The 199,507-nt window shown below is 73.3% G+C and carries 147 protein-coding genes, 1 pseudogene and 1 riboswitch (1 of these 149 running past the window's edge); of the genes and pseudogenes, 74 read left to right on the forward strand and 74 right to left on the reverse strand.

From position 1 onward, the window contains the following. Positions 1 to 1,574, reverse strand: the 5' portion of a protein-coding gene (locus ACFYZS_RS21415; RefSeq protein WP_389014745.1) for a hydrogenase maturation protein. The gene continues 217 nt to the left of window position 1, outside the view; 1,574 of the gene's 1,791 nt are visible here — the first part of the coding sequence; it begins with the start codon at positions 1,572 to 1,574; its stop codon lies off the left edge, out of view. A gap of 339 nt (positions 1,575 to 1,913) precedes the next feature. Between ACFYZS_RS21415 and ACFYZS_RS21420 the strand changes: the two genes are divergently transcribed. From ACFYZS_RS21420 to ACFYZS_RS21435, 4 genes are all read left to right on the forward strand, one after another. Then, on the forward strand, positions 1,914 to 2,924 hold the full coding sequence (locus ACFYZS_RS21420; RefSeq protein WP_389014748.1) for a methyltransferase: 1,011 nt from the start codon (positions 1,914 to 1,916) through the stop codon (positions 2,922 to 2,924). Between the two features lie 101 nt (positions 2,925 to 3,025). Then, positions 3,026 to 3,382 (forward strand): hypothetical protein, encoded by a 357-nt coding sequence (locus ACFYZS_RS21425; protein ID WP_030856629.1) that lies wholly within the window; start codon positions 3,026 to 3,028, stop codon positions 3,380 to 3,382. 94 nt (positions 3,383 to 3,476) lie between these two features. Next, on the forward strand, positions 3,477 to 4,610 hold the full coding sequence (locus ACFYZS_RS21430; RefSeq protein ID WP_389014752.1) for a site-2 protease family protein: 1,134 nt from the start codon (positions 3,477 to 3,479) through the stop codon (positions 4,608 to 4,610). Between the two features lie 37 nt (positions 4,611 to 4,647). Next, entirely contained in the window at positions 4,648 to 5,388 is a 741-nt protein-coding gene (locus ACFYZS_RS21435; protein WP_389014755.1) for a PP2C family protein-serine/threonine phosphatase, read from the forward strand. 61 nt (positions 5,389 to 5,449) lie between these two features. On the opposite strand, the gene ACFYZS_RS21440 is transcribed toward ACFYZS_RS21435, so the two are convergent. After that, the gene (locus ACFYZS_RS21440; RefSeq protein ID WP_389014758.1) at positions 5,450 to 6,244 is read right to left on the reverse strand and encodes a LysR family transcriptional regulator substrate-binding protein; all 795 of its coding nucleotides are present in this window, start codon (positions 6,242 to 6,244) and stop codon (positions 5,450 to 5,452) included. Between the two features lie 58 nt (positions 6,245 to 6,302). On the opposite strand from ACFYZS_RS21440, the gene ACFYZS_RS21445 reads away from it, so the two are divergent. After that, a complete protein-coding gene (locus ACFYZS_RS21445) occupies positions 6,303 to 6,707 on the forward strand; it encodes a DUF5997 family protein (protein WP_389014760.1) in 405 nt (134 codons plus the stop codon). Positions 6,708 to 6,833: 126 nt separating this feature from the next. Beyond that, positions 6,834 to 7,520, forward strand: coding sequence for a beta-glucanase (locus ACFYZS_RS21450; RefSeq protein WP_389014763.1), 687 nt, complete (start codon positions 6,834 to 6,836; stop codon positions 7,518 to 7,520). A gap of 26 nt (positions 7,521 to 7,546) precedes the next feature. On the opposite strand, the gene ACFYZS_RS21455 is transcribed toward ACFYZS_RS21450, so the two are convergent. From ACFYZS_RS21455 to ACFYZS_RS21465, 3 genes are read right to left on the reverse strand one after another with little or no spacing between them, the layout of a single operon-like run. Beyond that, the gene (locus tag ACFYZS_RS21455; RefSeq protein ID WP_389014766.1) at positions 7,547 to 8,179 is read right to left on the reverse strand and encodes a hypothetical protein; all 633 of its coding nucleotides are present in this window, start codon (positions 8,177 to 8,179) and stop codon (positions 7,547 to 7,549) included. 25 nt (positions 8,180 to 8,204) lie between these two features. Further along, entirely contained in the window at positions 8,205 to 8,576 is a 372-nt protein-coding gene (locus ACFYZS_RS21460; RefSeq protein WP_389014769.1) for a hypothetical protein, read from the reverse strand. Between the two features lie 24 nt (positions 8,577 to 8,600). Further along, entirely contained in the window at positions 8,601 to 10,037 is a 1,437-nt protein-coding gene (locus tag ACFYZS_RS21465; protein WP_389014772.1) for a zinc ribbon domain-containing protein, read from the reverse strand. A gap of 120 nt (positions 10,038 to 10,157) precedes the next feature. Between ACFYZS_RS21465 and ACFYZS_RS21470 the strand changes: the two genes are divergently transcribed. Next, entirely contained in the window at positions 10,158 to 13,118 is a 2,961-nt protein-coding gene (locus tag ACFYZS_RS21470) for a BTAD domain-containing putative transcriptional regulator (protein ID WP_389014775.1), read from the forward strand. A gap of 57 nt (positions 13,119 to 13,175) precedes the next feature. Here ACFYZS_RS21470 and ACFYZS_RS21475 read toward each other — a convergent pair whose 3' ends face one another. The 7 genes from ACFYZS_RS21475 to ACFYZS_RS21505 all read right to left on the reverse strand — a co-directional run bounded on the left by ACFYZS_RS21475 (position 13,176) and on the right by ACFYZS_RS21505 (position 19,033). Next, entirely contained in the window at positions 13,176 to 13,844 is a 669-nt protein-coding gene (locus ACFYZS_RS21475) for a hemerythrin domain-containing protein (RefSeq protein ID WP_389014778.1), read from the reverse strand. Between the two features lie 123 nt (positions 13,845 to 13,967). Next, the gene (locus ACFYZS_RS21480) at positions 13,968 to 14,723 is read right to left on the reverse strand and encodes a carbonic anhydrase (protein ID WP_389014781.1); all 756 of its coding nucleotides are present in this window, start codon (positions 14,721 to 14,723) and stop codon (positions 13,968 to 13,970) included. Positions 14,724 to 14,817: 94 nt separating this feature from the next. Further along, on the reverse strand, positions 14,818 to 15,114 hold the full coding sequence (locus tag ACFYZS_RS21485) for an SHOCT domain-containing protein (RefSeq protein ID WP_389014784.1): 297 nt from the start codon (positions 15,112 to 15,114) through the stop codon (positions 14,818 to 14,820). 134 nt (positions 15,115 to 15,248) lie between these two features. Beyond that, positions 15,249 to 15,914, reverse strand: a complete 666-nt coding sequence (locus ACFYZS_RS21490) for a response regulator (protein WP_389014787.1) — start codon at positions 15,912 to 15,914, stop codon at positions 15,249 to 15,251. Next, the gene (locus ACFYZS_RS21495; protein WP_389014790.1) at positions 15,911 to 17,092 is read right to left on the reverse strand and encodes a sensor histidine kinase; all 1,182 of its coding nucleotides are present in this window, start codon (positions 17,090 to 17,092) and stop codon (positions 15,911 to 15,913) included. The genes ACFYZS_RS21490 and ACFYZS_RS21495 overlap by 4 nt, the downstream gene beginning before the upstream one ends. A gap of 103 nt (positions 17,093 to 17,195) precedes the next feature. After that, on the reverse strand, positions 17,196 to 18,068 hold the full coding sequence (locus ACFYZS_RS21500) for a serine hydrolase (protein WP_389014793.1): 873 nt from the start codon (positions 18,066 to 18,068) through the stop codon (positions 17,196 to 17,198). Further along, positions 18,065 to 19,033, reverse strand: coding sequence for a LysR family transcriptional regulator (locus tag ACFYZS_RS21505; protein ID WP_389014796.1), 969 nt, complete (start codon positions 19,031 to 19,033; stop codon positions 18,065 to 18,067). The genes ACFYZS_RS21500 and ACFYZS_RS21505 overlap by 4 nt, the downstream gene beginning before the upstream one ends. A gap of 85 nt (positions 19,034 to 19,118) precedes the next feature. On the opposite strand from ACFYZS_RS21505, the gene ACFYZS_RS21510 reads away from it, so the two are divergent. The 3 genes from ACFYZS_RS21510 (at position 19,119) to ACFYZS_RS21520 (ending at position 21,784) form a co-directional block, all read left to right on the forward strand. After that, positions 19,119 to 20,153: an alpha/beta hydrolase family esterase gene (locus ACFYZS_RS21510; protein ID WP_389014798.1), complete on the forward strand. Its 1,035-nt coding sequence runs from the start codon at positions 19,119 to 19,121 to the stop codon at positions 20,151 to 20,153. A 112-nt stretch (positions 20,154 to 20,265) separates the two neighbouring features. Continuing rightward, positions 20,266 to 21,024, forward strand: a complete 759-nt coding sequence (locus ACFYZS_RS21515) for a 3-hydroxybutyrate dehydrogenase (protein WP_389014801.1) — start codon at positions 20,266 to 20,268, stop codon at positions 21,022 to 21,024. An 88-nt stretch (positions 21,025 to 21,112) separates the two neighbouring features. Then, positions 21,113 to 21,784 carry an HAD family acid phosphatase gene (locus tag ACFYZS_RS21520; protein WP_389014804.1) on the forward strand — a complete coding sequence of 224 codons (672 nt, stop codon included), beginning with the start codon at positions 21,113 to 21,115 and terminating at the stop codon, positions 21,782 to 21,784. A 96-nt stretch (positions 21,785 to 21,880) separates the two neighbouring features. On the opposite strand, the gene ACFYZS_RS21525 is transcribed toward ACFYZS_RS21520, so the two are convergent. The 8 genes from ACFYZS_RS21525 to ACFYZS_RS21560 form a co-directional block, all read right to left on the reverse strand. Next, a complete protein-coding gene (locus ACFYZS_RS21525) occupies positions 21,881 to 23,122 on the reverse strand; it encodes a cytochrome P450 (RefSeq protein WP_389014807.1) in 1,242 nt (413 codons plus the stop codon). Positions 23,123 to 23,162: 40 nt separating this feature from the next. Continuing rightward, positions 23,163 to 24,554, reverse strand: a complete 1,392-nt coding sequence (locus tag ACFYZS_RS21530; RefSeq protein ID WP_389014810.1) for an NAD(P)/FAD-dependent oxidoreductase — start codon at positions 24,552 to 24,554, stop codon at positions 23,163 to 23,165. Continuing rightward, positions 24,547 to 24,807: a ferredoxin gene (locus tag ACFYZS_RS21535; protein ID WP_389015171.1), complete on the reverse strand. Its 261-nt coding sequence runs from the start codon at positions 24,805 to 24,807 to the stop codon at positions 24,547 to 24,549. The genes ACFYZS_RS21530 and ACFYZS_RS21535 overlap by 8 nt, the downstream gene beginning before the upstream one ends. Positions 24,808 to 24,916: 109 nt before the next feature. Beyond that, positions 24,917 to 25,543: a hypothetical protein gene (locus ACFYZS_RS21540; RefSeq protein WP_389014813.1), complete on the reverse strand. Its 627-nt coding sequence runs from the start codon at positions 25,541 to 25,543 to the stop codon at positions 24,917 to 24,919. Positions 25,544 to 25,647: 104 nt separating this feature from the next. Continuing rightward, entirely contained in the window at positions 25,648 to 26,454 is an 807-nt protein-coding gene (locus ACFYZS_RS21545; protein WP_389015174.1) for an IclR family transcriptional regulator, read from the reverse strand. Positions 26,455 to 27,413: 959 nt separating this feature from the next. Next, entirely contained in the window at positions 27,414 to 27,992 is a 579-nt protein-coding gene (locus ACFYZS_RS21550) for an RNA polymerase sigma factor (RefSeq protein WP_389014816.1), read from the reverse strand. A gap of 346 nt (positions 27,993 to 28,338) precedes the next feature. After that, positions 28,339 to 28,962: a nucleoside/nucleotide kinase family protein gene (locus ACFYZS_RS21555; RefSeq protein ID WP_389014819.1), complete on the reverse strand. Its 624-nt coding sequence runs from the start codon at positions 28,960 to 28,962 to the stop codon at positions 28,339 to 28,341. Between the two features lie 33 nt (positions 28,963 to 28,995). Then, positions 28,996 to 31,086 (reverse strand): SpoIIE family protein phosphatase, encoded by a 2,091-nt coding sequence (locus ACFYZS_RS21560; RefSeq protein WP_389014822.1) that lies wholly within the window; start codon positions 31,084 to 31,086, stop codon positions 28,996 to 28,998. 324 nt (positions 31,087 to 31,410) lie between these two features. On the opposite strand from ACFYZS_RS21560, the gene ACFYZS_RS21565 reads away from it, so the two are divergent. Next, entirely contained in the window at positions 31,411 to 32,193 is a 783-nt protein-coding gene (locus ACFYZS_RS21565; RefSeq protein WP_389014825.1) for a lysophospholipid acyltransferase family protein, read from the forward strand. 185 nt (positions 32,194 to 32,378) lie between these two features. Here the strand turns inward: ACFYZS_RS21565 and ACFYZS_RS21570 are convergent, their stop codons facing one another. Together ACFYZS_RS21570 and ACFYZS_RS21575 are read right to left on the reverse strand one after the other, a co-directional pair. Beyond that, positions 32,379 to 33,887 carry a hypothetical protein gene (locus tag ACFYZS_RS21570; RefSeq protein WP_389014828.1) on the reverse strand — a complete coding sequence of 503 codons (1,509 nt, stop codon included), beginning with the start codon at positions 33,885 to 33,887 and terminating at the stop codon, positions 32,379 to 32,381. Between the two features lie 48 nt (positions 33,888 to 33,935). Then, positions 33,936 to 35,420, reverse strand: a complete 1,485-nt coding sequence (locus ACFYZS_RS21575; RefSeq protein WP_389014830.1) for a hypothetical protein — start codon at positions 35,418 to 35,420, stop codon at positions 33,936 to 33,938. Positions 35,421 to 35,753: 333 nt separating this feature from the next. Between ACFYZS_RS21575 and ACFYZS_RS21580 the strand changes: the two genes are divergently transcribed. The 5 genes from ACFYZS_RS21580 to ACFYZS_RS21600 all read left to right on the forward strand — a co-directional run bounded on the left by ACFYZS_RS21580 (position 35,754) and on the right by ACFYZS_RS21600 (position 44,436). After that, positions 35,754 to 36,563, forward strand: coding sequence for a dienelactone hydrolase family protein (locus ACFYZS_RS21580; RefSeq protein ID WP_389014833.1), 810 nt, complete (start codon positions 35,754 to 35,756; stop codon positions 36,561 to 36,563). Positions 36,564 to 36,690: 127 nt separating this feature from the next. Beyond that, on the forward strand, positions 36,691 to 38,439 hold the full coding sequence (locus tag ACFYZS_RS21585) for a PQQ-binding-like beta-propeller repeat protein (RefSeq protein WP_389014835.1): 1,749 nt from the start codon (positions 36,691 to 36,693) through the stop codon (positions 38,437 to 38,439). Between the two features lie 164 nt (positions 38,440 to 38,603). Further along, a complete protein-coding gene (locus tag ACFYZS_RS21590) occupies positions 38,604 to 40,139 on the forward strand; it encodes a hypothetical protein (RefSeq protein WP_389014838.1) in 1,536 nt (511 codons plus the stop codon). Next, positions 40,136 to 42,262 carry a hypothetical protein gene (locus ACFYZS_RS21595; RefSeq protein ID WP_389014841.1) on the forward strand — a complete coding sequence of 709 codons (2,127 nt, stop codon included), beginning with the start codon at positions 40,136 to 40,138 and terminating at the stop codon, positions 42,260 to 42,262. The genes ACFYZS_RS21590 and ACFYZS_RS21595 overlap by 4 nt, the downstream gene beginning before the upstream one ends. 83 nt (positions 42,263 to 42,345) lie before the next feature. After that, entirely contained in the window at positions 42,346 to 44,436 is a 2,091-nt protein-coding gene (locus ACFYZS_RS21600) for a hypothetical protein (RefSeq protein WP_389014844.1), read from the forward strand. A gap of 102 nt (positions 44,437 to 44,538) precedes the next feature. Here the strand turns inward: ACFYZS_RS21600 and ACFYZS_RS21605 are convergent, their stop codons facing one another. Further along, on the reverse strand, positions 44,539 to 45,006 hold the full coding sequence (locus ACFYZS_RS21605) for a hypothetical protein (protein ID WP_389014846.1): 468 nt from the start codon (positions 45,004 to 45,006) through the stop codon (positions 44,539 to 44,541). A gap of 521 nt (positions 45,007 to 45,527) precedes the next feature. On the opposite strand from ACFYZS_RS21605, the gene ACFYZS_RS21610 reads away from it, so the two are divergent. From ACFYZS_RS21610 to ACFYZS_RS21630, 5 genes are all read left to right on the forward strand, one after another. Further along, on the forward strand, positions 45,528 to 46,565 hold the full coding sequence (locus tag ACFYZS_RS21610; RefSeq protein ID WP_389014849.1) for a terpene synthase family protein: 1,038 nt from the start codon (positions 45,528 to 45,530) through the stop codon (positions 46,563 to 46,565). A gap of 22 nt (positions 46,566 to 46,587) precedes the next feature. Then, on the forward strand, positions 46,588 to 47,949 hold the full coding sequence (locus tag ACFYZS_RS21615) for a cytochrome P450 (RefSeq protein WP_389014852.1): 1,362 nt from the start codon (positions 46,588 to 46,590) through the stop codon (positions 47,947 to 47,949). Between the two features lie 189 nt (positions 47,950 to 48,138). Then, positions 48,139 to 51,039, forward strand: coding sequence for an ATP-binding protein (locus ACFYZS_RS21620; RefSeq protein ID WP_389014855.1), 2,901 nt, complete (start codon positions 48,139 to 48,141; stop codon positions 51,037 to 51,039). Positions 51,040 to 51,156: 117 nt separating this feature from the next. Beyond that, on the forward strand, positions 51,157 to 54,771 hold the full coding sequence (locus tag ACFYZS_RS21625; protein WP_389014858.1) for a right-handed parallel beta-helix repeat-containing protein: 3,615 nt from the start codon (positions 51,157 to 51,159) through the stop codon (positions 54,769 to 54,771). A gap of 28 nt (positions 54,772 to 54,799) precedes the next feature. Then, on the forward strand, positions 54,800 to 59,692 hold the full coding sequence (locus ACFYZS_RS21630; RefSeq protein WP_389014861.1) for a CHAT domain-containing protein: 4,893 nt from the start codon (positions 54,800 to 54,802) through the stop codon (positions 59,690 to 59,692). Positions 59,693 to 59,745: 53 nt separating this feature from the next. Here ACFYZS_RS21630 and ACFYZS_RS21635 read toward each other — a convergent pair whose 3' ends face one another. From ACFYZS_RS21635 to ACFYZS_RS21675, 9 genes are all read right to left on the reverse strand, one after another. Further along, entirely contained in the window at positions 59,746 to 59,925 is a 180-nt protein-coding gene (locus tag ACFYZS_RS21635) for a hypothetical protein (RefSeq protein WP_389014864.1), read from the reverse strand. Then, positions 59,909 to 60,592: a DUF6338 family protein gene (locus tag ACFYZS_RS21640; protein WP_389014867.1), complete on the reverse strand. Its 684-nt coding sequence runs from the start codon at positions 60,590 to 60,592 to the stop codon at positions 59,909 to 59,911. The genes ACFYZS_RS21635 and ACFYZS_RS21640 overlap by 17 nt, the downstream gene beginning before the upstream one ends. Positions 60,593 to 60,703: 111 nt before the next feature. Further along, complete coding sequence (locus ACFYZS_RS21645; RefSeq protein ID WP_389014870.1) at positions 60,704 to 61,513, reverse strand: enoyl-CoA hydratase; 810 nt, start codon at positions 61,511 to 61,513, stop codon at positions 60,704 to 60,706. Next, positions 61,510 to 62,415, reverse strand: a complete 906-nt coding sequence (mmsB, locus tag ACFYZS_RS21650; RefSeq protein ID WP_389014872.1) for a 3-hydroxyisobutyrate dehydrogenase — start codon at positions 62,413 to 62,415, stop codon at positions 61,510 to 61,512. Before mmsB ends, ACFYZS_RS21645 begins: the two co-directional genes overlap by 4 nt. Then, complete coding sequence (locus tag ACFYZS_RS21655; protein WP_389014875.1) at positions 62,412 to 63,497, reverse strand: enoyl-CoA hydratase/isomerase family protein; 1,086 nt, start codon at positions 63,495 to 63,497, stop codon at positions 62,412 to 62,414. Before ACFYZS_RS21655 ends, mmsB begins: the two co-directional genes overlap by 4 nt. Next, positions 63,497 to 64,615: an acyl-CoA dehydrogenase family protein gene (locus tag ACFYZS_RS21660; protein WP_389015177.1), complete on the reverse strand. Its 1,119-nt coding sequence runs from the start codon at positions 64,613 to 64,615 to the stop codon at positions 63,497 to 63,499. Before ACFYZS_RS21660 ends, ACFYZS_RS21655 begins: the two co-directional genes overlap by 1 nt. Before the next feature lie 35 nt (positions 64,616 to 64,650). Then, positions 64,651 to 66,150 (reverse strand): CoA-acylating methylmalonate-semialdehyde dehydrogenase, encoded by a 1,500-nt coding sequence (locus tag ACFYZS_RS21665; protein WP_389014878.1) that lies wholly within the window; start codon positions 66,148 to 66,150, stop codon positions 64,651 to 64,653. Positions 66,151 to 66,487: 337 nt separating this feature from the next. Continuing rightward, positions 66,488 to 66,620: riboswitch (cobalamin riboswitch) on the reverse strand. A gap of 107 nt (positions 66,621 to 66,727) precedes the next feature. Further along, positions 66,728 to 69,286: an MDR family MFS transporter gene (locus tag ACFYZS_RS21670; RefSeq protein WP_389014880.1), complete on the reverse strand. Its 2,559-nt coding sequence runs from the start codon at positions 69,284 to 69,286 to the stop codon at positions 66,728 to 66,730. Positions 69,287 to 69,410: 124 nt separating this feature from the next. After that, on the reverse strand, positions 69,411 to 69,971 hold the full coding sequence (locus ACFYZS_RS21675) for a sigma-70 family RNA polymerase sigma factor (RefSeq protein ID WP_389014883.1): 561 nt from the start codon (positions 69,969 to 69,971) through the stop codon (positions 69,411 to 69,413). Positions 69,972 to 70,476: 505 nt separating this feature from the next. Between ACFYZS_RS21675 and ACFYZS_RS21680 the strand changes: the two genes are divergently transcribed. From ACFYZS_RS21680 to ACFYZS_RS21710, 7 genes are all read left to right on the forward strand, one after another. Beyond that, the gene (locus ACFYZS_RS21680; RefSeq protein ID WP_389014885.1) at positions 70,477 to 71,235 is read left to right on the forward strand and encodes a DeoR/GlpR family DNA-binding transcription regulator; all 759 of its coding nucleotides are present in this window, start codon (positions 70,477 to 70,479) and stop codon (positions 71,233 to 71,235) included. Between the two features lie 100 nt (positions 71,236 to 71,335). Then, on the forward strand, positions 71,336 to 72,703 hold the full coding sequence (locus ACFYZS_RS21685) for an ABC transporter substrate-binding protein (protein ID WP_389014888.1): 1,368 nt from the start codon (positions 71,336 to 71,338) through the stop codon (positions 72,701 to 72,703). A 21-nt stretch (positions 72,704 to 72,724) separates the two neighbouring features. Next, the gene (locus tag ACFYZS_RS21690; RefSeq protein ID WP_389014891.1) at positions 72,725 to 73,696 is read left to right on the forward strand and encodes a carbohydrate ABC transporter permease; all 972 of its coding nucleotides are present in this window, start codon (positions 72,725 to 72,727) and stop codon (positions 73,694 to 73,696) included. Continuing rightward, positions 73,696 to 74,520, forward strand: coding sequence for a carbohydrate ABC transporter permease (locus ACFYZS_RS21695; protein ID WP_389015180.1), 825 nt, complete (start codon positions 73,696 to 73,698; stop codon positions 74,518 to 74,520). Before ACFYZS_RS21690 ends, ACFYZS_RS21695 begins: the two co-directional genes overlap by 1 nt. Beyond that, positions 74,517 to 75,506, forward strand: a complete 990-nt coding sequence (locus ACFYZS_RS21700) for a zinc-dependent alcohol dehydrogenase family protein (protein WP_389014893.1) — start codon at positions 74,517 to 74,519, stop codon at positions 75,504 to 75,506. Before ACFYZS_RS21695 ends, ACFYZS_RS21700 begins: the two co-directional genes overlap by 4 nt. After that, positions 75,503 to 76,555, forward strand: coding sequence for a carbohydrate kinase (locus ACFYZS_RS21705; protein WP_389014896.1), 1,053 nt, complete (start codon positions 75,503 to 75,505; stop codon positions 76,553 to 76,555). Before ACFYZS_RS21700 ends, ACFYZS_RS21705 begins: the two co-directional genes overlap by 4 nt. 58 nt (positions 76,556 to 76,613) lie before the next feature. Continuing rightward, a complete protein-coding gene (locus tag ACFYZS_RS21710) occupies positions 76,614 to 77,423 on the forward strand; it encodes a class I SAM-dependent methyltransferase (protein WP_389014899.1) in 810 nt (269 codons plus the stop codon). 16 nt (positions 77,424 to 77,439) lie between these two features. On the opposite strand, the gene ACFYZS_RS21715 is transcribed toward ACFYZS_RS21710, so the two are convergent. After that, on the reverse strand, positions 77,440 to 77,598 hold the full coding sequence (locus ACFYZS_RS21715; protein ID WP_389014902.1) for a hypothetical protein: 159 nt from the start codon (positions 77,596 to 77,598) through the stop codon (positions 77,440 to 77,442). Positions 77,599 to 77,952: 354 nt separating this feature from the next. Further along, positions 77,953 to 78,741 carry a peptidoglycan recognition family protein gene (locus tag ACFYZS_RS21720; RefSeq protein WP_389014904.1) on the reverse strand — a complete coding sequence of 263 codons (789 nt, stop codon included), beginning with the start codon at positions 78,739 to 78,741 and terminating at the stop codon, positions 77,953 to 77,955. A 222-nt stretch (positions 78,742 to 78,963) separates the two neighbouring features. On the opposite strand from ACFYZS_RS21720, the gene ACFYZS_RS21725 reads away from it, so the two are divergent. Beyond that, entirely contained in the window at positions 78,964 to 79,179 is a 216-nt protein-coding gene (locus tag ACFYZS_RS21725) for a hypothetical protein (RefSeq protein ID WP_389014907.1), read from the forward strand. 33 nt (positions 79,180 to 79,212) lie between these two features. Here the strand turns inward: ACFYZS_RS21725 and ACFYZS_RS21730 are convergent, their stop codons facing one another. The 4 genes from ACFYZS_RS21730 to ACFYZS_RS21745 all read right to left on the reverse strand — a co-directional run bounded on the left by ACFYZS_RS21730 (position 79,213) and on the right by ACFYZS_RS21745 (position 84,148). Next, entirely contained in the window at positions 79,213 to 80,109 is an 897-nt protein-coding gene (locus tag ACFYZS_RS21730; RefSeq protein ID WP_389014909.1) for a geranyl diphosphate 2-C-methyltransferase, read from the reverse strand. Between the two features lie 14 nt (positions 80,110 to 80,123). Then, a complete protein-coding gene (locus tag ACFYZS_RS21735; protein ID WP_389014912.1) occupies positions 80,124 to 81,380 on the reverse strand; it encodes a family 2 encapsulin nanocompartment cargo protein terpene cyclase in 1,257 nt (418 codons plus the stop codon). Between the two features lie 63 nt (positions 81,381 to 81,443). After that, positions 81,444 to 82,856 (reverse strand): family 2B encapsulin nanocompartment shell protein, encoded by a 1,413-nt coding sequence (locus tag ACFYZS_RS21740; protein WP_389014915.1) that lies wholly within the window; start codon positions 82,854 to 82,856, stop codon positions 81,444 to 81,446. Positions 82,857 to 83,113: 257 nt separating this feature from the next. Further along, the gene (locus tag ACFYZS_RS21745) at positions 83,114 to 84,148 is read right to left on the reverse strand and encodes a PP2C family protein-serine/threonine phosphatase (protein ID WP_389014918.1); all 1,035 of its coding nucleotides are present in this window, start codon (positions 84,146 to 84,148) and stop codon (positions 83,114 to 83,116) included. A gap of 268 nt (positions 84,149 to 84,416) precedes the next feature. Between ACFYZS_RS21745 and ACFYZS_RS21750 the strand changes: the two genes are divergently transcribed. The 6 genes from ACFYZS_RS21750 to ACFYZS_RS21775 all read left to right on the forward strand — a co-directional run bounded on the left by ACFYZS_RS21750 (position 84,417) and on the right by ACFYZS_RS21775 (position 96,666). Further along, positions 84,417 to 85,346, forward strand: coding sequence for a cyclase family protein (locus ACFYZS_RS21750; RefSeq protein WP_389014921.1), 930 nt, complete (start codon positions 84,417 to 84,419; stop codon positions 85,344 to 85,346). Positions 85,347 to 85,452: 106 nt separating this feature from the next. After that, the gene (locus ACFYZS_RS21755; protein WP_389014924.1) at positions 85,453 to 88,221 is read left to right on the forward strand and encodes a SpoIIE family protein phosphatase; all 2,769 of its coding nucleotides are present in this window, start codon (positions 85,453 to 85,455) and stop codon (positions 88,219 to 88,221) included. A 129-nt stretch (positions 88,222 to 88,350) separates the two neighbouring features. Then, a complete protein-coding gene (locus tag ACFYZS_RS21760; RefSeq protein ID WP_389014927.1) occupies positions 88,351 to 89,928 on the forward strand; it encodes a sugar ABC transporter ATP-binding protein in 1,578 nt (525 codons plus the stop codon). Next, on the forward strand, positions 89,925 to 91,019 hold the full coding sequence (locus tag ACFYZS_RS21765; protein WP_389014930.1) for an ABC transporter permease: 1,095 nt from the start codon (positions 89,925 to 89,927) through the stop codon (positions 91,017 to 91,019). The genes ACFYZS_RS21760 and ACFYZS_RS21765 overlap by 4 nt, the downstream gene beginning before the upstream one ends. A 17-nt stretch (positions 91,020 to 91,036) precedes the next feature. Continuing rightward, entirely contained in the window at positions 91,037 to 92,182 is a 1,146-nt protein-coding gene (locus ACFYZS_RS21770) for a substrate-binding domain-containing protein (RefSeq protein WP_389014933.1), read from the forward strand. 197 nt (positions 92,183 to 92,379) lie between these two features. Then, positions 92,380 to 96,666: a molybdopterin-dependent oxidoreductase gene (locus ACFYZS_RS21775; protein WP_389014936.1), complete on the forward strand. Its 4,287-nt coding sequence runs from the start codon at positions 92,380 to 92,382 to the stop codon at positions 96,664 to 96,666. Between the two features lie 35 nt (positions 96,667 to 96,701). On the opposite strand, the gene ACFYZS_RS21780 is transcribed toward ACFYZS_RS21775, so the two are convergent. Both ACFYZS_RS21780 and ACFYZS_RS21785 read right to left on the reverse strand, forming a co-directional pair. After that, positions 96,702 to 97,937, reverse strand: coding sequence for a putative Ig domain-containing protein (locus ACFYZS_RS21780; protein ID WP_389014939.1), 1,236 nt, complete (start codon positions 97,935 to 97,937; stop codon positions 96,702 to 96,704). Positions 97,938 to 98,098: 161 nt separating this feature from the next. Further along, entirely contained in the window at positions 98,099 to 98,992 is an 894-nt protein-coding gene (locus ACFYZS_RS21785; protein WP_389014942.1) for a LysR family transcriptional regulator, read from the reverse strand. Between the two features lie 637 nt (positions 98,993 to 99,629). Here ACFYZS_RS21785 and ACFYZS_RS21790 point away from each other — a divergent pair. From ACFYZS_RS21790 to ACFYZS_RS21830, 9 genes are all read left to right on the forward strand, one after another. Then, positions 99,630 to 106,643 (forward strand): SDR family NAD(P)-dependent oxidoreductase, encoded by a 7,014-nt coding sequence (locus ACFYZS_RS21790; RefSeq protein WP_389015183.1) that lies wholly within the window; start codon positions 99,630 to 99,632, stop codon positions 106,641 to 106,643. Further along, positions 106,636 to 111,099, forward strand: a complete 4,464-nt coding sequence (locus tag ACFYZS_RS21795) for a beta-ketoacyl synthase N-terminal-like domain-containing protein (RefSeq protein ID WP_389014945.1) — start codon at positions 106,636 to 106,638, stop codon at positions 111,097 to 111,099. Before ACFYZS_RS21790 ends, ACFYZS_RS21795 begins: the two co-directional genes overlap by 8 nt. Beyond that, the gene (locus tag ACFYZS_RS21800; protein WP_389014948.1) at positions 111,083 to 111,472 is read left to right on the forward strand and encodes an acyl carrier protein; all 390 of its coding nucleotides are present in this window, start codon (positions 111,083 to 111,085) and stop codon (positions 111,470 to 111,472) included. The genes ACFYZS_RS21795 and ACFYZS_RS21800 overlap by 17 nt, the downstream gene beginning before the upstream one ends. A 7-nt stretch (positions 111,473 to 111,479) precedes the next feature. Continuing rightward, a complete protein-coding gene (locus tag ACFYZS_RS21805) occupies positions 111,480 to 112,340 on the forward strand; it encodes an alpha/beta fold hydrolase (protein ID WP_389014951.1) in 861 nt (286 codons plus the stop codon). Continuing rightward, entirely contained in the window at positions 112,337 to 113,500 is a 1,164-nt protein-coding gene (locus ACFYZS_RS21810; protein ID WP_389014954.1) for a glycosyltransferase, read from the forward strand. The genes ACFYZS_RS21805 and ACFYZS_RS21810 overlap by 4 nt, the downstream gene beginning before the upstream one ends. Beyond that, a complete protein-coding gene (locus ACFYZS_RS21815; protein WP_389014956.1) occupies positions 113,497 to 115,422 on the forward strand; it encodes a methyltransferase domain-containing protein in 1,926 nt (641 codons plus the stop codon). Before ACFYZS_RS21810 ends, ACFYZS_RS21815 begins: the two co-directional genes overlap by 4 nt. Next, entirely contained in the window at positions 115,419 to 116,414 is a 996-nt protein-coding gene (locus tag ACFYZS_RS21820; protein ID WP_389014959.1) for a galactokinase, read from the forward strand. The genes ACFYZS_RS21815 and ACFYZS_RS21820 overlap by 4 nt, the downstream gene beginning before the upstream one ends. Before the next feature lie 74 nt (positions 116,415 to 116,488). Next, positions 116,489 to 117,724, forward strand: coding sequence for an alkaline phosphatase family protein (locus ACFYZS_RS21825; RefSeq protein WP_389014962.1), 1,236 nt, complete (start codon positions 116,489 to 116,491; stop codon positions 117,722 to 117,724). Positions 117,725 to 118,164: 440 nt separating this feature from the next. Beyond that, positions 118,165 to 118,938 (forward strand): CAP domain-containing protein, encoded by a 774-nt coding sequence (locus tag ACFYZS_RS21830; RefSeq protein WP_389014965.1) that lies wholly within the window; start codon positions 118,165 to 118,167, stop codon positions 118,936 to 118,938. Here ACFYZS_RS21830 and ACFYZS_RS21835 read toward each other — a convergent pair. The 6 genes from ACFYZS_RS21835 to ACFYZS_RS21860 all read right to left on the reverse strand — a co-directional run bounded on the left by ACFYZS_RS21835 (position 118,935) and on the right by ACFYZS_RS21860 (position 122,893). Next, positions 118,935 to 120,176 (reverse strand): ROK family transcriptional regulator, encoded by a 1,242-nt coding sequence (locus ACFYZS_RS21835; RefSeq protein WP_389014968.1) that lies wholly within the window; start codon positions 120,174 to 120,176, stop codon positions 118,935 to 118,937. The two genes, ACFYZS_RS21830 and ACFYZS_RS21835, sit on opposite strands and share 4 nt — an antisense overlap. 74 nt (positions 120,177 to 120,250) lie before the next feature. Continuing rightward, complete coding sequence (locus ACFYZS_RS21840) at positions 120,251 to 120,808, reverse strand: DinB family protein (protein ID WP_389014970.1); 558 nt, start codon at positions 120,806 to 120,808, stop codon at positions 120,251 to 120,253. Positions 120,809 to 120,872: 64 nt separating this feature from the next. After that, complete coding sequence (locus tag ACFYZS_RS21845) at positions 120,873 to 121,316, reverse strand: iron chaperone (protein ID WP_389014973.1); 444 nt, start codon at positions 121,314 to 121,316, stop codon at positions 120,873 to 120,875. A 95-nt stretch (positions 121,317 to 121,411) separates the two neighbouring features. After that, positions 121,412 to 122,035 carry a glyoxalase gene (locus tag ACFYZS_RS21850; RefSeq protein ID WP_389014976.1) on the reverse strand — a complete coding sequence of 208 codons (624 nt, stop codon included), beginning with the start codon at positions 122,033 to 122,035 and terminating at the stop codon, positions 121,412 to 121,414. A gap of 5 nt (positions 122,036 to 122,040) precedes the next feature. Next, positions 122,041 to 122,445 carry a helix-turn-helix transcriptional regulator gene (locus ACFYZS_RS21855; protein WP_389014979.1) on the reverse strand — a complete coding sequence of 135 codons (405 nt, stop codon included), beginning with the start codon at positions 122,443 to 122,445 and terminating at the stop codon, positions 122,041 to 122,043. Positions 122,446 to 122,482: 37 nt separating this feature from the next. Further along, entirely contained in the window at positions 122,483 to 122,893 is a 411-nt protein-coding gene (locus ACFYZS_RS21860) for a VOC family protein (protein WP_389014982.1), read from the reverse strand. 373 nt (positions 122,894 to 123,266) lie between these two features. Between ACFYZS_RS21860 and cseB the strand changes: the two genes are divergently transcribed. The 4 genes from cseB (at position 123,267) to ACFYZS_RS21880 (ending at position 128,870) form a co-directional block, all read left to right on the forward strand. Further along, positions 123,267 to 124,046 (forward strand): two-component system response regulator CseB, encoded by a 780-nt coding sequence (cseB, locus tag ACFYZS_RS21865; protein ID WP_389014985.1) that lies wholly within the window; start codon positions 123,267 to 123,269, stop codon positions 124,044 to 124,046. A gap of 5 nt (positions 124,047 to 124,051) precedes the next feature. Beyond that, entirely contained in the window at positions 124,052 to 125,335 is a 1,284-nt protein-coding gene (locus ACFYZS_RS21870; protein WP_389014987.1) for a sensor histidine kinase, read from the forward strand. A gap of 135 nt (positions 125,336 to 125,470) precedes the next feature. Next, entirely contained in the window at positions 125,471 to 126,253 is a 783-nt protein-coding gene (locus ACFYZS_RS21875; RefSeq protein ID WP_389014990.1) for an ABC transporter ATP-binding protein, read from the forward strand. A 55-nt stretch (positions 126,254 to 126,308) separates the two neighbouring features. Continuing rightward, positions 126,309 to 128,870: an ABC transporter permease gene (locus tag ACFYZS_RS21880; protein WP_389014993.1), complete on the forward strand. Its 2,562-nt coding sequence runs from the start codon at positions 126,309 to 126,311 to the stop codon at positions 128,868 to 128,870. 79 nt (positions 128,871 to 128,949) lie between these two features. On the opposite strand, the gene ACFYZS_RS21885 is transcribed toward ACFYZS_RS21880, so the two are convergent. The 4 genes from ACFYZS_RS21885 to ACFYZS_RS21900 all read right to left on the reverse strand — a co-directional run bounded on the left by ACFYZS_RS21885 (position 128,950) and on the right by ACFYZS_RS21900 (position 131,850). After that, on the reverse strand, positions 128,950 to 130,167 hold the full coding sequence (locus ACFYZS_RS21885; RefSeq protein WP_389014996.1) for a cytochrome P450: 1,218 nt from the start codon (positions 130,165 to 130,167) through the stop codon (positions 128,950 to 128,952). Then, positions 130,164 to 130,880, reverse strand: coding sequence for a tRNA-dependent cyclodipeptide synthase (locus tag ACFYZS_RS21890; protein ID WP_389014999.1), 717 nt, complete (start codon positions 130,878 to 130,880; stop codon positions 130,164 to 130,166). Before ACFYZS_RS21890 ends, ACFYZS_RS21885 begins: the two co-directional genes overlap by 4 nt. A gap of 204 nt (positions 130,881 to 131,084) precedes the next feature. Next, on the reverse strand, positions 131,085 to 131,291 hold the full coding sequence (locus tag ACFYZS_RS21895; protein ID WP_389015002.1) for a hypothetical protein: 207 nt from the start codon (positions 131,289 to 131,291) through the stop codon (positions 131,085 to 131,087). 85 nt (positions 131,292 to 131,376) lie between these two features. Beyond that, positions 131,377 to 131,850, reverse strand: a complete 474-nt coding sequence (locus ACFYZS_RS21900; protein WP_389015005.1) for a DUF6328 family protein — start codon at positions 131,848 to 131,850, stop codon at positions 131,377 to 131,379. A 293-nt stretch (positions 131,851 to 132,143) separates the two neighbouring features. Between ACFYZS_RS21900 and ACFYZS_RS21905 the strand changes: the two genes are divergently transcribed. The 3 genes from ACFYZS_RS21905 to ACFYZS_RS21915 are packed head-to-tail and all read left to right on the forward strand — an operon-like array spanning position 132,144 to position 134,194. Then, a complete protein-coding gene (locus ACFYZS_RS21905) occupies positions 132,144 to 132,686 on the forward strand; it encodes a hypothetical protein (protein WP_389015008.1) in 543 nt (180 codons plus the stop codon). 1 nt (position 132,687) lies between these two features. Further along, entirely contained in the window at positions 132,688 to 133,167 is a 480-nt protein-coding gene (locus ACFYZS_RS21910) for a hypothetical protein (RefSeq protein ID WP_389015010.1), read from the forward strand. A 40-nt stretch (positions 133,168 to 133,207) separates the two neighbouring features. Continuing rightward, the gene (locus ACFYZS_RS21915; protein WP_389015013.1) at positions 133,208 to 134,194 is read left to right on the forward strand and encodes a cation diffusion facilitator family transporter; all 987 of its coding nucleotides are present in this window, start codon (positions 133,208 to 133,210) and stop codon (positions 134,192 to 134,194) included. An 87-nt stretch (positions 134,195 to 134,281) separates the two neighbouring features. Here ACFYZS_RS21915 and ACFYZS_RS21920 read toward each other — a convergent pair whose 3' ends face one another. Then, on the reverse strand, positions 134,282 to 134,557 hold the full coding sequence (locus ACFYZS_RS21920) for an isoamylase early set domain-containing protein (RefSeq protein ID WP_030863784.1): 276 nt from the start codon (positions 134,555 to 134,557) through the stop codon (positions 134,282 to 134,284). 275 nt (positions 134,558 to 134,832) lie between these two features. Here ACFYZS_RS21920 and katG point away from each other — a divergent pair, with 275 nt between their 5' ends. Then, positions 134,833 to 137,022, forward strand: a complete 2,190-nt coding sequence (gene katG, locus ACFYZS_RS21925; protein ID WP_389015017.1) for a catalase/peroxidase HPI — start codon at positions 134,833 to 134,835, stop codon at positions 137,020 to 137,022. Positions 137,023 to 137,108: 86 nt separating this feature from the next. Here katG and ACFYZS_RS21930 read toward each other — a convergent pair whose 3' ends face one another. From ACFYZS_RS21930 to ACFYZS_RS21955, 6 genes are read right to left on the reverse strand one after another with little or no spacing between them, the layout of a single operon-like run. Then, positions 137,109 to 138,191, reverse strand: coding sequence for a pyridoxal-phosphate dependent enzyme (locus ACFYZS_RS21930; protein WP_389015020.1), 1,083 nt, complete (start codon positions 138,189 to 138,191; stop codon positions 137,109 to 137,111). Next, positions 138,112 to 139,122, reverse strand: a complete 1,011-nt coding sequence (locus ACFYZS_RS21935; RefSeq protein ID WP_389015023.1) for a GHMP kinase — start codon at positions 139,120 to 139,122, stop codon at positions 138,112 to 138,114. The genes ACFYZS_RS21930 and ACFYZS_RS21935 overlap by 80 nt, the downstream gene beginning before the upstream one ends. Beyond that, positions 139,119 to 139,982 (reverse strand): Rossmann-like domain-containing protein, encoded by an 864-nt coding sequence (locus ACFYZS_RS21940; RefSeq protein WP_389015026.1) that lies wholly within the window; start codon positions 139,980 to 139,982, stop codon positions 139,119 to 139,121. Before ACFYZS_RS21940 ends, ACFYZS_RS21935 begins: the two co-directional genes overlap by 4 nt. Next, complete coding sequence (locus tag ACFYZS_RS21945; protein WP_389015029.1) at positions 139,979 to 140,791, reverse strand: ABC transporter ATP-binding protein; 813 nt, start codon at positions 140,789 to 140,791, stop codon at positions 139,979 to 139,981. The genes ACFYZS_RS21940 and ACFYZS_RS21945 overlap by 4 nt, the downstream gene beginning before the upstream one ends. Next, a complete protein-coding gene (locus ACFYZS_RS21950) occupies positions 140,788 to 141,834 on the reverse strand; it encodes a FecCD family ABC transporter permease (RefSeq protein WP_389015032.1) in 1,047 nt (348 codons plus the stop codon). The genes ACFYZS_RS21945 and ACFYZS_RS21950 overlap by 4 nt, the downstream gene beginning before the upstream one ends. Further along, a complete protein-coding gene (locus tag ACFYZS_RS21955; protein ID WP_389015035.1) occupies positions 141,824 to 142,846 on the reverse strand; it encodes an ABC transporter substrate-binding protein in 1,023 nt (340 codons plus the stop codon). The genes ACFYZS_RS21950 and ACFYZS_RS21955 overlap by 11 nt, the downstream gene beginning before the upstream one ends. 131 nt (positions 142,847 to 142,977) lie before the next feature. Here ACFYZS_RS21955 and ACFYZS_RS21960 point away from each other — a divergent pair, with 131 nt between their 5' ends. The 13 genes and pseudogenes from ACFYZS_RS21960 (at position 142,978) to ACFYZS_RS22020 (ending at position 157,238) form a co-directional block, all read left to right on the forward strand. After that, positions 142,978 to 144,273: an MFS transporter gene (locus ACFYZS_RS21960; RefSeq protein WP_389015037.1), complete on the forward strand. Its 1,296-nt coding sequence runs from the start codon at positions 142,978 to 142,980 to the stop codon at positions 144,271 to 144,273. Between the two features lie 88 nt (positions 144,274 to 144,361). Further along, entirely contained in the window at positions 144,362 to 144,913 is a 552-nt protein-coding gene (locus ACFYZS_RS21965) for a GNAT family N-acetyltransferase (RefSeq protein WP_389015040.1), read from the forward strand. A gap of 155 nt (positions 144,914 to 145,068) precedes the next feature. Further along, positions 145,069 to 146,550, forward strand: coding sequence for a Y4yA family PLP-dependent enzyme (locus ACFYZS_RS21970; RefSeq protein WP_389015043.1), 1,482 nt, complete (start codon positions 145,069 to 145,071; stop codon positions 146,548 to 146,550). Continuing rightward, the gene (locus tag ACFYZS_RS21975) at positions 146,547 to 147,872 is read left to right on the forward strand and encodes a pyridoxal-phosphate dependent enzyme (protein ID WP_389015046.1); all 1,326 of its coding nucleotides are present in this window, start codon (positions 146,547 to 146,549) and stop codon (positions 147,870 to 147,872) included. The genes ACFYZS_RS21970 and ACFYZS_RS21975 overlap by 4 nt, the downstream gene beginning before the upstream one ends. A gap of 1 nt (position 147,873) precedes the next feature. After that, a complete protein-coding gene (locus tag ACFYZS_RS21980; RefSeq protein ID WP_389015049.1) occupies positions 147,874 to 149,082 on the forward strand; it encodes an aminotransferase class V-fold PLP-dependent enzyme in 1,209 nt (402 codons plus the stop codon). 55 nt (positions 149,083 to 149,137) lie between these two features. Further along, positions 149,138 to 149,920, forward strand: coding sequence for a class I SAM-dependent methyltransferase (locus tag ACFYZS_RS21985; protein ID WP_389015051.1), 783 nt, complete (start codon positions 149,138 to 149,140; stop codon positions 149,918 to 149,920). Between the two features lie 175 nt (positions 149,921 to 150,095). Then, on the forward strand, positions 150,096 to 151,772 hold the full coding sequence (locus ACFYZS_RS21990) for an FAD-dependent oxidoreductase (protein WP_389015054.1): 1,677 nt from the start codon (positions 150,096 to 150,098) through the stop codon (positions 151,770 to 151,772). Beyond that, positions 151,769 to 153,280, forward strand: a complete 1,512-nt coding sequence (locus ACFYZS_RS21995; protein ID WP_389015057.1) for an ATP-binding protein — start codon at positions 151,769 to 151,771, stop codon at positions 153,278 to 153,280. Before ACFYZS_RS21990 ends, ACFYZS_RS21995 begins: the two co-directional genes overlap by 4 nt. Next, positions 153,277 to 153,633 (forward strand): UBP-type zinc finger domain-containing protein, encoded by a 357-nt coding sequence (locus ACFYZS_RS22000; RefSeq protein ID WP_389015060.1) that lies wholly within the window; start codon positions 153,277 to 153,279, stop codon positions 153,631 to 153,633. Before ACFYZS_RS21995 ends, ACFYZS_RS22000 begins: the two co-directional genes overlap by 4 nt. A gap of 822 nt (positions 153,634 to 154,455) precedes the next feature. Continuing rightward, positions 154,456 to 154,698 (forward strand): annotated as a pseudogene (locus tag ACFYZS_RS22005) (class I SAM-dependent methyltransferase); the annotation flags it as partial. Positions 154,699 to 154,754: 56 nt separating this feature from the next. Continuing rightward, on the forward strand, positions 154,755 to 154,919 hold the full coding sequence (locus ACFYZS_RS22010) for a hypothetical protein (RefSeq protein ID WP_389015062.1): 165 nt from the start codon (positions 154,755 to 154,757) through the stop codon (positions 154,917 to 154,919). Positions 154,920 to 155,086: 167 nt separating this feature from the next. Further along, a complete protein-coding gene (locus ACFYZS_RS22015; RefSeq protein WP_389015065.1) occupies positions 155,087 to 155,761 on the forward strand; it encodes a pyridoxal 5'-phosphate synthase in 675 nt (224 codons plus the stop codon). 106 nt (positions 155,762 to 155,867) lie between these two features. Then, positions 155,868 to 157,238 (forward strand): (2,3-dihydroxybenzoyl)adenylate synthase, encoded by a 1,371-nt coding sequence (locus tag ACFYZS_RS22020; RefSeq protein WP_389015068.1) that lies wholly within the window; start codon positions 155,868 to 155,870, stop codon positions 157,236 to 157,238. Between the two features lie 62 nt (positions 157,239 to 157,300). Here the strand turns inward: ACFYZS_RS22020 and ACFYZS_RS22025 are convergent, their stop codons facing one another. From ACFYZS_RS22025 to ACFYZS_RS22045, 5 genes are all read right to left on the reverse strand, one after another. After that, a complete protein-coding gene (locus tag ACFYZS_RS22025; RefSeq protein ID WP_389015071.1) occupies positions 157,301 to 158,860 on the reverse strand; it encodes an alpha/beta fold hydrolase in 1,560 nt (519 codons plus the stop codon). A gap of 304 nt (positions 158,861 to 159,164) precedes the next feature. Further along, positions 159,165 to 160,514, reverse strand: coding sequence for a carotenoid oxygenase family protein (locus tag ACFYZS_RS22030; protein WP_389015074.1), 1,350 nt, complete (start codon positions 160,512 to 160,514; stop codon positions 159,165 to 159,167). Positions 160,515 to 160,556: 42 nt separating this feature from the next. Beyond that, positions 160,557 to 162,065: an MFS transporter gene (locus ACFYZS_RS22035; RefSeq protein ID WP_389015077.1), complete on the reverse strand. Its 1,509-nt coding sequence runs from the start codon at positions 162,063 to 162,065 to the stop codon at positions 160,557 to 160,559. 125 nt (positions 162,066 to 162,190) lie between these two features. Then, a complete protein-coding gene (locus tag ACFYZS_RS22040; RefSeq protein ID WP_389015080.1) occupies positions 162,191 to 164,182 on the reverse strand; it encodes an ATP-binding protein in 1,992 nt (663 codons plus the stop codon). 76 nt (positions 164,183 to 164,258) lie between these two features. Further along, entirely contained in the window at positions 164,259 to 165,509 is a 1,251-nt protein-coding gene (locus ACFYZS_RS22045) for a cytochrome P450, cyclodipeptide synthase-associated (protein ID WP_389015083.1), read from the reverse strand. Positions 165,510 to 165,967: 458 nt separating this feature from the next. Here ACFYZS_RS22045 and ACFYZS_RS22050 point away from each other — a divergent pair, with 458 nt between their 5' ends. From ACFYZS_RS22050 to ACFYZS_RS22060, 3 genes are all read left to right on the forward strand, one after another. Further along, positions 165,968 to 166,207, forward strand: a complete 240-nt coding sequence (locus tag ACFYZS_RS22050) for a hypothetical protein (RefSeq protein WP_389015086.1) — start codon at positions 165,968 to 165,970, stop codon at positions 166,205 to 166,207. 273 nt (positions 166,208 to 166,480) lie between these two features. Next, positions 166,481 to 172,639: an RHS repeat domain-containing protein gene (locus ACFYZS_RS22055; protein WP_389015089.1), complete on the forward strand. Its 6,159-nt coding sequence runs from the start codon at positions 166,481 to 166,483 to the stop codon at positions 172,637 to 172,639. 28 nt (positions 172,640 to 172,667) lie between these two features. Beyond that, positions 172,668 to 173,099 (forward strand): hypothetical protein, encoded by a 432-nt coding sequence (locus ACFYZS_RS22060; RefSeq protein ID WP_389015092.1) that lies wholly within the window; start codon positions 172,668 to 172,670, stop codon positions 173,097 to 173,099. A gap of 95 nt (positions 173,100 to 173,194) precedes the next feature. Here the strand turns inward: ACFYZS_RS22060 and ACFYZS_RS22065 are convergent, their stop codons facing one another. Then, entirely contained in the window at positions 173,195 to 173,548 is a 354-nt protein-coding gene (locus tag ACFYZS_RS22065) for a nuclear transport factor 2 family protein (protein ID WP_389015095.1), read from the reverse strand. 70 nt (positions 173,549 to 173,618) lie between these two features. Between ACFYZS_RS22065 and ACFYZS_RS22070 the strand changes: the two genes are divergently transcribed. Then, positions 173,619 to 174,491 (forward strand): LysR family transcriptional regulator, encoded by an 873-nt coding sequence (locus tag ACFYZS_RS22070; RefSeq protein WP_389015099.1) that lies wholly within the window; start codon positions 173,619 to 173,621, stop codon positions 174,489 to 174,491. 52 nt (positions 174,492 to 174,543) lie between these two features. Here ACFYZS_RS22070 and ACFYZS_RS22075 read toward each other — a convergent pair whose 3' ends face one another. The 9 genes from ACFYZS_RS22075 to rhaI all read right to left on the reverse strand — a co-directional run bounded on the left by ACFYZS_RS22075 (position 174,544) and on the right by rhaI (position 189,714). Then, positions 174,544 to 175,530 (reverse strand): FAD binding domain-containing protein, encoded by a 987-nt coding sequence (locus ACFYZS_RS22075; protein ID WP_389015102.1) that lies wholly within the window; start codon positions 175,528 to 175,530, stop codon positions 174,544 to 174,546. Then, positions 175,527 to 177,548, reverse strand: coding sequence for a xanthine dehydrogenase family protein molybdopterin-binding subunit (locus ACFYZS_RS22080; protein ID WP_389015104.1), 2,022 nt, complete (start codon positions 177,546 to 177,548; stop codon positions 175,527 to 175,529). The genes ACFYZS_RS22075 and ACFYZS_RS22080 overlap by 4 nt, the downstream gene beginning before the upstream one ends. 152 nt (positions 177,549 to 177,700) lie before the next feature. Further along, positions 177,701 to 178,252: a (2Fe-2S)-binding protein gene (locus ACFYZS_RS22085; RefSeq protein ID WP_389015106.1), complete on the reverse strand. Its 552-nt coding sequence runs from the start codon at positions 178,250 to 178,252 to the stop codon at positions 177,701 to 177,703. 318 nt (positions 178,253 to 178,570) lie between these two features. Next, the gene (locus tag ACFYZS_RS22090; RefSeq protein WP_389015108.1) at positions 178,571 to 180,805 is read right to left on the reverse strand and encodes a serine/threonine-protein kinase; all 2,235 of its coding nucleotides are present in this window, start codon (positions 180,803 to 180,805) and stop codon (positions 178,571 to 178,573) included. A 170-nt stretch (positions 180,806 to 180,975) separates the two neighbouring features. Next, positions 180,976 to 181,302, reverse strand: a complete 327-nt coding sequence (locus ACFYZS_RS22095) for an L-rhamnose mutarotase (RefSeq protein ID WP_389015111.1) — start codon at positions 181,300 to 181,302, stop codon at positions 180,976 to 180,978. Next, on the reverse strand, positions 181,299 to 184,463 hold the full coding sequence (locus tag ACFYZS_RS22100) for a discoidin domain-containing protein (protein WP_389015114.1): 3,165 nt from the start codon (positions 184,461 to 184,463) through the stop codon (positions 181,299 to 181,301). Before ACFYZS_RS22100 ends, ACFYZS_RS22095 begins: the two co-directional genes overlap by 4 nt. 449 nt (positions 184,464 to 184,912) lie before the next feature. Then, on the reverse strand, positions 184,913 to 186,385 hold the full coding sequence (locus tag ACFYZS_RS22105; protein WP_389015117.1) for a rhamnulokinase family protein: 1,473 nt from the start codon (positions 186,383 to 186,385) through the stop codon (positions 184,913 to 184,915). Positions 186,386 to 186,392: 7 nt separating this feature from the next. Further along, positions 186,393 to 188,432 (reverse strand): bifunctional aldolase/short-chain dehydrogenase, encoded by a 2,040-nt coding sequence (locus tag ACFYZS_RS22110; protein WP_389015120.1) that lies wholly within the window; start codon positions 188,430 to 188,432, stop codon positions 186,393 to 186,395. Between the two features lie 115 nt (positions 188,433 to 188,547). Next, complete coding sequence (gene rhaI / locus ACFYZS_RS22115) at positions 188,548 to 189,714, reverse strand: L-rhamnose isomerase (RefSeq protein ID WP_389015123.1); 1,167 nt, start codon at positions 189,712 to 189,714, stop codon at positions 188,548 to 188,550. Positions 189,715 to 189,866: 152 nt separating this feature from the next. Between rhaI and ACFYZS_RS22120 the strand changes: the two genes are divergently transcribed. The 3 genes from ACFYZS_RS22120 (at position 189,867) to ACFYZS_RS22130 (ending at position 194,534) form a co-directional block, all read left to right on the forward strand. Then, positions 189,867 to 190,886 (forward strand): LacI family DNA-binding transcriptional regulator, encoded by a 1,020-nt coding sequence (locus ACFYZS_RS22120; RefSeq protein WP_389015126.1) that lies wholly within the window; start codon positions 189,867 to 189,869, stop codon positions 190,884 to 190,886. Positions 190,887 to 191,163: 277 nt separating this feature from the next. Continuing rightward, complete coding sequence (locus ACFYZS_RS22125) at positions 191,164 to 192,540, forward strand: MFS transporter (RefSeq protein WP_389015129.1); 1,377 nt, start codon at positions 191,164 to 191,166, stop codon at positions 192,538 to 192,540. Between the two features lie 32 nt (positions 192,541 to 192,572). Beyond that, positions 192,573 to 194,534, forward strand: a complete 1,962-nt coding sequence (locus ACFYZS_RS22130; RefSeq protein WP_389015132.1) for a helix-turn-helix domain-containing protein — start codon at positions 192,573 to 192,575, stop codon at positions 194,532 to 194,534. Here ACFYZS_RS22130 and ACFYZS_RS22135 read toward each other — a convergent pair. Further along, positions 194,516 to 195,472 carry an MBL fold metallo-hydrolase gene (locus ACFYZS_RS22135; protein ID WP_389015135.1) on the reverse strand — a complete coding sequence of 319 codons (957 nt, stop codon included), beginning with the start codon at positions 195,470 to 195,472 and terminating at the stop codon, positions 194,516 to 194,518. The two genes, ACFYZS_RS22130 and ACFYZS_RS22135, sit on opposite strands and share 19 nt — an antisense overlap. 102 nt (positions 195,473 to 195,574) lie before the next feature. Here ACFYZS_RS22135 and ACFYZS_RS22140 point away from each other — a divergent pair, with 102 nt between their 5' ends. After that, entirely contained in the window at positions 195,575 to 196,501 is a 927-nt protein-coding gene (locus tag ACFYZS_RS22140) for an AraC family transcriptional regulator (protein ID WP_389015138.1), read from the forward strand. 75 nt (positions 196,502 to 196,576) lie between these two features. Here the strand turns inward: ACFYZS_RS22140 and ACFYZS_RS22145 are convergent, their stop codons facing one another. Then, positions 196,577 to 197,257: a DUF4360 domain-containing protein gene (locus ACFYZS_RS22145; RefSeq protein WP_389015141.1), complete on the reverse strand. Its 681-nt coding sequence runs from the start codon at positions 197,255 to 197,257 to the stop codon at positions 196,577 to 196,579. 217 nt (positions 197,258 to 197,474) lie between these two features. On the opposite strand from ACFYZS_RS22145, the gene ACFYZS_RS22150 reads away from it, so the two are divergent. Then, the gene (locus ACFYZS_RS22150) at positions 197,475 to 199,379 is read left to right on the forward strand and encodes a galactose oxidase-like domain-containing protein (protein WP_389015143.1); all 1,905 of its coding nucleotides are present in this window, start codon (positions 197,475 to 197,477) and stop codon (positions 199,377 to 199,379) included. The last annotated feature ends 128 nt before the right edge of the window (positions 199,380 to 199,507 follow it).

Genomic DNA, 199,507 nt, shown 5'->3' on the forward strand with positions numbered 1-199,507 from the left:
TCCCGGTAGGCGGCGAGCGGCCGGACGCCCTCGTCGGCCTCGCGGCGGGCCTTCTTGCCGGCGATCCGGGACAGGACGGCGGGCGAGTCCGCCACGCGGACGGCGAGCCGGGCGGTCTCGTCGGCGAAGGCGTGCGGGGCGCAGTCGATCGTACGGTCGACCAGTCCGAGCCTGCGGGCGGCTTCGGCACTGATCGGCAGGGCGTCGGCGGTGAGGCGCTCCGCGACGCCGGTTCCGGTCCGGCGGGGCAGCGTGTAGGTCCAGTACTCGGATCCGTACAGGCCCATGAGCCGGTAGTGCGGGTTGAGGACGACGCCGCCGCGGCACCAGACCTCGTCCGCGGCGAGGGCGAGCATGGCGCCGCCGGCGGCCGCGTTGCCGCCGAGGGCGGCCACGACGAACCGGTCGGTGGTGGTCAGGACGGCCTCCACCAGGTCGTCCATGGCGTTGATGTTGGCCCAGGACTCCTCGGCCGGGTCGGCGGCGGCCTCGATGACGCCGAGGTGGATGCCGTTGGAGAAGAAGTCCCGGCCGCCGCCGAGGACGAGGACGGAGACGGGCCGGGTACAGGCCTCCCGGTAGGCCGCGAGCAGGCGCCGGCACTGCGCGGTGCTCATCGCGCCGCCGGGGAACGAGAACGAGAGGAAGCCGGCCCCGCCCCGTTCCCGGTAGGTGATGTCGGACCAGGTGCGCGGGCCGCCCTCCGCGTCCGCGTCGGCGAACGGCCGCGCGGGGATCTCGGGCAGCGGCGGCAGCCGGTCGCCGAGGGCGAGGGTGGCGGGGAGTTTGACGGGGGCCGGGCCGCCCGGTTCGCCGGGCACGCGCCGGGCCCTGAGCTCGGGGATCCACACGGCTCCGTCGGCGGTCGCCCGGCAGATCGCACCCGCGCGGGTGGCGAGCAGCTCGCCGGGGCGGCCGCGCAGCCGGTCCTCGGGGTGCCCGCCGTGCAGGAACCACTGGCCGCCGAGGAGTTCGTCGAGTACGCCCGGCTGGGAGTCGGCGGCGCGCAGCGCGCGGACGACGCTCTGCGTGGAGTCGTTCGCCCAGTCGATGCGGCGCAGCTCCTGGCGCAGGTACGGCCGGGCGCGGCCGGATCGCTGCCGCTCGGGGACGTACGTGCCGGACGCGAAGCGGTCGACGGCCGTCAGCACGGCGGACAGGGCCGCGTCGGCGATCTCGCCGCGGTAGGCGTCGCTCTTGCCGACGGGCGGCAGGGCGCAGTCCGCGGCGGCCCACACGTCGCCGGCGTCCATCTCCTCGCAGGCCTGCAGGACGGTGACGCCCCAGCGGGTCGCGTCCTCGGCGATGGCCCAGTCGAGCGAGGAGGGCCCGCGGTCGCCCACGGGCCCGGGGTGGACGATCAGGCAGGTGTGGGCGGACCAGACCTCGCGCGGGATGGGCGTCTTCAGCATCGGCGCGAGCACGAGGTCCGGCCGGTGGCGGTCGACGGCTTCGGCGAGGGAGGCGCCGGGCAGGGCCAGCTCGACCGCCACGCTGTGCCCGCGGTCCCTGAGTTCCGCGTGCACGCGCTGGGTGAGGCTGTTGAACGCGCTGGCGGCGAGCAGGATGTGCACGTGATCTCCCAATCGTCCGGCCCCCGGCGATCTGCGGCCGCGGCAGGTACGGCCGCTGGCGATCGTCGACCACGGACGCCCGCGGGCCGGTGAGACCTACGGGCGTGTCACCCGGAAGTGGCCACCTCGAACCGCCACCTGGTGGAGGGGCGGGTCCGGGAGCGCGCGCAGATGCCCGGAAAGGGACTGGACGGGGGACCCGTACCCGGCATGCACTGCGCAGGTGGGCCGCGCGGGCCGGAAGCGACGGCACGCGTGCCCCGAGCCGACCCGCACCACATCGCATCGCACTGCGTCTCACCGTGCATCGCATCGCATCGAGCCGACAGGAGCCGGACCGTGGCCAGCCTCGACCCCTTCGCCCCCTCTCCGCTGCACGACCTCATGTACGGGCACGTCCACGCCGCCGCGTTAAGGGCCGTGGCCGTCCACCGGATAGCCGACCACCTCACCGACGGGCCGCGCACCGCCGAGGAGCTCGCCGCCCGTACCGGCACGCACGGGCCCGCGCTGCGGCGGATCCTGCGGTTCCTCGCCACGCGGGGGCTGTTCGGCGAGGACGGCCGGGGGGCCTTCCGGCTGGAGGAGGCCGGGCGGTCGCTGGTCGCCGGCGCGCCGGGATCCCAGCTGGCGAGCGTCCTGATGCTGACCGACCCGATGTTCGCGCGCTCCGCCGGCCGGCTCGCGGACACCCTGCGCACGGGCGAGTCCGCCTTCGACCTCGCCCACGGCATGCCGTTCTTCGAGCACCTCCTGGGGTCCCCCGAGGACCGGGCCACGTTCGACGCCGGCATGGCGGCGCATTCCGGCCCCGCCGAGGAACTGGTGGCGCAGAGCTACGCCTTCCCGGCGGGCGCACGCCTGGTCGACGTGGCCGGGGGCCGCGGCGGGCTGCTGGCCGCCGTACTGACCCGCGAGCCCACCTTGTCCGGCACCCTCTTCGACCAGCCCGCCACCGTCGCCGAACACGTACTCGACCGGCCCGGACTGGCGGGCCGCTGGCGCACGGCGGGCGGGGACTTCTTCACCGCCGTACCGGCCGGGGGTGATTTCTACCTGCTCAAGCACATCCTGCACGACTGGAGCGACGAGGACGCCCTGCGCATCCTCGGCTCGATCCGGCGCGCCGCGGGCACCGGTGGCCGCCTGCTCGTGGTGGAGGCCGTCCTGCCCGAGGGCAGTGCCCCGCACCCCGCTGTGGAGCTCGACGTCGTGATGCTGATGGCCGTCACCGGGCGCGAGCGGACCGCCGCCGAGTTCGAGTCCCTGCTGGCACGGGCGGGCTTCCGGTTGGACCGCATCCTGCCCACGCCGTCCGTGCCCTCCCTGCTGGAGGCCGTCGCCGTGTGACGCCGCCCGCCGCCGCCCGTCTCCTCCCGATCTTCAGCGGATATTCTTCATCCGCGCCGGGAGCAGCCGCGGCGCCCGGAAGCAGACGAGATGGAGCCCCGATGGACGTGCAGCACTTCGAGCGGATCACCGCATTCATCGAGGCGCGGCTGACCCCGCTGTTCGACGAGGCCACCGGCAGTGAGCGCGGTTTTGCGATGGACGACACCTCCCGGGCGCTGCGCGCGCTGCGCAACGCCGTGCTGGAGGCCTCGGCGGTCAAGGGGCTCATCGAGAAGCGGGCGACCGCCGAGCCGGCGCTGCGCCGGGTCATCGACCAGTCCGTGGAGCACCACTGGGACGTGCTGCGCGGCATCGCCCGCCAGTGGGAGGACCACGGCGACTTCCTGCGCGAGTTCAAGCGGCACGCGTGGGAGCTCGACGAGGTCCTGGCCGCTCCGGCCGCCACGGAGGGCTGAGCCCCACCGCATCCGTCGCTCCGGCACGGCCCGGGTCGGCCGTCCCGGAGCGACAATGGGATGAGAACCACTGCCGAGTCGGCAGGAGACGAGGATGAACGGCTCGGTCCCCATCGGACGTGTCGTCGGAGTGCCGCTGCGCATGCACTGGAGCGTGCCGCTGCTCGTGGTGCTGTTCGCGTACGGGCTCGGCCGCCAGACCCTGCCCCTGTGGACCCCGGGGCGCTCGAACGCCGTGTACACCCTCGCCAGCGTCGTGGGGGCGCTGCTGCTGATGGGCAGCCTGCTCCTGCACGAGACCGCGCACGCGGCGACGGCCCGCCGGAGCAAGATCTCCGTCGAGGACGTCACCTTGTGGGCGCTGGGCGGGATGACCAGGATGGGCCGGCCCAAGACCGCGAGGGCGGCCTTCGCGGTGGCGGTGAGCGGCCCGCTGACCAGCCTGGTGATCGGCGGCGCAGCGGTCGGCGCCGGCATCGGGCTGGACGCCCTGCTCGGCTGGGCGGTGCCCGCCGCCGTCCTGGTCTGGCTGGGCTGGGCCAACCTCTTCCTGGGCGTCTTCAACCTGCTGCCCGCCTCGCCGCTCGACGGCGGACGGGTCCTCCAGGCACTGCTGTGGTGGCGTACGGGCGACCGGGAGCGGGCGGACCGGGCCGCCTCGCGCAGCGGGCAGGTCATGGGCGTGCTGCTGGCGGCGCTGGGCTGGGTCTCCTTCCTGCGCGGGTCCTCGAGCGGGCTGTGGCTCGTCGCCATCGGCCTCTTCATCACGTTCGTCGCGGGCGCGGAGCGCCAGCGCGCGGTGGTGCAGACGGGGCTGCGGGGTGTGCACGTGGCCGATGCCATGTCGAGCCCGGTCGCGGCCGGCGCCGACTGGCTGAGCGTGCGGCGGTTCATCGAGGAGGTGGCCGTCGGATCCCGGCATTCCGCCCTGCCGCTGCTCGACTTCGACGGACGCCCCAGCGGGGTGGTGCACGTACGCGGGCTGGCCCGGATCCCGCAGGATCAGCGGGACGCACTGCGCGTGCGGGACGTGTCGACCCCGCTCCAGCGGTGCGCGGTGGCGGCCCCGGGCGATCTGCTGGGCGACGCCCTGGACGCGCTGCGGCCGGGGATCGGGCTGCCGCTCCTGGTGGTGGACGCGGACCGGCTGGTGGGCATCGTCACCGCGAAGGACGTCACCCGGCTCATGGAGCGGAAGGCGCTGGGCGGGGGCGGGGGGCCCGGATGAGACGCCGGCGGGCGGGCGGCGGGACCATGGGGGTGCGATGACGTACGTAGCCGTGAGCGCCCTGAGCCATGCCGGGCTGGTACGCGACCACAACGAGGACAGCCTCGTCGTCGGGCCGTGGACGCTGTGCGCCGGTGTGACCCGCAATCCGCAGACGTTCGTGTTCCCGCTCGGTGCGCCGCTCGTCGTCGCGGTCGCCGACGGGATCGGCGGACAGCCTGCCGGAGAAGTGGCCAGTGCGCTGGTCGTACGGGAACTGGCGATGCTCGGGCCGTCCCTGGACAGCGAGGGGGCCGTCCGCGAGGCGCTCGCCCTGTGCAACCACGCGGTGTACGCGGCCGGGGACAGCGATCCGGAGCTGGCCACCATGGGCACCACCGTGGCGGGCACGGTCGTCCTGGAGGACTCGCTGATCTCGTTCAACGTCGGCGACAGCCGGGTGCTCGACGCCACCGCGCAAGAGCTCCGGCAGGTGAGCGTGGACGACAATCCGCCGCTGGAGCCGGGGCAGCGCACGACGTCCCTGCTGACCCAGGCGCTCGGCGGAGCCCGCCGGCACAGCGGGATCACCCCGCACGTCTCGACCCGGCCGCTGGCGGCCGGAGCCCGCTATCTGGTGTGCTCGGACGGTCTGACCGACCCGGTGCCGCCCGAGGAGCTCGACGAGCTGCTGCGGGTGCACGACGACGGCAAGGCCGCGTTCGAGCTGTGGAAGGCCGCCATCGAGGCCGGCGGACCCGACAACATCACGCTCGCCCTGGTCAGGATCGGCGACTAGCGGGTGTCCGACCCCGCCCGAGGGTCACCGAATGTGACCGTACGCGGCCGCGCAACACCCCTCAGGGCCGGCGGCGCGGCTTGCCGCCCTTGGCCCCCTTGGCGCCCTTGGCCCCGCCGGAGCCGCCGCGCGGGTTCTTGCCGGCCGGCTTCCCGCCCGTCTTGCCGCCCGTCTTCGCGGCCGCGGGCTTGCGCCCCCGCTGCTTCGGCTGCGGCGGGGTCGGGGCGCCGCGGCCGCGCGTGCTGTTGACGGTCCGGCCGCGCACGATCCCGATGAACTCCTCGACCAGGTCGGTCGGTTCGCCGTCGAGTTCGAGGAACGACAGGGCGACCCTGGACTGGGGCGCGTCCGTCACCGTCCGGTACGTCAGGTCCTTGCGGTGGTGCAGGCGGGCCAGGGACTGCGGGACGACGAGGACGCCGATCCCGGCCGCCACCAGCTCGATCGCGTCCGCCGTGGTGGCGGGGCGTTCGAACGCGGGCTTGCCGGGCAGGCTCTCCCAGTCCAGGGTGTCGTCCAGCGGGTGCAGCACGATCTCGTCGGCGAGGTCCCCGGTGGAGACCTCCTCCACGGCCGCCACGAGGTGGTCCTTCGGGACCACGACGACCGTGTTCTCGGTGTAGAGGGGGATCGCGGCCAGGCCCGTCCGGTCGATCGGCAGCCGCACGAAGGCCGCGTCGGCCTCGCTGCCCCGCAGTACGCCGGGGGCCTCGGCCGCGGACACCTGCAGGAGGGCCAGCGGGACGTCCGGCAGGCGCTCGTTCCAGATCCGCACCCACTTGCCGGGGGTCACTCCGGGGACGTACGCGAGCCGGAACGAGGGAGATGCCGTGGGAGATGCTTCCGAGCCTGTCACCCGGCCAGGTTACCGGCCGTGGTCAGAAGTAGCGCACACGCTCGATACCCTTGACCCCATGACGTCGCACAAGACCACCCAGACCATGAAGCCCGCCACCGCGGCGAAGAAGCTGGGTGTGTACCTCGAAGCCACCCCCGCTGAGTTCCAGGAGGGTGTCGTGACCCGCAGCGAGCTGAACGCGCTGCAGGCCGAGCCGCCCCAGTGGCTGCAGGAACTGCGACGCAGCGGCCCGCACCCCCGGCCCGTGGTCGCGTCCAAGCTCGGCGTCTCGATCGCCGGCCTCGCGCGTGGCGGGGTCACCGAGGCCCTCACCACGGAGCAGATCGACGCGCTGAAGCAGGAGAACCCGGAGTGGCTCCAGAAGGAGCGCGCCACCCAGGCCGAGGTCCGCAAGGAAGCGGTCCGCATCAAGGAGAAGCACGCCGAGCAGGCCGAGCGCCTTCAGCAGTCCGGCTCCTGACCGAAGTGCGCCGCGGGACGCCGGGGCGGCGCCTCTGACGCCGAAGTGCCCTGAAGCGCCCGCCCCGTCCGCATTTCACCGAAGATCAGCGGAATGCGGACGGCGCGCCCTGGGCAGAGCTGCGGGGTGATCTCGCAACTCCTCGCCCCGTTCCGTCGCTCCCGAACCCTCGTCTTCTCCGCCGACTTCGGCTCGACCACCCGCTGGGTCGCGGGCCGGACCTCGGCCTTTCCCGACGGCGGCCCGGTCAATCCGGGCGACAACAAACTCGATCATCTGGTCGACGACCCCGCCTACAGCCGCGGCGGGACCTTCCGCGCCACCCCGCGGTCCGACGGCCACTGGGACTCCGGGCTGCTGACCACCGAGGGCAGCGACGAGGGTTTCCTGCTGCGCGCGGAGGACGTGCTCGAGGCCCGCGTCCGGCTGCCGGAGGCGCTCGGCGCCTGGCCGGCGATCTGGACCTGGCGGGACGGCGGCCAGGAGGTCGACGTCTTCGAGTACCACCCCGACAACCCGGACCTGCTGGAGCTCTCCAACCACGTCCGGGGCGGGGGCTCGCACTACTACCACGACCCCGCCATCCGCCCCGGCGCATGGGTCGACCTCAAGGTCAAATTCGGTGCGAACACGGTCGTCTGGTGGGTCAACGGCACCCGCGCGTACTCCGATCACAGCGGGGTGGGCCGCCGCTGGAGGGCATACCTCATCGTGAACCTCTCCGTGTGCGCGGGCCGCTACCACCCGGCCCCCGACCCGTCCCTCTCGGAGATGTCGTACGAGGTCTCGGACCTGCGGGTGTACCGCAGCTAGGCCGTGTCCTTCGGATCATGCCGGGATCACCTCTCGGTGACCTCCGCGCCGACGATCACGCCACCGGAGACGGTGTACGTCCCCTCGAACACCTTCAGCGTGCCGTCCGTCTGGAGGGCACGGATCAGCACGCGGACCCGGCCTGGGTCCACCGTGTTCGCCGAGCCGAGCGAGATGCTCGCCGTCGTGTCGTAGCCCGCCACCCACTTCGCGTAGGAGGTGTGGGCGATGTTCCTGCCGCCGAGTTCCCAGGCCGCCGCGAAGTCCTGGTTCACGAGGTCCCGGTAGTACTCCTCCACCACCTCGCCCGGGTCGTCCGGACGCGCCGGGCTCTCCTCGGCGGGCGGTGGAGCGGGAGGCGGAGCGGGAGGGGTGTACGCCGCGGACGGGGTGGGGTAGGGCACGGGCTCGGCGGATCGGGGGGTGGGCGGCGGGGCGACGGCCGACGGCGCGGCGGAGCCGGTGTCCGCCCCCGGCGGCGGGCCGCCCAGGGCCTGGCCCGGCGCCCGCTCCCCGGACGCGGGAGCCACGGCGATGAGCACGCCCGCGGTCCCCCCGCCCGCCACCACGAGAGCGGCCACCAGCCACGGCAGCCACCGGGGAAGGACCGTGAATCCCACGCGGACGTAGCCGGGCCCGGCAGGCCGGGAGGGTGGCATGGTCATCTCCTCTGCACTCCCCCGCTCACAGGCCGCGGATCGCCTCTTCGATCGGCTCCGCGAGGGAGACCAGCGCGGTGAATCCCGCCACCGCGCTCAGGAGGGTCCTGGCGAGCATCCTCAGCTTTCCCATGCGCCGGTTCTCGGACCCGAGCTCCTCGCGGGCGTCCTCCGCGATCTCGATCAGATCGGCGCGGTCGGGGTGCTCGGACCGGCCCAGTTCCTCGATCAGCCGGGAGACCAGCTCCCGGATCTCCTCGGGCGACCGCTGCCGTCCCCCGCCGATCTGCGTCGGACCGCTGCTGTGCACCTCGGCCCGCGCGTTCCTGCCGCCGGCCACGGCGGACGAGACGACGCTCGAGCCGCCCGTGGCGATGATCCCGTCATTGCTCCGCATGTCTTTCCTCGCCCCTCACCGTGGTCAGTCCAATTTCACGCGCGGCATTTTCCTGAGGATCCTCGACGAGACCTTGGAGTTCTCACCGGAGGCCACGGAGCTGGCCTGGACACTCGCTCCGTGGCTCGCGATGATCCCGTGATTGATGATCAGTTCCTGCCGTTGCACCAGCTCGTCCGTGTGGATTCCATGGGCCTCCGCGAATTCCACGACCGCGTTCAGCACCCTCTTCTCGATGGCCTTGAGGACCATGCCGCTGTCCGCCTCCTGGAAGAAGCGCTGGTGGCTCTTGTCCGCGACGTTGCGCCGCACCGCCTGCCGGGCCCCGTAGTCGAACCGCCGCAGCTGCGTGATCAGCTTCTCCTGTCCCCGGACGCGGAAGTACATCCAGAAATCGGGGGCGAAGCCCGCGATCGCACGCCAGGGCGAGGCCAGCAGCTCGAACACGGTCGGAACCAGGGTGCCCGCCGCGAGCTGGAGCACCTCCAGCGGGGACGGGCTGGGCATCAGGGTGTCGACGACCCGGTAGCCGTCGCGCAGGGGGAACAGCACCGTCGGGGCCGCCTCCACGACGAGGCTCGAGTCCGAGCGCACGAAGCGGACGAAGAGGGACGTCACCAGCTCGCCGCCCCAGCCGGTGGAGTGCACGGCGAGGTAGGGCCGCACCTTCTCCTCGGGCGAGCGCTTGAGTGCGTCCACGGCCTCGGACGTGATGGCGGTGACGGGCCGGCCGAGGGGATCGGGGAGGAAGCGCCTGTCCTCCCGGACGGCCGAGCCGTCGACGAAGACCCGCTCCTCGATCTCCAGACAGGGCAGGCCCAGCGTGGCGAGCCGTCCGGCGACATGGGAGTAGAGGTCCACCACGTCGAAGTCCAGCGGCTCGACCCCCGGCCGGCTCGGAGAGGTGACGTCGAAGGCGAGCGACCACGAGTCCTGGTCGGAGCCGTATCCGGCGAACGGCGAATAGCCGCTGTACGTGGTGACGTTGCCCTCGGCGTACTCGCCGATCTCACGCAGGCGCCTCGCGACGCTCCCGCTGATCGGCTCAGGGGCGGCCGCGGGGTCGAAGCTGTCCGGGCGCAGGCTCTGCATCGACCGGCCGTACTTGGTGGAGAGTTCGAACGAGAACACCGTCACCCACGCGAGGAGCAGCAGCGACAGGGCTATCAAGGGCATGGCGACCCATAGATGGAAGATCAGGATGAACAGCAGCAGGAAGGCGAGGAGGATGTCGCGGCTGTGCCTGCGGGCGTTCGCGAGGTACGCGTGCCTGAGCACCACCGGGACGTCGCAGGCCGGCGCCGCGGCCACGCCCAGATGCGGCTCGGCCGCCACGTCCTTGACGAGCGATTTCGCGTAGCTGCGCTCCAGGTACGCGGCCGCGCACAAATACCTGGTCACGTCCCGGCTGCCGCCCCATCCCGGCACCGCAGGGCGGCGCGCGGCGACCGAACCCGTCATGACGCCCCCCGATTTCAAGCCATTCCGCTTTCACTCGCGCACCATGAGCCTTGCCAAGCGTGACCGGGGGCGCTGCAATGCCCATGAAATTTCGATGATGCGCGCGAAGCGAGGATGCGAGTGGACGGGGAATCTCCGCAGCGGCTCAGGATCGAGCTGCTCGGACCGGTACGGGCCTGGCGGGGTACGACGCCGCTGGCCTTGGGACCCGTCCGGCGCCAAGCCGTGCTGGCCGCGATGGCACTGCGGCCGGGCAGCACCGTGAGCCACGAGGACCTGCTCGACGCGGTGTGGGGCTCGGCGCTGCCGGGTTCCGGTCACCGGGTCCTGCCGAGCTACGTCTACGCCCTGCGCAAGGCCCTCGACCCGGAGGGAACCGGGTACGAGGAGTCGGTGATCCGCAGCAGCCAGGGCCGGTACGGCATGGCCGTGGACGGGATCCGCGTCGACGTCGCCGAGTTGGCCGAGCTGGTCCAGGAGGCGCGGCGAGTGCAGGCGTCCGGTGACGTGGCCACCGCCATGGCCCTGCTCGCCGATGCCCTCGCAATGTTTCGGGGAGAGCCCCTGGCCGGGCTGCCGGGTCCGTTCGCCCAGGCCGAGCGGCGGCGGCTGACGGAACGGCGAAGGACACTGCAGTCGCAGCGGCTCGAATGCCTCCTCCTGCTGGGCCGGGCCGCCGAGGCCCTGGACGGTCTGGCCACGCTGTCCGCCGCCGAGCCGTACGACGAGTCGCTCCTGGCCCTGCACATGCGCGCCCTGTACGCCAACCAGCGCCAGGCCGAGGCGCTGAACGCCTATCAGGGCATGCGCGAACGGCTGCGCGACGAGCTCGGGGTCAGCCCCGGCGACGCACTGGGCCGGGTGTACGAAGCGGTGCTGCGCCGCGACGACGAACTCCTCCTCGGCCCGGCCGCGGCCCGCTCCGCCGCCCTCCCCGCGGCCGGCCCGGCCGACCTCTCCGCCCCGCCGCGGCCCCGCCCCCCGGTCAACGAACTGCCCGGCGTCACCGGCGTCCTCATCGGGCGGGAGCACGAACAGGCCCTGCTGGCCACCGCGTTCCCACCCGACTCCGTGGGGGTCGCGGCCGTGGACGGCATTGCCGGGGTCGGCAAGACCGCCCTCGTCGTCCGCGCGGCCCAGGAGTTACGCGGCCGCTACCCGGACGGCTGCCTCTTCGTCGACCTGCGCGCCCACAGCCCGGGGCGCCAGAAGCTCTCGCCCCAGCGCGTCCTGCGGCGGCTCCTGCGCACGATCGGCACGGCCGACAGCGAGGTACCGGCCGATCTGGACGAACTCGGCGCCGCCTGGCGCGCGGCGACCGGCTCGCTGCGGCTGCTCCTCGTACTGGACGACGCGCGGGGAAGCGCGCAGATCCGGCCACTGCTCCCGGCGGGACCGGGCAGCATGGTGATCGTGGCCAGTCGCCGGCGCCTGGCCGGACTCGACGCCGACCGGCGCATCACGCTGGAGCCCCTGGAGACGGACGACGCGCAGACCCTGCTCGGGCATCTCGTCGGGGAGGAGCGCGCGGCCGGGGAACGGGCGGCGACGCGCGAGCTGGCAAGGCTGTGCGGCGGACTGCCGCTGGCTCTGCGCATCGCCGGGACACGGCTGCAGACGCGCCCCGTCTGGACCCTCGCCCATCTGGTGGACCGTATGTCGGACGACGACCGGCGGCTCGGCGAGCTCACTGCCGGGGACCGCAGCCTGGAGGCGGCCTTCCGCCTGTCGTACGACCAGCTCACGCCCTCGCAGCAACAGGGGTTCCGCGCCCTGGGCCTGACGCCGACGAGCGAATTCGACGCCCTGACGCCGGCGGCCATGCTGGGCCGGCCGGCCCGCGAGGCCGAACAGCTCCTGGAGAGCCTGGTCGACACGAGTCTGGTGCAACAGCCCCGGCCGGGCCGCTACCGGCTGCACGACCTGGTACGGGTCCATGCCCGGCGACTCGCGGAGGCCGCCCCGGCCGAAACGGGGGCGGCGCGCACCGCCGTACTCCGCCTCTACGTGGACGCGGGCCGGACCGCCAGCGACTGGGGCTCCGCCGGCTTCCCCACCGGACCGCCCTCGACGGGGGCCTTCACGGGCTGGGCCGACGCGAGTGCCTGGCTGAACGCTGCCGACGCCGAACTCGCCGATGTCGTCGGCCATGCGGCGGGTCTCGGCGAAGCCGACCACGCCTGCTGGATCGCCGAGGCGCTGACCGACCACTTCCTGCGCCGGGGCCGCTACCACGAAGGCCGCACGGCCCTGGAAGTCGCCCTCCCCCAGGCGGACCTGGCCACCGACCGGCGGATGGCGCCCGCACTGCGCAACTGCCTGGGGATCGTCGAGATCTACCAGGGCGACGCCGCACGGGCGCGCGCGATGTTCACCGAGGCGCTGCGCCTGAGCCGCGATCGCGCGGACCGGCGTGAGGAGGCCCGGGCCCTGAGCGGGATCGGGGCCGCCGAGCTGAATTCCGGCGAGTTCGAGCGGGCCCTCTCCCCCCTCACCGCGGCGGTCGACCTGGCCCGGGGGGTCGAGGACGACTGGCTGGTGGCGATGGTGCTCTGCCTGCTGGGCATGACCTACCGCACGCTGGGGCGGACCGGCGACGCGCTCCTGTGCCTGGCCGAGGCCGCTGTCCGCGCCGAGGCGAACGGGCGGCCCGCCATGATCAGCAGGGCCCTGAGCTGCGCCGCCGACGTCCACCTCGACCTCGGTCAGTTCGCCGAGGCCAGGGAGCTCCTGCGCCGGGCGGCCGACCTGGTGCAGCAGGCGGGCGACCTCCCCCTGACCGCGATCACGCTGAGCATGCTGGGCACGGCGGAGCTGGGCGCCGGGAACCTGGAGGCGGCCATGGCTCTCCACCACGAGGCCCTCTCCCGGATCCAGTCACTGTCCGCGCTGAACGAGCCCGAGCAGATCCGGATGGAGATGGAGATCCGTAGCAGGCTGGGCCGCGCCTACTCGGCGGCGGGCCGGGTCCGCGAGGCGGGCCAGCAGTTCCGGACGGTACTCGCGGTGCCCGGCGCCGGCGCGTACCCCACGGCGCGCGCGCTCGCGCTCGCCGGGCTGAAGGAGTGCGAGACCCGCTAGCGGACACCCCTGGGCCGTGTCTTTCGGATCATGCCGAGCCCATCCGAAGGACACGGCCTAGCCGTGGCCCACCGCCGCCGCCAGGCGCTGTTCCAGGCGCCGGAAGTTGCGTTCGCCCACCGCGCGCCAGAGCACCCGGGGCGGCAGCGGCAGGTGGCCCATGATCAGGACCTGTTCGCCCGGGTCGGCGTCCTTGAGGATCATCCCGAGGACGGTGAACAGCCTGCTCTTGGGCACGGCGGCGCTCGCCGCGTCGCCGATCTCGTCCCATTCCGCCTGTGACACCGCCTTCGGGACGAGCGGCAGTGCCTCGCGCTCCTCCTGGTCGAAGTGGTCCCCGACGGCCTTGGACACCTGGTCGAACGCGTCGGCCAGTTCCTCCCGGTGGGCGCTCCCGCCCGCGGCCGCCCACTCGCCGAGCAGGGCGCTCGCCCGTGCGAGGAGAGCCGACAGCTCGGCGTGCTGGCCCCGCATGCGCTTCCACAACCCGCCCTGCCCCGGCAGGCGTTCGGCCAGCTTGGGCCACAGCAGCCGGTCCTCGCCCTCGTGGTGGTGGTGCAGGGTGTCCAGCAGCAGCTCCAGCCGGTCCGCGACCAGCCTGACCTGGGCGCGGCTGCCGTGGCGCACTCCGCGCACCCGGCCCGCCGCCTCCCCGAACTCGCGCCGGAACATCCGGTGGACCACCACCATGTCGTGCGTGGTGATCGGCTTTCCCCGGTTCTCCATCGAAGTCGCCATCGTCCCGTGCCCCCCGCCCTGGTGGGTGTACCGGTCTCCAGCGTGGCGGCCTACCGGCCGTCTCCACCAGGGGCGCACGGCGGCGCTCCAGCGCCCCTGGGGAGTCCGGGTCTAGGCCAGGTTGTGCACGCGCTGGTCGCGGAGGCCGTAGCGGGCGGCGACGACGGCCAGCCTGCCGTCGGCGATGCGCCGGGCGATGTCGGGTTCGGCCGCGAGCAGGTCGCGGGTGCGCCGGGCGTGCGCGTCGATGGTGGCGTCGATCCGGGCCTCGCCCTGCTGGGTGTGGTCGATGGAGGGCCGGATCCGGTCGGCCAGGTACTGGATGTGCGCGGGCAGCTGCTCACCGGTCTCGTCGGCGCGGACGGCGGCGGCGACCGCGCCGCAGGACTGGTGGCCGAGCACGAGCACCAGCGGGATCTCCAGTTCCAGGACCCCGAACGCGACGCTGCCCAGGACGGCTTCGTCCAGTACCTCGCCCGCCGAGCGTACGGTCAGCAGGTCGCCGAGCCCCTGGTCGAAGACGAGTTCCGGGGGCACCCGGGAGTCCACGCAGCCGAGGACGATCGCGAAGGGGTGCTGGGCCTTGGTCAGCCGGAGCCTCAGGAACGCCGACTCGTGCGGGTGCTCCTGCCCGTACGTACGCCAGCGCCGGTTGCCGGCGGCCAGCCGGCGCAGCGCCTCCTCCGGGGAGACGGGGCCCGCGGCGGCTTCCGCCTCGGCGGGCGGAGCGGGGGCCGGGGCGGCCGAGGCGGGGAAGGCGGAGGCGATGGGGAGGACGGACCCCGCGGCCGCCGAGCCCGCCGCGGCGAGGAGCAGGCCGCGGCGGCTGGGCGAAGCGGTGCCCGGTATCTTCGTGTTCGAATCCATCGCGGGAACGTATCCCTGCCGACTCGCGCCCCGCTCGGGCGCGGGGCGCAATCGCGGAAGTCGGGGGTCGGGGGTCGGGGGTCGGGGGTCGGGCTCAGCCGGCCCGGCCCTTGCCGTCCAGGGTCGTCCGGCCGAACTGCTCGTCCAGCACGGACAGTCGGCGCCAGTACTCGTCCTCGTCGATCTCGCCGGTGGCGAACCGGCGGCCCAGGATGGCGATCGGCGAGTTCTCGCCGTACGGGCCCCGCATCGCCCACGGTCCGCGCGGGCCGCGGGCGCCGCGCCACACGGTGCGGCGCAGGACGGTGACGACGCCGAAGACGACGGCCGCCCAGATCAGCGGGACGAAGAGGATCCACGGGCCGGGCCCGTCGTACGCCAGGGTGTTCATCTCGGTTCAGCTCCTCGGAAGGGGTGCGGTTTCCTTGTCGCTTCCGAGACTGGCTCCGGGAGGGTGCCCGGGTCGTCGTACGGCCGGCGGCACTGCGCGTACCGCGGCGGGAGTAGCCCCCGGCAGCCGCGGCCTCAGCCCAGCCAGCCGGGCCTGACCAGCCCGGATTCGTACGCGAGCACCACCAGCTGGGCCCGGTCCCGGGCGCCGAGCTTGATCATGGCCCGGCTGACGTGCGTCTTGGCCGTCAGCGGGCTGACCACCAGCCTGCGGGCGATCTCCTCGTTGGACAGCCCGAGACCCACCAGGGCCATCACCTCGCGCTCCCGCTCGGTCAGCCGGTCCAGCCCGGCGGGCGCCCGCGGGGCCTTCGAACGGGCGGCGAACTCCGCGATCAGCCTGCGCGTCACCCCGGGCGAGAGCAGCGCGTCGCCCGCGACCACGGCCCGTACCGCGCGCAGCAGCTCCTCCGGTTCGGTGTCCTTGACGAGGAACCCGGAGGCGCCGGAGCGGATCGCCTCGAAGACGTACTCGTCGAGCTCGAAGGTGGTCAGCATGACCACCTTCACCGCGGCCAGTGCGGGGTCCGAGGTGATCGTGCGGGTGGCGGCCAGGCCGTCGAGCCCCGGCATCCGGATGTCCATCAGGGCGACGTCCGGGCGCAGTTCGCGTGCCAGGCGCACGGCCTCGGCCCCGTCGGCGGCCTCGCCGGCCACCTCGATGTCCTGCTGCGCGTCGAGCAGCGCGCGAAAGCCCGCCCGTACCAGCGCCTGGTCGTCGGCGAGCAGTACGCGGATCACGAGTCCTCCTTGGTTTCCAGCGGGATCCGGGCCAGCACCCGGAAGCCGCCGTCCGGCCGGGGGCCGGCCTCGATGGTGCCGCCCTGCGCGGCGGCCCGCTCCCTCATCCCGATCAGGCCGGTGCCGCTGCCGCCGGCGTCGCCGCCGGTGGCGGGGCCGTCGTCGTCCACGCGGAGTTCCAGCGCGCCGGGCGGGCGGCCGATGCGGATCCGGGCGGTCCGCGAGCCCGAGTGGCGCACCACGTTGGTGAGCGCCTCCTGGAGGATCCGGAACGCGGCGAGGTCCGTGGCCGGCGACAGCCCCCGGGCCTGCGCCTGCCCGGTCACGGAGACGGTGAGTCCGGCCGAGGCCGCCTGCGCGACGAGTTCGGGGAGCCGGTCGAGTCCGGGGGCGGGGGCGCGCGGGGCCTCACCGGGGGCGCGCAGGGTGTTCAGGACCTGCCGGACCTCGCCGAGCGCCTCCTTGCTGGCCGCCTTGATGGTGGTGAGCGCCGTACGGGCCTGTTCGGGGTCGCTGTCGAGCAGGGCCAGGCCGACGCCCGCCTGCACGTTGATCACGGAGATGCTGTGGGCCAGTACGTCGTGCAGCTCGCGGGCGATGCGCAGCCGCTCCTCGTCCACCCGGCGCCGTTCGGCGGCCTTGCGCTCGGCCCGGTCCCGGGCCCACTGCTCCCTGCGTACGCGGACCACCTCGGACGCGGCGAGGACGGCGATCGCCCAGGCCGTGACACCGCCCTCGGTCCCCCAGGGGGCGGGCCCGTCGCCGGGCGGCGGGAGCCAGCGGTAGAGCCAGTGCGCGATGAGCAGGTGTCCGGCCCACAGGGCGCCCACCGCGCCCCAGGCCGCGTGGCGGTGGCCGGCGACGACGGCGGAGAGGCAGGCCAGGGCGACGCTGACGAAGACGGGGCCGTACGGGTATCCGCAGGCGAGGTAGCCGAGCGTGACGGCGCAGACTCCGTAGAGGACGGGCACCGGGTAGCGGTGGCGCAGGAGCAGCAGGGCGGGCCCGATGAGCAGCAGGAGCCGGCCGAGCGCGCCGACGGGTTCGCGGCCGGGCTGGACCTGCTGCACCCACCCGGTGGCCGCCTGCGCGAACACGGCGACGAGGAGCGAGGAGCGCCACGGCAGCCGCCCGCCGCCGGTGTGCTCCGCCCAGTACTGCCACCGCCGCTCCGCCATGCGGCCACGCTAGACGCCCCGGCCCGCCGCCGTCGTCCGCCGGGCGGGCCGATCGGGCGTACTCCCTGCGGAGTACGCGGGCACGCCCTGCGCTCCCGCGGGGCTACCTCGCGCGCAGGGCGTCGACGGCGATGCGGGCGGTCGCGCCGATCACCGCGTCGGCCGCGGGGAGGACGGCCGCGGGGTTGGCGGCGCGGGTGAAGACGGCGACGGCATAGCGGCCGCCGTCGGGGTATTCGACGACGCCGACCTCGTTGCGTACGGTCGGCAGGCTGCCGGTCTTCCCGGCCACGTGGACGTCGTCGAAGGGGAATCCGGCGGCCATCCGGTGCGGCCACACCTGGAGGCCGAGCAGGCGGCGGATCGCGGCGCCGTGTTCGGGGGTGCAGGCCTCGTCGCGCCAGACGGCGGCGAGCAGCCGGGTCATGTCCCGGGGGGTGCTGCGGTTGCTCCGGGCCGGGTCGAGGGCCCGGAGCCGGGCGAGGACCTGCGGATCGGCCAGTGCCCGGGTACCGGCCGGACCCGCGTCCTCCCGGATGGTCGCGAAGAGCGAGCGGAAGGTGTGGACGGCGCGGGTCCGGGTCAGGCCGAGCCCGGCCGTGGCCTCGTTGACGCCGTCGAGGCCCATGCGCGCGAGGAGCAGGTCCGCGGCGGCGTTGTCGCTGACGGCCGTCATCAGGTAGGCGGCGTCGCGCAGGGAGACGCGTACGGGATCCAGCATGGCGGCGAGCCCGGTGGGGCCGGCGGTGCGGTCGGCCGGCGGGCACTCGACCTGTTCGGTGAGGTCCAGGCGGCCGGCCGCGGCCTGCCGGTGGAGGGCGACGAGCAGGCAGAGCTTGTGCACGCTGGCGGTGACGACCGGGTGGTCCGCGCCGGCGTCGATCTCGGCACCGGAGTCGATGTCCACGGCGTGCAGCCGGCCGCTGACGCCGGCTTCGGCGAAGGCTGCGGAGATGCGGCGGAGGGCGTGGTTCACAGCCAGTACTCCGCTGCCGGGCGCAGGTGGAGCGGCCGCGCGGGTACGTCGGCGGTCACGGCCGCAGTGTTCCACAGGGCCCGTGTGGTCGCCTCGGCGAAGGCGCCGACGGCTGCGTCGCCGCGGCCCCGCGGCCAGGCGACGCTGTGCCGCCAGGCCAGCGGGCTGCCGGCGAGGGGCCGCCAGACGATGTCCGCCCGCGGGCCCGGGGCGTCGGCCGAACCGGTGTCGCGCGGGGCGAAGGCCACGGCGTTCGCGGAGAGGACCAGGCCGCGGACGAAGCCGGTGCCGCGGCCCTGCCGGACGGTGGCGGGCGTGTAGCCGCCCCGGGCACAGGTGTTCAGTACGTCGTCGTGCAGGGCGGGGGCCTCGGTACGCGGGAAGAGGACCAGGCCGTATCCGTCGAGGGCGGCGAGCGGTACCTCCTCCAGGGCGGCGGCCGGGGCCTCGCGGGGCAGCAGCACGCCGAGTTCGCGGCGCAGGACCGGCCCGAGCTCCAGCCCGGCGATGTCGCAGGGATGCCGGACGAGCCCCACGTCGAGCTCGCGGGAGGCGAAGCGGGCCAGCTGCTCGGCGGTGGACAGCTCGTGGAGCTCCAGTTCCACGCCCGGGTTCTGCTGCCGGAAGGCGGCCAGGATCGCGGCGATCGCCTCGCCGGCGAGGTCGGGCGGCAGTGCGGCGCGCAGGAGCCCGCTCTCGCCGTCGCGGATGCGGCGGGCGGTGGCGGCGAGGGCGTCCGCGCGGGCGAGCAGCAGGCGGGCGTCCTCCAGCAGCATCGTGCCGGCCGCGGTGATCGTCACCTGGCGGCTGGTGCGTTCGAAGAGCCGGACGCCGAGCTCGCGCTCCAGGCGCTGGATGCGCTGGGACAGGGGTGGCTGGGCCATGCCGAGCAGCTCGGCGGCGCGGCCGAAATGTCTTTCTTCTGCAACAGCGACGAAGCACTGCAGATGCCGGATCAGATCCACGACCGGCAACGATATCGGAGTTTGATCGATCCGAGATCCATACAGATCTTGGACGGAGAGCGGGCGCCGGTGTTGTGCTCACCGCATGTCCCCGAACCTCTTCCCCCCGTCCCGCCGCCGCACGGCGGCCCGGCGCGCGGGCACCCGGCGCGCCTCGTACGCCGCCGCCCTGACCCTCGGTCTCGCGCTGACCGCCGCCGGGCTCACCGGCTGCTCGACGCAGTCCCGTCCGTCCGCCGCGGCCGGCCCCGCCGTGAGCACGAGCGCCTCCGCACCCGCTCCCGGCGTCGACAGCCGGGAGCGGCTGACGGTGGACGGCGGCGCCCGGGAGTACCTGATGCACCGCCCCGCGGCGCAGGGCGGACCCCGGCCGCTGCTGGTCGCCTTCCACGGGCGCGGGGCCGACGCCGCACAACTGCGGGAGCAGAGCCGGCTGGACAAGGCCGCCGAAGCCCGCGGCATGCTCCTCGTGTACCCGGAGGCCCTGGGCAAGGCCTGGGGCGCCGGCACCGCTCCCACCGCGCAGCGGCCGGATCCGGACGCCGATGTCCGCTTCGCCGAGGCGCTGATCGCCGAACTCGTGCGCACCGGCCGGGCCGACCCGCACCGGGTCTACGTCGCCGGATTCTCCAACGGCGGCTCCATGGCCCTGCGGATGGCCGCGCAGCGTCCGGACCTGGTCGCCGGGGCGGCCTCGGTCTCCGGCGAACTTCCCACCGGGGCCGCCGCCGTGAAGCCCGCGGGGCCGGTGCCCGTCCTGATCGTCTACGGGGCCGAGGATCCCGTACGGCCGCTCGCCGGCCTGCCCAGCCCCGGGCCGGCCGCTCCCGGGGAGGAGCCCATCACCGCGACCATGTCCGCCCGGGCCAGTGCGGAGGCCTTCGCCGCAGCGGCCGGGGCCGGGGCCGGCGGACCCGCCGAGGAGGGCAAGCCCGGCTACGACTCCGTCACCTGGCCGGCCGGCCCGGCGGGGGCGCAGGTGCGACTGCTCGTCATGCACGGGGCCGGCCACACCTGGCCCGGCTCGGCCATGCCGCCGCCCGCGGGCTTCGGCTCCGTCAGCACCGCGCTGGACGCGAGCGGCACCCTGCTCGACTTCCTCACCGCGCACACGCGCTGACGGCAGCCGCGGCCGCACGGCGGCGGGCATGGCGCCGCGCACCACACCCCGCCCCCCGAGTGTGGTGTGCGGGGCCATGGGCGCGGCCGTCGGGCCTCCCTAGGGTTCAGCCATGACGAGCCAACTTCCCTTCCTGCGGGAGCGCGTCGCGCTGGTGACCGGCGGCGGCAGCGGCATCGGCCGGGCCTGCGCGATCGCCCTGGCCGAGGCGGGCGCCACCGTGCACGTGGCCGACATCGCCGAGGAGTCGGCCACCCGCGTCGCCGGACTCGTCGGCGGGCAGGCGCACGTCGTCGACCTCGCCGACCCGGCCGCGATCGAGCGGCTGCCGAGGGCGGTGGACATCCTGGTCAACAGTGCGGGCCTGCAGCACGTCGCCCCCATCACCGAGTTCCCGGCCGAGCGGTTCGCCCTGATCCAGCAGGTGATGGTCACCGCGCCGTTCCTGCTGCTGCGGCACGTGCTGCCGCACATGTACGGGGCCGGCTGGGGGCGGGTGGTCAACATCTCCAGCGCCCACGGGCTGCGCGCCAGCGCGTACAAGTCCGCGTACGTGGCCGCCAAGCACGGGCTGGAGGGGCTGAACAAGGTGACCGCGGTCGAGAGCGCCCCGTACGGCGTGACCAGCAACTGCATCAGCCCCGGCTACGTCCGTACGCCCCTGGTCGAGGCCCAGATCGAGCAGCAGGCCGCCGCGCACGGCATCGGCCCCGGCGAGGTGCTGTCCGAGGTGCTGCTCACCCGGTCCGCCATCAAGCGGCTGATCGAGCCGGAGGAGGTCGCGGCGGCCGCGGTCTGGCTGTGCGGACCCCACACCGGCTACCTCACCGGAACCTCACTCCCCCTCGATGGTGGCTGGACGGCCACCTGAATTTAACTACCGACCAGTAGACAGGGGGTTCGATCATGCGGATTCTGGCTCCGTACATGTCAATTCAGCCATTGAGGAGCGCCCCCACATGCGCAGCACCCGCGCCCGCGTCCGCCTGCTCGGCACCGCCACCGGCACGGCCGCGGCCACCGTCGTCCTGATGCTGGCCCCCTCCGCCTCGGCCCAGGCCGCCCCCGCCCCGGCGGCCGCCCCTGCCGCGGCCACAGCCTCCGCGCCCGGCGGGAACGCGCTCATCCGCGGGATCGACTACGGCACCTGGAAGCGGGACGTGGCCGCCGTCATGGCCACGGCGCGCCCGTACGTCGAGCAGCGCATCGCCCAGTCGCCCGCCGGCGAGAAGCCGGCGATCGTCCTGGACATCGACAACTCCTCGCTGGAGACGGACTTCCACTGGTTCTGGACCTTCCCGACCCCGGCGATCTCCGAGGTCCGCGACCTGACCCGGTACGCCAACGACCACGGCGTCGCCATCTTCTTCGTCACCGCCCGCCCCGGGATCATCCAGTCCCTCACCGAGCGCAACCTCAAGGCGGTCGGCTACCCCGTCACGGGCCTGTACGTCCGTGACCTGCCCGACCTCTTCGACGAGGTCAGCGCGTACAAGACCGACAAGCGCGCCGAGATCGAGTCCCGCGGCTACACGATCATCGCCAACATCGGCAACAACAACAGCGACCTGGTCGGCGGCCACGCCGAGCGCACCTTCAAGCTGCCGGACTACGACGGCAAGCTCTCCTAGCCGCTTCCGGTGCCGGCCGCCCGCGCACAGGCGGGCGGCCGGCACCGGTACCCGGGCCCCCACGAGTCCCGGCCGGCGATCGCTTCCGCTCCGGCGTCAGGAGGGACGGACCCCGTCGCAGGTGATCCGCAGGTGGCGCGGGCCGCGCAGGACCGCGTTCTGGCGGTAGGGCGGCGGGTCCTCGACCAGGCGCGGGTTCTCCAGGCGGCGGGCCAAATCGCTCAGCGCGAGCTGCGCCTCCAGCCGGGCCAGCGGGGCCCCGAAGCAGCTGTGGATGCCGCTGCCGAGGCCCAGGTGCTGGACGTCCTTGCGGTACGGGTCGAAGCGGTCCGGGTTCTCGAAGCGGTTCGGGTCCCGGTTGCCGGCGGCGAGGATCAGCCACATCGAGGAGCCCTTGGGGATGGTGACCCCGCCGACCTCGATGTCCACGAGCGGGGTGCGCTGCGGCAGCAGCTGCACCGGCGGCTCGAACCGCAGCAGTTCCTCCACGAGGGGCACGGCGAGGTCGGGCGTCTCGCGCAGCTGCTGCAGGACGTCCGGGTTGCGCAGCAGGGTGAGCATCCCGTTGGTGATGAGGTTGACGGTGGTCTCGTGCCCCGCGATGAGGAGCAGCGCGGCGGTGCTGAGCAGTTCCATCGTGCTCATCGTCTCGTCCTGGCCGTGTCCGACGGCCAGTTGGGAGAGCATGTCCTCGCCGGGGTTCTTGCGGCGCTCCTCGATCAGCCCGGCCAGGTACATGCCCAGTTCCATCCGGGCGTCGTGGGTCTTCTTCTCCCGTTCCTTCGGGTCCGCGTCGGGATCGGGGTCCAGGCTCGCGGCCAGGGTGTCGGCCCAGACGTGGAAGCGGGCCTCGTCCTCGCGCGGTACGCCGAGCAGCCGGCAGATCATCGTGACGGGGAACGGGTAGGCGAACTGGTCGACCAGGTCGATCCGTTCCGGGTCGCCGAGGTTGTCGATGAGCCCGGTGACGGTGGCCTGGAGGAAGCCGCGCATGTCGTCGACGCGGTGCGGGGAGTGCGGCGGCCCGAAGGGGCGGTTGGTCATCCGGCGCAGCCGGTCGTGCTCCGGGGGGTCGAGTTTGAGGAAGCTCGGCGGGAGGGCCGCGGCTCCCTCGTCCTCGGCGCCGGCCAGCGGGTCCCCGGCGCCCGCGGCCAGGTTGCGGGCGTCGGAGCTGAGCCTCGGGTCGTGCAGCAGGCTCTGGATGTGGTGGTACGTGCTGATGACGTACGGGCCGTCCCCGTCGTGGAAGACCGGGGTCTTGCGCAGCTCCGCGTACAGCGGGTACGGGTTCGCGCGGTTCGAGTAGTCGAGGATGTCGCTCAGGATGCCTTGCTTCATGCCGGGTCCTCCGGAGGGCGGGCGGGTCGGGGGGACACCCCTAGTGCCCGGCGGGGGTGAAGGTGAGGCGCCGGTCGGCCGGCGAGTATCCGCTGAGGGTGACGGTCGGCCCGTGCGTGGGCACGGAGGGGTCGGGGAAGTCCGCGGGGAGGGGCTTTTGCCCTTCGGGGCGCCGGTCGACCGTGGGGAACGGCGGCGGGAAGGGCGCGGTGGCCTCGATCTGCTGCTGGTAGAACTGCAGCCAGCGCGAGTTGTCGAAGGTGACCGCCCCGATGACGCGGCCCTGGTAGCCGTAGACGCCGGTGAAGCGGCGTTCGGCGCGCGAGCCCTGGGTGATCATGATCTCGGTGCCCATCGAGGGCACTCCGACCGATTTGATGCTCACCCCGAACTGCGAGGACCAGAAGGCCGGCACCCAGATGTGCGGGCGGCGGTCGGTGCTCTCGCTGAGCATGTTGTGGGCCGCGGTCTCCGCCTGCGAGACGGCGTTGCCCCAGTGCTCCAGGGACAGGAACTGGTAGCCGAACAGCGGGTGCGGGGAGCGGGCGACGTCGCCCGCCACGAAGATGTCGTCGGTGACGATGCCGCGGATGTCGAAGGCCCGGCAGCCCGCGTCGCAGGCGATGCCGCGGGGGCCGGCGCCGAGTCCGGAGCCGGTCAGCCACTCGGTGTTGCGCTGGGCTCCGAGCGAGACGACCACGACGTCGCACTCCAGCGAGGTGCCGTCGGAGAAGTGCGCGGCGCGGACCCGCCCGGTGGAGTCGCCCTCCAGGGCCGTGACCATGACGCCGGTGCGCAGGTCGACCCCGTTCTCCCGGTGGAGTTCGGCGGCGACCGCGCCGATGACCCCGCCGAGGGCGCCGACCAGGGGTGCGTCGGCGCGCTCGGCGACGGTGACCTCCACTCCGCGCTCGCGGCAGGCGGAGGCGATCTCCGAGCCGGTGAACCCGGCGCCGATGACCAGGACCCGGCGCGGGCCGGCGTCGATCCGCCGGGCCAGGGCCACGCCGTCGTCGCGGGTCCGGAGCACGAAGACGCCGTCGAGTTCGCCCTCGGCCGGGTTCGGCCAGGGCCGGGCCCGGACGCCGGTCGCGATCAGCAGCCGGTCGTAGGGGACCTCGTCCCCGTCGGCGAGCTTGACCCGCCGGGCCGCCATGTCGAGGCCGCTGGCCGCCACCCCGAGTCGCCATTCGGCGTCGATGTCGCGGCGGCGCGGCAGCGCGGTGCCCTCGGCCGTGCCCATGCCCAGCAGCGCCTGCTTGGACAGGGGCGGGCGGTCGTACGGCTCGTGGGGCTCGTCGCCGATCATGGTCAGCGAGCCCTTGAAGCCCTTCTCGCGCAGGGTCTCGGCCCCGCGCAGCCCGGCGAGCGAGGCGCCGACGACGACGATCCGGCCGTTCGCCTTGAGCTGGTCCAGGGCGGTGTCAGCCATCGGACGCCTCCCCGCCGGCGCGCGAGGCGCCGCCCTCGGCGCCGGACGCGGTCGCGGCCATGTCCAGCTCGTCCACGAGGATCGCCTGCACGGGGCAGGCGGCGACGGCCTGGGCCACGCGCTCGCGGTGGGCGTCCTGTGCCTGCGGGTCGTAGAGCAGGCCCTCGTCTCCGTGCATCGCGAAGACGTCGGGTGCGAGGAAGGCGCACTGGGCGTATCCCTGGCACCGGTTGAGATCGACGACAAGCCTCAGCAAGGTCCGGTCCTTTCGTTGGCCCCTCCGGCTTCCCGGCCAGCGTGCGGCCGATGGCACGGGTCGGCGCGTCCGGCAAGGCCATTGGGGTGACGGCCGCGACGGGAGGTCACGCGGAGCGGCGGGAGGTGCGCAGGATGTACAGGCTGACCAGCAGCGCCCAGGCCGGGAAGACGAGCTCGCAGTACGGCACGCTGGAGCCCACCACCAGCAGGAGCAGACCGGCCACGGTCCCGATCGCGACCAGGGGTCTGGGCAGGACCCCGAGCTTGCGCCCGAGCGACGACGTCGCGAGGACGAAGACGGCAGCCATTCGCATGCCGTAGGTGGTGAGCAGCGTGTACGCGAAGTGCCGGCCGAAGCCGGTGGGGTCCTCGGCGTCGAGCACGGTCCCGGCGGCGGCGACGGCGCCGAAGAGGCAGGCGACGAAGACCACTCCGCTGCCCAGGAACACGGTCGCGATGAACCGGTCCTCGGCGTCACCGGTGTGCTCGCGCAGCGCGCCCATGAACCACAGGAAGGCGATGCCCGCGAACGGGACGAGCTCGGTCGCGGTCTGCAGTGCCCCCCTCTTGCCCGGGACGATCTGCTCCTCGCCGGAGCCTCCTTCGGGCAGGGCGATCCGGGCGAGCACGATCGCCGTCGCGAGCAGGACGGCGAAGACGACCCCCGCCAGTCCAGCGGCCTTGGGGGTGCTCAGGGCTTGTTGCCGGGTCCGCCCCGGTGCCTGTGTCATTCCTCCAGCAAGCCGCCCGCCGGGCCCCCGTGCCAGCGGGGCGGTGCGGTCGGGTGACGCCCGGGACGGGTCGGAGCAGGCCCGCCCCGGGCTCGGAGCACCCCTCAGGTGGCCGTGATGAGGATGCTGCCCGGCTCACCCGCCCCCTCTTCCCGGTGCGGCGCCGTACAGGAGGTGCCCGGGCCGGTGCCGCCGACGATCAGGGCGAGCAGCACCGCCGCCGCCTCGCTCTGCAGGATCCGGGCGGCCTGCACGAGGCGGTGCGGGTCCGGGGCCGGGATGGACAGGGCCAGGCATTCGGCGTTGGGGCCGGAGGTGATCGGGACGGCCGCGCAGACCGTGCCCACGGCGTACTCCTGGAGGTCGAGCAGGGGGGCGCCCGGCCGGCGGGTGTCGAGCTGGCGGAAGAGCTCCTCCTGCCGGGTGATGGTGTGGGCGGTGAACCGCGCCGCCCGGTGCCGGGACAGGTGGTCCTTGCGGCCGTCGGAGCCCAGCTGGGCCAGCAGGGCCTTGCCGACGGCCGAGGCGTGGGCGGCGGCCCGGAAGTCGACCCACTCGTCCACGAGCGGGGTCGCCGGACCGTCGGCGTACTGGGTGATGCACACCTCGCCGTCGGTGTAGCGGGCCACGTAGACGGCGGCGCCGACCGCGTCCCGGACCCACGCGAGGGTCTCCTGCAGGTGTCCGCGCCCGTCGCCGGACGCCGCCTCGGTCAGTAAGAGCGCGCGGCCCGCGATGTACGCGCCGGGGGCGGCCTGGGCCGCCAGGTTCGCCCGTACGAGCTGCTCCATGACCCGGGCCAGCACCAGCTGCGGCAACCGCGTCTCGCGGGCGATCTGGGCGAGGCTCACCCCGCCCGAGTACCGGTTGACGATCTCCAGGACCCGCAGCGCCCGGTGGACGGCCTCCATCGCGACCGGAGCCGGGCGCGCTTCGGACGCCCCTCGGCCGGCCCGGGCCGGCTGCGGCTGCCGGAGCGCTTCGAGTGCCCAGGCGTTCGCCTCGTCGGTCAGGTGCAGGAGGTTCAGCCGCGCGTGCTGGGCGACGGCCACCGCCACGTGCGGGCCGAGGAGGAACACCTCCCCCTGGTCCTGGTCGTCGCTCCAGCTCAGGGCCGTCACGGCCCTGCGCAGCCGGGCGGGCAGCCGGTACGGGGGCCGCCCGCCGTGCCCTCTCACCATCGTGAGGGCGGTCAGGTCCTGGGTGCTGATCGGCGGCGAGGTCCAGATGACCGAGGCGCCGAGGGCCTCCTCCAGGTTCTCCGGGATCTCCGGCAGGTGCGGCAGTCCCTCGTCCGGGGGCAGCGCCTCGGCCAGTGCCCTCCAGTGCCGGGCGGTGCCCACCTCGGCGCGTGCGAGGTGGTGGAGGTGCAGCAGGCGCGCGGCGGTCCGCGAGCCGGCTCCGGCCGCGTACTGGAACCAGAACTGCGCGCCCTCCATCCGGTCGGCCAGGTGCAGCAGGCAGCCGAACAGCAGCGCCGGCTCCGGTCCGTGCGGCCAGGTCCCGGCGGCCAGGGCCAGTTCGGCGAAGGAGCGGCTCTCCGCCAGCGACCAGGCCAGGTCGTCCAGCGCCCGCGCGGCCCGCACGTGGCAGGCGGCGTCGAGTACGAGGTCGTCGGCCGTGGTGGGCGCGGGCGCGGGCAGCGGCGCGCGGCCGGCGAGCGAGGCCGGTGCCGGAAAGCCGCCGCGGCCGGTGGCGCCGGTGGCGCCGGTGGCCGAGCGGGCCCGGTCCGCCGCGATGCGGCGGGCGATGCGCCGCCGGGCGGCGTCCTCGTCGTAGCCCGCGTACTCCTCCACCAGCACCTCGGCGTCCTCCAGTGCCGCCGCCAGCTTCTCCCCCGGCTCGGCGTCGTGGTCGGCCGTCATGTCGCTCACTGGCCCTTCTCCTCTCCAGGCGCCCAGTCCGCCCCGAGTTTCTGGGACAGGATTCGGCTCGCGCCTCGAATGTGCGAACGGACCGCCGCGGGGGAGATCCCCATCGTCCGGCCGACGGTGCCGTTGTCGTACCCCAGCAGGAAGGCCAGCAACACCACGTCGTAGTGGCGTTCGGGCAGGCACGCGATCGCCGCGTACAGGCCGAGCTTGGCCTCCAGCAGTTCCATCCGGTGCCGGGAGGCGCGGCGCAGCGCGGCGAACCAGGCCGTCTCGACCATGGCGGCCGGCCTGCCGAGGAGCGCGAGCCTGCGCGCGACGTGTTCGCGCAGCACGGCCCAGGCGAAGCCGTGGAGGCTCGCCTCCTTCAGTGCCTGGCGCCACACCTTGAGCAGGAACGTGAACACGTCGTCGACGACGTCCTCGGCGTCCTGGCGGGAGCCCAGTTGCAGGTGTGCGTAGCGCAGGTAGGCGCGGTGGTGCTGGGAGTGGAACGCGCTGAACTCCACCGGCAGGACGCCGGCCAGCTCGCTGGAGACCGCCCGGTCCCCGGACGGGTCGAACTCGCCCTCACTCATGCGCTCCTCCAGGGATGCCGGTCGTCGCCGGTACGAGCGGTCGCTGCCCGGGTCCTCGCACCCGGCAGGCGTGGGTGTCTCCTGACGGCATCGAAAGCGTCGAAAGCGACGAGTATCGGCACGGGAGTGAAGGTCTGGACAGGATTCACGTCGGCGAGAAGCCTTCCGGTGAAGAGAACGGAACGGGCATGCCTGCCCCCCACATCCAGCGGCCGGTCGGACCGGCCGCTCCCCCAACACCACCCCATCGGAAAACACGCCCGAATGTGCACGGCTGTCGACGGAAATCTTTCGGGAAATGGCGCATCTCATCCGCTGCGCGCCCCCTTGGCCGCCGCGTACGCCCCTACGTCGTGCCCTGCTCCACCACCAGGTCGGCCCGGGTCCTGCCGGCGGCGATCAGGCGGGCGTTCGCCTCGTCCGAGCGCGCCACCCACTCCTCGGCCCGCGCCCGCGCCTTCCCGTGGCGTACGTGGCGCTCGACCAGCCGCCGGACCCGCAGGGTGTCGTCGGGCGCGAGGAACCAGACCTCGTCGAGGAGCGCGCGCAGCGCCGCCCACTCCCCCGCCTCGTACAGCAGGTAATTGCCCTCGGTGATCACCAGGCGTACGGCCGGGTCGACGGGGATGCTCCCGGCGACGGGCTCCTCCAACGACCGGTCGAAGGCCGGGGCGTAGACCACGGCGCCGGCGGGCGCGCGCAGCCGGGCCAGCAGCGCCGCGTACCCGGCGGCGTCGAAGGTGTCCGGCGCGCCCTTGCGGTCGGCCCGGCCCAGCCGCTCCAGTTCGGCCTGGGCGAGGTGGAACCCGTCCATCGGTACGACCACGGCCCGCTCCGGCCCGAGCGCCCGCGCGAGGCGGGCGGCGAGGGTGGACTTGCCGGCTCCGGGCGGCCCGGCGATGCCGAGGATGCGGCGCGGGCCCGAGGCGGCGAGCGCGCGGGCCCGCCCCTCCAGTTCGGTGAACTCCATCCCCCCATCCTGCCCGGGGGGGGGCGCCCCGGCTCAGGGCCGCGGGGGCGTGTGGGGGTCGGTGCCGACGCGGGCGACGAGCAGGGCGATGTCGTCGTCCGCGGAGGCCGGGACCAGGTGCGTGATCAACGAGTCGCACAAGTGGTCCAGCGAGCGCGGGGGTTCGGCGAGCAGGCGGGTCAGTTCCGCCAGGCGCTCGTCGATGTCGCTGCCGCGGGCCTCGACGAGGCCGTCGGTGTACATGACGAGGACGCTGCCCGGGGACAGCGTCAGGTCGGTGGTGGAGTACACCGTCCCGCCGACGCCCAGCGGGGCGCCGGGCGGCAGGTCGAGGAGGCGGACCGTGCCGTCGGGGGTGACCGTCGCGGGTGGCGGGTGCCCGGCGCGGGTGATGCGGCAGCGGCCGGTCTCCGGGTCGATCACGGCGTAGAGGAAGGTGGCGATCATCGGGTCGGCGAGGTCGTCGAGCGTCGCCTCCAGCTGGTGCATCAGGGCCTCGGGGGCGAGGTCGAGCCGGGCCAGGGCGCGCACGCTGGCGGAGAGCCGCCCCATGACCGCCGCGGCCGCGATGCCGTGGCCCATGACGTCGCCGATGAGCAGGGCGGCCTTGCCGCCGGGGAGCCGCAGGACGTCGTACCAGTCGCCGCCGATCTCGTTCACGTCGCTGGCCGGCAGGTAGCGGTGGGCGACCTCGATGCCGGGCGGCGGGGTGATGTGCTGGGGCAGCATGCTGCGCTGGAGGATGACGGCGGTCTCGTGTTCCCGGTGGTACAGGCGCGCGTTGTCGATGCTGATGGCGGCGCGGGCGGCGAGTTCGCCCGCGAGGGTGACGTCGTCGGGCCCGAACGGGCCGACGGGGCTGGTGCGGTAGAAGGTGGCGACGCCCAGTACGAGGTCGCGCGCGATCAGCGGCGCCATCATGAACGAGTGCACGCCGACCGGCAGGAGCTGCGCCGGCTTGCTCGTGTGGCGGGCGGCGGAGGCGACGGTCTGCTCGTCCAGGTGCGCGATCAGGAAGGGCCTGCGGGCGGCCAGGGCCTGGGTGTAGGGGGCGGCCGACGGGAAGACCAGGGTCCTGCCCAGCGGGGCGAGGATGCCGATCACGGCGGAGCCGGTCAGCGGCGCCTTGCCCAGCCGCCGCAGGCCCACGCCCCCGGCGAGCCCGGGGCCGGGCTCGTCACCGCGCGCGAGGGTGTCCAGTACGTCCACGGTGGCGGCGTCGGCGAGCTGCGGTACGGCGAGGTCCGCCAGCTCCTGCGCGGTGCGCTCCAGCTCCAGGCTCGCGCCGATGCGGACGCTGGCCTCGCTGAGCAGCGCCAGCCTGCGGCGGCCCGCCTCGGCCTCGACGTGGTCGCGCTGCTGCTCGGTGATGTCGAGCAGCGAGGCGATCACGCCGATCGGGCGGCCGCCCGGGTCCTCGACCCGGACGTACGAGCACGACCAGACCCGGTCCCGGGAGGGCTCGGCGGGGGTGCGACCCGAGCGGCGGCGGTCCAGCACCGGCTCCCCGGTGGCCAGTACCTCCCGCATGGCGTCCTCCATGTCCTCCGCGTTCACCTCGGGCAGGACCTGCGCGAGACGCCTTCCGATGTGGGCCGACTCCGAGAGGCCGTTCATGGCCTCCAGGGCCGGGTTGACCTGGAGGAACCGCAGCTGCGTGTCGAGGATGGCGATGCCGACGGGCGAGCGGGCGAACAGTCCGTCCCAGACCGCCGACGATCCCCGGATCCGGCGGGCCGCGTGGGCGTCGGCGGCGAAGACCAGGACCGCGGAGGAGCCGTGGCGCCGGCTGGGCACCGGGCAGGCCCAGATCTCCAGCTCCAGCGGGTTGCCGTCCCGGTGCCAGGCGGTCACGGTGCCCATCACCCCGCGCCCGGTGACGGCGGTCTCCCACAGGGCGCGGCCGAGGCTGCGGTCGGCCCCGGGGTGCAGGAGGTCGGCGATGTGGCGGCCGACGATCTGCGGCGGGGTGTAGCCGAGCAGCTCCTGCGCGGCGCGGTTCCAGCGGACGATCGTCCCGTCGGCGCTGGTGGCCAGCTGCGCCACGGCCAGGGAGCCGAGCCAGCCTCCGGCGTCCTGTGCGGCGCCGCTGATCAGATCCTCGATGGGCGTCTGCTCGGTCATGGCGCACCTTCCACACCCCCATGGTCGCCCGATGGGCCCGGGGCCGCCCCCCGGCGCCGTCACCCGGCGGCCCCGGGCCGTCACGGCCGGTCACGGGCGGCCGAGCACCGCCACCGCGTCGTGTCCGCCGAATCCGCGGGAATCGCCGCGGCCACCCGTGCGGCGTGTCTGCCGGCCGTTCCGCCGACCACGTCGACGTCGGAAATCAAGAGGGCGAGGGAAGAGCCCTCTCGTGCTCAAATAGGCACCGCGGCAGGGAATTTACCCATAACCACTCCCTGTCCGGCTTGTTGCTGATTCGAACTGCGAAAGTGGTGATCATTCGTGTCGGAAAGCATGGCCGATGTGATCGAGGTGGCCGGAGCCGAGCTGAGGAATGTGAAGCGACTGCTCGGCGACGCCGGCGAAAACGCCTGGGACCGCTTCCTGGACTGGCTCGTCGACGACTACTTCCGGCTGGAGGCGGCCGGGTTGGACAACATCCCCGCCGAAGGACCCGCGGTCGTCGTCGCCAACCACTCGGGCGCCTGGGGACTCGACGCCTTCGTCCTCCAGAAGGTCTTCGCCCGCGGCCTCGCACGGCGGCTGCACGTCCCCGCGGCGCCCCTGGTGTTCCGCTTCCCGGTCCTCGGCTCCTACGCCCGCAAGAAAGGAGCCATTCCGCTCGATCCGGCCCTGGGAATGGAACATCTGACCGCAGGGGAACTCGTCGGGGTGTTTCCCGAGGGATTCTCCGGGCTCGAAAAACCCTTCCGCAAGCGCTATCAGCTCCAGCCTTTCAGCCCCGGATTCGCGCTCGCGGCCGTCCGGGCGGGTGCACCCGTGGTCCCGGTGTCCGTCATCGGCGCCGAGGAGGCGTGCCCGCGCATCGGGGAAATCCCCGCCCTGGCCCGTCTCTTCGGCCTCCCCTATTTCCCCGTCACCACGGTCTTCCCGCTCCCCGCGAAGTGGCTCGTCACCATCGGCGAGCCGATCCCCGCGCCCCCTCGGCCCGAGTCCTACGCCGCCCGGGCCGCCGCGGCCCGGCTGCTGTGCGCCCAGTCGCACGCCGCCGTACAGGCCCTGGTGGACCGGGAGCGGCGCAGGCGGGACACGCCGTTCCGGTAGGCCGCCCGGAGTGAGGTGGCCGGGGACGGCCCACCCGCCCCCGGCCACCTCCCGCACCGCGGGCCGGACCGGGGTGGCCGGCCCCGGGCCGGGCCGGCCCCGTGAGCGGTGAGCGCCACCCGCAGCCCCGACCCGCCGACGGGTACGCCGGCGAGGATGCCGAGGTGCCCACGCGTCCGGCCGTCTCAGTCCGTGAGCCGCTTCGCCGCCCGCCGTACGCCGTCCGCGGCCGTGGCGCACCGCTCGGCGTGGTCCAGCAGGGCCATGCGGAACCGCTCGCCCTCCTCGTCGGCGTTCCAGCCGCTGTTCCCCGCGCAGGCGGCGAGGCTCTGCGCGTGCCGCTCCAGCCGGTCGGCGCTGGCGTGCGCCAGGGCGCCGTACGCCGCCGGGGCGTAGCCGAACGCCGAGACGGGCACCGCCGTCGGCAGGGTGGCGGTCACGCGCCCGTCGTCGGGCCGGGCCGCGAGGTCTTCCAGCGCCACCACCAGCGTGCGCGGATCGAGGGTCTCCGGGAGCCGGTCCGCCGTGAACGACGGCGCGATGAGCAGCGGGCGGACCGCCTCGGTGACGGCGCGCACGACGTGCTCGGCGACCAGAGCGGCGAACCGCGTCGCGGCGCACCCGGTCGGGGCCCCGCACAGCGGAGGCATCCCCGAACTCCCCGCCGCGGCCGAGGTGCCGGCCGAAGCCGGAGCCGGAGCCGGGTCCGGGCTTCCTTCGCCGTCGAGCCCGCGCAGCCAGCCGGGCACCCGCAGGATCTCGGTCCCGGCCTCGACCGCCAGGTCCTGCCAGACGAAGTCCGCGCGTACGGGGTACACGGCCGCGGCCACCGGAGGCCAGCGGCGCAGCGCCTCGGCCACGGCCGCTTCCGGGGTCGCGGCGGCGCCGACGGCGAGCAGGGCCAGCGCCTGGAGCACCGTCTCGGCCGCCGCCCGGGACACCAGCGCGAGCGCGTGCGCGACGGCGGCGCCCGCGGCGTCCGCACCACTTCCCTCCCGGCCGCCGCCCCGGGCCGGGAGCCGCCCCGTCAGGGAGGCGGGGTCCGGTTCGGCCAGGTACGGTGCGAGCCGCCGCCGCAGGGCCTCGGCCCGGCCTTCGTGCGCCCTGTTGCCGGCGGCCGCCGTGGCTCCCGCGAGCACCTCGCTGAGCAGCGTGTCCTCCACGGCCTCGGCGCCCGCCACCACGCGCCGGCTCAGCCGCATCATGCCGCACTGCCAGTCCCGCCACTCCAGGGTGCCGTCACCGCGGCGGGCCGCGATCACCCGGTCCACGTCCTCGGCCAGCAGGGCGCCGAGCTCCTCGGCCGGCACGGCCGCGTCACGGGGCAGCGGCACGTGGGGCGACAGGCCGTACCGCTGCCCGCCGGCCGTGAGGCCGAAGGCGGGCGCGAGGGCCCCCGCCTCGTCCGCCGCCGCGAGCAGCCCGGCGGCGTCGGCGGCGGCCAGCGGCAGGAGGAACGGCCCGAAGGGGGTGCGCAGTTGTACGGGGCGGCCGGAGCGGGTGCGCCGCAGGAACGCCAGCAGCCCGCGGGTCACCCCGTCCCGGGTCAGCATGTCCAGCCCGAGGGCGCGGGCCGGGGCGTCCACCCAGGGCAGGCGCTGGGCGACCATCGCCGCGCTGAACACGGCGTTCTCCAGGGGCCAGGCCGCGGCGGGAGGTCGCGCCGCGGTGGCCGGGCTGTCGGCAGTGGTCATCGGTCGGTCTCCCTTGTGGTCCCTTGGGTCAGGTGAGGTCACGTGAGGTCACTTGTCGCGCAGCATGTAGGGCTGGTTGCCGACGACTTCGCCGTCGTACTCGCCGATCAGCTTGTTGACCCGGTCGCGGTGGTGCGCGAAGTCCCCGCGCAGCGCGTCGGAGTACGCCTGCGGGGCGTGCGACAGCGGGTAGTCGTACGACTCGTCCAGCCAGGCCAGTTCGACCCAGCTCTCGGGGAGGTCGTGGGGCGAGGCCGGTCCGCGCCCGTCCAGTCCCGGGATCACGTCGTGCTTGTTGACGAGGCTGATCACCTGCGTCCTGTGGTCGGCGGGCCTCTTGCCGTCGATCGGGGAGCCGATCGCGATCACGTGGGTGACCCGGTGGGTGGCGCAGACCTCCACGTCGGACGCGAGGTTCATCGCGGTCATCCCGCCCAGGCTGTGCCCGACGATCATGAGCTCCGAACCGGTGGGCACCCCGGCCCGGCGCAGCAGCTTCTTCGCGGCGCGCGTGTACGTCGTGTCGGTGCGCAGCAGTCCGTCGAGCGCACCGACGAGGTCCTGCGGGGTGCTGTTGCTGAGCAGGCCGAAGCTGGTGCCGGGCAGCAGGAGCACGTACCGTACGGCGCCGTCGGCGCACGCGACGCGGCGCAGCAGCACCAGGCCGTGGTTGCCGAGGGCCCCGATGTCGTTGACGTAGCTCACGATGTCGTTGCGGGAGCCGGCGAGCACCTTGGCGAGGATCGGGTCGGGCTCGGTGCGCTCGGCGCGGCCGGGCCCGGGGTTGAGGAACTTGAGGACCGAGCTGGGCAGTCCGAGGAACGGGTCGGTGGTCGGCACGCCCCCGGCGAGCGTCACCCAGGAGAAGTCGTCGTTGACCGGGTTCTCGTCGAGCATGCCGAGCAGGGCCAGCAACTCCATGATCACGGGACTCACCGTGGTCAGCGCGCGGGTCACGCCGAGCAACTCGATCAGCGCGTACATCGCCCGCGCCGCCTCCAGCCGGTTGCCTGCCACCATCGCGTCGGTCAGACGGCGGGCGGCCGGGGCGTCGAGGCTGGGGTGGTCCACCGCGGCCGCCTTGATCCGCAGCGCGAAGGCGTCCACCGCCATGGCCACCTTGGCGGGCCGACGGTAGGTCATGCTCCCGGCCATCCGCAGGAGTTCACCGGCGAACCCGCCGTTCGCCGCGAAGCCGAGCCCGGCGGGTCCGGTCAGCGCCCGGGCGCAGGAGAGCGCCGTGCCGAGCGCCCAGCCGGGGCGTTTCAGCGCCTCCAGCCCGAACCGCCAGCTGAACATCGCCCCGGTCAGCTCCGCGCCGGACTGCTTGGCCGTGAGGGCCGCGTCGGCGAGCAGGATCGAGGCCGCGACGAGGAGTTCGGCGTCGATCCGCTCCGGGGCCGGTTCGGGTGCGGTGGGGGCCGGGACGCGTGCGGATGCGGGAGCGGCCGGGACCGCGCCCGGGGTGGCGGCGTCCGGTTCCCTCCGGCCGGGAAGACGCTGAGCCGTTTCGTCGACCACCTGAGGCGCCACTTCCGTACCTCTCATCCCTGTGAACGGCTTCGCAGCCTTGCCAGCCCGCTGTGTGCGGGGGAATCGTGGCATCGAACGTGATCCTTTCCGCGCGGCCGGAGCCGCGCCCGCCGGCCCCGCCCCCGCCCGCAACCGGGGCCGGCCCCCTCCCGGACCAGTGCTCACGGGGCCGGGCGGATCCGGTGGCCGCCCGGTTCACCCACCGGGGTGGGAAGGCTCCGGGAGGATGACCGGGCCCCTGCGCTGTTGACGCGCGCCGATCCGGTCGCCGACTTGGCATGGACGCGGCGTACAGTCGGCTGCCGACCCGGGACCCGACCGAGAGCAGGGGCAATGACAGGCACCGCACCGAGTTCCACCCTTGCCGGCTGGCGCCGGGCCCCCTTCTCCGCCGAGGGGCTTACGTACGACTGCTTCGAGAAGGGCGAAGGGCCCGGCGTGGTGCTGCTGCCGGAGCTGCCCGGCATCACGCCCGAGGTGCTCGGCCTCGCCGAACACCTGGTGGACGAGGGGTTCACCGTCGTGCTGCCCTCGCTGTTCGGCACGCCGGGCGCGCCCCTGTCCGTCGCCCGGACGGCGGCCGTCCTGGCCCGCGTCTGCGTCTCCGCGGAATTCCGGGCCTTCGCCACGAACGCGCGGCGGCCCGTCGCCGACTACCTCAGGGCGCTCGCCCGCGACCTCGCGGCCCGTACGCCCGCCGCGGGGGTCGGTGTCATCGGCCTCTGTTTCACCGGTGGTTTCGCCCTGGCCGCCGCCGTGGACGATGTCGTGCTGGCCCCCGTGATGAGCCAGCCTTCGGCCCCGATCGCGCTGACCGCCGCCCGGCGCGCGGACGCGGGCGTCTCCGAGGACGAGCTGGAGCGCGTCGTCGAGCGCACCCGGAACAACGGCCTCTGCGTGATGGGGCTCCGCTTCAGCGAGGACTGGATGGCCCCGCAGCAGCGGTTCGACACCCTGAGCTCCCGGCTCGGGGAGGCCTTCAAGGTCATCCGGCTCGACTCGGCCCCGGGCAACGCCGACGGCTTCGGCCGGCAGGCCCATGCGGTGCTGACCCTGGAAGTCCGCGAAACCCCCGAGGACCACCCGGCGTTGCGGGCCCGCGCGGAGGTCACCGCGTTCCTGCACGAACGGCTGGACGGCTGACGGCTGACGGCAGGCGGCAGACGGCTGACGGCAGGCGGCAGACGGCTGTGGGCGTTGGCCGTCGGCGGACAGGCTTTCGTCCGGAAACGTGTTCCAGCCGGATTGTCCCACCGGCAACACTTGCTCCATGACCGGTCACGACCTCGACGAACAGCCCGACCCTGATCAGCGGTGGCCCGGAGGGCGGCCGGCAGGGCCCACCCCGCCGCCCGCCGTACAGCCCGGCTACGGCTCCGACTATCAGGCGGCGGCGCCCGGTTCGGGACCCGTGCCCGGCAATCCGTACGCCCAGCCCGTGCCCCCGCCCCTGCCGCCCCTCCCCCCGCCGCCTCCGCCGTCCGGCGCGTACGGCGGCCCCGGGCAGCAACAGCCCGGATTCGGAGGCCCGTTGCCGCCGGCGCCGACCGGGGCGGGCCGGAGCCCGTTCAGGGGCCGCCCCGCCGTGCTGATCGCGGCGCTGGTCGCGGGTCTGCTGGTGATCGGCGGCGGTGTGTACGCCTTGGCGGGGACCGGCCGTGACAAGCCGTCGGCCGGGGCCGGGGGTACGGAATCGGCCATGCCCTCCGGATCCCCCTCGGTCGACAAGGGCGACGGCAAGGGCTCGGGCGGCGGCCCGGAGGTCACCGACCTCAACGCGGGGATCAAGCCGGGCGAGGCCCCGGTCTGGCTGAGCGAGAACAGGACCGAACTGCCCGGTTCGGGGGCCTCCCAGTACGGCCCGTGGCGGGTGGGCGACGTGGTCGTCAAGGCCGTGTTCAAGGAGGTCACCGCCCACGGGGTGACCGATGGCCGGGAGATGTGGAAGGTCGCGCTGGAGGGTCCGCTGTGCGGAGTCGCACCGGCCCCGTCCGCCAACGGGATGCTGGTCGTCGGCCTCAAGTCGGGCGACGGCGAGGGGGCCCGCTGTACCCGTCTCCAGCAGATCGACCTCACCACGGGCAGGGCGGGCTGGAAGATCGAGGTGCCGAAGGAGAACTCCTATGACATCGCGGTCGAGTTCAGGCTGGCGATCGCCGGGGACACCGTCGCGGTGGCCCGATCGGCCGTCGTCAGCGGCTTCTCCGTCACCGACGGCCGAAAGCTCTTCGGCACGTCGAAGACGGGCGCGTGCTATCCGGCGGCCGTGGGCGGCGGTGGGACCAAATTGATCAACGTACGGAGCTGCCCCGACCCGAACGACACCGCGGGCAAGACCCGGACGATGATCGAGGAGGCCGATCCGGCGACGGGCGCACCCAAGTGGAACCACCAGTACGAGAAGGGCTGGAACCTCGGCCGGATCTACTCGGTGGACCCCTTGGTCGTGGCCGCGTACCACTCCGACCGGAAGGTCTGGAACATCACGGCCTTCACGGCCGAGGGCAAGATCCGCTCGCAGACCGAGTCCAAGTTCGGGGTCCCCGGCCGGTGCAACGGCTGGGGTGACGGAAGCGGCGATGTGCACGGCTGCGTCGGCACCGTCGTCGACGCCGACACGCTCTACATCGCCGCGGGAAAGCCGGGCGGCGAACTCGGGATCGACACGACGGACGAGGTCGTCGCGGTCGATCTGAACAGCGGCGCCGAGAAGTGGCACGCGGCCGCACCCCAGGGCCGTGTCATGTCGCCGCTGGCCGTCGAGGACGGCAAGCTCCTCGTCTACCTCCACTCCGGCGCCGGAGCGGCGGGCGCGGTCGCGGCGCTGCCGGCGGCGACCGGCGGCGAACCGCAGCCGATCCTGCAGAGCCCGGAAGGCACCAAGGGCGCCGAAGCCGTCTTCTTCCCCAATCTGGTGCGCATGGCCTGGGCCGGCGGACGGCTCTTCCTGCTCAACGGCCGGGTGTCCAGCCCCAAGCCGTCGGAGGTGACCCACGCCCTTCTCTCCTTCGGTCGGTAGGAGAAGCGGCGGTGCGCCGGCAGGGAGAGCCAACAGGTGGAATTTGATCACCCGTCAGCCGCAAATGATCACCGATGGCCACTCTTCGGGTCATAAGTATGAAGAGATGGTCACAGTGATCCGCGGTCGCTCTGCCCGCGAGTCTTCGTAGCAAAGGGAGACTGATGCGTCCGTGCACGCTGACGGTGTTCTGCTTCGGTGTCGCGGGCGGACTCGTGGCTCTGGCACCCGCTGCGGCGATGGCACTCGGCGGCCCCGACGAGGCGCGGCCGCCGGAGCCCGCACCGGCCTCGGCCTCGGCACCCGCCGCGGCACCGGCCTCGGAATCCGCTCCGGCCTCCGCTCAGGCGTCCGCCTCCGCACCCGCTGCTGCGTCCGTGCTGCCGGCCGCGCCGGAGGAGGCCGCCGAGGGCACCGGCCGGGAGTCCCCGCCGCCGGCGGGCCCTTCGGTCGCCGCCGCGGAGCCGGTCTCCCCGGACGAAGGCGCCGACCTCTCCGTCTCGGGGGCGCTGCGCCCGGCCGGTCCCGCCGCCCGCGGCAAGGGCGAGGCCGCGGGCGCGGGCGCGGCCGTACGGGAAACCTTCGACTACGCCGTGACGGTCACCAACCACGGTCCGTCCGACGCCCGGCAGGTGACCGTCACCGACCGGCTGCCGCCCTCCCTGGAATTCGTGTCCTCCCGTGACGGCTGCACCGCCGCGGGCCGGACCGTGACCTGCGGGACGCTGGCCGTCCTGCCGGTGAACCGCTCGCACACCTGGGTGATCACCGTCCGGCTCGCGGCCGGGTACCGCGGCGACGGATCGGACATCGTCAACGAGGCGGTCGTCGGTGCCGAGACCCCCGACCCGGACCAGGCGAACAACAAGACCTCCCTGACGGGCCTGGAGATCCCGCCCAGCGCGCGGATCGCCGACCTGTCCCTGGAGAAGACCGCGCTGCTCGCGGCCGGACGCAAGGGCGTCCGGCCGGGCGAGAAGTTCACGTACCTGATCACCGTGCACAACCACGGGCCGGCCACGGCACGGACGGTGCAGGTCGGCGACCTGCTGCCGCCCTCGCTCAGCCTGCTCTCCTCACCCGACGACTGCGCGGTGCCCAAGGGCGAGGACCGGCTGGTGGCGTGCCCGCCGCAGGAGCGCCTGGAGGCCGGTGCGAAGGCGGAGTTCCGGATCACCGTCAAAGTGAAGGACAAGGGAGCGGGCAGGGACGGAGCGGACCGGGGCGGCGGCAGCGGGCACACCTGCGTCCCCGTCGACAACATCGCCCGCGTCACCTCCGCCACCTTCGACCCCGACCTCTCCGACAACGCCAACAGGCCCCGTACGACCGGACCGGGCGGCGGACCCCTGTGCGTGGAGACCGGCGAGGAGGACCACGGCCGCGGGCCCGACCACCGCCCGGACGGCCACGGCCACGGCCACGGCCACGGCAGGGAAGAGGGCCGCGAAAGCGGTCACGGACACGGCGCCGGCCGTGAACAGGAGCACGGGCACGGGCACGGCCGCGACGACGGCAACGGCCATGGCCAGGGCCATGGCGGGCACCTCGCCGACTCCGGCAGCGCGTTCCCGGCCTGGCTGCTGCAGGCCCCCGGCGGCCTGGTCGCCGGCGGAGCCGCCCTGCGCGCGGCCGCCGCCCGCCGCCGGTCCCGGGAAGGCGGCGGGGCGGACGAGGACACGGAGAACGCATCCGCATGAGAACGCCCCGCACCGCCTGGTGGCGGCGGGCCGCCGTCGCGCTGCTGTGTTCGGCCGCACTGATGCTGCCGCTCCCGCCGGCGGCGGCCGATACCGCCGCCACCGGCCAACCCAGCGGCGGCCGCCTCACGCCCCGCGCACTCGCCTTCCCCGTCACCGAGACCTTCGACAGCACCACCACCCTCGGCACCACGATCGGCAGCGCCGCCTCCACCGGCGACGGCTGGATGCGGCTGACCTCGGCCACCGGCGGCCAGGCGGGGACCTGGAAGATGAACGACTCGTTCTCCTCCGGTCTCGGCATCGTCGCCGAGTTCACGTACGCCACTTACGGAGGGACCGCCTTCGAGGGCAAACGCGGCGACGGCATGTCCTTCTACCTCACCGACGGCTCCGCGGCGAACGGGGTCGGCGGCACCGGCGGCGCGCTCGGGTACGCGTGCTCGATGGTCGCGGGCACCCTCTGCACGGCCAAGTCGGGCGTGCCCGGCGCCTACCTCGGCATCGGGCTGGACGAGTTCGGCAACTTCTCCTCCTCCGGCGTCGGCAACGGCGGGCCCGGGGCGGCGCCGAACAAGATCGTGCTGCGCGGCGGCGGGAACGGTTCCACGGGGTACCGCTACGCCACCGCGGTCGACGGGCCGGGCTCCACCGTGGAGACCGGCACCCGGGCGAAGTTCCGCACCGTACGGGTCTCCCTCCTGCCCAGCGGGACCAAGATGCTGCTGTCGGTCTGGTCGGACAGCGGCCCCGGCACCACCTTGACCAAGCTGATCGGCGACTACGACGTCACCACCATCACCGATCAGCCGAAACTGCCCGGCACGCTCAAGGTCGGGTTCGCCGCCGGAACGGGCGGTGCGACCAACATCCACGAGATCGGCGATCTGAAGATCAACGTGCCGGTCGACCTCACCGTCGGCAAGACGGTCAACACCGCCACCGTGCCGGCCGGCGGCGGACCGGTCACGTACACCGTCACCGTCTCCAACGGCAGCGCCAACGACGTCACGGGCGCGGTGGTCCGCGACCCGGTCCCCGGCCTGACCGGGGTGACCTGGAAGTGCACGGCCGGTACGGGCGGCACCTGCGGCCAGGCCTCCGGCAGCGGCGGCAGCCTGGACACGACGGCCGATCTCAAACGCGGCGGGTCCGTCACCTACACCCTCAGCGGCACGGCCCCGGCCCAGCCCACGACCCTGCGCAACACCGCGACGGTGTCCGCCCCCGCCGACCGCACCGACACGAACCCGGCCGACAACACCGCGACCTCGACCGCGACCACGGTGACCGCCCGGGCCGACGTGGCCGCCGCCAAGGAGGCCCTCGGCACTGGGCCCGTCTTCGCCGGCCGGGAGTTCTACTACCAGATCACCGCCACCAACCGGGGGCCCTCCGACACCACCTCGGTCGACGCCGTCGACGTACTGCCCGAGGCCCTGCGGTTCGTCTCCTCCCCCGCCGACTGCACGGCGAGCGGACAGACCGTCACCTGTCCGGCGCGGGCCGCCCTCGCCGCGGGCGCGGAGACGGCCTGGGCGATCCGGGTGCGGCTCGACCCCGCCTACCAGGGTGACGGGAGCGACCTGCTGAACACGGCCACCGTGCGCCACGCCCTGCCCGATCCGCAGCCTGCGAACAACACCAGCGCGGGCGCCGGGCCCCCGGGCGGGCTGGCGCCGCCGCAGGCCGACCTCGTCACGGTCAAGACGCCTTCCACCACGAAGCCCGTCGCGCCCGGGGAGACGTACGGGTACACGGTGACGGTCACGAACCGGGGTCCCTCGCTCGCCCGCGAGGTCCGGGTCACCGACCCGCTGATCCCGGCGCTCGCCTTCGTCGCCTCCGCCGACGGCTGCGCCGCCACCGGCGCCGGCCGGACGGTGGACTGCGGGCCGGTGGCCGAGCTGGCTCCGGGATCCAGCCTGAGCTGGCAGTTCACCGTACGGCTGGACCCGGCTCACACCGGAGACGGCAGCACCGTCCGGAACACGGCGACCGCGACCGCGCTCACGTACGACCCGGACACGCGCAACAACAGCAGTACCGCCGGCGCTCCGGGCGGCATCGTCCGCCCCGCGCGAGCCGACGTGGAACTCGCCAAAGAGGCCTCCGCCGGCTGACCCACAGCCGCTCCCCCACCGACCGACGACCTTCCGTACAGGTCGCTGTACGGCCGTCCCCGCTGCGAAGGAAACGATGCAGGATGACAACGAGACCTGGCCGCCGGCCGGCGGCCTGGCTGCCGGCCGCGCTGCTCTGCGCGGCTCCGCTCCTCGGCGGCCCGGCGTCAGCCGCGGCCGCGGCCCGGCCTCCGGAGCCCGTCGAGGTGACCGTGCGCCACGTCAGGGCGCCGGGTGACCTGATCACCTACACCCTGACCGCGACGAACCGCGGGCCCTCGGTCGCCCGGAACGTCAAGGCCACGGACCGGCTGCCGGAGGGGATCACGTTCGTCGACTCGTCCGACGGCTGCACGGAGGCCGACCGGACGGTCACCTGCGGTCCGGAACCCCAACTGAACGTCGGCCAGAGCAAGAGCTGGACGTTCCACGCCCGGCTCAGCGCGGCGTACGAGGGCGACGGCAGCGACCTCGGCAACAGCGCCACCGGGTCCTCCGACGCCAACGACCCCGTCCCCGACAACAACACACCCGATCCCGTGCTGCCGCCCGGGCCGTTCACCCCCGTCTCGGACCTGTCCACCGTGAAGACCCCGCTGGGAGCGGGACCCACCGTCCCCGGCCAGGAGTTCGAGTACGAGGTCCGCACCACCAACAAGGGACCGTCCGACGCCCGCAACGTCACGATCACGGACACCCTGCCCGACGGGCTGAGCTACGTCGGCTCCGCCGACCCCTGCCAGGTGACCACCGGGCGGACCGTCAGCTGCGGACCGCGCGCCCGGCTGACCCCCGGCGACTTCGTGGTGTGGACCTTCAAGGTGAAGCTCGACCCCGCGTACTCCGGCGACGGCAGCGACCTGCGCAACACGGCCACCTCGGTCTCCGCCTCGAAGGACCCCGAGCCCGCGGACAACACCTCGCGGCCCGTGCTGCCTCCCGGCGGAGTCACCGTCCCGCAGGCCGACGTGTGGATGGCCAAGCGCCCCGCGAGCACCACCCCGATCGCCCCCGGACAGACCTTCGACTACGTGCTGACGGCCACCAACGACGGTCCGTCCCGGGCCGTGGACACCACGGTGACCGACGTGCTGCCCGCGCCGCTCGCCTTCGCGGGCTCGGCCGACGGGTGCTCGGCCGAAGGCGCCACCGTCACCTGCGGTCCGCTGGCCGTCCTCGACCAGGGCTCCCCGAAGAGCTGGCGGTTCACCGTCCGGCTGGACAGCAACTACACGGGCAACGGATCCGACATCCTCAACACGGCCACCGCGGCGTCGAAGACGAAGGACCCCAAGCCGGAGAACAACACCAGCAGCCCGGCGGGCCTGCCCGGCAGCAAGGTCAACAAGCCGACGGCCGACCTGGCCGTGACCAAGGAGGCGGTGGGCGGCAAGCCGCCCAAACCCGGTGAGACCTTCGACTACCGCATCAGGGTCACCAACAACGGCCCCTCGGCCGACGCGTACAACGTGAAGCTCACCGACAACCTCCCCGAGGGGCTGTCGTACGTCACCTCCTCGCCCACGGGCTGCACCGTCTCGGGGCACATGGTCTCCTGCAAGCGCACCAGCGCCCTGAAGGTCGGCGACTTCACCGAGTACGTCCTGACGGTGCGGGTGGACCCCTCGTACAGCGGCGACGGCAGCGACCTGAAGAACACCGCCAGGGTGACCGCGGACAACATCGACCCCGCGAGCGAGAACGACTCGAGCACGGCTTCCGTGCCCGGCGGCAACGTGGCCGCGCCGTCCGCCGACCTCGCCATCACCAAGAAGCCCGTCCAGACCGCGCCGGTGGCACCGGGCGAGACCTTCGAATACGCCCTGACCGTCACCAACAACGGCCCCTCGACGGCCGAGCGGATCAGTGTCAGCGACACGCTGCCGACGGCGCTGGGCTACGTGAGCGGCGACGCCTCCTGCTCCTCCGGCCGTACGGTGACCTGCGGCCCCCTGCCCACCCTCGCCCCCGGGGCGGACGTGACCTGGGTGTTCAGGGTGAAGCTGGACCCGAACTACACGGGCAACGGATCCGACATCCGCAACACCGCGACCGTGAGCGCACTGACGGCCGACCCGAACACGGACAACAACACCAGCCGGGCGGCCGGCCCGCCCGGCGGCACCGTCAAGAACCCCACCGCCGACCTGGAGGTGGGCAAGACGACCCCGTGACCCGGCGCAGGGGCGGCCCGGCCCCGTCATAGCCGCCGCACAGCGCGAAGCCCCCCGGCCGACCGGCCGGGGGGCTTCCGTCTGGCCTCGGCCCGGTCGGCGTCAGCCTCCGCTGCCCGGGGCCCGCGTGGCGCGGGCGATGCCGTCGAGCTCCTTGGCGATCCACGCCCGCTCGGCGGCGTCGCACGCCGAGGGGGACGGGGACGAGGACGGAGACGGGGACGCCGCGAGCGCGGACTCCTGGCGGGGGCTGGTGTTGTCCACCACCGCCCAGCCCTTGCCGCCGTCGGGGGCGGCCAGTTCGACGAGGCGGTGGTCGAGGTGTCCCGTGATCATCACGGCCATCAGGGACAGGTACTCGCATTGCAGGTCGGGGACGAGATCCGGGTCCCCCGGCACTTCGAGGACGGCTTCCCGGCCGTCGGCGAGCAGTGCGCAGGTGGTCTGGACGGCCCGGATGAGCACCTCGAACCGCTCGCCGGTCAGGCGTGCCCGCAGGACTTCGAGGTAGGGCCCGAGGACATCGGCCTCCTGGTCGTCGCCCGAGTCCGCCGCATGGTGCTCGATCATGTTCCCCGCCCTTCCCGGACGGCCGCGTCCTCCCGAAGTGTAGGGAGTGCCGCGCACCTCCACGGCGCTCTTCGGCCACCGGCGGCCGGCACTGCCGCCCCATGCCCAACAGGAGCCACCGTCAACCGAGTTCGTGGGCAGGCGTTCCAACGATCCCGCGAGTGGCCGAAAGACGCCCATGGTGGCGGATCGATCCGGAATCTTCCCCTCCGAATATCCGTGACTATGCCGCCCGCATATCCTGGAAGGATATTCCCTGCCCAATAGCAGGGAGAATGCAGTATCTCCGCACTTTCTACATTGACAGTGCGCCGCGCCCTGAGGGTTAATTACTTCACGGGTGGCCTGATGTAGTCGTGCGCGGACGGGTTCTGGTCGGTTCCTGACCGGTTCTTTCCGGCAGTTGCGGAGTGTGCAGCCGTAACGACGCCGCAGCAGCGGGGCGCTCCGAAATCGCACGTGCCATGACGATCGTACATTGAGCGGGTATTGGCGAATCCGACTCTTCCGTGGGGGGATCAATGGCCCGGCTCGACCCATTCCCTGTTCCCGATTTCCACCTTCCGTTCGGGAACTCCAAGCATCCGCTGGCCGCACGTGCGAACACCGAGGCGACGACGTGGGCGTTGGGCCACGAGCTCGTCACCGATGCCGCCGAGCAGTTCACCGCGATCGGCTGCGGACACCTCGCGGGCCGGGTGAGCGGCGAGGTGCCGTACGAGACCATCGTGCTGCTCGCCGAGTGGATGGCCTGGTCGTTCGTCCTGGACGATCAGCACGACCACCTCATCAGGACGGGTGAACTTGCCGCCTGGCGGCCCGTCACCGATGCCATCACCACATATCTGGACACGGGCAGGACCTCACGGTCCGCATCCCGCCGCAATCCGCTGGTGAACGGATTCATCGAGCTGTGCGACCGGATCCTGGACGGCATGTCCCCGGGGACGGCGACCCGATACCGAACACATGTCCCCCAGATGTTGCGCTCGTTGGACCAGGAGGCGGGCAATCGCGGGGCGGCCAGGCGCCCTTCGGTCCAGGAGTACGTGCTGATGCGCCGGCACAGTTCCCAACTGCTGCCGATGATGGACATGGTGGAGGCCGGACTGGGAATCGACCTGCCCCAGAGCATCCACGACCTCCCCGCTTTCCAGGCGGTCGCGGAGAGCGCGGTGGACATCATCTCGTGGGGCAACGACGTGTTCTCCCTGCCGAAGGAGCACGCCTGCGGGGACAACAACAACCTCGTGTCCCTGATCTCCTCCTGGGAGGGATGTTCGCTTCCGGAGGCCGTCCGATCGGTCGAGGAGCGCATCCAGGTCCGCATAGAGGACTACGTGGCGGCGGAGCGACGTCTGTTTCAAGTCATCGATTCCCAGGGCGAGATGGACCCGTCGGTGCGTGCGTCGATCGCCCGGTGCGTGCGCAGTTACGAAGACTGGATGATCGGCGCCGATCTGTGGCAGCGTTACGAGTGCACACGGTACAGCGACGAACGGTTCGCGGCCGGGCTGGAGTCCGCCTACACCCGCCCGGACCTCGTTTCGGTGGCATGACGGCATGACAGGGAGTCGACCCATGGCCCGTACGGAACAACTCGGCCCTGCGGTCCACGCCCCGGCGGCTCCGGGGCGGTTACCGCTCCTGGGGCACGCCATCCCCCTGTGGCGGGAGCCGATCGCCTTCCTCGAATCGCTGCGCGAGCACGGCGACATCGTGCGCCTCGACATCGGCACCTGGCCCGTCCACGTGCTGACGAGCCCGGACCACGTCCACGCCGTACTGGTCCAGCAGGCGCAGAAGTTCGGGCGCGGGCGGATCTTCGACCGGCTGCGGCCGATGTTCGGCAACGGCATCGTGACGACGGACGGCGAGTTCCACCGCAAGCAGCGCCGGATGATCCAGCCGGCGTTCCACCGGAGCCACATCGCCGAGTACGCCGAGGTGATGAGCCGGGCGGCGGAGGAGATGACGGCGTCGTGGACGGCGGGCCGGGAGATCTCGATGGTCACCGAGGCGCGGCGGTACGCGCTGTCCTCGGTGGCCGAGATGATCTTCTCGGGGGACCTGAGCCGGCCCGCCATCGCCGAGGTGCACCGCTCGCTGCCGATCGTCCTGGAGGGCATGCTGCTGCGGGCGGTCATGCCCAAGTCGCTGGACAGGCTGCCCATCCCGCTGAACCGGCGCTTCGACGCGGCGGCCGCCCGCCTGCGGGGGATCATCGACCAGGTGATCGCGCAGTACGGCGCCGAGGAGGCCGGGGAGGAGGACCGCCACGACCTCCTGTCCCTGCTGCTGTCGAGCGTCGACCCGGAGACGGGCACGACGATGCGCCCCGAGCAGGTACGGGACGAGGTCATCGCCATCCTGTTCTCCGGCACCGAGACCTCGGCGACCACCCTGTCCTGGGTCTTCCACGAGGTCGGCCGCCACCCCGAGGTGGAGAAGCGGCTCCACGAAGAGGTCGACGCGGTGGTGGGCACGCGCCGGGTCCGCCCGGAGGACATCGCGCGACTGCCCTACGCCAACCACGTGTTCCAGGAGGCGCTGCGCCTCCACTCACCGCTGCTGTTCACCCGGCGGGCGCTGGTCCCCCTCACCCTGGGCGGGGTGTCGATCCCGGCCGGCGCCGAACTGGCGTACAGCCCGTACGCGCTGCACCGCGATCCCGCACTGTTCCGCGATCCCACGGTGTTCGATCCGGACCGGTGGGAGGAGAAGCCGGACGAGCAGCCGCGGGCCCACCGGTACATCCCGTTCAGCGCAGGTCAGCACAAGTGCATCGGGGACACCTTCGCCGTGGCGGAGATCCTGACCGCTCTCGCGACGGTGGCGTCGCGGTGGCGGCTGGTACCGGCTCCGGGGGTGGAGGTGCGGGAACTCCCGGCGGGAATGCCCCAGCCCAGCGCGCTTCCGATGATTCCCGTTTCACGCCATTGACGGAATCTGATCGATTGCGTTCACTTCAAGACGAGTTCAGGGATCACACGCCGTCACGACCCGCGTAAAGTCAGCAGAGGATACAGCGTTGTCCTCTTACGAGTGACGTGATCCCGCAATAATGTGCTTAAGCAGCAACTTCTCGTCCCCGGGGTCGTACACTCGGCCGCACGTGCTGGAGGGGCAAGAATGTCACATGTCACGGAACCGCGAGGGTGGGCGACCCAGCCGCTGCTCGAACGGGAATCCGAGATTCGCGCGATCCACCGCGCGGTGGACGAACTGTGCGGCACCTCGGAGAACGGTCCGGCCGCACGCCGCGGAGGTGTCCTGACCTTCGCGGGATCGGGCGGCATCGGCAAGACCACCCTGCTGGTCGAGGCCCGTCGGCACGCGGCCGAGCGCTCGTGCACCGTACTGTTCGCCCGCGGCGGCGAGCAGGAGAAACAGGTGCCGTTCCACGTGATGCGGCAGCTCATCCAGCCGGCCTTCGCCGCCATGACCGAGGACGAACGGCGTGACGTCCTCGGCACCTGGTACAGCATCGTCGCCCCGGCGCTCGGGCTGACCGCCGCCCCGGAGGGCCCCACGGCGCCCGACCCGCAGGGTGTGCGCGACGGCCTGGACTGGGTCGTCACCCACCTGACGGTGCGCAGCGCGCCCGTCGTCCTGATCCTCGACGACGCCCACTGGGCGGACGCCGAGTCCCTGGCCTGGCTGACCGCGTTCGCGGCGCGGGCCGAGGAACTCGCCATGCTGATCATGGTGGCCTGCCGGCCGGACGAGATCCCCGCCGGCGCGGGCGCGCTGCGTGCCCTGATGGGCCGCCAGGGGACCCGGCCGCACGAGCTCGCTCCCCTCACCACGAGCGCGGTGGCCCGCATAGTGCGGGACGCCCTCGGGCAGAGCGCCGACGACGTGTTCTGCCGCGAGTGCTGGGCGATCACCGGCGGAAACCCCTTCGAGGTCGTCGAACTGGCCATGAAGGGCCGCGACCGCGAGCTGAAGCCGCACCAGGACAGCATCCCCGAGCTGCGCGATCTGGCCTCCGCCGTCAAGGGCAGCGGTCTGATCGACCGCCTGGAACAGCTCGGGCCCTCCGTCGTCCGGCTCGCCTGGGCCGCCGCGGTGCTCGGCACCGCCGTACCGACCGGCATCGTCGGAAGCGTGGCGGCCCTCGGGGACGCACAGGTCTCCGACGCCATCAACAAGCTGCGTGCCGCGCGCATCCTGACCGTCCTGACCGGCCTGCGCCGCAAGGAGGTCGTGGAGTTCTTCCACCCGCTGGTCGCCACCGCCGTGTACCGGTCGATTCCGCCCGGTGTGCGCGTCGCGATGCACGGCATGGCCGCACAGGCCCTGGTCGACGACGGGCAGGGAGCCGCGGCCGCCGCCCGACACCTGCTCGAGATGCACCCCGACGGCGACCCCTGGGTCGTACAGCAGCTGCGCCAGGCGGCGCGCGACAGCTTCTCCGCCGGAGCGCCCGACGCCGCACGCCGCTATCTGGCCCGGGCGCTGCGCGAGCCTCCGGACGTGGAGGACCGGGCCGAGGTCCTGTTCGAGCTCGGCTCCGCGAACCTGCTCCACGATCCCGCGACCACCATCAACCAGCTCAGGGCCGCGCTGGAGGAGCCGAAGGCGGAACAGGGCCTGCGGGAGGCGATCACGTACCGGCTGGCCCAGGCCCTCGCCCACACCGGTCAGCTGGCGGAGGCCGCCGCGCTCCTGCAGGAGGAGGCCAAGCAGGCCACCAGCTCCCGTACGCGGCTGCGCATGCAGGCCGAGCAGTTCAAGTGGAACTCGGTCCGGGTCGACGAGGAGAACTCGCCCGCCCGCTCCCGGCTCCTCGCCCAGTTCGCCAAGCGGATCACCGGCCGCGGCCTGGCCGAGCGGCACATCCTGGGCCTGCGCGCCTGGGACGCCGCCATGCGCGGTGAGCCCGCCACCACGGCGCTGGACTACGCGGAACAGGCGCTGGACGGCGGGATGAGCTGGACCGACCAGGACTTCGGGTTCGAAGTGCCGTCGGTCATCGCGGTCACGCTGATGTACTGCGACCAGCCGGGCCGCGCCGAGGACCTGTTCAACACCGGCATCGTGGAGTTCGAGGAGAAGGGCTGGCGCGGGGCGCACCTGTCGTTCGTCTACACCCTGCTCGGTTACGTCCGCTACCGGCGCGGCCGGCTCGCCGAGGCGGAGGACTTCGTCCGCAACGGCCTGCAGATCGCCGACCGCGTCGGGCAGGGCATCCCGGCACAGTGGTACGCGGTCGGAACGCTCATCGAGACGCTGCTCGCCCGCGGGAACACCGAGGAGGCGCAGCGGGTCGCCAACGCCTACAAGCTGGGCGACGGCTTCCCGAACGCCGTCGTCTATCCCGACCCGCAGGCCGTGTGGGGCAAGCTGCTGCTGGCCCAGGGCCGTACCGACGAGGCGCTGCGGCACCTGTCGGCGGCGGGCAAGCGCCTGGACCTGCGCGGCACGCGCAATCCGTCGTGGAGTCCGTGGCAACTGGACCTGGCGCTGGCGCAGATCTCCCGCTCGCCCGAGCAGGCGCGTGCCACGGCGACCGAAGCCGTCGCGCGGGCACGGGCGTTCGGCACGTCCAGCGTGATCGGCCACGCCCTGCGCGTCTCGGCGGCGGTCACGGACCCGGCGCAGGCGGCCGTTCTGCTGCAGGAGGCGGTGGACCACCTCGAACAGTCCCCGGCCGCCTGCGAGCTGGCCCACGCCCTCGTCGACCACGGCACGGCCCTGCACGTCCTGGGTGACCCGCACCGCGCGGCGCAGCAGCTCTACCGGGGCATGGAGACCGCCGCGGCCTGCGGCGCCGACGGCCTCGCGCGCCGCGCCCGCTCGCAGCTGGTGTCGGCGGGACTGCGCCCCCGCCGGCTGCACACCTTCGAGCAGGACACGCTGACCGTGGCCGAGAGCGAAGCGGCCGAGCAGGCCGCGCTCGGCCTCGACAACACGGCGATCGCGGCGAAGATGCACAGCAACCCGCAGGCGGTCTCCGAGCTCCTCTCGGCGGTCTTCACCAAGCTCGGCACCGACCGCCTCGGCCTGCGCAGAGCCCTGGGGCTCTGATTGCCCGACCACGACCGCCTGGCCGAAACCGGTCGCTGAGGCCTTCGTCACCGACGTCGCCCGCACACCCCTGCATTAGCGTGAACGGACATGCGAACGCATGCCGACGGGGGTGTGATGGCGACGCAGTCTGTGGGGCCCGACGTCCAGGACGGGTTGCCTCCTGGTACCACCCGTCTGGGCACCTCGGCCGGGGCCCGGTGGGCGGTGGTCACCCTGGGCGTGCCCGCGGCCGCGGCGCTGGCGCTCTGTGGGTTCGCGGCGGTGGGCAGCGCGGGCGGTCCCGAGCAGCGGTCCGTCCTGGGGGCGGCCGCGGTCGTGTGGGCCGTGGTGCTCGTGCGGCTGCTGGTGGAGGCCTTGTCGCAGGACGTCCTCACCGTGGGGCCCGAAGGGGTGGAACTGCGGCGCGGGCGGCGCCGGGTGCGGCTGGCCTGGGACGACGTGGAGTCGCTGTTCCTGCTGCCTTCGCGGAAGGCCGGTCCGGGTGCCCAGGCGGCATCCGCGGCCGGCGACTCGGCCGTGGCGGCCGCGGTCCAGGCCTTCCGGGGGCGGCTTCTGATCCGCCCGCGTACGGGCAGTCCGGCGGGGCTCGCGCTGCGCGGTTCGCCGAAGTGGGACCGGCACTGGCAGGCCGTCGCCTTCGACCTGCGGCACGTGGAGGTGGGGACCTCCGAGCAGGCGCCGGCGCGGCTGGAGCAGCTCTTCGTTCCGTACGCGGGGAGCCGGTGGCGCGGCGCCGCCTCGCTGCCCTTCGACCGGACCGGTGCGGTGACCATGCCGGGGCGGCTGCTGAGCCGGCGTGCGCTCTTCGTGCTGCGGGTGCGGTGGCTGGTGGTCCTGGCCGGCATGCTCGCGGCGGGCGCCGGGTCCGCGGGCCACGGAGTCGGGTTCCCGACGCGGGCCGCGACGGCGGCCGCGGGCATCGCCTGCGCGGTGGCGGGTACGGGGTGGCTGCTGCGGCGTCTGTGCCGGCCCTGTGGGCTGCGCCTGGCCGGGGAGGGCCTTCGGCTCACCGTGGACGGAGCAGAACGCCTCCTGGACTGGAGCGAGTTGGGTGAGGTGGCCATCGGTCCGGCCCTGAGCCGGCGCAGCGGGTCCCCGGGATCGGCCACCGCGGTCCTGGCCCGCCTCGCGCCCCGCGCCGCGGCGCCGGCACCGCTGCCCGGGCGGGCCTTCCCCGTACGGACGGCCGATCCGCGGCTCGTCGAGATCACGCCGCTTTACTCCCCCGAACGGCACTACTGGCACGGACTCGACGTCTTCCCGCAGCAGTTGGCCGCGGCGCTCGACCGGGTCCGCTCCGACCAGGGCGCCGGCTCCGCGTCCGGCGCACCGGCACCCGCTGTCGCCACCGGGGAGACCCTCACCCTCCACGTGTCCCCCACCGCGCCGGGTGCCCACCGCACCATCGCCTCCGCCCTGCGGGCCGAGGCCGGGGCCAGGCCGGTATGCGTCGTGATCGAGCCCGGCACCTATCCGGAAGCGCTCCAGCCGTCCGGCACCGTCGAACTGCGCGCCGCCCGGGACGGGCAGGACGTGGTGATCGACGTGCCGGCCGGGACGGCGGGAGCGGCGGCCGTCGACTGCTCCGGGCACGTCACCCTCACCGGGCTGCGCATCGTCGGCCGGGCGCTGCCGGCCGTGCGGGCAGGCGGTCGGCTGCGGATGAGCGGCTGCGCCGTCGAAGGGTGGGCCGAGGACGCCGTACAGGCGCTGGCCGGGGCCGAGTTGACCGTGGCGGACTGCGAGATCCGGTTCGGCCGGACCACGCTCCCCGGAGCCCGCGCCACGGTCCGCCGTACCCGCTTCCTGGGCGCCAGGGCCGACGCCCTCGCCCTGACGCAGGGGGCCCGAGCCGAACTCCACGACTGCGAGGTGGCCGACGCCCGGGGCAGCGGCGTGAGCGTGGCCGGATCCGCCGCCTCCCTCGAGGACTGCCGGCTGCACGGCAACGGCACCCACGCCGTGCTCGCGGGCGAGCACGCCCGGGTCGACATGGCGCGTTGCGAGGTCCGCGACATCGGGTCGACGGCGCTCTCCTACGTAGACCAGGCCCGCGGCACCGTCGAGGACACCACCGTCTCCGATTCCAAGCACGGCATGTACGTGGCCCGCGGGGCCGACCCCACCGTGCGCAAGGTCCGCTTCAGCGGCTGCCGCGTCACGGGGGTGAGCGTCGGCGAGCAGGGGCGCGGACGGTTCTGCGACTGCGACTGGGAGACGACGGGTGACACCGCCATCAGCGTGGCGGACGGCGGTGCGCCCGTCCTGGAAGACTGCCGGGTGCGGGAGGGACGGATGGGAGTCTCCGTCCACAAGGCGGAGGCACGTTTCACCAGGCTGCGGATCAGCGACCAGACCTCGACCGCGGTCCTGATCCGCGACGAGTCGACGGTCGGGCTGGACGACGTACGCCTGGAGCGGTGTGCCGACGGGCTGCTCGCCCGGGGCGACTCCGTCAGCGTCACCGTCTCCGGGGCGGTCGTCACCGACACGGCCGGCTCCGGCATCGCGGTGGAGGGCAAGGCGCAGCTGCGGGCGGAGCGCTGCACGATCGAGCGGGCCGGCCTGTTCGGCTTCAACTGCCGTGACCACAGCCACCTTTCGGCCAAGGACTGCACGGTGATCGCCCCCGGGAGCTCCGGCGTCCTCGCCGTGTCGGGCGCCGCGGTGGACGTCGAGCGGCTCACCGTCACCGACTCCGCCGGCTGCGGGGTCATCGCCAACGACAGCAGCCGATTGACCCTCGTGCACGCCGTGCTGCGCGGGGGCGAACAGGACGGCATCCGGCTCGGGGAGTCGGTCTTCGGCCGCCTGGAGGACTGCGACGTGACCGGATTCCGCGGCGAGGCCGTCTCCGGGAACGACCGCATGCGCCTCGTCGATGTCCGTACCGGCGCCACGGAGGCGGACGTCCGCCGCCCCGAGGCCGGGCCGCTCGCCGCCCTCCACGCCATGATCGGCCTGGAGGCGGCCAAACACCAGGTCGGCGTCCAGGTGGACCTGATCCGGCTGGCCAAGTGGCGCGAGGAGGCCGGCCTGCCCGCGCCGCCCCTCGCCCACCACCTGGTCTTCTCCGGGCCGCCCGGCACGGGGAAGACGACCGTCGCCCGGCTGTACGGGCAGGTCCTCGCCGCACTCGGCGCTCTGAAGAAGGGGCACCTCGTCGAGGTGGCCCGCGGCGATCTGGTCGGGGAATTCCTCGGGCAGACCACGCAGAAGACCAATCGCGTCGTCGAACGGGCCCGGGGCGGGGTCCTGTTCATCGACGAGGCCTACAGCCTGTCGAGACGGTTCGGTGCCGGGGCGGACTTCGGCCAGGAGGCCATCGACGTGCTCACCAAGCTGATGGAGGACCGGCGCGAGGAGATCGTGGTGATCGCGGCCGGCTACACCGAGGAGATGCGGACCTTCCTGAACTCGAACCCGGGCCTGCGCTCGCGCTTCTCGCGCACGATCGAGTTCGTCGAGTACGAGCCCGAGGAGCTGACCCGGATGGTCGAACTCCAGGCGCGGGCACTCGCGTACGTACTCGCCCCCGAGGTCGCCGGGCTGCTCACGGAACGCTTCGAGCGGCGGGCACGGCGCGGCGAGCCGGCCAACGGGCGGGACGCGCGCACCCTCTTCGAGGGCATGGTCGAACGGCAGGCGGGCCGGCTGGCCGCGCACGAGCAGCCGACGCGCGAGGAGCTCGTGCGGCTCCTGGCGGACGATATTCCGGGCGAGCGGTAGCGGCGGAACCGGGGGGAGGCACACGCGCATGACGCTGGAGGACTTGGCGCACAGGATCCTGTCGCACGTCCCACAGGAGTACCCCGGGCCGGAGGGACTGCGCTGGTTCCTCTCCGACGAGGCCGCCGAAGCCGTCGAGGAGCTGCGCCGGGCCGCAGTGCTCCCGGACGGAAACGTCGCGCTCCTCGCGGTCCACGCCTTCGGATGGTTCGGCTGGTGCCGCTATCTCGCGGGTGAGGAACAGGACGTGGCCGCTCTCGGCCGCGCCGTCCTCTGCTTCCACGACGTCCGCCGCGTCGACCCCGACAGCGTTCCGCCCGACCTGGAACCGATCCTCGCGGTCCTCGCGGGCGAGCCGGCGGGAGCGGACACCGACCCGGGGACCGCGTACCAGGCCGGCGTGGCCGTGCTCACCCTCTACCAGCAGGAGCCCCACCCCGTCTCCCTCCAGGCCGCGGGCCTCTTGCTGCGCCGCGCGGTCGAGGGGTGCCCTGCGGGCAGCGTCGAACAGGGCACCTGCCTGTCCGACTCCGGCCTCGTGATGCTGCACGCGTTCCGGGCCGGCGGCGGGCGGGCGCTGCTGGCCGAGGCCGTGCGGCTCAGCCGCACCGCCGTGGCGGCAGCGCCCGGCGACCGGGCCGAACAGGCGCGGCGGCACGGCAACCTGGGGTTCGTCCTGAGGAACTGGGCGGACGCGACGAGCGACCCGGCGGCCTCGCGGGAGAGCCTGGCCGAGCTGCGGCTGGCGACCGGTACGAGCGAACCGGAGGATCCGCACTACGTGACGCACCTCGCCGCGCTCGGATCCGCGCTCGCCTCGGCGGCGGTCCAGCTCGTCGAGCCCGCTCTGCTGTCCGAGGGCGTCGGGCTCCTGCGGCGCGCCGTGGCGGCCGCGTCCGGTTCCGGGCAGCCGGCCGCCGCCCACCTCTGCGACCTGGGCACGGCGCTGGTCTCCCTCTCGCTCGCGCCACCGGAGCGCGCGGACCGGCCCCCGCACCCGGCCGAGCGCACCGCCCTCTTCGAGGAGGGGATCGACGCCCTCCGCCGGGCTTGCGCCGCGGCCCCCAACCCCATCGAACGGGCCGTGTACCTCGGCAATCTCGCCCTCATGCTGAACGGCCGCAACGTGAACACGGCCGACCCCGGCGCCCTGGACGGCGCGTACACCGCCGCGCGCGAGGCGGTGGCGGCCGCCCCTCCCGGGCACCCCGCGCACACCCAGGCGCAGTACGTACTGAGCCAGGTCCTGCGCTCCCGCCACGTCGAGCGGGGCCGCCTCGAGGACCTGGAGTCCGCGATCGACTGCGCCCGGCGCGCACTGGAGGCGACCACCCCGGACGACCGCCTCCATGTCACCCGGGCCGTGGACCTCGCCGACCTGCTGCGTCTGCACGCGGCCGCCGTCGCCGCGCCCGAGGCGCTCGCGGAACCGCTCGCCATCCTGCGCGCGCTGGCCGCCGCCGCACCGCCCGACTCCGGGCAGCGGGCCGAGGTGCTGCTCAAGCTGGCCCGGGCCCTCGCGGCCGTGGGGCAGGGCACCGGCGCGGCCGCGGAGGCCGCCACCGACGAGGCGGTACGGATCTTCCGCACGTGCCTCACGCTGCCGGGCGGGAGCACCGGTTACCAGGCCGAGGTGCGGTTCGCCCTCGGCGACCTGGTGGCCCGGCGCAGGGAGTGGACCGAGGGCCTCTCCCTCATGCGGCAGGGGGTCGATCTGCTCGCCCCCCGTGATCCGCGCCGCTCGGAGTACCTGTCCGACTTCGCCGGCGTGCACTTGGAGCGCGCCCGCGCGCAGAACGATCCGGTCGAGTACTCCGAAGCGGTACGCCTCCTGCGCCAGGCGGTGGCCTCGGCCCCGGAGGGCGACGCCCGCCAGGAGGCGGTGTGCCGCTCCAACCTCGGCGTGGCCCTCGTGGGGCTCGCCGCCCTGGCCGTCGACGAGGAGCTGCTGGCCGAGGGGGTTCAGGCGCACCGGGACGCCGTCGCGGTGAGCCCACCGGAGGACCACTACCGGCCGCACCGGCTCGGCAATCTGGGGGACGCGCTGCAACAGCTCGCGCAGTTCCGCTCCGACGCCGCCCTCGTCGTGGAGGCGGTGGAGGTGCTGCGCGAGGCGGCCCGGGCCGGTGCGCCCACCGTGCCCAGCAGTGCGGCGAGCTACAGCCGGCTGGGCAACGCGCTGCGCTCGCTCACCCGTTTCACCGGGGACGGCGCTCCCCTCGAAGAGGCCGTCGCATGGCACCGCAAAGCCGTCGCCGCACTGTCCGGAGCGGACGGCAGCGGAAGCGGCGGGCACGGCAGGGGCGACGAGGCCCTCAGCCTCCCCGGCGCCCTGCTGGGGCTGGCGAACGTCCTCGGCGAGCGCTTCCGCTTCACACAGGACGAAGCGGCCCGCGAGGAGGCCTTGGAGTCCTACCGGGCAGCTCTGGCGGCGGCTCGCCGGGACTTCGCCGACCGCCATGCCGTGCTCAGCAGCTACGGCTACATGCTGTGGGGCTCCGCCGTCGACACCGGCGACGAGGCCCGCATGGACACCGCGATCGCCACCCTGCGCGAGGCCGCCGCCATCGTGCCCGTACGCCACGCGCACGTCGCCACGGTGCTCACGAACCTGGGTTCGGCGCTGACGCAGCGGGCCCGGATCACCGGCGACCGCGTCTGGCTCGCCGAGGCCGTGGCCGTACTGCGGCGCGCGGTGGAGGAAAGTCCGCCGCACGTCTTCGAGCGCGCCGGGCTGCTCTCCAACCTGGCCGAGGCGCTGCGCGCCTGGTACGGGGTCACGCAGGACCGGGCGGCGGCCGAGGAGGCGGTGGCGCTGCTGCGTGAGGCGGGCACGCTGGAGCGCGGCGAGCGGCGCGGCCCGGACATGGCCCGCGTCAACCTCGGCATCCTCCTGCACGACCTCGCCCTGGAGCAGGGACCGGACGCGGACCCGGGCGCCGTCGCCGCGTCGTGGCAGGCCCTGGAGGAGGCCGTCGCCCGCCTCGGCGACCGCGACCCGCTGCGGCCCCTCGCGCTGGCGAATCTGGCCGGCGCCGCCGTGGAGACCGCGGAGTTGGCCGAGGAGGAGACCGGACCGGCGGTCCGTGCGGCGCTCGAACGCGCGGTGTCCGCCGCGCGCGAGGCCCTCGACCTCACGGCCGAGGGCCATCGGGACCGGGCCCGCACCCAGTGGGTCCTGGCCCGCGCCCAGTGGCGGCGCGCCCTGCTCGGCGAGAGCGTCGATCTGGCCGAGGCGGTCCGGCTGGCCCGGCAGTCCGCGCGCAACGAGGCGGCATCGCTTCCCGTGCGCATGCTCGCCGCCCGGACCTGGGGCGACGCGGCGGCTACCGCGGGCCGGGACGCCGAGGCCCGCGACGGGTACGCGTACGCCGTCGCCCTGCTGCCCCGGCTCACGCCGCGCACCCTCGGGCGCGCCGATCAGGCCGCCCGGCTCGGCGCCGGCCTGGGCCTCGCCTCCGACGCGGCCGCCATGGCGCTGCGTACGGGCGAACCGGAATCGGCCCTCACCCTCCTCGAGCAGGGGCGGGGCGTGCTGCTCGCCCAAGGGTTGGAGATGCGCGGCGACCTTTCGCGGCTGCGCGCCGCGTCGCCGGAGCTGGCCGCCGAGTTCGAGCGGGTCCGGGACCGGCTGAGCACCGATCCGGGGCCCCCTGCGGTCATCCGTACCGACCTCGGGTCCCCGGCCCCGCCGGCCACCGGACAGGAGGCCGGCCTCGTGGCCGAGTCCCGGTACGCCCTGGCCCGGCACTGGGAGGAACTGCTGGTGCGGATCCGCGCGGTGCCCGGGCTGGACGACTTCCTGCGCCCGCCGCGGGTCCGCGACCTGATCGCGGCCGCGTCCGCCGGACCGGTGGTCGTGGTCAATGTCAGCCAGTACCGCTCCGACGCCCTCGTCGTCACCGCCGTAGGGGGCGTCGAGGTGGTCCCGCTCCCGGCCGTCACCCCGGACACCGTCCTGGCCCACGCCGCCGCCTTCGCCACGGGGATCGACGCGGCGTACGGGGACCTGGGCGCGGAGGAGGCCGTCGACGCGATGCGGATGCTCTCCGACACGCTGGAGTGGCTGTGGGACTCCGTCGCCGCGCCGGTCCTCGACCGGCTCGGCCTGCGGACGGTCCCGATCGACGGCGAACCCTGGACGCGGCTGTGGTGGTGCCCCACGGGCTGGCTGTCGTTCCTGCCGCTGCACGCCGCGGGGCGCAGGGAGGTGCGCTCGGCGGAGAACGTCATGGACCGGGCCATCTCCTCCTACACGCCGACCCTGCGGGCGCTCGTCCGCGCCCGCCAGGCTTCCGCCACCGCCACCGCCTCCGGGCCGCAGCCCGCTCCCTCCCCGCTGGTGGTCGCGCTCGCCGAGACGCCCGGTGCCGCGCCGCTGCCCGGGGCCTCGCGCGAGGCCCGGCTGCTACGGGACCTCTTCCCGCAGGGGGTCGAACTCGCCGGCGCGGCCGCGACCGTCGACGCGGTCCGGCGGGCGCTGCCCGACCACCCGTGGGTCCATTTCAGCTGTCACGGCGTCAGTGACCCGTTGTCCCTCTTCGAGAGCGGTCTGATCCTCCACGACGGGCGGCTCACGGCGGTCGACGTCGCCGCGCAGCACCCGGGCGGGGCGGTGCTCGCCGTCCTCTCGGCGTGCTCCACGTCCCAGGGCGGCTTCCTGCTGCCGGACGAGGCGGTACACCTGTCGGCCTCGTTCCAACTGGCCGGATATCCCCACGTGGTGGGGACGCTGTGGCCGGTCTCCGACAAGCTGGCGACCCGGCTGGCGGAGGAGTTCTACACGGCGCTCGCCGACGACATCGCGCACGGCCGGCCCATCGACCCGGCGGCGGCCCTGCACCGGCCGGTCCGGGCCCTGCGCGGGCGCCTGGCCCGGGCCCCGCATCTGTGGGCCGCCCACATCCACGCCGGGCCCTGACCGGACCGGGCCCCGGACCGGACCGGGCCTTCGCCCGGCTCCGACCGGGGCCGTCAGCCGGAGGAGGGCTCGGCGGCCGGGTCCGCGTCGGCCTTCGCCGTGCCCGACCCGGCCCGGGGCGGCTCCTCCGGCTCGGCGGCGTCGCCGGTCGGCCGGTAGACCCGGCGGTCCGAGAACTCCTCCACGAGCGCTTCCAGTTCCTCGTCGGACGCGCCGTCACGATGCGGTGCCATGGATGGCCTCCCCTTCCCCTGCGGGTGTGGTGTCCGGCTGTCGCGGCTCCGGCGGCAGCAGGACTTCCAGTACGTCGATGTCGGCGGCCCGGAGGTAGACCCCGCCGGTGTCGGGCACGCGCCCGAGGAACCGGCCGTCGGGGGCCATCCGGTACTGGGACTGCAGGTAGAGGTCCCCCTGCTGGGGGAAGGCAGACACCGCCGAGCGCGGTCCCAGCCAGCCTCCCACCCACAGACCGCTCTTGAGCCGGGCCCGGACGAAGCACGCCCCGCGGTCGCGGAACAGCGCGTCCCAGGCCGTCGGGGTCGGCTCGTACCGGGCCCTTCGGCGTCGCCTGCCCCAGGCCGTCTCCGCCCAGGCGATCGCCGAGGGCACCAGGACCACCAGGAGGAGTGCGGCGAGCCCCGCCTGCCGGGGCCTGCGCATCACCCCGGCGAGCGGCCCGGCCCCGTCGCCCGTGAGCAGGCCCACGAGCCACGGCCCGGCGGCGACCGCGTACACGGTGTCGAGCAGCGCACCGGCCGCGATCGCGCGCACGAGGCGGTTCTGCGGTTCCTGCTCGGCCGCGACGGAGCCGCGCAGGTGCTCCCGGACGGCCTGGTAGAAGACCCCGGGCAGCACCAGGATCAGCAGGATGGTGAGCTGCTGCAGCGTCCCCGGAACCATGTCCGCCTCCCCCGGCCGTGCGGCCGTGCCGACTTCCTTGATCACACCGTACGTCGGCGTGCCGCGCGAGGGGTCGGTATCCGGCCGGGTGAGGGACGGATCACGCTCCGGTCAGCGGTGGGTGAAGTCCGCCGCGCGCTTGTCCGCGAAGGCGCTCATGCCCTCCTTCTGGTCGGCGGTGGCGAACACGGCGTGGAACAGCCGCCGTTCGAATCGGACGCCCTCGGCGAGGGTGGTTTCGAAGGCCCGGTTCACGGCCTCCTTGGCCATCATCGCGACCGGGGCGGACATGGCGGCCACCGTCTCGGCGACGGTGAGGGCCTCGGTGAGCAGCTCGTCCGCCGGCACGATTCGGGAGACCAGGCCGGCCCGTTCGGCCTCGACGGCGTCCATGGTCCGGCCGGTCAGGCAGAGTTCCATCGCCTTGGCCTTGCCGACGGCCCGGGTCAGCCGCTGGGAGCCGCCGATGCCGGGAATGACCCCCAGCTTGATCTCGGGCTGCCCGAAGACGGCGGTGTCGGCGGCGAGCAGGATGTCGCAGAGCATGGCCAGCTCGCAGCCGCCGCCGAGGGCGTAGCCGGAGACGGCCGCCACGGTGGGGGTGCGCAGGTTCCCCAGGCGGTCCCAGGCCGTGAACCAGTCGCTGAGGTACATGTCCATGTATCCCTGCGGCTGCATCTCCTTGATGTCCGCGCCCGCCGCGAAGGCCTTGGCGGAGCCGGTGAGGACGATGCAGCCGATCTCCGGGTCCCTGTCCAGCTCCTCGGTGGCGGCCACGACCTCGTTCATGACCCGGAGGTTGAGGGCGTTGAGGGCCTTCGGCCGGTTGAGGGTGAGCAGGGCGGTACGGCCCTTGCGCTCGACGAGGATCGTCTCGTACGGCGTGTCGGTGTCGGTGCCGGTGTCGTTCACGGTGCTCATCCGTTCTGTGCCGCGGCGGCGCCGCGCAGCGTGTTGACGATGCCGGAGAAGTCCTGGTCGGCTCCGGCGCCTTCGGCGAAGGCGGCGTACATCTCGGCGGCGCGCAGCCCGAGTCCGGCGTCGATGCCGCCCGCGCGCAGGGCGTTGGCGGCGAGGCCGAGGTCCTTGGCCATGAGGGGGGCGGCGAATCCGGGGCGGTACGCGCGGTTGGCGGGGCTCGCCGGGACCGGGCCGGGGACGGGGCAGTTGGTGGTGAGGGCCCAGCACTGGCCGGAGGCGGTGGAGGCGACCTCGTAGAGCGCCTGGTGGGAGAGACCGAGGCTTTCGCCCAGGACGAAGGCCTCGCTGACGGCGATCATGGAGATGCCGAGGATCATGTTGTTGCAGATCTTCGCGGCCTGCCCGGCGCCCGCGCCTCCGCAGTGCACGGTCTTCTTCCCCATCGCGGACAGCAGCGGCGCGGCCCGGGCGAACTCCGCCTCGCCCCCGCCGGCCATGAAGGTGAGGGTGGCGGCCTCGGCGCCCATGACTCCGCCCGATACGGGGGCGTCCAGGGCCCGGTGGCCGGCCCCGGCCGCGGCCTCGTGGGCGGCCCGGGCGTCGGCCACGTCGATGGTGGAGCAGTCGACGAACAGGGTGCCGGGCTTCGCGGCCGCGAGCAGCCCCTCGTCCCGGTAGAGGCCGAGCACGTGGGCTCCCGCGGGCAGCATGGTGATCACCACGTCCGCCTCGGCGGCGGCCGCGAGGGCGGATTCGGCCGCCTCCACGCCGGCCGCGGAGGCCCGGGCCACGGAGTCGGGGACGAGGTCGTGGCCGATCACCCGGTGTCCGGCGGCGGCGAGGTTGGCGGCCATCGGGCCGCCCATGCGGCCGAGGCCGATGAAGGCGATGACGGTGGTCACCAGGGCACCTCCTGAGGGGAGTCGGCGGGGGCGAGCCGCAGTTCGCGGTCCGCGTCGAGCGGGGCCAAGTACCGGTCCACGTCCTCCTGGGCCACCTCGGCGAGGGTGCCGGGCGACCAGTGCGGACTGCGGTCCTTGTCGATGACCTGGGCGCGGATGCCCTCGACGAGGTCGGCCGACCGCAGGGCCGCGCACGAGACGCGGTACTCCTGCTCCAGCACCCTTTCCAGCGGCCCGAGTCCGCGGGCGGCGCGCAGGGCGGCCAGGGTGACCTTCAGCGCGGTCGGGGACTTGGCGGCCAGGGTGGCGGCGGCTTCCTCGGCCGCCGGTTCGCCGGCGCCCAGGAGGCGGGACAGGATCTCCTCCACGGTGTCGGCCGCGTAGCAGTGGTCGATCCACTCGCGCTGGGCCGCCAGTCGCCCCGGCGGCGCCTCGGCGACGTGCGGGGCCAGCGCGTGGTGTACGGGCACCCGGGCGAGGTCCGCCACCAGCCGGCCCTGCCGGTCGGCCGGTACGAAGTGGTCGGCGAGGCCGCAGAGCAGGGCGTCGGCCGCGCCGACGGGTGCGCCCGTCAGTGCCAGGTGGGTGCCCAGCTCCCCGGGGGCCAGTGCCAGGAGGTAGGTGCCGCCGACGTCGGGGATGAAGCCGATGCCGGTTTCGGGCATGGCGACCCGGGAGCGCTCGGTGACGATCCGGACCGTGCCGTGGGCCGAGATCCCGACCCCGCCGCCCATCACGATCCCGTCCATGAGGGCGACGTACGGCTTGGGGTAGCGGGCGATCCGGGCGTTGAGCCGGTACTCGTCGCGCCAGAAGTCCGCCGAGGCCGTGCCTCCCGCGCGGGCGTCCGCGTGGATGGAGCGGATGTCCCCGCCCGCGCAGAGGCCGCGCTCCCCGGCTCCGGAGATCACCACCGTCCGTACGGCGGGGTCGTTCTCCCAGGCTGTCAGCGCCTCCTCGATGCGCAGCACCATGGTGTGGCTGAGGGCGTTGAGGGCTCCCGGCCGGTTCAGGGTCAGGTGGCCGGCGTGGCCCTCGACGCGGACCAGGACGTGCCGGTCCTCTTCCGGCGCGGCCGCCATCACAGGTTCTCCGTCAGGCCGCGGGCGACGATGACGCGCATGATCTCGTTGGTTCCTTCCAGGATCTGGTGCACGCGGAGATCGCGGACGATCTTCTCGATGCCGTACTCGCTCAAATAGCCGTATCCGCCGTGGAGTTGCAGGGCCCGGTCGGCGACGGTGAAGCCGGTGTCGGTCGCGAACCGCTTGGCCATGGCGCACAGCTGGGGCGCCTGGGGGTCGCCGCGGTCCAGCGCCCCGGCGGCCGTGCGGACCAGGGCGCGGGCGGCGGTGAGTTCGGTGGCCATGTCGGCCAGCCGGAACTGCAGCGCCTGCGCGTCGAGCAGCCGCCCGCCGAAGGCCTCCCGGTCGGCGAGGTGGGTGAGGCTGCGGTCGAGGGCGCTCTGCGCGCCGCCGAGGGAGCAGGCCGCGATGCCCAGGCGGCCGCCGTTGAGGCCGCTCATCGCGATGCGGAAGCCGTCGCCCTCGGCGCCCAGGCGCCGGTCGGCGGGGATCCGCACGGCGTCGAGGACGACCTGTCGCGTGGGCTGGGCGTTCCAGCCCATCTTGCGTTCGTCGGGGCCGAACGAGAGCCCGGGGTCGCCGCGTTCGACGACGAAGGCGGAGATTCCGGCCGGGCCGTCGCCGCCGGTGCGGGCCATGACGAGGTACACGTCGGAGGCGCCGGCGCCGGAGATGAACTGCTTGACTCCGGTCAGTACGTAGTGGCCGTCGCCGTCCCGCTCGGCGCGGGTGCGCAGTGCGGCCGCGTCCGAGCCCGCGCCGGGCTCGGTCAGGCAGTAGCTGCCCAGGGTCTCGGCGGCGCAGAGGCCGGGCAGCCAGCGGGCCCGCTGGTCCTGGTCCCCGTACCGGTCGATCATCCAGGCGACCATGTTGTGGATGGAGAGGTAGCCGGCGATGGAGGGGCAGCCGGTGGCCAGCACCTCCAGGACGAGCACTCCGTCGGTGCGGCTGAGGCCGGAGCCGCCGGACTCCTCGCGCACGTGGAGTCCGGCGAGGCCGAGGCCGGCCGCGCGGCGCAGTACGTCGACGGGGAAGTGCTTGTCCCGGTCCCAGGCGAGGGAGTGCGGGGCCAGCTGCTCCTGGGCGAAGTCGAGGGTGACCTCGGCCAGGGCCATCTGGTCCTTGCTGAGCGGGGTCGTGGTCACGGCGGTCACCCCATCGTCGGGATGGTGAAGCTCGCGCCCTCCTTGACCCCAGAGGGCCAGCGCGAGGTGACGGTCTTGGTGCGGGTGTAGAAGCGGACGGCGTCGGGGCCGTGCTGGTTCAGGTCGCCGAAGCCGGACCTCTTCCAGCCGCCGAAGGTGTGGTAGGCCACGGGGACCGGGATGGGGACGTTGACGCCGACCATGCCGGTGTTGACCCGCCGGGTGAAGTCGCGGGCGGTGTCCCCGTCCCGGGTGAAGATGGCCACGCCGTTGCCGTACGGGTGCTCGCTGGGCAGCCGCAGGGCCTCCGCGTAGTCCGCGGCCCGTACGACGCACAGCACCGGGCCGAAGATCTCCTCGCGGTAGATCCGCATCTGCGGGGTCACCCGGTCGAAGAGGGAGGCTCCGGCGAAGAAGCCGTTCTCGTGTCCGGGGAGGGTGAACCCGCGCCCGTCCACGACGAGTTCGGCGCCCTCGGTGGCGCCGATGCCGACGTAGCGCTCGACCCGGTCGAGGGCGTCCCGGCTGACCAGCGGACCGAAGTCGGCGTCCGGGTCGTCGGAGGTTCCGATGCGCAGCGCGGAGATGCGCTCCTTGAGCCTGGCCACCAGCGCGTCCGCCGTCTCCTCCCCCACCGGGACGGCGACGGAGATCGCCATGCAGCGTTCGCTGGCCGATCCGTAGCCGGCACCGATGAGGGCGTCCGCGGCCTGGTCGAGGTCGGCGTCCGGCATCACGATCATGTGGTTCTTGGCACCGCCGAAGCACTGGGCACGCTTGCCGTGGGCTGCGGCCGCGGCGTAGATGTGCGCGGCGATCGGGGTGGAGCCCACGAAGCCGAGGGCCTGGACGCGCGGGTCTTCCAGGAGGGTGTCGACGGCCTCCTTGCCGCCGTTGACGACGTTGAGCACGCCCGGCGGCAGGCCGGCTTCCAGGAACAGCTCGGCGAGGCGCAGCGGTACGGACGGGTCCCGCTCGGAGGGCTTGAGGATGAAGGCGTTCCCGCAGGCGAGGGCGGGTGCGGCCTTCCACAGCGGGATCATCGCGGGGAAGTTGAAGGGGGTGATCCCGGCGACGACGCCGAGCGGGGAACGCAGGGAGTGCACGTCGATGCCGGTGCCGGCGTTGTCGGTGAACTCGCCCTTGAGCAGGTGCGGGATCCCGGCGGCGAACTCGACCACCTCCAGGCCGCGTTGGAGGTCGCCGTGGGCGTCGGCGACGGTCTTGCCGTGCTCGGCGGACAGCAGCCGGGCCAGTGCCTCGCGTTCGCCTTCGACGAGCTGGAGGAAGCGCAGCATGACGCGGGCGCGCCGCTGCGGGTTCCACTGGCCCCATTCCGCCTGCGCCTCCTCGGCGTTGGCGATGGCCGCCTCGGTGTCGGCGCGTCCGGCCAGGGGGACCCTGGCCTGGACGGCGCCGGTATTGGGGTCGTACACGTCGGCGTGGAGACCGGAGGTTCCGGTGGTGTGCTTTCCGCCGATGAAGTGGGTGAGTTCACGGACCATGGGAAGCCTGCTCTCGTCAGGTGAGATCCGAGGAGGGCGCGGCAGGCCCGCGCGACGGCACCGATCGTGGTGCGCGCCGTCGTCGGGCAGGCCGCGGGACGCGAAGGCGGCAGGCGCGCGGCGGGATCAGGGTGCCGACGCGGATGCGGACGCGGAGGGGGACGCGCTTGCGGGAAGCGGGTGCAAGGCGCGGGTGCGGATGCCTTCGACGAGCTACGAACGCGCGGTCACGGCCGCGTACTTCGCGAAATCCGCCGGATCACCAGGGCCGTGGTCACGTACCGGTGCCATGCGTGTCTTCTCCATCCTCGTGGACAACACGGAACACCCCACGGCCGGTATCCTGACTCCCGGATCAGCGTGCGCCGCCCGGCCTTCCCGACGGATCGCTCCGTCAGTGGCCTGACCTGCTGGACAGCACACTCCCCGGTCACAGTGGCGGGACCGCGCCGGATTCACACCGGCTTCCCTGCACCGCGGGCTCGCTCACGAACATATAGTTGGACGTCCTAGTAAGTCCACCCCCCTCCACCGGAAGTCCGGCCACCGCACCGCCCCGGGTGAACGCGGGAGGGGATCAGGCGCCTGCCGCGGGGGCCGGCCGGGCGCTGTCCCGGGGTGCGCGGGAGCGGACGGTCACGCCGGCGACCAGGGCCGCGAGCAGTACCGCGCCCGCCGCCCACCAGAGGTTGACGGTGTAGGCGCGCAGCAGTTCCTTCTGGATCATGCCGGGCAGCACCGCCCCGTGGCGCAGGCGGTCCACGCGGGCGGAGAGCACGGTGTCGAGCAGTGCCGCACCGATCGCCGTGCCCAGCGCCTGGGCCGTGAAGACGACTGCCGCGGCTCCGCCTGCGTGCCCCGCGGCGACCCCGGCGGTCGCGGTTGCGAAGATCGGCGCGAAGGCCGTGCCGGCCCCGAGGCCGATCAGGAGCATGCCCGGCAGCGCCCCGGTCGCGTACGGGCTTTCGAAACCGAGGCCGGTCAGCAGCAACAGCCCGACGGCCGCGAGCACCAGACCCGCCAGGACCGGGACGCGGGGCGCGACGCGGGGCAGCAGCCGGGCGGAGACCTGGGTGGAACCCACCACGGCCGCGACGGCCACGGGGAGGAAGTCCAGTCCGGCCGTGTCCGGGTCGTAGCGGAGCACGACCTGCAGGTAGTAGCCCACGACCGGGTACAGGGCGAAGATGCCCGCACCCGCGAGGAGCATGACCAGGAGGCCGCCCGCGCGGCCGGGGTCCTTGAGGACGTACCCCGGCAGGAGCGGGTTCGATGCCGCGAACTGCCGCCACAGGAAGCCGGCGAGCAGGAGGGCGCCGCCCACGAGCAGGATCAGGACCAGGGGGGTGGCCCAGCCGCGCGGCCGGGCCTCGCCGAGCCCGTAGATCAGCGCGGCCACCCCGCCCGATCCGAGCAGTGCGCCCGGCACGTCGAAGCGGCCGGCGGCGCCGCCCGGGCGCTCGTGCACCAGGGTGAGCGTTCCGATCAGGGCGATCACCGCGACGGGGACGCCGGCGTACAGCGCTACGCGCCAGCTCAGGGCGCTCAGCAGCCACCCTCCCTCCGCCATACCGAGCGCCGTAGCGCCGGCCGCGATCGCGGCGTAGATCCCGAAGGCCCTGCCGCGTTCCTTCGGGTCGGTGAACCCGGTGGCCACCAGCGACAGCGCGGCCGGTGTGAGCAGCGCGCCGAAGACGCCCTGGAGGACGCGGGCCCAGACGAGCGTGCCGGACCCACCGGCCGCCCCGGCGAGCGCGGAGGCGACCGCGAAGCCGAGCAGGCCGACGACGAGTGTCCGTTTGCGTCCCGCGCGGTCCGCGATGTGGCCGCCGATCAGCAGCACCGCGCCGAAGGCGATGGCGTAGGCGTTGCCCATCGTGCGCACGCCGCCGGTGGACAGGCGCAGGTCGGCCTGAACGGCCGGAAGGGCGAATCCGAAGTTCGCCGCCTGGAGCAGCACCATCAGCTGCACCAGGGCGATCACCGCGAGGCCCCACCAGCGTCCGGGGTGCGCGGGCGCCGGGTCGGGGAGGGAGTCCGGGGCCGAGGCCGGGGCGGGCGGGGGCAGCGGCCAGGAGCTCGGGGGTGCGCCCGGAGGCGGCCCGAATCCCCGCGCGGGATCGAAGGGCGCGGGAGGCGTCGGGGCGTAGGCGGGCGGGAGGGGCGGCGGCTGGGCCGGGTGCCGGTCCTGCGGAGCCGGCGGCTGCGCGGGAGCCTGGGGCTGGGCCGGGATGGCCGGGGCGAAGTCCAGCAACTCGGCCGCGTGCCGTCCCAGTTGCGCCAGTACGGTGCCCGGCAGCCACTCCGCCTCCTGGTCCGGCGTCGTGCGCTCGGCCACCTCGCGGGGGCTCGGCCGCCGGGCCGGGTCCTTGTGCAGGCAGGCCCGTACGAGGTCCACCAGCGCGTCCGGCACCCCGGTCAGGTCCGCCTCCTCCTCGGCGACCCGGAAGAGGTGGGCGTTCAGGCCGGTGTCCGTGGCGCCGAACAGGAGGCGTCCGGTGGCGGCGTAGACGAGGACGGCGCCCAGGCAGAAGACGTCGCTGGCGGGGCTGAGTTCGAGGCCGCGGACCTGCTCGGGCGACATGAAGCCGGGGGAACCGATCAGCATGCCGGTGCGGGTGTGCAGGCTGTGTTCCTCGGCCAGGCTGTCCATCGCCCGGGCGATGCCGAAGTCGATGACGCGGGGGCCGTCGACGGTGACGAGGACGTTGGACGGCTTGAGGTCGCGGTGGATCAGGCCCGCCTCGTGCACGGCCTCGAGGGCGAGCGCGAGGCGGTTGGCGAGGGTGCGGACCGAGTGCTCGGGCAGCGGCCCGAAGTGCTTGGCGACGACGGCGTGCAGGTCGGGGCCGGGGATGTACTGGGTCGCCACCCACGGGACGGCGGCCTCGGGATCGGCGTCGAGCACGGCCGCCGTACAACTGCCGCCCACCCGACGGGCGGCAGCCACCTCGCGGGCGAAGCGCCGGCGGAACTCGGGGTGGTCCGCGTACTCGGCCTGTACGACTTTCACCGCGACGGTACGGCCGCCCTCGGAACGCCCCAGGTAGACCAGGCCCATCCCGCCGGCGCCCAGCCGGGCGATGAGTCGGTACGGGCCCATGCGGGTCGGGTCTTCGGCGATCAGCTGGTCCACGGGGGCAGGATAGGCCAACCGTCCAACAGCGGTGGGGAGATCAGGCGCATCGATTTCCGGCCGCCGGGCGGACCGGACCCCTTCCCGGCCGCCGCCGCGGCAGCCTTCCTCGGCGGCGGCCGGCTCAGGCCGCGCCCAGGCCCCGGCTGCTCAATCCCTCCCGCAGGGCGCGCCTCGCGTAGTGCGTACGCGATTTCACCGTGCCCGGCGGCACGCCCAGCACTCTCGCGGTCTGGCTCACGCTGCGCCCCATGTAGTACATGTGCAGCAGCACCTCCCGCTGGACGGGCGCGAGGTCGCGCATGGCGTCGACGACGACCTGGGTGGTGAGGGCGCGGTCGACCCCGTCCGGTACGGGCAGCCGGCGCAGGCTCTCGTCGTCGGCCTCGGGCGGGCGCGTCCGGCGGATCCGGTGGCCGTCGGTCACCAGGTCGCGGACCACGGCGATCAACCAGGGGCGCAGCGCCTCGGCGCTCGGGTCGAGCTCCGCGGCGTGCTGCCAGGCGCCGATGGCCGCCTCCTGGAACACGTCCTCGGCCCGGTGCCAGTCACCTCCGAGCAGTCGGGCCGCGAAGCGCATGAGCTCGTGTCCGTGCTTCTCGTAGAGCGCTCTCAGGAAGGCCTCGCCCGGCTCCGCGGGGCGGCTGCGCGGTGCCTGCGGGGTCTGTGTCAGTGGGTCGTGCAAGACGGTTCCCTCCGGTCCGGCACGGGCAGTGGCGGCTGCCGCATCTGATCCCTGATGCAGTTGTAGTGCCGAACGGGCGTCCTTACGTTGCCCGTTACGGAGCGGATCGTGCCCGGGTGGGACCGCCCGGGCGGTCGCGAATCCCCAGTTCGGAGCGGGTGGGCAGGACCCGGCGCCCGTACCGGGTGCCCGAACGGCGGCTGTCGCCGCTCCGATTGCGGCCCGGGGAGTTTCGCGTCCGCGGACGGTACGGGAGTTCCCCGTCCGGGGCGGGGCCCGCACCGGATCCGGCATCCGAACGTGCCAAACGGGCATCTCCGGAGCCCGAAATGACCGAGCGGACCCCTGCGACATGCGGTTCACCCGGCTGCGGAACGGGCGCATCCAGGCCATCTCCTGCCCTGAACGGGCCGGTGCCCGGCTCGCGTCCGGCGGTATAAATCTTGGGCGGGCCCGTTCGGGGCCGCCGGTGCCCGAACGGGCTGGGGAAGGGCAGGTACGTCCGATGCGGTCAGAGGAACGCCACCAGCGGCTGCTCACCCTGGCCCGGCAGCAGGGGCGACTGGAGGTCGCCGGCGTCGCGGCGGACTTCGGGGTGGCGCCGGAGACGATCCGCCGCGACCTGAGCGAACTGGAGCGCCGGGGGCTGGTCCGGCGCACCCACGGCGGCGCGTACCCCGTCGAGAGCGCCGGCTTCGAGACCAACCTGGCGCAGCGCGTCACGCTCCACGTGGAGAACAAGCGCCGGATCGCCGGGCAGGGCGCCCGGCTTCTCGGCGGGGCGGAGACCGTCTTCGTCGACGAGGGGTACACCCCGCAGCTGCTGGCCACCCTGCTGCCCACCGACCGCCCGCTCACCCTGGTGACGGCCTCCCTGTCGACGGCCGCGGCGGTGGCCGACTCTCCGCACACCGTCCTGCTCCTGGGCGGCCGGGTTCGCGCCCGGACGCTGGCCAACGTGGGCTCCTGGACCTGCGCGATGCTCTCGGGCTTCGTCATCGACCTGGCCTACCTGGGGTCGAACGGCATCTCCCGGGACTGCGGTCTCACCACACCCGATCCGGTCGTGGCCGACGTCAAGGCGAAGGCTCTGGAGGTCTCCCGCAGACGGATCTTCATGGGGCACCACGGCAAGTTCGGTGCGAGCAGTTTCTGCCGCTTCGCCGAGGTGTCCGACTTCGAGACGATCATCACCGACACCGGCCTCTCCGTCGCCGAGGCCCACCGGTACTCGCTGCTGGGCCCGCAGGTCATCCGCGTCTGATCCGCCCCGTCCACCGACCCGCCCCACCCCGCGAAAACGTACTCCGCAGGCCGCGCCTGTCTTCGGCATGCCCGGAACCACGACCGAGAAGGGGACCACCATGACGACCAGAGGATCCAGCACGGCCGCCGCCCGCGCGAGCCGTGCGGCGGCTGTCGGCCTCGGCATGGCCGTACTCGCCGCGTGCTCCGGCGCCGGCGCCGCCGGCGGCTCCGCGGGCCGCTCCATCAACGTACTGATGGTCAACAACCCCCAGATGACGGACCTCCAGAAGCTGACGGCCGACCACTTCACCAAGGCCACCGGCATCAAGGTCAACTTCACCGCGCTGCCCGAGAACGACGTACGGGACAAGATCAGCCAGGACTTCGCCAGCCAGGCCGGCCAGTACGACGTCGCCACCATCAGCAACTACGAGACGCCCATCTACGCCAGGAACGGCTGGCTCTCCCCGCTCACCGCCCGGGCCGCGGCCGACCCCTCCTTCGACCAGGGCGACATCCTGCCCCCGATCCAGGAGTCCCTCACCGCCTCCGGCGAGATCTACGCGGAGCCCTTCTACGGCGAGTCCTCGTTCCTCATGTACCGCAAGGACGTCTTCGCGGAGAAGAACCTGACCATGCCCGCCCACCCCACGTGGGCCCAGGTCGCCGATCTCGCGGCGAAGGCCGACGGGGCCAGGCCCGGCATGAAGGGGATCTGCCTGCGCGGCATGCCGGGCTGGGGCGAGGTGATGGCCCCGCTGACCACCGTCGTGAACACCATGGGCGGCACCTGGTTCGAGAAGGACTGGACGGCGCGCCTCGACAGTCCCGAGTTCACCAAGGCCGTGAAGTTCTACGTCGACCTGGTCCGCGAGCACGGCGAACCCGGCGCCCCCCAGGCCGGTTTCACCGAATGCCTGGGCGAGATGGAACAGGGCAAGGTCGCCATGTGGTACGACGCCACCTCCGCCGCGGGCCCCCTGGAGGACAAGGCATCCCCCGTGGCCGGCAGGATCGGCTACGCGCCCGCTCCCGTCGAGCAGACCAAGAGCTCCGGCTGGCTCTACACCTGGGCCTGGGGCCTGCAGAAGGCCGGCAAGCACCAGGACGACGCCTGGAAGTTCGTCTCCTGGGCGTCGGGCAAGGAGTACGAGAACCTCGTCGGCGAGCAGCTCGGCTGGTCCCGCCTCCCGGCCGGCAAGCGCACCTCCACGTACGCCAACCCGCAGTACGTGGCCGCCGCGTCCTCCTTCGCGGAGGCCACCAAGTCCGCGCTGTCCACGGCCGACCCCGCCGATCCGGGCGTCCGGCCACGGCCCGCCCCGGGCATCCAGTTCGTCGGCATCCCCGAGTTCACCGAGCTCGCCACCGTGGTCTCCCAGCAGATCAGCTCCGCCATCGCGGGCCGCATCAGCGTCGAGGAGGCCCTCAAGGCGGGCCAGTCCCGCGCCGAGGCCGTCGCCAAGAAGTACGCGGGCAACTGAGCGGCAGGACGGAGTCTCCCCATGACCGCCCCTCTGACGGCCGGCCCCCCTCGCGCCGGCCTGCACGGCGGCCCGCAACGGGCCGCCCGACCCACCGGATCACGGCCCCGCGGCGCCTGGGCCCGGCGCGCGCCCCTCCTCCCGGCCCTGGTCTTCCTGATCGTGGTGACGCAGCTGCCGTTCGTCGCGACCCTCGCCATCTCGTTCATGCGCTGGAACGCCCTGGCGCCCGACGACCGCGGGTTCGGCGGCCTCGCCAACTACCGCAACGCCCTGACCGATCCCGCTCTGAGGTCCTCGCTGCTCACCACGGTCGTGCTCACCTCGGCGGTGGTGCTGACCAGCCTCCTGCTCGGCCTCGGGCTGGCCCTGCTGCTCGACCGGAGCTTCCGCGGCCGCGGCATCGTCCGCACCCTGCTCATCGCGCCGTTCCTCGTCGTCCCGGCCGCCTCCGCCCTGCTGTGGAAGCACGCCCTGTACAACGCCTCGTACGGGCTGATCAACGGCTCGCTCACCTGGGTCTGGAGCCTGTTCGGCAGCGATGGCGCCCCGCAGCCCGACTGGATGTCGAGCCTTCCGCTGGCCGCCGTGGAGGTGTCGCTGATCTGGCAGTGGACGCCGTTCATGATGCTGATCCTGCTCGCCGGGCTGCAGAGCCGGCCGCCCGACATCGTCGAGGCGGCGCACGTGGACGGGGCCGGGGCCTGGCAGGTCTTCCGCCACCTCACCTTCCCGCACCTGCGCCGCTACCTGGAGCTGGCCGCCCTCCTCGGCAGCATCCACGTCGTCCAGAACTTCGACGCCGTCTTCACCCTCACCTCCGGCGGCCTGGGCACCGCCAACCTGCCCTACACCGTGTACGCGACCTTCTACCAGGCCCACGACTACGGCCAGGCCTCCGCCGAGGGCGTGCTCGTCGTCGTCTGCTCGCTGCTCATCGCCACGTTCGCCCTGCGTACGGTCTCGTCCCTGTTCCGCGAGGAGGCTTCGTGATCGCCCTCGTCCGCCGCAGTTCCCCGGGGCTGCCGGCCTGGCTCTGCGGCCTGCTGTTCTTCCTCCCGTTCGCATGGATGGTCCTCACCTCGCTGCACAGCGAGCAGGACGCGGCGACGAACCCGCCCGGCGTGGGCGCCGGGCTCACCCTGGACGGCTACCGGGAGTTCTTCGGGGCGAGCACGGGGACGAGCCCGTGGCCGCCGCTGATCAACTCCGCCACGGCGAGCGTCGTGTCGACCCTGCTGGTCCTGGCGCTGGCTCTGCCCGCCGCGTACGCCCTGTCCATCAAGCCGGTGCGGAAGTGGACGGACGTGCTGTTCTTCTTCCTGTCGACCAAGATGCTCCCCGCCGTGGCCGGGCTGCTGCCGCTGTACCTGATCGCCCGGAACACCGGGATGCTCGACAACATCTGGCTGCTGGTCATCCTCTACACCTCGATGAACCTGCCGATCGCGGTGTGGATGATGCGCTCCTTCCTCGCGGAGGTCCCGGTGGAGATCCTGGAGGCGGCCTCGATCGACGGGGCCGGACTGCCGACCACCCTGGTGCGGATCGTGGCGCCCGTCGCCGCGCCGGGCATCGCCGCCACCGCGCTCATCTCGTTCATCTTCAGCTGGAACGAGCTCCTCTTCGCCCGCGTCCTGACCGGGGTGGTGGCCGGCACGGCGCCCGTCTTCCTCACCGGGTTCGTCACCAGCCAGGGACTCTTCCTGGCGAAGGTGTGCGCCGCCGCCGTGTGCGTCTCGCTGCCGGTGCTCGTCGCCGGGTTCGCCGCCCAGGACAAGCTCGTCCAGGGCCTCTCCCTTGGAGCAGTCAAGTGAAAGCAGCCGTCATCAGCGCTCCCGGCGTCGTGACGATCGAGACCGTCGACGACCCGAAGCCCGGCCCCGGGGAGGTGGTGGTCCAGGTCGCCGCGTGCGGCCTGTGCGGAACCGATCTGCACATCCTCCAGGGCGAGTTCGCGCCCCGCCTGCCCATCGTGCCGGGCCACGAGTTCGCCGGCACCGTGGTCGCGTACGGCCCCGGGGTGACCGGGACGGCCATCGGCGACCGGGTGGCGGTCGACCCGTCGCTGTACTGCAACGCCTGCCACTACTGCCGGATCGGCCGCAACAACCTCTGCGAGCGCTATGCGGCCATCGGCGTCACCGTCCCGGGAGCTGCGGCCGAGTTCGCCGTCGCGCCCGCCGCGAACTGCGTCCGGCTCCCCGACCACGTCCGCGTCGAGGACGCCGCCCTGATCGAGCCGCTCTCCTGCGCGGTGCGGGGGTACGACGTCCTGCGCGCCCAACTCGCCAGCAGCGTACTGATCTACGGCTCCGGCACGATGGGCCTGATGATGATGGAGCTCGCCAAACGCACCGGCGCCGTCGCGGTCGACGTGGTCGACATCAACCCCGAGCGGCTGGCGACCGCCCGCGCCCTCGGCTGCTCCCACGCGGTCGGCTCCCCGGACGAGATCGACCGGCCGCGCGGCTGGGACCTCGTCATCGACGCCACCGGGAGCGAACAGGCCATCCAGGACGCCATCGGCCGGGTGGCCAAGGGCGGTACGTACCTCCAGTTCGGGGTGGCCGACTACGCGGCCCGGGCCACGATCGAGCCGTACCGCATATACAACCGGGAGATCACCATCACCGGGTCGATGGCGGTCCTGCACAGCTACGAGCGGGCCGCCGAGCTCTTCGCCGCCGGCGTCCTGGACCCGGAGGTGTTCATCAGCGACCGGGCGCCGCTCACCGACTACGCGGCCGCGCTCGGACGGTTCCGCGCCGGGCAGGGCCGCAAGATCCTGGTCACCCCGTGACGGCGGGCCCGCCGCCGGGAGCCGCTCCTGCCGCCCCCGCCACCCCTGCCGCCCCGACCCTCGTGATCGGCGAGGCGATCACCGACGTCCTGACCGGCGAGGACGGGCTCCGGCGCTCCCGCCCGGGCGGGAGCCCGGCCAACGTGGCCCTCGGCCTGGCCAGGCTGGGCCACCCGGTGCGGCTCGCCACCCGGATCGGCCGCGACGGTCCGGGCCGCGACCTCCACGCCCACCTGCGGGGCAGCGGGGTGCGGCTGACCCCGGGCTCGTTCACCGGCGGGGCGACCTCGACGGCCACCGCCCGGCTGGACGCGGCGGGCACCGCGCACTACTCCTTCGACATCACCTGGGACCTGCCGCCCGCCGCACTCGGCGGGCCGCCGCCGTCCCATCTCCACACCGGGTCGATCGCGACGGCCCTCGCCCCGGGCGCGGAGCGGGTGTTCGCCGCCGTCGAGGCCGCCCGGGCCGGGGCCACGGTCTCGTACGACCCGAACGTCCGGCCCGCGCTGCTCGCGACGGCCGACCGGGAGCGGCCGCGCGCCGAGCGGTTCGTCGCGCTGAGCGACGTGGTGAAGGCCAGCGGGGAGGACCTCGACTGGCTCTACCCCGGGCGGTCCCCCGACGAGGCGGCCCGGCGCTGGGCGGACGGGAGCGGTCCGGCGCTCGTCGTCGTGACCATGGGCGGCGCGGGTGCGCGGGTCTTCTGGCCGGGCGGCCAGTGCGATGTGCCGGCGACTCCCGTCGAGGTCGCCGACACCGTGGGCGCGGGTGACGCCTTCATGTCGGGCCTGCTCAGCGGGCTGCTCCGGACCGGACTGCTGGCCGGCGCCGGCCCGGCCGCAGGACCGGACGCAGGACCGGCCGCAGGACCGGACGCCGCCCGCGCCCGTACGGCGCTGCGCGGCGTCACGGCCTCTGCCCGCCTGGACCGCCGCGTGGCCTCGGCGCTCTCGCTGGCCGCCCGTGCGGCTGCCCTGACCTGCACCCGGGAGGGCGCCGACCCGCCGACGCGCACCGAGCTCGCCCGCTGGGCTGCCGGAAGGTAGCCGCACCGGCCCGCTGCACGCCGGGCGGGTCCGGGGCGGCTCGGAGACAATGGGACGCATGGGCACAAGTGCCGAGCGCGGACGCTACGGCGAGGCGGTGTTCCGGCCCGAGCAGGCCGGCGAGGACGACCGCATCGACCTCGGGGCGCTCGCGTACGACGACATGACCATGGACCGGCTGCGGGCCCTGGGCGCCGGGCCGGGATGGAACTGCCTGGACGTGGGGGCCGGGACCGGGACCGTCGCACGGCGGCTGATCGAGGAGGCGGGGGTGGCCGGCGTGGTCGCGGTCGACCGCGACGTCCGCTTCCTCGCCGCCCGTCCGCTGCCGGGGCTCGATCTCCTGGAGGCGGACGTCGGCGCGCCCGATTTCGACCCCGGGGGCCGGTTCCAGCTCGTCCACGCCCGGTTCGTGCTGATGCACCTGCCTTCGTGGCGGCGCGTGATCGCCCGGCTCGCCGGCCTGCTGGCCGAGGGCGGGGTGCTGGTGCTCAGCGACGCCATCGACCTGACCAGCCGTACCGCGCCGCCGAGCCCGTACACGCGGGTCATGCAGGCCATGTGGCAGGGGCTGCGGGAAAGCATCGGCACCGACGTGTCGTGGGTCCCGCAGTACCCGCAGCACCTGCGGGACGCGGGGCTCGTGTCGGTCGCCGCCGAGATACGGGTGCCTCCCCTGATCCCGGGCAGCCCCATCAGCCGCTTCTGGGTGGGGACTTGGGACCGGGCCCGGGAGTCGATCGTGGCCACCGGGCTGGTGGACGACGCGACGGTCGAGGAGGCGGTCCGGTACCTCGGCTCGCCGGACTGCGCCGCGCTCTCACCCGGGATGATCACCGCCTGGGGCCGGCGCCCCCCGGCCGCCTGACGCGGTGGCGAGCCGGTCAGGAACGCCCGGTCTGCGCGCCGAGCCGGCCGGGTGCGCCCCGGCGCCGCCTGTTGCTGCGGCACCAGATGCGGTAGGCGCTGAAGCAGGAGGCCAGGGCGATCGAGACGGCGCACCAGAGGCCTGCGACGACGAGGATCGTGGCGAGAATGGACATGGGGCTCACTCCTGTCCGGATGGGTGCGCTGTCCGGGCCGTCCGAAGTCCGGTCCCGGCCCCGCCTCTCGACATGAAAATACGCGTGGAGGCGGGCAACCGGTTCAGTACGGGAGGTGCTCGGGCACAGATGTCGAATACCTCGTCACGTACCCGCCCCGGCAGATCCTTCAACCCGCCTGGGGGAACCGGCTCGTGCCGGATGCCGGCGCGCTGCGGACCGGCGGACGGACCCGCCCCGGGCAGCGCGAAGCCCCCGGCCCAACCGGACTCCCTGGCGACGTGCAGTCAGTGCCCGGGGGTCGGGTGGTGTACGGGGGCGCGCTCGATGCCGAACCGGCCGGGAGCGGAGCCTTCAGCGCAGCTGCCGGCGCAGCAGCCCCTCGGGGACGTACTCCGGGTAGGGGGACAGGGCGTGGGCGGCTGCCTCGTCGATCAGGTCCTGGAACGGGTCGGACGCGGGCTCCGTCAGGCCGGTGCCCAGCCGGGTGGCCACCTGCTTGCGCAGGGTCGGGAGCAGGGCGTAGAGGCGGTCGCCGGGGCAGGAGGTGGAGTTGAAGTCCCGGTGGCCGTAGATCTCGGAGGCGGGCAGGCCGTACTGGTCGCAGATGTACGCGCACAGGTCCGCCAGCTTCGCGAACTGCGCCGCCGGGGGCTCCTCCGTCATGTACGTGCCCTCGTTCTCGATGCCGATCGAGACCGTGTTCTGCCCGACGCAGTGCGCCGCGCGCACCTGGCGCTTGCCGGTGCGCAGTTCCGCGAGGCTGTTGTGGCGGCCTTCCATCACGAACGCCCCGCGGCTGACCGTGAAGTGCTGACCGGTGTCGATCCAGCCCTGGGCGTCCATGTGGTACGTCTGGATGGCCCGGGCCAGGGCGTACGCGCGCTGCTGCGAGTAGTCGGTCACGTTGAGCGTCGCCGTGTGGTGGACGATGATCCGCTCCGGGCGGTTGGCGAGGACCACCACGGCCTCGGACGCGGCCCGCGCCCCCCAGCCCGCGCAGCTCACGATCTCCGGTCCGGCCGCGGCGGCGGCCGCGGCGTGCGCCCGGCCCGCCGGGAGGAGGGAGAGCGCGGAGCCGGCGGCCAGGGCGAACGCGCCCGTGACGACCGCTCGGCGGGTGTGCTGCGCGGGGGAGGTCATACCGTGCCCTTCCGGTCGGATGCTGCCCATTGAAGGGGCCGCGTCCGCCGGAGCACGGATGACACACCGGTGATCGGCTTCCCGGCGGCGCCACGGGGTGAGCGGGGGCCGCCATCCGGGTGCGGCCCGGGCCGCGTCCCGCGCCCCGGCCGGGCCGTCTCTCACATCCTGGGCCGGGAACACGCCTCCCGCCCAGCCAGTCAGCCGCCCTAGGAGTACGGGATGTCCTTCGACGCCGTCGACCGCTTTCTGACCGCCCTCGACCCGGCACACCGCGAGACCGTCGGAGGCCTGCCGCGCGACGAGCAGGAGCGGCTCGCCGCGGCCTGGGAGGAGGAGCTGGAGCGGGACACCGACATCGACACCCTGGACGAGCTGTCGCCCCCGGCCGCCGAGAGCGAGGCGGCGCGGCGGGTGATGGAGCGCCGTTCCGAGTAGCCGGGCCCGCGGTCCGCGGGCCCCGCCACCCGCTCAGACGCGGTCGGCCGCGATCAGCACGTACTGGAACGAGCCGTCCTTGTACGAGTTGATGAACGCCTCCTCGATGCCGGTGACGAGGGAGGAGGTGGCCCGCAGCTCCCAGTACGGCAGGGTCGCGGGGGTCAGGTCGATGACGGCCTGCGGTACGAGGCGGTTGTCGGCCATGGCCCGCATGTACTCCCGGCGGGAGTGGATGTTGCATTCGAAGTGCGCGTTGATCTGGGAGACCCACTTCGAGGGCTGGCCGTAACGCGGGTTCCAGCAGCCGGTGATGGTCACGTACCGGCCGCCGACGGCCAGTACGCGGGCGTGCTCGGCGAACAGGTCGTGCAGGTCGACGTACATGCTCGACTCGTTGTTCCACGAGCCCGCGGCCTGCCCCGTCTCGAACGGCATGTCGAGCATGTTGCAGACGCGTGCGCGGACCGAGTCCTCGATGCCGAGTTCGCGGGCGCGCTGGTTCGCGAACTCGGCCTGCTTGGCCGACAGGGTGACGCCCTCGACCTTGCATCCGAACCGCTGGTGGGCCATGACGGAGGAGCCGCCGCGGCCGCAGCCGGCGTCCACGAGCGTGTCGCCGTGCCCGATGGCGCCCAGGTGGTCCAGGAGGACGTCGGCCTGCGCCGACTCCAGCCGGTGGAGCTCGGCGATCAGCTTCTTCTCGTAAGCGCTGTCATCGGTGTTCCCGAGGGCGGCGTGGTCGACGTCACCGATGCCGTAGTGGTGGTGGTACAGGCCGTCCACGTCGCCGAGGCGGAGGTTCACCGGCCGGGCCTCGTGGTCCCAGTAGCGGGCGATGTCGCCCTGGTAGGGCGTGGCCGGGGCCGGGATGAACGCCTTGGTCGTCGAAGCGGCGGCGGGGGCAACGGTGAGATCGGTGTTGGTCACTTATAAATCCGTCCTTACCAGAAGTCGGGCAGGCTGTAGCGGTAGGTGTTGGTCATGTGCCAGTAGTGGTTGCCGTCGACCCACGCGGCGACGCCCCGCAGGAAGCGCGCCACGTTCGGGGCGGGGCAGGTGGCGGCCAGGTCGGCGGACGCGGCCTCGAAGGCGTGCATGAGGTCGTTGTGGACCTCGACCGCCTTCAGGTAGGCCTCCTTGACGGGGACGCCCTCGCGTTCGGCGATCACCACGGGAAGGTTCAAGTGGCGGCCTGGGCTGGCGAGTTCCTTGGTGTAGGAGTAAAGGTCGTTGACGATGGTCGTGGCGTTCCCGGCGAGCGCGATGACCCGTTGCATGGCCGGTTGGGCGTGCAGGTCCGCGGGCAGTTCGTAGCCGCCGACGGTGTCGGTGATGGTGGGGCAGGGGCGGAAGTTGTTGAACTGGCGCATCGCCAGGTACTCCCACACCTGCGGTACGTAGTCCGTCTCGGCCCAGGCCGCCTCGGCGAGGTACCCCATGTGCAGCCGGGCCATGTCGTGCCGGAACCGGTCGGCCTGGGAGGGGCCGGCCCCCTGGAGGAGGTGCTCCATGGCCGAGCGGTACGCGCGCCGCGGGGCGTCCGAGTGGAGCGATTCCGTCCACTGCGGCTGGTATTCGGTCGTGGTGTGGAGGGGGTCGAGTGCGGTGTGGGCCAGCAGCAGGCGTCCGCCGAGGCCGACGGGCGAGCCCCCGTGGTCCTCGCAGTAGCAGTCGTCGACCACGTTCTCGGCGACCATCAGCCGGGTGGCGAGCATGAGGTGGTCGATGCTCGGGGCGTCGGGGTGGCAGGCGACCATGTAGCGGCCCACGGAGAAGCCGTCGAACTGGTCCTCCCACTCCGGCGGGTAGAGGTCGACCTCGTCGGCCCACTCCTTGATCCGGCGACTGACCTCCTCCACCCGTACGGGGTCGGGTTCCGGTACGGGGTGGTGATAGAGGCCCGGGATCGGCCGGCCGGCCGCCGGCTCGGCCCGCTCCGGAGCCGCCGTCGGCGGTTCCTCGTGCCGTACCAGGTGGAGGCCCACCGTGCCCAGGCCGCTCGGGCCGCGCAGCAGGCGCTCCAGGGCGGGGTGCGGTACCCCGGCCGGAGCCGGCGGCTCGGCGGGGGCGGGCACGGCGAGCTGCTCGGGCCGGACGCAGCCGACGGCTTCGATGCCGCGGCCGTGACCGTACGTCCCGAAGGCGGCCGCGGCGGCGGGGAGGCTCGACTGCAGAGGGGAAGGCCCGGGATCGGGCATCCGTGACTCCTTGGTGGGGTGGTTGGGCTGTCCCGGCTCCCGGGCGCGGCCCCGGGCGGCCTGCTAGTCGTGCCTGCGGGCGATCTGTACGTTCTCCAGCACGCCGAGCGCGTCGGGCACCAGGACGGCGGCGGAGTAGTACGTGGAGACCAGGTAGGAGATGATCGACCGCTCGTCGATGCCCATGAACCGCACGGACAGGCCCGGTTCGTACTCCTCCGGCAGTCCGGTCTGGCGCAGGCCGATGACGCCCTGGTTGTCCTCGCCGGTACGCATGGCGATGATCGAGCTGGTGTTCTCCTTGCTGATCGGGATCTTGTTGCACGGCAGGATCGGGACTCCGCGCCAGGCCGGAACCTGCTGTCCGCCGAGGTCGACGTGGTCCGGGTAGAGTCCGCGAGCGTTGAACTCGCGCCCGATCGCCGCGATCGCCTTGGGGTGGGCGAGGAAGAGCTTGGTGCCGCGGCGACGGCAGAGCAGCTCGTCGAGGTCGTCCGGGGTGGGCGGGCCGGAGTGGGTCTGGATCCGCTGCTTGAAGGCGGCGTTGTGGAGCAGGCCGAACTCCCGGTTGTTGACCAGCTCGTGCTCCTGGCGCTCGCGCAGCGCCTCGATGGTGAGCCTGAGCTGCTCCTCGGTCTGGTTCATCGGCTCGTTGTAGAGGTCGGCGACCCTCGTGTGCACCCGCAGGACGGTCTGCGCGATGGAGAGCTCGTACTCGCGCGGATTGAGCTCGTAGTCGACGAAGGTGCCGGGCAGTTCGGGCTCGCCGGTGTGGCCGGCCGACATGGCGATCTCGGCCTCGCCGTGCTTGTTCTGCCGCTGGTGCGGCAGCGAGCCGAACTGCTGGACGTGGGCCTGCAGGTGCGGCGCCGAGGACAGTACGGCCGCGAAGTCGGAGCGGGACAGGGTGAGCAGGGTGCCCGCGGTGGCGGCGGTCGCGGTGTAGTCCCAGCCGCCCGCGCCGTCGAGCAGGGCGTTCTCGCCGAACCGGTCGCCGTCCGCGAGCACCGCGACCGCGACCTCGTCGCCGTACTTGCCGACGGAGGTCTGGTTGATCCGGCCGTGGGCGATCAGGTGGATGTCGTTGGCCGGTGTGCCGCGCTCGACGAGCACCTCGCCGGCACGGAAGTCGCGCTGGACGCACCGGGCGGCGAGCGCGGTCAGCACCTCCAGGTCGTCGAAGCCGCGCAGCATGGCGATTTCGCCGAGCTCGCGGGGGATCACCCGGACGTGGGCGCCGTCCTGGACGAACTCGATGCGGCCGTCGCCGACGGTGTAGGTCAATCGGCGGTTCACCCGGTAGGTGCCGCCCTTGGTCTCCACCCAGGGGAGCATCTTCAGCAGCCAGCGGGAGGTGATCTCCTGCATCTGCGGGGCGGACTTGGTGGTGGTGGCGAGGTTGCGGGCAGCAGCCGTGCCCAGGCTGGTCTGCCGGGGCGGTTCGAGCTGCGCCTCCGGGCTGGTGTCCACGGTCATCGGGCAGGCGCTCCTTCATCGGGGCGGTGACCGGCGACGCGCACACGTCACCGGTGGAAAGAAGAAGAAAGGGGTCGGAATTCCGGGCAATCCGTCCAGATCCGGGAGCACACTAACCGTCCGTGCACCACATCAGCCCCTTCAGCCGTCGCCATTACCTCGATACGGCGATCTTGTCCCGCGCGGCGTTTACGGACCGGGCCGGCGACATTCAAGCCAGCTCGAATGACTGTTCCTCTACGGGACTTGACGGAACGTCACCGGTCGACGAGGAACATCGCCGCGTCGTCCGCCAGCCGGTGACCGGTGTGGCGGAGCAGTTCCCGGTGGAGCCGGTTCAGGAAATCCGGCGCCTCGGGCGCCGCCTGCGCCGCCTCCATCGCCTCGGGCAGGGCGAAGAAGCCGTTGCCGCCGTCACGGGCTTCGATGACGCCGTCGGTGTAGAAGAGCAGCCGGTCTCCGGGCACGAAGGAGTAGCTGTCCGCCGCGCCGGGAGGCCCGGTGACGAACTCCGCCAGGCCGAGCGGCGGCAGCGGGCAGGCGGGCATCAGGGCGCGGACCGTTCCCCCGCTGAGCAGCAGCGGAGGCGGATGGCCGCGATTGACCACCTCGACCACGGGCCCGTCCGGCACCTGTGCCACGAGCGCGGTGACGAACCCCTCCACGAGCGCTTCCGGGTCGATCACGCCCGGCACGGCCGCGTCCCGCAGCAGCGCCGCCTCGCAGCGGTTGATCACGCCCACCAGTTCGTCCTCGTAGTGCGCGGCCTCCCGGAACGCGCCCAGCACGGCCGCCGCCGCCCGTACGGCCGGCAGCCCCTTGCCCCGGACGTCGCCCACGATCACCCGGACCCCGTACCGCGTCTGTACGGCCTCGTACAGATCGCCGCCGATCTGCGCCCCCATCTCGGCCGCCAGGTACATGCCGGCCATTCGCAGAGGGCCCAGCCGGACCGGGACGGGCCGCAGCACGGCTTCCTGCGCCGCCACGGCGATCCGGCGGACCTGGTCGAGCTCGTCCTCCCGCCGCCTGCGGACGGTACTGCTCGTCGCGAGGCTCGCCAGCGACACCAGGAACAGGGCCAGGAAGTTGGTGTAGACCTGCTGGCTGCCCCAGGCCCCGTTGTAGGTGGCGGTGGTCACGCTCACCGCCACGGCCAGCGCCACCGCCGCCAGGGTGCCCTTCGGGCCCATCGCCACCGCGGCCAGCGCAGGCGTGGCGACCAGCATGGGGCCGGTGTAGAGCACGTGCGCGGGCGTGAACTCGATGATCAGCACCGAGAGCGCGATCACGAAGGGCAGACACTCCGCGAGGACGAAAAGGACCTGGTGGTTGCCGCCTGCTCCCGGTCGAAGAGGTGGGCGGAAGGACACCCGCATGGGTCCAGCCTGCGCCGTCGCGGCCGTTTGCCGCCACCGTTCGCCCGTGCGGGGCCTGCCGGGCGTAGGGCCACCGGCCCGCGGGCATGTGAGGCGGTGCGGGCGTCGGGGCGCCCGTTCACCGGCCCCGCCCCCACCCGGAGCGGGGCCCATGCCAAGCCTCTGGAGCGGTGAGTCACGGATGAGCAGCAGCCCCGAGCGACGGATCTCCCGCCGGGAGTTCGACGCGGTCTTCGCCTCGGTCCGCACCTGGGGCCGCTGGACCCCGGCCGACCGCGGCGCCTGGAACCGGGTCAGCGCGGACCACGTACGGCGGGCCGCCGCCCTGGTCCGCTCCGGAACGGCGGTGCCGCTGGGCCTGCCCTGGGACACCCGGCCCGGACCGGACAACCGCAGGCCCGCCCTGCACCACATGACCGACCTCGGCGACGTGGAGGCCCCGGAGCCCGCCACGTACAAGGACTTCCTCGCGGCCGACTACCACGGCAAGGCCGTGAGCCACCTGGACGCGCTGTCACACGTGGCGTACGAGGGGCGGCTCTACGAGGGCCGTGCGGCGCGGGAGGCCATCGGCGCCGGCGGCGCCCGCTTCGGCTCGGTGGCGGCGCTCGGGCCGCTCGTCACCAAGGGCGTGCTCCTCGACCTGCCGGCCGTCCTCGGGGTCGACTGGCTGGAGCCCGGGCAGGCCGTCCACGCGCGGGACGTCCTGGCCGCGGAGCGGGCCCTGGGCGTGACGATCGACGAGGGCTGCGCGGTACTGCTGCGCTCCGGCCGCTTCCGCCGCAGTCGGGAGCTCGGCCCGTGGGACTCCGACGCCGCGAGCGCCGGTCTCCACGTGGACGCCGTGCCGCTGCTGGCCGAGCGCGCCGTCGCCCTGCTCGGCGGTGACGGGGACAGCGACCTGCGCCCCTCGCCGGTCGAGGGCGTCCACTCCCCCGTGCACGCCCTCGCCGTGGCCGCGATGGGGATGCCGCTGCTGGACAACCTGGACCTGGAGGCCCTCGCGGCCGCCTGCGCCGAGGCCGGCCGCCACGAATTCATGATCGTCGTGGCACCGCTGAACGTACCCGGCGGGACGGGTTCGCCCGTCAATCCGGTCGCCGTCCTCTGATGCGGACAAACGGGTGGGAATATACTCGGAAAGCACTTGCTCGGCGTAAGCGCTCCGCTGTGGCGCCTCGCTGCGGCCGGGCGCTCGGTAAGGGGAAGTGATGCGTATGGGGGCCACGGGAGAGCAGATCGGCCCCGCACGCTCCCGTGAGCGGTTCCTGGTGGGCGAGCCGATCGCGGACGGGGTACGGAGCCCGATCCTGAACTCGTGGCAGCGCTGCCGGTCCCTCGGGCTCTCGCCGGACCAGACGGACCTTCCGTACCGGGACGATTTCGACCCCGACAGCCGCCTCGTGCACGCGGCCGGGCCCGTGCTCGACGAACTGGCGTCCCGGTTCGCGGGCAGCCAGATGAACGTCTCCCTCGCCGACGGGAACGGGACGGTGCTCCAGCGCCGCTTCGGGGAACCCGCCCTGGCCCGCACCCTGCCGCCCATCCAGACCGTCCCCGGCTTCGTCTTCGCCGAGCGGTTCGCGGGGACCAACGGCATCGGCCTCGCGCTCGCCGAACGGCACCTGGTACAGGTCTACGGGGCCGAGCACTTCGCCGAGCGCTCGCAGTCGAACGCCTGTTCCGCGACCCCGATCCGCGACCAGCTGAGCGGGCACGTCGTCGGCGTGCTCTGCTTCGGCTACCCGCACGGCTACGAGCACCCGGCGCTTCCCGCGCTGGTCCGCCGGGCCGCGGAGTCCATCGAGCGGCGGCTGATGGAGCAGCGCTCGGCGCGGGAGCGCGCACTGCTGCGCGCGTACCTCGACGCCGGCCACCTGGCCCGGAACGGGGCCGGCCCCGGGGAGGGGCCGGTGATCGGGCTGGAGGAGCTCGGCGACAGCGGACTGGACCTGCACGACCAGATGATCCTCAAGGAGAGGGCCACCGAGCTCATCTCCTCGACGCACCGGGCGACCGTCGAGGTGTCCCTGCCCCACGGGCGGGGGGTCACGCTGCTGAGCAGCCCGGTCACGAGCCGCTCCGGGGTCGAGGGCGTCGTCGTCGAGGCCGTGTTCACCGGTGAGCCCCCTCCGGGCCACCACCTCCGCGTCGCGACCGGCGCGGGACCGCCGCACGGCGCACCGCACGAAACGCCGCGCGACATGCCGCACGCAGCGGCTTCCCGCCCCCCGGACGCGGACCCGCCCGCCGCCGGCAAGGTCCGGGGCCTGGTGCTGGTGGGCGAGCCGGAAGTCGGCAAGTACGCCGTCGCGGCGCGCCGCCGTCTGGAGCTGCTGGCCGAGGCGAGCACCCGTATCGGCACCACGCTGGACGTCACCCGCACCGCGTGGGAACTCGCCGAGATGGCCGTCCCGCGCCTGGCCGACTACGTCACCGTCGACGTGCCGGAAGCCGTGCTGCGCGGCGAGGAGTCCGCCGATCCGCGCAGCGAGCTGCACCGGGCGGTGGTCCACGGCATACGCGAGGACGAGGGGCACCCCTTCTACCCGGCCGGCCGTCGGGTGGACCTGCTCGCCGGCACCCCCCACATGCGCTGCCTGGACAGCGGGCAGGCGGTGCTGGAGGCCGACCTGCGGGAGGCGGTCGGCTGGATCGACCAGGAGCCCGAGCACGCGCGGCGGATCCTCTCCCGCAACGTGCACTCCCTCATCTCCGTCCCCCTCCTCGCCCGCGGAGTCCTGCTGGGCATCGCCAGCTTCTACCGCTCGGAGGACCCCGCCCCGTTCGGCGAGGACGACAGCTGGCTGGCCCAGGAGCTCGCGGCCCGCGCCGCCCTCTGCATCGACAACGCCCGCCGCTACACCCGCGAGCACACCCTGGCCCTGTCCTTGCAGGAGAGCCTGCTTCCGCACGGCATCCCCGAGCAGGGGGCGGTCGAGGTCGCGCACCGCTACCTGCCCGCCGAATCCGGAGTGGGCGGGGACTGGTTCGACGTCATCCCGCTCTCCGGCACCCGCGTCGCCCTCCTCGTGGGGGACGTCGTCGGCCACGGCCTGCACGCAGCCGCCACCATGGGCCGGCTGCGCACGGCCGCCCGCAACTTCGCCGAACTCGAACTCGCCCCCGACGAGCTCCTGACCCACCTGGACAACCTCCTGGTGCGCCTGGACCGGGAGGAGGGCGGGGACAACGACTCCGGCAGCACCGGAATCGTAGGCGCCACCTGCCTCTACGCCGTCTACGACCCCACGTCCCGGCTGTGCACGATGGCCCGCGCCGGGCACCCCCCGCCCGCCCTGGTCCACCCGGGCGGCCGGGTGACGTTCCCCGAGCTGCCCGCCGGACCGCCGCTGGGCCTCGGCGGCCTGCCGTTCGAAACGGCGGAGATCCGGCTCCCCGAGGGCAGCACGCTGGTCCTCTACACCGACGGACTCGTCGAGGACCGCGAGCGCGACATCGACGTGGCCCTCGACCAGCTCAGCCGGATCCTGGCCCAGCCGGACCGCTCGCCCGAGGACACCTGCCGGGCGGTCATCGACGCCATGGCGCCCGAGCACCCCGCGGACGACATCGCGCTGCTCGTCGCCCGCACCCGTACCGTGCCCGCCGACCGGATCGCCACGTGGACCGTGTCCGCCGACCCGTCCCTGGTCGCCGGCGTCCGCGCCGCCGCCACCCGCCAGCTCGCCGACTGGGGGCTGGACGAGCTGGCGTTCGCCGCCGAGCTGATGCTGAGCGAGCTGGTCACCAACGCGGTCCGGTACGGCACCGAGCCCATCCAGGTACGCCTGGTCCACGACCGCTCGCTGATCTGCGAGGTCTCCGACGGCAGCAACACCGCCCCGCACCTGCGGCGGGCGGCCTCCACCGAGGAGGGCGGGCGCGGCCTGTTCCTCGTCGCACAGCTGGCCCGCGCCTGGGGCACCCGGTACACCACGCAGGGCAAGGTCATCTGGGCCGAATGCGCCCTGGACGCGGCCTGAGGGCCGACAGGCCCGCGAGGCGACATATCGCCCATATCTCCACAGTCGCCAGTAGCATCACCGGTGTCCTCATCGCTTCAGGCTGTACCTCCCCCAGCACCACCTCCCCAGGCGGCCCCGGAGAAGTCCGTGCATGACACTCCCGCCACTCCCGTCAACTCGACGCCCCCGCCCTCGCGCCCCGGCGCGGAACCCCTCGTCCGGATGCGCGGTCTCGGCAAGCGGTTCGGCGGCACCGTCGCGCTGGACGCGGTCAGCCTCGACGTCCACGGCGGCAGCGTCCTCGCCCTCCTCGGCCCCAACGGCGCCGGGAAGTCCACCCTCATCAAGGTGCTCGCCGGGGTCCAGCGGGCCGACGAGGGCGAGGTGACCGTGGCCGGCCACCCGCTCGGCTCCGACGCGGCCTCGCGCAGCATGTCCTTCATCCACCAGGATCTCGGCCTGGTCGACTGGATGACCGTTGCCGAGAACATCGCCCTGGGCAACGGATACCCGCGCCGCCACGGCCTGATCTCCTGGCGGCGGACGCGGGAACGCTGCGCCGAGGCGCTGGACATCGTCGCCGGGCACCTGGACCCCGACGCCCGGATCGCCGACCTCGCCCCCGCCGAACGCTCCCTGGTCGCCATCGCCCGCGGCCTGGCCAGGCGCGCCGAGCTCTTCGTCCTCGACGAGCCGACCGCCACCCTCCCCGCAGCGGACTGCGCGCGGCTGTTCGACGTACTGCACGCCCTGCGCGACCGGGGGCACGGCATCCTCTACGTCAGCCACCGGCTCGACGAGGTGTACGAGGTCGCCGACTCCTTCGCCGTCCTGCGCGACGGTCGGCTCGTCAGCCAGGGGCCCCTCGCCGCGTACGGCCCGGCCCGGCTGGTGCGCGACATCGTGGGCCACGAACCGGCCGGGCGCCGACCCCGGGCAGCGGCTCCCGCACCGGCCTCCGGCCGGCGGGCGCCGGCCGTGCTGAGCCTCGACGGCGTGACGACCGAACGCACCGGACCCGTCAGCCTGGAGCTGCGCGAGGGCGAGATCCTCGGCATGGTCGGCCTGACCGGCGCCGGTCACATGCACCTCGGGCGCGCCCTCGCCGGCGCGCTGCCCCTGCTCGGGGGTCGGGCCCTGCTCGACGGGCGTCCGTACCACCCGCGTACGGTCGCCGCCGCCCTCGGCCACGGGGTCGGCTTCGTGGCCGGCAACCGGCAGGAGGAGGGCTGCGCCGCGGAACTGACGGTACGGGAGAACTTCCTGGCCAATCCCCGGGCTGCCGGGGTCCCGGCCTGGCACTGGATCGCCCCGCGGCGCGAACGCGCCGAGGCCGCCGCCCTGATCGACCGCTTCTCCGTACTCCCCCGCGACAGCGAGGTGCCGATCGCCACCCTGTCCGGCGGGAACCAGCAGAAGGTCATGGTCGGCCGCCGGCTCCGGGGGCGGCTGCGCCTGCTGATCCTCGAAGAGCCGACGGCCGGAGTGGACGTGGGTGCCAAGGCCTCGATCCACCGGCTCCTCGACGAGGCGCCGGCCGCCCCACTGGCGGTGCTGTTCATCTCCAGCGACTTCGAGGAGATCGCCGAGGTGTGCCACCGCGCGCTGGTGTTCGGGCGCGGGACCGTGGTGGCCGAGCTGGCGGGGGAAGCTTTGAGCGTCACGGAACTCACCCGCACCGCCTCGGCCCTGCCCGCGATCACCGGAAGCGCGGAGGGCCGGTGAGCCCGTCCACCGCGCGTCCCGCCCGGACGGGTCACCGGCACCGGCGCGGGCACGGGCACGGGCACTTCATCGGGACGTACGGCCTGCTGACCCTCACGGTCCTGCTGTTCCTGCTCTTCTCCGTCCTCCTGCCCGACACCTTCCCCACCCTGGACAACGTCTCCTCGATCCTCTCCAACCAGTCGATCCCGGCCCTCCTCGCGCTCGGTGTGACGATCCCCATCGCGAGCGGCAAGTTCGACCTGTCCATCGGCTACGGGCTGGGCCTGGCGCACGTCATGGCGCTGTTCCTCATCATCGAGAAGGGCTGGCCCTGGCCGCTCGCCTGTCTCACGGTCGTCGCCGGAGGCGCCCTGTCCGGCGCCGTGAACGGGGTCATCGTCGAGTTCGCCCGGATCGACGCCTTCATCGCCACGCTCGGCACCGGCAGCATGATGTACGCCGTCACCGGCTGGATCACCGACGGGGGCCGGATCGTCCCCGGTCCCGACGGCCTGCCGACCGCCTTCACCGACCTCTACGACGCCCGGTTCCTCGGCCTGCCGGTTCCCGCCTTCTACGTCCTCGGCCTCGTCGTCCTCTTCTGGCTGCTGCTGGAGCGGCTGCCGTTCGGCCGGTACCTGTACGTCATCGGCTCCAACCCCCGCGCCGCCGAGATCATCGGCATCCCCACCCACCGGTACTGCGTCTACGCCTTCTGCTGCTCGGGCACGGTCGTCGGGTTCGCCGGCGTGCTGCTCGCCGCGCAGCAGCAGATCGGCAACCCGAGCGTGGGCCTGGACTACCTGCTGCCCGCGTTCGTCGGCGCCCTGCTCGGCTCCACCGCTATCAGGCCGGGCCGGGCCAACGCCATCGGCACCCTCGTGGCCGTGACCGTCCTGGCCGTCGGACTCGCCGGGATCGGCCAGCTCGGCGCCCAGTTCTGGGCCACCCCGCTGTTCAACGGCGGCACGCTGCTCATCGCGGTGGGGCTGGCCGGCTATTCGGCCCGGCGGCGGCTGCGCGGCGACGCCGTCGCGACGGCGGACGGCGGCACCGGAGCCGGCACAGGAACCGGCGCCGGAGCCGGCACCAGCACCGGCAGCCCTTAGACAAGCTCAGGAGCACCGTGTACCCGACGCACCCGCATCGCAGGCCCCCGCTCGCGGCCACCGCCCTGCTGGCCGCGGCCGCCGCCCTCGCCGGCTGCGGGAGCGGCGAGTCCTCGAACGCCACCGGCCCCTCGGCCGCCGGCTGCCCGGCCGTCCTCCGGGAGGCCAAGGCGAACGTCCAGCGGGCCGTGAGCACCGACACCACGTGGAACGGCCCCACCACCGGCCCCCGGGCGGTCCCCGGCAAGACCCTCGTCTACGTCGCGCAGACCATGACCAACCCCGGCGTCGCGGGAGTCGCCAAGGGGGTCCGGGAGGCCGCGCAGACCATCGGCTGGAACGTCCGGGTGATCGACGGGGAAGGCACCCCGGCCGGAATCCAGGCCGCGCTCAGCCAGGCCGTCACGCTCAAACCCTCGGGCATCGTCATCGGCGGCTTCGATCCCCGGCTGACCTCTCAGCAGGTGGCGCGGGCCGAGGCGGCGGGCATCCCGCTCGTCGGCTGGCACGCGGTCAACGCCCCCGGCCCGAGCACCGACCCCCGGCTCTTCACCAACGTCACCACGAAGGTGGAGGAGGTGGCGAAGGCCAGCGCGGACTGGGTCATCGCCCGGTCCGAAGGCTCCGCCGGGGTCGTCGTCTTCACGGACGACTCGATCCCGTTCGCCGGTACGAAGTCCGAGCTGATCGAGCAGCGGCTCGCCGCCTGCCCGGGCGTCAAGCTCCTCGCGCACAAGAACATCCCGATCCCGGACGCGAGCAGGCGCACCCCGCAGGAGGTCGCCTCGCTGCTGTCGCGCCTCGGGAAGCGGTGGACGTACTCGGTCGCCATCAACGACCTGTACTTCGACGACGCCGCCCCCGCCTTCCGGGCCGCCGGCAAGCCCGGCTCCGGGCCGCCCTTCAACATCGGCGCCGGGGACGGGGACCCGTCGGCCTTCCGGCGCATCAACAGCGAGCAGTTCCAGGCCGCCACCGTCCCGGAGCCGCTTGCGCAGCAGGGCTGGCAGATCGTCGACGAGTTCAACCGCGCGTTCGCCGGGCAGCCGGCCGGCGGCTACGTGGCCCCCGTCCACATCGCGACGGCCGAGAACAGCGCCGGGGCCACGTCCTGGGACCCCGAGGGCTACCGGGAGGCGTACGAGAAGATCTGGCACGGCTGACCCGCCCGTGTCTACGTGGATGCGCGCCTCACGGCCGGTGGGGGCGCCCGCGCAGCCGCTTGTAACCCCGGGGCGGCGCTGCCCGTCACACGTGCGCAACAGGGGTTTTCTACGTTGGGCGCCACGGGATCGACCTGCACACGGCCGCGGCGCCCGGGGATCTGGGGGTCGGCCGGTCTTCTCCGAGGAGGTCTCCTGTGTCCGAGGCGGAAGCCGCACCCGTACGGACGGTCTGCTCCTACTGCGGCGTCGGCTGCGGGATCGTGCTGGACATCGCCCGGGGCGCGGACGGCCGCCGTACGGTGGCCAAGGCGGTCGGCGACAAGCGGCACCCGGCCAACGCCGGGCGGCTGTGCACCAAGGGCGCCACACACGCGGACCTGGCGGCCGCGCCCGGCCGGCTCGGGACGGCCCTGGTCCGCGAAGAGCGGGGCGCCGAGCCCGCCGCCGTGGACGTGGACGCGGCCATCACCCGGACGGCGCAGCGGCTGCGGTCCGTCCTCGACGCGCACGGCCCCGACGCGCTGAGCCTGTACGTCTCCGGCCAGATGTCCCTGGAGGCCCAGTACCTGGCCAACAAGCTGGCCAAGGGGTTCCTGCGCACGAACCGGATCGAGTCGAACTCCCGGCTGTGCATGGCCAGCGCCGGCAGCGGCTACAAGCTCTCACTGGGCGCCGACGGGCCACCCGGCTCGTACGAGGACTTCGAACGGGCCGACGCCTTCTTCGTGATCGGCTCCAACATGGCCGACTGCCACCCCGTCCTCTTCCTGCGGATGATGGACCGGATCAAGTCCGCCGGCGCCAAGCTGATCGTCGTCGACCCGCGCCGCAACGCCACCGCCGACAAGGCGGACCTGTTCCTGCAGATACGGCCCGGCACCGACCTCGCCCTGCTCAACGGGGTGCTGCACCTGCTGGTCGAGGGCGGCTGGACCGACCCGGCCTTCATCGCCGAGCACACCGAGGGCTGGGAGGACATGCCGGCCTTCCTGCGGGACTACCCGCCCGCGAAGGTCTCCGAGATCACCGGGATACCGGAGGCGGACATCCGGCAGGCCGCCCGCTGGATCGGTGAGGCGGGCGAGTGGATGAGCTGCTGGACCATGGGACTCAACCAGTCCACCCACGGCACCTGGAACACCAACGCCCTGGTCAACCTGCACCTGGCCACCGGGGCGATCTGCCGCCCCGGCAGCGGCCCCTTCTCCCTGACCGGCCAGCCCAACGCCATGGGCGGCCGGGAGATGGGCTACATGGGACCGGGGCTGCCCGGCCAGCGATCGGTCCTGGTCGACGCGGACCGGCGCTTCACCGAGGAGCTGTGGGGGCTGCCGGAGGGCACCCTGCGCACGGACGTCGGGCGCGGCACCGTCGAGATGTTCGAGGAGATGGCGGCCGGCGGGATACGGGCGTGCTGGATCATCTGCACCAATCCGGTCGCCTCCGTCGCCAACCGCAGCACCGTGATCAAGGCTCTGGAGACGGCCGAACTGGTCATCACCCAGGACGTGTTCGCCGAGACCGAGACGAACGCCTACGCCGACATCGTGCTCCCCGCCACCCTGTGGGCGGAGGCCGACGGAGTGATGGTCAGTTCCGAGCGCAGCCTCACCCTGGCCCGGGGGGTCGTCGACCCTCCCGGACAGGCGCTTCCCGACTGGCAGTTGATCGCCCGTGTCGCCTGCGAGATGGGATTCGCCGAGGCGTTCACGTACGGCAGCGCCGAGGAGGTCTTCGAGGAGCTGCGGCGGGCCTGGAACCCGGCGACCGGCTGGGACCTGCGGGGCGTGTCGTACGAGCGGCTGCGCGGCGGGCCGGTGCAGTGGCCGGCCGCCCCGGGCGGACCGGACCGCAATCCGGTCCGGTACCTGAACGACGGCGTCAGCCAGACCCTCGTCGAGCGCCCGGACGGCAGCCGCCCGCGGCTGGTCTTCCCGACCGCCTCCGGGCGGGCCTCCTTCTTCGCCCGGCCGCACCTGCCGGCCGCCGAACTGCCCGATGACGACTATCCGTTCGTCCTGAACACGGGGCGTCTGCAGCACCAGTGGCACACCCTGACCAAGACGGGCAAGGTCGCCAAGCTGAACAAGCTCGCCCCGGGTCCCTTCGTGGAGATCCACCCGCAGGACGCGGCGGCGCTCGGCGTCGCCGACGGCGACGGGGTGGAGGTGGCCTCGCGGCGCGGCCGGGCGGTGCTGCCGGCCGTCGTCACCGACCGGGTACGGCCCGGGAACTGCTTCGCCCCGTTCCACTGGAACGACCTGTTCGGCGAATACCTCAGTGTCAACGCGGTCACCAACGACGCCGTCGACCCCGTTTCCTTCCAGCCCGAGTTCAAGATGTGCGCGGTGACGCTGGCCAGGACGCGGATACCGGTTCCCGTCACCGCACCGGCCGGGGCCGCGGCCACGGGCGGGGCAGTCGGGGCAGGGGGGTCCGGCGGGGCGCCCGGCGAGGCGGCCGGCCCGGGCCGTACGACCACGACGCTGATGCATCCCGTGAGCGCCCGGCCGGCCACCGCGGTCCCCGCTCTCACCGCCCTCTTCGGACTCGACGGGCACGCGCCGCCCGCCCTCTCCGACCGGGAGCGCCAGTACCTCGCCGGATTCCTCGCCGGACTCGCCTCCACCCCGCCGGCCTCGGACGTCCCGCTGCTTCCCGTCGGAGCACCCTTCGAGGAGGGGCACTCCCTCTGGGTCGACGGGGTGCTCGCCGGCACGTACTCCCGTACGGCGGCGGCCCTCTCCCCGATGCCCCCGCCGGCGCCGCCCTCCGCACCGGCGGCGGACCCCGCCACCGCGGGCACGCCGACCCGGCGGACGGTGGTCCTGTGGGCCTCCCAGACGGGGAACGCCGAGGAACTCGCCGCCGCCGTCGGGGCGGCACTGACCCGGGACGGCCTTGCGGCGGACGTGCACGGCATGGCCGACCGGCTCCCCGACTCCCTCACGCCCGGCACGGACCTGCTGGTCGTCACGAGCACCTTCGGCGACGCCGAGGCCCCTGACAACGGAGCCGGGTTCTGGGAGGCCGTCAGCGCCGCCGACGCGCCCCGGTTCGAGGACGTCCGCTACGCGGTCCTCGCCCTCGGGGACTCCTCGTACGACGCCTTCTGCGGCCACGGGCGGCGGCTGGACCTGCGCCTCGCGGAGCTCGGGGCCGTGCGCCTGCTGCCGCGCGTGGACTGCGAGCCCGACTACGAGGAGCCCGCCAGCCGGTGGCTGGAGCAGGTGCGCAGCGCGCTGGCGGCCGGCGCCGCGCCCCGCGCGGCGGCCGCCGGTCCGCCCGAGCCCGCCGAACCGCCCCGGACCGCGGCCGCCCCGGGCGCGACCACCGCGGGCGCGACCACCGCGGCGCCGGGCCGGGCGGCCGCCCGGCACACCGCCCGGCTGTCGGGGAACCGGCTGCTGAGCCTGGCCGGTGCCACCAAGGAGGTCCGGCGGTTCACCTTCGACCTCGGCGAGGACGGCCCGGCGTACGAGGCGGGCGACGCCCTGGGCGTCCAGCCGGTCAACTGCCCCGAGCTGGTGACGCAATGGCTGGCCGCCACCGGCCTGGCCGCGGACGCCGAAGTGGCCGTACCCGGCCACGACCGTCCCCTGCCCTTCGCCCGGGCGCTGCACCGGCACCTGGACATCACCCGCGTCACCCCCGAGCTGCTGCGCTTCGTGACCGAGCACACCGGCGACCGCAGGCTCCGGCAGCTGACGCGTCCCGACAACAAGGACGGGCTCGCCCGCTGGATCTGGGGGCGCCAGCCCGTGGACATCCTGGCCGAGTTCCCGGTCCGGCTCAGCGCCCAGGAGTGGGCGGAGCGCCTCAAACGGCTGCAGCCGCGCCTCTATTCCATATCCTCCAGTCCTCTCGTCGACCCGCGCGAGGTCAGCCTCACGGTCTCGGTGCTGCGTTACGAGGGTCCGCGCCGCCATCACCGCAAGGGCGTGGCCTCCACCTTCCTCGCCGACGCCGAACCGGGCAGCCCCGTACCGCTGTTCGTACAGCGCGCGGCGCACTTCCGGCCGCCCGCGGGTCCCGGGACACCGGCCGTGATGGTCGGCCCGGGGACCGGGATCGCCCCGTTCATGGCCTTCCTGGAACACCGCCGCGCCCTCGGCCACCACGGCCGGAACTGGCTGTTCTTCGGCGAGCAGCGCCGGGCCACCGACTTCTACTACCGCGAGGAGCTGGAGGAACTGCACCGGCACGGCACGCTCAGCCGCCTGGACCTGGCCTTCTCCCGCGACCAGCGGGCCAAGGTCTACGTCCAGGACCGGATGCGCGAACAGGGCGCCCAGCTGTGGTCCTGGCTCCAGGAGGGCGCCCACTTCTACGTGTGCGGGGACGCGAGCCGGATGGCCAAGGACGTGGACCGGGCGCTGCGCGACATCGCCGTGGCCCACGGCGGTCTGACCGAGGACGAGGCCGCCGCGTACCTGAAGCAGCTCTCCGCCGAGAAGCGGTACGCCCGCGACGTGTACTGACGGACGCCGGTGCGCCGGTGCCAGGCAGACCCGTGTCAGAACCAGTTGATGGTGAGGGGGAAGGTGGTGGTGGCGGTGGTGGGGGTGGTGTCGGTGGCGGTGGCGGTGATCTGGAGGGTTCCGGTGGCCCAGGGTTTGCCGGTGATGCGGCCGGTGTTGGTGTCGATGGTGAGGCCGAAGGGGAGTCCGGTGGCGGTGTAGCGGAGGGCGGGTTTGCCTCCGGTGGCGGTGAGTTGGATGGTGCAGGTCTGGTTGAACTTGCAGGTCTGGGGGCCGGGGTCGGCGAGCTTGAGATCACCGGGAGTGGGGGTGGGAGTGGGCGTCGGCGTGGGGGTGCTTCCGCAGCCGGGGGTGGCCTCCGGCGGCAGCGGGACCCGCCAGATCTGGGTGTCGTTCTCGGAGCCGACGAGCAGGCTCGTGCAGTCGAAGTAGGTCACCGTCTCGCCCTGTGACTGCGCGGGCAGGGCGACGTCCGCGAGCTTGGCCCCCGCCGTGTCGTACACGGAAGCCGTGTTCGCGCCCAGCGGCCCGCCGCTGCGCAGGGCGTAGGAGGCGCCCGACGGTGAGAAGGCCCCGTCGGTCGCGAAGACAGGGCCGGGGCGGACCGCGGTGAGCGTGTTGACCTGCCCGGTCCGCGGCGGCAGCGGGGCCTTGTACAACTGGCCCGCCGCGCCGATGAGTTTGCTCGCGATGTACAGCTGGCCGGTGCCGGGGTCGGCGAGCAGGGACTCGGCGTCGTGCCGGCCGTCCGCGTAGGCGAACTTGTACGTCACCGGGGTCACGGTGGCGCCGGCGAGCTGATCGGGCTCGGCGAAGGAGTGCACGAGGATCTCGGCGCGGCCGCTGAGGTTGTCCCCGATGTCGCCCACCAGGATCACCGGGAGCCCGGCCGCGTCCTTGCCGATCGCGAGCCCTTCCCAGTCGGTGTTGCCCACGCCGGAGAGGGTGTAGGTGGCCTTGAGCAGGCCGGTCGCGCCCGTGCAGTCGATGGCGAAGACCTGGTTGGTGTTGCCGCTGTCGTTGACGGCGTAGAAGACGCCCGGGTGCTTGCGGCTCATGGCGAGTCCGCTGAGCTCGGCCATGCCGCCGGGCAGCGTGCACTTGCGTTCCGGCGCGGGCGCGGCGGCCGCGGCCCGGGCTCCGGGGGCGGCTGCCGGGCCGGTGGCGGCGCCGGCGGAACCGGCGGCCGGCCATGCGGTGGCCGACAGCACGGTGGCGAGGGCCGCGGTCGCGAGGGCGGCGGCCCAAGGGGGCGTGAGGAGTCGAGACATGCGCACCATCTGATGGCACATCAGATGGTGATCGCCAGGCCCGGCGACCCCCCGTTTGAGCATCATTCAATGCCGGGCCGGCATGCCTGGCCGAAACCCGGCGGGTTCCGTCGGCTCCCGGCGGCTGCCGGCACGCCTCCCGCCAGGCTGCCGGCCGCCGGTCAGCGCGCCGGCTCCCGAACGGGGGCGTTGTGCCGGGCGTGCGCGATGAACGCCCGGGCGGCCCGGGTCAGCGGCCGACGGGCGTGGGCGATGCCCACCGGGCGCAGCAGCGGCGGGGTGAAGGAGCGGATCTCGGCGCGGCTGCCGAAGGCCCTCAGCACCACGTCCCGGTACCAGATCAGGGAGCCGCGGCCGTCGGTCACGCCGGTCACCCAGGCGAGCCGCTCGTCGACCTCGAACGCGGGCACGGGCCGGACCCCGAGGCAGCTGAACATGGCCTCCATCTCGGTACGCCGCCCGGTGCCCGGGGTCGGCAGGACCATCGGCAGGCCGTCGAGCATGCGGAACGGCACCGGGTCGGGCAGCCGGGAGCCCGCGGGCGAGACCAGCACCACCTCGCGCTCCTGGATGTGGTGCGTGGACAGCTCCTTGTCCACGGGCAGGTCGACCAGGGCCAATTCGGAGGTCCCGTCCAGGAGTTCCTGCACCAGTGACTCCCGACCGTCGTGCTGCTGCAGCCGTACGTGCACCCCGGGATGGCGCGCGGTGAAGCCCGGGACCAGCTCGGAGGCCAGGTCGAGGGCCAGGGTGGGGGTGGTGACGAGGGTCAGGGTGGTCCGGCCGCCCTGGCCGCTCGGGGTCCCGATGTCATCGATGGCGTCCACCGCGTCGAGGACGGTACGGGCCAGTCGCACCACGCGGGTGCCCTCGGGGGTCAGGTCCACCCCTCTGCCCCGGCGGGCGAGGAGCTCGATGCCGAGGTCGCGCTCCATGGCCTGGACGGCCCGGGACAGGGCGGACTGGGCAACGAAGACCGAGGCGGCCGCGCCGGTGATGGAACCGCAGTCCGCGACGGCGACGAGGTAACGAAGCTGCGCGAGTGTGGGGGTCATGACCGGACGGTAACCGCGCGAGGTTGACCCCGTAAGGGGCGCCATGGTGAACAACTGCCCGAATTTGACGAGGTGTTCATGCCCAGGGGGCGCCGAGGCATACCGGTCGGGCATGAGCCCCGCCTCCTGCCGTACGTCGGCGCCCGCTCCCGCAGCGGCCGCCGCGCCGGGGAACACCGCAGGTGGAGGGCCAGAAGGGGCCCCACAGGGAGTGCCGTCGGGGCGGTACCGCGCCGTCCGGAAACGCTCCGGTACGTGAAGGACCTTACTCCGCATGGCCGTTGACACTGCAGGGCGACCACCGCACGATGCATCCCGGCGTCAGGGGAATTGACCAACGTTCAAGCCCGTCCCACCCAGACGGGTTGCCCGGCCACCTGTACCGGCGGGGAGCTGCGTGCGCGCACTCCCCGCTGCCCCCGCTCGGCCCGCACGCCCCTGCGCCCCCGCCCGCACCCGCTCACCCCTGTGCCCCCGCAGGCCCCGCACACCGCTCACCCCGCTCACACACCGCTCACCCCGCTCGCCCTTGCGCCCCGGCCTGCCCGGGGGTGCACCGCCACGCCGTGCCCAGCCCTGCGCAGCTGGCGACATGTGACACAGCACTCGATGAGGAGCGCCCGTGACCCCCCAGCCCATGCCGTCCCCCCAGTCCGGCGAGCCGTCCCCGCGGTCCGCCGCGCCGCGCGATCTGGTGGTCGCGCTCAGCCCCTTCGAAGAGCCGCAGCCCCGGATCGTGATCGCCGCCGAGCGGGCGGGCAGCCTCGGGCTGCTCGACCTCGGCCGGGATCCCGACGCCGCGCGGGCCGCCTTCGCGGAGCTCGCCCGGCGGCTCGGCCCCGGGCGGCGCCACGGCGTACGGGTGCCCGCCGGCTGCCCCCTCGGGCCCGAGCAGCTGCCGGCCGAGGTGGACACGGTGCTGCTCGCCGACCCCGCCGAGCACACGCCGGAGCGGGTGGCCGGCTGGGCGGCGGCGCCCGGGCGGCCGCGCGTCTGGGCCGAGGCCACCGGCCTGGCGGAGGCACGGGCCGCGGTGGCCGCCGGGGCCCGGGCGGTCGTCGCCAGGGGGCACGAGGGCGGCGGCCGGGTGGGCGGGGCCACCACCTTCGTGCTGCTGCAGCAGCTGCTCGCCGGTCCCGGCATCGGCGTGCCCGTCATCGCCCGCGGCGGGATCGGCCCGCACACGGCGGCCGCGGCCGTCGCGGGCGGGGCCTCGGGCGTACTGGTCGACGTACAGCTGGCCCTGACACCGGAGGGCGAGGCGGGGCTGCCCGCCGAAGTGGCCGCGGCGATACGGGCGATGGACGGCTCGGAAACCCGGATGGCCGACGGCCACCGGATGTACGCGCGGCCCGATCTGCCCTCGCCGGAAGGGCCGGCCGCTCCCCTGCTCGGGGCCCGGGACCTGCAGACACAGCTGCTCCCCGTCGGCCAGGACGGGGCCACCGCGGCGCGGCTGGCCGCACGCCACCGCACCACGGGCGGAGTCCTCCAGGCCGTCCGGGCCGCCGTCACGGGGCATCTGGCCGCCGCGGCACGGGTACGGCCGCTCATGGCGACCCGGCCGATCGCCCAGGGCCCGATGACCCGGGTCAGCGACCAGGCGGCCTTCGCGGAGGCGGTGGCCGCCGCGGGCGGGATCCCGTACCTGGCGCTCGCGGTGATGGAGGGGCCGGACGTGCGCCGGCTGCTGGCCCGGACCGCCGAGCGGCTCGGGGACCGGCCCTGGGGCGTGGGCCTGCTCGGCTTCGCCCCTCCCGAGCTGCGGCGGGAGCAGCTGGCCGCCGTGGCCGAGACCCGGCCGCCGTACGCGATCATCGCAGGCGGCACCCCGGCGCAGGCGGCCCCGCTGGAGGCAGCCGGGACCCTGACCCATCTGCACGTGCCCTCGCCGGGCCTCCTGGAGCGGTATCTCGCCGAGGGGGCGCGGCGGTTCGTGTTCGAGGGGCTGGAGTGCGGCGGCCACGTCGGGCCGCGCGCCTCCTTCCCGCTGTGGGAGGAACAGATCGAGCGACTGCTCGCCTGCTCCGAACCGGCCGCCCTGGACGTGCTGTTCGCCGGCGGGATCCACGACGAGCGGTCCGCGGCGATGGCCGTCGCGGCCGCCGCCCCGCTGGCCGAGCGGGGCGCCCGGATCGGCGTCCTGATGGGCACGGCCTACCTGTTCACCGAGGAGGCCGTGGCGGCGGGCGCGGTCACGCCCCGGTTCCAGCGGGCGGCGGTGGAATGCGCGGACACCGTACTGCTGCACACCGCGCCCGGCCACGCCACGCGCTGCGCGGACACGCCGTACGCCCGCACCTTCGAGGAGACCCGGCAGCGGCTCGCGCAGGGCGGGACCGGGCCGCGCGAGATGTGGGAGGAGCTGGAGCGGCTGAACCTGGGGAGGCTTCGGATCGCCAGCAAGGGGCTGCGCCGCGGCGAGGGCACGGAGTTGGAGGCCGTCGACGAGGAGCGGCAGTACGCGGACGGGCTGTTCATGCTGGGGCAGGCAGCCACGCTGCGCGGCGGGACGACCACGGTCGCCGCCCTGCACGCCCAGGTGACCGAAGGGGCGACGGAGCTGCTGGAGCGGCGGGCCGCGGAAATCGCCGCTTCGAGCGGCGGGCGGGCGGTCGGCGGGACCGCCGACCCGCTCGACGTCGCCATCGTCGGGATGGCCTGCGCCTATCCGGGCGCCCCCGACCTCGCCGCGTACTGGGCACAGATCCTGGCCGGCCGGGACGCGGTGACCGAGGTCCCGGCCGAGCGCTGGGACCCGGCCCTCTACTACGACGCCGACCCGGCGCGGGCCGGCGAGCGCACCCCCTCGCGCTGGGGCGGTTTCCTGGACCCGGTGCCCTTCGACGCCCTCGCGCACGGTATCCCGCCGTCCTCGCTGGCCGGGATCGAGCCGGTGCAGCTGCTGGCCCTGGAGATCTCGGCGCGGGCCCTCGGGGACGCCGGTTACGGGAAGGACCGGGAGTTCGACCGCTCCCGGACCTCCGTGGTCTTCGGGGCCGAGGCGGGTACCGAACTGGCGGGCGCGTACGGGCTGCGGGCGCTGCACCCCGCCTACCTCGGAGAGCTCCCGCCCGATCTGGACGAGCAGCTCCCCCGGCTGACCGAGGACTCCTTCCCCGGGATCCTCGCCAATGTGATCGCGGGCCGGGTGGCCAACCGGCTCGACCTCGGCGGCGCGAACTGCACGGTCGACGCCGCGTGCGCCTCCTCGCTGGCCGCGCTGGACCTGGCCTGCCGCCAACTGCGCGACGGCGACAGCGACATGGTGCTGTGCGGGGGCGCCGACGTGCACAACGGGATCAACGACTACCTGCTGTTCGCCTCGGTCCGCGCCCTGTCACCGGGCGGGCGCTGCCGCCCCTTCGACTCGGCGGCCGACGGGATCGCCCTCGGCGAGGGGGTGGGCGCGCTGGTGCTGAAGCGGCTGGCGGACGCGGAACGGGACGGCGACCGGGTGTACGCGGTGATCAAGGCGGTCGGGGCGTCCAGCGACGGGCGCTCGCTGGGGCTGACCGCGCCGCGGCCGGAGGGGCAGCGGCGGGCGCTGGAGCGGGCCTATGCGCGGGCGGGCGTCTCGCCGGGCGAGGTGGGCCTCGTCGAGGCGCACGGTACGGGCACGGTGGTCGGCGACAGTACGGAACTGGGCGTGCTGAGCGAGGTGTTCACGGCGGCCGGGGCCGGGGTGGGCTCGTGTGCGCTGGGTTCGGTGAAATCACAGCTCGGGCACACCAAGTGCGCGGCCGGCCTGGCCGGGCTGATCAAGGCGGCCCGCGCGGTTCATGCGGGGGTCCGGCCGCCGACCCTGCACATCGACCGGCCGAACCCGGCCTGGCAGGCCGGTACCAGCCCGTTCATCTTCGACACCGAGGCCCGGCCGTGGGCGGTACCGGTGGAGCGGCGGATCGCGGGGGTGAGCGCGTTCGGCTTCGGCGGCACCAACTACCACGCGGTGCTGGCCGGTTACGCGGGCGCCGAGGAGCCGGAGCAGGGCCGGGAGGACTGGCCGGCGGAGCTGTTCTGCTTCCGCGGCGAGGACCGGCGGGCGGCGGGGCGGGAGATGGCCCGGCTCGCGGCGCGGCTGGAGCAGAACGACGCGGCCGGGCGGCCGTGGGCGCTGCGGGACCTGGCCGCGGAGGCGTGCGGCGGCGGCTCGGGGCCGGTGCGGGTGGCGGTCGTGGCCGCGGACCTGGACGAGCTGGCGGCCCGGCTGGAGCGGGCGCGAGGATTCACCGCGGGTGACGGGGTGCACGTACGGGAGGATTCGGCGGATCCGGGGCAGGTGGCGTTCCTCTTCCCCGGGCAGGGCAGCCAACGGGTGGGCATGCTGGGCGAGTTGTACACGGCCTTCCCCGGACTGCGGGTCCTGCTGGACTCCGCTCCGGGCGCGGTGGTCTCGGCCCTCTTCCCACCGGGGGCGTTCACGGCGCAGGACCGGGCCGCGCAGCGGGCGGCGATCACGGACACCCGCGTCGCCCAGCCGGCCCTCGGGCTGGCCGGCGCGGCCGCGCACCGGCTGCTGGGGCGGCTCGGCGTACGGCCGGACTGCGTGGCGGGCCATTCGTACGGGGAGCTCACGGCGCTGTGGGCGGCCGGGGTGTACGACACGGAGAGCCTGCTGCGGCTGAGCGCCCGCCGGGCCGGGGCGATCCTGGCGGCCGCCGGGGAGGATCCGGGGTCGATGGCGGCGGTGTCGGCCGCGCCGCAGGACGTGCGGGAGCTCGCGGAGCGGGCCGGCTGCGTGGTGGCCAACCACAACGCACCCCGGCAGTGCGCGATCTCGGGGCCGGCGGCGGCGGTCGCGGCGGCCGTGGAGTCGCTGCGCGCGGCGGGAATCCAGGCGCAGCCCCTGCCGGTGGCCTGCGCGTTCCACAGTCCGGTGGTGGCGCAGGCGGCGACCGGGCTGGCGGCCGAGCTGGCCGGGACGGCGGTTGCCGACGCCGCCGTCCCGGTCTGGTCGAACACGACGGCGGAGCCGTATCCGGCCGACGCCGATGCCGTACGCCTTCTCCTGTCCCGGCAGGTCGCGGAGCCGGTCCGGTTCGTGGACCAGGTGGAGGCCATGTACGCGGCCGGTGTCCGGACGTTCGTGGAAGCGGGACCGGGCCGGGTCCTGTCGGGCCTGGTGGGCCGGATCCTCGCCGACCGCCCCCACACGGTGGTCCCGCTGGACGTGCCGGGTGAGCACGGGCTGGCGCGGCTGGTCGAGGCCCTGGCCGAACTGGCCGCGGCCGGCGTCCCGATCACCCCGGAGGCCCTGTTCCGCGGCCGCACCGCCCCCCTCCCGGACCGAGCCCCCCGCCGCCCGGGCTGGCTGGTGGACGGCCACCTGATCCGTACGGCGGCGGGGACCCCGATCCCTGGCGGCCTCCGGCCCCCGCGCCGCGTCGATGCCCCCGTCCCGGCGCCGGCGCCCGGTCCGGAGCTGCCCGCGGTGCAGGCAGAGCCCGACCCGCGCCAGGAGGCCGTGTTGGAGTACCTGCGCGGCTCCCGCGCGTTGATCGAGGCCCAGAGAGACGTCCTGCTCGGCTACCTGGGGAGCGCGGCGGCCCCGCCCGGAGTACCGGCCGTCCTCGGCGATGCGCCGGGCCTGCCCGGAGCGGCGGGCGGCGAGGCGTGGTCCGTCGCCTGGGGGGTCGGCGCGAACGGCCACGGACCGGCGGGCACGGCGGACCCGGGAGCGTGGGCCGCCCCGGCGGGTGCCCAGACCTGGACCGGCACGGGGGACGTCGGCGCGGACGGCGACGGGACGGCATGGCCCCGGTGGCCGGAGGAGTCGGCGCGGGATGCCGACGGTGTCGCTCCCGCGGTCGGTCGGGAGCCGGGGGCGCGGGCGCGGGCCGGGGCAGGGTCCGCCGAGGAGGTGATGGACGCCGTCCTGGAGATCGTCCACACCCGGACCGGATACCCGCGGGACATGCTCGACCCCGAGCTGGACCTGGAGGCGGACCTCTCCATCGACTCCATCAAGCGGGTCGAGATCATCGGCGCCCTGGCCGACCGGATCGGCCTCCCCACCGACCCCGGCGGCTCCGCCGAGTCGGCCGTGGAGGAGCTGTCCCGGATCAAGACCCTGCGCGGCATCGTCGACTGGGTGACCGCCCACGCCTCCGGGCCGGCAGCCGCTTCAGGACCTGCTCCGGCCCCCGCAGCGGGAGAGGCCTCGGTGGCGGTGGCGGTCGACGCGGCAGCGGTGGCGGCGACCGGACCGGTTCCGGAACCGGCTGGAGCAGGGCCGGCGGCGGCCGGAGCGGTTCGACGAATGCGGGTGGACCTGGTGCCGGTGGCGGCGGCCGGCGGGGATCCCGACGCGCTGCGGGGCCTGCGGATCGGGGTGGTCGAGGACGGACAGGGGGTGGCGCTCGCGCTCTGCGGCGCCCTGGAGGCGCACGGGGTCCGGGCCGAGACGGTGGCCGGGGCCGACGCCGGATTCGACGGAGTCGTGGACCTGTCCGCGCTCCGGGCCGGCCAGGAGCCCGTGCTCCCCGCCGCCTTCCCGGGGTACAAGCGCGCCCTCACCGGCGGTGTCCGGCGGCTGCTCCTCGGCTCCGCCCCCGACAGCGGACTGCACGGCTTCGCCCGGAGCGCCGCCCTGGAATTCCCCGGCGCCCTCGTCCGTGCCGTCGACCTGCACCCCAAGGAGGACCCGGGGCGCATCGCCGCCCAGCTGCTCGCCGAGCTGTGCGACGACGGTGAAGACCTCGCCTCCGTCGGGTACACGGCCGAAGGGGTCCGGGTCACCCGCCGCCCGGTCCCGGCGCCGCTCCCCTCGCCCGCCGCGACGCCCGGCGGGAACCCGCTCGGGCCCGGGTCCGTCGTGCTGCTGAGCGGCGGGGCGCGCGGCATCACGGCACGGACCGCGCTCGCCCTGGCCCGGGTCACCGGATGCCACGTCGAGCTGGTGGGTCGGACACCCGAACCACCGCACCAGGACGACGAGTTCGTGCACGCGGGCGACCGGGTGGCGCTGCGTGCCGCCCTCATCCGCAGCGGGCTGCGCACTCCCGCCGAGATCGAGGCCGCGGCCTCGCGGATCCTGGCCGCGCGAGAGGTGCGGGCCACGCTGGCCGCCCTCGCCGCCACCGCCGCGTCCGTCCGCTACCACTGCGCCGACGTCACCGACGCGGCCGCGGTACGGGCCGTCGTGGCCGACGTACGGGCCCGGCACGGCCGGCTCGACGGCATCGTGCACGGCGCCGGGGCCCTGCGCGACGGGCTGCTCTGCGACAAGGAACCGGCCGTGTTCACCGAGGTGTTCACCACCAAGGTGGCCGGCGCCCGGAACCTGGCGGCCGCGGCCGCCGAGCACGGCAGCACCCCCGCCCCGGCCTTCCTGGCCCTCTTCGGCAGCGTCGCCGGGGTGTACGGAAACCGCGGCCAGAGCGACTACGCCGCCGCGAACGACGCCCTCGACGGGCTCGCGCTGACCTGGGCCGACACCTTCCCCGGCCGGGTGCTGTCCGTCGACTGGGGCCCCTGGGCGGCCGAGGCCGGCGGGATGGTCACCCCCGAGCTGGAACGCGCGTACGCCCGGCGCGGGATCCCGCTCATCTCCCCCGAGGCCGGGACCGCCGCGTTCCTCGCCGAGCTCGCGTACGGCAGCGACGTACAGGTGGTCCTGATGGCGGAAAAGGGCGCCGGCCATGAGTGAGCTCCAGCGCCGCGGACCCCGGCCGACCGACGCCGCCATCGTCGGCATGGGAGCCGTCTTCCCGGGCGCCGCCGACCTGGCCGCCTACCGGCGCAATCTGCTCGCCGGTACGGACTCCATCTCCGATGTGCCGCCGGGGCGTTGGGACCCGGAGGTGTACTACGACCCGGAAGGCGCCGCCGGGCCCGTGCGCGGAGACCGGTTCTACTGCCGGCGCGGCGGCTTCGTCGACGGGCTGGCGGCCTTCGACCCGACCCGGTTCGGGATCATGCCGGCCGCCGTGGAGGGGGCCGAGCCGGACCAGATGCTGGCCCTGCACGCGACGGCCGAGGCGATCGCCGACGCGGGCGGCGAAGACCGGATGCCGGCCGACCGCTCCCGGATCGGGGTGGTGCTGGGGCGCGGCGGGTTCATGGGCGTGGCGACGGCGCGGCTCGACCAACGGGTGCGCACCGCACACCAGTTGGCGCAGACCCTGCGGGAGCTGGCGCCCGAGCTCGGCGAGCGGCGGATCGGGGAGGTGCGGGCCGCCTTCCAGGAGGCGCTGGGGCCGGAGCGGCCGGACGCCTCGATCGGGCTGGTGCCGAGTTTCACGGCCGCCCGGACGGCCAACCGGCTGGACTTCCGCGGGCCCGCCTACACCCTCGACGCGGCCTGCGCCTCCTCGCTCCTGGCCGTGGACCAGGCGGTGGGTCTGCTGGCCGGCGGGCGGTGCGACGCGGTGGTCGCGGGGGCGGTCCACCACTGCCACATCGCCACGCTGTGGAGCGTGTTCACACAGCTGCGGGCGCTGAGCCCGAGCGAGCGGATCCGCCCCTTCGACCGGCGGGCGGACGGGACCCTGCTGTCCGAGGGCACGGGCGTGGTGCTGCTGAAGCGGCTGGCCGACGCGCAGCGGGACGGGGACCGGATCTACGCCGTGATCCGCGGCACCGGGGTGGCGGGGGACGGCCGGGCGGCCAGTCTGATGAGCCCGCTGGTGGCCGGGCAGGTGCGGGCACTGGAGCGGGCCTGGCGGGAGGCCGGGCTGGATCCGCGGGCCCCGGGCGCGCTGGGGCTGCTGGAGGCGCACGGCACCGGCACGCCGGTGGGGGACGCGGCCGAACTCGACACGCTGGCCGAGGTCTTCGGGCCGCCCGATGCCTCGGGAGCTCCCGGGATCGGCTTCGGCTCGGTGAAGTCCATGGTGGGACACACCATGCAGGCCTCGGGCATGGCCGGGCTGATCAAGGCGGCCCTCGCCGTGTACGAGGGGGTGCTGCCGCCCACCCTTCACCTTCAGGAGCCGCATGCGGACCTGGCCCTGACCCGGATGCGGCCCGTGACGGCGGCGGAGCCGTGGGAGCGGGGGCCGCAGCCGCGCCGGGCGGGGGTCAACGCGTTCGGCTTCGGCGGGATCAACGCGCATGCGGTGCTGGAGGAGGCCCCGGGCGCCGCCGTGCCGGGGGCGCCCGTACGCCGCTTCCTGCCGCTGGGTTCCGGGGGCGGGCCGGCGGCGGGAGCGGGTGCGCGGGAGGACGTACTGCTGCTCGCCGCGCACGGTCCGGGCGAGCTGGCACAGCTGCTGGCCGCCGGGTCGGGGTCCGCGGGCGACGGTCCGTGCCGGCTGGCCGTGCTCGGACCGACCCCGCAGCGCCTCGCGCTCGCCGCGAAGGCGGTGGAGCGCGGCCGGGCCTGGCGGGGGCGGGGGGACGTGTGGTTCACCCCGGAGCCGCTGGGCGGGGGTACCGCTTTCCTGTTCCCGGGTCTGGAGCCGGAGTTCGCGCCGGTGCTGGACGACGTCGCGGACCGGATGGGGCTGGAGCGGCCGCGGCTGGGGCGGGGGGCCGAGTTGGTGGAGCGGGCGCTGGACGCCCTCGCGACGGGCCGGTTCTTCGCACGGGCCCTGCCGGAACTCGGCGTGAGGGCCGATGTGCTGGCCGGGCACAGTCTCGGCGAGTGGGCGGCGATGGTGGCCGGCGGGATGTACCCGCGCGACGCCGCCGACGCCTTCCTGGACTCGCTGCGACCCGGGTCGCTGAAGGTCCCGGATCTCGTGTACGCGGCGCTGGGCTGCGGGGCGCGCCGGGCGGAGGCCGCACTGCACGGCCTGGACGGGGTCGTGGTCAGCCACGACAACTGCCCGCACCAGTCGGTGGTGTGCGGGGACCCTCGAGGGGTCGAGCAGGTCCTGGAGCGGCTGCGGCGGGAGGGGGTGCTCGGGCAGGAGCTGCCGTTCAGGTCGGGGTTCCACACGCCGATGTGGGAGCCGTACCTGGGGCAGGTCCGGGCGGCGTTCGCGCGGCTGCCGCTGCGCCGGGGTGATCTGCCGGTGTGGTCGGCGACGACGTGCGCGCCGTTCCCGGACGATCCCGCGCAGGTGCGCGAGTTGGTGGTGCGCCACCTACTGGAGCCGGTCCGCTTCCGCGAGTTGGTGCTGCGCCTGTACGAGGAGGCGGGGGTCCGGACGTTCGTGACGCTGGGACCGGGCAGCCTGCCGGGGTTCGTCGAGGACACCCTGCGGGACCGCCCCCACCTCTCGGTGGCGACCTCCTCCCCTCGCCTGTCGGGACTGGCCGCCCTCCGGCGCACCTGCGCCGCGCTGTGGGCCGAGGGGCACGCCCCGCACTGGGACCGCCTCCGCGACCCGGCACCCGCCACCCGCCCCGCGGTCCGGGGCCGACCCGTCCCGCTGGACCTCGGCTCTCCGCTGGTCCACCTCGACGAGGCCGCCCGGACCCGTCTCGGCGGCCTGGCGGGCGGGGGCGCCGCGCCCGCCCCGCGCGGGGGCCCGGGCACGGCCAGCGGCGCCGCCCCGGCGGGCGGTCCGGGGGCGCACCGGCTGCGCGTGTCGCTCGACGCCATGCCCTACGTACGCGACCACTGCGTGTACCTCCAGCCCGACGGGTGGCAGGAGGACTCCGACCGGTTCCCCGTCGTGCCCATGACGACCATGCTGGAGCTGGCCGCCGACGCCGCCCGCCGGTACGCCCCGCCGGGCTCCGCCGTCCTCGGCTACGACGACGTACGGGCCCTGCGGTGGCTCCCCGCCGCACCCGCCCTCGACGTCGAGGTCAGCGCCCGCGCCGACGGCCCGGGACGGGTCCGGGTCGGGCTGGGCCCGTACGCCTCCGTCGTCGTCCTGCTCGGCCCGGGCCACCCGCGGCCGCCCGCTCCCGACCCGACGCCGCTGCGCGATCCGCGCCCCGCGCCCGTCAGCGCCGAGGCGCTGTACCGGGACCGGTGGATGTTCCACGGGCCGCGCTTCGCCGGTGTCCACGAGGTGCGGGCCGTCGGCCCGGACGGCATCCACGGGGTGCTGCGCGCGCTCCCCGACCCGGGTGCGCTGCTCGACGCCGCCGGGCAGCTCTTCGGGCACTGGATGCAGCTGCGGCTCCCCGTGGACCGGCTGGTGTTCCCCGCCACCGTCGACCGGATCCGGTTCTACGGGCCCCCGCCCCCGCCGCACGCCCTGGTCGCGGCCATCGCCCGGATCCGCGAGGTCCGCGAGGTCACCGTCCGCGGTGATCTCGAACTCCTCGACCCCGGCGGTCGGTTGTATGCCCGGATCGAAGGCTGGACGTACCGCCGCTTCGGCGCGGACGAGCGGGTGTGGCCGATGAAGTTCACCCCCGAGGTGTGCGGGATCGGCGAGCCGCAGCCCGCCGGCTGGTGCCTGGCCCGGCGCCGGTGGACCGATCCCGCCTCGCAGGAGCTGGTGATGCGCCGCTACCTCGGCGCCGCCGAGCGCGCGGCGTACGAGCGGCTGGCGCCGCGCGCCCGGGCGCCGTGGCTGCTGGGCCGCATCGCCGCCAAGGACGCGCTGCGGCAGCTGCTCTGGGACGGCGGCGCCGGGCCGGTGTTCCCGGTCGAGGTCCCGGTCGGCAACGACCCGGCCGGACGGCCCGTCGCCGAGGGCGTCCTGGTCCGCGGCGTCCGGCTGTCGATCGCGCACAAGGACCGGGTGGCCGTCGCCCTGGCCCACCCCTGGCAGCCCGTCGGCATCGACGTGGAGCCGGTGACCACCGATCCCGACGCCTTGGTCCGGGTCGCGCTCACCCCCGCCGAACTGCTGCTCGCCGAGGAGCTGGCCGCCCGCGAGGGCACCGGGCTGCCGGCCGCCCTCACCGCCCTGTGGTGCGCGAAGGAGGCCGCCGCCAAGGCCGCCGGCACCGGGCTCGGCGGCAGGCCCCGGGAGTGGCGGGTCGAGGACGACCCCGGCGCGGGCGGGCTGCGCGTGCTGTCGCCCGAGGGGCAGCCGTACCCGGTCCGCACCTCCTCCCTGCCCGCGGCCGAGGCCGAGGGCGCACCCGGTCCCCGGTACGAAACCGGTTCCGGCCCGGGCTCGGGCCCGGGCACAGGCTCCGGCTCCGGCTCCGGCTCCGGCGGACACCTCGTCGCCTGGACCGCCCACCCCGCGGCCCCCTCCCCCGTCCCCTTCCACCCCAAGGAGACCAGCCATGGCCACCACCACTGACATCCTCGCCGAGATCACCGGCATGCTCGTGGAGATCCTCGGCGACGAGTTCCTGCTCGCGGAGGAGGTCACCATGAGTACGAGCTTCAACGAGGATCTCGCCCTGGAGAGCATCGAGTTCGTCGCCCTCGCGGAGCTGCTGCACGAGCGCTACGGGGCCGAGGTGGACCTCATGGGCTTCCTCGCCGAGAAGGACATGGACGCGATCCTCGCCATGTCGGTCGGCGAACTCGTCACCCACATCAGCCTCGTCACCCACGCCTCCCTCGCCCGCACCTCATCGGCGAAGGCGGCGACGGCTGCGACGGCAACGGCGAGGACGGCCGCGGCAAAGGCTCCGGCCGCGACCGCCTCCGCCCCGAAGGCCGGCTGAGCCCGCCATGGCCCTCGTCCCCGCGGGCTCGCTCCGCTTCCACGTCCAGCGGCTCCCGGCCACCGCCGAGGCCGCCGGTCCCGACCGTCCCGTCGTCGTCTTCCTGCACGGGCTGGTCGTGGACAACCTGTCCTCCTTCTACTGCCCCCTCGCCGTCCCGGTGGCCCGGGCCGGCCACGAGGCCGTCCTCTACGACCTGCGCGGCCACGGCCGCACCGAGCGCCCGGCCACCGGCTACGACAGCGGGACCGCCGTACGGGACCTCGTGTCGCTGCTCGGCGCGCTGGGGCTCGGGCACCGGCCGGTACACCTGGTCGGCAACAGCTACGGCGGCACCCTGGCCCTGCACGCCGCCCTCGCCCGGCCGGACCTCGTCGCCGGGCTGACCCTGCTGGAACCGCCGCTCAGCGGGGCCTGGGTGGAGAACATGGTGGACACCCTGTCGGCGGCCGCGCTCAGCCTGGAGGACAGCCCGGTCCCCGCCGAGCTGCTCACCCTGCGGCTGCGCAAGGCGGCCAACCTCACCTCGATCGCCGACGAACTGCTGAACCGGACCAGCCTGATCGACGACATCGCGGCGAGCCGCGCCTTCACGGTCGCCGACTACGCCCGACTGGACTGCCCGGCCCTGATCATCTGTGGCGAGCATTCGGAACTGGTGCCCGGGGCCCGCGAGTTGGCACGCCACGCGCCCCGCGCCACGATCGAGATCCTGCCCGGTCTCGGTCACGACGTACTGAAGGAGAGCAGCGGGGTCCTGCGGGAGACCGTGCTCGCCCATCTCGAGGCGACGGCGACGGCGACGGCGGGCGCGGAGCGCGGCTCGCGCGGGGCGCGGGCCCCGCGGGCGGGAGCGCTGGTCCGATGAGGGTGCTGTTCACGGTCCCGCCGCTGGCGGGGCACGTCAACCCGACGGTGGCGGTCGGCGCCGAACTCGCCGCCCGGGGGCACGAGGTGGCCTGGACGGGCCCGGCCGGGGCACTGGCCCGGCTGCTGCCCGCGCACGCCCGCGTCCTGCCCGCCGGGGACGAGGCCGGCGGCGCATACGCGGCCCTGCACGAGCGCTGGCGCGATCTGCGCGGGGTCGGGGCGCTGCGCTTCCTGTGGGAGGAGGCACTGGTCCCGCTGGGGCTGGCGATGGTGCCCGGGGTGACGCGGGCCGTACGGTCCTTCGAGCCGGATCTGCTGGTCGCCGACCAGCAGGCGCTGGCCGGTCCGGTGGTCGCCCGGCGGCTCGGGATCCCCTGGGCCACCTCCGCCAGCACGTCGGCCGAGCTGACCCGGCCCTTCGCCGATTTCCCGAAGGTCGGGGAGTGGGTCTCCGGGCAGATCTCCGGATTCCTGGCGGCCTGCGGGATGCCGGAGGCCGGCTGGGACCCGCGGTTCTCCGAACGGCTGGTGATCGTCTTCTCGACCCCCGAACTCGTCGGCGCCGGTGCGGATTTCCCTGCCCACCACGCCTTCGTCGGGCCCGCTCTCGGGGCCCGGCCGGCCTCCTCCCACTTCCCGTGGCAGCGACTGGATCCGGAGCGCCAGCGGGTGCTGGTCTCGCTGGGCACGCTCAACCAGGAGGCCGGCGGCCGGTTCTACGCCACCGTGCTGAAGGCGGCCGAACGACTGGCCGCCGAGGTTCAGTTGGTCCTGGCCGCGCCCGCCGCCCTGGTCGGGCCGGTGTCGGCGGACGTACTGCTCCAGGAGCGGGTGCCGCAGCTGGAGCTGCTGCCGCATCTGGACGCCGTGGTCAGCCACGGCGGGCACAACACCGTCTGCGAGGCGCTCGCGTACGGGCTGCCGCTGGTGGTCGCGCCGATCCGCGACGACCAGCCGATCGTGGCCCGGCAGGTCGTCGAGGCCGGGGCGGGGGTACGGGTGCGGTTCGGCAGGACCCGGGCCGAGGAACTGTGTGACGCGCTCACGGCCGTGCTGGACGATCCCGGCCATCGCCGGGCCGCCCGGCGGATCCAGGCCTCCTTCGCCGCGGCCGGCGGGGCCGCCGCCGCGGCCGACCGGTTGGAGAAGCTGTCATGACGCCACCCCCCTTCCACCGGGTCCGGTGGACCTCCGCGCTGACCCTCGCCGCGCTCGGCGCGGGTACGGTGCGTGCCCGGCGCCGGCTGCGGGCGATCCCCGTACTGCCGGCGCCGCCCTCCGCGGCGGACGGACTCCCGCGCGCCGCGGGGTGGCGGTTGCTCACCGCGCGCGGGGTCGAGGTCGATCCGGCCACGTTCCTGGCCGCCTGCGCGCACGCCGAGCGGGAGGGCCTGCGGGTGCTGGACCTGCTGCCGGCCGACCTCGGCGCCGAGCGGGTGCTGGGGCTGCTGCGGCTGGTCGATCCCGCCGGGTACCGCGAGGACCGGCTGGCCGAAGGGCGCGGGGCGGGGTACGCCGTGCTCGTCGCCGAGGAGGTGCTGGCGAGGGCCGGGGTGGACCCGGACGGAGCGGACCCGCACGGGGCCGGCGGTCGGGAGCCCGCCGATCTCCTGGCACTGACCCGCCGTTTGAAGGAGTACGCCGCCGACTCCACGGGCCTCGCCATCGCCCCCGCCCTGTCCGTCGGCCGGTCCGGGGATCCGGCGGGCGCGGTACGGGCGGCCGAGCTGCGGGCCCAGGGGCTGCCGCCGGGGGTGCTGGCCGCCGCGCAGTTCGCCGGGCTGGGGCTGCTGGCGGGGCTCGCCGTACGCCAGGGCCGGTGGGGGGCGGCCGCGGCCGGGATGTACTGGCTGCAGCCCTACCTGGTGCTCGGCGGGCCGGGCGGCCCGCTGCGTCCCGCCGATCTGCCCGGCGCCACCGCCGCCCGGCCGGCCCGCTCCCTCGGCGCTGCCGCGGGAACGGCCGCCGCGGTCCTCCGCGGTAAGCCCGCCGCGGCGGACGCCGAGGCCGACGCCGCCCGCGCGGCCGCCTACCGGGCGGAACTGGCCCGCGGCAGCGACCGGTTCCTCGAACCGCGGCGGACGAACTGCCCCTGGTGCGGCTCCGAGCAGCTCTTCGTACGCGTCCGGGTGCCCGATCTCCTCCAGGGCAAGCCCGGCCGGTTCACCCTGGAGCAGTGCGCGGACTGCCGCCACGTCTTCCAGAACCCCCGACTGACCCTGGACGGACTGGAGTTCTACTACCGGGACTTCTACGACGGGCGCGGCGGCGAGGGCGCCGGGACGGTGTTCGGCCGGCTCGGCGACGCCTACCGGGGGCGCGCCGAGATGCTCCGCCCGCACACGGTGGACGCCCCGGCCTCGTGGCTCGACGTCGGCACCGGGCACGGCCACTTCTGCAACGCGGCGCGGGCCGTCTGGCCGGACACCCGCTTCGACGGGCTGGACATGGGCGAAGGGGTCGGCGAGGCCGAGCGGCGCGGCTGGGTGGAGACCGGGTTCCAGGGCCAGTTCCCGGAGTTCGCGGAGAAGCTGGCCGGCCGGTACGAGGTGGTCAGCATGTACCACTACCTGGAGCACACCCGCGATCCGCTCACCGAGCTGGACACCGCGGCCGCCGTCCTCGCCCCCGGCGGGTTCCTGGCGATCGAGCTGCCCGACCCCGAATCCCGGATGGCGCGGCTGCTGGGGTCCGCGTGGCTGCCCTGGTTCCAGCCCCAGCACCAGCACCTGATCCCGGCGTCGAACCTGCGCGAGGCGCTGGCCGAACGCGGGTTCACCATCCTGGCCGAGGAGCACGGCGCCGCCCACCAGGGCAACGACTTCTTCGGCGCGGTGGCCCTGACCACCACCCGGCTGGCACCGGATCCGGACCGCCCGTGGGCTCCCCCGCCCACGCGCCGCGGGCGGGCGCTGGCGCATGCCGTACGGGCGGCCGCGCTGCCCTGCTTCGCCGGCGCGGCGGCGCTCGACGCGGTGCGGACGGCCCTGGCCCGGCGCACGGACGGCGGGAACGCCTACCGGCTGCTGGCCCGCCGCGACGACGACCGGCTGCCGACGGCGGTCGGGGAGGACCGGTGACGCGGGCCCGGTCGGGCGGCGCGGCCCCGGGCGGCCGCGCCGCGCCCGTCGGCCCCGTACCGGTCGGCGGCCCCGTACCCCTCGGGCCCGCCCCCGTCGGCCCCGTACCGCCGGACCTCGCCCGGCGGGCCACCGCCGATCCGCTGTTCCGGCTCGTCGCCTACGCGCTGGAGGCCGCGCACGGGCGGCCGCCGGCCGCCGTCTGGAGCGCCCCGTACGCCTTCCACCTGGGCTCGCCCGGACTGGTCGCGGCGGCCGGCTGGCCGGTGGCGGCCGCCGCCGCGCCGCGTACGGACGGGCTGGTGCGGCTCAGCTCCCTCGGACACCCCGCCGACAGCTGCGATCTGCCGCTGACCCCGGACGGGTCGGCGCCCGCGGCCCCCGCCTGGGCCGTCCGCCCGTACGCCCTGCTGCGGGCCCTGGCCCGCGCCGGGTACGGGCGCGGCGGTACCGACCTGCACCTCCAGGGCTCCCTCACGGAGGCCGCCGGGCTGGCCACGGCGGAGCCCGCCGACTGTGCGACGGCGCTCGCGGTGGCCGACGTACACACCCCGGCGGACACGGATCCGGACCGGGAGGGGCTGGCCCGGCTGCTGGCGCGGGCGCTGCCGGACGGCGACGACGCGCTGCGCAGGGCGGTGCTGTTCGCCCGGGCCGGCCGGGCCCTGCTGACGGACACCGGGGAGGAGCGGCGCCACGTCGGCTTCGATCCGCCCGCCTCGGGGACGCGGCTGGTGCTCCTCGCCGTCCGGGGGGATCCCGCGGACCGGGCGGCCGAACTGGCCCGGGCGGTGTCCTGCGCCCGCCGGGCCGGGGCGCTGAGCGCCTGGCCTCCGGGGCGGCGGCCGGGGCGCGGCGTGCTGGTGCTGCTGCCCGCGTCGCGCCTGACGGCGGTACGGGCCGTCGTGGCGGTGGACTTCCGGGGCCGGGGCCGGCCGGTACCGCGCTTCCTGAACATCGCCGTGGCCGGTGCGGCCCGGCGGGAGGAATGAACCACCCGCGAGGAACGGACACCCGGACCCTCACCCACACCCACACCTGCACTCACACCCAGGAGGAACCGCTCATGCCCTCACCCATGGCCGCCACGAGACGCAGGGCCCGCCGGTCCGCGCTCGCGGCCGCACTCGGCGCGCTCTGCCTGCTGGGCGCCTTCTCCGTGGCCGGCTCGCAGGCCGCCGAGACGGGCTCGGCGACCGCGCGGACACCCGCGGCCGCCGCCCTGCCGACGTACGACCACGTGGTGGTCGTCGTGTACGAGAACAAGCAGTACGGCGAGATCATCGGCAGCGCGAACGCCCCGTACGTCAACCAGCTCGCGAACGGCGGCGCCAGCCTGACCGGCATGAAGGCGCTGACCCACCCCAGCCAGCCGAACTACTTCAACCTGTTCTCCGGCGCCACCCAGGGCATCACCGGGGATGGCTGCTACACCCCGCAGTCGATGAGCGCGGCCAACCTCGGGCAGGAGCTGATCGCGGCCGGGAAGACGTTCGCCACGTACAACGAGGACCTGCCGGCCGAGGGGTCCACGGCCTGCACCAACGGCCAGTACGCGCAGAAGCACAACCCGTGGTTCGCCTTCAAGAACGTGCCGCTGAACACGGGGAAGACCTGGGCGCAATTCCCGCAGAACAACTTCGGGGCGCTGCCGAACCTGTCCTTCGTCGTACCGAACCAGTGCAACGACATGCACTCGTGCTCGGTGAACACGGGTGACACGTGGACGAGGAACAACCTCGACGCGTACGCGCAGTGGGCGAAGGCCAACAACAGCCTGCTTGTCCTGACCTGGGATGAGGACAACTACCTCGGCTCCAACCAGATCGCCACGGTCTTCCACGGGGCGAAGGTGAAGACCGGCAAGTACGCCACCGCCTTCAACCACCACCATCTGCTGCGCACCTTCGAGGACCTGTTCGGCACGGCGACGCACGCGGGCAACGCGGCGAACGTCCAGCCGATCACGGAGGTCTTCGACGGCTCCACGACCCCGACGCCCACCCCCACGCCGACGCCCACTCCCACCCCCACTCCCGGTGATCTCAAGCTCGCCGACCCCGGCCCCCAGACCTGCAAGTTCAACCAGACCTGCACCATCCAACTCACCGCCACCGGAGGTAAACCCGCCCTCCGCTACACCGCCACCGGACTCCCCTTCGGCCTCACCATCGACACCAACACCGGCCGCATCACCGGCAAACCCTGGGCCACCGGAACCCTCCAGATCACCGCCACCGCCACCGACACCACCCCCACCACCGCCACCACCACCTTCCCCCTCACCATCAACTGGTTCTGATCAACGGCCGGGGGCGGGCGCACACCGCCCGCCCCCGAGGCCGCGCTTGGTTCCATGCGAAACAGTGACATGCATCACCACGGGGCAACTGATCACGGAAGCATTACGTCCGTTCACCTCTCCCCGACATGTCGATATTTGTCCCACTCGAATCGACATTCCCCTCTTCGCCCGACATGGGTATCACCGGCAACAACACCCTCAGCGGCAACTTGCCACGTCACAACCGTGTCTGATGGTGGATCCCGATCTCACGCGGCCGGCCGACCACCCGGTCAGCACGACTGTCCGCCCTTTTCAAGCCCGGCGCCCGGCGCTGCCGCGCGGCCCGGCGGCGAGACTTGCCAGCCCCTTCCGGGGCTTCTAAGAATGGCGGCCCGGCCCCCGCGCTCCAGCAGCTCAGGCGCAGGACGCATCGCAGAAACCACGTGAGGTCACGCATGCACAAGCACCGCAAGAAGACGCACTACAAGAAAATAACCATCGCCGCCGTCACCCTCGGCCTCGTGGGCATACCCACGGCCGCCATGGCATGCCTGCACACGAACGAGGCGGGTGGGGCGAAGGCCGGCGGCAGGCACGGCATGCGCCCCTCCCACACCGCCCCCTCCCCCACCGAGTCGATCCAGACCGTGGCGGAGCCGACGGACGCCCCGCTCCCGGTCGAGACGGCGACGGCCACTCCGGCCGCGCAGACCACGCAGGCCCCGGAGCCGGAGCAGCAGGCCACCGAGCCGACACGGCAGCCCCCCGCGGCGAAGCCCGCGCGCCCGGCCCCGGCGAAGCCCACGGCTGCGGCCACCGCGGAGCAGCCGGCCACCCCGACGGGCGGGGCCTCCGGTCCGGCCGCCGAGGTGGTAGCCCTCGTGAACAAGGAGCGCGCGAAGGTCGGCTGCTCGGCGCTCACCGTCAATCCGAAGCTGACGGCCGCCGCGCTGAACCACAGCCAGGACATGGCCTCGCACTCCAACATGTCGCACACCGGCTCCGACGGTTCGGACCCGGGCGAGCGCATCACGCGCAGCGGCTTCAACTGGACGACGTACGGCGAGAACGTCGCGTACGGCTACAGCACGCCCGAGCAGGTCATGACCGGCTGGATGAACAGCCCCGGGCACCGCGAGAACATCCTCAACTGTGCCTTCAAGGAGATCGGCGTCGGCCTCGCGCAGCCGAACTCCTACTGGACGCAGGACTTCGGTACGGCCCGCTAGCGGGAGGTGTCGAACACCTCGTCCCGCGTCGCGGCCAGGGCGCACTCCAGTGCCCCGCGCAGGACGGGGTGTTCGCGGATGTCGCCGAGCACCAGGGGCGGCTGGCAGGCGGACAGCTCGGCGAGCTCGGCCTCGACCAGGGCGCGCAGCGGCTCGCCGCCCGCGAGGAACACCCCGCCGCAGAGGACCACGAGCTCGGGGTCGAGCACGGCGGCGATCGAGGACAGGCCGGTGGCGACGCCCGTCGCGAACTCCTCCAGCACCTTGCGGTACGGGCCTTCGGCCTCGGTCGAGGCCCGCCGGAGGATGGCCACGGCCTCCTCGAGCACCGGGTCGGCCGCCCCGCCGCGCCCGGGGCCCGCGTGCGGCTCCGCGCCGGCCACGACGTGGTCGATGCCCAGCCTGCGCGCCATCGCGGGCACCGCCTGGTGGCCCGCCAGGTCCTGGTACCCGCCGGTCTCCGCCACCTCGGGGTTCCGCACCAGCGGGGTGCCGGGCACGGGCATGAAGCCGACCTCGCCCGCCCCGCCCGTACGCCCGCGGTGCAGGCGGCCGCCGAACATCATGGCGGCGCCGATGCCCTCCTCGTTCCACAGCAGGAAGAAGTCCTCGTACCCCCGGGCCGCTCCGGCGCGCCCCTCGGCGATGGCGACGAGGTTCACGTCGTTCTCGCAGTGGACCGGCATCGGGAGGGCGGCCGCCAGCTCCCGCAGCAGGGTCGGCGACTGCCAGCCCTGCAGGTGGCTGGGGTAGCGGAGCCGGCCCTCGCGGTGGTCGAAGGCCCGCGGGACGCCGACGACGACCCGGTGGACGGCGTCGGAGCCGAGCCCGGCCGCCCGCGCGGCGCCCTCGACGGCCGCGACCACCTGTTCGACCTCGTCGCCGCACGCCTCGGGGTCGGTGAGCTCGTACGTTCCGATCGTCCGCCCCGTGAGGTCCGCGACCGCCGCGCGGATCAGGCCCGGTGTCACGTCGAGTCCGACCACGTACGCCGCCGCCGGGTTGAGGGTGTACAGCAGGCCGGCCGGTCCCCGGTGCCCGGCGGAGGTACCGCCGGCCACGACGAGGCCGGACTCCTCCAGGCGGGCCAGCATCTGGGAGGACGTCGGCTTCGAGAGGCCGGACAGCCGGGCGATCTGGGCGCGGGACAGCGGTCCCTGCTCCAGCAGGAGCTCCAGGGCGGCGCGGTCGTTCAAGGTGCGCAGGACCCGGGGTACGCCGGGCGTTCGGTTCGTCACTCGTACCCCTGGTCGACTGTCAGAAGATCTTCGTCTGCATGATACCGGCGCCGGGTGCGCCGGACCGTGAGCCCTTACTGACCCACTCTTCCGTCGACGCACTCGCGCAGCAGGTCGGCCTGGCCGCAGTGCCGGGCGTACTCCTCGATCCGGTGCACCATCAGCTCCCGGACCGCGATCTTGTCCTTCCCCACGCGCTCGCCCAGATCCGGGTGGCGGGCCAGCGCCGCGTCGGTCGCGGCCTGCTCGCGCTCCAGATCGGCGTGCGCGGCATCGACCACCGCCTGATCGGCGACGGCTCCGTGGAAGTCCGCGTCCTTCGCGCCGTACAGCTTCGGCAGCGGTTCGCCGTCGGCGATCCAGTTGCGCCAGTCCCGTTCCACCTCGGCGAGGTGCCGGACCAGGCCGAGCAGCGACATCGTCGAGGGAGGCACCGACCGGCGGGCGAGCTGCTCCGCGTCCAGGCCCTCGCACTTCATCCGCAGGGTGATGCGGTAGTTGGCCAGGAAGTCCTGCAGGGTCGCGAGCTCGCCGTCCGGGCTGCTGTCGTTGTTGCGGGGGTCTTGGTCCGGGTCGGCCCACATGTCGGGGTAGACGGTTGCCCTGGTCCATCGCGCGGGTTGATCGCTCATGCGTGGCATGGTCGTCCGTGACGACCCGGCCCCGCCACTGAATTCGCCGACCCGCGCCCTTGCCTCAGCTCACCGCGCGCTTGACGAGTGCGCCGATCCGCGCCTCGTCGTCGGGCGTCAGCCCGGTCAGGGCGTAGGCGGCCGGCCACATGGCGCCCTCGTCCAGCCGCGCGAGGTCGCTGAAGCCGAGCGTGGCGTACCTGGTCTTGAACTTCCGGGCGCTCTGGAAGAAGCAGACGACCTTCCCGTCCCGAGCGTACGCGGGCATTCCGTACCAGAGCTTCGGCGCGAGCTCGGGTGCGTTGGCCTTGACGATGTCGTGGATGCGCTCGGCGATGACACGGTCCGCGTCCGGCATTTCGGCGATCTTCGCCCGCACCTCGGCGTCCCCGTCCGCCTTGGCCGCGCGCGAGCCGCGGCGCGCGGTGGCCTTCAGCTCGCCGGCGCGCTGCTTCATCGCCTCCCGCTCTTCGGCCGTGAATCCGTCGTACTTCTCCGTGTTCGCCATGACGGGCGTCCTCTCTCGACAAGGGCTGGGAATCGGTCGGTCGGACCAAGGGGAGGTGCGGGGCGGGGCGGTCGGTCGGTGGTCGGTGGGCGCGGTCAGGGCGTGGACGCCGGCGATGCGGCCTGCCACGCGAAACCGTCCGGGTCGGCGAAGGCCCCGCCGGCGCCGCCGAGCAGCAGCCGGTGCGATCCCGTGCCGTCGGCGGGGACGCCGACCTCCTTGGCGAGGGCGCGGCGCCCGTACAGCGCCAGCTTGACGCCACCGGGCGGGGCGTCGAACTGCACGTACTTGCTGCCGAAGCTCTTCGCGACGGTGAGCCCGCGGTCCACGTAGAACCGCTTGCTCGCGGCCACGTCCGCGCATCCCAGCAGGAGCACCATCTCGTCGAACCGCAGCGGCGCCGGACCGCTGTCCTTCTTCTCGGAGGTGGCGACCTTCCAGATCGTGCCGTCCGGTGCCCGTACGACGCCGCCGTAGCCCCAGAAGGACTTCGCGGCGGGCTTCAGCGGCGTGGCACCGGCGTCGAGGGCGGCTCCCATGAAGCCGTCGACCACGGACGGCCGGGACACGGTGAGCGAGAGCGCGAACCCGCGGAAGCCGGTCGTCGGCTCCTGCGACGTGCGCAGGCGGATCCCGGTGCCCGGGCCGAAGGCGGTGTAGAAGCGGTCGGCGGCCGTGGTGTCGGCCACCTCGAGGGTGACGGATGCGATGGAGTTCATGTCCCTCACGCTAGGTGCGCCAGGGCCGCCGGTGCTTCTCGATTCCTGACCGGTTGGCAGGCGCTCGGCGGTACGCCGACCAGCTCGGTGAAGCGGGCGCCGAAGGCGGCGGGCGAGGAGCAGCCGACCACGCGGCGGACCTCGGTGACGGTGAGGTCGCCCCGGCTCAGCAGCACGACCGCGCGCTCGATGCGACGCGCCATCAGATAGGCGTACGGCGAATGCCCGTACGCGAGCCGGAACTGCCGGCTGAGGTGCCCGGCCGCCATGCCCGCGCCGCGGGCGAGCGACTCGACGTCCAGCGGCTGCGCGTACTCCCGGTCGATGCGGTCGCGGACGCGGCGCAGCCGGGCGAAGTCCTTCAGGCGCTGCGCCTCGGTGAGCGCGCGCCCCCACGCGGGATTGCACATGCGGGAATCCCCCTCTGCCTCTGCTCGGTGTCGCGGCTCAGCTCAGTTCCTGGAAGCGGACCAGGTTGCCCGCGGGGTCGCGGAAGGCGCAGTCGCGGACGCCGTACGGCTGCTCGGTCGGCTCCTGGACCACCTCGGCTCCGCCGGCCTGGATCTTCTCGAAGGTGGCGTCGAGGTCCCGGGTGGCCAGCAGGATCCAGCCGTAGGTGCCCTTGGCCATCATCTCGACGATGGTGCGGCGCTCGGCGTCGGTGATGCCGGGGTCGGCGGCCGGCGGCGCGAGCAGGATGGACGTACCGGGCCGGCCTGCCGGGCCGACGGTGATCCAGCGCATCGTGCCGTGGCCGACGTCGCTGCGGACCTCGAACCCGAGGGTGTCGCGGTAGAAGCCCAGGGCGGCCTCCGGGTCGTCGTGCGGCAGGAAGCTCGTGTGAATGGTGATGTCCATGACCAACACGTTAGTTCCGGCCCGGCGCCCCGCGCTTCTCCATTCGTGATCTGCCCGCCGGTCACTTTCCGACGGTGTTCATCAAGACGATCGCCGCGAGATCGGCGAAGATCACGAAGAGGATGCCGAAGATCATGATCCAGGCCCGGCGTGATTCGTCCATGCGTTTCAGTCAAGCCCCGCGGGCCCGGAGCGGCAACCAGAGTGCGTCCGCGGCGGCGCTTTGTATCGGCCGCGTATCAGGGAGCGCTTGGTTGCCCATCGAAGCGGGAGGCCGGGTCGGCGACGCCGTCGGCGCGCCCGCCACCTGCCGTATCGTTCCTTTCCGGGTCGCCCGCCGCCCCTTTCGTCCGCCCCCACAGGAGCCCTCCCCGTGTCCTCGCCCGCCCCCGCCCCGGCCTCCGCGCGCCCCGTGCGCGTGCTGCTGGTGGAGGACGACGAGCTGATGCGCCGGTCCTTCGCCGTCGCCCTCGAACGCTACGGCTACCGGGTGAAGGCCGCGGCCGACGGCCTGGCCGGGCTGGAGCTCTTCCGCGACGGCCCCGCCGACGCAGATGCAGACGCAGAGAGCGGCGGCGGCTTCGACCTGCTGATCCTGGACGTGATGCTGCCCGGCCTGGACGGCATCGGCCTGTGCCGCAGGGTCCGGGAGACCAGCCTGGTGCCGATCCTGATGATGTCCGCCCGCGGCGACGGGCTCGACATCGTGGCCGGCCTGGAGGCCGGGGCCGACGACTACGTCGTCAAGCCCGTGGACACCTACGTACTCGTGGCCCGCATCCGCTCGCTGCTGCGCCGGGCGACGTACGCTCCCCCGGCCTCGGGAGCCGAGCGCCGCGCGGGCGGGGAGCCGGCCCCGGCCCGGGGGGACCTGCTGGTCTTCGGGGACCTGACCCTCGACACCGGCGGCCTGGAGGTCTTCGTCTCCGGGAGCCCGGTGGCACTGACCCCGACCGAGCTGAAGCTGCTGCTGGAGTTCGCCGCCCACCCGGGCGTCGTACTGGAACGGCACACCCTGCTGCGCAACGTCTGGGAGTACGGCTGGGACGGCGACAGCCGGGTCGTGGACCTGTGCGTGCAGCGGCTGCGCCGGAAGCTCGGCCGGGACCGGATCGAGACGGTCCGCGGCTTCGGCTACAAGCTCAGGCGCTGAGACCGGTGCGCCCGTACCACCGCCTGCCCCGCCCGGACCGCCTCTCCCTGCGCTGGAAGATCGCCGCGCTGGCCGCGGCCACCGCCTGCCTGGTCGCGGTGGCCGTCGCCGTGCTCGTACACCTGTGGACCGCGAGCGACATCCGCGGCCGGGCCCAGATGCGGGCGTTCAACGGCGTGTACGCGGCCATGGAGACGTACCGGCGCACCGGGACGCTGGTGGACGGCGCCGAGCTCGACCCCGCCGAGCTGCCCCTCGCGCTGAACCGCCCGGCCGACGGCGACCGGCACACGGCCTACGACGGGCACGTCGACGACAACGTCGGGCCGAGCGTCTGGGGTGCCCAGCGGGTCGGCGGCCCGGGCAGCCCGGTGCTGGCCGTCCAGGTCAGCATGAACACCGAGCTCCACGAGCTGCGCCGGCTCGACGCGAGCATGGCGGTGGCCTCCCTGGTCTCGCTCGCGGCGGCCGTGCCGCTGGCGGCCTACGGGGCCGGGCTGCTCGGCCGCCGGCTGCGGCGGGTCTCCGAGACCGCGGGCCGGATCTCCGCCGGTGACCTGGACGCCCGTACCGGGCCGACCAAGGGCGGCGACGAGGTGGCCGACATCGCCGCCACCGTCGACCTCATGGCCGACAGTCTCGGCCGGCGGCTGCGGACCGAGCGGCAGTTCACGGCGGACGTGGCCCACGAGCTGCGCACCCCCGTCGGCGGTCTGCTGGCCGCCACCGACCTGCTGCCGGCCGGCGAGACCGAGGACCTGGTGCGGGGCCGCGTACGCGATCTGCGCGCTCTGGTCGAGGACCTGCTGGAGATCTCCCGGCTGGACGCGGGCGCCGAGCAGCCGGTACGCGCCCACGTGCCGCTCGGTGAGGTCGTCCGCGAGGCCGTGGCGCGCACCGGATTCGACGCGTCGGTCACCCTGACCGACTCCGCGGGCACGGCGGCCGGCGGGACCGTCGGACCGGAGACCGTGGAGACCGATCCGCGCCGCCTCGAACGGATCGTCGGCAACCTCGTCGTGAACGCCCACCGGCACGGCGCGGCCCCGGTGGAGGTCACGGTCGCGGGCCGCACCGTCGTCGTGCGCGACCACGGCCCCGGCTTCCCCGCTGATCTGCTGCGCGAGGGTCCGCGCCGCTTCCACACGGGCGCCGCGGAGCGCGGCTCGGGCCACGGCCTGGGCCTGACCATCGCCCTCGGCCAGGCCCGGGTGCTCGGCGCCGAGCTGCGCCTGGACAACGCCCCCGACGGCGGCGCGGTCGCCGCCCTGCGCCTGCCGTCGCCCTGAACCCGGCAGGGCCCGCCCCACCGCCTACACGACTGATACGCAGCGGAGCGGACGCCGATACACGGCGGCCCGGACCCCGATACACGTCCCGGACACCCTTCGAAGTGCATCCACCCGCACCGAAGAGGAGTCCCCGTGACCGCCGCACCCTTTGACGCCCTCGCACCGCACCCGACGACCGGGTTCGCGGCCGCCACCAGCGAACTGTCCAAGGTCTACGGCAGCGGCGACACCCGTGTCGTCGCCCTGGACCGGGTCAGCGTCTCCTTCCGGGAGGGCGAGTTCACCGCGATCATGGGCCCCTCCGGCTGCGGCAAGTCGACCCTGATGCACTGCGCCGCCGGGCTCGACTCGGTCAGTTCCGGCTCCGTACGCATCGGCACCACCGAACTGAGCACGCTGGACGACCGGCAGCTCACCGAGCTGCGCCGCGACCGGATCGGTTTCATCTTCCAGGCCTTCAACCTGTTGCCGACGCTGACCGCGCTGGAGAACATCACGCTGCCCCTGAGCATCGCCGGCCGCCGCCCCGACGGGCAGTGGCTGGACCGCGTGGTCTCCATGGTCGGCCTCTCCCAGCGGCTCGGCCACCGGCCCGGCCAGCTGTCCGGCGGGCAGCAGCAGCGCGTGGCGGTGGCCCGCGCCCTGGCCTCCCGGCCCGCGATCATCTTCGGCGACGAGCCCACCGGCAATCTCGACTCCCGCGCCGGCGCCGAAGTGCTGGGCTTCCTGCGCGACTCGGTGCGCGAGCTCGGCCAGACCGTGGTCATGGTGACGCACGATCCCGTCGCCGCCGGCTATGCCGACCGCGTGGTCTTCCTCTCCGACGGCCGCCTGGTCGACGAGATGTCCCGTCCCACCCCGGAGCGGGTGCTGGACCGGATGAAGGCGTTCGACACCCGCTCCCGCACCAGCTGATCCCGACCGGACTCCCCCGGCCCTCCCCGTACGCCCACGTCCCCGAAAGCCGCCCATGCTGAGAACAGCCCTGCGCAACGTCCTGGCGAACAAGGCCCGTCTGGTCATGACCGTCCTCGCGGTCTGCCTGGGTGTCGCGTTCGTCTGCGGCACCCTCGTCTTCGCGGAGTCCTCCGCCGCCGCCTACCGCGCCGCCGCGTCCAAGAACTTCGCGGGCATCGCGGTCACCGTGACCCCGAAGTCCGGCCCGCCCGGAGCCGGGGAGGAGACGCCCGGTGCCCTCGACGACGCGCTCGTACGGAAGCTGGCCGAGGTGCCCGGCGTCGCCGCCGCGCGGCCGGCGGCCGACGGCTCCGCGACCCTGAACGGCTCGGACGGCCGTCCGCTGCGGGCCGGCAGGGCCTGGTCGAACCTGGCCGCCGCCTACGTACCCGGCCGGGACGGCAAGGACGCCCGGTATCCGCTGGTCGAGGGCCGTGCGCCGCGCGGCGCCGGGGAGCTCGCCGTGGACGGCGGCACGGCGGCGGCCGGCGGGTTCAAGATCGGCGACGTGGTCACGCTGGCCACCGACGGCCCGGTCCTGAAGAAGCGGCTCGTGGGCATCGTCGGGACCGAGGACTCGCGGGTGACCGCAGGCGGCACCCTCGCCGTGTTCGACACCGCGACCGCCCAGGAGTTGTTCGCCTCCCCCGGCCGGTACACGTCGATCGACGTGTCCGCCAAGCCCGGCACGGACGAGTTCCGGCTCGCCGAGCGGATCACCGCCCTGCTCCCGGCCGACGGGGCCGAGGCCGTCACCGGCACGGCCCAGGCGGTCCAGCAGGCCACCTACACCGACACCCTGACCCGCGGCCACCAGAAGATGCCGATGGTCTTCGCCGGGGTCGCGCTCTTCATCGGCTCCTTCCTCATCGTCAACACCTTCACCATGCTCGTCGCCCGGCGGACCCGCGAGATCGCCCTGCTGCGGGCCATCGGCTCCTCGCGCCGCCAGGTGGTCCGCTCCCTCCTCTGGGAGGCGGTCCTGCTCGGCCTGGTCTCCTCGGCGGCCGGCTTCGTCCTCGGGCTCGGCATCGCCTCCGTACTGCCCGGCCTCCTGAGCACCTCGCAGGACACCCTGCCCGACGGCCCCCTGGTGATCGGCCCGCTGCCCGTCGTGGCGGCGCTCGGCGTCGGCGTGGGCATCACGGTGCTCGCCGCCTGGCTGCCGTCCCGCAAGGCGGCGAGGGTCGCGCCCATCGAGGCCCTGCGCAGCTGCGAGCAGCCGCCCTCCGCGACCGCTTCCCGGGTCCGCGGCGGGGTGGGACTGCTCCTGCTCCTCGCCGGCGCCGGACTGCTGGTCTCCCTCACGGGGGCGAAGGACGCCTCGGAGGAGAACCTGCAGAACGCGATGTTCGGCTGCGCCCTGCTCGTCGTCGCGTTGATCGTGCTGGCGCCGCTGCTCGCCGTCCCCGTCATCCGGCTGACCGGACGCCTGACCGGCCGATTCGGGATCACCGGGCACCTCGCCCGCGAGAACGCGCTGCGCGACCCCCGGCGCACCGCGGCCACCGCCTCCGCCCTGATCGTCAGTACGGCACTGGTCGCCGGGCTCGCCGTCATCGGGAACTCCACCGGGCAGGCCCTGGACCGGCAGGCCGCCGCCGGCCTCGGCGCCGACTACGTGATCGCCAGCAGCGGCACCATGACCGCCATCGACCCGGGCACCGAGAAGCGGGTGGCGGGCACCCCCGGGGTGCGGACCGCGGCCGGTGTCGCGGACTCCACCGTCTTCACCGGCGGCGGTGTCCGCGGGATCGCCGGCGTCGACCCCGCCGCGGTCGGCGAGGTCATGAAGCTCGACTTCGTCAGCGGCTCCCTGAAGGACCTGGGACCGGGCCGGATCGCCCTGTCCGCCACCGCGGCCCGGGAGCAGGGCGTGAGCGCGGGCAGCCAGGTCAAGGCCCGCATCGGCCGCAACCAGGAGTTCACGCAGTACACCGTCGTCGGGGTCTACGAGGACAACCCGACCGCCGGGGAGGTGCTGGGCTCGCGTTCCGACGTACAGCGGGACGCCTTCCTGCCCGACTCCGTCCAGCGGATCCTCGTACGCACCGACGGCGCGGCGGTCTCGAAGGCCACCGAGGACAGGCTGCGCGCCGCCGCGGGCAACAGCCCGCTGGTGCAGGTGAAGGACCGGCAGGCACTCGTCGACGAGGCGGCCGGCTCCCTGGCCGACCTGCTGACCCTGATGTACGGGCTGCTCGCGATCGGTACGGTGATCTCGCTGCTCGGCATCGTCAACACCCTGGCCATGTCGGTCGCGGACCGCACGCGCGAGATCGGCGTCCTGCGCGCCGTCGGCATGGACCGTGCCGGGATCCGGCGGATGGTCCGCCTGGAGTCGGTGACCGTCGCCGCCTTCGGCACGCTGCTGGGCCTGGCGGGCGGGCTGTTCGGGGCCTGGGGCGTCGGCTCGCTGGCCAACGGCGCCATGAAGGAGTACTCCCTGGCGCTGCCCTGGGGGACGCTGCTCCTCGTATGCCTGGTGTCCCTGACGATCGGCGCGCTCGCGGCCGCCGTGCCGGCCCGCCGCGCCGCCTCCCTGAGCCCGCTGGAGGCCGTGGCGGAGAGGTGACGGACGTACACGGACACCGCCGAGGGCCGGGCTGGTCGGACCCGGCCCTCGGCGCCGTGCACTCACTCCCCCGACGGGCTCACCAGAGCACGGGCATCCGCTCGGGGATCCGCTTCATGAACCCCGTGCGCCAGACGAGTTGCTCGATCGGCACGGCCAGGTCGAGTCCGGGCAGCCGCTCCAGGAGCACTTCGATGGCGATCTGCGCGTGCCGCTTGCCCAGGGCGGTGGCCGGGCAGTAGTGGCCGCCGCCGCCGAACGAGAGGTGCGCGTTCGGGTTCGGCCGGTCGAGGCGCACCGTGTGCGGGTCCTCGAACTCGGCGGGGTCGTGGTTCGCGGCCTCGACGAGGACGAGGACCAACTCCCCCTTCCGGACGGTGACGTCGCCGAGCTGCATGGTCTCGGTGGCGATCCTGGGCAGCCCGTCCGCGATCGACAGGTTGATGCGGAGCAACTCGTCCACGGCGGCGGGGATGAGCGCCGGGTCGGCGATCAACTCGGCCTTGAGCTCGGGGTGTTGGATCAGCGAAACGAGGGCCATGGTGAGGAACCCCATGACGCTGATGACGCCGGCGCCGAACATCGTGACCCCGACCGTGGCGAGCATCTCGTCGGTCAGGTGCGCGTAGTCGGGGTCGTTGCGCAGGGCGGCGAGTTCGGCCATGAGCCCCGTCGTCGCCGGATCGTCGAGCCGGCCGACCATGTGGCCCATGTCGCGGTCCCAGTTGATGCCCGCCGCGGGGATGGGGCGCGGGCTGTTCATGAACGCGACGTGCAGCGACCGGTAGAGGTCGGGGCCGTCGCTCTGGGGGATGCCGAGGATGTGGCAGTGCAGTCCGGTGGAGTACGGGACGGTGAAGTCGCGGCGCAGGTCGGCCGGCACCCCGGTGGCGACGAGCTGGTCGACGAGTGCGTGCGCGTGGCCGACCAGCCACTCCTCCAGACCGGGGGCCTTCGGGTTCAGGGCCTTCATCACGGCCTTGCGCAGCCCGGCGCCCGTGATGTTCCCCATGTTGTTGACCACCTCCGGGGGGATGGTCAGTGCGTACTGGCGGGGTGCGCCCTCGGCGGAGGTGTCCTTGAGGGAGAACCGGGGGTCGTCGAGCACCTGCCTGCACAGGCGATACGAGGACACGAGCCAGGCTTCCGCCCCGGCGATGGTGCGGACCTTCTTGACCGGCTCGTTGGTGAGGAGGTGCGCGATCTCGTCGGGCAGTCGCGTGCCGTTGGCGTCGAACGGGAACCGGGTGAGCTCGTCGGCCGGGGCCGCCGCGATGGGTTCGATGGTGCTGGTCATGCGGGGCGGTCCTGTTCTTCGCGTTCTTCGGCGGGGGTGATGACGGCGTGGCCCTGATTGCGCGAGGCGCGCAGTCCCCAGCCCCGTGCGTACAGCAGCTCGGCCAACGGCAGTGCCTGGTGGTAGCAGTTGAGGGAGGAGGAGACGCCGAGGATGGCCGGCGTGTCGAGGAACAGCGGCACTTCGGCGCACACGTACTTGATGCACACCTCGCGCTGCAGCTCGGTCGGCGGCCGGCCGCCCAGCTTGTCGGCGAGGAACCGGGCCGCGAGCTGGTCGCACACCTCGCGGAACTCCGGGTCGTCGGCCATGAGGGTGTCGAGCCCGGAGCGGATGCGCTGGTAGGCGGGGAGTTCGAGGAGCGCGGACATCGGGCGGCCGCGCAGCCGCTCCCCTTCGGGGTCGAGGGCGGCGACGGCGGAGGTGACCTTGGCGCGCACTCCGCGGAGGTTCTTCACCGCCTTGCGCTGCGCTTCGACCTCGGGGTAGCCGAGTGCCACGAACATCTCGGCGACGTGCATGTCGGTCCAGATGAGGTCGACCTGCCGGAAGTGGTCGAGTCCCCACCGGGCGAGTGCGAGCACGCGGTCGTGGGTGAAATAGGAGTTCCCGGACGAGATGCCTATGACGGCATGGTCTCCCTCGTCGTGGATGACCTGGCAGTGAGGCGTATAGGGACGGACGGCGAAGATGCCTTGAATGGCAGTCGTCAACGTGAGTAATTCCCCTGCGCCGCGAGTCCCGCAGGGCCGTGTGCCCTGGGTGTGGCGACGCGAGACATGACGCTACCGAGAACAGGCCCGATGATCCAGAGCTACCGACCGGTTACTCTACGGATTTATGCCGCACAAGCTGTGCGATCATACGATCTTCCCCATCGGCGGATCCGCCGACCCCCGGGAACCGACCCCGGCGGGTCAGTCCCCGGACTCCTCGTGAGGGATCTCGCGGACCGGTCCGGGGCCCTTCTTCGGGGTCCCTCCCGGCCGGTCGAGACGGCTCGCCTCGTCGGTGTCCGCCGCCCGGACGGCGTGCTCCTCCTTGCCCGCGTGCGGGGCGCGGCGCCGTTCCTTGTCTCCGTGACCGTGCAGGGGTGCGCCTCCGGCGCCGCCTTGGTCTTCCATGGCCCGTCACTCCTTGAAGCGTCGTACCGTCCCCGCGCCGCGCCTGCCCGGCCCCCGGCGCGGGAAACCCGAGCCGCTCCGCCCCTCACCCGTTCCCGGTGCGGCTGCGCAGGAGCATGCTCGGCATCACCAGCCAGCAGATCACGAACCAGCCCGTGACGCACGCCGTCACCGGCCAGGCGATCCAGTGCGAGGTGGCGACCCTCAGCAGGAGCAGCACCGAGAGGGTCACGGTCAGCGCGAGGAGCACGATGCCGACGGAGACCAGCCGGCCCGCCGCCCGGACCAGCTGCGGCTTGAGGTGGTGTCCGGCCAGGAGTTGGTGGTACGCCACCGGAGCGATCATGGTCCCGGTGGCCAGGGCGCCCAGCGCCACCGTCACGACGTACAGGCCCCGGTCGAAGGGGCCCAGCGTGGCGAAGCGCGGGGTGAAGGCGACGCTGAGCAGGAAGCCGAAGAGGATCTGGGCCCCGGTCTGGGCCACGCGCACCTCTTGGAGCGTCTCGTTCCAGCGGCGGTCGGCACGCTCCGCCGGGGTCTCGTCCCGATCGTCCGGCATGGGCGCGGACCTCCTCCGCAGGGGACGCGGCCCGGTGCATTCCGTCTGCCGCCGGCGTCCGCTTTCCGACCCTAGTGCGACCCCGGTTCGCACGCGCGGCGGTGGCGGGGCCATTCGGCCTCCGGGCGCCGCAGGCGAGCGCGCAGGCGAGCGCGCGGCGTTGATTGAGACGCTCCCGCCGGGGCAGGCGCCCCGTACGGAAGGGACCCGGTACGAGATGCGACCAGGACAGACCGGTCGTCCGGGAGTTCACCGCCACATCGATGAACGAGCCCCCGGAACGGAGGCCCACCATGTCAACGGGAACACTGATCGCCATCATCGTGCCCGTGGCGATCGTACTGATCGCACTCGCGGTCGGACTGGCGATGCTGGCGCGACGGCGCCGCTTGCAGGACAGGTTCGGACAGGAGTACGAGCGCACCGTCGAGCAGGAAGGCGGCCGGCTGGCCGCCGACCGGGAGCTGCGCGCCCGCGAGGAGCGCCACGCCGATCTCGACATCAAGGAGCTGCCCGAGGATCGCCGCCGCGCGTACGCGCAGGACTGGACCGAGGTGCAACAGCACTTCGTGGACCGCCCCGAAGGGTCCGTGACACAGGCCGACGAGCTGGTGTCCCGGCTGATGAAGGAACGCGGCTACCCCACCGAGGGCTACGACGAGAAGATCCGCGACCTGTCGGTCACCCATGCGGGCACCCTGCAGCACTATCGCGCGGCGCACTCGGTCAAGGTGCGCAGCACCGACGGGCAGGCGACGACCGAGGAGCTCCGCGGGGCGATGGTGCACTACCGCGCCCTGTTCGACGAACTGCTGAGCGACCGAGGAGGTCGATGACATGCGCGACAACGGTGAATTCGAAGGCCGCGCCGAGGGCGAGGAGCGCCCGGGCGGCAGCGGTCTGAGCACGCAGGACCTGGCCGACCCCGGCCGGGCGGCGGTCTACCCCGGCGAGGCCACCCCGGAAGCCACCCCTGAGGCCGCGCAGGCCACCGGGGAGGAGGAAGGCGCGCCGGCCGCGGAGGCGAACGCTCCCGACGAGGTGGCGGACCAGCCCCTGCTCGACGGCAAGGAGACCGAGGAGTACCGGACGGCGTGGCGCGAGATCCAGGGCCGTTTCGTGGACGACCCGCAGGACGCGGTGCGCTCCGCGGACACCCTGGTCGCCGAGGTGATGCAGACGCTCGCCCGTTCCTTCGCGGACCACAAGCAGTCGCTGGTCGACCAGTGGGGCCGCGGCGAGGAGGTGGCCACGGAGGAGCTGCGGCTGTCCCTGCAGCGCTACCGCTCGTTCTTCAACCGGCTGCTGAACACCTGATGGCGTGCTGAGGCGGCCCCGAGCCGGGCGGGCCTAGGCCATGGGCGAATCCCGTACGCACTCCGCGCGGAAGCGGAAACAGGACAGCGAGACCCGCTTCACCGTGTGGGTGGCCCTCGCGGCCAATCTGGTCATCTGCGTCGCCAAGGCCGTCGGCGGCATCGTCGCCGCCTCTCCGGCGCTGCTGTCCGAGGCGGCCCACTCGGTGGCCGACAGCCTGAACGAGGTCTTCCTGCTGGCCTCGGTCAAGCGCAGCCGGCGTCCGGCCGACCGGCGCCACCCCTTCGGCTACGGCAAGGAGCGCTACTTCTGGTCCCTGCTGGCCGCCGTCGGCATCTTCGTCACCGGAGGCTGCTTCTCGGTCTTCCAGGGCATCGAGGCGTTCCGCTCGGGCGGATCCGAGTCTCACGAGGGGTATCTGATCGGCTTCGTCGTGCTCTTCGTGGCACTGCTCGCCGAGGGGGCCTCGCTGGTCCGCGCCGTCCGCCAGGTCCGCGGCGCGGCCGCGGCCGCCGGCCGCAGCGTGCGCGAGGAGATCCGGGAGGGCCGGGACCCGGCGCTGCGGACCGTGCTCGCGGAGGACGGCACGGCCTGCGCGGGCGTCCTGCTGGCCATGGCGGGGATGGGCCTGCACATGGCGACCGGGCAGATGGCGTACGAGGCGTGCGCCTCCATCCTGATCGGCGTCCTGCTCGTCTACGTGGCGTACACGCTCGGCAAGGGCGCCCGGGCCCAGTTGATCGGGGAGGCGGCCGATCCCGCGGTGCTGCGCGGGGTACGGGAGCTGCTGCGGGAGCAGCCGGAGGTCGATTCGGTGACCGCCCTGCTGACCATGCGGCTGAGTCCTGATTCGGCGCTGCTGGCCGCGAGCGTCGACCTGACGCCCGGGTACGACAGTGAGACCGTCGAGGACGCGATGGTCCGCATCAGGGCGGAGCTGAAGGAGCGCTGGCCCGAGCTGGACCAGGTGTTCCTCGACGTCACGGACGCCGCGGCGGCCCGCCGCGCCGCGGGCTCCGCCCGTTGACCGGCATCGCGGCCTCGCGCGTCGCGCGTGCCGGCCGCCGTCCGCCCCTCCCGTGCGGGCAGGGGCGGACGGCGGCCGGGGCCGGGATCAGGTCTGCAGGCGGCAGTTGGGGCCGTCGTGGCCGTCGGCGCTCTCGTCGTTGAACCAGTAGTCCCCCGCCGCGAGGTAGCGGAAGGAGTGGGTGACCTTCGCCGGGAGCGCCACCGTCACCGCGCGCGTCCCGTCGGGGCGGGATTCGAGCACGTGGGAGCCGGGCTGCCAGCCGTTGAACGTTCCCACGACGCTGACCGGGCCGGGCGGGTCCCCGTCGGGCAGCACGAAGGTGACCTCGGTGGCGTTCTTACGACGCTGTCTCTCGAGCACGAACAACTCCTTCTCACTGTCGGGAGGGGGCCATCCTGACGGCCCGGCCCGCCCCCGACCCGCGACCCGCCGCAACGCGGGACACGTCACCCGTCCGGGCCGATCACGTTGATCCGAAAACCCGCCTTTTCCCGAATTCCTCAGCGGCCGGAAGAGTTCTGCGTGTTCTCGCGGCCGCGCGGTCTGCGGTGCGCGACCATACGGACGCCCGGAAATCACAAGCCAGCGGCAGAACCAGAGCAGCAGAAGACACCGAGACAGGAAGAAGGGCGGACGTGTCCGGCAGCGAAAGCGAGAACCCAGCAATTCCCTCCCCGACCCCCGCGCCGCCTCGGCCCAGGACGAACCGGGACTGGTGGCCGAACCAGCTGGACCTGCAGGTCCTCCACCAGCATTCACCCCTGTCCGATCCGATGGGCGAGGACTTCGACTACGCGAAGGAGTTCGCAACCCTCGATGTCGAGGCGCTGAAACGGGACGTCTTCGAGGTTATGACCTCGTCCCAGGAGTGGTGGCCCGCCGACTACGGCCACTACGGGCCGCTGTTCATCCGGATGAGCTGGCATGCCGCCGGTACGTACCGCATCGCCGACGGCCGGGGCGGTGGCGGCGCGGGCTCCCAGCGCTTCGCCCCCCTCAACAGCTGGCCGGACAATGCGAGCCTGGACAAGGCGCGCCGTTTGCTCTGGCCCGTGAAGCAGAAGTACGGGCCGAAGATCTCATGGGCCGACCTGCTGATTTTCGCCGGGAACTGCGCCATCGAATCCATGGGGCTCAAGACGTTCGGATTCGGATTCGGACGGAAGGACACCTGGGAACCCGAGGAGATCTTCTGGGGGCCCGAGGACACCTGGCTGGGCGACGAACGCTACAGCGGCGACAGGGAACTCTCCGGCCCTCTGGGCGCCGTGCAGATGGGGCTGATCTACGTCAATCCGGAGGGGCCCAACGGAAACCCCGACCCGCGGGCCGCCGCCCGCGACATCCGCGAGACGTTCGCGCGCATGGCGATGGACGACGAGGAGACGCTGGCGCTCATCATCGGCGGCCACACGTTCGGAAAGTGCCACGGTGCCACGGACCCCGCCTACATCGGTCCCGAACCCGAAGCGGCCCCCATCGAGCAGCAGGGCATCGGCTGGAAGAACGCGTCCGGCACCGGCGTCGGCGTCGACACGCTCACGAGCGGGCTCGAAGGCGCCTGGACCACCGCTCCGACGAAGTGGGACAACGGCTACCTGGACAACCTGTTCGGGTACGAGTGGCAGCTGACGACCAGCCCCGCCGGCGCCAACCAGTGGACCCCCACGGACCCGGCGGCCCAGGGCACGGTGCCCGACGCCCACGACCCGTCGAAGCGGCACGCTCCGATGATGCTGACGACGGACCTCGCGCTCAAGGTCGACCCGGTCTACGCACCGATCGCGAAGCGCTTCCACGAGAATCCGGACCAGCTCGCCCTGGCCTTCGCCAAGGCCTGGTACAAGCTGCTGCACCGCGACATGGGCCCCCTGCCCCGCTACCTCGGCCCGTGGGTCGCGGAGCCGCAGCTGTGGCAGGACCCCGTCCCCGCCGTCGATCACCCGCTGGTGTCGGACGCGGACGTCGCCGCCCTCAAGGAGAAGATCCTCGCCTCGGGACGGTCGATCCCCCAACTGGTCACCACCGCTTGGGCGTCCGCGGCGAGCTTCCGCGGCACCGACAAGCGCGGCGGGGCCAACGGGGCCCGGATCCGGCTCGCGCCGCAGCGGGACTGGGAGAGCAACGCCGTGCCCGAGGTGGGCGAGGTGGTGGGGACCCTCGAGCAGATCCGGCAGGACTTCAACGCCTCCGCGACGGGCGGGACGAAGGTCTCGCTCGCCGACCTGATCGTCCTGGGCGGGTGCGCGGCCGTCGAGAAGGCCGCGAAGAACGCCGGGTACGAGGTGACGGTCCCGTTCTCGCCGGGTCGTACGGACGCCTCGCAGGAGCAGACCGACGTGGACGCGTTCGCGGTGCTCGAGCCCAGGGCCGACGGGTTCCGCAACTACCTCCGGCAGGGTGAGAAGCTCGCACCGGAGACCCTCCTGCTGGACCGCGCCAACCTGTTGAATCTCACCGCTCCGGAGATGACGGTCCTGATCGGCGGGATGCGCGCCCTGAACACCGGCTTCGGGCGGTCCCGGCACGGCGTCTTCACCGACCGGCCGGAGTCGCTGACCACCGACTTCTTCGTCAACCTGCTCGACATGGGTACGCAGTGGAAGGCGTCGGCCGCGTCCGAGAACGTGTTCGAGGGGCACGATCGCGCCTCGGGCGAGGTCAAGTGGACGGCCACCGCCGTGGACCTCGTCTTCGGTTCGCACTCGCAGCTGCGGGCCCTCTCGGAGGTGTACGCCTGCGAGGGCGCGGGAGAGAAGTTCGTACGCGACTTCGTGTCCGCGTGGGACAAGGTGATGAATCTCGACCGGTTCGATCTGCGCTGAGCACCGGCTCCCTCTAGAGTCAGTGCCTGAGTCCGAGTCCTAGTCAGAGGGCCCGGTCGGCCACCCGGCCGGCCGGGCCCTTCTCGTCACCCCTGCCGGCCGGCCCCCCGGACCGCGGGCGTCGCGGGGGCCCGGTTCCAGCGCATCCGGGACCACGGGAGGGCGAGCCCGCTCTGGTCGCGGATCTCCCGCGGCGCGAGGTCCTTGATCGGCGCCGCCTCGCGGTGGCGCGCGTAGACGGTGTCGACGTACCGGTGCCCCGTGTCGGCGGCGATGAAGAGGACCGTCCGCTCCGGGGCCCGCTCGCGTTCGTGGCGGGCGGCGAGGTAGCCGGCGCCGGTGGAGAGCCCGGCGAAGACCGCGTGCCGACGCAGCAGATCGACGCTGCCGGCCAGCGCGGCGTCGAAGGAGATCCAGTGCAGGGTGTCGTACAGCTCGTGCGAGACGTTCCCGAACGGGATGGAGCTGCCGATCCCGGCGATGATGATCTCGGGGTCCGAGACGTGTTCGGCGCCGAAGGTGAGGCTGCCGTACGGCTGGACGCCGACGAGTTCGACGTCGGCCGGGGCGGCGTCGGCCGGGCCGCCCCCGGCCGGCTCCCGCAGGTAGCGCGCGAGGGCTCCGGTGGAGGCTCCCGAGCCGACCCCGCCCACGATGGTGAGCCCGGCCGCGTCGCCCCCGGCGCCGCCGCCGGTCCCGCCACCCGTCGCCTCGCGGATCCGCTCGGCGATCGCGCGGTAGCCGAGGTAGTGGACCTCGTCGTGGTACTGCCGCATCCAGTGGTACTCGGGGTGTTCGGCGAGGATCTCGTGGATCCGCTCCACCCGCCGCTTCTGGTCGAGCCCCAGGTCGCTGCACGGCTCCATCTGTTCCAGGGTCGCCCCGAGTACGGCCAGCTGGGTGCGCAGCGTGCCGTCCACGGTCGTCGAGCCGACGATGTGGCAGCGCATGCCGTACCGGTGGCAGGCCAGGGCGAGGGCGTACGCGTAGATGCCGCTGGAACTGTCCAGGAGGGTGTCCCCGCGGCGCACCGCCCCGGTGTCCAGCAGATGGCGTACCGCGGCGAGGGCGGAGACCGCCTTCATGGTCTCAAAGCGCAGGCAGACGAGCCGGTCGTCGAGCCGTATCAGGTCCGGCCGGCCGATCGCCTCGGCGATGTGCTGGTCCATGCGGCAGCTCCTTGCTGGTGGTGGTGGAGAAGGTGGTGAAGGTCCGGGTGGCGGGGATGCCGTGGGCGTCGAGGGCCCGCAGGCAGCCGCGCACGCGGTGGCGCAGGCCCGGAGCGGCCGGGTCGAACAGCACGCCCGCCACCGCGCCGCTGTGCGCGATCTGCACGCCGACCGCACCGACCTTCCGGGACACGGCGGTCAGGGTCTCGAACTCGGGGTGGCGCAGGACCTGTTGGCCGCGCAGGGCGCTGGCGGTGGCCACCTCGCCGAGGAGCCGGGCGTCCGCGGTGGCCACCGCCCGGCGCAGCAGCCTGCGCAGCCGCTCGTACGCCCGCACGTCACCCTCGCCGGGCTCCCGCACGGGCAGGGAGAGGGTGTCCACGGTCCCGCCCCCGCCGAGGGCGCAGCCCACCACGACCAGCGGCGGCAGGGCCGGGCCGAGGGTTTCCAGCACCCGGCCCTCCCGCTGGGCGAACAGCACCGGCCGGCCGTCCAGCATCAGCGGATCGCAGGCGAGTTCCGCCCGTACGGCCAGCCGGGCGACCGCCTCGGGGGCCGGCCGCAGTCCGTACGAGTCCGCGACGGCGCGCACCGCGGCGATCACGTCGCTGGTCGAGCTGCCCATGCCCAGGCCCACCGGTATGTCACCGGTGAGCCTCAACACTCCGCCGCAGGGCGGCTGTCCGGTCCGCTCCGCGCACTCCGCCACCGCGAGGACCGCGGCCCGTACGGCTTTCGTGCGGTCGGCCGGTACGGCGGTGAGCGCCTCGGGCGCCGTACCGGGCCTGCGGACGAACTCGGCGCGGCTGCCCGGGCCGGCCATGGGGAGGGTGACCAGGCCGGCGCAGCTGCGGCCGTCGGCGTCGAGGAAGACGCCCTGGAGGATCTCGCCGTGGTGGCAGGGGGCGTGTCCGGTGCCGATGGGGATCACGCGCGGCTCACCGTCCGGTAGCGGTACAGGACCGTCTCCTCGGCGCTGAACTGGGAGAAGGGGAACGGCTCCGCGGACAGCGCCGTCACGCCGGAGCCGAGGAAGGCGCGGGCCACGGCGCTTCCGGTCTGCGCGTAGACGATCAGCGGGATGCCCCGGGAGCGGCAGCGTTCCAGAACGGTGTCGAACGAGCCGTTGCTCAGGGTCATGCCGGTGGCGACGACGGCCTCCGCGCGTTCCAGCACCTCGTGCATGTCGCCGGTGACCGGATCGCCCCACTGGGTGGCCTTGAGGTTGAAGTCGCAGGGCAGCGGATCGCCGCCGCGCTCGCGGATCGCCGCGACGAGCGGGTTGACGACGCCGATGAGACCCACGCGAGCCCCCTCGTCGATGTCGAGCAGACCCGCGATGGCCGCGTCGCGGGCCTTCGCCCGGGTCTCGGGGGTGCCGGTGGGCAGGGTCACGGGCTCGGCCTCGGCCGCCGCGGCGGCCACCCGGTGCGGGCGGGCCTCGGACAGGTACGCGTCGAGGGCCGCGATCCGCAGCGGGCGCGGGGCCTCGCGCAGCAGGACGTCGAGCGGTGTGCCGGAGGAGTCGCGGCAGATCGCCGGGTCGATCTCGCCGGCTTCGAACGCGCAACCGCCGAAGGAGCCGCCGAGACGGACCAGGACGTACTGGTTGAGGTACGTGGTGTCGCCGCCGGCCAGCCGGGTGCCGTGGTGGATCCAGAACACGCTGGTGGCGACGAGCCCGGAGGGCGGCGGGCCGTGTTCACCGGCCAGGACGGCCTCGATGAGCCCGTCGACGGACGAGGGTACGGGGGCGGAGGCGGGGGCGGGGGCGGGGGTCGTACGGTTCACGGGGTTCCTTCGCGCAGGGCGGGTCGGGGTACGGGAGGCAGGCTGCCGAGCGGTCCGCGGTAGACGACCGCCGGGTGGCCGAGCGGGTCGGTCGTGAGCTCGGCGTCGATCTCGAAGACCTCGGCGAGCCGCTCGGCGGTGAGAACGGCCTCGGGGGCGCCGGAGGCGATCAGGCGGCCGTGGTGCAGGAGCAGCAGCCGGTCGCAGTACCGGGCGGCCAGCGACAGGTCGTGCAGCGCGACCAGGACCGTCTGATCGCTCCCGGCCAGCAGCTCCATCAGTTCCAACTGGTGTTTGACGTCGAGGTGGTTGGTGGGCTCGTCGAGCAGCAGTGCGTACGGCTGCTGCGCCAGGGCGCGGGCGATGTGGGCGCGCTGGCGCTCTCCGCCCGACAGCGCCTTCCAGGACCGGCCCGCGAGCGCGGTGAGTCCGACGCGGTCCAGCGCGTCGGCGACCACCGCCCGGTCGGCGGCGTCCGGTCCGCGCCAGCGGTCCCGGAACGGGGTCCGGCCCAGGCCGACGACGTCGGCGACGCGCAGGTCGCTGTCGGCGCCCGGGTCCTGGGCGACGAAGGCGACGTGCCGGGCGATGCGCCGCGCGCTCCAGTCCCGTACGCACTCGCCGTCGTAGCGGACCGCGCCCGCGTCGGGCGCCCGCAGGCCGGCCAGGCAGCGCAGCAGCGAGGACTTGCCCGAGCCGTTGGGGCCGAGCAGCGCGACGGTCTCGCCGGACGCGATGTCCGCGCCGACCTCCCGCACAATCCGCGTGTCCGCCACCGACCAGCTCACGTTCTCGGCGGTGATCCTCACAGCTCACCCCGCTTGCGCAGCACGAGGAGGAAGAGCGGGACGCCCAGCAGGGCGGTGATCACGCCGACGGGAACCTCGCGGGGTGCGAAGGCGATCCGCGCGAGCGCGTCCGTCCACACCAGGAACACCGCGCCCGCGAGCGCCGCGTACGGCAGCAGCACCCGGTGCAGCGGCCCGACGAGGAACCGCACCCCGTGCGGGACGATCAGCCCGACGAAGCCGATGGCCCCGACGGTGGCCACCGCGGCCGCGGTCAGCGCGGCCGTGACCACGAGCAGCAGCATGCGCGTCTGCCGTACGCCGATCCCCAGGGACGCGGCGGTGTCGGCGCCGAACGCGAGCCCGTCGAGGGCGTTCGAGCACGACCACGCCACCAGCAGCCCCAGCGGGGTGACGATCGCGCAGGCCACGACGGTGTTCCAGCGGGCCGGCGCCATCGAGCCGAGCAGCCAGTGGGTGACGGCCCGCGTGGTGTCCGCGTCGGCCGAGGCCATCAGGATCAGTGAGGTCAGTGCGGTGAAGAGCTGCGCGACGACCACGCCGGTGAGGACGATACGGACCGAATCCGGTCCGGTGCGCCGCAGGAGCAGCAGGAGCAGGCCGAAGGAGAGCAGCGCGCCGGCGAGCGCGCCGCCGGTGACGCCGAGCGTCCCGGCTCCCGTCCCGAGGACGACGACGGTGACGGCCCCCGTGGACGCCCCGGAGGAGACGCCGAGCAGGTAGGGGTCGGCGAGGGCGTTGCGGGTGATGGCCTGGAGCACCGTGCCGCACACCGCGAGCGAGGCGCCGACGAGTGCGGCCATCAGTACGCGCGGCAGCCGCAGGTCCCAGACCAGCGAGTCGACGAGCGGCGTCAACGGCCGTACGTCCAGCCCGATACGGGAGCCGAGGACGCGTCCGAGGCCGGTCCAGCCGACATCGGCGGTGCCGATGCGTACGGCGCCCGCCATCGAGAGCGCCAGCGCGCCCGCGGCGAGGAGCAGCAGGGCCGCGGGGGCCGTCCGCGCCGGGCCCCGCGCGGCGGCGGCCGGGTCAGCGGACATACCCGAGGTCCTCCATGCCCTTCGCCAGCAGCCCCAGGGCGTGTACGGAGCGTACGGACGGGTCCAGTTCGATGCCCGGCACCTCCAGGACCTTGTGGTCCCGGACCGCGGCCAGCTTCGATGTCACCGGGTGCCGGGCCATCTCGGCGCGCTTCTCGGCGGCGCTGTCGCCGGGCCGCCCGCGCTCGGACAGGTCTCCGATCACGATGAAGTCGGGGTCGCGCTGCGCGACTTCCTCCCAGGTGACCTCCGGCCAGTCCTCGTCGACGTCGTCGAAGGCGTTCCTCGCGCCGACGATCCGGCTCATCTCGCTGGGCAGGCCGGACCTGCCCGCCACGTACGGCATGCCGTTGAAGACGGAGTAGAGGTAGACGACGCTCGGCCGCTCGGCGCCTTGGGGAACCTTGGAAGCGGTCTCCCCGGCCTTGGCCACCGCCGCGCGCTGCTCGGCGGCGAGTTCACCGGCCCGCTGTCGGGCGCCGAAGAGCTTGCCCAGGTTCTCGTAGTCGGAGAAGAGCAGATCGAACGGGGTGGTGCCGGCGGGGTTCTGCCGGGGGCAGTCCACCGCGCTGACGAAGGTGGGCACGTCGAGGGCGTCCAGTTCCTCGCGGGTTCCGGCGCGGTCCTCGGTGAAGAGGTCGGCGGAGCCGGCGACGACGAAGTCGGGCGTGGCTGCGCGCAGTTGCTCGGCGGTGGCGATCTTCGGGGCGATCACCGGCACGGTGGCGTACGCGGCCTCGTACCGCGCGGGGATCTTCGTCTTGAGGTTGGCAGTCCCCGCCATCCGGTCGTGCACGCCGAGTTCGAGCAGGGTCTCGGTCGAGGTCTGGTCCAGGGCGACGGTCCGCCGGGGCGGCTCGGCGAGGGTCACCTGCCGGCCGCAGCTGGTGACGGTGACCGCGTCGGCGGAGGGCCTGGCGTCCGCCCCGGCGCCTCCACCGGCTGCGGTGGAGCAGCCGGCGGTGGCGAGGGCGAGGGCCAGGGCCGTCCCGAGGCGGGCGGGGTGGCGCATGGGTACTCCTGTCGGGAGGGGAAGGCGCGGGAGTGCCGCGTTCGAAGAGTACTGTAATGGTATTCATTTTCATTAACGACAGCGGGGGCGGCTCCCCGAGCCGCTCCCCCACCCCCCAAGGAGCCCCGTACGTGGCGACCACTCCCGCGCCGACCACTCCCGCGCCGACCGCGGCCAAGGCCGGTACCCGGCCCCCGCGTTCGGTCCTGCGCGACCCCGCGTTCCTCCGCCTGTGGGCGGGCACGACCGCCTCCGGGCTCGCGACCTGGGCCCTGCCCTTCGTCCTCGGCCTCGCCGTGCTCCACCGCGATCTCGGCGCCGCGGGCCTCGGCCTGGTCCTCGCCGCCCGCACCGCCGGCTTCCTCGCCGCCGTCGCCGTCGGCGGCGTACTGGCCGACCGGCACTCCCGCCGGGCGGTCGTGCTCTGGTCCGCCCTCGCGGCGGCGGTCGCGGCGCCCCTCCTCGCCGCGGGCCTGGGGCGCTCGCTCGCGCTGATGACCCTCGCCGCAGCCCTCGCCGGGGCCGGACAGGGCGCCTGCCGCCCGGCGTTCCAGGCACTCACCGCCGAAACCGTCGAGCCCGAGCGCCGCCAGCGGGCCAATGCCGCCATGACCCTGGCGGTCCGCGGCTCCACGCTCGCCGGACCGGCTCTGACCGCCCTGCTCGCGGCCTTCCTCGACGTCTCGGCGCTGCTGCTCGCCATCGGCCTGCTGTGGCTGGTCGCCGCACTCGTACCCGGCCGGGGCGCCGCCGCCGACGCCAACGCCGCCTGCGAGGACTCGGCCGCGCCGCCCGCCCCGCGCACGGGATTCCGCACCGAGTTCCTGGAGGGCATACGCGAAGCGCGCCGGCACCCGTGGTTCCTCGCCGGACTCGCCGCCCTCGTCGCCGTCATCGCCCTCGGCTACTCCGCGACCAGCGTCGCGCTGCCGCTGATCAGCCGGGACCGCTACGGCACCGAGTGGGTGCTGGCCGCGGCCACGACGGCGTACACGGTGGGCGCGCTCGGCGGGGCCCTGGTCATCGCCCGGTGGCGGCCGCGCTCCCCCGGATGGGCCGCCTTCGCCGGTCTGGCGGCGTACGGCCTCGCCCCGCTGAGCCTGATGCTGCCGGTGCACCCGGTGGTGGTCGTGCTCGCCTACGCCGTCGCCGGGATCGGCATCGAACTGTTCAACGTGCCGTGGTTCACGGCCACCCAGCGCGAGGTCGCCCCGGACAAGCTGGCCCGCGTCTCCTCGCTGGACTTCCTGGTGTCGTACGGTCTGGCGCCCGTCGGGCTCGCGCTGATCGCCCCCGCCATCGAGGCCTTCGGGGTCACCGCCGTGCTCGGCGGCTGCGCCGCCGCGTGCTTCCTCGTACCGGCAGCGGCGGCGCTGGTGCCCACCGCGCGCCACTTCGGCCGGCCGGGCACGTCGACGGCGGACTGACCGGCGCCGGCCACGGCTCGCCCCGGCCGCCGCCCCTCATCCGGCCGCCGGGGCCCGCGCCGGCGCCGCTTCTGGCAAGCTGCGGTCCATGACCGCGCCGCAAACACTCGATTTCGCGCAGATCACCCGCCCGCGAGAGCTGTCCGCCGAGCTACGGGACCAGCTCGTCGACTGCTGGGTACGGGTCATCAACGCCGGGGGCGCCGTCATCCCCCGGGGGCTTCCCATGCCGCCGGTGAGCAACGGCCAGGCAGACCCGGCCCTCGGGCAGCTCGTCGGCGCCCTCGATCCGCGCCGCGCCCGGATGCTGATCGCCACGGCCGGCGGGAAGCTCGCCGGGTGGCTGGTTCTGCGCCGTGACCCGCACCCCCTCGTCGCCCATTGCGGGGCCGTCAACCACGTCATGACCCACCCCGACTTCCGGGGCCTGGGCATCGGCACGGCGCTCATGCACCGGGTCCGCGACCTCGCCCGGCAGGAGATGGGACTGGAGCAGCTGCACATCGCCGTCCGGGCCGGGCTGGGGCTCGAAGGGTTCTACGGCCGGCTGGGCTGGCGGGAGATCGGGCGCTGGCCCGGCGGCCTGCGGGTGGCGCCCGGCGACGACCGGGACGAGATCCTCATGTACCTGCCCCTGTGAGCACCATGGGCCCCGCCCGCCTCCCTCGCCCCTGACCCGTCCCCGTCTCGTTTCGGCCATCTCCCTCCAACACGCGTCCAAACGGGATCAGCAGGGCATGAACAGGGCCGCGAGGGATATCGTCGTACGATCGGCGCGCGGGAGGAGCAGCTGGGATGGACACCGGCCCCCTGTACCTGGAACCCCGGTTGGCGCCGCGGCTCGCCGCGCTGCTCGGCTCGGCCCCGTTCCTGCACATGCTCGTGGACGCCCTCGGCTCGCCCCTCAACCTCCTCCTGCCCGACCAGGTGGCGGAGAACGCCGAGGGCTTCCGCTCCGTCTACCGCCGCCACCGGCTCGGCGGGCAGGTCTTCTTCGCCCACAAGGCCAACCGCTCCCGATCCCTCGTCCGCCGGCTCACCACGGCGGACGCGGCCGTGGACGTGGCCTCCGTCGGCGAACTCCGACGCGCACTCGGCGCCGGCTTCACCGCGGACCGCGTCATGGCGACCGGCCCCAAGGATCCGGCGTTCCTCTGGCTCGCCGCACGGTCCGGGGTCACCGTGAACGCGGACGGCCCCGGCGAGTTGGAGGCCCTGGCGGGCCTCGTACGCCGCTACGGGCTCCCCCGCCCGAAAGTCCTGCTGCGCCTCTGCGAGTTCGAGACCTCGGGGCCCCGGATGCTCTCCCGCAGGAGCCGCTTCGGCACCTCCGTGAAGGCCCTCGCGCCGCTGCTGGACCTGCTCGACCGCCACCGGGACTCCGTCGATCCGATCGGTGTCGCGTACCACCTCGACACCACGAGCCCCGACGAGAAGGCCATCGCCCTCGAAGGCTGCCTGCGCGCCATGGACGACCTGCGATTACGGGGATTCCGGCCCCGCGTCGTCGACATCGGCGGCGGCTTCGGCGTCAGCTACCTCGCCCACGCCGCCCAGTGGGACCGCTACACGAGCGAGCTCGCGGCCGCCGTGATGGGCCGGCGCCCGCCGCTGACCTGGGGCGGCCACGGGTACGGTCTGCACTCCGAGGGCGGTACGCTGCGCGGCGCCCTGAGCCTGTACCCCGCCCACCGCCCGGTCGCCGGCGCCGGCTACCTCGACTCGCTGCTGTCGCAGCCCGCCCCCACCCTGGGCCGGGCCCTGGGAACCCTGCTCCTGGAGAGCCTGTACGACCTGTACACGGAGCCGGGCCGGGCCCTGGCCGACCAGTGCGGGCTGTCCCTGGCCCGGGTGCTGGAGGTACGCCGTCCGGACCCGGGCCCCGCCCTCGTACGCCTCGCCATGAACGCGAACGACGTCGCCCTGGAGGACCACGGCATCCTCATGGACCCCGTCCTGGTCTCCCGCGGGGGCGAACCCGGCCGGCCGCAGGAGCCGGTCGGCGTCCACCTGATGGGCAACCTCTGCCTGGAAGCCGACCTGATCACGCGCAGAACGGTGTTCCTGCCGCGGCTGCCGCGCCCGGGCGATCTGCTCGGCTTCGCCAACACCGCCGGCTACTGCATGGACTTCAGCGCCACCCGCGCCCAACAGCAGCCGGTGGCCCGCAAGGTGGCGGTCCGGCGCACGGGGGACTCCTGGCGCTGGTGTCTGGACGAGGAGTACTGGCCGATCGAGGAGTACGGGCCGATCACCGATTCGGGGGGACAGGCATGAGGTACGACAGCATCACCGAGGCCATCGGCAACACCCCGCTGGTCCGCATCGATCCGGCCGTCCACGGCCTGCACCACATCGACCTCTACGCGAAGCTGGAGATGCTCAACCCCTTCGGGTCGGTGAAGGACCGGGCCGCCTGGAACATGGCCCGGGCCGCCCTGCCCGGGGCCCGGGAGCGCGGCGAGACCGTCGTCGAGCTGTCCAGTGGCAACACGGCCAAGGCCCTGGCCGTGATCGCGGGCATGCACGGGCTGTCGTTCAAGAGCGTCACCAACCGGATGCGCATCCCGGAGGTCAAGGACCTGCTCCTGCTGCTGGGCGCCGAGATCGAGGAGCTGCCGGGCCGCAGCGAATGCCTGGACCCGACGGACACCGAGGACCCGCTGACCCTCTTCCACCAGCGGCTGAACGAGTCCGGCAGCGCCCACTTGCACACCGACCAGTACTTCAACGCGCTCAACACCGAGGCGCACGCCACGGGTACGGGTCCGGAGATCGTGGCGGACCTGGACGGCCGGGCCCCTGACTGGTTCCTCGCCTGCGTCGGCACGGCCGGTTCCTCCACGGGCGTCGCCCGTGCGCTGCGCGCCCACGACCCGGCCGTACGGGTGGTCGGACTGGTCGGCGAGAAGTCGGACTTCATTCCCGGCATCCGCAATGTCGACGAGGTGCACGAGGTCGGCCTCTTCGACCCGGCCACGTACGACACGATCGAGTCGGTCGGCGCCGGCGACGCGATCGACGGGATGCTCACGCTCGTCCGGCGCTGCGGGATCCTCGCCGGTCCGACCGGCGGCGCCGCGTACCACGGCGCCGTGCGCCATCTGCGGCCGGTCGACGCGCAGTTGACGGGGCCGGAGCGCAGGACGGCGGTCTTCATCGTCTGCGACCGGGTGGAGAGCTACCTCGGCTACGTCAAGCAGCGCCGCCCCGAGCTGCTGGGCCGCCCGCCGGCTCGGAACTCCGTGGCCGCGCTGACCGCAGCCGAGGTGCGGGCGGCGCAGGTCATCGAAGTGGCCGACGCCCGGAAGTGGATCGCGGCGGAGCGGCCGCTGGTGATCGATCTGCGCAGCTCCTTCGCGTACGCCGCGCTGCACATCGACGGATCGCTGAACATCGTGGACGAGCTCTTCGACGAACTCGTGCGGGGTGGGCTGCCGTTCGGCCGGCGGCAGCCCGTGCTTCTGGCGTGCCCGGTCGGCGAGCAGTCGGCGCGCTACGCCGCGCTGCTGACCCGGATGGGGCATCCCGACGTGCGCAGTCTCGCCGGCGGGATCATCGCGTGGCGGGACGCGGGCGCGCCGCTGGTCCGTGACTGACATGGCCGGGACCGCCGGGACGGCGGATGCCCTGGAGGAACTGCGCTCCTGGCAGCGGCCGCTGCGCGCCCAGTTCCCGATCATCGTGGCGAACCCCGGGCTCGCGTACCTGGACAGCGCGGCCACCGCACAGAAGCCGCAGGCCGTGCTCGACGCCGTACAGCGCTACCTCACCACCTCCAACGCCAATGCGGGCCGCGGCTCGTACCCCTGGGCCAACGCGACGACGGCGACGGTGGAGCGGGCCCGCGACCGGGTCAAGGAGTTCCTCGGCGATCCCCGTCCCGACCGCTCCGCCGTGCACTTCACCAGCGGGGCCTCCGAGGGGCTGCGGACGGTTGCCCGGGACTGGCTGGCCGCAGAGCTCGCCGACGGGGACGAGATCGTCGTCCCGTTCGCCGACCACGAGGCGAATCTGGCGCCGTGGCTGGAGGTGCGGGAGCTGCTGGCGCGGCAGGGCATCGGCATCCGGGTCCGCGAGCTGCCGTACCAGGACGGCTCCGGAGACTACGATCCGGCGGCGCTCGCCGCCTCGGTGGGCCCGCGCACCCGCTTCGTGGCCGCCACCCATGTGCACCACGTGTACGGCGTCGACATGAACGTGGACCGGATACGCCGGGTGGTCGGGCCGGACGTGCCGATCTGTCTCGACGCCGCGCAGAGCATCGGGCACCTGCCCTTCTCCGTGGCCGAACTCGACGTGGACTTCGTGGTGTTCTCCGGCCACAAGGCCATGGCCCTGCCCGGTACGGGCGCGGTGTGGGCGCGCGGCCGGAGCGGGCCGCGGTTTCGGCCGGGCGGCTGGGCCGGCACCCCGAACACCGTCGGCATCGCGAGCCTGGCCGCCGCCCTCGACTGGCTCGACGCGGCCGGTACGGACCGGATCGAGGCGTGGACGGTGGCGCTGGCGGCCTTGCTGACGGACGGCCTGAGCCGGCTGGACGCGTACGAGGTGCTCGGCTGCCGTTCCAGTCTGGCGGCCGGTTCCGAGGTGCAGCGGCGCCGGAGCATCGTGACGTTCCGGCATCGCGCGATCCCCTCCCGCGACCTCGGGTTCATCCTCTACAGCCACGGGTTCATGGTGCGCTCCGACAGCCACTGCCAGGCGGGTGCCGGGAAGGCGGACGGCTCGGTGCGGGTCAGCCTCCACGTCCACAACACGTCCGAGGAGATCGAGAGGTTGCTCGCCACCCTCACCAGTCTGCAATGATTTTCATGTGGAGTTCAGGGCCGTGAGAACGGCAGGAGCACGAGCGGACAGCAACATGAACGTGGGCAGTGCGGGCGGTGCGGGCACGGTCGCGGCGGCGAGCCGGTGGGTGGAGCGCTGGGAGCGGCAGCAGCAGCGCTACGCGGTCGACCGCGAGGAGCGGTTCACGGTCATCTCGGACGTGGTCGAGCGCGTCACGGCCGGCGGCGGCCGCACCTCTCCCCTCCTCCTCGACCTGGGATGCGGCCCGGGGTCGCTGGCCGGCCGCCTGGCCGCCCGCATGCCCGCCGCCGAGGTCGTGGGGGTCGACGCCGATCCGCTGCTGCTGGAGTTGGGGCGGGCGCACCACGGAACGGCCCTGCGCTTCGCCGAGGCCCGCATCGGCGAGCCGGGCTGGCTCGACGCCCTCATGCTGGACCGTCCGGTGGACGCCGCCGTCTCCACGACCGCCCTGCACTACCTCGGCGCGGAAACGCTCCGGCGCACCTACCGGGAGCTGGCCGGGCGGATCCGGCCCGGCGGGGTCCTGGTCAACGGCGACCATCTGGACCCGGACTCCCCCAAGGTCCACGAGCTCGCCGTGGACATCGGGCGGCGGCGCGCCGAGCGCCAGCAGGCCCTCGCGCACGAGGACTGGGAGTCGTGGTGGTCGGGCGTGCGGGCCGACCCCGAGCTGACACCGCTCCTCGCCACCCGCGACCGCCGCACCCACCCGCACTGCGAGGGCAACAAGCTGACCCTCACCGACCACCTCGTACTGCTGCGCGAGGCGGGCTTCGAGCACGTCGGGACGGTCTGGCAGTTCGGGAACAGCCACGTGGTGGTGGCGGTCCGCTGAGCCGGGCGGAGACCGGCGGAGACGTGAACGCTCACCGAGAGTGGTCGGACGGGCGCCCGGAGCGCCCGTTCGCGGCGTTCCGGAGCGCTCCCGGACCATCGAACATACGATGGGCGGGACACCGGCGCGGGCGGCTCGCCATGCGGCCCGCCCAGAGCACTCGGGGTGGAGACGTATGGCACAGGCCGCCGATACGGCGCGGACCGTCATCCTGACCGTGGACGACGACCCGGGGGTCTCCCGGGCCATCGCCCGTGACCTGCGGCGCCACTACGGCGCCGACTACCGGATCGTGCGCGCCGAGTCCGGCGAGTCCGCGCTGGAGGCCCTGCACGAGCTGAAGCTGCGCGGGGACCTGGTGGCGGTGATCCTCGCCGACTACCGCATGCCGCAGATGAACGGCATCGAGTTCCTGGAGCAGGCCCTCGCGGTGTACCCGGGCGCGCGGCGCGTACTGCTGACCGCGTACGCCGACACCAACGCGGCGATCGACGCGATCAACGTCGTCGACCTCGACCACTACCTGCTCAAGCCCTGGGACCCGCCGGAGGAGAAGCTCTATCCGGTCGTGGACGACCTGCTCACCGCGTGGCGCTCCAGCGACTACCGGCCGGTGCCCGCCACGAAGGTGGTCGGACACCGCTGGTCGGCGGGGTCCTCGCGCGTACGGGAGTTCCTGGCCCGCAACCAGGTGCCCTACCGCTGGTACTCCTCCGACGAGCCCGAGGGACGGCGGCTGATGGAGGCCGCCGGGGCGGACGGGCAGCGGCTGCCCCTGGTGGTGACGCCGGACTGCACCGTGCTGGTCGAGCCGGAGCCGGCCGAGCTGGCCGCCCACGTGGGGCTCGCGACGACCCCGACCGCGGACTTCTACGACCTCGTCGTCATCGGCGGCGGACCGGCCGGGCTCGGATCGGCGGTCTACGGGGCCTCCGAGGGGCTGCGTACCGTACTGGTCGAGCGCTCGGCGACCGGCGGGCAGGCCGGCCAGAGCTCCCGCATCGAGAACTACCTCGGCTTCCCCGACGGGGTCTCCGGCGCGCAGCTCACGGACCGGGCCCGGCGCCAGGCCGGCCGGTTCGGCGCCGAGATCCTGACGGCGCGCGAGGTCACGGGGCTGGAGGTCAACGGCGCGGCGCGCGTCGTCCGCTTCTCCGACGGCTCGGCGGTCGCCGCGCACAGCGTCATCCTGGCGACCGGGGTCTCGTACCGGCAGCTCCGGGCACCGGGCTGCGACTCCCTGACCGGCTGCGGGGTGTACTACGGCTCCTCGCTCACCGAGGCGGCCGCCTGCCAGGGGCAGGACGTGTACATCGTGGGCGGCGCCAATTCCGCCGGGCAGGCGGCCATGTACCTGGCGCGCGGCGCGAAGTCGGTGACCCTGCTGGTGCGCGGGGAGTCCCTGAAGGCGTCGATGTCGTACTACCTGATCCAGCAGATCGAGGAGACGGCGAACATCACGGTGCGGACCCGGACCGTCGTCGAGGAGGCGCACGGCGACGGGCACCTGGAGCAGCTGACGCTGCGGGACGTGGACGGCGGCGCGACCGAACTCGTCGACTGCCAGTGGATGTTCGTGTTCATCGGCGCGGCCCCGCTGACGGACTGGCTGGACGGCACGGTGCTGCGCGACGAGCACGGGTTCATCCTGACGGGGCCGGACCTCACCGCGGACGGGCGGCCGCCCGCCGAGTGGGAACTGGACCGGCCGCCTTACCACTTGGAGACCAACATCCCCGGCGTGTTCGTGGCGGGCGACGCGCGCGCCCAGTCCGCCAAGCGCGTCGCGTCCGCCGTAGGAGAGGGAGCCATGGCCGTGATGCTCGTCCACCGGTACCTGGAGCAGTCATGAGCGGGCAGCCCACGCCCTGCAGCCCGCAGGAGATCGCCTCGCTCTTCCTGTTCGAGAAGCTCTCCCCGGAGCAGCTGGGGAGGCTGTGCTCCGAAGGACGGGTGGAGCGGTTCGACGTCGGCCCGGTCTACACCGAGGGCGAACCCGCCACCTGCTTCTACGTGATGGTCGAGGGCACCGTCGTACTGTCCCGCCGGGTCGGCGGCGACGACGTCGAGGTCAGCCGGACCTCGCAGCGCGGGGTGTACGCGGGCGCCATGCAGGCGTACTTGGGTGACCAGGTGCCGCAGACGTACACCAACTCCATGAGGGTGACCGAGCCGACGCGGTTCTTCGTCCTGCCCGCCGACTCGTTCGCGGCCGTCATGCGGGACTGGTTCCCGATGGCCGCGCACCTGCTGGAGGGACTGTTCTTCGGTTCGAGGAACACGCAGCGGGCCATCGGCCAGCGTGAACGGCTGCTGGCACTGGGATCGCTGTCCGCCGGGCTCACCCACGAGCTCAACAACCCGGCCGCGGCGGCCGTACGGGCCACCGCGACGCTGCGCGAACGCGTGGGCAAGATGCGGCACAAGCTCGCGATCATCGCCCAGGGCCCCTACTCGCGCGAGGCGCTCGCCGAACTCATCGAGATCCAGGAGCGCACCGCCGAACGGGTCGCCAAGGCACCGGTGCTGAGCCCGCTGGAGGCGTCCGACCGGGAGGACGAGCTCGCCGACTGGCTCGACGACCACGGCATCCAGGAGGGCTGGCGGATCGCGTCGACCTTCGTACAGGCCGGGCTGGACACGGACTGGCTGGAGCAGGTCGCGGCGACCGTGGCCGAGGACATCCTGCCGGGGGCCATCGGCTGGCTCAACTACACCGTCGAGACCGAGCTGTTGATGGACGAGATCAACGACTCCACCACCCGCATCTCCCACCTGGTGGACGCGGCGAAGCAGTACTCGCAGCTCGACCGCGCCCCGTACCGGGTCGTCGACGTCCACGAACTCCTCGACAGCACCCTGCTGATGCTGTCCGGCAAGATCGGCCGGGGGGTGCGGGTGGTGAAGGACTACGACCGCTCCCTGCCCGACGTACCCGCCTATCCGGCGGAGCTCAACCAGGTGTGGACGAACATCATCGACAACGCCGTCTTCGCCATCGCGAGCACCGGAGGCGAGGGCACGCTGACGGTCCGCACGGCACGGGAGGGCGACCGGCTGCTGGTGGAGTTCCGCGACACCGGGCCCGGCATCCCGGCGGACATCCGCAGCCGCATCTTCGACCCCTTCTTCACCACCAAGCCGGTCGGCGAGGGCACCGGTCTCGGCCTCGACATCTCCTGGCGGATCGTGGTCAACAAGCACCACGGCAGCCTCCAGGTCGAGTCCGCACCCGGTGACACCCGGTTCCAGGTGCTGCTGCCGCTGACCGACCCCGAATCCGGGGACTCCGGGAATTCCGGGGACTCCGAGACCTCCCGGACTTCCGGGACCACCGAGACCGCCGAGGAGCCGGCATGACCGACGACATCAACGGAATCGACCCGAGCGTCCCGCCCGCCGGAACCGGCTGCGCCGACTGCGACGCGGTGGGCGGCTGGTGGTTCCACCTGCGCCGCTGCGCCCAGTGCGGCCACATCGGCTGCTGCGACTCCTCGCCCGCTCAGCACGCCACCGCCCACTGGAAGTCCGCCGGCCATCCGCTCGTGCAGAGCTTCGAGCCGGGCGAGGACTGGTTCTGGAACTACGACACCAACGACCTGTACGAATCCGGGCCCGAGCTCACCCCGCCGTCCGCCCACCCGGCAGACCAGCCGGCCCCCGGCCCGGCCGGTCGGGTCCCGCAGGACTGGACCACGCGGCTGCACGGCTGAGGAGCGCCGTGGAGACGTCCGAGCTCTGAGCGGGCAGACGCGGCGAGAAGAGGGCATTCGTCCTCGCAGATGCCATCCATAGTGGCAAATTAGCCTCTTGAATGATTGACTGCACCCATCAGGCCGCTGCGGCCTGATCCGTGTCCGGATCCCGTCGCCCTGCCAGGCCGACCGTTGGCTGACTGACACGCACACCGGCCCCGTGACGGTCGAGCGGCTCTCGCCGCCACGGGGAGCACCGACCAACAGGCCCCTGCATGCCGATCAGCGGTGTTCGGCACGCAGGGGCTCTGTGCGTCCCGCGCCTCCTCCGCCGCGCCTCACGGATGGGACGCGTCTGGCATATGCGCCCCGACTGGGGGCATGCTTGCTCAGATGCAGCCTGAAACCGACCGGGCAGCTGGAATGTGAGGACTGAGGTATGACGGTGGTCGTCATGCACCACGCGGCCGGGGAGCCGCCACGGGAGACGCCCTCGACCCGGCCGCCGGCCTCCCGACGGTCGCCCTGACCCCGACCGTGGAGCGCGACCCGCTCTTCGCCGGAACCTCCCGCGACGGCTACCCGGAACAGGCCTTCCGGATCGGCGCCAGCGCCTGGGGGGTCCGGTTCCCGCCGTCCCCTGCCGGGCCCGCCCTCGACCCGCGGGCGGAGCGGCTGCTGGGCCGGTTCGCGACACTCGTGTCCGCCCGCGCCGAGCACACCGCCACCCGCGCCTTCTTCACCCGCAGGGCGGACGCGTGGGAGGAACGGTTCGCCCACCAGACCCCCGCGTACGAGGCCGCGGTCGCCCGGCTGCGGCTGGAACCGGGCGGGCTGGCCGTGGACCTCGGCTGCGGCACCGGCCGGGCCATGCCCGCGCTCCGGACCCAGGTCGGCCCTCGCGGTCACGTCCTCGGGGTCGACGTCACCCCGGCCATGCTGGCCTCCGCCGCCCGGCACGGCCGTACCCGCCACGGCCACCTCGTCGCGGCCGACTGCACCCGGCTCCCGCTGGCGGGCGCGTCCGTGCACGGAATCTTCTCGGCGGGGGTGCTCGACCACCTCACGGACCCGCACGCGGCCCTGCGGGAGTGGGCCCGCGTCTGCGCGGCCGGCGGGGTGCTGCTCCTCTTCCACCCGTGGGCCGGGCGGAGCGCGCGGCCCGACACGGCCGGACCCTCGACCCCGCCGACCTGCTCGCCGAGAACAACCTGCGCCCCGCCCTGGAGGCGTCGGGCTGGCGCCTGGACGAGTACGAGGACGCCGGCGGCCACTTCCTGGCCCGCACGGTTCCGCTCGCCTGACCGCCAGGGCGGCGCCGCACCCGTTGTTGTCGCTACCTCCAATGCCCCTGCCGCTCACCCACCACCAAATTCAGGCCATCAGCCAAGCATTTGCCAGGCGATTGTCGAATATCGGCCGCAGATGCAGGATGGTCCGTACAGGTTCGACGTGGAGGGGGCGGGTCCCGGTGGGCGATGGCGATCAGGGCAGAACCGTCAGCGGGTGGTTGCGGGACATCGAGGTGTTCGCGGGGCCGCTCGCGGAATTCGATCCGGAGCGGGCTCCGGCCGATCCCGTGCGGCTCTTCCTGTGCTGGCTGTCGGACGCCGTGGCGGACGGACTGCGCGATCCCCACGCCATGACCCTGTCCACCGTCGACGAGGCCGGCGATCCGGACGCCCGGATCCTGGTCCTCAAGGGGGTGGACGGCTCGGGATGGCGGTTCGCCGGGCACTGCTTCAGCCCCAAGGGACACCAGCTGGCCGTCCACCCGAGGGCGGCGCTCACCTTCTACTGGCCCGAGCACGGCCGGCAGGTGCGCCTGCGCGGCACGGTTGCGCCGGGGTCCGCCGAGGAGAACGCCGCCGACTTCCTGGGCCGGTCGGCCACCGCCCGCGCCGCCTCGCTCCTGGCCCGCCAGAGCCAGTACCTGGCGGACCCGGCGGAGCGCGACCACGCCCTGGCGAAGTCCTCGGCCCTGATCGAGCAGGCGCCGTCGCTCGTGGACTCCGCCTGGACCCTGTACACGCTCGCTCCGGCGGAGGTGGAGTTCTGGCAGGCGGCGAAGGACCGCGTCCACACCCGCTTGCGCTACGAGCGGACCGCGGACGACGGCTGGGAGCGATTTCGGCTCTGGTCCTGATTGGACCTTCCGCTGATCCGGTTCGGCATCCGTGGTGGGGAAGGCGCATTGCACATGCGGGTGTTGGGGGATTGGCTTGGTCCAGGAACGGGACCGAAGGAAACGAATGGCACCCATGCTCACCGGCTGCACGCCCTGGCCCGAGGAGTTCGTCGACCGCTACTGGGCGGCCGGGCACTGGCGCGGCAACACGCTGGACAACCTGCTGCGCGACTGGGCCGGGCAGTACGGGCCGCGGACCGCGCTCGTGCACGGCGGCGGCACCCGCATCACGTACGCGGGCCTGAACCGGCGCGTGGACCGCATGGCCGCCGGATTCCGGCTGCGGGGCCTGCGGCCCGGGCAGCGGGTCGTCGTCCAGCTGCCGAACGTGCCCGAGTTCGTCACCACCGTCTTCGCGCTGATGCGCATCGGCGCGGTCCCGGTGCTCTGTCCCCTCGCGCACCGCGCGCCCGAGGTGTCCCACGTCGTGCGGGTCACGGAGGCCGTCGGATACGTGGGGCCCTCGACGTACCAGGGCTTCGACCACACGGCGATGGTCGCGGACATCGCGGCTCAGGGCCCCTTCCTGCGCAGGGTGTTCACCTTCGAGGCGCCGGGTGGGTCCTCCCCGTACGGCGGCTTCTCGACCGACCCGGCGGGCTGCCACTACTTCCCGCTGGACTCCCTCGACTCCCCGCCCGGACCGACGATCGCGCACAGCGCCGACCAGGTGGCGCTCTTCCTCCTCTCCGACGCCTCCACCGGTACGCCCCGGCTCGTTCCGCGCACGCACAACGACTACGCCTACCAGGCGCGGGCCGCCGCCGAGCTGGCGTCCCTCACCGCGAACGACGTCTATCTCGCCGCGCTGCCCGCCGGGGCCGGCCTCGCCTTCGGCTGCCCCGGCATCGTCGGCACCCTCTCCGTGGGCGGCACCGTCGTCCTGGCCGAGGACCCGGATCCCGTCCCCGCATGCCTTGCGGCCGTCGAACGAGAGCGGGTCACCGTCACGTCGTTGACCCCCGCCGCCGCCCGGGACTGGCTCGACGTACTGCCGGCGGTCCGGGCGGACGTGAGCAGTCTGCGCCTCCTGCAGGTCGGCGGCGCCGCCCCCGTGCCCCGGGCGACCGCCGAGCGGATCGGCACCGCCTTTGGCTGTCGCCTCCAGCAGGTCTTCGGCATGGCCGAGGGGCTGCTCACGCTCACCCGGGCCGCCGATGCGGACGAGACCGTGCCGGCCACGCAGGGCCGCCCGCTCTCGCCCGACGACGAGATCCGCATCGTCGACGCGGACGGGAAGGAGGTGCCCGACGGGGAGCCCGGCGAACTCCTCGCCCGCGGCCCGTACACCGTGCGGGGGTACTACCGGTCCCCTGAGCACAACGCACGCTCCTTCACCTCCGACGGCTTCTTCCGCACCGGCCACCTCGCGCGGCGCACCCCTGAGGGCGACCTGGTCGTGTCGGGCCGCCTCCAGGGCGGGCAGCAGCCGTAACCGGCCTCCACCTGGCCGGGATCAGACCGGAGCCGGGCCGTCCGCCGCGTGCTTCGGCACCCCTACGGGAGCGGCGGCGGGTTCTGGCAGGTGACGTCCGCGGCGGGCAGCCGGCCCGTGGCGAGGTACGTGTTGACCGTGGCGTCGGCGCAGGAAACCGGGTCGGAGAGGTACACGCCGTGCTTCTCGCCGCCCAGCGCCAGCACCATCCGCGAGCCCTTGAGCGCCTTGTGCAGGCCCTGGCCGCTGGCCAGCGGGGTTATCAGGTCCCACTCGTTCTGTACGGTCAGCACATCGGCCCGGTTCTTCATGGGTGTCGGCGGCTCGACCGGCGCCTGCCAGAAGGCACACGGCTTGATGTTCGACGCGAAGTCCCCGTACAGCGGATGCTTCGCCTTGTCCCGCTGCGCGTCCCGGGCGTACTGATCGGGGTCGCGGGGCCACGCGTCCGTGTCCCCGCACACGACGGACCAGTAGGCGGCGGTGCCGTTGTCACCGAACTCGGAGGCTGCTTCCGGGCCCGCCGCCGCGGTGCTCAGCACGGGGGCCTTCGGATCGGAGGTCCGGGCGCCTTCGAGCAGTTGCTTCAGATCCGGCGCGCCACCGCCCGCCGGCGGGTGCCCGGTATCGGCCAGGGCCTTGAGGAACCGGACGACGGCCGAGGCCCCGTACGGGGAGGAGAAGAGGGACGGGTCGGCCCTGAGGCCGTCACCCGTGTACGTCTCCCCGTCGTGGACGATCGGATCCCGGTCGGCCCGGGCCACCAGGTCCCAGAAGGTGGCGGACACCTCTTCGGGCGTGGTGCCGAGCCCGTACCGGTCCGAGCGCTCCGCGGCCCACCGCGTCCACCGTGCGAAGGCGGGCTCCGCCCCGGTGGCCCACACCTGCATCATGCCGCGCCAGACGCGCTGCGGGTCCACCCCGCTGTCCAGCACGAAGCGGTCGGTGCGCTGCGGGAACATCTGGGAGTACACCGTGCCGAGGTAGGTCCCGTACGAATAGCCCAGGTACGAGATCTTCCGCTCGCCGAGCGCTTCACGGATCACGTCCAGGTCGCGGGCCGTGTTGCGGGTGGTGATGTGCGGGAGGACGTCGCCGGACTTCTCCCGGCACTTGTCGGCGATGCCCCGCGCCCAGGCCACGTCCGAGGCGAAGGTCTCGGGGCGGTACGCGCCGCCGACGCCCTCCTCGGCATGGCTCAGCCCGCCACAGGTGACCGGGCTGCTCTTGCCGACCCCGCGCGGGTCGAAGCCGATGAGGTCGTACTGGTCCCGTACGTCCTTGGGCATCTCCGCGTTCAGGACCATCGGCCGGAACAGCCCGGAGGCGCCCGGACCTCCCGGGTTGAAGAGCAGGACTCCCCGCCGCTTGGCGGGGTTCTCGCTCTTCATGCGGGAAATCGCGAGGTCGAGCGTGCGCCCCTCGGGGTGCTGGTAGTCGAGCGGCACCTTGAGGGTCGCGCACTCGTACGCCGCCGGCCGGTCGGGGCTGCAGCGGTGCCAGGCCGGCTTCTGGCGCAGGTGGACGGGGGTCTGGGCCGCGGCCGCCTGGGGCGCCGTCAGCAGGGGCAGGGAGGTCGCGACGAGTCCGACGGTGGCGAGGAGCGGTGCGAGGCGTTTCATGACAGGCGTGCCGTCTCTCTTCGGGTGAAATCGCTGGTGCACCCACCTTGTTGCATCGGCGGGCACCGGCGAATCCCCTGGAAGAGCCGTCCCTCGTCCCTCTCCCGTACCATGCGAAATCCGGGCAGTTGGCCAAAATCCGGTGCCGGGATCCTGCGCATTGCGCCGTCGGCACCGCCCGAAGCCCCTGTAGTCCGCTCCCCCTCAAGTACGACCCGGGGCCCTCGATCTGCCACGGCCGCGCCGGAGCCGCGGGATGACCGCGGCTCCGGCAATTTGCTGCACCTGGTGGGTCCTTGGCGCCCTACAGGGCGCTGTCGGGGATCCAGGAGCCGTGGAGTCCGGCGCTCACCCGGTGGGGAAGGTGGACGGTGGCGACCCGCTCGAGGCCGGAGGCGTCGAGCACCAGGAGCTGCGAGGCGTCCTGCTTGAGGTCGGAGACGACGGTCAGCAGATAGCCGTCGTCCTCGCACGTGGCATCTGCGGCGGGGACGAACACGGCCTCGCCGGGCATGCGGGCGTCGCCCGCCTGGTGGATGCGGCGTGCGCCGCTGACGCGGTCGTACTTGACGACGCCGTAGCCGCCGAGCCCCTCCTCGTTCGGGAAGGAGATGGCGTACTGGTAGCGGTTCTCGGCGCCCAGGTACTCCTCGTTGAGCGTCGGGAACTCCACCGGCAGGTCGTCGATGATCTGCTCGTCGACGGTGCCGGCGGACATGTCGAGCACCCAGCGCCGGGTGTACGAGCGGCTGACGGGCTCGCTGCCGCGCCCGGGCGCGCCGACCCACCAGTTCCAGGAGAGCCGGAAGCCCTCGCGGTCCACGGTGGGGCCTTCCAGGACGACGCGGCCCTGGCCGTCCTCGTAGGCGTTGGAGACGTGGAGCATGTTGCCCGGTTCGATGGAGAACCAGCGGATGTACGGGGCGCCGGTCTCACCGCGGGGCATGACGCCGATGCGGGCGGGCTGCTGGTCGCTCCAGCTGTACGGGATGCCGGAGGCTTCCGTGTGGTCGAAGGTGACGTTGCCCTCGACGAAGACCACGTGACGGCGGGTGAGGGCGAAGTCGTGCTTGAGCGCGGCGGTCGCCCCCGGCACCTCGGCGCTGTGGGTGATCGATCCCTTGGCGTCGGACACGTAGTAGGTCAGGAAGGGCGGGAACGGCGAGGACCCGAAGAAGTGGAGCTCCCCGGTCACCGGGTCCTCCTTGGGGTGCGCGGTCATCGCGCTGCGCAGCTTTCCGTCGAAGTCGTGGGCACCGACCGTCTCCAGCTCCGGGGTGAGCTCGAAGGGGAGGTTCGCCTCGCACAGCGCCAGCAGGCGTCCGCCGTGTTCGATGATGTGCGTGCCGGCGGCGCTCGCGGTCAGGTCCGGGCCGTGCTCGGTCATGTAGGGGGCGCCGTCGAGGGCGGGGGTGTGCACCCAGCGGTTGCGGTACCACTCGGCGCGGCCGCCGTTCAGGCGGATGCCGTGGACCATGCCGCTGCCCTTGAACCAGTGGGTCGGGGTGACGCCGGGCTTGGGGTTGTGGCCGTTGCGCAGCAGCCGGCCGGTCAGCTCGGGGGGCAGGGTGCCCTCGACGGTGAGGCCGGTGGCGGTGACCTCCTCGGCGACGGGGGTGAAGTGGCCGGTCAGGTAGGGCTTCGCGGTGGTCATGGCTGGGCTCTCTTTCCGTTGGTGCGATGTGGTGAGGTGTGGTCAGACCGCTTGGTCGGCAGGGGACTTGAGCGGGGTGGGCGTGGTCGGCGTGGCCGGTGCGCTCCGGGTGGGTGGCGCGGTGCGGCGGGTGAGGAGCAGTGCGAGGAGGGCCGTGGCGGCCAGGACCGCCGCCGAGACCGTGAAGGCGGTGCGGTAGCCGGCCGTGAGGGCTTCCAGCGGGGGCGTGCCGGCGGCCGCGCCGGCGGTGACGGAGCCGGCCAGGGTGGCCAGGGCGGCGAGGCCGATCGCCCCGCCGACCTGCCGGGTGGTGTTCACCAGTCCCCCGGCCAGACCCGCGTCCGCCCGCGGGACGCCGTCCACGGCGAGTGCGGTGAGCTGGACGAAGGCGATGCTGAGGCCCAGGCCGACCAGGACGCTCGGGCCGAGGACGTCCGTCAGGTAGCTTCCGTCGGCGCTCATCCGCGAGAGCCACAGCAGGCCGGCGGCCTCCGTCAGCAGGGCCGCGGTCACGGTCACGGTGGCTCCGACGCGCCGGGCGATGCGCGGGGCCAGAGCGGAGCCGATCATATGGGCGACCGCGAGGGGCAGTTGTCCCGCACCGGTGGCCAACGGGCCGGATCCGAGGACCTGTTGCTGGTAGAGCGGCAGGAAGAAGAACAGGGCGAGCCATACGGACCCCAGCAGGGCCATCAGCACGTTGCCCGCGGCGACCCGGCCGGTGGCGAACAGGCGTGCCGGAATCAGCGCGTCGGGCCGGCGGAGCTCGATCACGGTGAAGGCGGCGAACAACGCGGCGCAGGCGCCGAGCGCGCCCAGCACCCGGCCGTCGGTCCAGCCGGCTCCACGGGCGGTGGTCAGGCCCCAGACCAGGCCGGTCAGGGCGAGGGTGACGGTGGCGGTGCCCAACAGGTCGAACCTCCCCGCCGGCTGCCGCCCGGCGTCCCGTCCCGCGTCCCGCGGTACGAGTACGGCCACGGCGGCCAGGACCAGGGCCGATCCGAGCGCGACCGAGTGGAAGATCCAGGGCCAGCCCCACGCCTGGGTGAGCGCCCCGCCCAGCAGGACACCGCCCGCCGCTCCCGCGCCGGAGACCGCTCCCCAGACGCCGAGGGCCCTGCCGCGCTCGGGGCCGGACGCGGACCGGTCCATCGCCAGGGCGAGGGCGGCGGGGGCGATCGCCGCGGCCCCGAGGCCCTGCACCGCGCGGGCGGCGATCAGCACACCGGCGGAGGTGGCCGTCCCGGCCGCCAGCGAGGCCAGCGCGAACAGGGCGAGCCCGGCGATCAGCACCCGGCGGCGGCCGAGGAGGTCCGCGATCCGGCCGCCCGCCAGGAGCAGCGCCCCGAAGGCGAGGCCGTAGGCGTTGACCACCCAGGTGGTTCCGCTGTCCGTGAGGCCGGTGCCGGCCCGGATCTGCGGCAGCGCCACGTTGACGATCGAGGTGGCGAGCATGACGGTGAACTGGGCGGCGGCGAGGGCCGCGAGGCCCGCTCCGGGCCCGGGGGGCCGACGTCCTGCCTGGTCCGTCTGCGTGCGTGCATCGTTCATGGCGCACAGACTCGGCGCGGACGGTGTCCACTATCCAGGACCTACCGGGACGGGCGCTGTCCACTCCTGTCCGCACCTGTCCACGAGGCGCCGGCGACTCCGCGTCCGGCATCTCGTGGACACCCCTAACGGGGGTCGTGCAACTCCTGTCGCCAGAGGGCTTCGCAGAGCAGGTCCAGGCCCTGGCGAACGTGGCGGCGGTAGGTGCCGTACGGCAGGCCGAGGCGGCGGGCGGCGGCCTCCTGGGTGGGCGCGCCGGAGAAATAGCCGGCCGCCAGGGCCTCTCGGGCGCGTACTCCGCGCGGGTCGCCGGCGAGCTCGTCGACGGCAGCGCGCAGCAGAGCGCGCAACTCCTTTACCGGATCGGTGAAATCGGCCGCGAGGCGGGTGCGCATCAGGGCGCAGGCGGCGAAGGCGCCGGCATCGCGCCAGTGGGCCAACGCCTCGCGCACGGCCTGGTCGAACGCGGCGCGCGAGACCGGCGAGGGCCCGGATCGGACCGGCTCCTCGGTGGCCGAGATGAAGCGCATGAGCCATGCCTCCACCGGCACTTGGCGCCAGTCGACGCCGAAGACCCCGTACGTGTACTCACCGACGCGCGGGCGTGCCCCGGTGTCGCTGAGCGTTCCCTTGACGCGCGCCGCCCAGGTCTCGGCGTCCCGGTAGACGGCGAACCCGTACGCACGACCGCGGGCGCGGGCCGCCTCGGCCTGGGCCCGGGAGCTGCTCAAGTCGATGACGCGCGAGGGTACTTGGTAGCGCTCGGGATAGATCGAGAAGCGGCTGACGCCGATGTGCTCGCCGGGGCTCACCGGTTCGGTGGCATCGGTGTACCGCCACGCGGCGGCGACGACGGGGTCGGTGGCCAGGTCCTGGGGGTCGGGCGGGGCCGGCAGGACCAGCCGGGTCGTGAACGCCACGATCCGGCCCGTGCTCACGAGCCGGTAGACGCTGAAGGCCTGCGGCTGGCGCCGCGCCCAGTACCGGACCAGCTCCGCGGAGGCGGCTCCCTCGGTCTCCTCCGTCATGCGCAGCACGGCATCGATGTCATCGGGGTGCAGGGGGCGGTCGTGCACTTCGTCCTCGCGGGACCAGGAACGCAGCCGCGCCAGGGTCGCGCCTTCCCGGAAGAGGTAGAAGAGCTCGTCGGTGACGGTCCACACCCGTTCCTCGGGTGCTTCGCGCAGGATGCGCAGGTACTCGTCCGCCAGGCGCCGGCGTATCGCCTCGAAGGCATTGGGCGCCCGCCAGCGCAGGTCGGCGGCGAGCGTCTCGCGAGCGGCGTCGTGCGGATGGAGCCCGCGGTGGGTGGACTCCATGAAGGGCAGGTCCCGCAGCCAGGAGAAGAGCAGGTGGGCATCCTCTTCGGGCAGCACCGCGGCGAGCAGTTCCTCGGAGGTCGAGTGGGCCTGCGCCGCCACCTCCAGGGCGCGGCGGTGCGCCGCCGTGGGCACCTCCCCGATCAGTCCCGCCAGCAGGGTGCGCAGTACGTCCGCCGTGGGGGCCCAGATCTCCTCGCGGCCGGCCCCGGCCGATCCCGCCGCGGCCGCGAGGGACAGGGCCAGCGGATTGCCTCCGGCGAAGCGCAGTACGCGGTCCCGCAGTTCGGGCCGGATCTGTGCCGCCACCAGCAGGCTCCGGGCCTGCTCCTCGGAGAAGGGCTCCAGTTCGGTCACGTGCAGGAGCCCGGACCAGGCGGGGTCGGCCGTCCACTGCGGCTGCGGAGCGCGCCGTCCGGCCAGGACGACGAGGGTGTCGTCCGCGGCCCGGGGCAGGAGGTGGTGCCACAGCCAGCTCTCCAGCCACTGGCAGTGCTCGAAGGAGTCCACGAACAGGACCGTGCCCGGAACGTCCAGGAAGGGGCCGGTGGCGCGCTCGAAATCGGCCGGGTCCCGGCTGACGAACCGGCCGTCGAGTTCGACGAGCAGCCGACCGGCCGCCCGGGCGTGGTCCGCCAGGCGGCGCAGCAGCGTCGACTTCCCGATGCCGCCTGGCCCGCATACGTAGAACGCGAACGGCGCCTGCGGATCGCCGGCCAGAGCCTCCCCGAAGCGTCCGAGTTCCTCGTCGCGACCGACGAAGGCCCGCCCGCGCGCGCTGTTCAGTCTTTCCCCCACGGACACCATGGCGGCTCCCAACTTCCTTGTGCACCACCCGGCTTCGACGGGTCGAACGCAGATCCTAATCGAGGTGTCAACGGACGGGTCCGAGGTCCTCTTCGCCGAGGTGGACGGGGGTGAAGTCCAGGGACAGCGACACCGGGCCCCGGGTGTAGAGGCCGCTCTCCCGGTAGCGGAAGCCGGGGCTGTGGCGGACCTGGTCGAGCAGGGGCAGGAGCATCGCGGCGACGGTCTCGATCTCGGCGCGCGCGAAGGCCGCGCCGACGCACTGGTGGAGTCCGGTACCGAAGGACAGGTGCTGGGCAGCGGCGGTGAAGGAGCGGGCGGCGCCCAGGTCCGGGCGGTGGATGTCGAAGGTGTCCGGGTCGGCGAAGGCGCGGGGGTCCCGGTTGGCCGCGCCGATCATGCAGAAGACGGTGGCGCCGGCGGGGACGGTGCCCCCCGCGAACACCGCGTCCCGCTCCGCCTGGCGGGGGATGAGCTGGACCGGCGGGGTGTAGCGCAGGGTCTCCGCGATCGCGGCGGCCAGCAGCTCCGGCTCCTCGCGGACCTGCGCCAGCTGCCCGGGGTGGTCGATGAGGTGCTTGAAGAGCAGGGCGAGGGTCTTGTCGGCGGGCTCGGTGGCGGCCGCCAGCACGTTGATGATCAGCGCCGTGACATCGCGATCGCTCATGGCGATGCCGTCGAACTCGGCGGTGCACAGCTTGGAGATCAGGTCGTCGCCGGGGTGGCGGCGGCGCTGCTCGATGACGGGGAGGAGGTACGCCTCCAACTGCTCGGCGCAGTCCATGCAGTGGCGGCGGCGCTCGGGGGTGAGGGCCATGCTCGTGATGAACTCGGCGACCCCGCCGTGCCAGGCGGCCACCTGCCGCCAGTCCCGTCTCTCCAGGCCGAGGACGTCGAGCGTGACGTGGACGGCGAGGGGTTTGCCGAAGTCGTTGACCAGGTCCATCCGGCCCCGGGCGAGGAAGGGGGCCATGAGCTCGGCCGCGTTGGCGCGGATGGCACGTATCTGGTCGTGCAGGGCCTGCCCGGTGAAGGCCCGTACGACGATCTTGCGCTTGGCGGTGTGCTCGGCCCCGGTCATCTGCGCGAGGACCGGCCCGCGCATCACCGGCTCGGCGCGCACCTGCAGCGTCTCGGTGGTGAACGCCTCGTGGTCGGTCAGCACCCGCTTGACGTCCTCGTGACGCGAGAGGAAGTAGCTGTCGATGCCCGGCTCGTAGTGCACCGGAGCCTGCTCGCGCAGCCGGGCGAAGTGGCGGTAGGGGTCGGCGGAGAAGTCCTCCGACAGGACGCTGAAACGGGTGTTGGCGACGGACACGCTGATGGCCTCTCACATACGCGGTACGCGGAACCGGCAACGACCGCCCCGGGAACGAACGCCGCCGACCACGACCGAGCCGCGCTGCAAGACGACCGAACGGCGGCGCAGGTTCCTCCCGTTGGAAGGGACGCCGCAACCGATCGAGGATCACCACCTCGACTGCGGGCACAGACCGGACCATCTCGGTCAGTGATCGCACCGGAGGGTGTGAACCAATCCACCAACTGCAAATTCATGCAGAAATGGCTTCATAGCGGGAAACCGGATGCACCTGCACGATTAGCGCAAAACCGCAGGTGAGAGTGCGTACGGAGAGGCCTGAACCCCGGTAGAGTCGGGCCGAGTGTCAGCGTTTTATGCGGTGGGGAGTTTGCATGATGGAGGGGAGACCCCTGCGAGGTGCGGGGGGTGGACACTTCGGCCCGGTCGACGCCTCCGCCACCCCGATGAGCGGAGTGGCAGCTTCCACATCCTCCTCCACTCCGGCGCCGCCGACCGGCGCCTGGATCGCGAAGCGGTCCGGCATGGCGGTGCGCGTGCCGCGCGGGCGTGCACGGGCGGCGACCGCCGACATGTCCACTCCACCCACCGGCGCGCCGGACACTCCCCACTGCCGGGACCGCATCGCCACCGACCACCGGCGCCGCACCATCCCGACACCGACCACGGCCCCGCTGCCCGTACCGCTCCGGTAGCAGGACCCTCGAAATAATCGCGTGAAATGCCCCGGCGGCCTGCCGTCGGGGCATTTCCGCATTTCCGAAAACTACTCCAATCCGAGCCGCGGCGAATGGCCGCACACATACGGAACTTGCCATTCCATGAAGATGATTCGACGAAACTTTAATCAGGCATTAATCTGCGCTGGTCAATCATCAAGAAGAGGGTGGGTTATTGGGGTGGGTGCAGTGCAAGTAGGTAGATTCTCCACAGTCGCATTGGCGGCTGTGGCGCTCTTGGCAGGAGTAGTGCCAGGAGCCACCCATGCCGCGCGACTCGGCGGGAACTCGGATACTCCGGCGGCGAAGCAGCCGAAGGCGGTCCCTGTCAAGGAGGTTCGGACGGGCGGCGCCAAGCGCGCCGATGCCGCGGCCGCCCACTCCTGGGACAAGCAGGCCAAGAAGTCGAAATGGCCTGCGGCGGGCAACGCCGAGGTGAACCTCGCCGAAGGCGGCCGGGCCGGCTCGCTCCCCGTGTCCGTGTCTGCATCGAAGGACGCCGGCAAGCTGAAGCTCTCCGTGGCCAACCGGGACACGGCCCAGCGTGCCGGCGTTGACGGGCTCGTCCTGACCGTCGGCCGCTCCGACGGCAAGACCGACCCGGTCCAGGCCGAGGTCAAGGTGGACTACAGCTCCTTCCGCCACGCCTACGGCGGCGACTGGGCCGCCCGGCTGCGCCTGGTCGAACTGCCCGCGTGTGCGCTGACCACGCCGGGCGAGGCCAAGTGCCGCGTGCAGACGCCCGTGCCGACCAAGAACGACGTGAAGACCGGCACGCTCACCGCGAAGACCTCCGCCGCGATGACGGCGAGGGTGATGGCCGCGACGGCGGGCGACGACGGTCCGTCGGGCGACTACAAGGCAACGTCGCTCCAGCCCTCCGGCTCCTGGAACGGAGGCGGCGCCACCGGCGCGTTCACCTGGTCGCACCCCGTCACGGTACCTTCGGTACCGGGTGGGCTGGAGCCCAGCGTGGCACTCAACTACAGCTCCCAGGCCGTGGACGGCCGCACCTCGGCCGCCAACTCGCAGCCGTCCTGGATCGGCGACGGCTGGGACTGGGAGCCCGGCTTCATCGAGCGCAAGTACAAGTCGTGCAACGATGACAAGACCGGTGGCACCAACACTGCCAAGGTCGGCGACCTGTGCTGGTTCAACGACAACGCCACGCTGTCCCTCGGAGGCAAGAGCACCGAGCTCGTCTACGAGGCGGGCAAGGGCTGGGTGCCGCAGAGCGACACCGGTGAGCGCGTGGAGAAGCTGACGGGCGCCACGAACGGCGACAACGACGGCGAGCACTGGAAGGTGACCGGTACCGACGGCACCCAGTACTACTTCGGTCTGAACCGTCTCCCCGGCTGGAAGGACGGCACCACGCCGACGACCAACTCGGCCTGGACCGTGCCGGTATTCGGCAACCAGTCGGGGGAGCCGTGCTACAACGCCTCCTTCGCCAACGGCTGGTGCCAGCAGGCCTGGCGCTGGCAGCTCGACTACGTCGTCGACGTCCACGGCAATGCCATGGCGTACTACTGGAACACCGAGAAGAACAACTACACCCGCAACGTCTCCGAGACCACGGGCAAGGGCACGACCACTCCGTACATCCGGAGCGGCTGGCTCGACCGCATCGACTACGGACTGCGCGACGGCGCCGCCTATACGGGCAAGCCGATGGCCCAGGTCCAGTTCGGGGTTGACGAGCGCTGCCTCTCGGGCTGTGGCACCTTCGACGCCAACAACGCGAAGAACTGGCCCGACGTACCGTTCGACCTTGAGTGCAAGGACGGTTCCACCGAGTGCAAGGACCGGAACTCTCCTACCTTCTGGTCCCGCAAGAGGTTGACCAGCATCACCACGAAGGTTCTTACGGGTGGCCAGCACAAGGAGGTCGACACGTGGAATCTGGCTCAGGATTTCCCGGCATCGGGTGACGGCGTCTCCACCCCCATGTGGCTGAAGTCGATCCAGCGTGTGGCCAAGGCCGGTGACGCTCCCGACATCACCATGCCTGCGGTGACGTTCGCCGGAGAGCAGCGGGCCAACCGTGTCGACAAGACCGGTGACGGGCTGGCGCCCTTCATCCGCCTGCGTCTCTACCAGATCACCAACGAGACGGGTGGCACCATCGGCGTCACCTACTCCCAGCAGGACTGCACGCCCACGACCCTCCCGAACCCGGACGCGACCAACACCACCCGGTGCTACCCCGTCAAGTGGGTCTTCGAAGGGGAGACGGCGAAGCTCGACTGGTTCAACAAGTACGTCGTCACCCAGGTCGTCGAAGGCGACAATCTGGCGGACTCGCCCGACAAGGTGACCTCCTACTCGTACCTCGGCGGCGCAGCCTGGTCCAAGAGCGAGGACGAGTTCACCAAGGCCGAGGACCGCACCTACTCGATTGCACGCGGGTACGAGCGTGTCCAGACGCGCACCGGTGCCGCCAACGACGCGCAGACCCTCGAGGAGAAGCGCTTCTTCCGCGGCCTCGACGGCGCAGCGGTCAAGGACAGTGCCGGTACCGATGTCACGGACCGCCCGGAGTTCGCGGGGATGGTGCGCGAGACGATCAAGTACCTGGGCGACGACACGAGCAAGCTCGTCTCGGCGACCTCGTTCACCCCGTGGCGGTCCGGGGCCGGCAACAAGCGCTCGCGGCCGGGCCTGCCCGACCTCGTCTCGTACAAGACCGGAACCGAGAAGGACATCACCCGCACCACCGTCACCGGCGGCATCCGCACGACGGAGGTGAGCCGACACTTCGACGACTACGGCATGCCCGACTGGGTTTCCGAAACCGGAGACAAGGACAAGCCGGGCGACGAGAAGTGCGCCACCACGACGTATGTGCGCAACACTGCGGCGTGGATCCTGGACAAGCCCAGCCGCGTCGAATCCGTCGCGGTGACGTGTGGCAGCCCGGTCTCCCGTCCCGGGGACGTCGTCGAGGACATCCGGACCTCCTACGACGGAGCCGCGTTCGGCGTCGCGCCCACCCGCGGCCTGTCCACCAAGCAGGAGCGCATCAACGGTGCCGGTACCGCCTACACCGTCGTGAGCTCGACCAATGTGGCCGACTTCGACATCTACGGCCGTGCGCTCAAGACTGCCGATGCCTACGGCAAGGTGACCACCACCGCCTATACGCCGGCGACCGGTGAGGTTCCGTCGCAGGCCGTGGTCACCAACCCGAAGGCGCAGGCGGCCACGACCGTCCTGGAGCCCTTGCGCGGGCTGGCGATCCAGCTCACCGACGCCAACGGGAAGGTCACCACAAGCGAGTTCGACGCCGCGGGGCGCCTGACCAAGGTCTGGAAGCCGACCCGGTCGGCCATCACGTACAAGGACTCGCCGAACTTCGAGTTCTCGTACCTCGTGCGCAGCGACGGCCCGACCGTCATCACGTCGAAGGCCCTCACCCACGACTCCCAGTACGAGGTCTCGTACAGCTTCCTCGACGGAATGCTGCGCCAGCGGCAGGGCCAGAAGCGGTCCCCCGACGGTGCGGGGCGTCTGGTCAGCGAGACGTTCTTCGACACGCACGGCCGCCCTTGGCGGACGTCCGGGGAGTTCTACGCCTCGGGTGCCCCCGAGGGAGTGCTCGTGACCGGCCAGCAGCTCAACTACCCGTCCTCCACGGACACCGAGTACGACGGAGCGGGCCGGACCACCGCGGTGATCTCCAAGCGGTTCGGCCAGGAGACCAAGCGCTCGACGACCCTCTACACCGGTGACACCACCACCCAGATCCCGCCGAAGGGAGGAGTGGCGACCACGCAGATCGTCGACGCGCTCGGGCGCACCGTCGAGCAGAAGCAGTACACGGACCCGGGGCGCATGACGTTCGTGCGCTCCACGGACCTCTACGACCGTCGCGGTAAGCTGGCCCGCCACACCGACCCGTCGGGCGCGGAGTGGTCCTACGAGTACGACGTGCGCGGCCGCCAGGTGAAGATGACCGACGCGGACAAGGGCGTCAGCACGACCACGTACGACGACGGTGACCGGATCACGGACGTGCAGGACGCGCGCGGCGTGACCCTGCACACCGACTTCGACGAGCTGGGCCGGCGTACCGCTCTCAAGAAGGGCACCAACCTACTCGCCACGTGGGAGTACGACACCGTGGCGAAGGGACAGGTCTCCAAGTCCGTCCGCTACGTGGGGACGAACGCCTACGAGTCCTCGGTCCTCAGCTACAACTCGATCTACCAGCCCGTGAGGACCCGGACCGTCATACCCGCATCCGAGGGTGCACTGGCCGGCACGTACGAATGGACCTCGTCTTACAGCCCCAACACGGGTCAGCTGCTGTGGACCAAGCACCCGGCGATCGGCGGTCTCCCCGCGGAGACCGTCACCCCCACGCTGCAGGCCGTCACCGGTGCACTGGACGGGCTCGGGGCGGGCAGCGACCCGATCGTCTCGTCGAGCACGTACGACCACTACGGCCGCCTCATCGTCCGCAAGTACGGTGACTTCGGCCAGAGTCTAACGACGACCAACTCCTACGACGAACACACGGGGTTCCTCACCGACTCCTACCTCGACCGGGACGTCGCACCACAGCGCATCAGCGACACGCACTACACGTACGACGCCGTGGGCAACATCACCTCCAACGCCACGTCGTACGGCCAGGACGCGGCCCGCACCACCGACCGGCAGTGCTTCAAGCTGGATGCCCAGCGCAGGATCACCGACGCCTGGACCGACAAGAACGCGCAGTGCGCGTCGGCTCCCTCGGCTGCGGCGGTCGGCGGTCAGAACGCGTACTGGACCTCGTACACGTTCGACGCGGTGGGCAATCGCAAGACCGAGACCCAGCACGCCACGGCGTCGGGCCCGGCGACGGACACGGTCCGCACCTACGGGGCGCCGACAGCGGGCAAGCACGACCTTCCCAAGGTGACCCAGACGGGCACCAACCCTCACGACGAGACCTTCACCTACGACGCCTCGGGCAACACCGCGACGCGCAAGGTGGGTTCCGCCGCCACCCAGAGCTTCGGCTGGGACGACGAGGGCCGCCTGGCCTCCATCAAGGAAGGGGCGACGGAGAAGGCCGGCTACGTCTACGACACCGACGGCCAGCGCCTGATCCGCCGGGACGGCACGGGCACGACGCTGTACCTGTCGTACAACACCGAGCTCCACCTGAAGGGCGGGACCGTGACCGGTACCCGTTACTACACCTTCGGCGGGAAGTCCCTGGCGTTCCGCACCGGTGGCAAGCTCACGTTCACCGTCTCCGATCACCACGACACGGGCGTCACGCAGGTCAGCGCGGATGCGCAGCAGGTCGTGCGGCACCGCAAGACCGCTCCGTTCGGAGGCCAGCGAGGTACCCCGGACGCCGGCTGGGCCGGCGACAAGGGATTCCTCGGGGGTCCTTCGGACAGCACCGCATCCACCGTGCACCTGGGCGCCCGTGAGTACGATCCGGTCGTGGGGCGCTTCCTCAGCGTCGACCCGGTTCTCGACATCAACGACCCGCAGCAGACCCACGGCTACACGTACGGCAACAACAACCCCGTCACGTTCAGTGACCCCTCCGGCCGCATGCTGATCGAGTGCCGGGAGGGCCTGATCAAGTGCCGCGGAGGTCTGCCCGTCCTGGACGACGAGCCGGACGACCCCGGACCGGGCGATTCCGACAGTGGCAGCGACGAAGTCGACGACATGGTCGCGGAGGTCATCAACATCGCGTTCGGGAAGGCGCCGAAGGGATCCAAGAGGAAATTCTTCAAGGTTCCTGCGGGTGAGGACCGCGGTGTGATCCGAGTGACCTTCTTCATTCACTCGGAGGACGCGGCGCTCGGTATGCTCAAGGGGGACAATCGTGAATATGATCTGGACCCGAATGCCTCCTACCGAATGTCATTGGTCTGGGACACGAAGACCGGCAACTGCTCCTTCACTGTGACTGCATCCACCACTGTGCCGGAGAAGGTCTATACGGCTGATGGCGTCGGACCACTGGCGCAGCTCAAGGAACACACCGTCCCGAGTAAGGAAATTCCGGCGCACGACATCTCCATCGCGAAGGACCCATCCACCACTCCGGCGCTCAACAACACCCTGATTCCCGTGAAGACGGACAGCAGTGACGAACTGATCGTCTCCATCGAAGGCCTCAACAGCCTGCTCCCCGTCTTCGATGCCGATGCCACGGTCAGGGTCGCCTTCCTGCCCGACAAGTCTGTTGTGGTCAACCGCCACGGCGACGCTTACCCGGACATGGAAGTCGTGCAGTACCAGCCCAACCAGTCGCCGCGCTTCCTCGCCAAGGACCGGATGGGCAGCACTACGGGACTCGATTCCGCGCCGTTCTGGGGTAACAGCAGGGGTAATCACAAGTACTGGAGCGACGGGAAATGCGTCAACACAGGGGGTGGTTGCGGGTGATCCCGCGCACGCCTGGAAGGGCCGTCGGATGAGTTCGGCCGAGCCGATCAACGCCACAATCGCCGGGGAGGACGACCTGCCGTCAGCGGGGCGGCGCATCATGCGCTGCGTCCTGACCTATGTGGTCCTGCACATGGCCGCATGGGTGGCGGTTGCGTTCACCGCACCGCTCGATGATTCGTTCGGGCAGCTCATGGGGATCGCCCTGGGGATGATGGCCTTCACGGGCATTCCCTCGGTTCTTCTCGCCGTCGGGGCGGGCCTGGCTCACACCAGGATGGATCCGGTTCGCTTCCGCTGCATCATGGCTTTCCCGATGGTGCTTCTCGCACTGCCGGCCGTGGGCGCGATCGCGGTGGCCGAGCCGATCGCCTTCCAGGTGCTTGCGCATATCGCGTTCGTCTCGCTGATGCCGGTGCCGCTTGCTCCGCGCCGGTGGAGAGGTCCTCTGACCGGCTGATCACGACACGACGCACGGTGCCCCGGCGGGCTTGCCCGCCGGGGCACCGGTGCGTGCGCCTACGACACCCCACGCCGGCAGCCGTACCCGCGGGGTCAGCGGGGCTGCCGCGCGAGGATCTCCCGCGGGTCGAAGGCGACGCGGATCCTGGTGATCCTCCCGTTCTCCACGTGGCTCCAGTTCGCCGTGGGGGCCGGCGGGGCGCCCTTCGTGTGGAGGTCGAACCAGGTGATCACGTCCGAGTCGTCCGCCACCCGGGCGTGCACCTCGATCCGTTCCAGGATGCGGCTCATCCCCCGCAGGCCCGCGATGCACTCCTGCGCGCCCCGGGCGCGGCCGAGCGCGCCGACGAAGTCCACGTCGTCGGCGAGCAGGCCGCGCAGGGTGTCGAAGTCGCCCGTCTCCCAGGCGGTGAAGTACTGCTCGGAAATCTCTGCCGGAGTCGTCATGCGTCCAGGCTCCCGCAGACCCGGCCATCAGTCCAACAGATGATCGAGATGACGACTATCATCCGTGGTTATGGAACTGCACCAGCTGCGCTATCTCGCCGCGGTGGTCGACGAGGGCACGTTCACCGCCGCGGCCGCACGCCTGCACGTCAGCCAGTCGGGCATCAGCACGCAGGTGGGCAAGCTCGAACGCGAACTGGGGCAGCAGCTCCTGGAGCGCACGGGGCGCCGGGTCCGGCTGACGGCCGCGGGCGAAGCCGTCCTGCCGCTCGCCCGGGCCGCGCTGCAGACGCTGGAGAGCATCGAGGACACCGCGGCCCGGTTCGCGCAGGCCGTCCGGGGCCGGGTCCGGCTGGGCATGATCCGGGGCTGCTCGATCCCCGGCTTCCTGGACGCCGTCGCCGGACTGGGGCGGAGCCACCCGGGCATCGCCTTGAGCCTCCACGAGGAGGATTCGGGCGTGCTGCGGTCCCAGGTGCTCGCGCGCTCACTCGACCTCGCTCTGATCGCCTTCGCCGGACGCCCCGAGCCCGGTCCGGACACCGTCGTGATCGTCGACGAGCCGATCGCCGTCGTCGCGCCCGAGGGTCACAGGCTGCGCGGCGGGCCGGTGCGCCTCGCCGACCTGGGTGAGGAGAAGGTCCTCTGCCTCCCGCGCGGCACCGGGATCCGGGACGCGTACGAGCGGTCGTGCCTCCAGCGCGGGATCGAGCCCCGTGTGCACATCGAGGCCTCCTCCCCGCAGACCCTGCTCGGGCTCGCCCGGCGGGGCGCCGGTGTGGCCGTCCTCAGCCCGTCCTCCGGGGCCGGCGAGGGCCTGGAACCGGCCGTCGTCACCGACGCCGCGACGCACGCCTGCCTCGGACTGGCCATCCGGCCGGACCACCGGTCCCCGGCCGCCCGGCTGGTGCTGGCCAGGCTCCAGGAGGCCCTTGCGCCCTGACACCGCGGGGGCCGGACCCGCCGCGGCACGCCCCGGGCCCGGGGAGTGTCCGTCAGCCTTCCTCCCACAGGTCACGGAGCGTGGCGACCAGGGTGTCGCGGGCCAGGAGAACCTTGTACGCGTTGGCGGGGACGGTGCGGGCCGCGGCCAGTTCCTCGAGTGCGGCCGCCCCGAACCGGTCCGCGGTGGCCGGAGCGCCCCGCAGCAGAGCCTCCGCCCGCCGCGCGCGCCACGGCGTGGTCGCGAGGCCGCCGAAGGCGATGCGCACGTCCCTGACCCTGTCGCCTTCGGCATCGACCGCCAGCGCGACCGACACCAGCGCGAAGCTGAAGGAGGCCCGGTCCCCCACCTTGCGGTAGCGCGAGCGGGCCGCCATCGGCAGGGCGGGCAGCTCCACCGCCGTGATGAGCTCACCGTGTTCGAGAACGGTGTCGAGCTCGGGCCGGCGGCCGGGCAGCCGGTACAGGGAGGTGACGGGAATGCGGCGGGTCCCCGCGGCGCCCCGTACGCAGACCGTCGCGTCCACGGCGCACAGGGCGACCGCCAGATCGGACGGGTGGACGGCCGCGCAGCTCTCCGAAGCGCCGAGCAGGGCATTGTGCGCGTCGTGTCCCTCCGCGGCCGAACAGCCGGATCCGGGCCTCCTCTTGTTGCACCGGGTGTCCGGGTTCAGGAAATAGGGGCACCGCGTGCGCTGCATCAGGTTCCCCGCCAGGGTGGCCATGTTGCGCAACTGGGGTGAAGCACCGGACAGGAGCGCCTGCGAGACGACCGGATAGCGCTCGCGCACCGCGGGATGGGCGGCGAGATCGGCGTTGCGGACGGTGGCGCCCACCCGCATGCCGCCGTCGGGGAGCACTTCGACCCCGTCCAGGGGCAGCCCGGTGACGTCCACCAGCAGACGCGGACGGATGATCCCCAGCTTGAGGTGGTCGAACAGGTTCGTCCCGCCCGCCACGAACACGGCCCCGGGATCCCCCTCGACCAGTGCCAGGGCCTCCCGCAGGGTGGCGGGGCGCTCGTAGTGGAAGGGCTTCATGTCCCGGTTCCCCGCGCCGCCGCGTCCCTCATACGGTGCACGCTGAGCGGCAGGCCACGGATCCGGTGCCCGGTGGCGTGGTGGACGGCATTGGCGATGGCCGCCGCCGTCCCGACGATGCCGATCTCGCCCACGCCCTTGGCCCCCATGGGGCTCGTGTGGAAGTCCTCCTCGTCGATGCAGACGGCCTCGATCTCGGGAGCGTCGGCGAAGGTCGCCACGTGGTAGGCGGACAGGTCCCGGGTGTGGAAGTGCCCGTACGTCCGGTCGATGACCCCTTCCTCGCACAGGGCCATGGAAAGACCCATGACCATGCCCCCGATCAACTGCGACCGCACGGTGACGGGGTTGATCACGCGGCCCACGGCGAACACGCCGAGCATCCGCGGCACCCGGACCTCCCCGGTCGACGTGTCCACGGCCACCCGGGCGAACTGCGCGCCGAACGCGTGCTGGGAGTGCGTGCGCGCCCCGGCGAGCTCCTCGAGGGTGTCGGCGGTGGCTTCGAGACCACCCTCCGGCACCAGGCCGCCGCATCGCCCGATGCCGGTCCGCAGCGCCTCGCAGGCGCGCACCACCGCCGTTCCCCAGGAGGTGGTACCGCTGGACCGGCCCGCCCAACTGGCCGACGGGCAGGCGCTGTCGCCGATCTCCACCGTGATGCGGTCCGCGTCCACGCGCAGGGCGTCGGCGGCGATCTGGGTCAGCGCCGTACGCGCCCCGGTGCCGATGTCCACGGCCGCGATGCGCACGGTGTAGCGGCCGTGGCCGTCAGCGTGCACGCTCGCCCGGGAAGGGAACCGGTACTGCGGAATGGTCGAGGCGGCGACGCCCATGCCCAGGAGCCGGCGCCCGTCGCCGTACTCGGCACGCAGGCGGTCGCGTTCGGCCCAGCCGAACCGCTCCGCGCCCAACCGCAGGCAGGCGGCGAGGTTGCGGGTGCTGAAGGGCCGGCCGCTGTGCGGATCGTCGGCGGTGTCGTTGCGCAGGCGCAGTTCCACCGGGTCGACTCCGCATGCGACGGCGAGCTCGTCCATGGCCGATTCGAGGGCGAACATCCCCGGGCACTCGCCGGGTGCGCGCATCCAGGTCGGGGAGGGAACGTGCAGCCTCACCCTCCAGTGCCTGGTCTCGCGGTTCGGCGCGGCGTACATGGTGCGCGTGGGGGCGGCCGGGTACTCGCAGTGGTCACTCGTCAGGGACGTCTGCTCGAAGGACACGTGCGACACGGCCAGCAGGCGGCCGTCGGGGTCGGCCCCGAGACGGATCCGCTGGATGGTCGGCGTCCGGTATCCCGCGACGACACTGAGCTGCTCCCGGGTGAGAGCGGTCTTGACGGGCCGGCCGACGGCGAGTGCCGCCATGGCCGCGACGACCACCTGGGCTCTCGGCGCGGCCTTGGAGCCGAACCCTCCCCCCACGTGCCGGGCGATGACGCGCACCCGTTCGGGGGCGACGCCGAAGAGGTGCGCGAGGATGTCGCGCGTCCCGGACGGTCCTTGCGTGGTGTCGTGGACGGTCAGCGCGCCGTCGTGCCAGTGCGCGACCGTCCCGTGCGGTTCCAGGGCGTGGTGGTGGTACGGGGGCGTGGTGTAGGTGGCGTCGATGCGGACCGGAGCGTGCGACAGGGCCGACTCCACGTCGCCGTGCGAGCAGTCGGTCGGGAAGAAGGGACCGTGGTCCGGCGGCTGCCGGAATCCCTCGCACGCGGTGTCGAGGCTGACCCGGTGCGGGGCAGCGGCGTAGTCGACGCCCACCATCCGCGCCGCCTCGTGGGCGATCTGCGGGGACTCGGCGACGACCGCGGCGACGAACTGGCCCCGGCAGGTGACCGAAGGGGACTGGAAGACGGCGAGGTCGGCGTCACCGGTCCGGTTCAGGCGCGGGCAGTTGCCGACGTGGAGCACGGCCAGTACTCCGGAACGGGCGAGGGCCTCCTCGGGGTGGACCGCCGTGACCCGCCCGTGGGCGATCTCCGCCGGAACCACCGCCGCGTACGCGAGGTCCGGCAGGGTCACGTCGCCGGTGTAGCGGGCACTGCCGGTGACCTTCTCCCGGGCCTCGCGCCGGGGAAGGGCCGCTCCGACGGACCTGCGCGTCCCGGTGGGTCCGGGCGCCCCGGCGGACCTGCTCGTCCCGACGGACCCTGGTGTCACCGCGGACCCGGGCGTCACGGGGCCACGTCCATGATCGCGGCCACGATGTTCTGGTACGCACCGCAGCGGCACAGGTTCCCGCTCATGCGCTCACGGATCTCCGCCGGCGTCAAAACCGGAACCGGCGCGTCCGTGGCCGGTCCGGCCGCGGAACCGGGCCATCCGCGGGCGGCCTCGTCGAGCATTCCGACCGCGGAGCACAGTTGTCCGGGGGTGCAGAATCCGCACTGGAAGGCGTCACGCGCGACGAACGCCTCCTGCAGCGGATGGAGATCCGCTCCGCCCAGCCCCTCCACGGTCACCACGCGCGCCTCGCCGCACGCCACGGCGAGCGTCAGACAGCCGTAGACGCGCCGGCCCTCCACCAGCACCGTGCAGCAGCCGCAATGGCCCCGGTCACAGCCGGCCTTCGCCCCGGTCAGACCGAGGCGGTCGCGCAGCACGTCCAGGAGGGACATCCGGGTGTCGATCGTCAGACGGCGCTCCCGTCCGTTGACGTTCAGTGCGATGTCGGCACGGACGGCCGGGCCGTCCTCGACCACCTGGGGTGACGGTGCACTGCGCATGGGGAATGACCCCCGTTCCGGCGGGCCGCGGGGCCCGGCCCGCACCGGAGCGCAGGCTCTCGTGACGTCTGCGCATCACTCTACGCCTCTACTGGATCTTGCGCCTGGCGTGGCCGGCGGCACGGGGACCGGGCGCTTCACCATGGCGTCGAGGTCGGCGGTCATGAGGTCGAGGAACTCCCCCAGCCGTGCGTGCTCGGCGGGGGTGAAGCCGGTGAGCGCTTCGGCGTCGATCCCCGCGCAGCTCCTGGACGGGGTCGCGCAGGTCTGCCGCCCGGGAGGTGAGGGCGACCAGGGCGCCGCACGCGTCAACGCTCCTCAGCGGAGGGTGGCGAGGTTCTGGCGGACCTTCTGCGCGAGGGCGGGCGGCAGCTTGCCGTAGCCGCTCTGGGTGGCTCCGTCGCCCTCGGCCACGACGGAGCCGAGGAAGGGGCGCGTACGGGCCAGGGCGGCGCCGTCGTTGCCCCCGTCGCACAGGACGGCGTAGCCGATCTGCATGATCGGATAGGCACCCGCGGCCTTGGTGGTGGAGTCCGGCTCCAGGGCGAGATCGGCCCCGGTGCCCGTGATCCGGGCGGTGGCCGCGGCCTTGGTGGCCGAGTCCGTGCCGACGTCGACCGGCTCGGGCGCGCCTGTCGCCAGCCGGACGGTGGTCAGGCCCGCCGACTCGCCGCCGAACCGGGTGAACGAGACGGCCCCGGCCCTCTGCTTGACCGCCTGGGCCACGAGCGCGCTCGACACGCCCGGCCCGCCGTTGACGGGCGCCAGCGAGGACTGGGGAATGCTCCCCCAGCCGGTGGGGACGACCTTCGAGAGGTACTGGGTGAAGGCCAGCGTCGTGGAGGACTCGTCGGTCGGGGTGACCACCTGGATCGCGGTGTCGGGCAGCAGCCGGCCGGGGTTGACGGCCGCGATCTCCGCATGGTTCCAGCGGGTGATCTGGCCGCGGAAAATCCGGGCGAGGGTGGGCGCGTCCAGGGTGAGCGCGTCCACGCCCGGCAGGTTGACGACGACAGCCACGGGCAGCACGCCGAGCGGCAGGTGGACCGGTTTCCCGCCGGGGCAGCGGGCGGCGGCGGACTCGACCTGTGCCGCCGTCAGGGTCCGGTCGACCAGGGCGAAGTCGACCGAGCCGTCGCGGAACTGCTGGATCCCGGCGCCGGAACCGGTCGGCGCGTAGTTCGTCCGCGCGGCGGGGCAGGACGCCTGGTAGCCGGCCGCCCAGTGGTCCATGGCCACCTTGAAGGAACTCGCCCCGGCAGCGTTGACGGCCCCGGCGGGCCCGCAGGCGGGGGCGCTCGCGCCGGGGCTCGCCCCTCCCGAGGCGGCGGCGGCGCCGCGGCCTCCCTTGTCCTCGTCACGCAGCCCCTGCCAGGCCGCGATCCCGCCGGTGCCGAGCGCCACCACGGCTGCCACGGCCACGGCGACCCTCATCCGCCGCATGCGCCGGGGTGCCTCGACTGCCCGCCTCAACCAGGTGCGATGCTCCTGGTCCACCGCTCCTGCGTCCCGCTCCGGCTCAGGCCCGCCGGACACGGGCGGGGCGCCCGCCTCCTCGGGCACCGGCGGCGCACCGGCGGTGACCGTGGGCGGGGGCCCGAAGACACCGTCGGGCGCCGGGGACACGCCGACCGCCGGGGCCGGGAGGACAACCCCGTCCGGCGGGCCCGGGGCGGCAACCGCGTCCGACGGAGCCGGTGTCGTGGGAGCCGCGGGGGCGGGGCCGTGGGCCCGGCCGGCCGCGGACGGCCCCGCCGCCAGGAGGGTCAGCAGGTCGGGGATCGTGGGGCGGTCTGCCGGGTCCTTGGTCAGGCAGGACTCGACGAGCGGGACCAGTTCCGGGGCCAGGCCCGTCATGTCCGGATCCTCGTAGACCACCCGGAAGCTGACGGCATGGGTGTTGTCGCCGTCGAACGGGCCGTGGCCGGTGGCCGCGTGGACCAAGACCGAGCCGAGGGCGAACACGTCCGCGGCCGGGCCCACCTCGCCGCCCAGGAACTGCTCCGGCGCCATGAACGGCGGCGTGCCGATCGCCACCCCGGTCCGCGTCAGAGCCGTCGCGTCGGGGCCGTCCACGGCCCGCGCGATGCCGAAGTCGATGACCCGCGGCCCGTCCTGCGCGAGAAGCACGTTGCCGGGCTTGAGGTCCCGGTGCACCAGCCCCACCCTGTGGATGTCCCGCAGCGCCTCCAGCAGCCCGGCCGCCAGCATCCACACCTCGACCGCCGGCAACGGGCCCTGCTCGTGGACCCGTTCGGCCAGCGAGGGCCCGGCCACGAACAGGGTGGCCAGCCACGGCGCCTCCGCGTCGGCGTCCGCGTCCACCACCGGCGCGGTAAACGCCCCGCTGACCTGCCGGGCGGCCGTGACCTCCCGGCGGAACCGCTCCCGGAAGGCCGGGGCATCGGCCAGCTCGGGCCGGATGACCTTCACGGCGACCTGCCGCCCGGACAGCGACCGGGCGCGGTAGACCACGCCCATCCCACCGGCGCCGAGCCTGCCCTCCAGCCGGTAGCCGCCGACCGTGCGCGGATCACCGTCCCTCAGCGTCACGTTCCCAACCCCGCCATCCCGACCACCTGACGTACGAACCGGGATCAGGGTAGCCCCGGCTCTGCGTACGCAGCGCAATCCTCCACCCGGCCCGCCCCCACCGACTGCCCAGCGTGCCTCATCAGCACAGCGGCGGGCCGAACAAGGAGTCATACCTCCCCTCAGGACTGTCAGTCCAGGTGGAACACCTCCGTCAGCGGTGCCATCGCCTGGTCAGCCGGCGTGCCGTCCAGGTACTGGAAGTAGCGGGACATCTCGGCCTGCCAGCGGGCGTTGACCTCGGTGGCGGACATCGCCTCGCGGGCGCGATCGAAGTCCTCGGTCTCCAGGTAGCCGACGAGCAGGCCGTCCGGGCGCAGGAACAGGGAGTAGTTGGTCCAGCCGGTGGCCCGGAGGGCATCGAGCATCTCCGGCCACACCTGGGCGTGGCGCTCGCGGTACTCGTCGCCCAGTTCGGCCTTCACCTGGAGCAGGAAGCAGATCCGGCGCTTCGTCATGAGACACCGATCCCCGCCAGCTGCATGTAGTACACGCCGAACTGGTCGGCGGTGAGCGTGGTGCCGGTGACCTTCACGTACCGGGCGGTGGTGGCGGCGAAGGCGAAGGAAAGGCCGCCGGCTCCGGGGCGCGGGTACGAGCTCCTCGACACCACGGTGGTCCAGTTCGTGGCATCGGTCGAGAGCTGGACGGTGAAGGCCGACGGGAAGCCGCGCCCGGTGTTCGGGATGTCGTCGCGGGGGTACAACGTGACCTGGCTGATCCGCGACGGGCCGCCGAGGTCCACCCGCGCCCACTGCGTGGTGTCCGGGGAACCGGCCCCCGCGCTGCTCCAGCCGGAGGAGTTCCACAGGTCGGTGTGATGGGTCCCGTTGGTGAGGTTGGCGGTCAGCCAGCCCTCCTTGGGGTACTCGACCGAGCTGGAGGTGGTCGCCGTGCGGCCCGGTGCCAGATCTCCGCCGACAGCCTCGACCTCCGCGAACTGCATGCGGAAATGGCCGAACTGATCGGTGCTCAGGTTGGTACCGGTCACCTTGACGTAGCGCGCGTTGACCGTCTCGAACGGGAAGGTCTGCGCCGTGGCACCGGGCCTCGCGTACCCGGTCCGGGTGCTGACCGTGGTCCAGTTCGTGTCGTCGGTGGAGGTCTGGATGGTGAAGTCGACGGGGAAGCCCTGGCCGGCGTTGGCCCCGTCGCTGCGCGGGTAGAGGTCCACCCGGCTCACCGGCCGGGTCGAGCCCAGGTCCAGCCGTACCCACTCGGTGTGGTTGGCGGCGATACTGCCGGAACTGCTCCACCCCGCGGCGTCCGGCGCCGACGGCCGCTGCCCGTCGACCGCCGAGCGGACACCCCAGCCGTCGGCCTCGTACGAGCTGGAGGCGGTGACGGCGGCACTCTCGGCCGGGGCGAGAGAGGTCGGCATGATCCGGGCGTTCCAGAAGTTCGCGCTGGCACCGCCGGTGACCAGACCCACGTCGCCTGCGGTGAACGCCGCGTCGGTGACGGTCAGCACCGGCGCCTGCCCGGTCCCGGAGTACACCTTCAGGACGTTCCCGCGCGCCACTACGCGCAGGCGGGTGCGCTGCCCCGACACGTAGCCGGGCACGGACGCCGAGCCGATCCCTGTGCCGCTGCGGTAGACGAACACCTGGCCGTTGTCCCGCTGGGCGATCAGGTAGCCGGAGTCCAGGTCCGTGCCGTTGGCCGAACGCACCATCAGTCCGGCCCAGTTGGTGCTTCCGCCGGCCGAGCTCACCCCGGTGATCTGCAGGTCCACGCCGACCGAGACGTCGGTGTATCCCCGCCCGCGCAGGTAGGATACGTCCCCCCAGTTCGCCGACGCGTCGGACTGCGTGTACCGGGCGCCGCTGGTCGACCAGGTCCCCCGGGTGTGGGTCCAGAAGTGGTCGCCGCCGCTGAAGTCGTCCGTGAACGGCAGCGCCAGGTCACCGGAGGCCGCGGCCAGTTCGTCGAGGAGCTGCTTGTGCCGGCCCTCGACGTTCCACCCGGAGAGGTCGTACGCCGTCGGGTTGGTGATCACCGTCTCGGCCAGGGTGCGTGCCGCCTGCGGCTTGACCGCGGCCAGCTGCTGCAGCAGTTCGAAGTCCTGCAGGCCCGCGGTCTGAGCTTCGCTGCGGAGGCTGTCGTAGATGCCGTAGGCGGCCTTGTTCGGATAGACCAGCCAGTGGTCGCCGGTTTGCGGGGTGTTGAAGGTGTCGGCGGCCGGGTACGGCTCGCTGAAGCCGTCGTGCCAGTAGTTCCAGCCCCAGTGCAAGTAGCCGTCGCCGCCGATCTTCCAGGTCAGCCAGGGCAGGAGCCTGGTCCCGCTGAGGTGGTTGCTGGTGAAGCGGTTCATGTACGAGCCCTGCGGGAGGATGCAGCTGTACAGCCACAGGTCCTTGCCGCTGATCCGGTAGCTCTGATAGAGCGCGACGTTCGCGTCGTAGTTCGACGAGAGCGGGGTCTGCGTCGACAGGTGGGCCGCGTCCCCGGTGAAGGTGGTCAGCTGCGCCTCGTTGGTACGCGGGTTCGGGAAGTACTGCTCGTAGAGGGTGTAGAGCCAGTTGGCAGCCGTGGCCTGTTGCGTGGTGGTGGGCTCGTCCAGGGCGCTCATGTAGAAGTTGTTCGTCCAGCCCTTGGCATCCAGGTGCGCCTTCAGCGCCGGGAAGAACTGCTTCAACCAGTTGTTGGTGTCCGGGCAGCCGTCGGCCGCAGCGGAGTCGGGCCGGCAGAGCGCGTGTTTGACCGCGCCGCTGACGCCGTTGGCCGGCACCAGGGTGTCGAGGTGCGGACCGGAGGCGGGCGGCTCCAGCAGGGTCGGGGTGTAGAGGTACTGCATGGCCCCGGCGCTGACGAAGAGGTTGACGAACCGGTCGAAGGTGGACCAGCCGAAGGTGAAGCGGCCCGCGGCGTCGACGGTGGTGTCCGGGATCAGCAGGGCCACCGCGTCGGCGTAGATCACGTTGTTCCGGTGCCGCGCCATGTTCGCAGCGATGCTGGCCTCGACGGTCCACCAGTTGGCGTCGTACATCTGCACGCCGTACTCGTTCGGGATCGACGCCTCAGTGCCCTCGTAGTCCCAGCCCGCCGAGGAGAACCAGTTGTTCATCTTGAACGTGGACTGCGAGGTCGGAGGGATCGTGGCGCCGTACACGGTCACCGACACCGGAACCGTGACGGCGCCCAGGCTGCTGTTCACCGTGGCGCTGCCGATGTAGGCGCCCGGCACCTGACCGGCCGGCACGTGGACCTGGTAGTAGGCGGCGTACGTGGTGTTCGCCGCCACCGACTGCGGAGTGTTGTCCATCAGCGCGTCGTAGTAGGCGGTCCCACCGTTGGGCGGGTTCTGGACGTTGCCGACCTTCTGGATGTTCGGGTGGTTGTACTCGTAGCGCGTGGTGATGTTCGCGGCGGGAATGACCGCGCCGCCGGGGCCGGTCAGTGCCCCGGCGGTGACGGACACCCCGGTCTGCGCCGAACCGGACCGCACCAGGATCTGCGCCCCCTCGTAGGCGTTGCGGGCCGCGTACAGCTCGATCCCGGTCGGCGCCCAGCCCGGCGGGGTGGTCGAGGTGAAGGGCCGGTCGGTGGCGTCCAGGATCCACACGGTCGGCCCGCCGGCTGCGCCGGCCTCAGGCGCGGCGAGGACGGACAGCGGCACTGCACACAGTGACAGTGCCAGGCACACCAGGAGACGCAGGGATCTGCGGCGACGCGTGCGCATGGAAACCCTCCGAACTCTGAGAAATGGCTCCGAAAGCCGAACAGGCCTTTCCTCTGGCTCTGTTCGGGGCGCTCACAATTGTTTTGCGGCGCGACTTTCGGTCGACGCGGGGCCTCGCTGTTCGGAGTCCTGATGACGGCGCGCGGGCAGCTCACAGCAATGACAGCGAGATCGGGGATGACACGAAGGGCGGCCGCTGGTCGCGCGATCGCATCGGGGATATGTGCACCCGGCCACCTGGCGGCCAGCACGTTGCCCTTCGGTAAATGGAGTATTTCCAGAATTGCGATCCGCAACCATGCACGCTTGAGCAATATTTGACTGAGCGTCACAGTCTGGTCCGGTCGGCGGGGGGGTGGCGCCGCGTCCATCCCGTGCAGCTCAGGTCAGGCGAGCCCCACACGGGCGGCGGCGGCGTCCCACGCACGGATGTCTCCCGCGGGCTCGTAGCGCCGCAGTCGCTGGGTGCGGGCGACCAGGCGATGCATGGCGCCGCGGTCCTCGACCAGGCCGTGCGTGCGGGCCTGGACGAGGATGTTGCCGATGGCGGTGGCCTCGGCGGGGCCGGCGATGACGGGCAGGCCGGTGGCGTCGGCGGTGAGCCGGCACAGCAGGGCGTTGCGACTGCCGCCGCCGACGAGGTGCACGGCGCGGATCGCGCGGCCGGTCAAATGAGCGGCCTGGGACAGGGTGTGACGGTACGCCAGGGCCAGGCTCTCCAGGATGCAGCGTACGACGGCACCCTGGTCCTCGGGCAGGTGCTGGCCGGTGCGTGCGCAGTGCTCGGCGAGGCGGGCCGGCAGGTCGCCGGGGGCGAGGAACTCGGGGGCGCCGGGGTCGACGAGCGCCGCGAACGGGCGGGCGGCGGCGGCGCGTTCGAGCAACTCGGGCAGGTGGTGCACCTCGCCACGGGCGCGCCAGGTGCGCCGGCTCTCGTTGAGCAGCCACAGGCCCATGACGTTGCGCAGGTAGCGGACGGTGCCGTCGATACCGAGTTCGTTGGTGAAGTTGGCGGCGCGGGAGGCGTCGGTGAGGACGGGCGCGTCGAGTTCGAGGCCGACGAGCGACCATGTGCCGCAGGAGATGTAGGCGAAGTCCTCGGTGCCGGCGGGGACGGCGGCGACCGCGGAGGCGGTGTCGTGGGAGGCGACCGCCACTACGGGGGTGTCGGTGCGCAGGCCGGTGGCGGCGGCGACGTGCGAAAGGACGGTGCCGGCGTGGTCGCCGGGGCGGCGCAGTGCGGGCAGGAGGGCCGGGTCCAGGTTGAGCGCGGCGAGGACCGGGGCGGACCAGGCGCCGGTGCGGGTGTCGTACAGGCCCGTGGTGGAGGCGTTGGTGACCTCTGCGCCGACGGTGCCGGTGAGCCAGTGGGTGATCAGGTCGGGCAGCAGGAGCAGGGTGCGGGCGCGGTCGAGGTGCTTCTCGGCGGCGAGCTGGAAGATCGTGTTGAACGGCAGGTGCTGAAGGCCGGTGATCCGGTACAGCTCACGGGCCGGGAGGCGGGACCAGACGGCCTGGACGGCGGCGGCGCCGCGCGGGTCGCGGTAGTGGAACGGGTTGCCGAGGAGGGCGCCGTCGGCGTCGAGGAGCCCGTAGTCGACGGCCCAGCTGTCGATGCCGACGGAGGCGAGGTCCCAGCGCGCGGCGGCCTCGCGGAAGCCGTCCAGGACGCCTTGGTACAGGCCGAGGGCGTTCCAGTGGAGCCCGTCCGGGAGTTGGACGGGAGTGTTGTCGAAGCGGTGGGTCTCGGTGAGGTCGAGGCGGTCACGTCCGACCCGGCCGACGAGCACCCGTCCGCTGGTGGCGCCGAGGTCCGCCGCGGCGAAGGCGGCCGGGGTGCGTGGGGTGCGGGGCGTCACGGCCGCCTCAGCGCAGGAAGGCCGCGGCGACGCCGGCGTCGACGGGGATGTGGAGGCCGGTGGTGTGGGTGAGGTCGCCGCCGGTGAGGGCGAAGACGGCGGCGGCGACGTGCTCGGGCAGCACCTCGCGCTTGAGGAGGGTGCGCTGGGCGTAGAACGCGCCGAGCTGCTCCTCCTCGATGCCGTAGGTGGCGGCGCGCTGGGCGCCCCAGCCACCGGCGAAGATGCCCGAGCCGCGGACCACGCCGTCCGGGTTGACGCCGTTGACGCGGATTCCGTGGTCGCCCAACTCGGCGGCGAGGAGTCGAACTTGATGGGCCTGGTCGGCCTTGGCGGCGGAGTACGCGATGTTGTTGGGGCCGGCGAAGACCGCGTTCTTCGAGGCGATGTAGACGAGGTCGCCGCCCAGGCCCTGCCGGATCATGGTGCGGGCGGCCTCCCGGGAGACGAGGAAGGAGCCGCGGGCCATGATGGCGTGCTGCCGGTCCCAGTCATCGGCGGTGGTCTCCAGCAGCGGCTTGGAGATCGAGATGCCCGCGTTGTTGACCACCAGGTCGACACCGCCGAAGGCGAGGACCGCGGTGCGGAACGCCTCGGCGATCTGCTCCTCGGAGGTGACGTCGACGGTGACGGCCACGGCCCGGTCCGGGCCGCCGAGTTCGTCGGCGACGGCCCGGGCGGTGGCGGTGTTGACGTCGGCGACGACGACGCAGGCGCCCTCGGCGGCCAGGCGGTGCGCGATGGCCTTGCCGATGCCGGAGCCGGCGCCGGTGACCAGGGCGACGCGGGTGGCCAGCGGTTTGGGCGCGGACATCCGCCGCAGCTTCGCCTCTTCCAGTGCCCAGTACTCGATGGCGAACTTCTCGCGCTCCTCGATCGGGGCGTAGCCGGAGACCGCCTCCGCGCCGCGCATCACGTTGATCGCGTTGAGGTAGAACTCGCCGGCCACGCGGGCGGTCTGCTTGTCCCTGCCGAAGGAGAACATGCCGACGCCCGGGACCAGGACGATCGCCGGGTCGGCGCCGCGCATGGGGGGCGATTCCGCGGTGGCGTACCGCTCGTAGTAGGCCCGGTAGCCGGCCCGATAGTCGGTGTGCAGCTCCCGCAGGCGGGCGATCGTCTCGTCCAGGGGCGTGGTGGCGGGCAGGTCGAGGACCAGCGGGGCGACCTTGGTGCGCAGGAAGTGGTCGGGGCAGGAGGTGCCGAGGGCGGCCAGGCGGGGATGCTCGGCGCGGGCGAGGAAGTCCAACACGGGCGCGGCGTCGGTGAAGTGGCCGACCTGCGGGAGGTCGGTGGAGGCCAGACCGCGGATGACGGGGGCGAGCGAGGCGGCGCGCCGGCGGCGTTCGGCCTCCGGCAGGGCTTGGTGGCCGTCAAGCTGCGGGCCGAACGGCTCGGCCTTGCCGTGGCGGGCCAGGAAGGCCTCGGCGGTGCGGATGATGTGCAGGGCGTTGGCCTCGCACTCCTCGCTGGTGGCGCCCCAGGCGGTGATGCCGTGACCGCCGAGGACGCAGCCGACGGCCTGCGGGTGGGTCCGCTTGATCTCGGCGATTTCCAGGCCGAGTTGGAAGCCGGGACGGCGCCAGGGCAGCCACGGCACGGCGTCGCCGAAGCAGGCGGCGGTGAGCCTTTCGCCGTCGGCGGCGGTGGCGAGCGCGATGCCTGAGTCGGGGTGCAGGTGGTCGACGTGCGCGGCGTCGACCAGAGCGTGCATGGCGGTGTCGATGGACGGAGTCGCGCCGCCCTTGCCGTGCAGGCAGTACTCGAACGCGGCGACCATCTCGTCCTCCCGTTCCACGCCCGGGTAGGTGTCGGCGAGGGCGCGCAGGCGGTCCAGTCGCAGCACGGCCAAGCCCGCCTCGGCGAGGGTTCCGAGGTCGCCGCCGGAGCCCTTCACCCACATCAGGTCGACGGGCTGCCCGGTGACGGGGTCGGTGGCTGCGCCCTTGGCAGAGGTGTTGCCGCCGGCGTGGTTGGTGTTGCGCGGATCCGATCCGAGCCGGTGGGAGCGGGCGAGGAGGGCGGCGACGACGGGGTGCTGGGCCATGGCTGGAGCAGCTTCCTTGTCTGGTGGCGGTGGCGCCCTCGTGGCGGTGCACGAGGAGGGTGCGGGCCGGCCCGTGGGTACGAGGGGGTGCGGACCGGCTCGCGTGGCGGACGGGTCAAGCCCCCCATCCGGCCTGGGCGCCCCCGACCCGCTCGGCGACGATCTTCTCGGCCCAGCCGCCGGCCCGGTAGGCCGCGACCGGGTTCGGGTCCAGCCCGGACTCCGCGCGGACCTCGGCCAGCAGCGGCCGGACGTCGGTGGCGTAGGCGTCCATCAGCACCTCGTTCGCGCCGAGTACATCGCCCACGCTCTGAGCGGCCGTCAGGGCCGAGCGGTCGACCAACAGGGCCTTGGCCGTGGCCTCCTGGACGTTCATCACCGAGCGGATGATCGCGGGGATCTTCGCCTCGATGTTGTGACACTGGTCGAGCATGAACGCGACGCCGGCCTCGGGGGCGAAGCCGCCGTTCCCGGTGACCTCGTGCAGGATCCGGAACAGCTGGAACGGATCGGCGGCGCCGACCATCAGGTCGTCGTCCGCGTAGAAACGGGAGTTGAAGTCGAAGCCGCCGAGCTTCCCCTCGCGCAGCAAGAACGCGACGATGAACTCGATGTTGGTGCCGGGGGCGTGGTGGCCGGTGTCGACGACGACCGCGGCTCTGGGCCCGAGCCGCAGGCAGTGCGCGTATGCGGTGCCCCAGTCCGGGACGTCCATGGTGTAGAACGCGGGCTCGAACAGCTTGTACTCCAGCAGGATCCGCTGGTCGTCGCCGAGTCGCCCGTACACCTCTGACAGGGCGTCGGAGAGGCGTTGTTGGCGGGCCGAAACATCGTCCTGGCCGGGATAGTTGGTGCCGTCGGAGAACCACAGCTTGAGATCGCGCGAGCCGGTGGCGTCCATGATGTCGACGCATTCCAGCAGGTGGTCGAGGGCCTTGCGGCGCACCCGCGGGTCCGGATGGGTGACGGAGCCGAGCTTGTAGTCATCGTCCTGGAAGACGTTCGCGTTGATCGCGCCGATCTCCAGCCCCAGCTCGCGGGCGTGGGCGGACAGCGCGCCGTAGTCCTCGACCCGGTCCCAGGGAATGTGCAGCGAGACCTTCGGGGCGACGCCGGTGGCGGCGTGCACCTGGGCCGCGTCGGCGAGCTTCTCGAACGGGTCGCGCGGCACGCCGGGTTGGGCGAAGACTTTGAAGCGGGTGCCCGAGTTCCCGTAGCCCCACGAGGGCGTCTCGATGCGCTGGGCCCGAAGGGCGTCCTTCACGGCGGATCGGTCGGCCACCGGAGCACCTCCCACGATCTGAATCGTTTCATCCCGACGGTAGGGAGGACCGCGAGAAGCGTCAAGGGACCGTCGGGGGGCGGTTGGTGTGATGTCGTAACCTGACCTCCGGGTCGGCCGTCGGAGCCGGTGAAACATTTCAATGGTGGGACATGGGCGGCGCGGCGAGCATCAAGGACGTGGCACGGGCGGCCGGTGTGTCGGTCGGCACGGTCTCCAACGTGATCAACCGGCCGGAGACGGTCGGCGAGGAGACCAGGGCCAGGGTCCGGGCCGCGATCGACCGGCTCGGCTACGTACGCAGCGAGTCGGCGCGCCAGCTGCGCTCCGGCAGCAGCCGGATCATCGGCCTCCTGGTCCTCGACCTGGGCAACCCGTTCTTCGTCTCCGTGGCGCGCGGGGCCGAACAGGCGGCGCGCGCGGCGGGCCTCGGCGTGATGGTCTGCAACAGCGCTCAGCGGCTCGCCGACGAGGCGGACTACCTCGCCCTCTTCGCGGAGCAGCGGGTGCGCGGGGTGCTGCTGACCCCGGCCGACGCGGAGGGGTCGGGAGCGGCGACGCTCCGTCGCGGCGGCGTGCCCTTCGTGCTGGTGGACCGGCTCGCCCCGGGGCTGGAGGCCTGCTCGGTGTCGGTGGACGACGTCGGGGGCGGCGCCCTGGCGGCGGGGCACCTGCTGGCGAGCGGCCACCGACGGATCGCGTTCGCGGGCGGCCGCCACCGGCTGCAGCAGGTCGCCGACCGTCGCAGCGGCGCGCTGCAGGCGCTGGCCGGCCGCGACGCCGTCCTGCTGGACCTGGAGGTGGACGGGCTGGACGTGGCGGCGGGCCGCGACGCCGGCGCCCGCCTGCTGGGGATGCTGCCGCGACCGACCGCGGTGTTCTGCGCCAACGATCTGCTGGCCCTCGGGATGCTGCAGGCCGCGTTCGCCGCGGGCCTGCGGGTACCCGAGGACCTCGCGATCGTCGGCTACGACGACATCGAGTTCGCCGCGGCGGCCGCGGTGCCGCTGACCTCGGTGCGCCGGCCCGCGGAGGCGATGGGGCGGACGGCGGCCGAGATGCTCGCCGAGGAGACCGGCCCGGGCGGCGCGGCCCACCGGCACCGACACGTCGTGTTCGAGCCGGAGCTGGTGGTGCGGCGTTCGACGCTGGTCGTGCCGCTGCCCGGCTGAGCGTGGCGTTGCCGTGCCCGCACGCCTGCCGTCCGTGCGGCACCTCGACGGCGGGGCCGGGAGAACCAGGCCGGTCTCGTAGGCGGGGCGACGGCTTGGGCGCGTTCGCGCAGGCCGAGTTCGGCGAGGAACCGAAGGGATCGGTCCGGGCCGTGTGGTGGTGCGGCACACTCAAGTGGCGTTGATTGTGATGACCGGCCACATATACCGGTGACCTGCGGACTTCTACGTTGTGCCCACACCCGACGTCCCCGCAGACACCCTGGAAGTGGTGCACATGGTCTCCATCGGAACCGCCCCGAAGAGCTCCTCCGGCATCAGACGGATCGTCGCCGCCAGTCTCATCGGGACCACCATCGAGTGGTACGACTTCTTCCTCTACGGCACCGCCGCCGCGCTGGTGTTCAACAAGCTGTTCTTCCCGACCGGCGATCCGCTGACCGGGACGCTGATCGCGTTCGTCACCTACGCCATCGGGTTCCTGGCGCGGCCGCTCGGCGGTGTGGTGTTCGGGCACTTCGGGGACAAGGTCGGGCGCAAGAGGCTGCTGGTGCTCAGCCTGCTGATGATGGGCGGGGCGACCTTCGCGATGGGGCTGCTGCCCACGTACGCCTCCATCGGCGTCGGGGCTCCCGTGCTGCTCACCCTCCTGCGGCTGGTCCAGGGCTTCGCCCTCGGCGGGGAGTGGGGCGGGGCGGTGCTCATCGTCTCCGAGCACGGCGGGGCCGAGCACCGGGGGTTCTGGGCCTCGTGGCCGCAGTCCGGGGCGCCGGGCGGGAACCTGCTGGCCACCGGGGTGCTCGCGCTGCTCGCCGGTGTGCAGTCCGACGCGGCGTTCCTGGCCTGGGGCTGGCGCGTTCCCTTCCTGCTCTCCGGGGTCCTGGTGATCGTCGGACTGTGGATCCGCCTGTCCGTGTCCGAGTCGCCCGTGTTCCTCGCCGCGCAGGCCGCGCGGGAAGGCCGCAAGGACGAGGCCCCCGTCGTCCAGGTGTTCCGCCGCAGCCTGCGCCAGGTGCTGACCGCCATCGGCACCCGGTTCGGCGAGAACATCTCGTACTACGTACTGACCTCCTTTCTGCTCGTGTACGTCACCGCGCACTTGGGGCTGGCCAAGAGCACCGCGCTGAACGCCGTCCTGATCGGCTCGGCCGTCCACTTCGTCACCATCCCGGCCTGGGGCGCGCTGTCGGACCGGATCGGGCGGCGGCCGGTGACGCTGATCGGGTCGGTCGGCATGGCCCTGTGGGCGTTCGCCTTCTTCGCGCTGGTCGACACGGAGTCCTTCGCCGTCATCACCGTCGCCGTCACCGCCGGGCTGCTCCTGCACGGCGCGATGTACGGGCCCCAAGCCGCCTTCATCTCCGAGATGTTCGACACCGACGTCCGCTACTCCGGCGCCTCGATGGGCTCGCAGCTCGCCTCGATCGTCGCCGGGGCGCTGGCTCCGCTCATCGCCGTCGAGCTCCTCAAGGACTACGGCTCCTCCGTACCCGTCTCCCTCTACCTCTGTGCGGCGGCCGTGGTGACCACGCTCACCGTCGCCCTGGCCCGGGAGACCCGCGGCCGGGATCTGGCCGAGGCCGCCACCGGGCCGGCCGCCGCCTCGGGCGCGGGCGCAGCCGCCCGTCCGGCCGCCGTCGACCACCCCGCCTGATACGGGCCGTCCCGCCACGGGAGAATGCCGCCATGACCTCCCCGAGGGAATCCCCCCTGCTCGAACTGCTCGAACTGCTGCGCCGCGGCGCGCCGGTCGAGCAGTTCGCCCGGCCCGCCGCCGACGCCCGTGCCGCCGCGGCGGGCCCCGCCGAGCAGGCCCTCGTGGAGGAGGCCACCCGGGTGGCGCTGGACATCCGGCGCACCCTCGACCAGCACCGCCGGCGCGAGGCCGAGCTCACGGCGCTGTTCGACACGGCGGGCGACCTCGCCGCCCTGCGCGACCTCGACGCCGTGCTGCGGGCCATCGTCCACCGGGCCCGGATGCTGCTGGGCACCGATGTCGCGTACCTGACCCTCAACGACCCGGTCGTCGGCGATACGTTCATGCGCGTCACCGACGGCTCGGTGTCGGCCGCCTTCCAGCAGCTGCGGCTCGGCATGGGCGAGGGGCTCGGCGGCCTCGTCGCCCAGACCGCCCGCCCGTACGCCAGCGCCGACTACCGCACCGACGACCGCTTCCGGCATACGGACACCATCGACAACGGGGTCCGCGAGGAGGGCCTGCGCGGCATCCTCGGCGTCCCGCTGCGCGTCGGGACCCGCGTGATCGGGGTGCTGTACGCGGCCGACCGGGCGGTCCGCGACTTCGCGCCCGACGCCGTCGCCCTGCTGTCCTCCCTCGCCGACCATGCCGCCGTCGCCATCGACGGCGCCAGGCTGCTCGAAGAGACCCGCACCGCCCTCGTGGAGCTCGGGGTCGCCACCGAGACGGCCCGCGCCCAGAGCGAGGCCATGCGGCTCGCCGCCGAAACCCACGACCGGCTCACCCGGCTCGTGCTGCGCGGCGGCGACGTGGCCGACGTCGCCCGGGAGGTCGCCGCGCTGCTGGGCGGCAGCCTGGTCGTGCGCGACGCCGACGGGGCCGAACTCGCGCGGGTCGGTACGGATCCGGCCGGGCCGCCGGCGGGCCCGCCGGCCCACGCGCTGGCGGCGTCGCGCTCCGGCGGCCGGGCCGTGGCCGTGGACGGCATCTGGGTCTGCGCGGTGCTGGCCGGGCCGGAGCTGCTGGGCAGCATCACCCTCGGCGGGCGCGGCGACCTGCCCGACACGGAGCGGCGGCTGTTCGAGCGGGCCGGACTGGTGACCGCGCTGCTGCTCCTGCTGCGCCGGTCCATCGCCCACGCCGAGGACCGGGTCCGCGGCGAGCTGCTCGGCGACCTGCTGGCTCCGGCGGCCCCCGGCCGCGTCCGCGACACCGGCAGCCGGACGATCCGGGCCCGCAAGCTCGGGGTGGACCTGGCCCGCCCGCACGCCCTCGTGGTGCTCCACTGCGACGCCGCGCTGCGGTCCCGGCTGGCGGCGGAGGCCGCCCGGCACGCGCGCGCCCAGCGCGGCCTGGCCGGGCTGCACGAGGGCCGCGTCGTCCTCCTCGCCCCGACCGACGACCCGGGCCCGCTCGCCCGGTCCCTCGCCGCGGAGCTCGGCCAAGCCCTGGGCGCCCCGGTCACCGCGGGCTCCGCCGGACCCGCCGCCGGTCCGGAGGGCCTGCCGGGCGTCTACGCCGAGGCGCTGCGCTGCCTGGAGGCCCTGCACGCCCTCGGCCACACGGGCGGCGGGGCCGGCCTGCCCGACCTCGGGTTCCTCGGGGTGCTGCTCGGCGACGGGGCGGACGTGGGCGCGTACGTGGACCGGGTGCTGGGGCCGGTCATCGCGTACGACGCTCAGCGCGGGACCGAACTGGTCCGCACCCTGGAGGCGTACTTCGCGCACGGCTCCAGCCTGGCCCGCACCAAGGACGCGCTCCACGTGCACGTCAACACCGTGGTGCAGCGCCTCGACCGGGTGCGGCAGATCCTGGGCGAGGACTGGAACACCCCGGCCGGGGCGCTCGAGGTCCAGCTCGCCCTGCGGATCCTCCGGGTCGCGGCGGCCCGGCCCCGGCCGGCGCCCGCGCCGCCCGTACCCGGGTCCGCCTACCCGACCTCGCGGTGAGAGGCCCACGCCCCGACGGTGAAGTCCTGCCCCCGGCGGTGCACTTCGAGTGCCCCGGCTCCACCGAAGTGGGCCGGTACGAGCAACTCGTTCCGGTCGGCGGCGCGTTCGAGGATGCGGCGGCGGCTGGCGGCGGCCTGTGCGGGATCCAGGCAGAAGCAGCTGTTGCAGGAGGGCTGCAGGATCTGCACGGGGCTGTGCAGCAGATCGCCGACGAAGACGGCCCGGTCGGAGCCGGAGGCCAGCCGCAGCACGGAGGACCCCGGGGTGTGTCCGGGTGCGGACTCCAGGGTGAGGTGCTCGTCGATGCGGTGGGCGCCCTCCCAGAGCACCACCTGCCCGGTGCGGTGGACGGGGGCGATGCTGTCCTCGTAGATCAGCCGGTCGTCCTCCCGGGCGCCACCGCCGTATCCGTTGGCCGGCCCGAAGTAGTGGTCGTCCGCGGCCGGGACGAGGTACTGGGCGTTGGGGAAGGCGGGCACCCAACCGCCGTCCTGCGCCACGGTGTTCCAGCCGACGTGGTCGCCGTGCACATGGGTGTTGACGACGATGTCCACGTCCTGCGGCCGGATTCCGGCCGCCCGCTCCAGCTCCCCGAGGAAATCGCCCTCCCGCCGGTGGAAGAGCGCCGACCCCGGCCGCTCCCGCCCGTTGCCCACGCCCGTGTCGACCAGGACGGTCTTGCCGCCACTGCGCAGGACCCAGGTCTGGAGGGCGAGGACCGCCCGGTCGGTGTCGGCCTCCCAGTGGTCCGGTGAGAGCCACTCCTCGTTCTCCTTCCACACCTCGGCGCCGACCTGCGGTACGAGGCCGCGCGCGGGTCCGAGCGGGCCCTGCCATTCGACGACCCGGGTGACCTCGACGTCCCCCAGCACGATGCTCTGCCTGCTTCGCGCGCCCTGTGTGCCCTGTGTGCCCTGCTCGTTCTCGTTGCTCATGACATCGAGTCTACGAAGGGCGGTTGAGCCTCTCAATGCCCGTCCGGCTCATCGAAATACGCGAACGTCTCATCCTTGGTACCCGCGCGCTACCCTGTCCCCATGGATGTGGTGAGCGACGCCATCGCGGCCGTGAGGATCGGACAGCCGTCCTCCAACCGGGTCAGGGTGCGCGGGAGTTGGTGCGCGCGCTTCGCCCCGTACGACGGCGCCGGCTTCCACGTGGTGCTGGAGGGCAGCTGCTGGCTCCTGCCCGACGGGGGCGGCCCGCCGACATCCCTCGCCGCCGGCGACGCGGTGCTGCTGCCGCACGGCACGGGACACGTGATCGCCGACTCCCCCGCCGACGCGGCCGCCGTGGCGCGGGCCGTGCCGTTCGAGTCCCTGCCCGGAGGCGCATTGCCGGGCACGCCCGGGGATGACGCCCTCGGCGGGGTGGAGATGCTGTGCGGCAAGTACCGGCTCGACCGCAGCCGGGTCCATCCGCTCATGCTGGAGCTGCCGAAGGTGGTCCACCTGCCGAACCGGGTCGGCTCGCACCCCGAACTGCGGGCGGCGATCACCCTGTTGGGCGGCGAGCTGGCCGATCAGCGGCCGGGGGCCTGCATGGCGGTGCCCAGCCTGCTCGACCTCCTGCTCGTCTACATGATCCGCTCCTGGATGGCCGAGGGTTCGGACGGAGCCTGGTCGGCCGTGCTGGGTGATCCGGTCGCCGCGGCCGCCCTGCGGGCGCTGCACTCGGATCCGGCCGCGCCGTGGACCAACGAGCGCCTCGCGGCGGAGGCGGGCGTCTCCCGGCCCACGCTGGCGCGCCGGTTCACCGCGCTGGTCGGCCGCCCACCGATGGCGTACCTGACGTGGTGGCGGCTGACGTACGCCGCCACCCTGCTCCGGGACACCCCGGACCCGCTGGGCTCGATCGCCCGCCGGGTCGGGTACGGCACGCCGTACGCCTTCTCGCACGCCTTCAGCAGGGAGTTCGGGACGACGCCGGGGCGCTACCGGGCCGGGGCGGCGAAGGCCGCGTGAACAGCGGGGGGCGCCCGCGAGCGGCGGGGGCGGATCGCCGCCGCCGCTCGGGGCGCCCCGGGACCGGCGGCCGGCTCAGCGGCGGACCGGGCACTGCTTCCAGGAGAAGTGGTACACGCTGCTGATGCTGCCGTCCGTGGAGTCGACGGTCATGTAGCTCGTCTTGTTCTTGTCGGAGGTTCCGACGTCCGCGCGCAGCTCGGTGTTGATGTTGAAGTTGCGCTGCTCCCCGCAGGGGGCGAAGACGAGGGCCTCGATGCCGGTGGTGTCGGTCACCTGCCAGTTGTCGTTCAGCTCGCCGTGGAACTGATGGGTCCGGTTGGCGGTCTGGCTCATGCCCTGGAAGTAGTAGCTGGCCTTCTGGGTACCGGTCGCCCCCGGCTCCAGCTTGCCGTAGCCCCGGTAGTCGACGTGGGACACGGCGTACGTGTAGCCCTGGGGGACGTGCACGAGGAGGGACAGGAGGCAGTTCTTGCGGCCTTCGGTGGCGGCGACACCCCCGCCGGCCGAGGCGACGTACTCACTGTAGGTGACGGTGAAGGCCGAGTTGTCGGGGGCCACGGCGACGGCGGCACTGCCCGGGCGGCAGCCCGAGCCGTTGACCGAGGCGACGTCGACGGCCACCCGGCCCGGGGGCGCGGCGACGGCGGAGGCGGTGGCCCCGGCCGACGGGGAGAGCGTGACGAGGCATCCGGTCACGGCGGCGGCGGTCAGTGCGGCGCGAGCCTTGCGGGTGGTGCGAGGTGGCTTGATCACGTCGCCATGGATAGCCGCCACGGGTGGACGCCGAGCGCGACCGGGTACGCACCCTCACCCGGTCGGACGGGCCGATTCACCGGAGAAACGATTCAGCACACCGGATCCCGCGGCCGAACGGCCCACACTTCCCGCCTTCACCCGCCCCACTCGCGCCATTCCGCACTAAAAATGGCATTTTTCATATGATGGGCCTCCCGTCGACGGAGGAGAGCCCATGCCCGGCCTGTCCGGCCTGCCCGGTCCACCCGGTCCGCTCGTACGGCGCTCCGCCGTGCTGTCCGCATGCGTGGCCGTGGCCGCCGCCCTCGCATCCCTCACCGCCACCGCGCCGACCGCCTTCGCGGCAGCGGCCCCCGGGCACGAATCCCCGCCGGGACGCCACCACGCCGACGGCCGCGCCTTCACGGCCGCGGCCGATCCCGACGAGGCCGCCGTCATCGGCGAGGAGCACGCCCGGGCCCACGCGCAGCGGCGGAGCGCGGTCAAGGGCCCCAAGGAGTACCCCCAGTCGAAGCGCACCGAGAGCCTGGCCGCCCTCAAGGCCTCGCAGCAGCAGACCAACACCCCTTTCCCCGCCGAGCGGTTCGGCCGCTTCACGGACTTCTTCCCCTCCCCGGACTTCGGCGTCCACACCGCGCTGCTGCCCACCGGAAAGGTGCTGCTCTTCTCCTTCGAGCGCGTCGAGACCAACCCCACCAAGGAGACCGGGCCCACCGACCGGATCGGCCCGACGAACGCCGGCCGCGCCTTCCTCTGGGACCCGGCCAAGGGCACCGGGGCGCGGGCGTTCAAGAAGGTCGAGCCCCCGACCGTCCTGATGCCGGACGGTACGTACACGCCCCGCCCCGCGCCGTTCTTCTGCGCGGGCCACGCCTTCCTGCCCAACGGCATGGTCGGGGTCTTCGGCGGCAACACCGGCGGCAAGGGCGGCAGCGGCGCCAAGCTGTCCTTCGTGTTCGACCCGTGGACCGAAACCTGGTTCCGCAACAAGGACATGGCCGTCGGCCGCTGGTACCCCTCGGTCGTGACGGGGGCGGACGGGCGCCAGATCATCATGTCCGGCCAGTCCGAGCGGGGTACGGGCACCCCCACCCCGGTCGTGGAGCGCTTCCCCGCGCTGCGCCATCCCGTGCCCTGGCGGACGTACGACATCCCCGTCGGGCTCGCGGCGGAGCGGCTCCGCGCGGACGCCCCGTTCCGCAACGACTACCCGCACCTCTTCTCGCTGCGCGACGGCATGGTCTACGGGCTCGGCCGCGACGCCGATCAGCAGTGGCTGTTCGACCCGGTCAAGGAGACCCGCACCGATCTGCCGCGGCGGCCCGCCGACTTCCGGGGCTACGGATCGGCCGTACCGCTGCCGGCCGGCTTCCGCGGCCCGGACTCCGTGCTGGTGCTGGGCGGCGATCCGCACGACCCGAACACCTACCGGCTGTCCGGCGGCCGGTGGACCACCGAGGAGCCGCGGGCCTTCGGCCGCACGCAGGACGACACGCTGATCCTGCCGGACGGCACGCTGCTCACCGTGAACGGCGCCCTGGACACCCGGGATTACGGGCACGGGCCGTTCAACCCGAAGGCCGACCTCTCCTACCGGCAGATCGAACTGCGCGACGCCGAGGGGCACTGGAAGCTCGGGCCGGCGCAACGGCTGCCCCGCGGCTACCACTCCAACGCCCTGGTGCTGCCGGACGGCCGGATGATGGTGACCGGCGACGAGCTCCAGCAGATCGCCAACGACCCCGACATCAAGGACGAGATGGACGGCAGCATCGAGCTGTACGAGCCCGCGTACCTGCACCGGAGCGGCAGCCGGCCCGCCCTGGACCGGGTGCCCGGCGGCGAGCTGGGCTACGGATCCGGGTTCGAGGTGCGCAGCTCCACGGCCGCCGCGGTCAGGCGCGCCGTGCTCCTCGCGCCGACGACCGTCACGCACGCCGTGAACACCAGCCAGCGCCATCTGGAGCTCCCGATCACGGGCGTGCAGGGCTCTGCGATCGGGCTCCGGACACCTCCGGGCGCGGCGGACGCCCCGCCCGGGTACTACATGCTGTTCCTACTCGACGCCAAGGGCGTGCCGAGCACGGCGAAGTGGGTCAAGCTGGGCGGCCGCCGCTAGGGGGTGTCGTCAAAGTAGCTTCGTCCGCCCGCAAGGGCGGGGCCGGCGGGGTCTGGCGCGTGCGATCGCAAGGCGGAGGAGAGAGGCGACGCTCGCGTCGTCGACCGACGACAACGCCGCGAGCGCGC

The organism is Streptomyces sp. NPDC001903 (assembly GCF_042891345.1).
In the GTDB taxonomy this organism is placed as follows: domain Bacteria; phylum Actinomycetota; class Actinomycetes; order Streptomycetales; family Streptomycetaceae; genus Streptomyces.

Excerpts from the sequence above, each read along its gene's own strand:
- ACFYZS_RS21425 (WP_030856629.1), top strand. The coding sequence starts at position 3,026 with ATGGACGTGCAGCACTTCGAGCGGATCACCGCATTCATCGAGGCGCGG.
- ACFYZS_RS21430 (WP_389014752.1), top strand. The coding sequence starts at position 3,477 with ATGAACGGCTCGGTCCCCATCGGACGTGTCGTCGGAGTGCCGCTGCGC.
- ACFYZS_RS21435 (WP_389014755.1), top strand. The coding sequence starts at position 4,648 with ATGACGTACGTAGCCGTGAGCGCCCTGAGCCATGCCGGGCTGGTACGC.
- ACFYZS_RS21445 (WP_389014760.1), top strand. The coding sequence starts at position 6,303 with ATGACGTCGCACAAGACCACCCAGACCATGAAGCCCGCCACCGCGGCG.
- ACFYZS_RS21455 (WP_389014766.1), bottom strand. The coding sequence starts at position 8,179 with ATGCCACCCTCCCGGCCTGCCGGGCCCGGCTACGTCCGCGTGGGATTC.
- ACFYZS_RS21460 (WP_389014769.1), bottom strand. The coding sequence starts at position 8,576 with ATGCGGAGCAATGACGGGATCATCGCCACGGGCGGCTCGAGCGTCGTC.
- ACFYZS_RS21465 (WP_389014772.1), bottom strand. The coding sequence starts at position 10,037 with ATGACGGGTTCGGTCGCCGCGCGCCGCCCTGCGGTGCCGGGATGGGGC.
- ACFYZS_RS21475 (WP_389014778.1), bottom strand. The coding sequence starts at position 13,844 with ATGGAGAACCGGGGAAAGCCGATCACCACGCACGACATGGTGGTGGTC.
- ACFYZS_RS21480 (WP_389014781.1), bottom strand. The coding sequence starts at position 14,723 with ATGGATTCGAACACGAAGATACCGGGCACCGCTTCGCCCAGCCGCCGC.
- ACFYZS_RS21485 (WP_389014784.1), bottom strand. The coding sequence starts at position 15,114 with ATGAACACCCTGGCGTACGACGGGCCCGGCCCGTGGATCCTCTTCGTC.
- ACFYZS_RS21495 (WP_389014790.1), bottom strand. The coding sequence starts at position 17,092 with ATGGCGGAGCGGCGGTGGCAGTACTGGGCGGAGCACACCGGCGGCGGG.
- ACFYZS_RS21510 (WP_389014798.1), top strand. The coding sequence starts at position 19,119 with ATGTCCCCGAACCTCTTCCCCCCGTCCCGCCGCCGCACGGCGGCCCGG.
- ACFYZS_RS21515 (WP_389014801.1), top strand. The coding sequence starts at position 20,266 with ATGACGAGCCAACTTCCCTTCCTGCGGGAGCGCGTCGCGCTGGTGACC.
- ACFYZS_RS21520 (WP_389014804.1), top strand. The coding sequence starts at position 21,113 with ATGCGCAGCACCCGCGCCCGCGTCCGCCTGCTCGGCACCGCCACCGGC.
- ACFYZS_RS21525 (WP_389014807.1), bottom strand. The coding sequence starts at position 23,122 with ATGAAGCAAGGCATCCTGAGCGACATCCTCGACTACTCGAACCGCGCG.
- ACFYZS_RS21530 (WP_389014810.1), bottom strand. The coding sequence starts at position 24,554 with ATGGCTGACACCGCCCTGGACCAGCTCAAGGCGAACGGCCGGATCGTC.
- ACFYZS_RS21540 (WP_389014813.1), bottom strand. The coding sequence starts at position 25,543 with ATGACACAGGCACCGGGGCGGACCCGGCAACAAGCCCTGAGCACCCCC.
- ACFYZS_RS21545 (WP_389015174.1), bottom strand. The coding sequence starts at position 26,454 with ATGGAGGCCGTCCACCGGGCGCTGCGGGTCCTGGAGATCGTCAACCGG.
- ACFYZS_RS21550 (WP_389014816.1), bottom strand. The coding sequence starts at position 27,992 with ATGAGTGAGGGCGAGTTCGACCCGTCCGGGGACCGGGCGGTCTCCAGC.
- ACFYZS_RS21555 (WP_389014819.1), bottom strand. The coding sequence starts at position 28,962 with ATGGAGTTCACCGAACTGGAGGGGCGGGCCCGCGCGCTCGCCGCCTCG.
- ACFYZS_RS21560 (WP_389014822.1), bottom strand. The coding sequence starts at position 31,086 with ATGACCGAGCAGACGCCCATCGAGGATCTGATCAGCGGCGCCGCACAG.
- ACFYZS_RS21570 (WP_389014828.1), bottom strand. The coding sequence starts at position 33,887 with ATGACCACTGCCGACAGCCCGGCCACCGCGGCGCGACCTCCCGCCGCG.
- ACFYZS_RS21580 (WP_389014833.1), top strand. The coding sequence starts at position 35,754 with ATGACAGGCACCGCACCGAGTTCCACCCTTGCCGGCTGGCGCCGGGCC.
- ACFYZS_RS21585 (WP_389014835.1), top strand. The coding sequence starts at position 36,691 with ATGACCGGTCACGACCTCGACGAACAGCCCGACCCTGATCAGCGGTGG.
- ACFYZS_RS21590 (WP_389014838.1), top strand. The coding sequence starts at position 38,604 with ATGCGTCCGTGCACGCTGACGGTGTTCTGCTTCGGTGTCGCGGGCGGA.
- ACFYZS_RS21595 (WP_389014841.1), top strand. The coding sequence starts at position 40,136 with ATGAGAACGCCCCGCACCGCCTGGTGGCGGCGGGCCGCCGTCGCGCTG.
- ACFYZS_RS21600 (WP_389014844.1), top strand. The coding sequence starts at position 42,346 with ATGACAACGAGACCTGGCCGCCGGCCGGCGGCCTGGCTGCCGGCCGCG.
- ACFYZS_RS21605 (WP_389014846.1), bottom strand. The coding sequence starts at position 45,006 with ATGATCGAGCACCATGCGGCGGACTCGGGCGACGACCAGGAGGCCGAT.
- ACFYZS_RS21610 (WP_389014849.1), top strand. The coding sequence starts at position 45,528 with ATGGCCCGGCTCGACCCATTCCCTGTTCCCGATTTCCACCTTCCGTTC.
- ACFYZS_RS21615 (WP_389014852.1), top strand. The coding sequence starts at position 46,588 with ATGGCCCGTACGGAACAACTCGGCCCTGCGGTCCACGCCCCGGCGGCT.
- ACFYZS_RS21620 (WP_389014855.1), top strand. The coding sequence starts at position 48,139 with ATGTCACATGTCACGGAACCGCGAGGGTGGGCGACCCAGCCGCTGCTC.
- ACFYZS_RS21625 (WP_389014858.1), top strand. The coding sequence starts at position 51,157 with ATGGCGACGCAGTCTGTGGGGCCCGACGTCCAGGACGGGTTGCCTCCT.
- ACFYZS_RS21630 (WP_389014861.1), top strand. The coding sequence starts at position 54,800 with ATGACGCTGGAGGACTTGGCGCACAGGATCCTGTCGCACGTCCCACAG.
- ACFYZS_RS21635 (WP_389014864.1), bottom strand. The coding sequence starts at position 59,925 with ATGGCACCGCATCGTGACGGCGCGTCCGACGAGGAACTGGAAGCGCTC.
- ACFYZS_RS21640 (WP_389014867.1), bottom strand. The coding sequence starts at position 60,592 with ATGGTTCCGGGGACGCTGCAGCAGCTCACCATCCTGCTGATCCTGGTG.
- ACFYZS_RS21645 (WP_389014870.1), bottom strand. The coding sequence starts at position 61,513 with ATGAGCACCGTGAACGACACCGGCACCGACACCGACACGCCGTACGAG.
- ACFYZS_RS21655 (WP_389014875.1), bottom strand. The coding sequence starts at position 63,497 with ATGGCGGCCGCGCCGGAAGAGGACCGGCACGTCCTGGTCCGCGTCGAG.
- ACFYZS_RS21660 (WP_389015177.1), bottom strand. The coding sequence starts at position 64,615 with ATGGCCCTGGCCGAGGTCACCCTCGACTTCGCCCAGGAGCAGCTGGCC.
- ACFYZS_RS21665 (WP_389014878.1), bottom strand. The coding sequence starts at position 66,150 with ATGGTCCGTGAACTCACCCACTTCATCGGCGGAAAGCACACCACCGGA.
- ACFYZS_RS21680 (WP_389014885.1), top strand. The coding sequence starts at position 70,477 with ATGCGGTCAGAGGAACGCCACCAGCGGCTGCTCACCCTGGCCCGGCAG.
- ACFYZS_RS21685 (WP_389014888.1), top strand. The coding sequence starts at position 71,336 with ATGACGACCAGAGGATCCAGCACGGCCGCCGCCCGCGCGAGCCGTGCG.
- ACFYZS_RS21690 (WP_389014891.1), top strand. The coding sequence starts at position 72,725 with ATGACCGCCCCTCTGACGGCCGGCCCCCCTCGCGCCGGCCTGCACGGC.
- ACFYZS_RS21710 (WP_389014899.1), top strand. The coding sequence starts at position 76,614 with ATGGGCACAAGTGCCGAGCGCGGACGCTACGGCGAGGCGGTGTTCCGG.
- ACFYZS_RS21715 (WP_389014902.1), bottom strand. The coding sequence starts at position 77,598 with ATGTCCATTCTCGCCACGATCCTCGTCGTCGCAGGCCTCTGGTGCGCC.
- ACFYZS_RS21720 (WP_389014904.1), bottom strand. The coding sequence starts at position 78,741 with ATGACCTCCCCCGCGCAGCACACCCGCCGAGCGGTCGTCACGGGCGCG.
- ACFYZS_RS21725 (WP_389014907.1), top strand. The coding sequence starts at position 78,964 with ATGTCCTTCGACGCCGTCGACCGCTTTCTGACCGCCCTCGACCCGGCA.
- ACFYZS_RS21735 (WP_389014912.1), bottom strand. The coding sequence starts at position 81,380 with ATGCCCGATCCCGGGCCTTCCCCTCTGCAGTCGAGCCTCCCCGCCGCC.
- ACFYZS_RS21740 (WP_389014915.1), bottom strand. The coding sequence starts at position 82,856 with ATGACCGTGGACACCAGCCCGGAGGCGCAGCTCGAACCGCCCCGGCAG.
- ACFYZS_RS21750 (WP_389014921.1), top strand. The coding sequence starts at position 84,417 with ATGAGCAGCAGCCCCGAGCGACGGATCTCCCGCCGGGAGTTCGACGCG.
- ACFYZS_RS21755 (WP_389014924.1), top strand. The coding sequence starts at position 85,453 with ATGGGGGCCACGGGAGAGCAGATCGGCCCCGCACGCTCCCGTGAGCGG.
- ACFYZS_RS21780 (WP_389014939.1), bottom strand. The coding sequence starts at position 97,937 with ATGTCTCGACTCCTCACGCCCCCTTGGGCCGCCGCCCTCGCGACCGCG.
- ACFYZS_RS21785 (WP_389014942.1), bottom strand. The coding sequence starts at position 98,992 with ATGACCCCCACACTCGCGCAGCTTCGTTACCTCGTCGCCGTCGCGGAC.
- ACFYZS_RS21790 (WP_389015183.1), top strand. The coding sequence starts at position 99,630 with ATGCCGTCCCCCCAGTCCGGCGAGCCGTCCCCGCGGTCCGCCGCGCCG.
- ACFYZS_RS21795 (WP_389014945.1), top strand. The coding sequence starts at position 106,636 with ATGAGTGAGCTCCAGCGCCGCGGACCCCGGCCGACCGACGCCGCCATC.
- ACFYZS_RS21800 (WP_389014948.1), top strand. The coding sequence starts at position 111,083 with ATGGCCACCACCACTGACATCCTCGCCGAGATCACCGGCATGCTCGTG.
- ACFYZS_RS21805 (WP_389014951.1), top strand. The coding sequence starts at position 111,480 with ATGGCCCTCGTCCCCGCGGGCTCGCTCCGCTTCCACGTCCAGCGGCTC.
- ACFYZS_RS21810 (WP_389014954.1), top strand. The coding sequence starts at position 112,337 with ATGAGGGTGCTGTTCACGGTCCCGCCGCTGGCGGGGCACGTCAACCCG.
- ACFYZS_RS21815 (WP_389014956.1), top strand. The coding sequence starts at position 113,497 with ATGACGCCACCCCCCTTCCACCGGGTCCGGTGGACCTCCGCGCTGACC.
- ACFYZS_RS21825 (WP_389014962.1), top strand. The coding sequence starts at position 116,489 with ATGCCCTCACCCATGGCCGCCACGAGACGCAGGGCCCGCCGGTCCGCG.
- ACFYZS_RS21830 (WP_389014965.1), top strand. The coding sequence starts at position 118,165 with ATGCACAAGCACCGCAAGAAGACGCACTACAAGAAAATAACCATCGCC.
- ACFYZS_RS21840 (WP_389014970.1), bottom strand. The coding sequence starts at position 120,808 with ATGAGCGATCAACCCGCGCGATGGACCAGGGCAACCGTCTACCCCGAC.
- ACFYZS_RS21845 (WP_389014973.1), bottom strand. The coding sequence starts at position 121,316 with ATGGCGAACACGGAGAAGTACGACGGATTCACGGCCGAAGAGCGGGAG.
- ACFYZS_RS21850 (WP_389014976.1), bottom strand. The coding sequence starts at position 122,035 with ATGAACTCCATCGCATCCGTCACCCTCGAGGTGGCCGACACCACGGCC.
- ACFYZS_RS21855 (WP_389014979.1), bottom strand. The coding sequence starts at position 122,445 with ATGTGCAATCCCGCGTGGGGGCGCGCGCTCACCGAGGCGCAGCGCCTG.
- ACFYZS_RS21860 (WP_389014982.1), bottom strand. The coding sequence starts at position 122,893 with ATGGACATCACCATTCACACGAGCTTCCTGCCGCACGACGACCCGGAG.
- ACFYZS_RS21880 (WP_389014993.1), top strand. The coding sequence starts at position 126,309 with ATGCTGAGAACAGCCCTGCGCAACGTCCTGGCGAACAAGGCCCGTCTG.
- ACFYZS_RS21885 (WP_389014996.1), bottom strand. The coding sequence starts at position 130,167 with ATGACCAGCACCATCGAACCCATCGCGGCGGCCCCGGCCGACGAGCTC.
- ACFYZS_RS21895 (WP_389015002.1), bottom strand. The coding sequence starts at position 131,291 with ATGGAAGACCAAGGCGGCGCCGGAGGCGCACCCCTGCACGGTCACGGA.
- ACFYZS_RS21900 (WP_389015005.1), bottom strand. The coding sequence starts at position 131,850 with ATGCCGGACGATCGGGACGAGACCCCGGCGGAGCGTGCCGACCGCCGC.
- ACFYZS_RS21905 (WP_389015008.1), top strand. The coding sequence starts at position 132,144 with ATGTCAACGGGAACACTGATCGCCATCATCGTGCCCGTGGCGATCGTA.
- ACFYZS_RS21910 (WP_389015010.1), top strand. The coding sequence starts at position 132,688 with ATGCGCGACAACGGTGAATTCGAAGGCCGCGCCGAGGGCGAGGAGCGC.
- ACFYZS_RS21915 (WP_389015013.1), top strand. The coding sequence starts at position 133,208 with ATGGGCGAATCCCGTACGCACTCCGCGCGGAAGCGGAAACAGGACAGC.
- ACFYZS_RS21930 (WP_389015020.1), bottom strand. The coding sequence starts at position 138,191 with ATGGACCAGCACATCGCCGAGGCGATCGGCCGGCCGGACCTGATACGG.
- ACFYZS_RS21950 (WP_389015032.1), bottom strand. The coding sequence starts at position 141,834 with ATGTCCGCTGACCCGGCCGCCGCCGCGCGGGGCCCGGCGCGGACGGCC.
- ACFYZS_RS21955 (WP_389015035.1), bottom strand. The coding sequence starts at position 142,846 with ATGCGCCACCCCGCCCGCCTCGGGACGGCCCTGGCCCTCGCCCTCGCC.
- ACFYZS_RS21965 (WP_389015040.1), top strand. The coding sequence starts at position 144,362 with ATGACCGCGCCGCAAACACTCGATTTCGCGCAGATCACCCGCCCGCGA.
- ACFYZS_RS21970 (WP_389015043.1), top strand. The coding sequence starts at position 145,069 with ATGGACACCGGCCCCCTGTACCTGGAACCCCGGTTGGCGCCGCGGCTC.
- ACFYZS_RS21975 (WP_389015046.1), top strand. The coding sequence starts at position 146,547 with ATGAGGTACGACAGCATCACCGAGGCCATCGGCAACACCCCGCTGGTC.
- ACFYZS_RS21980 (WP_389015049.1), top strand. The coding sequence starts at position 147,874 with ATGGCCGGGACCGCCGGGACGGCGGATGCCCTGGAGGAACTGCGCTCC.
- ACFYZS_RS21985 (WP_389015051.1), top strand. The coding sequence starts at position 149,138 with ATGAACGTGGGCAGTGCGGGCGGTGCGGGCACGGTCGCGGCGGCGAGC.
- ACFYZS_RS21990 (WP_389015054.1), top strand. The coding sequence starts at position 150,096 with ATGGCACAGGCCGCCGATACGGCGCGGACCGTCATCCTGACCGTGGAC.
- ACFYZS_RS21995 (WP_389015057.1), top strand. The coding sequence starts at position 151,769 with ATGAGCGGGCAGCCCACGCCCTGCAGCCCGCAGGAGATCGCCTCGCTC.
- ACFYZS_RS22000 (WP_389015060.1), top strand. The coding sequence starts at position 153,277 with ATGACCGACGACATCAACGGAATCGACCCGAGCGTCCCGCCCGCCGGA.
- ACFYZS_RS22020 (WP_389015068.1), top strand. The coding sequence starts at position 155,868 with ATGGCACCCATGCTCACCGGCTGCACGCCCTGGCCCGAGGAGTTCGTC.
- ACFYZS_RS22025 (WP_389015071.1), bottom strand. The coding sequence starts at position 158,860 with ATGAAACGCCTCGCACCGCTCCTCGCCACCGTCGGACTCGTCGCGACC.
- ACFYZS_RS22030 (WP_389015074.1), bottom strand. The coding sequence starts at position 160,514 with ATGACCACCGCGAAGCCCTACCTGACCGGCCACTTCACCCCCGTCGCC.
- ACFYZS_RS22035 (WP_389015077.1), bottom strand. The coding sequence starts at position 162,065 with ATGAACGATGCACGCACGCAGACGGACCAGGCAGGACGTCGGCCCCCC.
- ACFYZS_RS22060 (WP_389015092.1), top strand. The coding sequence starts at position 172,668 with ATGAGTTCGGCCGAGCCGATCAACGCCACAATCGCCGGGGAGGACGAC.
- ACFYZS_RS22065 (WP_389015095.1), bottom strand. The coding sequence starts at position 173,548 with ATGACGACTCCGGCAGAGATTTCCGAGCAGTACTTCACCGCCTGGGAG.
- ACFYZS_RS22070 (WP_389015099.1), top strand. The coding sequence starts at position 173,619 with ATGGAACTGCACCAGCTGCGCTATCTCGCCGCGGTGGTCGACGAGGGC.
- ACFYZS_RS22075 (WP_389015102.1), bottom strand. The coding sequence starts at position 175,530 with ATGAAGCCCTTCCACTACGAGCGCCCCGCCACCCTGCGGGAGGCCCTG.
- ACFYZS_RS22085 (WP_389015106.1), bottom strand. The coding sequence starts at position 178,252 with ATGCGCAGTGCACCGTCACCCCAGGTGGTCGAGGACGGCCCGGCCGTC.
- ACFYZS_RS22095 (WP_389015111.1), bottom strand. The coding sequence starts at position 181,302 with ATGACGAAGCGCCGGATCTGCTTCCTGCTCCAGGTGAAGGCCGAACTG.
- ACFYZS_RS22110 (WP_389015120.1), bottom strand. The coding sequence starts at position 188,432 with ATGGCCCAGCACCCCGTCGTCGCCGCCCTCCTCGCCCGCTCCCACCGG.
- ACFYZS_RS22120 (WP_389015126.1), top strand. The coding sequence starts at position 189,867 with ATGGGCGGCGCGGCGAGCATCAAGGACGTGGCACGGGCGGCCGGTGTG.
- ACFYZS_RS22125 (WP_389015129.1), top strand. The coding sequence starts at position 191,164 with ATGGTCTCCATCGGAACCGCCCCGAAGAGCTCCTCCGGCATCAGACGG.
- ACFYZS_RS22130 (WP_389015132.1), top strand. The coding sequence starts at position 192,573 with ATGACCTCCCCGAGGGAATCCCCCCTGCTCGAACTGCTCGAACTGCTG.
- ACFYZS_RS22135 (WP_389015135.1), bottom strand. The coding sequence starts at position 195,472 with ATGAGCAACGAGAACGAGCAGGGCACACAGGGCACACAGGGCGCGCGA.
- ACFYZS_RS22140 (WP_389015138.1), top strand. The coding sequence starts at position 195,575 with ATGGATGTGGTGAGCGACGCCATCGCGGCCGTGAGGATCGGACAGCCG.
- ACFYZS_RS22150 (WP_389015143.1), top strand. The coding sequence starts at position 197,475 with ATGCCCGGCCTGTCCGGCCTGCCCGGTCCACCCGGTCCGCTCGTACGG.